The sequence below is a fragment of the Acidovorax sp. FG42 genome, assembly GCF_057809195.1.
On the sequence record NZ_JBMDJM010000002.1, the window covers coordinates 56,838 to 280,880 of the forward strand.

The 224,043-nt window shown below is 64.3% G+C and carries 209 protein-coding genes, 1 tRNA gene and 1 pseudogene (2 of these 211 running past the window's edge); 120 read left to right on the plus strand and 91 right to left on the minus strand.

The window, feature by feature from the left end:
- Both ACODSM_RS02870 and ACODSM_RS02875 read right to left on the minus strand, forming a co-directional pair.
- On the minus strand, positions 1-677 hold the 5' portion of the coding sequence (locus ACODSM_RS02870; RefSeq protein ID WP_476017139.1) for a homoserine kinase. It extends 277 nt beyond the left edge of the window; the window shows 677 of its 954 coding nt (coding positions 1-677); the start codon lies at positions 675-677; the stop codon falls past the left edge of the window.
- Positions 678-777: 100 nt separating this feature from the next.
- The gene (locus ACODSM_RS02875) at positions 778-1,146 is read right to left on the minus strand and encodes a hypothetical protein (RefSeq protein ID WP_056747503.1); all 369 of its coding nucleotides are present in this window, start codon (positions 1,144-1,146) and stop codon (positions 778-780) included.
- Positions 1,147-1,198: 52 nt separating this feature from the next.
- Between ACODSM_RS02875 and polA the strand changes: the two genes are divergently transcribed.
- The 5 genes from polA to ACODSM_RS02900 all read left to right on the plus strand — a co-directional run bounded on the left by polA (position 1,199) and on the right by ACODSM_RS02900 (position 8,457).
- On the plus strand, positions 1,199-3,997 hold the full coding sequence (polA, locus tag ACODSM_RS02880) for a DNA polymerase I (protein ID WP_488804267.1): 2,799 nt from the start codon (positions 1,199-1,201) through the stop codon (positions 3,995-3,997).
- A gap of 111 nt (positions 3,998-4,108) precedes the next feature.
- On the plus strand, positions 4,109-5,491 hold the full coding sequence (locus ACODSM_RS02885) for a phospholipase D family protein (RefSeq protein WP_488804268.1): 1,383 nt from the start codon (positions 4,109-4,111) through the stop codon (positions 5,489-5,491).
- Between the two features lie 387 nt (positions 5,492-5,878).
- Positions 5,879-6,781: a glutathione-dependent disulfide-bond oxidoreductase gene (gene yghU, locus ACODSM_RS02890; protein WP_488804269.1), complete on the plus strand. Its 903-nt coding sequence runs from the start codon at positions 5,879-5,881 to the stop codon at positions 6,779-6,781.
- A gap of 20 nt (positions 6,782-6,801) precedes the next feature.
- Entirely contained in the window at positions 6,802-7,434 is a 633-nt protein-coding gene (locus ACODSM_RS02895) for a glutathione S-transferase family protein (protein ID WP_488804270.1), read from the plus strand.
- Positions 7,435-7,527: 93 nt separating this feature from the next.
- Positions 7,528-8,457: a LysR family transcriptional regulator gene (locus tag ACODSM_RS02900; RefSeq protein ID WP_488804271.1), complete on the plus strand. Its 930-nt coding sequence runs from the start codon at positions 7,528-7,530 to the stop codon at positions 8,455-8,457.
- A gap of 75 nt (positions 8,458-8,532) precedes the next feature.
- Here ACODSM_RS02900 and ACODSM_RS02905 read toward each other — a convergent pair whose 3' ends face one another.
- A complete protein-coding gene (locus tag ACODSM_RS02905) occupies positions 8,533-9,747 on the minus strand; it encodes a D-amino acid dehydrogenase (protein ID WP_488804272.1) in 1,215 nt (404 codons plus the stop codon).
- A 358-nt stretch (positions 9,748-10,105) separates the two neighbouring features.
- Between ACODSM_RS02905 and ACODSM_RS02910 the strand changes: the two genes are divergently transcribed.
- The 3 genes from ACODSM_RS02910 to ACODSM_RS02920 all read left to right on the plus strand — a co-directional run bounded on the left by ACODSM_RS02910 (position 10,106) and on the right by ACODSM_RS02920 (position 12,932).
- A complete protein-coding gene (locus ACODSM_RS02910; RefSeq protein WP_209817228.1) occupies positions 10,106-10,996 on the plus strand; it encodes an amino acid ABC transporter substrate-binding protein in 891 nt (296 codons plus the stop codon).
- Positions 10,997-11,007: 11 nt separating this feature from the next.
- Positions 11,008-11,820 (plus strand): aspartate/glutamate racemase family protein, encoded by an 813-nt coding sequence (locus tag ACODSM_RS02915; protein ID WP_488804273.1) that lies wholly within the window; start codon positions 11,008-11,010, stop codon positions 11,818-11,820.
- Between the two features lie 119 nt (positions 11,821-11,939).
- The gene (locus ACODSM_RS02920) at positions 11,940-12,932 is read left to right on the plus strand and encodes an amino acid ABC transporter substrate-binding protein (RefSeq protein WP_488804274.1); all 993 of its coding nucleotides are present in this window, start codon (positions 11,940-11,942) and stop codon (positions 12,930-12,932) included.
- Between the two features lie 21 nt (positions 12,933-12,953).
- On the opposite strand, the gene ACODSM_RS02925 is transcribed toward ACODSM_RS02920, so the two are convergent.
- Positions 12,954-13,844 carry an NAD-dependent epimerase/dehydratase family protein gene (locus tag ACODSM_RS02925; RefSeq protein WP_488804275.1) on the minus strand — a complete coding sequence of 297 codons (891 nt, stop codon included), beginning with the start codon at positions 13,842-13,844 and terminating at the stop codon, positions 12,954-12,956.
- Positions 13,845-13,937: 93 nt separating this feature from the next.
- The gene (locus ACODSM_RS02930; RefSeq protein WP_488804276.1) at positions 13,938-16,328 is read right to left on the minus strand and encodes a sensor domain-containing diguanylate cyclase; all 2,391 of its coding nucleotides are present in this window, start codon (positions 16,326-16,328) and stop codon (positions 13,938-13,940) included.
- Positions 16,329-16,587: 259 nt separating this feature from the next.
- Here ACODSM_RS02930 and ACODSM_RS02935 point away from each other — a divergent pair, with 259 nt between their 5' ends.
- The 3 genes from ACODSM_RS02935 to arsA all read left to right on the plus strand — a co-directional run bounded on the left by ACODSM_RS02935 (position 16,588) and on the right by arsA (position 20,352).
- Positions 16,588-17,484, plus strand: a complete 897-nt coding sequence (locus ACODSM_RS02935) for a dienelactone hydrolase family protein (protein WP_488804277.1) — start codon at positions 16,588-16,590, stop codon at positions 17,482-17,484.
- A 126-nt stretch (positions 17,485-17,610) separates the two neighbouring features.
- Positions 17,611-18,453 carry a ZIP family metal transporter gene (locus tag ACODSM_RS02940; protein WP_488804278.1) on the plus strand — a complete coding sequence of 281 codons (843 nt, stop codon included), beginning with the start codon at positions 17,611-17,613 and terminating at the stop codon, positions 18,451-18,453.
- 66 nt (positions 18,454-18,519) lie between these two features.
- Positions 18,520-20,352 carry an arsenical pump-driving ATPase gene (gene arsA, locus ACODSM_RS02945; protein WP_488804279.1) on the plus strand — a complete coding sequence of 611 codons (1,833 nt, stop codon included), beginning with the start codon at positions 18,520-18,522 and terminating at the stop codon, positions 20,350-20,352.
- Between the two features lie 100 nt (positions 20,353-20,452).
- Here arsA and ACODSM_RS02950 read toward each other — a convergent pair whose 3' ends face one another.
- Both ACODSM_RS02950 and ACODSM_RS02955 read right to left on the minus strand, forming a co-directional pair.
- Positions 20,453-21,202: a LytR/AlgR family response regulator transcription factor gene (locus ACODSM_RS02950; RefSeq protein ID WP_488804280.1), complete on the minus strand. Its 750-nt coding sequence runs from the start codon at positions 21,200-21,202 to the stop codon at positions 20,453-20,455.
- The gene (locus tag ACODSM_RS02955; RefSeq protein WP_488804281.1) at positions 21,183-22,439 is read right to left on the minus strand and encodes a sensor histidine kinase; all 1,257 of its coding nucleotides are present in this window, start codon (positions 22,437-22,439) and stop codon (positions 21,183-21,185) included. The genes ACODSM_RS02950 and ACODSM_RS02955 overlap by 20 nt, the downstream gene beginning before the upstream one ends.
- Positions 22,440-22,491: 52 nt before the next feature.
- Here ACODSM_RS02955 and argH point away from each other — a divergent pair, with 52 nt between their 5' ends.
- The 3 genes from argH (at position 22,492) to ACODSM_RS02970 (ending at position 26,650) form a co-directional block, all read left to right on the plus strand.
- On the plus strand, positions 22,492-23,961 hold the full coding sequence (argH, locus tag ACODSM_RS02960) for an argininosuccinate lyase (RefSeq protein ID WP_488804282.1): 1,470 nt from the start codon (positions 22,492-22,494) through the stop codon (positions 23,959-23,961).
- 41 nt (positions 23,962-24,002) lie between these two features.
- Positions 24,003-24,992 (plus strand): Bug family tripartite tricarboxylate transporter substrate binding protein, encoded by a 990-nt coding sequence (locus ACODSM_RS02965; RefSeq protein ID WP_110959426.1) that lies wholly within the window; start codon positions 24,003-24,005, stop codon positions 24,990-24,992.
- 200 nt (positions 24,993-25,192) lie between these two features.
- Positions 25,193-26,650 carry a diguanylate cyclase domain-containing protein gene (locus ACODSM_RS02970; RefSeq protein ID WP_488804283.1) on the plus strand — a complete coding sequence of 486 codons (1,458 nt, stop codon included), beginning with the start codon at positions 25,193-25,195 and terminating at the stop codon, positions 26,648-26,650.
- 119 nt (positions 26,651-26,769) lie between these two features.
- Here ACODSM_RS02970 and ACODSM_RS02975 read toward each other — a convergent pair whose 3' ends face one another.
- Both ACODSM_RS02975 and ACODSM_RS02980 read right to left on the minus strand, forming a co-directional pair.
- On the minus strand, positions 26,770-27,378 hold the full coding sequence (locus ACODSM_RS02975; RefSeq protein WP_488804284.1) for a hypothetical protein: 609 nt from the start codon (positions 27,376-27,378) through the stop codon (positions 26,770-26,772).
- Between the two features lie 43 nt (positions 27,379-27,421).
- Positions 27,422-29,539: a catalase gene (locus ACODSM_RS02980; protein WP_488804285.1), complete on the minus strand. Its 2,118-nt coding sequence runs from the start codon at positions 29,537-29,539 to the stop codon at positions 27,422-27,424.
- 221 nt (positions 29,540-29,760) lie between these two features.
- Here ACODSM_RS02980 and ACODSM_RS02985 point away from each other — a divergent pair, with 221 nt between their 5' ends.
- The 6 genes from ACODSM_RS02985 to ACODSM_RS03010 all read left to right on the plus strand — a co-directional run bounded on the left by ACODSM_RS02985 (position 29,761) and on the right by ACODSM_RS03010 (position 43,184).
- Entirely contained in the window at positions 29,761-35,745 is a 5,985-nt protein-coding gene (locus tag ACODSM_RS02985) for an alpha-2-macroglobulin family protein (protein WP_488804440.1), read from the plus strand.
- A gap of 79 nt (positions 35,746-35,824) precedes the next feature.
- The gene (locus ACODSM_RS02990) at positions 35,825-36,193 is read left to right on the plus strand and encodes a hypothetical protein (RefSeq protein WP_015013149.1); all 369 of its coding nucleotides are present in this window, start codon (positions 35,825-35,827) and stop codon (positions 36,191-36,193) included.
- A 58-nt stretch (positions 36,194-36,251) separates the two neighbouring features.
- Complete coding sequence (locus ACODSM_RS02995) at positions 36,252-37,121, plus strand: methylglyoxal synthase (protein ID WP_488804286.1); 870 nt, start codon at positions 36,252-36,254, stop codon at positions 37,119-37,121.
- 63 nt (positions 37,122-37,184) lie between these two features.
- A complete protein-coding gene (pbpC, locus tag ACODSM_RS03000) occupies positions 37,185-39,515 on the plus strand; it encodes a penicillin-binding protein 1C (RefSeq protein WP_488804441.1) in 2,331 nt (776 codons plus the stop codon).
- An 84-nt stretch (positions 39,516-39,599) separates the two neighbouring features.
- The gene (locus tag ACODSM_RS03005) at positions 39,600-41,888 is read left to right on the plus strand and encodes a sensor domain-containing diguanylate cyclase (RefSeq protein WP_488804287.1); all 2,289 of its coding nucleotides are present in this window, start codon (positions 39,600-39,602) and stop codon (positions 41,886-41,888) included.
- Positions 41,889-42,017: 129 nt separating this feature from the next.
- Complete coding sequence (locus tag ACODSM_RS03010) at positions 42,018-43,184, plus strand: alpha-hydroxy acid oxidase (RefSeq protein ID WP_060986680.1); 1,167 nt, start codon at positions 42,018-42,020, stop codon at positions 43,182-43,184.
- A 15-nt stretch (positions 43,185-43,199) separates the two neighbouring features.
- Here the strand turns inward: ACODSM_RS03010 and ACODSM_RS03015 are convergent, their stop codons facing one another.
- Positions 43,200-43,637 carry a c-type cytochrome gene (locus ACODSM_RS03015; protein ID WP_488804288.1) on the minus strand — a complete coding sequence of 146 codons (438 nt, stop codon included), beginning with the start codon at positions 43,635-43,637 and terminating at the stop codon, positions 43,200-43,202.
- A gap of 246 nt (positions 43,638-43,883) precedes the next feature.
- Between ACODSM_RS03015 and ACODSM_RS03020 the strand changes: the two genes are divergently transcribed.
- The 5 genes from ACODSM_RS03020 (at position 43,884) to ACODSM_RS03040 (ending at position 47,689) form a co-directional block, all read left to right on the plus strand.
- Positions 43,884-44,459, plus strand: coding sequence for an RNA polymerase sigma factor (locus ACODSM_RS03020; protein WP_488804289.1), 576 nt, complete (start codon positions 43,884-43,886; stop codon positions 44,457-44,459).
- A 7-nt stretch (positions 44,460-44,466) separates the two neighbouring features.
- A complete protein-coding gene (locus tag ACODSM_RS03025) occupies positions 44,467-45,258 on the plus strand; it encodes an anti-sigma factor (RefSeq protein ID WP_488804290.1) in 792 nt (263 codons plus the stop codon).
- A gap of 236 nt (positions 45,259-45,494) precedes the next feature.
- The gene (locus tag ACODSM_RS03030; RefSeq protein ID WP_488804291.1) at positions 45,495-46,433 is read left to right on the plus strand and encodes a DUF3034 family protein; all 939 of its coding nucleotides are present in this window, start codon (positions 45,495-45,497) and stop codon (positions 46,431-46,433) included.
- Positions 46,434-46,443: 10 nt separating this feature from the next.
- Positions 46,444-46,920 carry a group I truncated hemoglobin gene (locus tag ACODSM_RS03035; protein WP_488804292.1) on the plus strand — a complete coding sequence of 159 codons (477 nt, stop codon included), beginning with the start codon at positions 46,444-46,446 and terminating at the stop codon, positions 46,918-46,920.
- A gap of 79 nt (positions 46,921-46,999) precedes the next feature.
- Positions 47,000-47,689 (plus strand): cupredoxin domain-containing protein, encoded by a 690-nt coding sequence (locus ACODSM_RS03040; RefSeq protein WP_121943463.1) that lies wholly within the window; start codon positions 47,000-47,002, stop codon positions 47,687-47,689.
- A 147-nt stretch (positions 47,690-47,836) separates the two neighbouring features.
- Here ACODSM_RS03040 and ACODSM_RS03045 read toward each other — a convergent pair whose 3' ends face one another.
- From ACODSM_RS03045 to ACODSM_RS03055, 3 genes and pseudogenes are all read right to left on the minus strand, one after another.
- Positions 47,837-48,820 carry a c-type cytochrome gene (locus ACODSM_RS03045; protein ID WP_291441447.1) on the minus strand — a complete coding sequence of 328 codons (984 nt, stop codon included), beginning with the start codon at positions 48,818-48,820 and terminating at the stop codon, positions 47,837-47,839.
- 215 nt (positions 48,821-49,035) lie between these two features.
- A pseudogene (locus ACODSM_RS03050) lies at positions 49,036-49,146 on the minus strand (ABC transporter substrate-binding protein); the annotation flags it as partial.
- A 169-nt stretch (positions 49,147-49,315) separates the two neighbouring features.
- A complete protein-coding gene (locus ACODSM_RS03055; protein WP_488804293.1) occupies positions 49,316-50,002 on the minus strand; it encodes a DUF4336 domain-containing protein in 687 nt (228 codons plus the stop codon).
- Between the two features lie 319 nt (positions 50,003-50,321).
- Here ACODSM_RS03055 and ACODSM_RS03060 point away from each other — a divergent pair, with 319 nt between their 5' ends.
- Positions 50,322-50,741 carry an ankyrin repeat domain-containing protein gene (locus ACODSM_RS03060; RefSeq protein WP_488804294.1) on the plus strand — a complete coding sequence of 140 codons (420 nt, stop codon included), beginning with the start codon at positions 50,322-50,324 and terminating at the stop codon, positions 50,739-50,741.
- A 108-nt stretch (positions 50,742-50,849) separates the two neighbouring features.
- Here the strand turns inward: ACODSM_RS03060 and ACODSM_RS03065 are convergent, their stop codons facing one another.
- Positions 50,850-51,761, minus strand: a complete 912-nt coding sequence (locus ACODSM_RS03065) for a LysR family transcriptional regulator (RefSeq protein ID WP_488804295.1) — start codon at positions 51,759-51,761, stop codon at positions 50,850-50,852.
- Positions 51,762-52,017: 256 nt separating this feature from the next.
- On the opposite strand from ACODSM_RS03065, the gene amaB reads away from it, so the two are divergent.
- The 5 genes from amaB to ACODSM_RS03090 all read left to right on the plus strand — a co-directional run bounded on the left by amaB (position 52,018) and on the right by ACODSM_RS03090 (position 58,716).
- Positions 52,018-53,565 carry an L-piperidine-6-carboxylate dehydrogenase gene (amaB, locus tag ACODSM_RS03070; protein WP_488804296.1) on the plus strand — a complete coding sequence of 516 codons (1,548 nt, stop codon included), beginning with the start codon at positions 52,018-52,020 and terminating at the stop codon, positions 53,563-53,565.
- Positions 53,566-53,588: 23 nt separating this feature from the next.
- Positions 53,589-54,785: an NAD(P)/FAD-dependent oxidoreductase gene (locus ACODSM_RS03075; RefSeq protein WP_488804297.1), complete on the plus strand. Its 1,197-nt coding sequence runs from the start codon at positions 53,589-53,591 to the stop codon at positions 54,783-54,785.
- Between the two features lie 76 nt (positions 54,786-54,861).
- On the plus strand, positions 54,862-55,779 hold the full coding sequence (locus ACODSM_RS03080; protein WP_488804298.1) for an amino acid ABC transporter substrate-binding protein: 918 nt from the start codon (positions 54,862-54,864) through the stop codon (positions 55,777-55,779).
- Positions 55,776-57,002, plus strand: a complete 1,227-nt coding sequence (locus tag ACODSM_RS03085; RefSeq protein WP_488804299.1) for a pyridoxal phosphate-dependent aminotransferase — start codon at positions 55,776-55,778, stop codon at positions 57,000-57,002. The genes ACODSM_RS03080 and ACODSM_RS03085 overlap by 4 nt, the downstream gene beginning before the upstream one ends.
- Before the next feature lie 28 nt (positions 57,003-57,030).
- Positions 57,031-58,716: a thiamine pyrophosphate-binding protein gene (locus tag ACODSM_RS03090; protein WP_488804300.1), complete on the plus strand. Its 1,686-nt coding sequence runs from the start codon at positions 57,031-57,033 to the stop codon at positions 58,714-58,716.
- A gap of 31 nt (positions 58,717-58,747) precedes the next feature.
- On the opposite strand, the gene ACODSM_RS03095 is transcribed toward ACODSM_RS03090, so the two are convergent.
- Positions 58,748-59,629: a LysR family transcriptional regulator gene (locus tag ACODSM_RS03095; protein WP_291441476.1), complete on the minus strand. Its 882-nt coding sequence runs from the start codon at positions 59,627-59,629 to the stop codon at positions 58,748-58,750.
- Between the two features lie 135 nt (positions 59,630-59,764).
- Between ACODSM_RS03095 and ACODSM_RS03100 the strand changes: the two genes are divergently transcribed.
- The 4 genes from ACODSM_RS03100 to ACODSM_RS03115 all read left to right on the plus strand — a co-directional run bounded on the left by ACODSM_RS03100 (position 59,765) and on the right by ACODSM_RS03115 (position 64,171).
- Positions 59,765-60,712 (plus strand): DMT family transporter, encoded by a 948-nt coding sequence (locus ACODSM_RS03100; RefSeq protein WP_488804301.1) that lies wholly within the window; start codon positions 59,765-59,767, stop codon positions 60,710-60,712.
- A 134-nt stretch (positions 60,713-60,846) separates the two neighbouring features.
- Entirely contained in the window at positions 60,847-62,064 is a 1,218-nt protein-coding gene (locus tag ACODSM_RS03105) for a Y-family DNA polymerase (RefSeq protein WP_488804442.1), read from the plus strand.
- 187 nt (positions 62,065-62,251) lie between these two features.
- Entirely contained in the window at positions 62,252-63,811 is a 1,560-nt protein-coding gene (locus ACODSM_RS03110) for a methyl-accepting chemotaxis protein (RefSeq protein ID WP_488804302.1), read from the plus strand.
- A 93-nt stretch (positions 63,812-63,904) separates the two neighbouring features.
- Complete coding sequence (locus ACODSM_RS03115; protein ID WP_056061307.1) at positions 63,905-64,171, plus strand: hypothetical protein; 267 nt, start codon at positions 63,905-63,907, stop codon at positions 64,169-64,171.
- 32 nt (positions 64,172-64,203) lie between these two features.
- Here the strand turns inward: ACODSM_RS03115 and queF are convergent, their stop codons facing one another.
- The 4 genes from queF to ACODSM_RS03135 all read right to left on the minus strand — a co-directional run bounded on the left by queF (position 64,204) and on the right by ACODSM_RS03135 (position 70,218).
- The gene (queF, locus tag ACODSM_RS03120) at positions 64,204-65,049 is read right to left on the minus strand and encodes an NADPH-dependent 7-cyano-7-deazaguanine reductase QueF (protein WP_422849070.1); all 846 of its coding nucleotides are present in this window, start codon (positions 65,047-65,049) and stop codon (positions 64,204-64,206) included.
- Between the two features lie 98 nt (positions 65,050-65,147).
- Positions 65,148-66,059, minus strand: a complete 912-nt coding sequence (locus ACODSM_RS03125) for a 2OG-Fe(II) oxygenase (protein WP_291441484.1) — start codon at positions 66,057-66,059, stop codon at positions 65,148-65,150.
- Between the two features lie 38 nt (positions 66,060-66,097).
- Positions 66,098-66,883 (minus strand): peroxide stress protein YaaA, encoded by a 786-nt coding sequence (yaaA, locus tag ACODSM_RS03130; RefSeq protein WP_488804303.1) that lies wholly within the window; start codon positions 66,881-66,883, stop codon positions 66,098-66,100.
- 242 nt (positions 66,884-67,125) lie between these two features.
- The gene (locus ACODSM_RS03135; protein WP_488804304.1) at positions 67,126-70,218 is read right to left on the minus strand and encodes an Rne/Rng family ribonuclease; all 3,093 of its coding nucleotides are present in this window, start codon (positions 70,216-70,218) and stop codon (positions 67,126-67,128) included.
- 598 nt (positions 70,219-70,816) lie between these two features.
- Here ACODSM_RS03135 and ACODSM_RS03140 point away from each other — a divergent pair.
- The 4 genes from ACODSM_RS03140 (at position 70,817) to ACODSM_RS03155 (ending at position 74,063) form a co-directional block, all read left to right on the plus strand.
- Positions 70,817-71,818: an RluA family pseudouridine synthase gene (locus ACODSM_RS03140; RefSeq protein ID WP_488804305.1), complete on the plus strand. Its 1,002-nt coding sequence runs from the start codon at positions 70,817-70,819 to the stop codon at positions 71,816-71,818.
- Positions 71,819-71,845: 27 nt separating this feature from the next.
- Positions 71,846-72,520, plus strand: a complete 675-nt coding sequence (locus ACODSM_RS03145; protein WP_488804306.1) for an HAD family hydrolase — start codon at positions 71,846-71,848, stop codon at positions 72,518-72,520.
- Between the two features lie 26 nt (positions 72,521-72,546).
- Positions 72,547-72,924, plus strand: coding sequence for a Rieske (2Fe-2S) protein (locus tag ACODSM_RS03150; RefSeq protein WP_488804307.1), 378 nt, complete (start codon positions 72,547-72,549; stop codon positions 72,922-72,924).
- A 92-nt stretch (positions 72,925-73,016) separates the two neighbouring features.
- Positions 73,017-74,063, plus strand: coding sequence for a S49 family peptidase (locus tag ACODSM_RS03155; RefSeq protein WP_488804308.1), 1,047 nt, complete (start codon positions 73,017-73,019; stop codon positions 74,061-74,063).
- 276 nt (positions 74,064-74,339) lie between these two features.
- Here the strand turns inward: ACODSM_RS03155 and ACODSM_RS03160 are convergent, their stop codons facing one another.
- Positions 74,340-75,116: an SAM-dependent methyltransferase gene (locus tag ACODSM_RS03160; protein ID WP_488804309.1), complete on the minus strand. Its 777-nt coding sequence runs from the start codon at positions 75,114-75,116 to the stop codon at positions 74,340-74,342.
- Positions 75,113-75,712, minus strand: coding sequence for a Maf family nucleotide pyrophosphatase (locus tag ACODSM_RS03165; protein ID WP_488804310.1), 600 nt, complete (start codon positions 75,710-75,712; stop codon positions 75,113-75,115). The genes ACODSM_RS03160 and ACODSM_RS03165 overlap by 4 nt, the downstream gene beginning before the upstream one ends.
- Before the next feature lie 25 nt (positions 75,713-75,737).
- Between ACODSM_RS03165 and ACODSM_RS03170 the strand changes: the two genes are divergently transcribed.
- The 22 genes from ACODSM_RS03170 (at position 75,738) to nagZ (ending at position 95,416) form a co-directional block, all read left to right on the plus strand.
- Positions 75,738-76,286 carry a YceD family protein gene (locus ACODSM_RS03170; protein ID WP_043565232.1) on the plus strand — a complete coding sequence of 183 codons (549 nt, stop codon included), beginning with the start codon at positions 75,738-75,740 and terminating at the stop codon, positions 76,284-76,286.
- 111 nt (positions 76,287-76,397) lie between these two features.
- A complete protein-coding gene (rpmF, locus tag ACODSM_RS03175; protein WP_005794249.1) occupies positions 76,398-76,580 on the plus strand; it encodes a 50S ribosomal protein L32 in 183 nt (60 codons plus the stop codon).
- Between the two features lie 107 nt (positions 76,581-76,687).
- Positions 76,688-77,740 carry a phosphate acyltransferase PlsX gene (gene plsX, locus ACODSM_RS03180; RefSeq protein ID WP_015013186.1) on the plus strand — a complete coding sequence of 351 codons (1,053 nt, stop codon included), beginning with the start codon at positions 76,688-76,690 and terminating at the stop codon, positions 77,738-77,740.
- On the plus strand, positions 77,740-78,717 hold the full coding sequence (locus tag ACODSM_RS03185) for a beta-ketoacyl-ACP synthase III (RefSeq protein WP_110959384.1): 978 nt from the start codon (positions 77,740-77,742) through the stop codon (positions 78,715-78,717). The genes plsX and ACODSM_RS03185 overlap by 1 nt, the downstream gene beginning before the upstream one ends.
- 59 nt (positions 78,718-78,776) lie before the next feature.
- Positions 78,777-79,727 (plus strand): ACP S-malonyltransferase, encoded by a 951-nt coding sequence (gene fabD, locus ACODSM_RS03190; RefSeq protein WP_488804311.1) that lies wholly within the window; start codon positions 78,777-78,779, stop codon positions 79,725-79,727.
- A complete protein-coding gene (fabG, locus tag ACODSM_RS03195) occupies positions 79,724-80,473 on the plus strand; it encodes a 3-oxoacyl-ACP reductase FabG (protein WP_015013189.1) in 750 nt (249 codons plus the stop codon). Before fabD ends, fabG begins: the two co-directional genes overlap by 4 nt.
- 103 nt (positions 80,474-80,576) lie before the next feature.
- Entirely contained in the window at positions 80,577-80,816 is a 240-nt protein-coding gene (gene acpP, locus ACODSM_RS03200; protein WP_003058049.1) for an acyl carrier protein, read from the plus strand.
- A gap of 48 nt (positions 80,817-80,864) precedes the next feature.
- Entirely contained in the window at positions 80,865-82,109 is a 1,245-nt protein-coding gene (gene fabF / locus ACODSM_RS03205; protein WP_209817182.1) for a beta-ketoacyl-ACP synthase II, read from the plus strand.
- A 433-nt stretch (positions 82,110-82,542) separates the two neighbouring features.
- Positions 82,543-82,752 carry a hypothetical protein gene (locus ACODSM_RS03210; RefSeq protein WP_488804312.1) on the plus strand — a complete coding sequence of 70 codons (210 nt, stop codon included), beginning with the start codon at positions 82,543-82,545 and terminating at the stop codon, positions 82,750-82,752.
- 6 nt (positions 82,753-82,758) lie between these two features.
- Entirely contained in the window at positions 82,759-83,385 is a 627-nt protein-coding gene (gene rpoE, locus ACODSM_RS03215; protein WP_015013192.1) for an RNA polymerase sigma factor RpoE, read from the plus strand.
- A gap of 9 nt (positions 83,386-83,394) precedes the next feature.
- Positions 83,395-84,054 (plus strand): sigma-E factor negative regulatory protein, encoded by a 660-nt coding sequence (locus tag ACODSM_RS03220; RefSeq protein ID WP_488804313.1) that lies wholly within the window; start codon positions 83,395-83,397, stop codon positions 84,052-84,054.
- 36 nt (positions 84,055-84,090) lie between these two features.
- On the plus strand, positions 84,091-85,143 hold the full coding sequence (locus tag ACODSM_RS03225) for a MucB/RseB C-terminal domain-containing protein (RefSeq protein ID WP_488804443.1): 1,053 nt from the start codon (positions 84,091-84,093) through the stop codon (positions 85,141-85,143).
- 166 nt (positions 85,144-85,309) lie between these two features.
- Positions 85,310-86,779, plus strand: coding sequence for a DegQ family serine endoprotease (locus ACODSM_RS03230; protein ID WP_488804314.1), 1,470 nt, complete (start codon positions 85,310-85,312; stop codon positions 86,777-86,779).
- A gap of 511 nt (positions 86,780-87,290) precedes the next feature.
- Positions 87,291-89,099, plus strand: coding sequence for a translation elongation factor 4 (gene lepA, locus ACODSM_RS03235; protein WP_110959376.1), 1,809 nt, complete (start codon positions 87,291-87,293; stop codon positions 89,097-89,099).
- Positions 89,099-90,073: a signal peptidase I gene (gene lepB, locus ACODSM_RS03240; RefSeq protein ID WP_209817177.1), complete on the plus strand. Its 975-nt coding sequence runs from the start codon at positions 89,099-89,101 to the stop codon at positions 90,071-90,073. Before lepA ends, lepB begins: the two co-directional genes overlap by 1 nt.
- A gap of 37 nt (positions 90,074-90,110) precedes the next feature.
- The gene (locus ACODSM_RS03245) at positions 90,111-90,473 is read left to right on the plus strand and encodes a DUF4845 domain-containing protein (protein ID WP_488804315.1); all 363 of its coding nucleotides are present in this window, start codon (positions 90,111-90,113) and stop codon (positions 90,471-90,473) included.
- Positions 90,474-91,157 carry a ribonuclease III gene (rnc, locus tag ACODSM_RS03250; RefSeq protein WP_015013199.1) on the plus strand — a complete coding sequence of 228 codons (684 nt, stop codon included), beginning with the start codon at positions 90,474-90,476 and terminating at the stop codon, positions 91,155-91,157. It abuts the gene before it with no gap.
- Positions 91,154-92,158, plus strand: coding sequence for a GTPase Era (gene era / locus ACODSM_RS03255; protein ID WP_488804316.1), 1,005 nt, complete (start codon positions 91,154-91,156; stop codon positions 92,156-92,158). The genes rnc and era overlap by 4 nt, the downstream gene beginning before the upstream one ends.
- Before the next feature lie 93 nt (positions 92,159-92,251).
- Complete coding sequence (recO, locus tag ACODSM_RS03260; RefSeq protein ID WP_488804317.1) at positions 92,252-93,016, plus strand: DNA repair protein RecO; 765 nt, start codon at positions 92,252-92,254, stop codon at positions 93,014-93,016.
- Complete coding sequence (locus tag ACODSM_RS03265) at positions 93,013-93,795, plus strand: pyridoxine 5'-phosphate synthase (protein ID WP_343734981.1); 783 nt, start codon at positions 93,013-93,015, stop codon at positions 93,793-93,795. The genes recO and ACODSM_RS03265 overlap by 4 nt, the downstream gene beginning before the upstream one ends.
- Before the next feature lie 58 nt (positions 93,796-93,853).
- Positions 93,854-94,261, plus strand: coding sequence for a holo-ACP synthase (gene acpS, locus ACODSM_RS03270; protein ID WP_343734982.1), 408 nt, complete (start codon positions 93,854-93,856; stop codon positions 94,259-94,261).
- Between the two features lie 63 nt (positions 94,262-94,324).
- The gene (gene nagZ, locus ACODSM_RS03275) at positions 94,325-95,416 is read left to right on the plus strand and encodes a beta-N-acetylhexosaminidase (RefSeq protein ID WP_343734983.1); all 1,092 of its coding nucleotides are present in this window, start codon (positions 94,325-94,327) and stop codon (positions 95,414-95,416) included.
- Positions 95,417-95,476: 60 nt separating this feature from the next.
- On the opposite strand, the gene ACODSM_RS03280 is transcribed toward nagZ, so the two are convergent.
- The 7 genes from ACODSM_RS03280 to ACODSM_RS03310 form a co-directional block, all read right to left on the minus strand.
- A complete protein-coding gene (locus ACODSM_RS03280; RefSeq protein ID WP_291441529.1) occupies positions 95,477-96,145 on the minus strand; it encodes a mechanosensitive ion channel family protein in 669 nt (222 codons plus the stop codon).
- A 62-nt stretch (positions 96,146-96,207) separates the two neighbouring features.
- Positions 96,208-97,242, minus strand: a complete 1,035-nt coding sequence (locus tag ACODSM_RS03285) for a GGDEF domain-containing response regulator (RefSeq protein WP_488804318.1) — start codon at positions 97,240-97,242, stop codon at positions 96,208-96,210.
- Positions 97,243-97,305: 63 nt separating this feature from the next.
- A complete protein-coding gene (gene lysS, locus ACODSM_RS03290; RefSeq protein WP_488804319.1) occupies positions 97,306-98,850 on the minus strand; it encodes a lysine--tRNA ligase in 1,545 nt (514 codons plus the stop codon).
- A 64-nt stretch (positions 98,851-98,914) separates the two neighbouring features.
- Positions 98,915-99,547, minus strand: a complete 633-nt coding sequence (locus ACODSM_RS03295; protein ID WP_488804320.1) for a sugar transferase — start codon at positions 99,545-99,547, stop codon at positions 98,915-98,917.
- A 2-nt stretch (positions 99,548-99,549) separates the two neighbouring features.
- On the minus strand, positions 99,550-100,707 hold the full coding sequence (locus ACODSM_RS03300) for a DegT/DnrJ/EryC1/StrS family aminotransferase (protein WP_488804321.1): 1,158 nt from the start codon (positions 100,705-100,707) through the stop codon (positions 99,550-99,552).
- Positions 100,704-101,399 (minus strand): class I SAM-dependent methyltransferase, encoded by a 696-nt coding sequence (locus ACODSM_RS03305; protein WP_488804322.1) that lies wholly within the window; start codon positions 101,397-101,399, stop codon positions 100,704-100,706. The genes ACODSM_RS03300 and ACODSM_RS03305 overlap by 4 nt, the downstream gene beginning before the upstream one ends.
- Positions 101,396-102,610, minus strand: a complete 1,215-nt coding sequence (locus ACODSM_RS03310; RefSeq protein ID WP_488804323.1) for a glycosyltransferase family 4 protein — start codon at positions 102,608-102,610, stop codon at positions 101,396-101,398. The genes ACODSM_RS03305 and ACODSM_RS03310 overlap by 4 nt, the downstream gene beginning before the upstream one ends.
- Positions 102,611-102,767: 157 nt before the next feature.
- Here ACODSM_RS03310 and ACODSM_RS03315 point away from each other — a divergent pair, with 157 nt between their 5' ends.
- Complete coding sequence (locus tag ACODSM_RS03315) at positions 102,768-102,908, plus strand: hypothetical protein (protein WP_488804324.1); 141 nt, start codon at positions 102,768-102,770, stop codon at positions 102,906-102,908.
- Positions 102,909-103,094: 186 nt separating this feature from the next.
- On the opposite strand, the gene ACODSM_RS03320 is transcribed toward ACODSM_RS03315, so the two are convergent.
- The 11 genes from ACODSM_RS03320 to ACODSM_RS03370 all read right to left on the minus strand — a co-directional run bounded on the left by ACODSM_RS03320 (position 103,095) and on the right by ACODSM_RS03370 (position 114,098).
- Complete coding sequence (locus ACODSM_RS03320; RefSeq protein WP_488804325.1) at positions 103,095-104,213, minus strand: glycosyltransferase; 1,119 nt, start codon at positions 104,211-104,213, stop codon at positions 103,095-103,097.
- Positions 104,214-104,224: 11 nt separating this feature from the next.
- Positions 104,225-105,376 carry a polysaccharide biosynthesis protein gene (locus ACODSM_RS03325; protein ID WP_488804326.1) on the minus strand — a complete coding sequence of 384 codons (1,152 nt, stop codon included), beginning with the start codon at positions 105,374-105,376 and terminating at the stop codon, positions 104,225-104,227.
- Between the two features lie 14 nt (positions 105,377-105,390).
- Positions 105,391-106,185 carry a class I SAM-dependent methyltransferase gene (locus tag ACODSM_RS03330; RefSeq protein ID WP_488804327.1) on the minus strand — a complete coding sequence of 265 codons (795 nt, stop codon included), beginning with the start codon at positions 106,183-106,185 and terminating at the stop codon, positions 105,391-105,393.
- A 153-nt stretch (positions 106,186-106,338) separates the two neighbouring features.
- Positions 106,339-106,626, minus strand: coding sequence for a hypothetical protein (locus ACODSM_RS03335; RefSeq protein ID WP_488804328.1), 288 nt, complete (start codon positions 106,624-106,626; stop codon positions 106,339-106,341).
- A gap of 151 nt (positions 106,627-106,777) precedes the next feature.
- The gene (locus ACODSM_RS03340) at positions 106,778-107,890 is read right to left on the minus strand and encodes a DegT/DnrJ/EryC1/StrS family aminotransferase (RefSeq protein ID WP_488804444.1); all 1,113 of its coding nucleotides are present in this window, start codon (positions 107,888-107,890) and stop codon (positions 106,778-106,780) included.
- Between the two features lie 467 nt (positions 107,891-108,357).
- On the minus strand, positions 108,358-108,627 hold the full coding sequence (locus ACODSM_RS03345; protein ID WP_488804329.1) for a hypothetical protein: 270 nt from the start codon (positions 108,625-108,627) through the stop codon (positions 108,358-108,360).
- Positions 108,628-108,630: 3 nt separating this feature from the next.
- Positions 108,631-109,215: an acyltransferase gene (locus ACODSM_RS03350; protein WP_488804330.1), complete on the minus strand. Its 585-nt coding sequence runs from the start codon at positions 109,213-109,215 to the stop codon at positions 108,631-108,633.
- Positions 109,216-109,225: 10 nt separating this feature from the next.
- A complete protein-coding gene (locus ACODSM_RS03355) occupies positions 109,226-110,176 on the minus strand; it encodes a Gfo/Idh/MocA family oxidoreductase (protein ID WP_488804331.1) in 951 nt (316 codons plus the stop codon).
- A gap of 4 nt (positions 110,177-110,180) precedes the next feature.
- Positions 110,181-111,485 carry a nucleotide sugar dehydrogenase gene (locus tag ACODSM_RS03360; RefSeq protein WP_488804332.1) on the minus strand — a complete coding sequence of 435 codons (1,305 nt, stop codon included), beginning with the start codon at positions 111,483-111,485 and terminating at the stop codon, positions 110,181-110,183.
- A complete protein-coding gene (locus ACODSM_RS03365; RefSeq protein WP_488804333.1) occupies positions 111,479-113,398 on the minus strand; it encodes a polysaccharide biosynthesis protein in 1,920 nt (639 codons plus the stop codon). Before ACODSM_RS03365 ends, ACODSM_RS03360 begins: the two co-directional genes overlap by 7 nt.
- A gap of 58 nt (positions 113,399-113,456) precedes the next feature.
- Complete coding sequence (locus ACODSM_RS03370; protein WP_488804445.1) at positions 113,457-114,098, minus strand: LON peptidase substrate-binding domain-containing protein; 642 nt, start codon at positions 114,096-114,098, stop codon at positions 113,457-113,459.
- A gap of 79 nt (positions 114,099-114,177) precedes the next feature.
- Between ACODSM_RS03370 and ACODSM_RS03375 the strand changes: the two genes are divergently transcribed.
- A complete protein-coding gene (locus tag ACODSM_RS03375; protein ID WP_488804334.1) occupies positions 114,178-114,729 on the plus strand; it encodes a YggT family protein in 552 nt (183 codons plus the stop codon).
- 114 nt (positions 114,730-114,843) lie between these two features.
- On the opposite strand, the gene accD is transcribed toward ACODSM_RS03375, so the two are convergent.
- From accD to grpE, 16 genes are all read right to left on the minus strand, one after another.
- On the minus strand, positions 114,844-115,716 hold the full coding sequence (gene accD, locus ACODSM_RS03380; protein ID WP_015013229.1) for an acetyl-CoA carboxylase, carboxyltransferase subunit beta: 873 nt from the start codon (positions 115,714-115,716) through the stop codon (positions 114,844-114,846).
- A gap of 115 nt (positions 115,717-115,831) precedes the next feature.
- On the minus strand, positions 115,832-116,641 hold the full coding sequence (gene trpA, locus ACODSM_RS03385; RefSeq protein WP_060984511.1) for a tryptophan synthase subunit alpha: 810 nt from the start codon (positions 116,639-116,641) through the stop codon (positions 115,832-115,834).
- Positions 116,642-117,925, minus strand: a complete 1,284-nt coding sequence (gene trpB / locus ACODSM_RS03390; RefSeq protein WP_015013231.1) for a tryptophan synthase subunit beta — start codon at positions 117,923-117,925, stop codon at positions 116,642-116,644.
- Positions 117,903-118,703, minus strand: a complete 801-nt coding sequence (locus ACODSM_RS03395) for a phosphoribosylanthranilate isomerase (RefSeq protein ID WP_488804335.1) — start codon at positions 118,701-118,703, stop codon at positions 117,903-117,905. The genes trpB and ACODSM_RS03395 overlap by 23 nt, the downstream gene beginning before the upstream one ends.
- Positions 118,700-119,521 (minus strand): tRNA pseudouridine(38-40) synthase TruA, encoded by an 822-nt coding sequence (truA, locus tag ACODSM_RS03400; protein ID WP_015013233.1) that lies wholly within the window; start codon positions 119,519-119,521, stop codon positions 118,700-118,702. The genes ACODSM_RS03395 and truA overlap by 4 nt, the downstream gene beginning before the upstream one ends.
- A 53-nt stretch (positions 119,522-119,574) precedes the next feature.
- Positions 119,575-122,190 (minus strand): motility hub landmark protein FimV, encoded by a 2,616-nt coding sequence (locus tag ACODSM_RS03405; protein WP_476017207.1) that lies wholly within the window; start codon positions 122,188-122,190, stop codon positions 119,575-119,577.
- 288 nt (positions 122,191-122,478) lie between these two features.
- Positions 122,479-123,609, minus strand: coding sequence for an aspartate-semialdehyde dehydrogenase (gene asd, locus ACODSM_RS03410; RefSeq protein ID WP_110959350.1), 1,131 nt, complete (start codon positions 123,607-123,609; stop codon positions 122,479-122,481).
- A 400-nt stretch (positions 123,610-124,009) separates the two neighbouring features.
- Positions 124,010-125,083, minus strand: a complete 1,074-nt coding sequence (gene leuB / locus ACODSM_RS03415) for a 3-isopropylmalate dehydrogenase (protein WP_476017208.1) — start codon at positions 125,081-125,083, stop codon at positions 124,010-124,012.
- A 76-nt stretch (positions 125,084-125,159) separates the two neighbouring features.
- Entirely contained in the window at positions 125,160-125,810 is a 651-nt protein-coding gene (gene leuD / locus ACODSM_RS03420) for a 3-isopropylmalate dehydratase small subunit (protein WP_015013237.1), read from the minus strand.
- A gap of 11 nt (positions 125,811-125,821) precedes the next feature.
- Positions 125,822-125,947 carry an entericidin A/B family lipoprotein gene (locus ACODSM_RS03425; RefSeq protein WP_015013238.1) on the minus strand — a complete coding sequence of 42 codons (126 nt, stop codon included), beginning with the start codon at positions 125,945-125,947 and terminating at the stop codon, positions 125,822-125,824.
- A 12-nt stretch (positions 125,948-125,959) separates the two neighbouring features.
- Positions 125,960-127,381, minus strand: a complete 1,422-nt coding sequence (gene leuC / locus ACODSM_RS03430; RefSeq protein ID WP_015013239.1) for a 3-isopropylmalate dehydratase large subunit — start codon at positions 127,379-127,381, stop codon at positions 125,960-125,962.
- Positions 127,382-127,409: 28 nt separating this feature from the next.
- Positions 127,410-128,387 carry a LysR family transcriptional regulator gene (locus tag ACODSM_RS03435; RefSeq protein WP_488804336.1) on the minus strand — a complete coding sequence of 326 codons (978 nt, stop codon included), beginning with the start codon at positions 128,385-128,387 and terminating at the stop codon, positions 127,410-127,412.
- A gap of 143 nt (positions 128,388-128,530) precedes the next feature.
- On the minus strand, positions 128,531-129,895 hold the full coding sequence (locus ACODSM_RS03440; protein WP_488804337.1) for an MBL fold metallo-hydrolase: 1,365 nt from the start codon (positions 129,893-129,895) through the stop codon (positions 128,531-128,533).
- A gap of 159 nt (positions 129,896-130,054) precedes the next feature.
- Positions 130,055-131,197, minus strand: a complete 1,143-nt coding sequence (gene dnaJ, locus ACODSM_RS03445) for a molecular chaperone DnaJ (protein WP_015013242.1) — start codon at positions 131,195-131,197, stop codon at positions 130,055-130,057.
- An 83-nt stretch (positions 131,198-131,280) separates the two neighbouring features.
- On the minus strand, positions 131,281-133,230 hold the full coding sequence (gene dnaK / locus ACODSM_RS03450; protein ID WP_110959345.1) for a molecular chaperone DnaK: 1,950 nt from the start codon (positions 133,228-133,230) through the stop codon (positions 131,281-131,283).
- Positions 133,231-133,324: 94 nt separating this feature from the next.
- Positions 133,325-133,876: a nucleotide exchange factor GrpE gene (gene grpE / locus ACODSM_RS03455; RefSeq protein ID WP_015013244.1), complete on the minus strand. Its 552-nt coding sequence runs from the start codon at positions 133,874-133,876 to the stop codon at positions 133,325-133,327.
- 578 nt (positions 133,877-134,454) lie between these two features.
- On the opposite strand from grpE, the gene rpsF reads away from it, so the two are divergent.
- From rpsF to dnaB, 5 genes are all read left to right on the plus strand, one after another.
- Positions 134,455-134,832, plus strand: a complete 378-nt coding sequence (gene rpsF / locus ACODSM_RS03460) for a 30S ribosomal protein S6 (RefSeq protein WP_015013245.1) — start codon at positions 134,455-134,457, stop codon at positions 134,830-134,832.
- 18 nt (positions 134,833-134,850) lie between these two features.
- Positions 134,851-135,141 carry a primosomal replication protein N gene (gene priB, locus ACODSM_RS03465; protein WP_488804338.1) on the plus strand — a complete coding sequence of 97 codons (291 nt, stop codon included), beginning with the start codon at positions 134,851-134,853 and terminating at the stop codon, positions 135,139-135,141.
- A gap of 17 nt (positions 135,142-135,158) precedes the next feature.
- Positions 135,159-135,440 carry a 30S ribosomal protein S18 gene (gene rpsR / locus ACODSM_RS03470; protein ID WP_005795932.1) on the plus strand — a complete coding sequence of 94 codons (282 nt, stop codon included), beginning with the start codon at positions 135,159-135,161 and terminating at the stop codon, positions 135,438-135,440.
- Between the two features lie 12 nt (positions 135,441-135,452).
- Positions 135,453-135,905 (plus strand): 50S ribosomal protein L9, encoded by a 453-nt coding sequence (gene rplI, locus ACODSM_RS03475; RefSeq protein WP_015013247.1) that lies wholly within the window; start codon positions 135,453-135,455, stop codon positions 135,903-135,905.
- Between the two features lie 167 nt (positions 135,906-136,072).
- Positions 136,073-137,485: a replicative DNA helicase gene (gene dnaB / locus ACODSM_RS03480; RefSeq protein ID WP_043565250.1), complete on the plus strand. Its 1,413-nt coding sequence runs from the start codon at positions 136,073-136,075 to the stop codon at positions 137,483-137,485.
- 121 nt (positions 137,486-137,606) lie between these two features.
- Here the strand turns inward: dnaB and ACODSM_RS03485 are convergent, their stop codons facing one another.
- The 4 genes from ACODSM_RS03485 to ACODSM_RS03500 all read right to left on the minus strand — a co-directional run bounded on the left by ACODSM_RS03485 (position 137,607) and on the right by ACODSM_RS03500 (position 141,078).
- Positions 137,607-137,996, minus strand: coding sequence for a hypothetical protein (locus ACODSM_RS03485; protein ID WP_488804339.1), 390 nt, complete (start codon positions 137,994-137,996; stop codon positions 137,607-137,609).
- Between the two features lies 1 nt (position 137,997).
- Positions 137,998-139,758: a PhoH family protein gene (locus tag ACODSM_RS03490; protein WP_488804340.1), complete on the minus strand. Its 1,761-nt coding sequence runs from the start codon at positions 139,756-139,758 to the stop codon at positions 137,998-138,000.
- A 237-nt stretch (positions 139,759-139,995) separates the two neighbouring features.
- A complete protein-coding gene (locus ACODSM_RS03495) occupies positions 139,996-140,481 on the minus strand; it encodes a peroxiredoxin (protein ID WP_015013251.1) in 486 nt (161 codons plus the stop codon).
- A gap of 225 nt (positions 140,482-140,706) precedes the next feature.
- The gene (locus ACODSM_RS03500) at positions 140,707-141,078 is read right to left on the minus strand and encodes an Mth938-like domain-containing protein (RefSeq protein ID WP_295940580.1); all 372 of its coding nucleotides are present in this window, start codon (positions 141,076-141,078) and stop codon (positions 140,707-140,709) included.
- A 148-nt stretch (positions 141,079-141,226) separates the two neighbouring features.
- On the opposite strand from ACODSM_RS03500, the gene ACODSM_RS03505 reads away from it, so the two are divergent.
- From ACODSM_RS03505 to moaD, 8 genes are all read left to right on the plus strand, one after another.
- A complete protein-coding gene (locus tag ACODSM_RS03505; RefSeq protein WP_015013253.1) occupies positions 141,227-142,474 on the plus strand; it encodes a pyridoxal phosphate-dependent aminotransferase in 1,248 nt (415 codons plus the stop codon).
- Positions 142,475-142,511: 37 nt separating this feature from the next.
- The gene (locus ACODSM_RS03510; RefSeq protein ID WP_488804341.1) at positions 142,512-143,540 is read left to right on the plus strand and encodes a DUF1176 domain-containing protein; all 1,029 of its coding nucleotides are present in this window, start codon (positions 142,512-142,514) and stop codon (positions 143,538-143,540) included.
- A 72-nt stretch (positions 143,541-143,612) separates the two neighbouring features.
- Positions 143,613-144,947: a homoserine dehydrogenase gene (locus ACODSM_RS03515; RefSeq protein ID WP_015013255.1), complete on the plus strand. Its 1,335-nt coding sequence runs from the start codon at positions 143,613-143,615 to the stop codon at positions 144,945-144,947.
- A 35-nt stretch (positions 144,948-144,982) separates the two neighbouring features.
- Positions 144,983-145,297, plus strand: a complete 315-nt coding sequence (locus ACODSM_RS03520; protein ID WP_295940585.1) for a response regulator — start codon at positions 144,983-144,985, stop codon at positions 145,295-145,297.
- 39 nt (positions 145,298-145,336) lie between these two features.
- Positions 145,337-146,767: a threonine synthase gene (gene thrC, locus ACODSM_RS03525; protein ID WP_488804342.1), complete on the plus strand. Its 1,431-nt coding sequence runs from the start codon at positions 145,337-145,339 to the stop codon at positions 146,765-146,767.
- 159 nt (positions 146,768-146,926) lie between these two features.
- On the plus strand, positions 146,927-147,496 hold the full coding sequence (mobB, locus tag ACODSM_RS03530; RefSeq protein WP_291441599.1) for a molybdopterin-guanine dinucleotide biosynthesis protein B: 570 nt from the start codon (positions 146,927-146,929) through the stop codon (positions 147,494-147,496).
- Positions 147,493-148,734, plus strand: a complete 1,242-nt coding sequence (locus ACODSM_RS03535; RefSeq protein ID WP_488804343.1) for a molybdopterin molybdotransferase MoeA — start codon at positions 147,493-147,495, stop codon at positions 148,732-148,734. The genes mobB and ACODSM_RS03535 overlap by 4 nt, the downstream gene beginning before the upstream one ends.
- Positions 148,731-148,982, plus strand: coding sequence for a molybdopterin converting factor subunit 1 (gene moaD, locus ACODSM_RS03540; protein WP_015013260.1), 252 nt, complete (start codon positions 148,731-148,733; stop codon positions 148,980-148,982). The genes ACODSM_RS03535 and moaD overlap by 4 nt, the downstream gene beginning before the upstream one ends.
- Here moaD and dapA read toward each other — a convergent pair.
- From dapA to ACODSM_RS03555, 3 genes are all read right to left on the minus strand, one after another.
- Positions 148,969-149,856 carry a 4-hydroxy-tetrahydrodipicolinate synthase gene (dapA, locus tag ACODSM_RS03545; RefSeq protein ID WP_488804344.1) on the minus strand — a complete coding sequence of 296 codons (888 nt, stop codon included), beginning with the start codon at positions 149,854-149,856 and terminating at the stop codon, positions 148,969-148,971. The two genes, moaD and dapA, sit on opposite strands and share 14 nt — an antisense overlap.
- Before the next feature lie 268 nt (positions 149,857-150,124).
- On the minus strand, positions 150,125-150,484 hold the full coding sequence (locus ACODSM_RS03550) for a hypothetical protein (RefSeq protein ID WP_488804345.1): 360 nt from the start codon (positions 150,482-150,484) through the stop codon (positions 150,125-150,127).
- A gap of 4 nt (positions 150,485-150,488) precedes the next feature.
- Positions 150,489-150,743: a hypothetical protein gene (locus tag ACODSM_RS03555; RefSeq protein WP_015013263.1), complete on the minus strand. Its 255-nt coding sequence runs from the start codon at positions 150,741-150,743 to the stop codon at positions 150,489-150,491.
- 87 nt (positions 150,744-150,830) lie between these two features.
- Between ACODSM_RS03555 and ACODSM_RS03560 the strand changes: the two genes are divergently transcribed.
- Entirely contained in the window at positions 150,831-151,061 is a 231-nt protein-coding gene (locus ACODSM_RS03560) for a hypothetical protein (RefSeq protein ID WP_015013264.1), read from the plus strand.
- A gap of 47 nt (positions 151,062-151,108) precedes the next feature.
- Positions 151,109-151,585 (plus strand): molybdenum cofactor biosynthesis protein MoaE, encoded by a 477-nt coding sequence (locus tag ACODSM_RS03565; RefSeq protein ID WP_015013265.1) that lies wholly within the window; start codon positions 151,109-151,111, stop codon positions 151,583-151,585.
- Positions 151,586-151,676: 91 nt separating this feature from the next.
- Here ACODSM_RS03565 and ACODSM_RS03570 read toward each other — a convergent pair whose 3' ends face one another.
- Positions 151,677-151,979, minus strand: a complete 303-nt coding sequence (locus ACODSM_RS03570; protein WP_488804346.1) for a hypothetical protein — start codon at positions 151,977-151,979, stop codon at positions 151,677-151,679.
- Positions 151,980-152,335: 356 nt separating this feature from the next.
- On the opposite strand from ACODSM_RS03570, the gene rpsO reads away from it, so the two are divergent.
- The 22 genes from rpsO (at position 152,336) to ACODSM_RS03680 (ending at position 173,050) form a co-directional block, all read left to right on the plus strand.
- Positions 152,336-152,602 (plus strand): 30S ribosomal protein S15, encoded by a 267-nt coding sequence (gene rpsO / locus ACODSM_RS03575; RefSeq protein ID WP_005793232.1) that lies wholly within the window; start codon positions 152,336-152,338, stop codon positions 152,600-152,602.
- Positions 152,603-152,809: 207 nt separating this feature from the next.
- Positions 152,810-155,053, plus strand: coding sequence for a polyribonucleotide nucleotidyltransferase (pnp, locus tag ACODSM_RS03580; protein WP_015013267.1), 2,244 nt, complete (start codon positions 152,810-152,812; stop codon positions 155,051-155,053).
- 95 nt (positions 155,054-155,148) lie between these two features.
- Positions 155,149-156,135, plus strand: coding sequence for an NAD(P)H-quinone oxidoreductase (locus tag ACODSM_RS03585; protein ID WP_488804347.1), 987 nt, complete (start codon positions 155,149-155,151; stop codon positions 156,133-156,135).
- Positions 156,136-156,137: 2 nt separating this feature from the next.
- Positions 156,138-156,887 carry a triose-phosphate isomerase gene (gene tpiA / locus ACODSM_RS03590; protein ID WP_060987069.1) on the plus strand — a complete coding sequence of 250 codons (750 nt, stop codon included), beginning with the start codon at positions 156,138-156,140 and terminating at the stop codon, positions 156,885-156,887.
- A 42-nt stretch (positions 156,888-156,929) separates the two neighbouring features.
- Positions 156,930-157,295: a preprotein translocase subunit SecG gene (gene secG / locus ACODSM_RS03595; RefSeq protein WP_060987070.1), complete on the plus strand. Its 366-nt coding sequence runs from the start codon at positions 156,930-156,932 to the stop codon at positions 157,293-157,295.
- 115 nt (positions 157,296-157,410) lie between these two features.
- Positions 157,411-157,495, plus strand: a tRNA-Leu gene (locus tag ACODSM_RS03600).
- 73 nt (positions 157,496-157,568) lie between these two features.
- Complete coding sequence (locus ACODSM_RS03605; RefSeq protein WP_056061547.1) at positions 157,569-157,928, plus strand: NADH-quinone oxidoreductase subunit A; 360 nt, start codon at positions 157,569-157,571, stop codon at positions 157,926-157,928.
- Positions 157,929-157,952: 24 nt separating this feature from the next.
- Entirely contained in the window at positions 157,953-158,432 is a 480-nt protein-coding gene (locus ACODSM_RS03610) for a NuoB/complex I 20 kDa subunit family protein (protein WP_007849129.1), read from the plus strand.
- Positions 158,433-158,442: 10 nt separating this feature from the next.
- Positions 158,443-159,051, plus strand: a complete 609-nt coding sequence (locus ACODSM_RS03615; RefSeq protein ID WP_060987079.1) for an NADH-quinone oxidoreductase subunit C — start codon at positions 158,443-158,445, stop codon at positions 159,049-159,051.
- Between the two features lie 27 nt (positions 159,052-159,078).
- The gene (locus ACODSM_RS03620; protein WP_015013273.1) at positions 159,079-160,332 is read left to right on the plus strand and encodes an NADH-quinone oxidoreductase subunit D; all 1,254 of its coding nucleotides are present in this window, start codon (positions 159,079-159,081) and stop codon (positions 160,330-160,332) included.
- Positions 160,329-160,817: an NADH-quinone oxidoreductase subunit NuoE gene (gene nuoE, locus ACODSM_RS03625; RefSeq protein ID WP_488804348.1), complete on the plus strand. Its 489-nt coding sequence runs from the start codon at positions 160,329-160,331 to the stop codon at positions 160,815-160,817. Before ACODSM_RS03620 ends, nuoE begins: the two co-directional genes overlap by 4 nt.
- A complete protein-coding gene (gene nuoF / locus ACODSM_RS03630) occupies positions 160,817-162,172 on the plus strand; it encodes an NADH-quinone oxidoreductase subunit NuoF (RefSeq protein ID WP_488804349.1) in 1,356 nt (451 codons plus the stop codon). The genes nuoE and nuoF overlap by 1 nt, the downstream gene beginning before the upstream one ends.
- Positions 162,173-162,186: 14 nt before the next feature.
- The gene (gene nuoG / locus ACODSM_RS03635) at positions 162,187-164,319 is read left to right on the plus strand and encodes an NADH-quinone oxidoreductase subunit NuoG (RefSeq protein ID WP_488804350.1); all 2,133 of its coding nucleotides are present in this window, start codon (positions 162,187-162,189) and stop codon (positions 164,317-164,319) included.
- Entirely contained in the window at positions 164,316-165,398 is a 1,083-nt protein-coding gene (gene nuoH / locus ACODSM_RS03640) for an NADH-quinone oxidoreductase subunit NuoH (RefSeq protein WP_015013277.1), read from the plus strand. The genes nuoG and nuoH overlap by 4 nt, the downstream gene beginning before the upstream one ends.
- Positions 165,399-165,410: 12 nt before the next feature.
- Positions 165,411-165,923, plus strand: a complete 513-nt coding sequence (nuoI, locus tag ACODSM_RS03645) for an NADH-quinone oxidoreductase subunit NuoI (protein ID WP_010463942.1) — start codon at positions 165,411-165,413, stop codon at positions 165,921-165,923.
- 50 nt (positions 165,924-165,973) lie between these two features.
- Positions 165,974-166,642, plus strand: a complete 669-nt coding sequence (locus tag ACODSM_RS03650; RefSeq protein ID WP_488804351.1) for an NADH-quinone oxidoreductase subunit J — start codon at positions 165,974-165,976, stop codon at positions 166,640-166,642.
- Positions 166,639-166,947 carry an NADH-quinone oxidoreductase subunit NuoK gene (nuoK, locus tag ACODSM_RS03655; RefSeq protein WP_005793248.1) on the plus strand — a complete coding sequence of 103 codons (309 nt, stop codon included), beginning with the start codon at positions 166,639-166,641 and terminating at the stop codon, positions 166,945-166,947. The genes ACODSM_RS03650 and nuoK overlap by 4 nt, the downstream gene beginning before the upstream one ends.
- A 31-nt stretch (positions 166,948-166,978) precedes the next feature.
- Positions 166,979-169,012 (plus strand): NADH-quinone oxidoreductase subunit L, encoded by a 2,034-nt coding sequence (nuoL, locus tag ACODSM_RS03660; RefSeq protein WP_488804352.1) that lies wholly within the window; start codon positions 166,979-166,981, stop codon positions 169,010-169,012.
- A gap of 13 nt (positions 169,013-169,025) precedes the next feature.
- Positions 169,026-170,501, plus strand: a complete 1,476-nt coding sequence (locus ACODSM_RS03665) for an NADH-quinone oxidoreductase subunit M (protein WP_015013280.1) — start codon at positions 169,026-169,028, stop codon at positions 170,499-170,501.
- A gap of 29 nt (positions 170,502-170,530) precedes the next feature.
- On the plus strand, positions 170,531-172,024 hold the full coding sequence (gene nuoN / locus ACODSM_RS03670; RefSeq protein WP_488804353.1) for an NADH-quinone oxidoreductase subunit NuoN: 1,494 nt from the start codon (positions 170,531-170,533) through the stop codon (positions 172,022-172,024).
- Positions 172,025-172,097: 73 nt separating this feature from the next.
- Positions 172,098-172,403: a DUF2818 family protein gene (locus tag ACODSM_RS03675; RefSeq protein ID WP_488804354.1), complete on the plus strand. Its 306-nt coding sequence runs from the start codon at positions 172,098-172,100 to the stop codon at positions 172,401-172,403.
- 158 nt (positions 172,404-172,561) lie between these two features.
- Positions 172,562-173,050 carry a DUF1178 family protein gene (locus tag ACODSM_RS03680; protein WP_488804355.1) on the plus strand — a complete coding sequence of 163 codons (489 nt, stop codon included), beginning with the start codon at positions 172,562-172,564 and terminating at the stop codon, positions 173,048-173,050.
- Positions 173,051-173,099: 49 nt separating this feature from the next.
- Here ACODSM_RS03680 and ACODSM_RS03685 read toward each other — a convergent pair whose 3' ends face one another.
- The gene (locus ACODSM_RS03685; RefSeq protein WP_488804356.1) at positions 173,100-174,935 is read right to left on the minus strand and encodes an ABC transporter transmembrane domain-containing protein; all 1,836 of its coding nucleotides are present in this window, start codon (positions 174,933-174,935) and stop codon (positions 173,100-173,102) included.
- A gap of 378 nt (positions 174,936-175,313) precedes the next feature.
- On the opposite strand from ACODSM_RS03685, the gene ACODSM_RS03690 reads away from it, so the two are divergent.
- From ACODSM_RS03690 to ACODSM_RS03710, 5 genes are all read left to right on the plus strand, one after another.
- A complete protein-coding gene (locus tag ACODSM_RS03690; protein ID WP_015013285.1) occupies positions 175,314-176,084 on the plus strand; it encodes an ABC transporter ATP-binding protein in 771 nt (256 codons plus the stop codon).
- Entirely contained in the window at positions 176,084-176,797 is a 714-nt protein-coding gene (locus tag ACODSM_RS03695; protein ID WP_060987252.1) for an ABC transporter ATP-binding protein, read from the plus strand. The genes ACODSM_RS03690 and ACODSM_RS03695 overlap by 1 nt, the downstream gene beginning before the upstream one ends.
- A 59-nt stretch (positions 176,798-176,856) precedes the next feature.
- On the plus strand, positions 176,857-178,053 hold the full coding sequence (locus ACODSM_RS03700) for an ABC transporter substrate-binding protein (RefSeq protein ID WP_015013287.1): 1,197 nt from the start codon (positions 176,857-176,859) through the stop codon (positions 178,051-178,053).
- A 98-nt stretch (positions 178,054-178,151) separates the two neighbouring features.
- The gene (locus ACODSM_RS03705; RefSeq protein ID WP_015013288.1) at positions 178,152-179,036 is read left to right on the plus strand and encodes a branched-chain amino acid ABC transporter permease; all 885 of its coding nucleotides are present in this window, start codon (positions 178,152-178,154) and stop codon (positions 179,034-179,036) included.
- Between the two features lie 12 nt (positions 179,037-179,048).
- Positions 179,049-180,050: a branched-chain amino acid ABC transporter permease gene (locus ACODSM_RS03710; protein WP_488804357.1), complete on the plus strand. Its 1,002-nt coding sequence runs from the start codon at positions 179,049-179,051 to the stop codon at positions 180,048-180,050.
- Between the two features lie 56 nt (positions 180,051-180,106).
- Here the strand turns inward: ACODSM_RS03710 and ACODSM_RS03715 are convergent, their stop codons facing one another.
- The 3 genes from ACODSM_RS03715 to ACODSM_RS03725 form a co-directional block, all read right to left on the minus strand.
- The gene (locus ACODSM_RS03715) at positions 180,107-181,276 is read right to left on the minus strand and encodes a lipocalin-like domain-containing protein (RefSeq protein WP_488804358.1); all 1,170 of its coding nucleotides are present in this window, start codon (positions 181,274-181,276) and stop codon (positions 180,107-180,109) included.
- Between the two features lie 20 nt (positions 181,277-181,296).
- The gene (locus ACODSM_RS03720; protein ID WP_488804359.1) at positions 181,297-182,355 is read right to left on the minus strand and encodes a PLP-dependent cysteine synthase family protein; all 1,059 of its coding nucleotides are present in this window, start codon (positions 182,353-182,355) and stop codon (positions 181,297-181,299) included.
- Between the two features lie 106 nt (positions 182,356-182,461).
- On the minus strand, positions 182,462-183,403 hold the full coding sequence (locus ACODSM_RS03725) for a LysR family transcriptional regulator (protein WP_488804360.1): 942 nt from the start codon (positions 183,401-183,403) through the stop codon (positions 182,462-182,464).
- 107 nt (positions 183,404-183,510) lie between these two features.
- Between ACODSM_RS03725 and ACODSM_RS03730 the strand changes: the two genes are divergently transcribed.
- Positions 183,511-183,795 carry a DUF4242 domain-containing protein gene (locus ACODSM_RS03730; RefSeq protein ID WP_015013293.1) on the plus strand — a complete coding sequence of 95 codons (285 nt, stop codon included), beginning with the start codon at positions 183,511-183,513 and terminating at the stop codon, positions 183,793-183,795.
- Between the two features lie 107 nt (positions 183,796-183,902).
- Here the strand turns inward: ACODSM_RS03730 and ACODSM_RS03735 are convergent, their stop codons facing one another.
- Complete coding sequence (locus ACODSM_RS03735) at positions 183,903-186,572, minus strand: FtsX-like permease family protein (protein ID WP_488804361.1); 2,670 nt, start codon at positions 186,570-186,572, stop codon at positions 183,903-183,905.
- Between the two features lie 160 nt (positions 186,573-186,732).
- Between ACODSM_RS03735 and ACODSM_RS03740 the strand changes: the two genes are divergently transcribed.
- Entirely contained in the window at positions 186,733-187,161 is a 429-nt protein-coding gene (locus ACODSM_RS03740) for an Hsp20/alpha crystallin family protein (protein ID WP_015013295.1), read from the plus strand.
- Between the two features lie 36 nt (positions 187,162-187,197).
- Here ACODSM_RS03740 and ACODSM_RS03745 read toward each other — a convergent pair whose 3' ends face one another.
- Genes ACODSM_RS03745 through ACODSM_RS03755 form a run of 3 tightly spaced genes read right to left on the minus strand, consistent with a single transcriptional unit; the run spans position 187,198 to position 190,074 of the window.
- On the minus strand, positions 187,198-187,848 hold the full coding sequence (locus ACODSM_RS03745; protein ID WP_209817116.1) for an ABC transporter ATP-binding protein: 651 nt from the start codon (positions 187,846-187,848) through the stop codon (positions 187,198-187,200).
- Positions 187,845-188,846: a tRNA (adenosine(37)-N6)-dimethylallyltransferase MiaA gene (gene miaA, locus ACODSM_RS03750; protein ID WP_209817115.1), complete on the minus strand. Its 1,002-nt coding sequence runs from the start codon at positions 188,844-188,846 to the stop codon at positions 187,845-187,847. Before miaA ends, ACODSM_RS03745 begins: the two co-directional genes overlap by 4 nt.
- Entirely contained in the window at positions 188,833-190,074 is a 1,242-nt protein-coding gene (locus ACODSM_RS03755) for a multidrug effflux MFS transporter (RefSeq protein WP_488804362.1), read from the minus strand. The genes miaA and ACODSM_RS03755 overlap by 14 nt, the downstream gene beginning before the upstream one ends.
- A 235-nt stretch (positions 190,075-190,309) precedes the next feature.
- Between ACODSM_RS03755 and ACODSM_RS03760 the strand changes: the two genes are divergently transcribed.
- The gene (locus tag ACODSM_RS03760) at positions 190,310-191,692 is read left to right on the plus strand and encodes a serine hydrolase domain-containing protein (RefSeq protein WP_488804363.1); all 1,383 of its coding nucleotides are present in this window, start codon (positions 190,310-190,312) and stop codon (positions 191,690-191,692) included.
- A 51-nt stretch (positions 191,693-191,743) separates the two neighbouring features.
- Here the strand turns inward: ACODSM_RS03760 and ACODSM_RS03765 are convergent, their stop codons facing one another.
- The 3 genes from ACODSM_RS03765 to gdhA form a co-directional block, all read right to left on the minus strand.
- Complete coding sequence (locus ACODSM_RS03765; protein WP_488804364.1) at positions 191,744-192,577, minus strand: alpha/beta hydrolase; 834 nt, start codon at positions 192,575-192,577, stop codon at positions 191,744-191,746.
- A 124-nt stretch (positions 192,578-192,701) separates the two neighbouring features.
- A complete protein-coding gene (locus ACODSM_RS03770; RefSeq protein ID WP_488804365.1) occupies positions 192,702-193,835 on the minus strand; it encodes a PilT/PilU family type 4a pilus ATPase in 1,134 nt (377 codons plus the stop codon).
- A gap of 131 nt (positions 193,836-193,966) precedes the next feature.
- Positions 193,967-195,310 (minus strand): NADP-specific glutamate dehydrogenase, encoded by a 1,344-nt coding sequence (gdhA, locus tag ACODSM_RS03775; RefSeq protein WP_488804366.1) that lies wholly within the window; start codon positions 195,308-195,310, stop codon positions 193,967-193,969.
- A 275-nt stretch (positions 195,311-195,585) separates the two neighbouring features.
- Between gdhA and ACODSM_RS03780 the strand changes: the two genes are divergently transcribed.
- Positions 195,586-196,749, plus strand: a complete 1,164-nt coding sequence (locus ACODSM_RS03780) for a glycerophosphodiester phosphodiesterase (RefSeq protein WP_488804367.1) — start codon at positions 195,586-195,588, stop codon at positions 196,747-196,749.
- Between the two features lie 93 nt (positions 196,750-196,842).
- Here ACODSM_RS03780 and ACODSM_RS03785 read toward each other — a convergent pair whose 3' ends face one another.
- Positions 196,843-197,523: a hypothetical protein gene (locus tag ACODSM_RS03785; protein ID WP_476017244.1), complete on the minus strand. Its 681-nt coding sequence runs from the start codon at positions 197,521-197,523 to the stop codon at positions 196,843-196,845.
- A gap of 66 nt (positions 197,524-197,589) precedes the next feature.
- Positions 197,590-199,686 (minus strand): DNA mismatch repair endonuclease MutL, encoded by a 2,097-nt coding sequence (gene mutL, locus ACODSM_RS03790; RefSeq protein WP_488804368.1) that lies wholly within the window; start codon positions 199,684-199,686, stop codon positions 197,590-197,592.
- A gap of 108 nt (positions 199,687-199,794) precedes the next feature.
- On the opposite strand from mutL, the gene ACODSM_RS03795 reads away from it, so the two are divergent.
- Positions 199,795-200,442, plus strand: coding sequence for a DedA family protein (locus tag ACODSM_RS03795; protein ID WP_209817105.1), 648 nt, complete (start codon positions 199,795-199,797; stop codon positions 200,440-200,442).
- A 120-nt stretch (positions 200,443-200,562) separates the two neighbouring features.
- Here the strand turns inward: ACODSM_RS03795 and ACODSM_RS03800 are convergent, their stop codons facing one another.
- A complete protein-coding gene (locus ACODSM_RS03800) occupies positions 200,563-200,802 on the minus strand; it encodes a YMGG-like glycine zipper-containing protein (RefSeq protein WP_015013308.1) in 240 nt (79 codons plus the stop codon).
- 232 nt (positions 200,803-201,034) lie between these two features.
- On the opposite strand from ACODSM_RS03800, the gene ACODSM_RS03805 reads away from it, so the two are divergent.
- On the plus strand, positions 201,035-202,615 hold the full coding sequence (locus tag ACODSM_RS03805) for a methyl-accepting chemotaxis protein (protein WP_295942135.1): 1,581 nt from the start codon (positions 201,035-201,037) through the stop codon (positions 202,613-202,615).
- Between the two features lie 29 nt (positions 202,616-202,644).
- Here ACODSM_RS03805 and ACODSM_RS03810 read toward each other — a convergent pair whose 3' ends face one another.
- From ACODSM_RS03810 to tsaE, 3 genes are all read right to left on the minus strand, one after another.
- Positions 202,645-202,986: a cupin domain-containing protein gene (locus ACODSM_RS03810; protein ID WP_060986422.1), complete on the minus strand. Its 342-nt coding sequence runs from the start codon at positions 202,984-202,986 to the stop codon at positions 202,645-202,647.
- Positions 202,987-203,106: 120 nt separating this feature from the next.
- Positions 203,107-204,573: an N-acetylmuramoyl-L-alanine amidase gene (locus ACODSM_RS03815; protein ID WP_488804369.1), complete on the minus strand. Its 1,467-nt coding sequence runs from the start codon at positions 204,571-204,573 to the stop codon at positions 203,107-203,109.
- A 6-nt stretch (positions 204,574-204,579) separates the two neighbouring features.
- Positions 204,580-205,122: a tRNA (adenosine(37)-N6)-threonylcarbamoyltransferase complex ATPase subunit type 1 TsaE gene (gene tsaE / locus ACODSM_RS03820; protein ID WP_488804370.1), complete on the minus strand. Its 543-nt coding sequence runs from the start codon at positions 205,120-205,122 to the stop codon at positions 204,580-204,582.
- Positions 205,123-205,134: 12 nt separating this feature from the next.
- Between tsaE and queG the strand changes: the two genes are divergently transcribed.
- Positions 205,135-206,184, plus strand: coding sequence for a tRNA epoxyqueuosine(34) reductase QueG (gene queG / locus ACODSM_RS03825; RefSeq protein WP_488804371.1), 1,050 nt, complete (start codon positions 205,135-205,137; stop codon positions 206,182-206,184).
- A gap of 90 nt (positions 206,185-206,274) precedes the next feature.
- On the opposite strand, the gene ACODSM_RS03830 is transcribed toward queG, so the two are convergent.
- Together ACODSM_RS03830 and ACODSM_RS03835 are read right to left on the minus strand one after the other, a co-directional pair.
- Positions 206,275-206,922: a GDSL-type esterase/lipase family protein gene (locus ACODSM_RS03830; RefSeq protein WP_309823112.1), complete on the minus strand. Its 648-nt coding sequence runs from the start codon at positions 206,920-206,922 to the stop codon at positions 206,275-206,277.
- Positions 206,919-207,824 (minus strand): AEC family transporter, encoded by a 906-nt coding sequence (locus ACODSM_RS03835; protein ID WP_488804372.1) that lies wholly within the window; start codon positions 207,822-207,824, stop codon positions 206,919-206,921. Before ACODSM_RS03835 ends, ACODSM_RS03830 begins: the two co-directional genes overlap by 4 nt.
- Positions 207,825-208,010: 186 nt before the next feature.
- Between ACODSM_RS03835 and ACODSM_RS03840 the strand changes: the two genes are divergently transcribed.
- The 4 genes from ACODSM_RS03840 to ACODSM_RS03855 all read left to right on the plus strand — a co-directional run bounded on the left by ACODSM_RS03840 (position 208,011) and on the right by ACODSM_RS03855 (position 212,016).
- Positions 208,011-208,976, plus strand: coding sequence for a tripartite tricarboxylate transporter substrate binding protein BugE (locus tag ACODSM_RS03840; RefSeq protein ID WP_056640033.1), 966 nt, complete (start codon positions 208,011-208,013; stop codon positions 208,974-208,976).
- Between the two features lie 88 nt (positions 208,977-209,064).
- On the plus strand, positions 209,065-209,964 hold the full coding sequence (gene xerD / locus ACODSM_RS03845; RefSeq protein ID WP_476017251.1) for a site-specific tyrosine recombinase XerD: 900 nt from the start codon (positions 209,065-209,067) through the stop codon (positions 209,962-209,964).
- 54 nt (positions 209,965-210,018) lie between these two features.
- The gene (locus tag ACODSM_RS03850) at positions 210,019-210,981 is read left to right on the plus strand and encodes a Bug family tripartite tricarboxylate transporter substrate binding protein (RefSeq protein WP_488804373.1); all 963 of its coding nucleotides are present in this window, start codon (positions 210,019-210,021) and stop codon (positions 210,979-210,981) included.
- 51 nt (positions 210,982-211,032) lie between these two features.
- Complete coding sequence (locus tag ACODSM_RS03855) at positions 211,033-212,016, plus strand: Bug family tripartite tricarboxylate transporter substrate binding protein (protein ID WP_488804374.1); 984 nt, start codon at positions 211,033-211,035, stop codon at positions 212,014-212,016.
- Positions 212,017-212,099: 83 nt separating this feature from the next.
- Here the strand turns inward: ACODSM_RS03855 and ACODSM_RS03860 are convergent, their stop codons facing one another.
- The 3 genes from ACODSM_RS03860 to ACODSM_RS03870 all read right to left on the minus strand — a co-directional run bounded on the left by ACODSM_RS03860 (position 212,100) and on the right by ACODSM_RS03870 (position 215,672).
- Positions 212,100-213,380 (minus strand): EAL and HDOD domain-containing protein, encoded by a 1,281-nt coding sequence (locus ACODSM_RS03860; RefSeq protein ID WP_488804375.1) that lies wholly within the window; start codon positions 213,378-213,380, stop codon positions 212,100-212,102.
- A gap of 101 nt (positions 213,381-213,481) precedes the next feature.
- Positions 213,482-214,747: an EAL and HDOD domain-containing protein gene (locus tag ACODSM_RS03865; protein ID WP_488804376.1), complete on the minus strand. Its 1,266-nt coding sequence runs from the start codon at positions 214,745-214,747 to the stop codon at positions 213,482-213,484.
- 121 nt (positions 214,748-214,868) lie between these two features.
- On the minus strand, positions 214,869-215,672 hold the full coding sequence (locus ACODSM_RS03870; protein ID WP_476017253.1) for a ferritin-like domain-containing protein: 804 nt from the start codon (positions 215,670-215,672) through the stop codon (positions 214,869-214,871).
- Between the two features lie 113 nt (positions 215,673-215,785).
- Here ACODSM_RS03870 and ACODSM_RS03875 point away from each other — a divergent pair, with 113 nt between their 5' ends.
- The 3 genes from ACODSM_RS03875 (at position 215,786) to ACODSM_RS03885 (ending at position 218,036) form a co-directional block, all read left to right on the plus strand.
- Positions 215,786-216,310: a gamma carbonic anhydrase family protein gene (locus ACODSM_RS03875; RefSeq protein WP_015013323.1), complete on the plus strand. Its 525-nt coding sequence runs from the start codon at positions 215,786-215,788 to the stop codon at positions 216,308-216,310.
- 46 nt (positions 216,311-216,356) lie between these two features.
- Complete coding sequence (hslO, locus tag ACODSM_RS03880) at positions 216,357-217,349, plus strand: Hsp33 family molecular chaperone HslO (RefSeq protein ID WP_110959292.1); 993 nt, start codon at positions 216,357-216,359, stop codon at positions 217,347-217,349.
- Positions 217,350-217,565: 216 nt separating this feature from the next.
- Positions 217,566-218,036 carry a CZB domain-containing protein gene (locus tag ACODSM_RS03885; protein WP_110959291.1) on the plus strand — a complete coding sequence of 157 codons (471 nt, stop codon included), beginning with the start codon at positions 217,566-217,568 and terminating at the stop codon, positions 218,034-218,036.
- On the opposite strand, the gene ACODSM_RS03890 is transcribed toward ACODSM_RS03885, so the two are convergent.
- The 6 genes from ACODSM_RS03890 to pyrG all read right to left on the minus strand — a co-directional run bounded on the left by ACODSM_RS03890 (position 218,017) and on the right by pyrG (position 223,260).
- On the minus strand, positions 218,017-218,592 hold the full coding sequence (locus ACODSM_RS03890; protein ID WP_488804377.1) for a hypothetical protein: 576 nt from the start codon (positions 218,590-218,592) through the stop codon (positions 218,017-218,019). The two genes, ACODSM_RS03885 and ACODSM_RS03890, sit on opposite strands and share 20 nt — an antisense overlap.
- Before the next feature lie 68 nt (positions 218,593-218,660).
- A complete protein-coding gene (locus ACODSM_RS03895; protein WP_015013327.1) occupies positions 218,661-218,939 on the minus strand; it encodes a septum formation initiator family protein in 279 nt (92 codons plus the stop codon).
- Between the two features lie 110 nt (positions 218,940-219,049).
- A complete protein-coding gene (gene eno / locus ACODSM_RS03900; protein WP_291441639.1) occupies positions 219,050-220,336 on the minus strand; it encodes a phosphopyruvate hydratase in 1,287 nt (428 codons plus the stop codon).
- A 101-nt stretch (positions 220,337-220,437) separates the two neighbouring features.
- Entirely contained in the window at positions 220,438-220,728 is a 291-nt protein-coding gene (locus ACODSM_RS03905; protein ID WP_056640013.1) for a DUF1330 domain-containing protein, read from the minus strand.
- A gap of 3 nt (positions 220,729-220,731) precedes the next feature.
- On the minus strand, positions 220,732-221,589 hold the full coding sequence (kdsA, locus tag ACODSM_RS03910; protein WP_056743422.1) for a 3-deoxy-8-phosphooctulonate synthase: 858 nt from the start codon (positions 221,587-221,589) through the stop codon (positions 220,732-220,734).
- Positions 221,590-221,601: 12 nt separating this feature from the next.
- Complete coding sequence (gene pyrG / locus ACODSM_RS03915) at positions 221,602-223,260, minus strand: CTP synthase (RefSeq protein WP_476017256.1); 1,659 nt, start codon at positions 223,258-223,260, stop codon at positions 221,602-221,604.
- 91 nt (positions 223,261-223,351) lie between these two features.
- On the opposite strand from pyrG, the gene coaBC reads away from it, so the two are divergent.
- Positions 223,352-224,043, plus strand: partial view of a bifunctional phosphopantothenoylcysteine decarboxylase/phosphopantothenate--cysteine ligase CoaBC gene (gene coaBC / locus ACODSM_RS03920; protein WP_488804378.1) — the 5' portion only. 532 nt of this gene lie beyond the right edge of the window; only the first 692 of its 1,224 coding nucleotides appear in the window; its start codon is at positions 223,352-223,354; the stop codon falls past the right edge of the window.

The window sequence follows — 224,043 nt, forward strand, 5'->3', positions numbered from 1 at the left end:
ACGGCCAGGTCAAACAGCCAGGTGTCCACCCCTGCAAAGTAGAAGTCGAAGAAGCCCGTCAGCTCTTCCCCCTCGAACATCACGTTGTCGCGGAACAGGTCGGCATGCACGGGCCCGCGCGGCAGGGCGGCATAGGCGGAGCTGGCGGCCACATGGTTCTGGTAGGCCAGCTCGGACCGCAGCAATGCGGCCTGTGCGTCGTCAATGTGGGGCAGCACCACCGGCACCGTCTCGTTCCACCAGGGCAGCCCGCGCAGGTTGGGCTGGTGGCGGTCAAAGTCGCGGCCCGCCAGGTGCATGCGGGCCAGCATGGTGCCCACGGCCGCGCAGTGCACGCCCTGCGGGGCCAGCTGGCTCTTGCCGCGCAGCTTGTTGACCACGGCGGCGGGTTTGCCACACACGGTGTGCAGGATGTCTCCGTTCTTGTCGGCACGCGGGTCGGGCACGGGCACGCCGCCGTGCGCCAGGTGCTTCATCAGGTACAGGTAGAAAGGCAGCTGCTCGGCCGTGAGGCGCTCGAACAGTGTCAGCACGAACTCGCCCTGGTCGCTGGTCAGAAAGTAGTTGGTGTTCTCGATGCCGCCCTCAATGCCGCGCAGCTCCACCAGCTCGCCCAGTTGCAAACGGCGCAGCAACTCGCGCGCCTCGGGATTGGAGACTTCGGTAAAAACGGCCATCGCTCAGGGGGTCGAAGAAAAGAGAGAAGGGGAAGGGGCAGGACAACGGGCGGGGGTCAACCGGTGGCAACGCAGTGCGTGCGCGCCACCCTGCCACCCATCAGAACTTGAACACGTTCCAGACGCGGGGCGCCGTGGTGGTTTCAGCGCCATTGTTGCCACCGGCGCGGCTGCGCGCGCCATCAGGCGACTGCACTTCGTAGGCGGGCAGGTTGCCGGTCTTGGGCTGCACCGAGATGTTCTGGGTTTGCCCGCCGACCCGCAGCTCGTCCACACGGCTGCCTGCGTCTTCGATCTGGATGCGCTCCGTGCGCTGGTTGGTGCGACCAGACAGGGGCTCGGGATCGGGCAGCGCATCGCGCTGGTTACCAGCGCCTGCGGTGGTGGCAGCGGGGGATGGGGACGGGGTTTGGGCCAGGGCATTGCCGCAGGCCATGCCCAGCAGCAGGAGAAGGTGAACAGCGCGCATCGGGCGATTGTAGAGCGCCGCCCGGCGGGCGCTGCCCGTGCACAATTGCCGGATGAGCAACAAAAAGACCCTGGTGCTGGTGGACGGCTCCAGCTACCTCTACCGCGCCTTCCACGCCATGCCCGACCTGCGGGCCGTGCCGGGCGACCCTACAAGCCCTGCCACCGGTGCCATTCGCGGCATGATCAACATGATGCAGGCCCTGCGCAAAGAGGTGACGGCCGACTACGCCGTGTGCGTGTTCGACGCCTCGGGCCCCACCTTCCGCGACGCGCTGTACACCGAATACAAGGCCACGCGCTCGCCCATGCCCGACGACCTGCGCAGCCAGATCGAGCCCATCCACCAGGTGGTGGACCTGCTGGGCTGGAAGGTGGTGGCCGTGCCCGGCGTGGAGGCCGACGACGTGATCGCCACCCTGGCCCACACGGCCGCAGCGCAGGGCATTGAAGTAATCGTGTCCAGCGGCGACAAAGACCTGAGCCAGCTGGTCAACGAGCACATCACCATCATCGACACCATGAGCGGCAAGCGCCGCGATGTGGCGGGCGTGACGGCAGAGTTTGGCGTGCCGCCCGCGCTGATGGTGGACTACCAGGCGCTGGTGGGCGACGCTGTGGACAACGTGCCCGGTGTGACCAAGGTGGGGCCCAAGACGGCCGCCAAGTGGCTGGAAGAATATGGCTCGCTCGACAACCTGATTGCCAACGCCGATGCCATCAAGGGCGTGGCGGGCAACAACCTGCGTGAGGCCATTGCCAGCGGCCAGCTGGCCTTGAGCCGCCAGTTGGTCACCATGAAGACCGACTGCGCGCTGGCCGACTACATCCCCGGGTTGCCCGCGTTTGATGACATCACGCTGGACACGCCGGACAACACCGGCCTGCTGCCGTTTTACGAAAAGTATGGATTTAAGGGCCTGGCCAGCGCGATCAAGGGTGCAGCGGCTCCCGCCGCTACAGCCCCCACCGTCGCCATGCCCGGCCAAAGCGGCGATCTGTTTGCCGACCACTCCGCCAGCACCGTGGCCGAAGAAGCCCAGCACCGCACGGTGGTGTACGACACCATCCTCAACTGGGCTGACTTTGACCAGTGGCTGGAGCGCCTGCACAAGGCCCCGCTGACTGCCATCGACACCGAAACCGATTCGCTCGACGAAATGCGCGCGCAAATCGTCGGCATCTCTTTCAGCGTGCAGCCCGGCGAAGCCGCCTACATCCCCCTGCGCCATGAAGGGCCCGACGCCCCCGCGCAGTTGCCTCTGGAGGAAGTGCTCGCCCGCCTCAAGCCCTGGCTGCAAGACCCCAAGCACCACAAGCTGGGCCAGCACATCAAGTACGACCGCCATGTATTCGCCAACCACGGCATCGAAGTGCAGGGCTACGCGCACGACACCATGCTGCAAAGCTACGTGCTCGAAGTGCACAAGCCCCACAACCTGACCAGCCTGGCCGAACGCCACACCGGCCGCAAAGGCATCACCTACGAAGACCTGTGTGGCAAGGGGGCGCACCAGATCCCGTTTGCCCAAGTGCCGGTGGACAAGGCCGCCGCCTACTCGTGCGAAGACTCCGACCAGACCCTGGACGTTCACAACGCCCTGTGGCCTCTGCTGCAGGCGGACGACAAACTGCGCTTTATCTACGAACTGGAGATTGCCAGCAGCGAAGCCCTGTACCGCATTGAACGCAACGGCGTGCTGATTGACGCGCCCACGCTGGCCGCCCAAAGCCACGAGCTGGGCCAGCGCATCTTGCAGCTCGAAACCGAGGCGTATGAGATTGCAGGCCAGCCCTTCAATCTGAGCAGCCCCAAGCAACTGGGCGAAATCTTCTTCGACAAGCTGGGCATGCCCGTGGTGAAGAAGACCGCCACCGGCGCCCGCAGCACCGACGAAGAAGTGCTGGAAAAGCTGGCCGAGGACTACCCCCTGCCCGCCAAGCTGCTGGAGCACCGGGGCCTCGTCAAGCTCAAAGGCACCTACACCGACAAGCTCGCCCAACTGGCGCTGCCACGCACCGGCCGCGTGCACACGCACTACGCGCAGGCCGTGGCCGTCACGGGCCGCTTGTCCAGCAACGACCCCAACCTGCAGAACATCCCCATCCGCACCCCCGAAGGCCGTCGCGTGCGCGAAGCCTTCGTGGCCCCCGCAGGCCGCGTGATTGCGAGTGCCGACTACTCGCAGATCGAGCTGCGCATCATGGCCCACCTGAGTGGCGACCACTCGCTGCTGCACGCCTTCCACGCCGGGCTGGACGTGCACCGCGCCACCGCTGCCGAGGTGTTTGGGGTGGAGGTGGATCAGGTCACCAGCGAGCAACGCCGCTACGCCAAGGTCATCAACTTCGGACTCATCTACGGCATGAGCAGCTTTGGCCTGGCCAAGAACTTAGGCATCGAGACCAAGGCCGCCGCTGCGTACATCGACAAATACTTCCAGCGCTACCCCGGCGTGAAGCAGTACATGGACGACACCAAGGCCGCCGCCAAATCCATGGGCTATGTCGAAACCGTGTTTGGCCGCCGCCTGTACCTGCCCGAGATCAACTCCCCCAACGGCCCCCGCCGCGCCGGGGCCGAACGCGCCGCGATCAACGCACCCATGCAAGGCACGGCGGCGGACTTGATCAAGCTGGCCATGGTGGCCGTGCAAAAGGAGCTGGACGCCCACAAGCCGGACATCAAGATGATCATGCAGGTGCACGACGAACTGGTGTTCGAGCTGCCCGAGAGCGAAGTGGACTGGCTCAAGACCCACATCCCGCGCCTGATGGCGGAAGTGGCGGCGCTGAAGGTGCCGCTACTGGCGGAGGTGGGGGTGGGGGCGAACTGGGACAAGGCGCACTGAGCCGGGAGCGATAGTAAGAGGCGGCTTTGAGTGTTTTTGCGCTCTCCCTTTGCGATCGGGATAAAGCCGAATGTGCTTGGACAAGTGCTTCAGTTAAATATAGGGGACTCTATGAAGTTGGTGATGGGGGAGATAAATGGTGTGTGGATGCTCGACCTCATGAATGCAGCCACGTCTTCATGCGAGCGCGTGACAGCAACGGTGGCTTATGCCACGGGCAACTCCCCGTTCTTTGACCATTGTTTGGAGAACAAGCTGTTTCTAGATTTCTACGGTCTGCTGGACGAAGATCAAGCAGTGGCGATAGCAGTGATGGAAAAGCTGTTGAATGCAGGTCCGTTTTCCGCAAGGTGCTACTTGGTAAAAGGGCATTACCACCCTAAGGTCATCTGGTGGCACGGGTTCGGCGCATACATCGGCTCCGCCAACTTGACGCAAAGAGCTTGGTCAGCGAACGTGGAGTGCGGAGTCTTCTATGAGGACGAGGAGATATTGGGAACTCCGGTGCAACTTCAGTTAGAAATGTTGTTTGACAGGGTTCGTCAAATATCGAAACCGTTGGATGCAGAGCTGATTCGAGATCTCAAGCAAATCCAGGTTGCTTCCAACTCTGTGGACCGAGAGCATGCAAAGCTCAAGAGTAAATTTGATGAAGTGACGAAGAGATTTCCCGAGCATGGCGGTTTGACCTCTCCAAGCGCCAGCACCAAGCTCAGTCTGTTCGCACTTGAGTGGGAACATACTCTCGAGCTACTTCGTGGTTTGCGCCAAGAATTTATAGCTTTGAATCTGCGCCCGCATTGGGTTGCTGAAAATGCAAACGATACAGTGCACTTCGATCAGTTTCTTCATGCGTATTACTACGTCCGAGTCAGAGAGAAAGAAGATGAGGATGACTCTGCACGCAGCCATGAACGTGTGAACCGTTTTTTCGAAAAAAATCGAGTTGACAAAAAAGGGGCTTTGATAGAAGCGGCGAAGTGGTGGGCTTCGCTTGTTGAAGCGCCGCACGGGGAGGGAATTTTTATTGCCAATACCGCACCCAATATGCAGGACTTGTTTACAAAGGAGCGGATTGCAACTTGGACTTTCGAGGAGTTCAGGGATGCGATGATGGGCGTCAATGCCTTCAAAATGCATGCGCGCCAAGTCAAGAACAAGTTTTTCGGATTGCCTGAAGGCTACCGGGAAACTTTAGAACAACGGGCACATCGCTTGGCCAACTGGTTGTGGAATTTGGACCGTGGTGAAAAAAAATCGCTACGCGACATGTGGTCATTCCTTATTTGGGGGACCTCGCCAGCCAACATGACGGAACGCTTGTGGATCGTAACTAACGACGAGCAGTGGAACTTTCCGCGTCTGGGCCAAAGTTCGCTTGGCGAGGCCGTGGGTTGGGCTAGACCGAACGACTATCCACCTCGAAACAACCGTACAAATAAAGCATTGCGCGCTTTGGGACATGGAGATGTACGACAGTTTTCGTCAGACTGATCCGAATACCAAGCTAGATAAGTGGCTTATCCCGAACAGACTGCGAGGCATCTCGCAAGGAAGTGGGAGTGCCTTTCGTGTCACTTTGTCGTTAGGTGGATGACGACCTGTGTGCGGCGCTCATGTACAACACCTCGGAGGTCTAATGTTGAGCGTCCGCTTGCCATGTCTGAGTCAACTTTTTCGATGACAGCTGCCACCTGCATTGTGCGCTTCACAGACTACGAACGTGGATCACTCCAACGAATCGAGACTGGTCGTTCCTGCCCGACGGCAAGCCATTCGGCCAAATAGTCGGTCTAGCCCGGCAGCCTAGGATTTACCTCGCTAAGCTCATCAGACAACCAGCCATACAGCCATACCCTTCCAATTTGCTTGGAGCTCCAAATGCCCGACCCCACCCCCTACACCCCACCCGCCATCTGGCAATGGAACAAAGAAAACGGCGGCCAGTTCGCCAGCATTAACCGCCCCGTCGCCGGGGCCACGCACGATAAAGAGCTGCCCGTGGGCAAGCACCCGCTGCAGCTCTACTCGCTGGGCACGCCCAATGGCGTAAAAGTCACTGTCATGCTGGAAGAGCTGCTGGCGCTGGGCCACAGCGGGGCGGATTACGACGCGTGGCTGATTCGCATCAACGAGGGCGAGCAGTTTGGCAGCGGGTTTGTGTCTGTGAACCCCAACTCCAAGATCCCCGCGCTGCTGGACCGCACCGACCCCGCCCACCCGGTGCGGGTGTTCGAGTCCGGCGCCATCCTGATGTACCTGGCCGAGAAGTTCGGCAGCGCCTTTTTGCCCAAGGATGGCGCGGCGCGGGCGGAGTGCCTGTCGTGGTTGTTCTGGCAGATGGGCAGTGCGCCGTTTGTAGGCGGCGGGTTTGGGCATTTTTATGCCTACGCGCCGGTCAAGATCGAGTACGCCATTGACCGCTATGCCATGGAGGCCAAGCGCCAGTTAGATGTGCTGAACCAGCGCCTGGCCGTGACGGAGTACGTGGCGGGCGATGAATACACGGTGGCCGACATTGCGATCTGGCCCTGGTATGGCTTGCTGGTGAAAGGGCAGGCCTACAACGCAGGCGAGTTTTTGCAGGTGCACGAATACACGCATGTGGTGCGCTGGGCCGAGCAGGTGGCCAAGCGCCCGGCGGTGCAGCGGGGGCGCAAGGTGAACCGCGTGCAGGGCGACCCGGCCAGCCAGTTGCGCGAGCGGCATGACGCGAGCGACTTTGACACCAAGACGCAGGACAAGATCGAGGCAGCAGCAGCAACTTCTTCCCCCACACGCTGAGTTTTTTTCAAGGCCTCTCCATGATCACCCTATACGACTGCTCCACCGCCCCCAGCCCGCGCCGTGCGCGCATCCTGCTGGCAGAAAAGGGCGTGGCCCACGACACCGTGCAGGTGGACCTGCGCAGCGGCGAGCAACTGGGCGAGGCCTACCGCCAGATCAACCCACAGTGCACAGTACCTGCGCTGCGCGCCGAAGACGGCTTGCTGCTGACCGACAACGCGGCGATCACGGCCTATGTGGAGGCGCGCTACCCGCAGCCCGCACTGCTGGGCGAGACGCCCGCAGAAAAGGCCGAGATTGCGAGCTGGAACTGGCGCATGGAGTTCGAGGGCCTGCAGGCCATTGCCGAGGCGCTGCGCAACAGCGCGCCCGCCATGGCCAACCGGGCATTGCCTGGCGCGGTGGACTACCCGCAAATCCCGGCCCTGGCCGAGCGTGGGCTGGTGCGTGTGGGGCAGTTCTTTCAGCTGCTCAACGAACGCCTGGCGGGCCGCGACTTTGTTGCCACTGGCCGTTTCAGCGTGGCCGACATCACGGCCGTGGTGGCGGTGGATTTTGCGCGAGTGGTCAAGCACAAGCCCGGCGAGCAGCACCCGCACTTGCTGCGCTGGCGTGCAGCCATGGCGCAGCGGCCGTCGATGTCGCTCTGACCATCGCGCTGCTCTAGTGTGCTGTCCCCGTTGGGGTCGCAATGGGTGGATGCAAGGATTGCGCATCGGGCCTGTTCCTTGCATTGTTAGTTGATGCGCCTTCGCCACATAGAAGTTTTCAACGCCGTCATGCTCACCGGCAGCGTGAGCGCGGCGGCCCGCCTCATCAACGTCACGCAGCCTGCGGTCAGCCGCATCCTGGCGCATGCCGAATTGCAGCTGGGCTTTCCGCTGTTTCACCGGCTCAAGGGCAAGCTGGTGCCCACCACCGAGGCGCAGACGTTGTACCCGCACATCGAGCGCCTGTTCACCCAGTTGGATGATGTGCAGCGCCTGGCCAACAGCCTCAAGAGCGACCGGCGCGAAGGGGAGCTACACATCCTGAGCGTGCTGGCGCTGAGCTACGAGGTGCTGCCGCGTGCGTTGCGTTTTTTCAGGAAAAAGCACCCGGATGTGCAGGTGACCATCGACGCGCTGCACTCGCCCCAGATCGTCTCGGCCCTGGTTCTGCAGGAGGCGGATGTGGGCTTTGTGTTCAGCGCCATCGCCCACCCCGCGCTGACGCAGGAGCATCTGGCCGATGGGCGCATGGTGTGTGTGGCGCCCAAGGGCATGCTGGGTGCTGCGTTGGTGGCGGCCGGTGTGGTGCATCTGGCCGACCTGGCAGACACACCGGTGGTGCGGCTGGATGTGCGCGACCCCATCGGCACGGTGGTCAACCACGCGTGCCGCGAGGCGGGCGTGGGCCTGCAGACAGCGTTCACGGTGCAGACCTACCATGCGGCGCTGGCACTGGCACACCATGGTCACGCGGTGGCGCTGGTGGATGCCTGCACGGCGGCATCGGCCGACCCCAGCAAGGTGGATGTGCTGGCGCTCGCGCCGCACATTGCCGTGCCCATCAAGTCCCTGCGCACCGTGAACCGGCCCAGCTCACTGCTGGCCAGTGCCATGACGCAATGCATGCGCCAGGCGGTGGCAGAGACGCTGGAAGCGGTGGGCCTGCAGCCTGAGGTGGAATGAACGCTCGCCCCGCCGAGGCGGGCGGCACCTTAGGTTGCTATAGAGCGCTGGAGCGCGGTTGTGAGTCCGATGGGATTAGGCGGGTGCCAGCAGCTCGGCCACCTGTGCCGCCGTGCCAAACGACAGCGTGAACCCCAAAGACCCATGGCCTGTGTTCAGCAATAGGTTGTCGGGCGCGTCCGCCCTCCGGCCCACCACCGGGAGCCCGGTGGGCGTGGCGGGGCGCATGCCGGTCCAGGCATGCAGCTCCCCGCCTTGATGGCAGTGGGGGAAGACGGCGCGTGTGGCGTCGCGCAGGCTCTGGATGCGCGCGGCAGGTATGCGGGCATCGTGCCCTACCAGTTCGGCCATGCCCGCCACCCGCAGGCGCTGGCCGATGCGCGCAAACACCACCTTGCGTGCAGCGTCGGTCACATTGACGCGAGGCGCAGCCGATGGCGCCGGGCTGGTATCGAGTGTGATGCTATAGCCCTTGAGGGGGTACACGGGCAGGCGAAAGCCTAGCGTCTGCGTCACCTGGTGGCTGCGGCTGCCCAGGGCCAGCACAAACTGCTGCGCCTCGATGGCGCCTGCACTGGTCCGCACCGCAGCAATGCGCGAGCCCCTGCGCACAAAGCCCTGAACTGTGGCACCCAGTACAAAGCGCACGCCCCGTGCGGCCAGCACGGCCTGCAAGCCTTGGCAGACCATAAGGCAGTCGGCAGCGCATTCGCTGGGGGTGTAGATGGCTCCGGCAATGCGCGGCTGGTAGTGCTGCAGTGCGGGCTCGATCTCTGCGCAGCGCTGTGCTGACACCGCCTGTTGTTCGCAGCCCCACTGGCGCTGCAGGTCCATCTGACGTTGCGCAGCGGCCAGGCCGGTGGCGGTGTCGTACAGCACCAGCTTGCCGGTGCGGGAGAAGTCGCAGTCCAGAGTTTCTGCCCGCAGCATGGCCTCGAAGTGGTGGCGGCTCAGGGCGGCCAGCGCCAGCAGCTGCGCGGTGCTGCGTTCAGAGGTGGGTCGGTTGCAGGCGCGCAGAAACTCCAGCCCCCAGCGCCACTGGTGGGTGTCCCACTGCAGGCGCAGCTTGAGCGGCGAGCTGGGCGACAGCAGCAGCCGAGGCAGCTGCCGCCAGATGCTGGCGTCTGCCAGTGGCTGCACATAGCTGTAGCTCAGCTGCGCGCCATTGCCACCGCTGGCGCCCGTGCCGGGCCGCGCCTGGTCGATGACGGTGACCTGCAGGCCGCGCTGTTGAAGTTCATACGCCGTGGCCAGGCCGACGATGCCTGCGCCCAATACACATACCTGCATCGGAGAGAGTGAAACGGTTGGAGGAGGTGCCAACGAATGTAGGGGGCGATGCACCTGCTGAACAATGCCAAAGCAGTGCCTTGCCATGCCGGGAAGTTATGCGCATGTCGGCGCCTGACGCGTCCAGCCAAGCATGTGGAGGTGGAGTGGGGGCTGCCGACGCCATGGTTCAAAAAGAGGGCGAGGCGGTCCACGATGGTGCATGGATGCGCACCGAAACAGAGCCATAACTTTTCATCATGGTGGACACGTGCAAATGAATTGTTCAAGACCGCCGCAAATTTTTACAGTGCCCCTGCGTCCTGTTTTCTCGTCTGTCCGACTGTCTGTTCACCTGTTTTTTTGCAAAGGGATTCCCATGAAGCTCTCCGCTGTCACCGCTGCCGTCCTCGTGGTCGCCGGTGTGCTGGCCAGTACCGTGGCCAGTGCCGACACCCTCAAGAAGATTGCCGACACCGGCAAGATCACGCTGGCCTACCGCGAGTCGTCCGTGCCCTTCAGCTACCTAGCGGGCCCGGGCAACCCGGTGGGCATGTCGGTGGACATCTCCAACGCCGTCGTCGATGCGGTGAAGAAGCGCCTGAACAACCCCGCCATCAAGGTGGAGCTGCAGGCCGTGACTTCGCAAAACCGCATTCCGCTGCTGACCAACGGCACCGTGGACCTGGAGTGCGGATCGACCACCAACAACACGGCGCGCGGCAAGGACGTGCAATTTGCCATCAACTATTTCTACACCGGCACCCGGCTGCTGACCAAGAAGGCCTCGGGCGTCAAGAACTACGCCGACCTTGCCAAGAAAAAGGTGGCCAGTACCTCGGGCACCACCAACGCGCAGGTGATCCGCAAGTACAACCGCGACAACAACCTGGACATGGACATCGTGCTGGGCAAGGACCACGAGGACTCGCTGCTGCTGGTGGACACCGGCCGTGCAGAGGCCTTTGCCATGGACGACATCCTGCTGTTTGGATTGATGGGCAACACGCGCAACCCGGCCGACTGGGTGGTGGTGGGCGACTCGCTGCAGGTGGAGCCCTATGCGTGCATGCTGCGCAAGGACGACCCGCAATTCCAGGCGCTGGTCAACGGCGTGATCGGCGGGATGATGAAGTCGGGCGAGTTCGAGAAGCTCTACACCAAGTGGTTCATGTCGCCCGTGCCCCCGCGCGGCCAGAACCTCAACCTGCCCATGAGCAAGGAGCTGCGCGACAACCTGGTGGCCCAGAGCGATAAGCCTGCGCTGTGATGAGCGTGAGCATGTTGCCGTCCCCCCCGCACCCCCAGGCCCCGCAGGTGGTGGGCATTTTGGGCGGCATGGGGCCTGCTGCAGGTGCTGACTTTGTGCGTCTGTTCGTGCAGGCCTGCACCGACCGCATGGCGGCGCTGGGCATCCCCGTGCACGATCAGGCTTACCCTGAGCACTGGCTGGCACAGGTACCCATCCCCGACCGCACTGCCGCTCTGCACGACACGCGGCCCGGTGCCCACCAGCCTGCGGACCCCATGCTGCAGGCCACGGGTCGCCTGGCGGCGCTGGGCGCGCGCGTGGTGGCCATTGCCTGCAACACGGCCCATGCCTGGCATGGTTTGCTGCAGCAGCGCTTCCCGCAGTTGGTGGTGCTGCATGGGGTGCAGGAAGTGGCGGCCGACCTGGCGCTGCGCAAGGTGCACGGCGTGGGCCTGCTCGCCACGCAAGGCGCGTACGAGGCGGGCTTGTACCAGCGCGAACTGGAGCACCGCGACATCGACTGCTTTGTGCCCGAACCGCGCGAACGTGACCAGTTAATGCAGGGCATCTATGACGGCGTGAAGGCCGGCAACTACGCACTGGCCCGCCAGCGGTTTGAGGCGGTGTCGCTGGTGTTGCAACAGCGCTATGGGATCTCCACGCTCATCATGGGTTGCACCGAGATTCCGCTGGCACTGTCGGAGCATTCCCGGCTGGAGGGGCTGACGCTGGTCAACCCGTCTCTGGTGCTGGCGGCCGCCTTGGCGCGGCATGCGTACGGGTCCATGGGCGCGGGAGTGTCACCCACCGCTGTGTCCTCCACCCCGCGGGCGTTGGTGTAGCGGCTTCGCGCCGTTGCGCTGCAGACCGGTAGCGCTGTCGCGCCTGCCGGGCCTGATGCAAAGGGCAAACAAAGGCCACTTCGACGGCGGCAGTCACACAGATTGAGGAGATGTAAGCCATGGGCTTTGGAGCAACCCTACCGAGGCGGGGACTGGTGTGTGCGCTGATCGCCTGTGCCATGGGGCCCATGGCGGGCGCCATGGCGCAGAGCAGTGGTGCGGCAGCTAGCCCATCGTTACTGCCCAAGGCAGGCGCGTCTGCCACCGTCGCTGCGCTCTCTGCCCTGCCGCCGGGCAGGACGCTACAGCGCATCCAGGCCTCCGGGGTGGTGGTCATCGGCCACCGCGAGTCCTCTTTGCCCATGTCTTACGTGGCCAACGGGGTGCCCATGGGCTACAGCGTGGATGTGTGCCTGCAGATTGCGCAGGCCATCGGGCGCCATCTGCAGCGGCGGGATTTGCGGGTGGACTTCCGGCAGGTCACGTCGGGCAACCGCTTTGAGGCCATCGAGCGCGGCGAGGTGGACCTGGAATGCGGCTCCACCACCAACACGGCCGCGCGCAGGCAGCGGGTGGCTTTCACCATAGCGCACTTCATTGCGTCGTCGCGCATCGTGGTGCAGAGCCAGCGCCCCTACGAGCGCATTGAAGACCTGGACGGCAAGACCGTGGCCTCGACGGTGGGCACCACCAACATCGATTCGCTGGCACGCGAGGCCGCCAACAAATCGGTGCGCCTGCGCATCGAGCCCACCCGGGACCATGCCGAGGGCTTTGGCTGGGTGGTGGATGGCAAGGTAGACGGCTTCGCGATGGACGATGTGCTGCTCTATGGCCTGCGTGCCAGCCATGCGCGTCCACAAGATCTGAAGGTGATTGGCAAGCCCATGACCATCGAGCCCTATGCGGTGGCGTTTGAGCGCAACGACCCAGCACTCAAGGCCGTGGTCGACGCCGAGCTGCGGCGGCTCATCCAGACGCGGGAGCTGCACCGCCTGTACGACAAGTGGTTCACCCAGCCTATTCCGCCCCACGGCATCAACCTGGGCATGCGCATGTCGCACCTGCTGGTGGATTCGCTGCGGTATCCGTCGGACTACGTGCCCCAGTGACGAGGGCCCAGGCTGTGCGCGTCACCGCCAGGCAGTCGCCACCAGCTGGCTGTAGTGCACTGCCTTGCGGCCCAGCAGCTGTTCGAACAACGCAGGGTTGCCCACGTTGTCGCTACCCAGCATGGTCAGGGTTTCGGTGCACCAGGGCACGCTGGGCACGGCATCGCCCAGGCGGGCACTCAGCTGGGTGAGCGGGTCGGGCAGGCGCAGCACATGCGCCTTGCCATGGCCCAGTTGCTGGCGCAGGCTGGAAATGAAGTCGCCCATGGTCAGGGCCTCGGGGCCAGCGCACTCGACGATGCCCTGCGTGGCGATGGCTGGGCCCAGCAGGGCAACGATGGCGGCAGCCAGGTCGTGCACCGACACGGGCTGCACCCGCGCTGTGAGCATGGGGCCGGGGAACAGTGCCACCGGCAGGCGGGCCAGGTTCATGAACAGCGCGCTGCTGTCACCGCCTTTGCCAAACACCACACTGGGGCGCAGGATGGCCGGGTGCAATGCCCCTCGTTGGGCCAGCGCCAGCAGGTGCGCGTCTGCTGCGCGTTTGGTGGTGGCGTAGCGGGTGGCGCTGCCTTCAATGCCCAGTGCCGAGACGTGCACAACCCGCCGTACGCCCGCCTTGGCGCAGGCGTCAAACAGCGCGACCGGCGTGTGCTGGTGCACGGCATCAATCGGGCGCGCACGGCTGTCGCGCAGCACCCCCACGGCGTTGACCACGGCATCGATACCCGCAAGGCGCGGTAGCCAGGCCTGGGCCGAGGTGTCCCGCGCAAAGTCCATGGGCACCGGCAAGGCGCCGGGTGACCGGTGGCGGGGCGATACGCCGCCATGCACCTGGTGTCCTGCCCGGGTGAGTGCGGCAGCCACGGTGCGGCCCACAAAACCCGTGGAGCCGGTGAGCAAAATGTTCATCAGCGTTGTCCTGCGAAGAAGGTGAAGCGTGTAAAAAACCGACGGCCCGGCGCGGACCCGCTCAGTCCGTCGCTACCCCCGTAGGCAACACGGTCACTGCGGAGGCGTGAAGACCTCGAAGCGGTTGCGCCCCCCGTACTTGGCGCGGTACAGGGCCGCATCGGCCGCGTGCACGAGTGTGTCAGAACTGGTGCCAGGGCGTGGCACCAGGCTGGCAATGCCCATGCTCGCCGTGATGTAGGGTGCCGTGGGGGAGCGGGGGTGGGCCAGGGCCGACTCGCGCAGGCTGGCCATGCAGCGCTCTGCCACCGTCACGGCCTCGGGCAGGGGCACATCGGGCAGCAGCAGAACAAACTCCTCGCCGCCGTAGCGCGCGGCCACCTCGTCGGCCCGGCGGATAGTGCCCTGCAGCAGCTGCGCCACGCGGCGCAGGCATTCGTCACCGGCCAGATGGCCGTAGTGGTCGTTGTAGAGCTTGAAGTGGTCGATGTCGATCAGGATCACGGCCAGCGGCAGCTGGTGCCGCCCGCAGCGCATCCATTCGGTGGCCAGCCGCTCGTCAAAGCGCCGGCGGTTGCCAATGCCCGTCACGCCGTCGGTGGTGGACAGCAGGGCCAGCTTGGCGTTGGCGGCGGCCAGTTCCTGTTCCTTGCGCACCAGTTGCGTGACGTCGGTGCGCACACCGGCGATGCCGCCCTGGGGGGTGCGCCGCTCGTCGGCCTGCAGCCAGCGGCCCTCGGGCAGGCGCTGCAGCACGGCATGGTTGGCCGCACGGTGGTCGGCCATGCGCTGGGCGAGCCAGGCTTCTTCGTTGCCAACGGCATCGGGGTACTGGCCGCGCTCCGCGCCGTAGCGTGCGATCTGTTCAAACGTGCTGCCGGGCACGATCATGGGGGCCGAGATGGGGTACAGGCGCCGGTACTGGGCGTTGCACACCACGAGCTTGTCTTCCGCATCGAACAGGGCAAACCCTTCGGGTAGCGACTCCACGGCGTCCTGCAGCAGCTGGCGCGCCTGCTGCGCGGCCTGTTGGGCGGCCTCCAGGGCCTGGCGTTGCTCGATGAGGTTGGTGATGTCCAGCCGCACGGCCACCACGTAGTTCTCGGGCGTGCGGGTTTCGTAGATGTTGATCCAGCGGCCGTCGCTCAGGCGCTGCACCAGGGTGGACGTGCTGCTGCCATGCTCCGACAGGCGCTCTGCGATCCAGGCCTCTTCGCGTCCCTTGGCCGACGGGATCAGGCCGCGCGAGACCGAATAGCGCAGGATGTCCACAAACCCCTTGCCCAGGTGCTCGGCATAGTCGATGTAGGGGTACATGCGGGACAGCTGCTGGTTGTAGAGCACCAGCCGGTCCTGCTCGTCGAAGATCTCGATGCCCACGGGCAGAGCCTCCACTGCGCGCTCCAGCAGCTGGCGCATGCGCTGGCTTTCCTGGCGGGCGGCCTCGACCTTCTGGCGCTGTTCGATCAGGTCGCTGATGTCCAGGCGCACGCACACCGTCATGCCGGACGGGGTGCGGCATTCGTGCATGTGCATCCACGTGCCGTTGGGGTAGTGGCGCACCTCGGGGCCAGGCCGGTGGCCCCGGATGGCCAGCTCGTGGGCCAGCCACAGTTCTTCCTGGCCCTTGGCTTCTTCGGGGATGCCGTAGCGCAGGCCTTCGCGCAGCAGTTCTTCGTAGGTCTTGCCCAGGGACTCCGCCACGGGCAGGTGCGGACGCAGGCGCGCCATCTGGTCATTGCACAGCACCAGCCGGTCTTGTTCGTCGTAGATGTCCAGCCCGGCGGGCATGGCGTTGACGGCTTCGCGCAGGCTGCGCTCGGCACGTTCGGCGTCGTGCAGGGCCTGCTTGAGCGCACGCTCCTTGTGCACCGCGTCCGTGATGTCGGAGCGCAGCACCACCATGCCGCCCCCCTCTTGCAGGCGCTCGGTGATGAGCATCCAGCGGTCGCCCTCGACCTCCTGCACCTCGGGCTGGCCGGGGGCGCGGTGGCGGGCCATGCGGTCGGCCAGCCAGGCGTTGGTGTCCTGTCGTGCGCCCACGATGTGGCCGGACTCGGCCGCCCGGCGCAGCACATCTTCAAAGCGGGTGCCGTACTCGACGGCCATCATGGTGCCGGGGCTGACTTCCCGGTACCGGGGATTGCATAGCACCAGGCGGTCGTCGGCGTCGTAGATGGCCAGGCCGTCGGGCAGGATGTCCAGCGTGGCGCAGAGTTGGTTGGTGGCCCGCTGCGCGGCGTCCTGGGCGGCGCTGGCGGTGGCATGCAGGGCCACCAGCCGCAGGCTGAGCCACCAGCACAGCACGGCGCTGGCCACCAGCCCCAGCCCGGCGCCCACGCTGGCCAGGCGCATGGCGGGGTCCATGCTCTGGCGGGCCAGGGCCCAGGTCAGCAGCCCCAGGCCCCCGGCGCCACAAATCCCGGCCACCAGCCGGACCAGCAGCTGTCCGCGCAGGGGGAGGGGGGTGGGGTGAGGGGGCATGCGCTGGGGCCGTTGCGAGGGTCTGCGGAAAGTGGTCGGGCGGGTGGGGTGAGAAAAAAATCAACAATAAAGGGATGGGCGAGCAGACGTCCGGGTGGTGGCGGTCCGTGGACGCAGGCCCCTGACGAAGGTGCTCGCAGAAAGTCTAGCAGCGCTCCCCGTTTTCCGGTATCCGAAAATGCGGAGGCGGTGCAAACCCCATAGACTCCGGGGCTGGCACTTTTCACCCCTTGCCCATCCCTTCTTTTGGAGAAAACCGATGTTCAATGACGACCTCCATGCTGACGCCCAAGCGCTGTTGCCCGGCCGCACCACCGAAGCGGGCGCCACGCGCCGCACTGCGCTGCAGGCAGCGCTGGGCCTGGGTTATGCGGCCGCAGCCGCGCCCATCATGGCGCAGACGGCCATTGCCACGCCGGCAGACGGCCTGACGGTGGGGGAGGTGAGCTTCACGGTCAACGGTTTCAAGGTGCCCGCCTACCGCGCGGCGCCCGCAGGCAAGACCGGCCTGCCCGTGGTGCTGGTGATTCAGGAGATTTTTGGTGTGCACGAGTACATCGCCGACACCTGCCGCCGTTTTGCCAAGGCGGGTTACCTGGCCATTGCGCCCCAGCTGTACGCGCGCCAGGGCGACGCCTCTGCCTACACTGACATCGCCAAGCTGATGGCCGAAGTGGTGTCCAAGGTGCCCGATGCCCAGGTGATGGCCGACCTGGATGGCGCCGTGGCGTGGGCCACCGCCAATGGGGGCGATGGCGCCCGGGTGGGGATCACCGGCTTTTGCTGGGGCGGCCGCATCACCTGGCTGTATGCCGCCCATGGCCCCGTCAAGGCTGGCGTGGCGTGGTATGGACGGCTGGTAGGCCAGCCCAGCGAACTCACCCCCAAGCACCCTGTGGACCTTGCGCCTATTCTCAAGGCGCCGGTGCTTGGTCTGTATGGTGAAAAAGACACCGGCATCCCCCTTGACACGGTTGATAAGATGAAAGCGGCCTTGTCCAGCGGCTCGCCGCAGGCCAAGGCGTCGGAATTTGTGGTGTACCCCGATGCACCGCACGCCTTCCATGCCGACTACCGCGCCAGCTACCGCAAGGAAGCGGCCGAAGACGGCTGGAAGCGTGCGCTGGCCTGGTTCAAGACGCACGGTGTGATTTGATGCACAAACCCCCGGCCCACCAGGCCACCCACAGCCGCCCCACACCCGGGGCGGCTTTTTTCATCTTGCATCGGGCGTGCAGAGCTTGAACAGGTTTTAAGGCATACAGATAAAGCGCAACAAGCTATGACATTGGTAGCAATCATTCTGGCCACCCTGGCCGCTGGTATCGGCAGCGTGTGGCTGGCCGCCTTGCTCATGCGGCTGGGTCTGGGCGGGCGGGGCGATAGCGTGGGCCCGCAGCACCTGCTGAGCCTGGCGGCGGGCGCCCTGCTGGCCACGGCCTTCATGCACCTGCTGCCCGAGGCGTTCGAGAGCCAAGCCGGTGCTCACGACCTGTTTGCCACCCTGCTGGTGGGTGTGGTGTTCTTCTTCCTGCTCGACAAGGCCGAGCTGTGGCACCACGGGCACGAGCACAGCCATGCAGAAACCGCAGCGCACGGCCACGCCCCGCACAACCACGGTCACGCGCATGACCACAGCCATGGCCATGCCCACCACCATCACCACGGCCCCCGTTCGGGCGGCTGGGCGGTGCTGACGGGCGACAGCGTGCATTGTTTTGGCGACGGCATCCTGATCGCGTCCGCCTTCATGGCCGACATCCGCCTGGGCGTGATCGCCGCGGTGTCGGTGCTGGCGCACGAGGTGCCGCACCACATGGGCGACCTGGTGGTGCTGCGCCAAACCAGCCCCAACCGCCGCATGGCGCTGGTGAAGGTGTCGCTGGCTGGCGCCGTGACGGCGCTGGGCGGCGTGGTGGGCTACTTTCTGGTGGGGCAGCTGCAAGACTTTTTGCCCTACTTCCTGGCCGTGGCATCGAGCAGCTTTGTGTACGTGGCGCTGGCCGATTTGATCCCCCAGCTGCAAAAGCGCCTCACGGCCAGGGAGACCATTGCGCAGATTGCCTGGCTGATCGCGGGCATGGTGATCGTGACGTTGGTGAGCGGGGCGGCGCACGCGCATTGATGTGCTGGGAGGTGAGGCCTTGACTTTGCTCAAGGCCGTACCAGGCGGTTATGCCATGCTGGACGCATGACCGCTCCACACGCCAGCACCGTCTCCCTGGGCCTGCTCGCCCAGCCCACGCGTTTTCTGTTCTTCACCGGCAAGGGCGGAGTGGGCAAAACCTCGCTGTCCACCGCCACGGCCATTTCCCTGGCGGATGCCGGGCGGCAGGTGCTGCTGGTCAGCACCGATGCGGCCTCCAATCTGGATGAAATGCTGGGCGTGCCGCTGTCCAACCAGCCGGTAGCCGTGCCGGGCGTGCCGGGGCTGCACATGCTCAACATCGACCCCGACACGGCGGCCGAAGCCTACCGCCAGCGCGTGCTGGCGCAGCTGGAGGCCACGGCCACCAGCGAAGAGCGCGCCACCGTGCGCGAGCAGCTCTCGGGTGCCTGCACCACCGAGATCGCGGCGTTCGACGAATTCGCAGCCTTGCTGGCCAGCGAAGGCGATGCGCTGGGCCGCCAGTTCGACCATGTGGTGTTCGACACCGCACCCACCGGCCACACCCTGCGCCTGCTGAGCCTGCCCAAGGCCTGGACCGGATTTTTGGCGGGCAATGACCGGGGGGCGTCGTGCCTGGGCCCGCACTCGGGCCTCAAGATGCAGGAGGCCCGCTTCAACGCTGCCTTGGCCGCACTGAGCGACTCGGCGCTGACCACCGTGGTGCTGGTCACTCGCCCCGACCCCCGCCCCATGCAGGAGGCCGCGCGCACCGCGCTGGAGCTACGCGCCCTGGGCCTGGCCCACCAGCGCCTGGCCATCAACGGCGTGTTCCATGCCAGCCAGCCGGGGCAGGATGCGGTGGCCGACGCCATAGAGGCCTTGGGCCGCCAGGCCCTGGAGCAGATGCCAGATGCGCTGGCGCAACTGCCGCGCGACGAGGTGCCGCTGCGCGCCTTTGACACGGTGGGCCTGCCCGCGCTGAGGGCCTTGCTGGGCGGCGGCGACGTGCCTTCCAGTGCGCACAGCGCCACCGCAGCAGCGCCCTTGCAGGCCGAGCCGCTCGCAGCCCTGGCCGACGCGCTGGCCGCCAAGGGCCACGGCCTGATCATGGTGATGGGCAAGGGCGGCGTGGGCAAAACCACCATTGCCGCCGCGCTGGCCGTGGGGCTGGTGCAGCGTGGGCACAGCGTGCACCTCACCACCACCGATCCGGCGGCCCATGTGCAGAGCCAGCTGGACGGCAGCCTGCCGGGCTTGAAGGTGGGGCGCATCGACCCGCACGCCGAGACCCAGGCCTACATCGACAAGATCATGGCCACGCGCGGCAAGGCGCTGGACGACGCAGGCCGGGCCCTGCTGCTGGAAGACCTGCAGTCACCCTGCACCGAAGAGGTGGCCGTGTTCCATGCCTTCAGCCGCGTGGTGAACGAGGCCCGCAGTGCCTTTGTGGTGCTGGACACGGCCCCCACCGGCCACAGCCTGCTGCTGATGGACGCAACTGGCGCCTACCACCGGCAGATGACGCAGCAGTACGAAGGCAGCGCGAACGCCAAACACATCATCACGCCGCTGATGCGCCTGCAGGACGCGGACATGACCCACGTGGTCATCGTCACGCTGCCCGAGGTCACGCCCGTGAGCCAGGCCGCTGCGCTGCAAGACGACCTGCGCCGCGCCCGCATCGAGCCCTGGGCCTGGGTCATCAACAAAAGCGTTGCCGCTACGGGCACCAGCGACCCGCTGCTACAGGCCCGGCTGGCGGGCGAGCAACAGCAGACGGCACGCATTGCCAGCGGCCTGGCGCAGCGTACCTACGTGCTGCCCTGGCTGGCGACCCCGCCGGTGGGGGTGGATGCGTTAGGGCGGCTGGTGGCTGAGCCTTCTGCAGCATCAGAAGGTTTGCTATCTCATTGATAGCTGCTCAGGCATATGGAACTAGCGCTATCGGCCAAAATGGCTCAAAAATATCCGTAGGGGTGTTCCAAGGCCCCCACAGGCCTGTGCAGCCCCGCGGCTAGCGCGCCAGTTCCTCGCGCACGGCCGCCACCTGCCGCCGCGACACCGCCAGCAGTTCGGTTGATCCCTGCAGCCGCACGGCCCAGCCTTCGCCCTCTTCAGGGTCGTAGTGCTTCTCCAGCGCGCGCACGGCACGGCGCGCGACCAGGGCATTGCGGTGGATGCGCAGAAAACGCGGCGCAAACTTGGTTTCCAGCTCGCTCAGCGAGCCGTCCATGATGTAGCTGCGGGTGGTGGTGCGCACGGTCACGTACTTCTGCTCGGCCTTGAAGTACAGCACCTCGGCCAGGGGCAGGCGTTCGGTGCGGCCCCGGTCCTGGATCAGCAAAGTCTCGCCTTCGGGCAGGCTGGGCACGGCACTGGGCCCTGCCTGGCGGCTGGTGCGCTGCACCTTGGCCAGGGCCTGCTGCAGGCGCTCGCGGCGTACGGGTTTGGTGAGGTAATCCACGGCGTCCAGCTCGAACGCGCTCACGGCGTGGTCCGCATGGGCCGTCACAAACACCACAGCCGGCGGCTGGGGCAGGGCCTGCAGCGCATGCGCCAGCGCCAGGCCGTCCTGCCCCGGCATGTGGATATCCAGCAGCACCAGGTCGTACGCACGCCCCCCGGTGGGGCCCAGCAGCGCCATGGTCTCGGCGGCGTTGGAGGCCTCGGCCACCGTGCAGCGCTGGATGTCCGAGCAGTCGGACAGCAGGGTGCGCAAGCGGCTGCGCGCCAGGGCTTCGTCGTCAACGATCAGGATGTTCATGGGGTTTGGAGGGGGTAGGTTCGGTGGGCGCGACCACGCCACGGCGGGAGCTGCCGCGTGGGTCGCCACGCCCGCGTGGGGCCTTGCGCTGGCGGGAGGTGGGCTGGGGCGTGGGGTCGGCAGCGGGCAGGGTGATGCGCACCTGGTACAGCCCGTCCTGCACACCGGCGGTGAACTCGCCCTGCACGTCGTGCAGCAAGGCCAGCCGCGCGCGCACATTGGCCAGCGCGATGCCGTGCCCCCGGGTGCTGGGCTCATCGTGCCTGCCGGGTTTGCCCTCTTTGGGGGGCAGGGTGTTGGTGATGCGCACCACCACGCGGTTGCCGCGCAGCTCGGTCAGCACCCGCAACTTGCCGCCCCGGGCGCTGGGCTCCACGCCGTGCTTGACGGCGTTTTCTACCAGCGGCTGCAGCAGCAGCGGGGGCAGGCGCGCGCTGTCGGTGCGCGGGTCCAGGTTCCACTGCACCTGCAGGCGGTTGCCAAAACGCACCTGCTCAATGCCCAGGTAGCGCCGCGCAAGGGTGATCTCCTCGGCCAGCGTGGTGGATTCGCCCTGCTCGATGAGGGCCACGCGGAACAGGTCCGACAGGTCTTCGAGCAGCGACTCGGCCTTGGCTGGCTCCTCACGCACCAGCGCAATGGCGCTGTTGAGGGTGTTGAACAAAAAATGCGGGCGAATGCGCGACTGCAGCTCCGTCAGGCGCGCCGTGGTGGCGGCTGGGGTGCGGCCCCGGGCGCGCAACACCAACGCGGCCACCAGCATGGCTGCCAGCAAAGCGCCGGTGGCAGCGCTGGCCAGCCAGGGGGGCGAGGCCGACAGGCCCACCAGCGCCAGCATGGCGCAGGCATAGGCACCGGCCACGGCGCCCAGCAGCACCCCGGCGGCATATTGCTGCGCGGTGGACAGGCGCTGCAGCAACGTCTTGAGGCTGCAGGCTGTGACCAGCCACACCAGCGTGGCCGGCAGCGCGCCGCCGGTCAGCAGCGCCAGGCTGGCCAGCCATGCGGACGGGCTGCTGGCGCCGTACATGGCGCCCACGCCCACCACCACCTCCACAAACAGCACGGCCCGCAGCACCACACCCACCTGGCAGGCATCGAACACCAGGGCCCGCCCGCGTGGCGGCTGCCCGCCCGGCCCGGCGCCCGCAGCCGCCCGCACGCTGCGCACGGGCCTGTCTGGCAGGGCGGAATCCGGCGGCGGGGGCTGGGTCGATAAAATTTGGGTGTTTTGCATTGCGGCATCCGGGCAGTCCGGGTGTCTGAACCACCGGATTATTGCCCTCCTTATGTCCAAAGCCCAAGCCACCAGCGCCGACTCTGCGCCGTCCCACAACCAGCTCGACACCAAGGCCCAGGCCTGGTCGGCGCTGTTTTCCGAGCCCATGAGCGACCTGGTCAAGCGCTACACCTCCAGCGTGTTCTTCGACAAGCGCCTGTGGCAGGCCGACATTGCAGGTAGCCTGGCCCACGCCGAGATGCTGGCCGCGCAAGGCATCATCAGCGCCGAAGACCACGCCTCCATCCAGCGCGGCATGGCGCAGATCAAAGAGGAGATCGAGTCCGGCGCCTTCGAGTGGAAGCTGGACCTGGAAGACGTGCACCTCAACATCGAAGCCCGCCTGACCCAGCTGGTGGGCGACGCGGGCAAGCGCCTGCACACCGGCCGCAGCCGCAACGACCAGGTGGCCACCGACGTGCGCCTGTGGCTGCGCGGCGAGATTGATCTGATTGGCGACCTGCTGAAAGAACTGCAGGTGTCGCTGGTCGATGTGGCCGAGCAGAACGTGGACGTGATCCTGCCCGGCTTCACCCACCTGCAGGTGGCCCAGCCCGTGAGCTTTGGCCACCACATGCTGGCCTATGTGGAAATGTTCAAGCGCGATGCCGAGCGCATGGCTGACGTGCGCCGCCGCACCAATGTGCTGCCGCTGGGCAGCGCGGCGCTGGCCGGCACCACCTACCCGCTGGACCGCGAACGCGTCGCCAAGACGCTCGGAATGGACGGCGTCTGCCAAAACAGCCTGGACGCTGTGAGCGACCGCGACTTCGCCATCGAATTCACCGCCGCCGCCAGCCTGTGCATGGTGCACGTGAGCCGCCTGTCGGAAGAACTCATCATCTGGATGAGCCAGAACTTCGGCTTCATCAAGATTGCCGACCGCTTCACCACCGGCTCGTCGATCATGCCGCAGAAGAAGAACCCCGACGTGCCCGAACTCGCGCGCGGCAAGACCGGCCGCGTGGTCGGCCACCTGATGGGCCTGATCACCCTGATGAAGGGCCAACCCCTGGCCTACAACAAGGACAACCAGGAAGACAAGGAGCCGCTGTTCGACACCGTGGACACGCTCAAAGACACGCTGCGCATCTTTGCCGAGATGGTCGGCGGCCAGCTCAACCCTGCCACGGGCAAGAAGGAGGGCGGCATCACCGTCAACGCCCAGGCCATGGAGCAGGCCGCGCTCAAGGGCTACGCCACCGCCACTGACTTGGCCGACTACCTGGTCAAAAAGGGCTTGCCCTTCCGCGACGCGCACGAAACCGTGGCCCACGCCGTCAAGGCCGCAACCTCGCACAACTGCGATCTGTCGGAGCTGCCCCTGAACGTGCTGCAGGGCTTCCACCCCGCCATCGAGAAGGATGTGTACGAGTGCCTGAGCCTGCGCGGCTCGCTCAACGCCCGCAACACGCTGGGCGGTACCGCCCCAGCGCAGGTGCGTGCCCAGCTGGCCTGCCACCGCGCCCGCCTGGCCTGATCCTTGCACCGCCGCTTGACCTTCTACCCTGGAGCTTTTTCATGACAACTTCTCGCCGTAGCCTGCTGTCTCGCCTTGTGCGCACCAGTGCTTTTGTGGGGGCCGCACTGGCCGTGGGCCTGGCGTCTGCCCAGCAGGCCAAGCCCATTCGCCTGCTCGTGGGCTTTCCGCCCGGCGGTGGCACGGACGCCATTGCGCGCACCTTGTCCGAGAAGCTCAAGGACGAGCTGGGCCAGCCCGTGGTGGTGGAAAACCGCCCCGGCGCGGGCGGCCAGATTGCCGCGCAGACCCTGAAGGCCTCAGCGCCCGATGGCACCACGCTGTTCCTCACGCACGACCACACCATCTCCATCCTGCCCCAGGTGGTGAAGAACCCCGGCTACGAACCCGCGCGCGACTTTGTGGCGGTGGGCGGTTTTGCCACGTTTGTGAACGCGTTTGCCGTGTCGGGCGGCACGCCGGCCAAGTCCTTCACCGAGTACGTGGGCTGGGTCAAGGCCTCGGGCGGCGGCAAGGGGGCCGTGGGCATTCCTGCCCCGGCGTCCACGCCGGAGTTCCTGGTCAAGCTGATCGGGCAGAAGTACCAGCTGGACCTGGTGTCTGCACCCTACCGGGGCAGCGCCCCCATGATGGCCGACATGCTGGGCAACCAGATCAGCGCGGGCGTGGCCTCGGTGCAGGACTTCATGGAAAACCACAAGGCTGGCAAGGTGCGTGTGGTGGGCGTGCTGGGCACCAAGCGCCAGGCCTCCATGCCCGACGTGCCCACGTTCGACGAGATGGGTCTCAAAGGCTTTGAAGACCTGCCGTACTACGGCATCTACGCCCCCACCGGCACGCCGCAAAAGTTCATCACCGACTTCTCGAACGCGCTGGCCAAGGTGGTGGCCCAGCCCGATGTGCGGGAACACCTCACGGCCATGGGCCTCACGGTGGGCTACATGTCGCCCCAGCAGCTGGCCACGCGCGAAAAGGCCTACACCGAAGCCTGGACGCGCATCATCAAGACCAGCGGGTTTGTGGCGCAGTAAGGGCCGTCAAACTGGCGGCGGGTCATACACCTGACTCCGCCCGGATTCGCAGCGCGGGCGGTGCGTCCCCTGAGGGGCCGACGTGAGGCCTTTGGCCCGACCAACCTGGATGTTATCCGCGCGTTCAGCGTCTGCGCATTCGGTGCTGGCTGGCCTGCGCAGACCATGGCACCATCCGGCACCCACCCCGGACCTCATTCATGCCCACCAGCCGCCTTCCTTCGAACTGGATCCATCACCGGTACCTGCCCCTTGCGGTGGGCGTGTGCAGCAGCACACTGGCTGCCTTGCTGGCCTGGGTGGTCATCGACATCTCGCACACCAAGGCACGCGCCGAGATTGCCGCGCAAGCGCAAAGCCACCTGCTGCAGATCCGCGACCGCCTGGACCGGCAATTGCAGAGCACGTTGTCGGTGCCTGAAACGGTGTCCGCCTTCATTGCCGCACAAGGCAGCATGTCGCCCGACATCTTTGCCACCGTGGTGGGCCGCCTGCTGGAGCACCAGCGCAATATCCGCAACCTGGCCCTGGCGCCCGACAACGTCATCAGCGACGTGTACCCGCGCGTGGGCAACGAGCGGGCGATTGGCCTGCGGTACCTGGACAACCCGCAGCAGCGTGGCGCGGTGGAGCGCGCCATCCAGACCCGCCGCACGGTCGTTGCGGGCCCCATTCCTCTGGTGCAAGGGGGGCTGGGCATCATCAGCCGCACGCCGGTGTTTCTGGCGCATCCGCCGGGGCGCGCACCGGTGGGCGGGGCCCGTTACTGGGGCATCGTGTCGCTCACCGTCAATGCCGACACCCTGTTCGCCGATGTGGGCCTGAACTCTGATCAGATGGGCTTTCAGGTGGCGGCACGTGGCCTGGACGCGATGGGCGCGCAGGGCGCGGTGTTCATCGGCCGCCCCCAGTTGTTCGACGAGGAGCCCGCCACGCTCGATGTGCCTTTGCCGGGTGGCGGCAGCTGGATTCTGGGCGCGGTCCCTACCGGCGGCTGGGGAGCGGCAGGCCGCGCACCCGTGCTGGTGGTGATGCTGGCCTATGCGTTTGCGCTGGTGCTGGGGCTGTTGAGCGCGCGGCTGGTGCGCGCCCACCAGCAGGTATTGGCCCTGGCCAGCCATGACCGCCTGACAGGCTTGCCCAACCGGCGCCTGTTTGAAGACCGCTTGTCGCAGGCGGTGCTGACGGCCTACCGCGACCACCGTGCTGGCGCGTTGCTGCTGGTGGATCTGGATGGCTTCAAGGCCGTGAACGACAGTCTGGGGCATGGCAGTGGCGACCAGGTGCTGGTGCGTGTGGCGCAGCGTCTGGCCGGACTGGCGCGCGCCAATGACACCGCCGCCCGCCTGGGTGGCGACGAATTTGCCCTGGTGCTGAACGCCGTGGCGTCCCCCGAGGCCGCCATGGAAATGGCCCAGAAGGTGCTGGCAGCGCTGGTGGCACCCATCGGACTGGACAGTGGCCAACACGTGCTGACCGGTGCGAGCATTGGGGTGGCGTTGTTCCAGGGCCCTGCGGTGGAGTCGATGCCGGCGCTCATGGACCGGGCGGACCGGGCGCTGTACACCAGCAAGCGCAGCGGCAAAGGGCTGGCGATACTGGCCGAAGCCCCGGGAGTTGCCGAGCCGCCGCCGGAGACCTCCACGCCATCGGCGTGAGAGGCGGGTTTTGCCGATATCCAACAAAAATAGCTGCAGGCGCTAGTACATCAAGCGCTTGCAGCTATATTTTTAGGAGTGCAGCCTGTCGCAAGGTTGCCGTTCAGTCCGCAACCTGGTCACAGCATGGCCGTGCGCTGCTGCTCGGCGCGCGATGCGCCGATGGCGGTCTCCACGTTCTTGACCTCTTCGGGCGGGGGCAGCACGGCGGGCATGCCCAGGGCCTGAATGGCCAGTTCGCGGCACCAGCCCTTGGTGTGGTACAGGTGGTGGTCCTCGTCTTTTTCCACCGCCTTGTGGGCCACCTTGAGGGTGTGGCCCACATCGCCCGTGGCCACCTTGGCCACCTGGCCCAGCAGCTCCCAGTTGGCGTGGTCCTTGGTTTCGGCATGCACCACACATTCGCAGGCCACCAGCTGTGCGGCCTCTGGCGTGCTCGACTTTTTGGCCAGCTGCATCGCCTGGACCAGGGAGGTGCCAATGTGCTTGACCACAGCCCGCGTGGGCGACTGCGCATCGGGGTCCAGGCCCAGCGCATCGCAGATGCCGCGCACCACGTTCTGGTGCGCCAGCGTTTCTTCCAGGTAGCCTTCCCATTCCTTCTTCAGGTCGGGGTTGATGGCGCAGGTGATGGCGGTGCGGTACACCTGTTCGCCGCCGAGTTCGGTCTCCATCATCTGCAGGACGAGGTCGTCGAGTTGATGGCTGTCGTAGTGGCTTTTGGGCATGGTGACTCCTTGGGTGGTGGGTGAAAAAAAGGGGGCAATGCGGTCAGGCCAGGGTGCGGACCTGGGGCTCGCGGTCCCACTGGCGGGTCTGGGCGGCGGCGATGAAGCCCTGCACATCGGCCGGGTCCACCACGCCCGTATCGGGCTCGATGCCACCGGCCTGCAGGATGGCCCGGGTGCCCTTGCAGGCGGCAATGGCCTTGAGGTGGCCGAACGCGTCGCGGAACCAGTCCACGGCCGCCGCCTCCTTGGCCAGCTGTGCGCCCATGTCGGGCGACAGGATGGAGGCCACGGCGTCAAACACTGCCGACGGGGTGCCCGCCAGCTGGCCGTCGGCGGGCAGCAACGTGCCGTCTTTCAGCATGGCGCCGCCCACCTTGGGCGCGACGATTTTCACGGTGGCGCCCACTTTCTCCAGCGCCTTGCGCAGGTTGGCCACCGAGGTGCCGTTGGAGCCATCGGCCACCAGAATGCCGATGCACCGGCCCTGCAGCGTGGGCTTCATGCGGTCGATGATGCGCAGCGCGGGCGACAGGGGCAGGTCCTGCACCGGCTCGGTGGTGGCGGGGGCGGGCGGCAGGGTTTGCAGACCCAGGCCGTCGGCCACCCGCTGGGCCAGGTCAGCATCCACATGCAGCAGATGGCCCACCACCGCTTCGCGCACATGGGGTGTGCCCACCTTGGACAGCTCGAACACCAGCGCCGACGCCATGTGCGCCTGCTCCAGCGGGCTCTGGCTGCGGTAGAACATGCGCGCCTGGCTGTAGTGGTCGGCAAAGCTCTCGGGGCGCACGCGGCCCTTCACGCCGTCGTCTGCCTGGGCAACGTGGCGAAAGCCTTGCGCCAGCGAGGCACGGGGCGTGTCGCCCTGCAGGCTGCTGGGCTCGTAATTGACGCGGCCCTTGGGCACCTGCATCTGCATGTGGCCGTCGCGCTGCATGTTGTGGAACGGGCACTTGGGCGCATTGATGGGGATCTGCGCAAAGTTGGGCCCGCCCAGGCGCGATAGCTGTGTGTCCAGGTACGAGAAAAGGCGGCCCTGCAGCAGCGGGTCGTTGCTGAAGTCGATGCCCGGCGGCACATTGGCGGGGCAGAACGCCACCTGCTCGGTCTCGGCAAAAAAGTTGTCGGGCCAGCGGTTGAGCACCATGCGGCCAATCGGTTGCAGGGGTACCAGTTCTTCGGGGATGAGCTTGGTGGGGTCCAGGTGGTCAAAGGGAAAGCGCTGGGCGTCTTCCTCGGTGAACAACTGCACCGACAGCTCCCATTCGGGGAAGTCGCCCGCCTCGATGGACTCGAACAGGTCGCGCCGGTGGAAGTCGTTGTCGGCCGACTGCAGCTTGACCGCCTCATCCCACACGGTGGACTGGATGCCCAGCTTGGGCCGCCAGTGGAACTTCACAAACGTGCTCTCACCCGCTGCATTCAGCAGGCGGAAGCTGTGCACGCCAAAGCCTTCCATCATGCGCAGGCTGCGCGGGATGGTGCGGTCGCTCATGGCCCACATGATCATGTGCATGGTTTCGGGCATGAGCGAGACGAAATCCCAGAACGTGTCGTGCGCGCTGGCGGCCTGCGGAAAGCCTCGGTCGGGCTCCATCTTCACGGCGTGCACCAGGTCCGGGAACTTCATTGCGTCCTGGATGAAGAACACGGGGATGTTGTTGCCCACCAGGTCCCAGTTGCCTTCGGGCGTGTAGAACTTGACGGCAAACCCGCGCACGTCGCGCGGTGTGTCCACCGAGCCCGCGCCACCGGCCACGGTGGAAAAGCGGGTGAACACAGGGGTCTGCACCCCGATCTCGGTCAACACCTTGGCGGTGGTGTACTTTTTGAGCGAATGCGTGAGTTCAAAGAAGCCATGGGCCGCTGTGCCCCGTGCGTGCACGATGCGCTCGGGAATGCGTTCATGGTCAAAGTGGGTGATCTTCTCGCGCAGGATGAAGTCTTCCAGCAGCGCCGGGCCGCGCGGCCCCGCGCGCAGCGAGTTCTGGTTGTCGGCGACCGGAATGCCCTGCTGCGTGGTCAGTACCGGGTGCTTGCCGCCAGCCTGTTGCTGCAGTTCGCCCGCATTGCCGCGAAAGTTGTCGGACTGGGTGGAAGAGGGCAGGGCAGACGGCGATTTGTGGGCCGCGCTGCGCGAGGTAGGGGGTCGTGCCATGGGCGCTCCTGAGGGTGCGTGGGGTAAAACGAAGCCGTCATCTTTGGGCGCTGAGCAGGGGCAGCGGGTAGGACACGGCCCCATCGGCACGTCGTCATGCACAGGAGATACCCACGGGCCCGCTCGATACGTAAGTGCTTGCAACACACACCCGCGCGACATGGCACTTTGTTACGCTTGCCGGTTCCTTCGGAGGGGATAGCGTGAACGCAAAAAAATGGATGTTGGCCGCCAGCCTGTCTCTGGTGGCCTGGGGGGCCCAGGCCCTGCAGATCACCAGCTTCTCGCCCCAGGGCGAGGTGGCGCGCGTGCGCCAGGTGGTGGCCAAGTTCGATAGCGCTGCGGTCAATTTCGGCGACCCCAAGGCGCCCGCGCCGCTGAGCCTGAGCTGCAGCGACGCCAGCGTCACCAAGGGCACGGGCCGCTGGACCGGCGAGCGCGAGTGGGTGTTTGACTTCGAGCGCGACCTGCCGCCGGGCGTGCGATGCACCGCCAGCGTCAAGCCAGGCTTCAAATCGGCCGCTGGCGCAGAGCTGACGGGCGCCAAGAGCTATCAGTTCAATAGCGGCGGGCCGTTTGTGCAGAACCTCCGCCCCAGCACCTACGAGCAGATCGACGAGGAGCAGTTCTTTGTGCTGTTCCTCAACGGCGCCGCCACCACGGCCAGCGTGCAGGCCAACGTGTGGTGCACGGCCGAAGGCGTGGGCGAGCGCATCCCCGTGCGCCTGATCGAAGGAGCCCAGCGCGCCGAGATCCTCAAGGGCCTGGGGCTTGAGAAAGACGCCGCACGCGATCCCTTGTCGTTTGCCACGCTGGCCTGCAACCGCCGGTTCACCTCCGGCTCGCGCATTCAGATCGTGTTCGGCAAGGGTGTGGCAACGCCCAGCGGCGTGGCCAACACGGTGGAAAAGCGCTTCGATTTCAAGGTGCGCGAGCCGTTCTCGGCCGAGTTCAACTGCGAGCGTGAAAACGCCCAGGCGGCCTGTCTGCCCATCCGGCCGATGACGCTGTCGTTCAATGCGCCTGTGCCGCGCAAGCTGGCCGCAGCCATTCGCCTCAAGTCCGCCAAGGAAACCCTCAAGCCCCAGATCGACGGCGGCGCAGAAGGCGCCCAGGCCGATGCCCTGGTCAACAGCCTGCAGTTCAACGCGCCGCTGGCCGAGAACACGGCCTTCACCATCGAGCTGCCCAAGGACTTCAAGGACGCCTCGGGCCGCCCGTTGCGCAATGCGGACAACTTCCCGCTCAAGGTGTCTACCGGTGGCATGCCGCCGCTGGCCAAGTTTGCGGCGGCTCCGTTTGGCATCGTGGAGCGTTTTGCCGAAGGCCCCGCGTCCGACAACCCGCCTGCGCTGCTGCCCGTGACGCTGCGCAACGTGGAGGCTGCCCTGCGTGTGCAGGGCCTGCAGGCGGGCACCGCCACAGCCAGCGCGCCAGCGGGCAAGGTGAGCACGCTCAAGCCCCGCACCGACGCGGACATCATTGCCTGGTTCCGCAAGGTGCAGCGCTACGACAACTATGTGGTGAACCGTAAGCAGGCGCGCCAAGACGTGACCGGCCCCCTGCCCAAGGTGCTGGATGACGACAAGGAGTACGTGCAGTCGCGCATGCTGTCGCTGCTGGCGGGCAAGGGCGGCGTCAAGACGCTGGACCTGCCCAAGCCCGCGAGCAACGACCCGCGTCCGTTTGAGGTGGTGGGCATTCCGCTTACGCCCGGCTTCCATGTGGTGGAGATCGCGTCGCAAAAGCTCGGCGCCTCGCTGCTGGACGACCGCCATGGCGAAGGCCGTACGATGTATGTGCGCACCTCGGCGCTGGTGACCAACCTGGGGGTGCATTTCAAGCTCGGCCGCGAAAACGCCATGGCCTGGGTCACCACGCTGGACAAGGGCCAGCCCGTGCAGGGCGCCACGGTGCGCGTGTCGGACTGCCGAGGCAACGAACTGGCGCAGGCCGTGACCGACGCACAGGGTATTGCCCGTGTGGAGGGCCTTTCGTCCGAACCGCCCGGCTGCAATTCCAATTCTGAGGAGGAGGCCGGTCAGTCGTACTTTGTGAGCGCACGCCACAAGGGCGTGGATGGCGTGGAGGACATGGCCTTCACCTGGAGCGACTGGCAGCGCGGCATCGAGCCCTGGCGCTTCAATGTGCCCACCAGCCGGTCTCCATCGCCGGACGAGCGCGCCCACACGATCTTTGACCGCACGCTGTTCCGCGCAGGCGAAACCGTGTCGATGAAACACCTGCTGCGCGCCGAAACGCGCCAGGGTTTTGCCCTGTCGGCATCGCGTCCCGACACCCTGGTCATCACCCACCTGGGCAGCGGCCAGCAGTTCACCCAGCCCCTGGTGTGGCGCGGCACGGCCACCGGCGGGCTCAGTGCGCAAAGCACTTTTGCCATTCCGCCAGCAGCCAAGCTGGGCGTGTACCAGGTCGAATTTGCGGGCAATGGCACGATGAACGGCAACATTGCGTCGGGCTCGTTCCGGGTGGAGGAGTTCCGCCTGCCTGTGCTGGAGGGGCGCATTGCCCCGGTCGATAAAAAGGCGCTGGTGCGTGTGCGCTCGGTGCCCACCGACGTGCAGATCAACTACGTGGCCGGTGGTGGCGCAGCCAACCTGCCGGTGCGCGTGTCAGCCCTGGTGCGCGGCAAGTCCCTGGAGTTCAGCGACTACGACACCTTCCGCTTCAGCCCGCCCCGCAAGCGCGAGCAGAGCAATGCCAACAGCGACGACGAAGAGGCCTCCGCCAGCCAGGACGCGCGCGTGATTGCCGACAAGCTGCCGCTCACGCTGGACAAGAACGGTGCGGGCAAGGTCACCATCGACAACGTGCCCCAGTCGCGCCAGCCGCAGGAGCTGCTGCTGGAGGCCACCTATGCCGACCCCAATGGCGAGGTGCAGACCCTGCGCAGCACGCAGACGCTGTGGCCCGCCGGGGTGGTCGCGGGCATCAAGACCGAAGGCTGGGTGTCTGCGCGCCAGAAGATTCGCTTCCAGGCGCTGGCGCTGCAGCACAACGGCAAGCCGGCGGCCGACACCTCGCTGCAGGTGCAGGCGGTGGCACGCATCACCACCACCACGCGCAAGCGCATGGTGGGCGGCTTCTACAGCTACGACAACCAGACCGAAACCAAAGACCTGGGCACGCTGTGCACCGGCAAGAGCGACGCGCGCGGCCTGCTGCTGTGCGAGGCCAAGCTCGACGAGGCGGGCGAGGTGGAGCTGGTGGCCACGGCCACCGACAAGGACGGCAATACCAGCGTGGCCGCGTCGTCGGTGTGGGTGACGCGCCAGGGCGAGTTGTGGTTTGGTGGCGAAGACCACGACCGCATCGACCTGCTGGCCGAGAAGAAGAGCTACCAGCCCGGCGAGACCGCCAAGTTCCAGGTGCGCATGCCGTTCCGCTTTGCCACGGCCCTGGTGGCCGTGGAGCGCGAGGGCATCATAGACACGCAGGTGGTGCAGCTCAACGGCCAGGACCCCACGGTGAGCCTGAAGGTGCAGCCCGACTGGGGCCCCAACGTGTACGTGAGCGTGCTGGCCCTGCGCGGCCGCCTGCGCGAGGTGCCGTGGTACAGCTTCTTCACCTGGGGCTTCAAGGCGCCGCGCGAGTGGTGGAACTCGTTCTGGTACGAAGGCAAGGAATACCAGGCACCCACGGCGCTGGTGGACTTGTCCAAGCCCGCCTACCGCCTGGGCGTGGCCGAAATTCGCGTGGGCACGCAGGCCCACCAGATCGATGTGAAGGTGCAGGCCGACAAGGAGAGCTATGCCGTGCGCGGCAAGGCCCAGGTCACCATCACCGCCACGCTGCCGGGCGGCAAGCCCGCCGCCAATGCTGAAGTGGCCTTGGCCGCTGTGGACCAGGCCCTGCTGGAGCTGATGCCCAACAACAGCTGGAACCTGCTCGAAGCCATGCTGCAGCGCCGCAGCTGGGGCGTGGAGACCTCGACCGCGCAGATGGAAATCATCGGTCGGCGCCACTACGGCAAGAAGGCCGTGCCTGCTGGTGGCGGCGGCGGCAAGTCGCCCACGCGCGAGCTGCTGGACACCCTGCTGCTGTGGGAGCCTGCACTAAAGCTCGACGCCAATGGCCAGGCCAAGGTGACGGTGCCGCTCAACGATGCACTGACCACCTTCAAGATCGTGGCGGTGGCCGATGCGTCCACCGGCCTGTTCGGTACCGGCAGCACCAGCATCCGTGCCACGCAAGACCTGCAGATCATCAGCGGCCTGCCACCGCTGGTGCGCGAGGACGACCAGTTCCGCGCGCAGATCACGCTGCGCAACACCACCAAGGCCGCGATGAAGGTGGAGGTGGCGCCGCGCGCCACGCTGCTGGACCTGAAGCCGCAGACCATCGACATCCCGGCCGAAGAGGCGCGCGAGGTGGCCTGGGACGTGACCGCCCCAGCGCAGCTGGCGCAAACGCGCGCCGAGGCCATCCTGTGGGAGATCGAAGCCAAGGACCAGGTCAGCGGCGCCCGCGACGCCCTCAAGGCCCGCCAGCGCATCGTGCAGGCGGTGCCGCTCACGGTGCAGCAGGCCACGCTGGTGCAGGTGGACGGTAGCTACAACCTCGACGTGAACCCCCCCGCCGACGCATTGCCCGGCCGGGGAGGCCTCAAGATGTCGCTGCAGCCCAAGCTGGCCGAAGGCCTGCCCGGCGTGCGCGACTGGTGGGCCCGCTACCCGTTTGCCTGCCTGGAGCAAAAGACCAGCAAGGCCGTGGGCCTGCGCGACGGCGCGCTGTGGCAGACCGTGGTGGCGCAGTTGCCCACGTACCTCGACAGCGATGGCCTGGCCAATTACTTCCCGCCGCGCGACGGCGACGCCAACCGGGGCAGCGACACCCTCACGGCCTATGTGCTGGCCGCCACGCACGAGGCCGCCAGCATCAACCCCGCGTTTGCCCTGCCCGACGAAGCCCGCGCGCCCATGGAGCGTGGCCTGATCGCGTTTGTGGAAGGCCGCATCCAGCGCAACTTCTGGAGCCCGCGCAAGGACCTGGACATGCGCAAGGTGGCCGCGCTCGAAGCGCTGTCGCGCTACGGCAAGGCCCAGGGCCGCATGGTGAGCAGCATCACCATCGCGCCCAACCAGTGGCCCACCCACACGGTGATCGACTGGGTGAATGTATTGAGGCGCGTGGCCGATGTGCCCGAACGCGACAAGCGCCTGGCCGAGGCGATGCAGATCCTGCGCGGCCGCCTGTCGTTCCAGGGCACCAAGCTCATCTTCAGCAACGAACAGGACGACTACTGGTGGTGGCTGATGCAGAACGGCGACGTGAACACCGCCCGCCTGATGCTGGCCGTGATGGACGACCCGGCCTGGAAGGACGACATGGGCCGTCTGGCCAACGGCTTCATCAGCCGCCAGCAGGCGGGCGCCTGGCACACCACCACGGCCAACCTGTGGGGCGGCCTGGCGCTGGAAAAATTCAGCGCCAAGTTCGAGGCCACACCGGTGTCGGGCACCACCAAGGCCAGCATGGGCGGCAACACCGCCAGCGTGGACTGGAGCAAGGTGGACCGCGTGAAGGCATCGGACGCCACCGGTGCTCCCAACCAGATCACCTGGTTTGGCGCGCCCGCATCGCCCGGCAACCTTAAGAACAACGGCATGTTCCTGCCATGGTCTAGTGCTGCAGGCAAGACGGGCGGCAATGAGCAGCTGGCCGTCACGCACCAGGGCCCGGGCAAGCCGTGGCTCACGCTGCAGTCGGTGGCGGCCATCGATCTCAAGGCGCCGTTCGCGGCGGGCTATGCGATCAAGAAGACCATCACCCCGGTGGAGCAGGCCAACAAGTCGCTGCCCGCCGGCCAGTACACACGCGGCGACGTGCTGCGCGTGACGCTGGAGGTCAACGCCACAGCCGACATGACCTGGGTGGCCATCACCGACCCCATCCCCGGCGGCGCCACCATTTTGGGCAGCGGCCTGGGTCGCGACTCCGAGATCGCCACGCAGGGCGAAAAGAAGACCGGCGCGGGCTGGCCCGCGTTCGAGGAGCGCAGCTTCGAGTCCTTCCGCAGCTACTACGAGTACCTGCCCAAGGGCACCGTCAAGATGGAGTACACCGTGCGCCTGAACAACGCGGGCGACTTTGCGCTGCCGCCGAGCCGCGTCGAGGCCATGTATGCGCCCGAGATGTTTGGTGAACTGCCCAACGCACGGGTGAAGGTGCAGGTGGCCAAATAAGCTGCGACGCTCCAACGCCACTCTGTCATAACGCCGCCATGCACCGCCTTGCCCATCGCCCACCCCAGGCCTTCATGCCATGAGCCTCAGCGTCTTTCTGGAGCTGCGGTTCTGGCTGCTGGTGGGGTTCTCGCTGGTGCTGCCGGTGGGCATCTATGCGCTGCTGCTGGTCACCCGGTCGATCTCGCGCTGGGCGGTGCTGGGATTTGGTGTGGCGCTGGTGCTCATTGCGGGCGTGGATGTGTACCTGCTGCAGTCCATCGCCGCGCAGGCCAAGAGCACGCCGTCGCTGGCCGACGATGCGTGGTTCAGTTCCGAGCTGACGATTGCGCTGTACCTGCTGCCGGTGGTGTTCGGCGGCATCGGCGTCAACCTGATCTCGCACGTGCTGCTGCGCCACCTGACCGAGGCCGAGGGGCGGTTTGACCGTGAACACTCCGACCGCTGAGTCGCAAACACGTTCTTATGATGCTTCGATCCCTTCGTTTTCAGAAAGTCAACCCGCCATGATCCTGGGTCTCGCTGCCAACCGCCTGCACCACCACACCGAAGACGCGGCGCTCTTTGCCTGGTTGCGCGCCTGCGAGGCGGGCATCCGGGAACTGCAGCTGGGTCTGCACGCCGTGGGCCGCACGCACGATGCCATCGTCGCTGCGGGCATGCTGCAGGGGTACCGCCTGCTGGTGCGCTATCCGTACGGGCGCGACGGTGGGCTGATGAAAGTGGTGGCAGAGGTGGTGGGCATGGGGGAAGGGCGCACGCTCGATGGCGCGATTTACCTCACCGACCCCGTGGACCCTTCTTCCATCTTCCCCGAGGCGCTGGCCCTCAAGCGGCAGTGCGTGATCCATGGCAAGCCGTTTCTCTCCACCGTGGCCAGCGCACGCGACTGGATCGAAATGGAGCGCATCCACGCCGGGCTGGCGCCCGACCCACAGGCCGACAGGTTTCATGACCATGGCAACCAGACGCTGGCGCTGATTGCGCACGACGCATGCAAACAGGCGATGATCGACTTTGCCGATTGCAACTTTGATGTGCTGTCGCAGTTTTGCCACCGGGTGGCCACCGGCACCACGGGCCAGCGACTGAACGCCCTGGCGTGGAGCAAGGGCTGGCCCGAGGGGCAGCCCTGGGTGCAGCGCTTCAACAGCGGGCCGCTGGGTGGCGACGCGCAGATTGCCGACCTGGTGCTAGAGCGCCGTTGCCACCGCGCCGTTTTTTTTGAGGACCCGCATGTGGCGCGCCAGCACGAGGCCGACATCCAGCTGCTGGAGCGCGCCGTTACCACCGCCACGCACGACGCGGTGTGTGTCACCGTGCCAAGCGTGGCGCAGCGCTGGTGCGACGCCGTGCGCCTGCGCGCAGCGCGCTGATGGCGCTTTTTTTATCTCTGCGCGTTTGTGTTCCTTCCCTTCGATTTCTTCTTCACCTTGCGCCTGCGAACGCAGGCCGCTGCGCTGGTGCTGGCGGCCTGCGCCTCGGGCGTCTGGGCCATTCCCACGTTTGACGAGGTGCGCGCGGACTTCAAGCCGTCGGACACCCTGATCCTCTCGCGCGAAGGCGAGGTGCTGCAGCGCCTGCGCACCGATGCCACCGTGCGGCGCGGCCAGTGGGTGCCGCTGGCCGATGTGTCGCCCGCGCTGCGCCAGGCGCTGGTGCTGAGCGAGGACAAGCGCTTTTTTGAACACAGCGGGGTGGACTGGCGTGCCGCGTCGGCCGCCGCCTGGGGCAACCTGTGGAACCAGCGCACGCGCGGTGCCAGCACCATCACCATGCAACTGGCTGGCCTGCTCGACGGTGACTGGCGCCAGGGCCCCGGCGGGCGCACGGTGGTGCAAAAGGTGGGCCAGACGGTGGCTGCCCAGGTGCTGGACCGGCGCTGGCGCAAGGACCAGATCCTGGAGGCGTACCTCAACCTCGTACCGTTCCGCAGCGAGCTGGTGGGCATCGACGCCCTGAGCCGCACCCTGTTTGACAAGGCGGCCCACGGGCTGGACGACCGCGAAGCCGCAGTGGCAGCGGCCCTGGTGCGCGCGCCCAATGCTCGGCCCGCACTGGTGGCGCAGCGCGCTTGCGGGGTGCTGCGCGACATGCAGCAGCGCCCCTCCACCCCCACCTTGCCTGCTGCACCAGCGGCGCGCGTGGACTGCGATGCGCTGGACCTGTTCACCACGGCCGCATTGCAACGCCGCGCGTTCGATGCGAGCGAGGGTGTGGCGCCACACTTTGCGCGTTACCTGCTGCGCCAGCGGGACAAGGACAGCGCCGTGCCCGAGCGGGTGACCAGCACCCTGCGCGCACCGTTGCAGCGTTTTGCCATGCAGAGCCTGCAGCAGCACCTGCGCGAGCTGCGCGGGCGCCATGTGGAAGACGGCGCGGTGCTGGTGCTGGACAACGCCACGGGCGCCGTGCTGGCCTGGGTCGGGTCGTCCGGCCAGCTCAGCCAGGCCAGCGAGGTCGATGGGGTGCTGGCGCTGCGCCAGCCGGGCTCCACGCTCAAGCCCTTTCTGTATGCCCAGGCGATTGCAGAGCGGCGGCTCACAGCGGCCTCGTTGGTAGAGGATTCTCCCGCGCAGATCACCACGGCGGGGGGGCTCTACATCCCGCAGAACTATGACCGCCAGTTCAAGGGCTGGGTGTCGGTGCGCACGGCGCTGGCGGCGTCGCTCAACGTGCCGGCGGTGCGCACCTTGGTCATGGTCACGCCCGATGCCTTCCATCGCCAGCTCGGCGCTGTCGGAATGCCGCTGCGCGAAAGTGGCGACTACTTTGGCTACAGCCTGGCACTGGGCAGCCCCGAGGTGCCGTTGCTGCACCTGACCAATGCCTTCCGCACACTCGCCAACGGCGGGCGGGCGAGTCCTGTTGCAGGCACGCTCGCCAACGGCGGGCGGCAGGTCACCGTAGCCCCGGCCGATGCCAAGCCCCGCTTCACGTCCGCCATCGACCCACGCGCCGCCTTCATCGTGGGCGACATCCTGTCCGACGGCAATGCACGCGCACGCACCTTTGGCACCGACAGCGTGCTGGCCACCCGCTTCTGGGCGGCCGTGAAAACCGGCACCAGCAAGGACATGCGCGACAACTGGGCCGTGGGGTGGTCGGAGCGTTACACCGTGGGCGTGTGGGTGGGTAACGCCAGCGGCGCAGCCATGCACGAGGTCAGCGGCACCAGCGGCGCGGCACCCATCTGGGCAGCGGTGATGGGCTTTCTGCACGCCCGCGAGCCCAGCCGTGCGCCCAAGGCCCCTCAGGGGCTGGTGCGGGCGGCCGTACGGTTCGGCCCAGGGCCGTCGTCAGGCGCGGGCGCACCCCAGCCGCTGGAGGCCGCGCGCGACGAGTGGTTTGTTCCCGGCACGCAGCAGCCGTTGTTTGCTATGGATTCAATAGCTGGCGAGGCATATGGCACTGGCGCATCTGGCCCAAAAACCTCCAAAAATACCGCCCGTACCCCTGTAGAGGCTGCATCGGCTTCTGCCGCCGCCCCGGCGCGCATCACTGCCCCGGCATCCGGCACGGTGATTGCGCTGGACCCGGACATTCCGCCCGCGCGTCAGCGCCTGCAGTTCACCGCCACGCGCGATGCGGTGCAGTGGCGGCTGGACGGCAAACCGCTGGGCCGTGGGGCCCGGGTGCCCTGGCTGCCCTGGCCGGGCCGGCATGTGGTGCAGATCACCGACGCCCAAGGCACGGTACTGGACGAGGTGCGGCTGGAGGTGCGCGGCGCCGGTGTGGTGGCCGCACCCACCCGGGCAGGTGCGCATTGACGCCGCCAATCCCGAGGAATACGGTGTGCCTTGGTGCTAAGTCTCAGCTAAGGCGGCTGTTTAAAATAGTTACAAACTATCCCTATGCCATCGCTCCGCCAGTTTTTCTCTCACCGCCTGATCTGGCTGGCCTTGCTGGTGGCTCTGGGCATTGGTGCGTTGTTTGCGCGCACCATCTGGACCATTCGCAACGACGAGTGGAGCTACGCAGAGCAAACCAATGCCAACCTGGCCCGCACCCTGGAGCAGGGCTTGGCATGGTCGCTCGATTCGTTTGACAAATCTCTGGAAGGCGTGGCCCGCGAGGTGGCACGCCCCGAGGTCTGGGCCTTGCCCCCCGACCTGCGCGCGCGGGTGGTGTTCGACAACTCGCTGCGCGCGCGTGGCGCAGGCGATGTGCTGGTGCTGGACGCGCAGGGCAACGTCATTCTGGACTCGGGCTCCCTGGAGCCCCGCAAGGCCAATTTTGCCGACCGTGACTACTTTCTGGCGTTCCGCGAGCAAGGCCAGCAGGGGCTGTTCTTCGGCAAGCCCGTGCCTTCGCGGGTGACGGGCCTCAACATCCTGCCCATTTCTCGTGCCTACTACCACTCCGATGGCAGCTTTGCCGGGGTGGTGGTGGGGGCTATTCGTCTGAGTTATTTCAAAGAGCTGTATGGGTCTTTGGATCTCGGAAACAACAGCGGTATCAACCTCTTCCGGCAGGACGGGGTGGTGATCTCCCGGTTTCCCTACGGAGACGCCGACGTTGGCAAATCCATCGCAGGCACTCCGAATTTGGTGCGCTTCCAGACCGAGGGCGCGGGATCGTTCGTCGGTGTAGCGGCGCTTGACGGGATTGAGCGCCTGTATTCCTTCCGGCCCGTGGGCAACTATCCGCTGATCCTGAACGTCGCCCAGTCCACCGACACCATCCTGGCCAAGTGGCGGAGCAGCGCCTTGGTGCTGGGCGGTTTTGCCGTAATGCTGATGCTGGGCTGCCTGGGGCTGGCCCTGCTGTTTGTGCGCGAGCTGCTGCTGCGCCAGGAGGTGTCGGCGCGCCTGACCGAGGCCGAGCACGACCTGCGCACCACCCTGGACAACGTGCCCTCCATGATTGCCTACTGGGATGCCGGTATGCGCAACCGCTTTGCCAACCGCGCAGCGCTGGAGGAGTTTGGCACCTACCCGGCACCAGTGCGGGGCCGCCACATCAGCGAGCTGCTGAGCGAGGCCCGGTATGCGGCCAGCAAGCCCTATTACGACCTGGCGCTGTCGGGGGCGCCGCAACGGTTTGAACGCACGGACGAGGGACCCCAGGGCCTGCCGCGCCACAGCATCGTGTCTTACCTGCCGGACACCGACGCGCGCGGCGTGGTCACCGGGCTCTTTGTGCAAGTGACGGACATCACCGAGCGCAAGCGCATGGAGAACGAGCTGTTCGACGAGAAAGAGCGCGTGCGCCTCACGCTGCAATCCATCGGGGATGCCGTGGTCTGCTCGGACGCCAGGGGCATGGTGACCTACCTCAATCCCGTGGCTGAGCGTCTCACGGGCTGGCAGGCGTTTGATGCGGCCGGGCACAACGTGGACGAGGTGGTGAGCCTGCGCAGCCCCGACAACGACGAGCCCTTGCCCAACACGCTGCGCACCGCCATACAGCAAGGTGCTGCCACAGACCCCGTGCGGGGCGTGCTGGTGCACCGCACCAGCGGCCAGCGCTTCCAGGTGGAGGAGACGGCCAGCGCCATCACGGACCGCCATGGTGTGGTGACCGGTGCGGTGGCCGTGCTGCGTGACGTGACCGAGGCCGTGGCCATGGCCGAGCGCATGGCCCACCTGGCCCAGTACGACGCACTGACCGACCTGCCCAACCGCGTGCTGCTGCAGGACCGTGCCCAGCTGGCGATGGCGCAGGCGCGGCGCGAAGGCAAGTCGCTGGCAGTGATGTACCTGGACCTGGACGGCTTCAAGGAGGTCAACGACCGCCTGGGCCATGACGTGGGCGACATCCTGCTGGTGCAGTTTGCCCAGCGCCTGCAGGCGGCCGTGCGCGCGTCCGACACCGTGTGCCGGCAAGGGGGCGACGAGTTTGTGGTGTTGTTGCCGGGGCTGGACGGGGTGGAGCCCGCCTGCCTGGTGGCGCGCAAGATTCTGGCGGCCTGCGACGCTGCGTTTGAGCTGGCCGGGCAGCCGGTGCGGGTGGGCGTGAGCGGCGGCATTGCACTGTTCCCGCAGCACGGCAGTACCTTCGACGAGCTGTCGCGCCATGCCGACGGAGCCATGTACGCGGCCAAGCGTGGTGGCCGCATGCGCTTCATGCTGTACCGGGGGCCTGACGCCGAGCCCGAGGCGGTGTTGCCAGAGCCGGACCTGGCGGCCACGGCCCAGTAGCTGGCGCGCAAGGCGGGGCGACCTGACCCCTCTGCTGGAAATTTGTTGCAAGCCGTCGAAAAAATTTTGATGGCTGCCCCCCGCGCCACCGCCTACCATTTGGCGCATTTCCCATACCGGAGAGCCTGCGTGCCTAACCTGTCCAAAATCACATGCATCGAAGACCTGCGTGTCATTGCCCAGCGCCGCGTGCCGCGCATGTTCTATGACTACGCCGATTCGGGCTCGTACACCGAGGGCACCTACCGCGCCAACGAAAGCGACTTCCAGCGCATCAAGCTGCGCCAGCGCGTGGCCGTGAACATGGAAGGCCGCACCACCCGCACCACCATGGTGGGTCAGGATGTGGCCATGCCCGTGGCCATTGCGCCCACGGGCCTCACCGGCATGCAGCATGCCGATGGCGAGATCCTGGGCGCTAAGGCGGCCAAGGCGTTTGGCATTCCGTTCACGCTCTCGACCATGAGCATCTGCTCCATCGAGGACATTGCCGAACACACGGGTCGCCATCCGTTCTGGTTCCAGGTGTACGTGATGCGCGACCGCGACTTCATCAACCGCCTGATCGACCGCGCCAAGGCCGCCAACTGTTCGGCGCTGCAGCTCACGCTGGACCTGCAGATCCTGGGCCAGCGCCACAAGGACATCAAGAACGGCCTCTCGGCCCCACCCAAGCCCACCATCGCCAACCTCATCAACCTGGCCACCAAGCCGCGCTGGTGCCTGGGCATGCTGGGCACCAAGCGCCGCAGCTTCGGCAACATCGTCGGCCACGCCAAGGGCGTAGGCGATTTGTCGTCGCTGTCGTCGTGGACGGCTGAGCAGTTCGACCCGCAGCTCAACTGGGGCGATGTGGAATGGATCAAAAAGCGCTGGGGCGGCAAGCTGATCCTCAAAGGCATCATGGACGCCGAGGACGCGCGCCTGGCCGTGAACAGCGGTGCCGATGCGCTCATCGTCAGCAACCACGGCGGTCGCCAGCTCGATGGCGCGCCGTCCTCCATCGCGGCGCTGCCCGGCATTGCCGCTGCGGCCGGCAAGGACATCGAAGTGTGGATGGACGGCGGCATCCGCAGCGGGCAGGACGTGCTCAAGGCCCGCGCGCTGGGCGCGCAGGGCACGTTGATCGGCCGCAGCTTTTTGTATGGCCTGGGTGCCTACGGCGAGGCGGGCGTCACGCGGGCCCTGCAGATCATCCAGAAAGAGCTGGACATCACGATGGCGTTCTGCGGCCACACCAACATCAACAACGTGGATTCGTCGATCCTGCTGCCCGGCACGTATCCCACGGCCTGAGCGGCGGAATGCGCTTTACCTTGCTGCTGGCAACGGTACAGGTACAGGTACAGGCACAGGTGCGGGCAGGCGTTTGAGCGTGGCCAGATAGGCCACCACGTCCTCGCGGTCCTGCGCATCGTCAAGCTGGTAGTCCATGGCCTGGCCGGGGATCAGCGCCTCGGGGTCCGTCAGCCAGGCCTTGAGCGTGGCCCGCGTCCACAGGATCTTGCTGGCGCGCAAGGCCGGCGAGTAGTCAAAGTCCTTCAGGGCGCCAGCGCGGCGCCCCACCACGCCCCGGTGTGCCGGGCCGTCTCCATGCTGGTCAGGGCTGTGGCAACTGCTGCAATGCGCTGCATACAGCGCAGCACCACGCTCCACCGACTGGGCTGCAGCGGGACTGTGGGCCCCCCACACCAAGGTGGCCGCAACGGCAACCCAATGAACAGGGAACAGTGGGCGAGGCAGAGGCATGGCGGGCAGCATGGGGTGGAAAGCGCGAGCGTTGTTGGCAGAGGTGACTCTTGCAGTACGGACGATCCCGCCGCCTGGATTCATGCCCGTTGCGGTTGGGGTGCCCGATACCCCGACTACACCAATTTGCCGAGCCAGGGCACTGTTTTTGTGCCCGGCCGCATCCAAAGTGCCCGCAGTGGCGTATTCACACACAGCAAAGCCCCGCAGGCACCTCCCACCCAACCAATCCCCGAGAATGGGCGCATGAGCACCCTCCACCCAGACAGTGAACTGATGGACCTCCTAGACCGCATCGCCGCGCAGGACGACTCCGCGCTGAAAAAGCTGTACGAGCGCACCGCGTCGCAGCTTTTTGGCCTGGCCCTGCGCATCGTCCGCAACCGCGACGCGGCGGAGGATGTGCTGCAGGAGGCGTTTTTGACCATCTGGCGTGGCGCGGGCAGCTACCGTGCATCGCTGAGTCCGCCCATGGCGTGGATGGGTTTGATCGTGCGCAGCCGGGCGCTGGATGCCCTGCGCAAGCGCACCACCGACCGGTCCGATCTGATGAACGAGCTGGATGACGAGATGGCGCAGACGCTGGAGGGCGACATGCCCAACCCCATGGACGTCGCCGATGCCAGCGAGCAGGCCTTTGCGCTGCACCACTGCCTGGGAAAGCTCGATCACAAACAGCGCGAGGTAGTAAGCCTGGCCTACCTGCGCGACCAGAGCCACGGCGAGCTGGCCGAGCAACTCAAGCTGCCGCTGGGCACCGTCAAGACCTGGATCCGCCGGGGCCTGGAACAGCTGCGCACCTGCATGGCGCGTTTTGCGTGAGGTTGCCATGAACATTACCCGACACCCCGAACTGCTCGACCGCCTGGCTGCCAGCTACGCCCTGGGCACACTGCGCGGCGGCGCCCGCCGCCGATTTGAAAGCCTGGCCCGCGAACACGCCACCGTGCGCGCTGCCGCGCTGGTGTGGCAGACCCGCTGGTCAGGCCTGACCGAGCTGCAACCGCATGCGCCGCCGTCGCCCGCCGTCTGGACGCGTATTGACAACCTGGTGCGGGCTGGCCAGCTGGAGCAGGCCATGCTGGCTGCCCGGCAGGCCGCGCCCGCCCAGGCCCCCGGCGGCTGGTGGCGCAACCTGCTGGTGTGGCGCGGTGCGGCCGCTGCGGGGGCCATCGCCACACTGGCGGCGGTGGTGGTGGGCGTGCAGGTCAACGGGGGCTTGCGTGCCACCACCGGTGCGCAGATTGCCGCGCTGCAGCAGCAACTGCAGGCCACACCCCAGATCCAGTACGTGGCCGTGCTGGCGGACGACAAGGCAGCCGCCTCCATGCTGGTCACCTTTGACCCCAAGAACAACCAGCTGGTGCTGCAACGCGTGGGCGGTTTTCAGGAGGGGGCGGACAAGTCGCTGCAGTTGTGGGCACTGCCACCGGCGGGCGGGCCACGCTCGCTGGGGGTGTTGGGCCAGGACAAGTTGCTCAAGCTGGCCGCCGGCGAGGCCGATGTGCGCCAGGTGCCCGCCTTGGCCATCAGCCTGGAGCCCAAGGGCGGCGTGCCCAGCGAGACGGGGCCCACCGGGCCGGTGCTGTTCAAGGGCGAGCTGATCCAGCGGATGCTGTAAGAGCAGCTGACAAAACTCCCCTGGCGTCGTTGTCTCGCCTTGTCGTACTACTCGTATTGCCTGCGGCGAAACGCCTAGCCAGGGCCGCTTCGCTGATTTTTGTGAGCCGCTCTGGGCACCTGCGCAGCGGTTTGCTACCGCCGCGCAACATTTTTGGAAATTCGTGAATCCGCCGGGCACCCGGGGGCGTATCCAGATGGCAACATCTCATTACATCCCACCCCCTGGAGACCACGATGACCCACAGGCCCCCCTTTCCCCTCCTGGCTGCCGCCGCGCTGACCCTGGTCAGCGGCCTGGCCCAGGCCGATACCGGCAAGCTGCTGCTCACCGGTGGCGTCAGCACCATCGCTGGGTCGGCCGGTGGCGGGCTGACTCCCTGGGCGGTGATTGGCAGCAACGCCACCGAGGGCGAGGTGGGCGTCAGCGCCTATGCCACCCGCGCGGCCACGCAGGACTACAGCCTGAACGGCTATGGCGTGGCCCTGGGCCTGCACGACCGCCTGGAGCTGTCGCTGGCGCGGCAGGACTTTGATGCCTCGCCCGCCATCGCGCTCAACGGCATTGCGCCGTTTGGCGTGACGCCGGGCCAGCACATCAAGATGGACGTGCTGGGCATCAAGCTCAAGGTGGCGGGCGACGCGGTGCTCAACAGCGACAGCTGGATGCCCCAGATTGCGGTGGGGCTGGAGCACAAGCAGGTGCACCCGGGCTCCATCAGGTCGGTGCTGGACTTTCTGGGCACCAAAACCAGCGGCACTGATGTGTACGTGAGCGCCACCAAGCTGCTGCTGGCGCAAAGCGTGCTGGTCAACGGCACGCTGCGCTACACCAACGCCAACCAGAACGGCCTGCTGGGCTTTGGCTCGGCCGCGCCCGGCAAGAACAGCCGCAGCCTGCAGCCCGAGTTCTCGGTGGCGTACCTGATCAACAAGAACCTGGCGGTGGGCGCCGAATACCGCTTCAAGCCCAACAACCTGCAGGCGCTGGGCGCTGCGGCCGGCCTGGGTGCTGCGCTGCGCGAAGACGACTGGAAGGACATCTTTGTGGCCTGGGCGCCCAGCAAGAACGTGTCGCTCACGTTGGCCTATGTGGACCTGGGCCGCATCGTGCCCGGCATCACCCAAAACCGCCGCCAGACGGGCTACTACCTGTCGGCCCAAGTCGCCTTCTGAGGACATTGTCATGACGCACTCCAAAACCCTCATCGCCCTGGCCGTCTCCCTGGGCGGCTTGCTTGCTGCCCCGGCCTTTGCGCAGACCGCTGCGGCTCCGGTGGCGGCCACTGCCGCTCCTGTAGCTCCTGCAGGCCTGTACCAGGCCCTGGGCGAAAAGCCGGGCATCACCCGCCTGGTGGACGATTTTGTGAACCGCGTGGTCAAGGACCCGCGCATTGGCGGCCACTTCAAGGACACCAAACCGGCCGCCCTCAAGGAGAGCCTGACCGACCAGTTCTGCCAGTTGAGCGGTGGCCCTTGCAAATATGAAGGCGCTGACATGAAATCGGCCCATGCCGACATGGACATCAACAAGGGCCATTTCAACGCCCTGGTGGAGGTGCTGCAAAGCGCCATGGACGCCCAAGGCATACCGTTCGCTCAACAAAACCGCCTGCTGGCCTTGTTGGCGCCCATGCACCGCGATGTGATCACCAAACACTAAGACGATGAAAAATGCTATTTTTTTCATAGCTGCCAGCGCAATATTCACTAGCGCTTGGGCCGGAAATGTCCAAATCCAGGTGCTGGACCGCGACGGCAAGCCCGTGCCCGACGCCGTGGTGGTGGTGTACCCCAGCGCCACCACCGCTGCGGCCCCCAGCCTGCTGCAGCTCAGTCCCACCATCGAGCAGGAGCGCATGCGGTTTGTGCCTGCCGTCACGGTGGTCATGCCCGGCTCCACCGTGCGGTTCACTAACCAGGACCGCTGGGATCACCATGTACGCGGCAACCCCACGGGGGCGTCCGCCGCGGCAGCACCGGCTGCGGCCAGTTCCAACTTCGAGCTGCGCCTGGCGGGCAAGGCCGATGGCAAGCCTGCCAACTTTGCCGATGTGAAGCTGGATACGCCCGGCGTGGTGCTGCTGGGCTGCCATCTGCATGGCTCCATGCGCGGCCATGTGTTTGTGACCGATTCGGCCTGGACGCTCAAGACCGACAGCGACGGCATCGCCCGTTTTGCCAGCGTGCCCGATGGTGCCGCGCAAGTGCGCGTGTGGCATGCCGAACAACTGGTGGACCTGCCGCGCAAGGCGCTGAATGTGGTGCCCGGCCCGGTGCTGGATACCGTGCAGCTCAGCGTGGTGCCCCGCGTGCGGCGTGCGCCCCCGGCTGCGCCCGCAGGCCCCGGCAACACCCCGGGCGGGCCCATGGGGTCGTACAGCCTGGCCCCTGTTTCTGCTCACCCAGCCCATCAGCACCCCGGCAGCTGACCCGCCACACCAGCGGGTGGTCCACCGGGGGCGGGCCAGCAGGGCAGTCATTTATGAATGGGCGGAGTGCTTCGCCCTTTCTTCGTCTGAGACTTTGAACAGGTTCTGATGGGCCGCCCTGCTGCAGGGCACACTGAGGTTCCGAGGTCAGCCAGGCAGCTTGAGTCCGCCGGGCCCGGAGGGGACGGTGTTGGCACTGCTCTTCTGGCCGCCGGCCGTGGTGCTGCCCACCTCCTGCTTCACGCTGCCCGGGGGCGCGTTCAGGTACAGGTACAGCGCCTGCGCATCCACATCGCTCAACTGACCCAGCGACTCGAAGGGCATGACCTGGATGGGCGTTCCGTCCGGTCGTTTGCCGGTGCGCAGCATGGACACAAAACTGGCAGCGTTGGGATAGCGGGCCAGGGCGGTACCCGCAGAGTGTGTTCCAGGACGGATGTCTGCGGCCGCAGGCCAGTCGGGTGGCGCGCCCGGAATCTTGCCGCCCGACAGGTCGGCACCATGGCAGCCGATGCACATGTTGGCCACGTATTGGCCATTGGCCAACGTTACGCCAGCAGCGGTGGGGCGCGAGGGCGCCAACTGGTGGTCAATGCGCGAGGCCGCGTCAGGAATCGCACCCAGCCCATACAGCACCCAGGCAGGGTGCGGGAGATCGATCACGGCCTGCGCGCCTTCCTTCGGCGGGAACTGGCGTACGTACGACACCAGGGCGTTCAGGTCCTCGTTGGTGAAGCGGTTGTAGTCCTCGCTGGGCATGACCAGCACGGGGCGGCCGTTGGGCTTGACGCCATGGCGGATCACGCTGTTCCAGTCCTCGGGCTGGTAGCGTGCCACCACGCCAGCGGGGGTGATGTTGGGCCCCACGATGCGCGTGCCCTTGCCATCGTTGACGAACTCGCGGCCCGTGCCTTGTGCGCCGTGGCAGTCGGTGCAGCCGCGCGATGCGTACAGATAGCGTCCGCGCTCGATGGTCTGCGCATCGGTGGTGTAGGCCACGGGGCGGGGTTTGATGTCGATGTAGCGGTTGCGCTTTTGCTCGGCCAGGTACAGGCCGCTGGCGGCGGTGGCGACAACGATCACGCCCAGCAGCAGCGCGCTGCCTGCGGTCCATTTGATCCAGCGTTTCATGGTGGTATCCCTCTTCTTCGAATGTGGGCGGACTGGCTGAAAGGATCAGCATGTCCAGGCGCCGGATTCTGAAGTCGAAGCAGGGGTTTGTGACACCCCACCACCGCAGGGGACAGCGGGGCAGGTGACATTTGTCACAAACGGCCCGCCGGTGTGAGCAGGTGTAGCCCGCTCACACGCTCGCCACGTTCTCTCAACGCTCTTTCAACGTCCTGTCAGCGCTCGATGGTTTTGTTCCAGCGTGCATTCCACGCGGGGCGGTTCGCGTTCACGCTGTCCCAGTCCAGGGTCACGGCGTTTTTCATCCACTGGCTGATCTGTGCGACCGTAAGCGCCGTAAATGTCGCTGGGGGCCCTGACAGTTTGATGCTAGCGCGGCTTTTGGCGAGTGCTGGACTGGGCTGCCTGCTCCGACATCTCTGAGCGAATGGGGTGATAGGCAGTGGGGCTCGGAGTGGCACTGTGGATGGGTGTTTGTGTGGTCGGTTGTTCTTCTCAAAGCATCGCAAATGCCCGTGTGACCTGCGCATAGGCATCTGTGTCCACCACCTGGTTATGGGCCGTCACGACACGCTCAAAGGGCCAGCGCAGCACGCGCTCTGCACTGCGGGCTGCGGCACGACGGTCACGCACCAGCGCGCGCACTGTGAGCGGAACCGCCAGTTGGCGCCGCACCCCGGTCAGCGTGGCATAGGCACGCGTGGACCAAGGCAGGTCCCCCGCCATCCACTGCAGCTGGTCTGTCACGATGAGCGTGGCGGAAGGGCGGTGGAACCATACCGACTCATTGCCTGCAGGAATGCCCTCAAAAGCCAGGTGCTCCAGGTCTGGCAGCCATTCGGGCACATCGCCTGAGGGCAGATCGTGCAGCCTGGCTGCCAGGTCTGGCCGCTTCTGAGCCAGGCCCTTGGGGCCATACACCCTGGCGTTCGGGAAGGTCTGGGCGCAAGGCGCCAGAAACAGGTGGTGCATCTTGTTCGGTGCCACGATGAAAGCCACCGTGCCAAGTGCCTGCAGCTGCTCCAGCAGTGCACTGCCTGGGGGCATTGGAATCGGTGAGTGGACCAGAAGCTGCTCTCCTGGCAGCCGCACCACCGTCATGCGGGTGGTGAGGGGAAGTCCGTTGGCCTTGAAGGCGTGGGTGGCGTGCCAGAGATGGGTGTCGAGGGATTCAAGTTGCATGGCGCAGGAGGATGCCCTGGCCTGGGGTCGGCGTCTTGAACGAATTCGACATGGAACAGAATCTTGCCGCGTGGTTGGACGCTTTGGAGCGCATCAATTTCCAAAGCAGATGCGGGCTACGTAGCTGCTTCTTCGAACGCTATAGTTCGCTGGGTTGAAATTCCGGGGTGCCATGGGATCTTGGCCTTCGCCATTCGCGCAACGCTTCACATATGCAAACCCATGTCGTCAGCCATCTCCAGGAGGTATCGATGTCCAGCGTCTTCAGAACGGCCCCTTCCATCCTCGATGGTTCTGGAATGCAAGTGATGGAGAGGCAATGACGCGCAAAAGTCCGAAGAAGAACGAACGCTCTGGCGTGGATCGAATGGGGCGAACCGAACTTCACTACGCGGCTCTGGAGGCTGACTTGTCGAAGGTGAAAGAACTTCTTTTGGCCAGCGCGGACCCCAATGCGTCTGATGACAATGGCTTGACCCCCTTGCACTTCGCCGCGCAGTCCAACAGCTGCGCCGTCACAGCGGCCTTGATATTGGCGGGAGCGAGCGTGGACTCTGTTGATGCCAATGGAAATACACCTCTTTCAGATGCTGTTTTTCATTCGGACGGCAACGGCGATTTGATCAAGTTGTTGCTTCGCTCTGGGGCTGACAGAAACAAAGAGAACAACTACGGTATCTCTCCTTTGGAGCTTGCGAAGTCGATTGACAATTTCGACCTGGTGCAGTTTTTTTACTAGCCTTCAGGCATCGTCAGGCACTTGGGTCATCCCTAGGCAGCACATGCTCCCTGCGCACTTCCTCAAGCGCCTGAGCACGGGTGCCCTTCTGCTTCAGCGGTGAGCGTTTCACCCCTGCCTCTGCCCTGCGCACTCCCCCACCAGCCAGTCCCTGAACGCCTTTACCAGCGGCGTCTGTGCCCGCGCCTCGGGGTACACCAGGTAGTACGCATCGGTGCTCGTCAGCACCTGGTCTGACAGCTCCACTAGGCTGCCTGCCGCCAGCTCCTGCTCGATCAAGAAGCGCGGCAGCAGCGCCGCGCCCAGGTGCGATACGGCGGCTTGCGCAATCATGGCGAAGTGCTCCGACTGGGGGCCGCGCAGGGCCAGGGCGGTGGGCGCTCCCACCAGCTCAAACCATTCGGCCCATTGGGTGGGGCGGGTGCTTTGCTGCAGCAGCACCACGCGCGTCAGGTCCTGCGGGGTGTGGATGTGGTGGCGGTCGCGGTAGGTGGGGCTGCATACGGGCACGGTTTCTTCGTGCATCAGGTATTCGCACACGGCGCCCGCCCAGTGCGGGGTGCCGAAGTGGATGGCGGCGTCAAACGGCGTGCCCGCAAAGTCAAACGGTTCGGTTCGGGCAGAGAAGTTGACCATGGCCTCGGGGTGTAGTGCCATGAAGCCACCCAGGCGCGGGATGAGCCAGCGGGTGCCCAGCGTGGGCAGCACGGCCAGGTTGAGCAGGCCGTCGGTGCTGGAGAACGCCATGGCTTTCTGCGTGCTGGCCGACAGCTGCTGCAGCACGTTTTGCACATCAGCCGCATAGACGCGGCCCGCGTCGGTCAGCACCACACGCTGGCGCACGCGGTGGAAGAGGGCGGTGCCGATCTGCTCTTCCAACTGGCGGATCTGGCGCGACACGGCGCTTTGGGTGAGGTGCAGCTCCTCGGCCGCGCGCGACACGCTTTGGTGGCGGGCTGCCGCCTCAAAGGCCAGCAGGTCGGCGGTGGAGGGCAGGAAGGCGCGGCGCAGCAGGGTCATGTGGGGCAGTGGTGAGGATCATGCGCGGGGGGAATGAGCAGCGTGCGCGGCCCATGCACTGTTTTGGCTCGCAGCGCTACTGCATCAAGCGCTAGCAGCTCTGCAATTTTCAGGCACTTCATGCTGATTTGTGATCAAGTAGTTCCAATTTTTTGCTATCCAGCACGGCGCGATTGGCGGATATTGGCGCATTCATTGCGTGTGTTCTTCCACGCTGTTGCCATCTCTCTGCCTCCATTCACCTTTGCGAGTCGCCATGTCTGCCACCCCTGCCGCCACCCCTGTTGTCACACCGCTCTTGTCTGAAGTCGATCAACTGCTGCAACGCCTGGGCGTGCCCCGCGCTGCCTACACCGGCGGTACGCTGGCGGCGCGTTCGCCCATCACGGGCGAGGTGCTGGCCCAGGTGCCACAGCAAAGCGCGGCCGACGCCACGGCCGCCATCGGCCGCGCGCATGCGGCCTTTTTGGCGTGGCGCAATGTGCCCGCACCGCGCCGGGGCGAGCTGGTGCGCCTGTTGGGCGAAGAGCTGCGCGCCGCCAAGGCCGACCTGGGCCTGCTGGTGACCATCGAGGCGGGCAAGATCCCGTCCGAAGGCCTGGGCGAGGTGCAGGAGATGATCGACATCTGCGACTTTGCCGTGGGCCTGTCGCGCCAGCTGTACGGCCTGACCATCGCCACCGAGCGCCCCGGCCACCGCATGATGGAAACCTGGCACCCGCTGGGTGTGTGCGGCGTGATCTCGGCCTTCAACTTCCCCGTGGCCGTGTGGTCGTGGAACGCCGCGCTGGCGCTGGTGTGCGGTGATTCGGTGGTGTGGAAGCCTTCGGAAAAGACGCCACTCACCGCCCTGGCCACGCACGCCATCGCACAGCGTGCCATTGCACGCTTTGGCGCCGATGCCCCCGAAGGCCTGCTGGAGCTGATCGTGGGCCAGCGCGACATTGGCGAGGTGCTGGTGGACGACGCCCGCGTGCCCGTGCTGTCGGCCACCGGCTCCACCGCCATGGGCCGCGCAGTGGGCCCGCGCCTGGCAGCGCGGTTTGCGCGCGGCATTCTGGAACTGGGCGGCAACAACGCGGCCATCGTGGCGCCCACGGCCGACCTGAACCTGGCCCTGCGTGGCATTGCATTTGCCGCCATGGGTACGGCGGGCCAGCGCTGCACCACGCTGCGCCGCCTGTTTGTGCACGAAAGCATTTACGACCAGCTGGTGCCCCAGCTCGCCAAGGTGTACGCCAACGTGCAGGTGGGCAACCCGCGCACCGCTGGCACGCTGGTGGGCCCGCTGATCGACCGCATGGCCTTTGACGGCATGCAAAAGGCGCTGGAGCAAAGCCGCGCACTGGGCGCTACGGTGCACGGCGGCGGCCGTGTGGAGGGCGTTGGCGGTGCGGACGCGTACTACGTGCGCCCTGCGCTGGTGGAGCTGCAAAAGCACGAAGGCCCCGCGCTGCACGAAACCTTTGCGCCCATCCTGTACGTTGTGCGGTACAGCAGCATCGACGAAGCCATTGCCATGAACAACGCCGTGGGCGCGGGCCTGTCGTCGTCCATCTTCACGCTCAATGTGCGCGAGGCCGAGCAGTTCATGTCAGCCGCCGGTTCGGACTGTGGCATCGCCAATGTCAACATCGGCCCCAGCGGCGCCGAGATTGGCGGAGCGTTTGGCGGCGAGAAGGAAACCGGCGGTGGCCGCGAGGCGGGATCGGACAGCTGGAAGGCCTACATGCGCCGGGCGACGAACACCATCAACTACTCCACCGCTTTGCCGCTGGCGCAGGGCGTGACGTTTGACGTGTAAGCCACGCGCTGCTGGCCCCGTTCATGTCCATCGCTAAGGCTTCACACCCCATCGTCATCATTGGCGGTGGTGTCATCGGCAGTGCCATTGCGTACTTCCTCACGCTGCAGCAACCGGGCTGCGAGGTGGTGGTGGTCGAGCGCGATCCGACGTACGCGCGTGCATCGTCCGCGCTGTCGGCCAGCTCGATCCGCCAGCAGTTTTCTACCGACATCAACATCCAGATCTCGGCGTTTGGCATCGGCTTCTTGCGCAACGTCGGCACGCTGTTGGCGTGCCATGGCGATGTGCCCGACATTGGTCTGCACGAAGGCGGCTATCTGTACCTGGCCACGCAGGCAGGCGAGGCCACGCTGCGCGAAAACCATGCACTGCAGAAGCAGCATGGCGCCGATGTCGCGCTGCTGAGTCCGCAGCAACTGGCCGAGCGCTTTCCGTGGCTGGCGTTGCAGGATGTGGTGTTGGGCTCGCTGGGCCTGTCGGGCGAAGGTTGGTTCGATGGCTACCTGCTGCTCACGGCCTTGCGCAAAAAAGCGCAAAGCCAGGGTGTGCGCTACGTGGCTGATGAAGCCGTGGGGCTGGACACGGTGAGTAGCGATGGCGTGCTGCACGTGAACGCGGTGCGCCTGCAAAGCGGCACTGTGCTGCCCTGCCGCTATGCCGTGAATGCCGGTGGCCCTTGGGCTGCAGCGATTGCAGGCTGGGCGGGCATCGATCTGCCCGTGGTGGGCAAGCGCCGCACGGTGTTCAACCTGGCCAGCCCCGCCGCGCTGCCGGGCTGCCCCCTGCTCATCGACACCAGCGGCATCTGGCTGCGGCCCGAGGGCAAAGGTTTTATCTGCGGCTTTGCGCCTGAGGCCGACAACGACGCCGACTTTGCCCCGCTGGAGCCCGAGTACGACGCGTTTGACCACCACATCTGGCCCACCCTGGCCGAGCGCATTCCCGGCTTTGAGGCACTGCGCATGCAGGGCGCCTGGGCGGGCTACTACGAGATGAACACCTTCGACCACAACGCCATCGTGGGCCTGCACCCGGCGTGCGACAACCTGGTGTTTGCCAACGGTTTTTCGGGCCACGGCCTGCAGCAGTGCCCCGCTGTGGGCCGGGGCGTGGCCGAGCTGTTGCTCACGGGCAGCTACCAAAGCCTGGACCTGTCGCCGCTGTCCATCGAACGCATTGCGCGCAATGCGCCGCTGCTCGAAAAGAACGTGATCTGAGCGTCATCCCGGCCGCCCGATTTTTCTCTCACCGATTCATTCACCTGCCAACCACAACACACACGGAGACAACGACATGGCAATTTCCCGCAAGACCTTCACTGCGCTCGCTGCAGGCCTGGCCCTGGCCTGCATGGCCACGGCCCCCGCGTTGGCGCAGACGGTCACCCAGCCCACGCTGGAGAAGATCAAGTCCAGCGGCAAGGCCGTGCTGGGCGTGCGCGAAACCTCGCCGCCCATGGCCTACGCGCTGGGCGCGAATGAAAAATACGTGGGCTACCACGTCGAGCTGTGCGAGCGCGTGCTCAAGGAGATCGCGCCCGACGCCAAGCTCGAATACATGGCCGTGACGGCGCAGAACACGCTGCCGCTGGTGCAGAACGGCACGTTGGATATCGGCTGCGGCCCCACCACCAACAACACCGCGCGCCAGCAGCAGGTGGCCTTTGCGGTGACCACCTACGTGAGCGAAGTGCGCATGGCGGTGCGCAAGGATTCGGACCTGAAGTCCATCAGCCAGCTTGCAGGCCGCACCATTGCCGCATCCACCGGCACCACCGCCGTGCAACTGCTGCGCAAGCAAGAGCGCGCGCTGGGCGGCGCCCCCATCAAGACCGTGCTGGGCAAGGACCACCACGAGAGCTTCTTGCTGCTGGAGACCGGCCGTGCCGATGCCTTTGTGCTCGACGACAACCTGCTGGCCGGGATGATTGCCAACTCCAAAGACCCCTCGGCCTACCGCATCGTCGGCGAGCCGTTGGGCGCTGAGCCCATTGCACTGCTGTTCCGCAAGGACGATCCGACCTTCAAGGCCGCAGTGGACGGTGTGCTCACCAAGCTGATGCAGTCCGGCGAGATGGAAAAGATCTACACCAAGTGGTTTGTGAACCCCATTCCGCCCAAGAACATGAGCCTGAACCTGCCGCTGGGCACTACGCTGCGCCAGCTGTTTGCCACCCCCAACGACAAGCCCCTGGAAACCTACCAGCAATGAACGCTCCCATCCCCGCCACGGCCTTCCGCGCGGCCGACCGCCTGGGCGCCATCGGCGTCTCTGAAATCGTGCGCCTGACGCAAGAGGCCAACCAGCTCAAGCGCCAGGGCCAGCCCGTGATCGTGCTCGGCCTGGGCGAGCCCGACTTCGATACGCCAGCCCACATTCTGGAAGCCGCGCAGCAGGCCATGGCGCGGGGGGAGACGCACTACACGGTGCTGGATGGCACGGCAGAACTCAAGGCCGCCATCCAGCACAAGTTCAAGCATGACAACGGGCTGGACTTTGCGCTGAACGAAATCACTGCGGGTGCCGGCGCCAAACAGATCCTCTACAACGCGCTGATGGCATCGGTGAACCCGGGCGACGAAGTGATCCTGCCCGCGCCGTATTGGACTTCGTACGCCGACATGGTGCTGATTGCAGGCGGTGTACCTGTGGTCGTGCCCTGCACCGAGGCCAACGGCTTTCGCATCACGCCCCAGCAGCTGGAGGCGGCCATCACGCCGCGCACGCGCTGGGTGTTCATCAACTCGCCTTCCAACCCCAGCGGTGCGGCCTACAGCGCCGAGCAGCTGCGACCGGTGCTGGAGGTGGTGGAGCGCCACCCGCAGGTGTGGCTGCTGGCGGACGATATCTACGAACACATCCTGTACGACGGCCGCGCGTTTGCCACGCCCGCTGCGGTGTTGCCCTCGCTGCGCGAGCGCACGCTCACGGTGAACGGCGTCTCCAAGTCGTATGCCATGACGGGCTGGCGCCTGGGCTACGGCGCAGGCCCCAAGGCGCTGATTGCCGCCATGGCCGTGGTGCAGAGCCAGGCCACGTCCTGCCCCTCATCCATCAGCCAGGCGGCGGCTGTGGCGGCGCTGACGGGGCCGCAAGACGTGGTGCGCGAGCGCTGCCAAGCGTTCCAGGACCGGCGCGATCTGGTGGTGGCCGCGCTCAACGCCTCACCCGGCCTGCGCTGCCGCGTGCCCGAGGGCGCGTTCTACACCTTTGCCAGTTGCGAAGGCGTGCTGGGTCGCACCACGCCCGGCGGCATGCTGCTGCGCACCGATGCCGACTTTTGCGCGTACCTGCTGCGCGAGCACCATGTCGCCGTGGTGCCCGGCGGGGTGCTGGGGCTGGCGCCATACTTTCGCATCTCGTACGCAGCATCTACCGCCGATTTGCAAGAGGCCTGCGCTCGCATCCAGCGAGCCTGCCAGGCCTTGTTCTGAACTGAATTTCTGATCCGATACCGTTGATATGAACACGACCTCCCTCACCCCCCGCACCGGCGGCCAGATCCTGGTGCAGCAGCTCATCACCCATGGCGTGAAGCAGCTCTTTTGTGTGCCCGGCGAAAGCTACCTGGCTGTGCTTGATGCGCTGCATGACGCGGATATTGGCGTGACCGTGTGCCGCCAGGAAGGCGGTGCGGCCATGATGGCCGAGGCGCAGGGCAAGCTCACGGGCCAGCCCGGCATCTGCTTTGTGACGCGCGGGCCCGGCGCTACCAATGCCTCGGCCGGCGTGCATATTGCGCACCAGGATTCGACCCCCATGATCCTGTTTGTGGGCCAGGTGGCCCGCAACGCCATGGGGCGTGAGGCGTTTCAGGAGCTGGACTACAGCGCCGTGTTTGGCACCATGGCCAAGTGGGTGGTGCAGATTGACGACCCGGCCCGTGTGCCCGAACTGATCTCGCGCGCATTCCATGTGGCCACTTCGGGCCGCCCCGGCCCCGTGGTGGTGGCGCTGCCCGAAGACATGCTGACCGAGGCCGCCATGGTGGCTGATGCGCTGCCTTACCAAGTGACTGAAACGCACCCCGGTGCTGCGCAGATGGCCGAGCTGGCCCAGCGCCTGCAAGCCGCCCAAAGCCCCGTGGCCATCGTGGGCGGCAGCCGCTGGTCTGAGCAGGCGGTGCGCGAGTTCACCGCGTTTGCCGAAGCGTGGTCCCTTCCCGTGTACTGCTCGTTCCGCCGCCAGATGCTGTTCCCGGCCACGCACGCTTGCTACGGTGGCGACCTGGGCCTGGGCGTCAACCCCAAGCTGCTGGCGCGCATCAAGGCGTCGGACCTGGTGCTGGTGGTGGGGGGCCGCTTGTCGGAAGTGCCGTCGCAAGGCTACGAGCTGTTCAGCATTCCCACCCCGGCGCAGCCCTTGGTGCATGTGCATGCCGATGCGGACGAACTGGGCAAGCTCTACCGCCCCACACAGGCCATCCACGCCACGCCCCAGGCGTTTGCTGCGGCGCTCAATACAGTGCGGCCCACAGCGGCTGTGCCCTGGAAGGCTCATGCTGAGGCTGCCCATGCCGAATATCTGGCTTGGAGCGACACGGCACCTATCCGCATCCCCGGCAACCTGCAAATGGGCCAGGTGATGCAGCACCTCAAGGAAGTGCTGCCCGCCGACACCATCTTCTGCAACGGGGCTGGCAACTTTGCCACCTGGATTCACCGCTTCTGGCCCTTCACCACCTACGCGAGCCAGCTTGCGCCCACCAGCGGCTCCATGGGCTACGGTCTGCCCGCAGGCGTGGGCGGCAAGCGCCTGTGGCCGCAGCGCGAGGTGGTGATCTTCGCGGGCGACGGCGACTTTCTGATGCACGGCCAGGAGTTTGCGACGGCTGTGCAATACGGCCTGCCCATCATCGTGGTGCTGCTGGACAACGCCATGTACGGCACCATCCGCATGCACCAGGAACGCGAGTACCCCGGCCGCATCAGCGCCACGCAGCTCAAGAACCCTGACTTCAAGGCCTATGCCCAGGCCTTTGGTGGCCATGGTGAACGCGTGGAGCGCACGGAAGACTTTGCCCCCGCGCTGGCCCGCGCCCGCGCCAGTGGCCTGCCCAGCGTGCTGCACTGCCTGATCGATCCCGAGGCGATCACGCCCACCGGCACACTGCAGGGCATTCGCAGCGCGGCGCTCTCCAAAAAGTAGGCTCCCTTTTCGTAAGCAGGCGCTGAGGCGTTCAGCCGGTCACGCGGGCGCCGCCAGACTGCCGCAGGGTCTGCACCAGCAGATTCTGCAGGCTGTCCACCGCCTTGGAGCCGCGCGATGCGCGGCTGCGATACACGGCCACCTCCATGGGGGCCAGCGGCCCCAGGCCGTGCTCGGTGCCGAGCACCTGCAACTGCGGTGGCACGCTGCAGTGGGTTAGGGCGGCCACGGCCAGGCCGCTTTCCACCGCTGCAATTTGTCCGGCCAGGCTGGAGCTGTGATAGACCACCTTGTAGCGGCGCCCCTGCTGCGCCAGAGCGTGGATGGCGCCGCGCCGCGCCAGGCTGGCCGATTCGTACACCGCAATGGGCAGCGGGTCGCGCCTCCACAACTCGAACTGCGCAGACCCCACCCACACCATGGGCTCATGGAACAGCAACGTGCCCCGGCGTGCGTGGTCGCGCGAGATCAGGGCCAGGTCCAGGTCGCCACTGGCCACCCGCGGGATGAGGGCGGTGGACTGCTCGCAGTCCAGTTCAATCTCCACCGCGCTGTGCCGGGGCGCAAAGCGTTTGAGCACGGGCGTGAGGTAGCGCGCCGCATAGTCATCTGGCACCCCCAGCCGCACCCGGCCTGTGAGGGCGTCGCCGTTCAGGGCGTCATGTGCTTCTGCATGCAGCTCCAGAATGCGGCGGGCGTAGCCCAGCAGGGTTTCACCCTCGGGCGTGAGGTGCTGCTTGCGGGCGTCGCGCTCCAGCAGTCGGTGGCCTACGGCGTCTTCCAGCTTCTTGAGCTGCATGCTGACCGCCGACTGGGACCGGTGCACCTCGGCCGCCGCGCCGGAGAGCGAGCCTGCATCCACCACCGCCACCAGGCACTGGAGCCAGTCGAATTGCAAGTCGCGGTAGCTCATGGATTGCCCCTGTGGTGATGTATTCGAAGATCGAATGATTGATGCGTAAATTATGCGCTTTTGATTGCTGGGGCTGGCAGCCACACTGCGAGCATGCAGCAGTCGTCCTCTACCGTTTCAGGCACATCCGTCCCCGTGGTTCCCGCGTCCGCTTCCCCTGCGAGCAGCGCGCGTGGGCTGTCGTCTGCCCACCGGCTGGACGGCTGGATCGCCTTTGTGCTGGGCAACGCGCTGCTGGGCACCATCGGCGTGTTCGTGCACCAGGCGCAGGCGGCGCCATTGACGGTGACCTGGTTCCGCTGCGCTTTTGGTCTCGTGGGGCTCACGTTATGGATGGCCTGGCGCCACCGGTCATGGTCGGGACTGTGGCGGGGGCTCTGGGTGGGCTGGGCGGCTTTGCCGTGGGTGTTGCTGCTCAGCGGGCTGATGCTGGCGAGCTGGTGGCTGTTTTTCACGGCGATCCAGCAAGTGCCCACCGGGGTGGCGGTGGTGCTGTTCCATGTGCAACCATTGTGGGTATTGCTGCTGGGGGCGTGGTGGCTCAAAGAAACCGTGCCCCGGCAGCGCGTGGTGTCAGTGCTGGTCGCGATGGTGGGGCTGGTGCTGGCCACGGGCGTGGCCGGGGGGCTGTCTTCCTCAGGTGCCGGACATGCGCCTGGCTACTGGGTGGGCGTGGGCCTCTGCCTGGTCGGTGCGCTGTGCACAGCCACCGTCACCGTGGTTGCCAAGCGCCTGGGGGCGCTGCAGGTGGGCGCGCTGGCGTGGTGGCAATGCGCGCTGGGTGCGGTCGTGCTGTGGGTGGCCCCCGTGGGCCAAGGCTGGCCCGCCTGGGGCGCCTCATGGGCATGGCTGGCCGGGCTGGGGCTGATCCACACCGGCCTGGCGTACACCCTGATGTACGCAGGCATGGCCCGGCTGGCCACGGGCCGGGTGGCAGTGCTGCAGTTTGCCTACCCGACGGTCGCCATCGTGGTGGACTGGGTGTACTTTCAGCACACTTTGGGCGGTTGGCAGCTGGGGGGGATGGTGCTGATGCTGGGGGCCATCGGGGCCGGGGAGCGCAATGCGCGGCGCAATCGCTAATCATCCGCCTTCGGCGGGAGTGCACCGCCCGCACAATATCGGGTGTGACCGCCACCGAGCCCGATTCTTCTGAAACCCCACCTCCTGCGCAGGCTGCCCCTACCGGCAAGCTGCGCCGCATCGCCCACCTGGACATGGACGCGTTCTTTGCGTCCGTCGAGTTGCTGCGCTACCCGCAACTCAAAGGCTTGCCTGTGGTGATCGGTGGCGGGCGGCGCAAGGTGGACGAGCTGCTGCTGCGCGGGCCAGACGGCACCGAGGAGCGCGAGCGGCGCTTCATACCGGTGGAAGACTTTCCGCTACTCAAGGACTACGTGGGCCGGGGCGTGATCACCACGGCCACTTACCCCGCACGGCAGTTCGGCGTGGGCTCGGCAATGGGCATGATGAAAGCCGCCAAGCTGTGCCCGCAGGCCATCGTGCTGCCGGTGGATTTTGACGAGGTGCGACGCTTTTCGCGCCTGTTCAAGAGCACCATCACCGAGATCGCACCGGTAATGCAGGACCGGGGGGTGGACGAGGTCTACATCGACTTCACCGACGTGCCCGGCGGCCAGCGCGAAGGCGGGCGGGTGCTGGCGAGGCTCATCCAGAAAAGCATCTTTGATAGGACCGGACTGACCTGCTCGATCGGCGTGGCGCCCAACCGGCTGCTGGCCAAGATGGCCAGCGAGTTCAACAAGCCCAACGGCATCTCCATCGTTTACGAGGAAGACCTGCAGAGCAAGATCTGGCCCCTGAACGTGCGCAAGATCAACGGCATCGGCCCCAAGGCCGGCGAGAAGCTGGCGCGCCTAGGCATCGAGACCATCGGGCAGCTGGCCGCGCAGGATGAGCAATGGCTGATGGGCCACTTTGGCAAGTCCACCGGCGCCTGGATGCACCGCGTGGCCTGGGGCCGCGATGACAGCCCGGTGGTGACCGAGAGCGAGCCCGTGAGCATGAGCCGCGAGACCACCTTTGACCGCGACCTGCACGCGGTGCGCGACCGGGCCGAGCTGGGCGCGATCTTTACCGACCTGTGCATGCGCGTGGCCGAGGACCTGCAGCGCAAGGGCTATGTGGCGCGCACCATCGGCATCAAGCTGCGCTACGACGACTTCAAGATCGCGACGCGCGACCACACGGCTAACAGCTACACGGCCGACGGAGCCACCATCCGGCAGCTGGCCGGGCAGTGCCTCAAGCGCGTGCCGCTGGACAAGCGCCTGCGCCTGCTGGGCGTGCGGGCCAGCACGCTGGTGCGGCGCGGCGAGGAGCCCGAGCCCGATCCGCAGACCCGTGCCGCAGCTGCGAGCAGCCGGCGCAGGCCGCAGGCGGGTGTGGACAGGGACACGGGGCAGCTCTTTTGACGCCACAGGAGTAGGGCTGGGGTGTGTGCGCCTCGGGAGGGTTGTGCAGGCCATCCCTCACTCGGCACCTTTTGGGGGCAAATCGGGGGAGTGAGCAGTTAGACTTGATTCGTATCAAGCGGTTACACGAACGTCTAACAAAACACCGCGCTGCCTGCCCCTGCCGCAGGCCTTCCAGGAGCCTCGAATGCGCATCAACCTGCCAGTGACCCAGCAGAATTTTGACTACCCCGGTGATGAGCTGCTGGTGTCCAGCACCAACACCAAGGGCGAGATCACGCACTGCAACCCGGCGTTTGTGCGCGTCAGTGGCTACAGCTACGACGAGCTCATCGGCCAGCCGCACAACATCATTCGCCACCCGGACATGCCGCCCGAGGCCTACAAGGACATGTGGCGCACCATTGGCCGGGGCGAGCCCTGGACAGGTCTGGTGAAAAACCGGCGCAAGAACGGCGACCACTACTGGGTGCGCGCCAACGTCACTCCCATCATGGAAGGCGGCAAGCCACGCGCCTACATGTCGGTGCGCACCAAGCCCAGTGCGGCCGAGATGGTGGCCGCCGAGGCCTTGTATGCACAGATGCGCAGCGAGGCGGCTTCGGGCGCAAGCAGCTTCTACCTGGACTCGGGCAACGTGCGCTACCGGGGAGTGCGTGGCTGGCAGCAGCGCCTGGCGCAGATGGCGCTGCTGCCCCGCATGGCGATCCTGCTGCTGATGACGGTGCTGCTGGCCTTGGTGCCCGACGTGATGGGGCTGCAAGGCACCACCGCCTGGGTGGCCCGCCTGGCGCTGCTGGTGCTGGGGGCGGGGTGGACGCTGTGGCGCTTTCAGGCCACCGTGCTGCAAGGGGTGCACGATGCGACCCGCTTCGCGTCCGACATCTCGGCGTGCAACCTCGCCACGTCGGTGGGCACCGACTACCCTCAGCCCCTGGGCGCGCTGATGCAGCGCCTGCAGCAGACCCAGGTCAACCTGCGCGCCGTGGTGGGCGACGTGCGCACCGAGGTGCGCAACTTCATCGAATCGGCCGACGAAATCGCGCGCGGCGGCATGGACCTGTCGGCCCGTACCGAGTCGCAGGCCAGCAGCCTGGAAGAGACCGCCGCGGCCATGGAGCAACTGGCCAGCACGGTGCTGCAGACGTCGGAGACAGCGGCCAAGGTGTCGCACGAGAGCGCACAGAGCAGCGACATCGCCACGCGCGGTGGCCAGGCGGTGCAGGAGGTGGGGGCGGCCATGCAGCAGATGAAGCTGTCGTCCACCAAGATCAGCGAGATCGTGGGCGTGATCGAGGGCATTGCCTTCCAGACCAATCTGCTGGCGCTCAACGCCGCTGTGGAAGCCGCGCGGGCTGGCGAGCAAGGCAGGGGCTTTGCGGTGGTGGCGGGCGAGGTGCGGGCACTGGCGCAGCGCAGTGCCAGCTCGGCCAAGGAGATCAGCGGCCTGATTGGCGTCACGGTGAACCAGATCGCCAGCGGCGCGCAGCAGATGGACCATGCCGGCACCACCATCGAAGGCGTGGTCCATGCGGTGGAACGCGTGAGCACGCTGGTCCAGCAGATCAGCAGCGCCACCAAGGAGCAGTCGCAGGGCATTGCCCAGGTCAACGAGGCCGTGACCCAGCTTGACACCGTGACGCAGCAGAACGCCGCGCTGGTGGAGGAGTCGGCCGCCGCCGCCCAGGGTCTCAAGGAGAGTGCGGTGTCGCTGGGCCGCTCGGTGGACGTGTTCCGGCTGGGGTGAGCGGCACCGCAAAGAGCCGCCCGCAGCCATTCGTACCTTGACGAATTCTTACTTGTAACTTACAGTGATTTTCCCGTTTTCCGGGAGATCACCATGACCCTTGACGAGCTGCAGCGCATCAAGCAGTGGCATGTGGCGCACAAGGCCGACCACCCGCTCGAATACCACCTGTGGGACCTGGTGCTGACGGTCTGGATGCTGGGCTGGGTGGGCTGGTTTCCCATCTGCGCTTTTGGCGAGCCTTGCGCCGCGCCGGTCTGCCTGATCGGCATTTTTGTCCCCAGCCTGTACGTTGCCTGGCGCACCCGCGCGCACCTGCGCCATACCCTGCGGTGCGACTGGATTGACGCGCGCAACTGACGGACGCGGTCGGTTGACGGGACTGGTCAGGCCTACTGCCGCGCCGTGCGCACGTTGCGCGGCAGGGCTTGCGGGTGGCTGGTGCGCAGGGGGTTGATGTCCAGCCCGCCACGGCGCGTGTAGCGCGCGTACACCGTGAGCTTGATGGGTTTGCAGCGGGTCCACAGGTCCATGAAGATGCGCTCCACGCACTGCTCGTGAAACTCGTTGTGGTTGCGAAAGCTCACCAGGTACTGCAGCAGGCCTTCCTGGTTGATCTGTGGGCCGCTGTAGCTGATCTGCACGCTGCCCCAGTCGGGCTGGCCGGTCACCAGGCAGTTGCTCTTGAGCAGGTTGCTGGTGAGGGTCTCGGTTACGGGCGCTTCGTTGAATGTGGCCGTCAGCAGGTCGGGCGCGGGCTGGTAGCGCGTGCATTCCACGTCCAGCCGGTCCAGGCTCAGGCCGTCCAGCTCGTGCACGGGCTCCTGGTCGAACAGTTCGGGCGCGATGAGCTTCACGCCCACGGTGGCGGGGTGCTCGGCACCGCGCCACACCGCCTCGCTGATGTCGGCGCGGATGCGGGCCTGCACCTCGGCCGCATCGGCAAAGCGCGTGTTGTTGAAGCTGTTGAGGTACAGCTTGAACGACTTGCTCTCGACGATGTTGGGCGTCTCGCAGGGCACCGTGATGTGCGCCAGGGCCACCTGTGGCTTGCCACGCTGGTTCAGCCACGACAGCTCGAACGCCGTCCACAGGTCGGCCCCGAAGAAGGGCGCCGCGCCGGTGATGCCGATCTCGGCCCGCTTGCCCGCGCGCGGGATGGGGAACAGCAGCGACGCGTCGTACTGGTCGATATAGGCCGAGGCCTTGCCAAGCTGGGATTGTTCTGGCGTGTTCATGGCCTGGTCTTTCGGGTGTATGGGTTCCAAGGGGGATGTATTTTTGCTACTATTTTTGTAGCTGCTGGCGCATATTCGACTCGCGCATACCGGCGTTTTTACTGAAATTCCCGCTCGCGCAGCCATTTGGTGGCGATCCATTTGTCCCCTGCGATCACGGGGGCGCCGCCATGCAGGGTGCGGGTGGACGGGTGCGGGCGCTCGTAGCTGAAGAACACCGCGTTGCCACGCTGCGGCGCGACCTCCAGGTGCACATCGGGGAAGGTGGTGCCGCCGCCCTTTTCGGGCGTGTTGAGGTACATCACCAGCGTGCCCACACGCTGGCCGCCGCGCTTGATGATGCTGGGCGTGCCGGGCTCGGCGGGGTCGAAGTAGTCGTAGTGGGGTTTGTATTCGGCGCCGGGGCGGTAATGCAGCACCTGCAGGCCTTCGCCGTTTTCGATGGGCCACTGGAGCAGGCGCGCAATGCGCTCTTCAATGCGCTGGATCAACGGGCTTTGACCGCGCTGGAAGAACATGCCGTCGCTGGTACGGTCGGCGTTGATCTCTTCGCCGCCGGTCTTGGTGGCCACGGTGAGCGAGCGTGCCATGCGGGGCTCTGCGGCGGCGATCAGGGCATCACACTCCTCGGGCGACAGCAGGTTGCCAAACACCACGATGCGCGGCTGCGCCATGGCCAGCAGCACATTCACCGTGCGGTCGCCGCAGTCCACCTGGGCGGGGGATTCATCCAGCCGGGGCTCGGGCACCGGCACGGCCGAGGGCAGGCCCTGCTGCACGGCCAGGTCGTTCAGGTGCTCCTGCAGCGTGATCTCCAGCGCGTCGGCGGCCACGTCCTCGTCCCACCCTGCGTCGCGCATGGATTGCAGCACCACAGGCGCGGCGTAGCCTGCCTGCGCCTGCTCAATGATCCAGCGGCGCAGCTCGGGCGTGATGGCCTGCCGCGCTGCGCTGGCGCGCTGGGTGCTGGTGGTCGTGCCGTCCGGGTGCTGGTCAGAACGCAATGTCATGGCGGTCCTTCAACAAGAAAGAGCAGGGGGAGGGGTGTTTATAAGGCCGGTGGGGCCTTGCGCCGGAAGACCAGGCGCTCGGGCGTGGAGGAGGCCGGGGCAAAGGCATAGCCGTCCAGATCGAAGCCTTCGAGCTGGTGGGGTGTGGCAAGGCGGTGGGCGATGGCATAGCGCGCCATCAGGCCGCGCGCGCGCTTGGCAAAGAAGCTGATGATCTTGTAGTTGCCGCCCTTCCAGTCCTCGAACACGCATTCGATCACGCGCGCCTTGAGCGCCTTGCGGTCCACGGCCTTGAAGTATTCCTGCGAGGCGAGGTTGATCACCACTGGCGTGGTGTCGGCGCGCAGCCGGGTGTTCAGGTGCTCGGCAATCTGGCGGCCCCAGAACTGGTACAGGTTGCTGCCTGCCTCGGTGGCCAGGCGCGTGCCCATCTCCAGGCGATAGGGCTGCATGCGGTCCAGCGGCCGCAGCACACCATACAGGCCGCTCAGGATGGCGACATGGCTCTGGGCCCAGTGCAGGTCGTCAGCGCTCAGGCTGCGGGCCTGCAGGCCCTCGTACACGTCGCCATTGAAGGCCAGCACCGCCTGGCGCGAGTTGTGGGCCGTGAAGCGGGGGCGCCAGGCCTGGTAGCGCGCCACGTTCAGCGCCGCGAGCGTGTCGCTCAACTCCATCAGCGACGCAATCTGCTGCGGCGACTGCTCGCGCAGCACCTCGATGAGGGCCGTGGACTGCGGCACAAATTGTGGCGTGGTGTGCGGCAGGCCTTCGGGAACGGGCGTGTCGTAGTCGAGCGATTTGGCGGGAGACAGCAGGAACAGCATGGGGCGAAGGGTCCGTGGATCTCGGGTGTGTGGCGTGGGGCTTGGCCTGGACGGTGCGGGTTACTGGCTGCACTGCGGCACCAGCGAGCCGAAATGGTACCTGCTGACAGGCTGCCTCCGGCCGCTTGCGGGTATTGGCGCCAAGGGCCGTACACACTCGGCGGTCCCCAAAAAAAAGAAGGCGGCCTGAGCCGCCTTCTGGGTGATGGCTACAGCCCTGGGGCAGCAGCCATTGCAGCGCGTCAGGCTGCGGGGGGCTGCTCAAATGGCAGCGCCATGGCCGACAGGTCGCGGCGGGTTTCTACCAGCACCAGCGGGCCTTCGTCCAGCACCACCGCTGGGGGGCGCTCGCGGGGCACGCGGATGGGCTTGGGCTCGGCAGCGATGGCGGCCTGCACGGCCGCAATCTTGTCCGCGTCCGAGTTCACCCACTGCAAGCCCGACGCGGCAGCCACTTGCTGCAGTTCATCGATGGGCAGCGTGAACGCTTGGACGCGCGGCAGGCCCTTGGCAGGCGCTGCAGGCGCTGGTGCCGCAGCTGCCGGAGCGGGTGCCGCGACCGGAGCCGGTGCGGCCACGGGGGCAGCAACAGGCGCTGGAACAGCTACAGGTCCGGTAGCCGCTGCGACTGGCGCTGCGGCCACAGGGGCTGTCACCGGTGCCACAGGCTCTGCGGCGGGAGTGTTGTTGCTGAAGTAGCTGCGGCGTGGCGCTTCGTCCTGTGCCGGGGCCGGCTCGGCCTGGGTGGGGTCGAAGTCCAGCATGGCGGGTGCTGCGGCTTCAGCGTTGCCGTTGGCGTCGCGTGGGCCACGCTCGCCACGTTCGCGGCGGTCACGGCCGTAGCGGTCGCGGGAGCGGCGCTCGCGGCGTTGCTCTTCGTTGGCGCCATTGCCATTGCCGTTGGCGGGTGCGTCATTGCCACTCAGGTCCAGGTCTGGCAGCGAGGCCAGAGGCGCGGTGTCGGCAAAGTCGCCAGCAGCGGCTGGGGCTGCTGCCTCCTGGGCCTCGACCGCACGGGGAGCGCGTTCACCACGCTCGCCACGGTTGCCACCGCGATCACCGCGTTCGCGGCGCGGGCCGCGTTCGCCACGGGGTTGCTGGGCGGGTTGGCCTTCTGCACCACCGGTGTTGCCAGCGTTGGGGCCTTCCACCTGAGCGGTGGCGGCGTTGGAGTTGTCTCCGTTCGTGCCAGCGTTCAGGTTGCGCGGCTCGCTGTCGCGGCGGCCACGGCCCCCTTCACGGCCTTCGCCGCGTCCGTTGCGGCCACCGTCACGGCCTTCGCCCTCAGGGCGGCGCTCTGCGTCGCGGGGTGCGCGGCCTTCGGCCGAGCGTTCACCACGGCGGCCACGGCTTTCGCCGGTGCTGCCTTCGCGGTTGCCGTCACGTGGTGCGCCTTCGCGCTGACCGTCACGGTTGCCGTCGCGGCCACCACGGCGGCCACGGCTTTCACCGTTGCGGCCTTCGCGGCGGGGTTCGCCACGGCCGGTGGTTTCGGCTGCGGCCGGTGCGGCGGCTGGCGCAGCCGTTGCCACCGGGGCGGGTGCGGCAGGGGCGCTGCCAAAGCCGAACAGGCTCTTGAGCCAGGCGAAGAAGCCTTGCTCCTGCGGCGCGGGGGCGACAGGCGCCGGAGCGGCCACGGGGGCAGGTGCAGGGGCTGCATGGGCTGCGGGGCGCTGGCCGCCACGGGGTGGGCGCGCCGCGCCTTCGGGGCGGGGCTCGGCCACGGGGGCGGGGGCATCAGGCAGCACGCCCTTGATCACCGGGGTCTGCTTGTTGGTGGGCTCCTGCGAGCGGCGTGTGACAGACGTTGGGTCTTCCACTTCTTCGGCGAGCTTGTAGCTGGCTTCGATGTGGTCCAAGCGTGGGTCGTCGTGCTTCAGGCGTTCCAGGCGGTAGTTGGGGGTTTCCAACGTCTTGTTGGGCACCATCAGCACGGCCACGCGCTGCTTGAGTTCGATCTTTGCGATCTCGGTGCGCTTTTCGTTCAGCAGGAACGAGGCCACTTCCACCGGCACCTGGCAGTGCACGGCGGCGGTGTTGTCCTTCATCGACTCTTCTTGAATGATGCGCAGGATCTGCAGCGCCGACGATTCGGTGTCACGGATGTGGCCCGAGCCTCCGCAGCGGGGGCAGGGGATGGACGAGCCTTCGGACAGCGCGGGCTTCAGGCGCTGGCGGCTCATTTCCATGAGGCCGAACTTGCTGATGGTGCCGAACTGCACGCGGGCGCGGTCCTGGCGCAGCGCATCGCGCAGGCGGTTTTCCACTTCGCGGCGGTTCTTCGACTCCTCCATGTCGATGAAGTCGATCACGATAAGGCCGCCCAGGTCGCGCAGGCGCATCTGGCGGGCCACTTCGTCGGCGGCTTCCAGATTGGTGCGGGTGGCAGTTTCCTCGATGTCGCCGCCCTTGATGGCGCGGGCCGAGTTCACGTCCACGGACACCAGCGCTTCGGTGTGGTCGATCACGATGGCGCCGCCCGAGGGCAGGCTCACGGTGCGGGCGTAGGCCGACTCGATCTGGTGCTCGATCTGGAAGCGGCTGAACAGGGCGGCGTCGTCGCGGTAGCGCTTCACGCGGGCAGCATGCTCGGGCATGACGTGCGCCATGAACTGCTGCGCCTGTTCGTAGATGTCGTCGGTATCGATGAGGATGTCACCGATGTCGTTGTTGAAGTAGTCGCGGATCGCGCGGATGACGAGCGACGATTCCTGGTAGATCAGGAAGGCGCCCTTGCCGCCCTTGGCGGCGCCGTCGATGGCGTTCCACAATTTCAGCAGGTAGTTCAGGTCCCACTGCAGTTCGGGCGCGGTGCGGCCGATGCCAGCGGTGCGCGCAATGATGGACATGCCGTTGGGGTACTCCAGCTGGTCCATCGCCTCCTTGAGTTCGGCACGGTCCTCGCCCTCGATGCGGCGCGACACGCCACCACCCCGGGGGTTGTTGGGCATCAGCACCACGTAGCGGCCTGCCAGGCTGATGAAGGTGGTCAGGGCTGCGCCCTTGTTGCCGCGCTCTTCCTTTTCGACCTGGACCAGCAGCTCCTGGCCTTCCTTGATGACTTCGTTGATGCGCGCCTGGCTGGGCGACACGCCGGGGGCGAAGTACTGGCGCGAGATTTCCTTGAACGGCAGGAAGCCGTGGCGGTCTTCGCCGTAATCGACAAAGCAGGCTTCCAGCGAGGGCTCGACGCGCGTGACGACGGCCTTGTAGATGTTGCCCTTGCGCTGCTCGCGCCCTTCAATCTCGATTTCGTAGTCGAGGAGCTTTTGTCCGTCGACGATGGCCAGGCGCCGTTCTTCGGGCTGCGTGGCGTTGATGAGCATCCGCTTCATGATGCGATTCCTTCAGTGTGTTGCGGACAGCAGCGATGCAGACGTCCCTCTCAGCGGGGAAAGCTGCGCGGGCTGCCGCCCACAGTTCCAAACCATTAACAACAAGCTCTACAGGAGCTGTGAATGCCTGGACTGACGCATCGAAACGAAGGGAATTGCCGGGAATGCCAATGATCTGCCGCGCTCTAGCGCAGCATCGTGAGGCAGGGGCGCGTGGATGGGGGCGAGTGGTAGGAGCGCAGTTTTGCTAGCAAAAAAGTAGCTGGTTGCGCTTGCTGGCTGGGCGCTAGAGCCGAATAGGAGCGTGCAGCCGGGGGCATCAGCCACCGCCACAAGGTCACCATCCAGCTCATCAACAACCACATGCTCGCTTTGATCCGCTGGCAGGCTGCGCCCGGGTAGGGTGCATCTGCCAGCTGGGGGATTCCGTATCAGTGTTTCAATCTGTCAGCCCGCCGCACGGCATGCGGGCCACCACAGGCATCTGGCCTGCAATCTGCGCGCACGACGCCCGCTGGCATCGACCTGCCTGCGTGAGGGGCAAGGGCTGTGTGGACTAAACTCCAGACAAATCAACCACTTACATAACAACGCGCAGGTGAAACACATTATAGGGGCCAAACCGCCCGCAGCTTCTGCGGGGCTTCCCGCAGCCCGCCTGGTGGAAGTGGATGCTGACTCCGCCGGCCAGCGGCTCGATAACTTTTTGATACGCCACCTGAAAGGTGTGCCAAAAACGCATGTCTACCGCATCATCCGCAGCGGTGAGGTCCGCATCAACAAAGGCCGCGTGAGTGCCGACACCCGCGTGGAAGCAGGGGATGTGGTGCGCCTGCCGCCCGTGCGCGTCTCCGACAAGGTGGCCGAGAAGGCCGAGCGTCCGGCGCCTGCGCGCGAATTTCCCATCCTGCTCGAAGACGAGCACCTGATTGCCCTGGACAAGCCCGCGGGCGTGGCGGTGCACGGCGGCAGCGGCGTGAGTTTTGGCGTGATCGAGCAATTGCGCCAGGCGCGGCCGGCGTCCAAGTTCCTGGAACTGGTGCACCGTCTGGACCGCGAGACCTCGGGCATCCTGCTGGTGGCCAAGAAGCGGTCAGCGCTCACTCACCTGCAAGACCAGTTCCGTGAGCGCGAGACAGGCAAGACCTATCTGGCACTCGTCACGGGCATCTGGCCTGCCAACAAAAAGGTCATCGACCTGCCACTGCACAAGTACCTGCAGGCCGACGGCGAGCGCCGCGTGCGTGTGACCACGGCCGATGACCCGGATGGCATGCGCTCCATCACGTTGGTCAAGGTGCGCAGCACCGTGCCCGCGCGCCCCGCTCAAGGCCTGCCGGCGATGTCCCTGCTGGAGGTGACCATCAAGACAGGCCGCACCCATCAGATCCGTGTGCACCTGGCAAGCCAGGGCCACGCCATCGTGGGTGATGACAAATACGGTGACTTTGACCTCAACAAGCGCCTGCAGAAGCTCTCGATGAAGCGCATGTTCCTGCACGCATGGCGGTTACAGTTCAACCACCCCGCCTCGGGCGAGCGTGTGCAGCTGATCGCCGAGCTGCCCCCTGAGCTGGCCGATTTTGTGCCCACCGCCTGACGATCCTGCGCGAGAAAAACTGCTCTCATGTCTGCCAAAAACTTCCGTCCGCGCCGTTTCGACCTCATCGCCTTTGATTGGGATGGCACGCTGTTCGACTCCACCGCCATCATCGTGCGCTGCATCCAGGCAGCGGTGCGCGACGTGGGCGGCACCGTGCCCACCGACAAGGAGGCCGCCTACGTGATCGGCATGGGCCTGATGCAGGCGCTGGCCCATGCGGCGCCCGATGTGCCGCCCGAGAAGTACACCGAACTGGGCAATCGCTACCGCTTTCACTACATCCAGCACCAGGACGACCTGAGCCTGTTTGAAGGCGTGCTGCCTCTGCTGAACGACCTGCGCGAGCGCGGCCACCTGTTGGCCGTGGCTACCGGCAAAAGCCGGCGCGGGCTGGACGAGGCGCTGCACACGGTTCAACTCAAGGGCGTATTCGACGGCTCCCGCACCGCAGACCAGACCGCTGGCAAGCCCCACCCCCTGATGCTGCAGGAGCTGATGGCCGAATTTGACGTGGCGCCGGAGCGCCTTTTGATGATCGGCGACACCACGCACGACCTGCAGATGGCCGTCAACGCCGGCTGTGCGAGTGTGGGGGTGAGCTATGGCGCCCATGAACCCGACGCCTTCCATGCGCTCCAGCCGCTGGCGGTGGCCCATTCGGTGCGCGGGCTGCACGACTGGCTGCTGAACAACGCCTAACGCTGGGCCGTGAAGCGGAGCAAGCCATGAACACGTCGCCCGAGCAGTCCTTCGCTTTGTGCAGCAGCGCCGACCTCGTCGATGGGGGGCGGGCCGTGCCGTTTGATGTCGTGTACGCGGGCCAGACCTGCCGGGCCTTTGCAATCCGCTACCAGGGCCTGCCACACGCTTACCTCAACCGCTGTACCCATGTGGCGATGGAGATGGACTACCAGCCCGACCGTTTTTTTGACGACACGGGCCACTGGCTGTTGTGCGCTACCCACGGCGCGGCTTATTTGCCCCACACCGGCCAGTGCGCGGGCGGACCCTGCCGAGGAGGACTGGTGAAAATTGCCCTGTCGGAGAGTGATGGCGTGGTGCGCTGGCATACTGCCTACAACCTGCAGCCCGTAGAGTTCTAGAAAATCCAGATGAATTACCCTGATGTGCTGTCGCCTGGTTCCATCCGGCGCGGCGCGTGGGCTGCAGCGGTGCAGTTCCCAGGACGCATGACATGACAGACCCCCAACAGCCCGGTTCGTCGGGCTTTGACCCCAAAACCAATTCCGCGCCCGATCTGTGGGCGCAAGCAGCTACAAATTCAGGAGCACCTGTGAGCGACTCATCGCGTGAACCCGGCTGGGAACGTGCCACGCTGGAAAAGCTGGCCTTTGCTGCCCTCAATGAGCAACGCAGCGCCCGTCGCTGGAAGATCTTTTTCCGTCTGGCCTGGCTGGCCCTGCTGGCGGCGATTGCGTTTGCCGCGTTGCGTCAGGCATCGCCCAGCACCAGCACCAGCACGCCGCACACCGCGGTGGTGGACATCAAGGGCGAAATCGCCAGCGGTGCCGAGGCCAGCGCCGAGTTTGTGGTGGCCGCCATGCGCAGCGCGCTGGAGGATGAGGGCTCGCAAGCGCTGGTGCTGCTCATCAACTCGCCCGGTGGCAGCCCGGTGCAGGCCGGCATCATCAACGACGAGATCGTGCGCCTGAAAGCCAAGCACAACAAGCCGATCTACGCCGTGGTCGAAGAAACCTGCGCCTCGGCTGCCTACTACATTGCAGCCGCCGCCGACGATATCTACGTGGACAAGGCCAGCATCGTGGGCAGCATTGGTGTGCTGATGGACGGTTTTGGATTCACCGGCGTGATGGAGAAGGTGGGCGTGGAGCGCCGCCTGCTCACCGCAGGCGAGAACAAGGGTTTTCTGGACCCTTTCAGCCCGCAGACCGAGAAGCAGCGCGCCTACGCGCAGACCATGCTCGACCAGATCCACCAGCAGTTCATTGCCGTGGTGAAAGCGGGGCGCGGTGACCGTCTCAAGACCACGCCCGATACCTTCAGCGGCTTGTTCTGGACGGGCCAGCAGGCCGTGGAAATGGGCCTGGCGGACAAGCTGGGTAACCTGGACTATGTCGCGCGCGAAGTGGTCAAGGCCGAGGACATCATCGACTACACCCGCCGCGACAACGTGGCCGAGCGCCTGGCCAAGCGTTTTGGCGCGGCGGTGGGCATGGGCGCCGTCAAGTCACTGGCCATATCGGGGCCACAGTTGCGCTGATATTCGCCTCGGAGTCGGCAGGGGGCGTGATCATCCGCACAAGCCCTTGCATCCACGGCAGATGTCTATTCGAAGCCCCTGCAGAGGTATCTGCCGGGGCCTTTTTGTTGGGCCTGGTTGCGCTGTGCTGCCGTGCCGGTGTGGGGCCGTTGTGCAGCGGTCTGAGGGTTTTTGGGGGTGTTTTGGGGCGGTTGCGCTAGTGGAATATGCCTGGAATGCTCTTGAATATGTAGCATTCCAGGCGCCTCGCCCGTCGCGTGTTACTCCGTCGCTGCCTCAACGCCCCAGCGCAAACACCACGGGGGTGCGGTTGTCCGGCGGTGCGGGCTGCTGCTTCCACTGGCGCACCAGCTGGCTTTGCACCCGCGCGTCGGGCAGGGTCAGGCCGCTGGCCAGCGCCAGCCGGGTGTGCGGCTGCAGGGTCTGAACCAGTGCCTGCCACAGGGCCGGGTTGCGGTACGGGGTCTCGATGAACAGCTGGGTCTGGCCCGTGCGCAGCGCGATGCCCTCCAGCTCCTTGATGCGCTGGGTGCGCTCTTGTCCGTCTTGTGGCAGGTAGCCGACGAAGGCGAAGTTTTGTCCATTGAGGCCACTGGAGGCCAGGGCCAGCAGCAGCGACACCGGCCCTACCAATGGCACCACGCGCAGGCCCAGGTCGTGCGCGGCCCGCACCACCGACGAGCCAGGGTCGGCCACTGCGGGCATGCCCGCTTCGCTGACCAGGCCGATGTCGTGCCCGTTCAGGGCCGCAGCCAGCAGCGGGCGGGCGTCGAACGGCGCTGAGCCCTTGTCGCCGTGGTCGCCTTTTTTGTGCACTTCACGCGGCAACTCAGTGATCTGCTGTTGCTGCAGAGAGAGGGCCAGGGGGTGCAGCGCGTCAATGCGCTTGAGGTAGGCGCGCGTGCTCTTGGCGTTTTCGCACACCCAGTGGGTCAGGCGGGCGGCTGTCTGCAGGGTGGCCGAGGGCAGGACATCCTGCAGTGGGGCCTGGGTGTCGCAGCCAAAGTCGAGGGGGGCGGGCACCAGGTACAGCGTGCCGGTTTTTACGTTCATGGCAGCACCAGCCCTGCTGCGCGCAGCATGCGGCATGTGCGGATCAGTGGCAGCCCGATGAGTGCCGTGGGGTCGTCGCTGTGGATGGCGTCCAGCAGGGCAATGCCAAGGCCTTCGCTCTTGGCGCTGCCCGCGCAGTCGTAGGGCTGCTCGGCGCGCAGGTAGCGCTCGATTTCTTCATCCGACAGGTCGCGGAACTTCACCTCTACGGGGGCGAGGTCCACCTGTTCAAAGCCGGTGGCCGCGCACACCACCGCCAGGGCGGTTTGGAACACCACCGTCTGGCCGCGCATCTGGCGCAACTGCTGCACCGCGCGATCGTGCTGGCCCGGTTTGCCCAGCGGCTCTCCGGCCAGGTCGGCCACCTGGTCGGACCCGATCACCACCGCTTCGGGGTGCTGCCGCGCCACAGCTTGCGCTTTGGCCAGAGCCAGGCGCATGGCCAGGGCGCGGGGCGCCTCGCCGGGCAGGGGGGTCTCATCGACATGGGGGGCGGCCACTTCGAAAGGCAGATTCAGCCGTTCCAGCAATTCGCGCCGGTAGCGCGAGGTCGAGCCCAATACCAGAGGGCGTTGCGAGGAGGGGGATTGATGCATGCGCCGATTCTCTTACACTGCCGCCATGACCAAGGAATTCTCCGCACAGCGCCTCGACGTGAAAGCCTTTGCACAGGCGGGCGGTCGGCTGGCGGGCCACGACTCGCTGTTGAAGTACGAACGCCTGGCGCAAGAGGCCAAAGGCCTGCACCCGGACCTGTTGGTGGACTGGGAGGCGACCGGTGAAATACGCACTGCGCTGGGCGGAATGGGGCAGGTCTGGTTGCACATCAAGGTGCGCGCCAGCTTCCCTATGGAGTGCCAGCGCTGCCTGACGCCGGTAGACGTCCCGCTGGAGGTGGATCGGGAATTCCGCTTCGTGGCCGATGAAGCCACTGCCGAGGCCCTGGACGATGAGAGCGAAGAAGACCTGCTGGCCCTGAGCCGCGAGTTTGATTTGCACGAGCTCATCGAAGATGAGTTGCTGATGGCGTTGCCCGTGGTGCCCAAACACGACGAGTGTCCGACCTCTGTGCCTCTCGCGTCTTCTGACGATGATTTTGAAGAAGCCAATGCCGAAAAACCCAACCCTTTCGCTGCCTTGGCTGCTTTGCGCAAGGACGCCAAAGACTGATTGGCGGGCCCAAAAAGCATTTGGGTTATAATCGTGGGCTTCACGCGAACCCCATCGTGTCTTTTTGGGCTGATCGCGTTTTTACCAACCTATTCCAGATCAGGAGCCATCATGGCCGTTCAGCAAAACAAAAAGTCCCCTTCCAAGCGCGGTATGCACCGCTCGCACAATGCCCTGAATGTGCCAGGCATTGCCGTGGAACCCACTACCGGTGAAACGCACCTGCGTCACCACATCAGCCCCAACGGTTTCTACCGTGGCCGTCAGGTGCTGAAGAACAAGTCTGAAGCCTGACCTTCACCCCATCCAAAGGCCCGTTGCTACACACCCTGTAGCGCGGGCCTTTGTTTTGACCGTCGTATTCATTTCTCGGCCCTTCGGGCCGACCGGACAAGTCGCCCATGATCACACTGGCTGTTGACTGCATGGGGGGCGACCACGGCCCCCGCGTCACGCTCGCGGCGTGCCGCCAGTTTCTCGACCACCACCCGGATGCCCGCCTGCTGCTAGTTGGCCTGGCGGATAGCCTGCAATCGTTTTCCCACGACCGAGCCACCATCGTGCCAGCTACCGAAGTGGTGGCCATGGACGATCCGGTGGAGGTGGCTTTGCGCAAGAAGAAGGATTCTTCGATGCGGGTTGCCATCCAGCAGGTCAAGGACGGCGCTGCATCGGCGGCGGTGTCTGCCGGCAATACCGGGGCCCTGATGGCCATTGCCCGGTACCTTCTCAAGACGCTGGACGGCATCGACCGGCCCGCCATCGCCACCCAGATGCCCAACGCCACCGGCGGTGCCACAACCGTCCTGGATCTGGGCGCTAATGTCGATTGCTCGGCCGAACATCTGCTTCAGTTTGCCGTGATGGGCTCTGCCCTGGTGTCGGTTCTTCAAGAGGGGGGTGAGCCCACGGTGGGCCTGCTGAATATTGGTGAAGAAGTCATCAAGGGCAGTGAAGTGATCAAAAAAGCGGGTGAATTGCTGCGATCTGCGGCCAATTCCGGTGATTTGAACTTCTATGGCAATGTCGAGGGCAACGATATCTTCAAGGGGACGGTGGATATCGTGGTCTGTGATGGTTTTGTGGGCAATGTGGCGCTCAAGGCCAGCGAAGGTGTGGCCTCGATGATCATCGGAGCACTTAAAACTGAATTTTCGCGCCACATTTTTACCAAAATGGCCGCTATCGTCGCCTATCCGATCTTAAAAGCGTTGATGAAGCGCATGGATTACCGCCGTTATAACGGCGCGGCGCTGCTGGGCCTGCGCGGGCTGGTGTTCAAGAGCCACGGATCGGCAGACGCCATGGCTTTCGAGCAGGCGTTGAACCGGGCGTATGATGCAGCCCGCAACAACCTGCTCGACCGTGTCCGGACCCGGATTGCGCACGCGGCGCCCCTGCTGGCGCCTGCAGATGCCCAGCCCCAGCCTGGCGTTGCGGCGACCGCACAATAATGAGACGTTATTCCCGCATTACCGGCACCGGCAGCTATCTGCCTCCACGCCGGTTGACCAACGCCGATCTGGTTGCAGAACTGGGCCAGCGCGGCATCGAAACCTCGGATGAATGGATTGTGGAGCGCACTGGTATTCGGGCGCGCCACTTTGCTGCGCCGGATGTCACGGCCAGCGACCTCGGTCTGGAGGCTGCGCGCAATGCCTTGCAGGCTGCCAATCTGCAGCCTACTGACATCGATCTGATCATCGTGGCCACATCCACGCCAGACATGGTGTTCCCGTCGGTCGCCTGTATCTTGCAGAACAAGCTGGGCGCCAATGGTTGCCCCGCTTTCGACGTGCAAGCGGTCTGCAGCGGGTTTGTTTATGCCCTGTCCGTGGCGGACTCCATGATCCAGACCGGTGCTGCCAACCGCGCCCTGGTGATTGGCGCCGAAGTTTTCAGCCGCATTCTGGACTTCAACGACCGCACTACTTGTGTGTTGTTCGGAGACGGCGCGGGCGCTGTGGTGCTGGAGGCCTCTGACACACCGGGCATCCTGTCGAGCGACTTGCACGCCGACGGCAAGCATGTTGATATTTTGTGTGTGCCCGGCAATGTGTCTGGCGGCAAGGTCCTTGGCGACCCGGTCCTCAAGATGGACGGGCAGGCGGTCTTCAAGCTGGCAGTCGGTGTGTTGGAGAAGGCGGCCCATGCTGCCCTGGCCAAGGCCGGGCTGACCGAAGCCGATATCGACTGGCTGATCCCGCACCAGGCCAACATCCGCATCATGCAGGGCACTGCCCGCAAACTGAAGATGTCCATGGACAAGGTCGTGGTCACGGTGGACCAGCACGGCAATACTTCGGCGGCGTCCATTCCTCTGGCTCTGGACCATGCGGTGCGCGCCGGCCAGGTCAAGAAAGGCGAAACCCTGCTGCTCGAAGGCGTGGGGGGCGGCTTCACCTGGGGTGCTGTGCTCCTGAAGTTGTAGCTGCTAGCGCAATAAATACTAGCGCTACCGGCCAGTTTCATCATATTTCTGGATTTTTCATGAAGTCTTTTGCATTTGTCTTTCCGGGGCAAGGCTCGCAATCGGTGGGCATGCTGGATGGCTGGGGTGACCACCCGGTGGTGGCTCAGACCCTGAAGGAAGCCTCGGATGCCCTGGGCGAAGATGTTGGCCTGCTGATCAAGGAAGGCCCCAAGGAAGCGTTGGCTCTCACCACCAACACCCAGCCGGTGATGCTGGTCGCGGGTGTGGCGGCATGGCGGGTGTGGCGCGCAGAAGGTGGCGCAGCCCCAGTGGCTGTGGCCGGGCATTCGCTGGGTGAATACTCCGCCCTGGTGGCGGCTGGTGTGCTGACGCTGGCGCAGGCGGCTCCGCTGGTGCGGTTGCGCGCAGCGGCCATGCAAGAGGCGGTGCCCGTCGGGACCGGCGCCATGGCCGCCATTCTGGGCATGGAGGCTTCCAAGGTCATCGCCGGTTGCGCCGAGGCATTGGCCTCGTTCGGCCCGTGCACGGCCGAAGTGGTGGAGGCTGTCAATTTCAACGACCCGATCCAGACCGTGATCGCTGGTACCAAGGCGGCGGTGGACAAGGCCTGCGAAGTGCTCAAGGCGGCGGGTGCCAAGCGTGCATTGCCCCTGCCGGTGTCGGCGCCTTTTCACTCCAGCCTGATGAAGCCGGCCGCTGAAAAGCTGCGTGTGGCGCTGGCAGACGTTGCCTTGACGGCCCCCCAGATTCCGGTGGTCAACAACGTGGACGTGGCGGTGCAGCAGGATGCTGACGCCATTCGTGAAGCGCTCTATCGCCAGGCCTTCGGCCCCGTGCGCTGGGTGGAATGCGTGCAGACGCTCAAGGCGCGCGGAGTGACGCACATCATTGAATGTGGCCCTGGCAAAGTGCTGGCAGGCCTCACCAAACGCATCGATCCCGAGCTGGTTGGTGCTGCATTGTTTGACTCGGCCACGCTGGCCGAAACCCGGGAGTTGTTGGCATGACGGAATCGACCCAGACAGCGGCGCAAGTGGCGCTGGTGACCGGCGCATCGCGCGGCATTGGCGCGGCCATTGCCCTGGAATTGGCGGTGCGCGGCTACCAGGTGGTGGGCACGGCCACCACGGATGAAGGCGCTGCGCGCATCAGCCAGGCGCTGTCGGCTTACCCTGGCTGCCGGGGGGCCAACCTGAACGTGAACGATGTGGCTGCGGTCGAGGCCTTGATGGACGGCATCGTCAAGCAACAGGGTGGTCTGCATGTGCTGGTGAACAACGCCGGCATCACGCGCGACACCCTGGCCATGCGCATGAAGGACGATGACTGGGATGCGGTGCTGGACACCAATCTCAAGGCGGTATTTCGCACGAGCCGGGCAGCTATCCGTCCGATGATGAAGCAGCGCTTCGGGCGCATCATCAGCATCACCAGCGTGGTGGGTGCATCGGGCAATCCAGGTCAGGCCAACTACGCCGCTGCCAAGGCAGGCGTGGCGGGCATGACGCGCGCACTGGCCCGTGAGCTGGGCAGCCGCAACATCACCGTGAACTGCGTGGCGCCCGGTTTTATCGAGACCGACATGACGTCTGTGTTGCCCGAAGATCAGCAAAAAGCGCTCAATGCGCAGATCCCGCTGGGACATATGGGCAAGCCCGCAGACATCGCACACGCGGTGGCCTACCTGGCTTCACGCGAGGCTGGCTACGTGACGGGGCAGGAGTTGCACGTCAATGGCGGCATGTACATGTAATTAAGACAAGTTAACGCCGGTTCATCCGGACGGCGGGTCGTTTAGGGGCTTCTCCTTAAGCGGCTAGAATCGCGGATTCATTCACAACCCCCAGAGGGAAACCATGAGCGATATCGAAGCACGCGTCAAAAAAATCATTGCCGAACAACTCGGTGTGGAAGAGTCCCAAGTCACCAATGAAAAGGCCTTCGTGGCAGACCTCGGTGCCGACTCGCTCGACACGGTGGAACTGGTGATGGCTCTGGAAGACGAGTTCGGCATCGAGATCCCGGACGAAGACGCCGAGAAGATCACCACGGTGCAAAACGCCATCGACTACGCCAACACCCACCAGAAGGCCTGAGCGGCGCCCTGCGCCTGACTCAAGCGATCAGCAGAAGGTTTTATACGCATGAGCCGTCGTCGCGTTGTCGTGACCGGCCTGGGTTGCGTCAGCCCCGTGGGTAACACGGTGGCCGATTCCTGGGCCAACCTCCTTGCCGGCCAATCCGGCATTGACCTCATCACCAAGTTCGACGCGTCGAACTTCGCCTGCAAGATTGCGGGAGAGGTCAAAGGTCTTGACCTGGAGTCGTACATCAGCGCCAAGGACGCGCGCGCGATGGACACCTTCATCCACTACGGCATTGCTGCCGCGGCGCAGGCCGTGCAGGACGCAGGGCTTCCCACAGGGGAAGCGCTCAGTGAGGAGTTCGCCACACGCATTGCCTGCGTGATTGGCTCCGGCATTGGCGGCCTGCCGCTGATCGAAGACACCCACGCCGAACTGGTCAGCCGTGGACCCCGGCGTATCACCCCATTTTTTGTCCCTGCGTCCATCATCAACATGGTGGCAGGGCATGTGTCCATGCGTTTTGGCTTCAAGGGCCCCAACCTTGCTGTGGTGACTGCCTGCACAACGGGTTTGCACTGCATTGGCGAGGCGGGACGCATGATTGAATACGGCGATGCCGACGTGGTCGTGGCCGGCGGGACCGAATCCACGGTGTCCCCATTGGGCATTGGCGGGTTTGCCGCCATGCGCGCACTGTCCACCCGCAACGACGATCCCAAGACGGCATCCCGCCCATGGGACAAGGACCGCGACGGTTTTGTGCTCGGCGAGGGCGCTGGCGTGATGGTGCTGGAAGAGTATGAGCACGCCAAGGCCCGAGGTGCCAAGATTTACGCCGAACTCAGCGGCTTTGGCATGAGCGCAGATGCTGGGCACATGACGGCTCCCAACATGGACGGGCCTCGGCGCGCCATGCTCAGTGCACTGCGCAATGCCGGGATCAATGTGGATCAGGTGGACTATCTCAATGCCCACGGCACGTCCACCCCCTTGGGCGACATCAACGAAACCAACGCGATCAAGGCGGCCTTGGGCGACCATGCCTACAAGACCGTGGTGAGCTCCACCAAGTCCATGACGGGCCACTTGCTTGGTGGTGCGGGCGGTATTGAGAGCGTGTTCACCGTGCTCGCCCTGCACGAACAAAAAGTGCCACCCACCATCAACCTGTTCAACCAGGACCCGGAATGTGATCTGGACTACTGTGCCAACACGGCGCGGGACATGAAGATCGACGTGGCCGTCAAGAACAACTTCGGTTTTGGTGGTACCAACGGAACGCTGGTGTTCAAACGCGTCTGATTGGGCGCAAACATCACGGATTCGGTTGCAACAAGCATTGCTTGTCCGCTTGCGACCGTCCTCCCAAAGGAGTACGTCGTCGTTTTTTTGGCGCTCGCAGGCATTCGGTCTGTCGGCCTGAGCAGGTAGTCCTGTGACACTGCTCTCAAGGCGTGCTCCTTCTGTTCAGTACCCGCTGCGGCGCAGCAGGGTGTTGGGTGCATTGCTATTGGCTCTTTTGTTCACCGGGGCCGGGGTCGTGGCTGCTTGGGTGAGCTCTGGGGCGCGCGATGCAGTTGTATCGGCTGCTGTGGCCCTCGGACTCTGGCTGTTGGCAGCGGCGGGTGCAGCCCATTTCTGGTGGGGTCAGCCTCGCGGAGTGCTGCAATTCGATGGTCAAGCCTGGACGCTGGGCCAAACGGCAAAGTCCTTTAGCGGGCCACTGGCGCTTTCTGTGCCTCCCGAGGTCTTGCTGGATCTGCAGGTGCACCTGTGGGTGCGCATCGTGCCCATAGGGCATTCGGCCCAGTGGTTATGGCTGGAGCGCTCCAGCCAGCCTGAGCGCTGGATGGACTTGCGCCGTGCGGTATATTCGCGCGCCAGATCGGGCGTTGACAACGCTGACGAAACCGCCCGGCAAGCTGTTGCAGGGCGTGAATCCTGAGTATCCATGACTGTAATTCCGCCTTCCCCCTCCGAAGACAGCGATCTCCAACTGGTGGAGCGCACGGTAGCGGGCGACCAGCGCGCCTATGAATTGCTGGTCATCAAGTACCAGCGTCGCATCGAGCGACTCATCGGACGTATGGTGCGTGACACGGACTTGGTCCAGGACATTGCCCAGGAAACCTTCATTCGCGCCTATCGGGCGCTGCACCAGTTCCGTGGCGACGCCCAGTTCTACACCTGGCTGTACCGGATTGCCGTCAACACCGCCAAAAAGGCGCTGATGGACATGAAGCGCAACCCGGTCATTTCTGAAAATGCCTTCCGGGGTTCCGAGGATGAGGATGAAACTTCCCGCCTTGGACACGAACTAACCAGCGACGAAACCCCAGAAACTGTCCTTGCGGCCCAAGAAATAGCGCAGGTCGTGAATGCAGCCATGGAGGCCTTGCCTGACGATCTGCGCCAAGCGGTCACGCTGCGAGAGATCGAGGGGCTCAGTTACGAAGAAATTGCAACCGCAATGGGATGTCCCATAGGTACGGTGCGGTCTCGAATTTTTCGGGCGCGCGAAGCCATTTCGGCCAAAGTGCGCCCCTTGCTCGAAAACCAGTCGGGCAAACGGTGGTGAGGTGATCGAATGAACAAGGCAGAAACAGGTATCCATACCCCGGCAGAACTTGACTTGCGCGAAGTCCAGAGCGAGCAGTTGTCGGCGCTGGCAGACGGTCAGCTGCAAGGTGACGAGTTCGCCGCTGCGCTGGTGTGGGCGGCGGAAGATGAAGGACGAGACACCTGGGGGGTGTATCACCTTGTGGGCGATGTGTTGCGCTCCTCTGACTTGGCCCGGCCAGTCAATCCGGCATTTCTGTCCCGTTTGCGTGACGAGCTTGCCAAGGAAGCGCCGCCACAGCGCCCTCAGGCTCCGGTTGAACTGGACCCACTAGACCATATAGCAGCTCACTTGCCGGAGGCCGCCAATGCTTCGGTGTTCCGCTGGAAGATGGTGGCGGGTTTTGCATCGCTGGCCGCCGTGGCGGCCATCGGCTGGACCTCGTTCTCCCAACTCCAGGGTGCCGGCGGGTCGGGGGCGCAACTGGCCGCATCCTCCCCCGAGCGCTCGACGGCGCAAGGCGCGCCTGTGGTTGCCGTTGCAGACGCAGACGGTCAGCAGGTGATGATCCGCGACCCCCGTTTGGACGAGTTGCTGGCCGCCCATAAGCAGTTCGGCAGCACATCGGCCCTGCAGATGCCGGCGGGCTTTTTGCGCAACGCGACGTTTGAGACCCCTGGCCGCTGAACCGTGGATGGTAATTTCTGGCGCTGAGATCGTGTGATGAGCCCCTCTGGAGTAGTGAAGATCTTTGGAATTTCTCGGGTTCGATGGTTTGGCTCGCTGATCGCTGCGGCACTTTGCGGACTGAGCGTGCATACTGCGGCGGCGGCTCCCGCCGAATCAGCTGCCAGTGCACCGGCTGAGCGCGATATGGCGCAGTGGATTGAGCGCATGCACAGCGCGCCCTGCAGCCGCGCTTATGCCGGTACGTTCGTGGTGTTGTCAGCCAACGGCGCCATGTCCAGCTCACGCATCTGGCATGCATGCGACGGCCAGCAGCAGCTGGAGCGGGTGGAGTCGCTAAGTGGCACTCCGCGCACCGTCTATCGGCGCAATGATGAAGTTCGCACTTTTCTGCCCCAGGTGCGCGTCGTGCGCTCGGACCGTCGCGATGTGTCCGGGCTCTTTCCGCGCGTTCCTGTCGTCAGCGGAACGTCGATCGCCCAGTTTTACACACCCCGCCTGCTGGGCCAGGAGCGGGTGGCTGGGTTCATGTCTGACGTGGTCTCGTTTCAGCCTGCGGACACTCTGCGCTTCGGTTACCGGCTCTGGAGCGAGCGCGAGACCGGCTTGGTGGTGAAGCTGCAGACGCTGGCGGCGGACGGTCGGGTGCTGGAGCAGGCGGCTTTTTCCGAGCTGGACTTCAACGCGCCGGTGAAGGTGGAGCAGCTGTCGCGTCTGATGGATGCGACTGCAGGTTACAAGGTGGTCGCCCCTTCCGTCGTCAAGACCACGGCGAAGGCGGAAGGTTGGGTCTTACGCCAGCCCGTGACAGGTTTTGTGCCTGTCAGTTGCCATCGCAGGGCGGTATCCGATGGTCCGGACGCCCCCAGTGTCTTGCAGTGTCTGTACTCCGATGGGTTGGCTTCGGTATCGCTTTTCGTCGAGCCGTTTGACCCCCAGCGCCATCCTGCGCAGCCCCAGGTGTCCAGCATGGGGGCTACCCAGTTGCTGGCCCAACGCGGGCCGTCAGACATGTGGCTGACTGCGGTGGGCGAGGTGCCACTGCAGACGCTGCGCCTCTTTGTCGGCCAACTGGAGCGCGTGCGCTGACAGGTGATGTAGGTCTGAAGCGGTGTCGTCCCATCGCTCGCGGACCTGTGGATCGTCGTGGGGTCATGGTGGCAGCCACGTATCCCGGGAACCATTTAGCGTCACACTCTTCACAGTCACACACAATTCGTGAACAGCATTCGCCAAGAATCAAGAAAGGTCGAAGATGCCGAAGTTTGATGGAAGTATGTTGCGTTCGGTGGCAGTGGCATGCCTGATGGGTGGTTTAGCCACTATGTCGTTAGCGCCCCATGCGGCGTTGGCGCAGCCTGCACCACTGGTTCGAGGCTTGCCTGATTTCACCGATCTGGTGGATCAGGTGGGGCCTTCGGTGGTCAACATCCGCACTGTCGAGAAAGTGTCCAGTCGCTCCAATGCCAACGGCATGGACGAAGAGATGCTCGAATTCTTCCGCCGGTTTGGTGTTCCAATCCCCAACGTCCCGCGGCAGCAGCGGCCCCAACGACCCCAGCAGGAGGAAGAGGCTCAGCCACGCGGCGTGGGGTCGGGGTTCATCTTGACGTCGGACGGGTTCGTGATGACGAACGCGCACGTGGTCGATGGTGCCGATGAAGTCATCGTGACTTTGACCGACAAGCGCGAGTTCAAGGCGCGTATCGTGGGTGCCGACAAGCGCACCGATGTAGCGGTGGTGAAGATCGAGGCGTCCGGACTGCCTGCGGTCAAGGTGGGCGACGTGAGCCGTCTCCGCGTGGGTGAATGGGTGATGGCGATTGGCTCACCCTTTGGGCTGGAGAACACAGTGACGGCAGGCATCGTCAGCGCCAAGCAGCGGGACACGGGCGACTACCTCCCCTTCATTCAGACAGATGTGGCCATCAACCCCGGAAACTCTGGCGGACCGCTGATCAACATGCGGGGCGAGGTGGTTGGCATCAACAGCCAGATCTATTCCCGCTCGGGGGGGTTCATGGGGATCTCATTCGCAATTCCCATGGATGAAGCCATCCGTGTGAGTGATCAACTGCGCGCGTCGGGTCGTGTGACGCGTGGCCGCATCGGCGTGCAGATCGGGCCAGTCACCAAGGACGTTGCCGAATCGATTGGTCTGGGCAAGGCGCAAGGAGCCTTGGTAACGGGGGTGGAGGCTGGATCGCCTGCCGACAAGGCCGGCGTGGAGGCGGGCGACATCATCACGCGGTTTGATGGCAAGCCGATTGAGAAAGTGGCAGACCTGCCACGCTTGGTTGGTAACACCAAGCCGGGTAACCGCAGCTCCGTCACGGTGTTCCGTCGCGGTGCCTCGCGTGATCTGGCGATCACCATTGCGGAGATCGAGCCAGACAAGCCAGCGACCAAAGTAGCTGAGCGCGAAGAGAAGCCCAAGGCCTCGGCGGCTGCGCAGCAGATGGGTTTGTCTGTGACCGACCTGACGGATGCCCAGAAGAAAGAGCTCAAGCTCAAGGGCGGTGTGGTGGTGGCTGCCGCTACGGATGCTGCCGCACGCGCGGGCCTGCGCGAAGGGGACATCATCTTGTCGGTGGCCAACACGGAAGTCTCGGGCGTGAAAGAGTTCGAGACCGTGCTGTCCAAGGCCGATAAGAGCAAGCCTATTAATGTGCTCTATCGCCGCGGCGAGTGGGCGCAGTACGCGCTGATTCGTCCTGGCAAGTGAGCTGGGCAGAGGCGTGAGGGGAATGGCTCCGCCCGGGGCGATTCCCTACTCAGAATGGGGGACTTTGCCGTGATCGCTGAATTTTTGACAGGTCGATCGCTGGCGCCGCAATGAGTCTAGATGTTAGCTTTTGCTAACTTTTTAAAGGGCCATCAACCACTTTCGATAGAATAGAGGCCGGCGTTCAACGCTTATCTGCATATCGACCGGCTCTGTGTTCACGATGTGGGATGTTTTTGTGCAATGCACAGTTGATCCACAGCTCGCCCACAAGTTGTTCAGCGTTGTTTGTGTGTGGACTGTGCATAAACTGTGTATAAAATCCCTGTTGCACCATGGCAACTTCCCTCAGATACCGGGGGGTGGGCTTTTTCAGTTGGCCTTTTTGCCTACAATGAAGCTCCAACTATCGCAGTTGCCAATGATTGTTGGTTCAGGGCGCGTCGCCACTCGACGCGCCCTTTTTTCTTGTGCGCGCTGTTTTAATTCAATCACTTGACGCTTTCCGTTGATGAATCACATCAGAAATTTTTCCATCATTGCGCACATCGACCATGGCAAGTCGACGCTGGCCGACCGCTTGATCCAGCGGTGTGGAGGTCTTGCAGACCGTGAGATGGAGGCCCAGGTCCTGGACTCGATGGACATCGAAAAAGAGCGTGGGATAACCATCAAGGCGCAGACCGCTGCGCTGCATTACAAGGCACGCGATGGGCAGGTCTACAACCTCAATCTGATCGACACACCTGGCCATGTGGACTTCTCGTACGAGGTCAGCCGTTCGTTGTCTGCGTGCGAGGGCGCACTACTGGTCGTGGATGCATCGCAAGGGGTGGAGGCACAGACTGTGGCCAACTGCTACACCGCGCTGGATCTCGGTGTCGAAGTGCTGCCCGTGCTCAACAAGATGGACCTGCCACAGGCCGACCCCGACAACGCAAAGGCCGAGATCGAGGATGTCATCGGCATCGATGCCACGGATGCCATCCCATGCTCGGCCAAGACGGGCATGGGCATCGATGAAATCCTAGAACTGATCGTCGCGAAGGTGCCAGCACCCCGTGGCAATCCCGATGCCCCACTGCGTGCGATGATCATTGACAGCTGGTTCGACCCATACGTCGGTGTGGTGATGCTGGTGCGCGTGGTAGATGGTCGCCTGCTCAAAGGCGAGCGCATCAAGATGATGGCATCGGGTGCGGCCTACAACGCTGACAACCTGGGTGTGTTCACGCCCGCCAACTCACCGCGCGACGCCCTCAATGCGGGCGAGGTGGGCTACATCATTGCGGGTATCAAGGAGCTGAAGGCCGCGAAGGTGGGCGACACCATCACGCTGGAAAAGAAGCTACCCAACAACCTGGGCCCGGCCGATCAGGCACTCCCCGGCTTCAAGGAAATCCAGCCCCAGGTGTTCGCCGGTCTCTACCCGACCGAAGCCAGCGAATACGACCAGCTGCGCGACGCGCTGGAAAAGCTCCAGCTCAATGACGCCTCGCTGCACTTTGAGCCCGAGGTGTCGCAAGCGTTGGGTTTCGGCTTCCGCTGCGGCTTCCTGGGCCTCTTGCACATGGAGATCGTTCAGGAACGTCTGGAGCGCGAGTTCGACCAGGACCTGATCACCACCGCGCCCAGCGTGGTGTACGAAGTGGTCAAGGGTGACGGCGAAGTCATCATGGTGGAGAACCCCTCCAAGATGCCAGAGCAGGGGCGTATCCAGGAGATCCGCGAGCCCATCGTCACGGTGCATCTGTACATGCCGCAGGAATATGTGGGCCCGGTGATGACGCTGGCCAACCAGAAGCGCGGCGTGCAGTTGAACATGGCCTACCATGGCCGCCAGGTGATGTTGACCTACGAGTTGCCGCTGGGCGAGATCGTGCTGGACTTCTTCGACAAGCTCAAGTCCGTGTCGCGCGGCTACGCCTCCATGGACTACGAGTTCAAGGAGTACCGCGCCTCCGATGTGGTGAAGGTGGACATCCTGCTCAACGGCGAAAAGGTCGATGCGCTGTCCATCATCGTCCACCGCAGCCAGTCGGCCTACCGTGGCCGCGCGGTGGCGGCCAAGATGCGCGAGATCATCAGCCGCCAGATGTTCGATGTGGCGATTCAGGCCGCCATCGGCGCCAACATCATCGCCCGCGAGACCATCAAGGCCCTGCGCAAGAACGTGCTGGCCAAGTGCTATGGGGGCGACATCACCCGCAAGCGCAAGCTGCTGGAGAAGCAGAAAGCAGGCAAGAAGCGCATGAAACAGATTGGATCGGTCGAGGTGCCCCAGGAGGCATTTTTGGCCATTTTGCAGGTGGAAGACTGATGCAGTTCATGCAAATTTTGACGTCGCTGGTGCTGGCGGCCTTTGTGGGTTACATCGGTGCCTGGTACACCGGGGCGATCGAGGGCAACTTTGCGCTGCTCCTGTTCCTTGCGACGGTCGTCACCGGTGTTTACTGGCTGGCGGAGCGCATTTATTTCCTGCCTCGCCGGCGGCGTGCAGCCCAGGCCATTGAAGATGCAGCCGCCGAGCGGCGCGCTGAATTGGATCGCATGGGGATCCAGAAGGTGGACGTGGATGTGCAGGAAGCCAAGGGTCGCATCCTCATGCAGCCCTGGTGGCTGGACTGGACGGCGGGCTTGTTCCCTGTGATTGCGGCCGTTTTCTTCTTGCGTTCGTTTCTGTTTGAGCCCTTCAAGATCCCGTCGGGGTCCATGATCCCGACCCTGCTGGTGGGCGACCTGATTCTGGTGAACAAATTCACATACGGTATCCGGCTGCCGGTCATTAACACACGGCTGACAGAAGGCACCCGGCCCGTGCGCGGCGATGTGCTGGTATTTCGCTACCCGCCACAACCGAGCATGGACTACATCAAGCGGGTGGTGGGTGTGCCGGGCGACGAGGTGGCTTACATCAACAAGCGCCTCACCATCAATGGCAAAGCGCTAGATACGAAAGCCTTGCCCGACTTCTTTGAAGAAGACTCGATGCGGTACTTCAAGCAGTTCGAAGAGCAACTAGGCGACAAGCCACACCGGTTGTTGAACAACCCCGATGTGCCCGCTTTTGTACAAGGCGCCAGCAATTTTGCCTATCGTGAAAACTGCCGCTACAGTGTGGAAGGTGTCACCTGCAAGGTGCCGGAGGGGCACTACTTCATGATGGGTGACAACCGCGATAACTCACTGGATTCCCGTTACTGGGGGTTCGTGCCCGAGGGCAATATTGTGGGCAAAGCCTTTTTTGTCTGGATGAATTTCGGTAATCTCAAGCGCATCGGCTCGTTCCATTGAGCATTGGGGATTGCTAACAACATTGAGGGGATCATTGATGAAGACACATCGCACTGCAAGCCGTTCGAGTCAACGTGGGCTGTCATTTTTTGGATTGGTTTTTATTGGTGTCATCGCTGTAGCGGTCTTCGCTATTGGGGGGCAATCGGTGCCAATCTTTTTGGAATATGCCTCCGCGAAGAAGGCCATTGAGAAGGCCAAGGTGGAGGCTACGGTGCCTGGTGTGCGCGCTGCATTCGACCGAGCGGCAGCGATTGACGACATCACATCCATCAAAGGCTCTGACCTCGAAGTAACAAAGCGCGGTGACAAGGTCGTGGTTTCGTTCAAATACTCGCGCGAGATTCCCCTGGCGGGTCCAGCCTATTTGGTCTACCGTTTTGAAGCTCAGACAAACTAGGTGCAGGCCGGTCTTTTAGCGCTGCAGGGGCGCCTGCAGCATGTTTTTTCTGATCCCTCGCTGCTACAGCGCGCCACCACGCACCGCAGCTTTTCGGCCGACCACAACGAGCGGCTTGAATTCCTGGGTGATTCCGTCTTGAACCTGGCGGTGGCCAGTTTGTTGTACCAGCGGCTGTCGGCCTTGCCGGAGGGTGATCTATCGCGTGTTCGGGCCAATCTGGTCAAGCAAGACACGCTGCACCAACTGGCTGTGCGACTCAAAGTGTCCGAGGTGTTGCGTCTGGGCGAGGGCGAGGCCAAGTCAGGCGGGCAGCAGCGGCCCTCCATCCTTGCGGACGCATTGGAAGCCCTGATCGGTGCGGTGTATCTGGACGCTGGCTATGCCAGCGCAGAAGCCCTGGTGCACCGCCTTTTCCAGGGCGTGGAGATCAATCCGCAGATGCAGGCAGCGTCCAAGGACGCGAAAACCGCGTTGCAGGAGTGGCTCCAGGGCCGCAAAATGAAGCTGCCGCAGTACAAGGTGGTGGCGACCGTGGGGGCGGCCCACCGCCAGACCTTCGACGTCGAGTGCGATATTCCCGAACTGGGTCTGACCGAGCGTGGCATCGGCGGGTCCCGCAGGGCGGGCGAGCAAGCCGCCGCTGCGGCCATGCTGGCCACATTGAAAGCAAAGAATTTATGAATGACGCTACCAAAGACGTAGCTGCTGACGACGGCGCTGAAAGCGCCCCGGTGCAAAACGATCTGGACGCCATGCTGGCTGCTGCGGGCGCGCCTGCTGCAGTGCCTGGCCAGCGCTGCGGCGTGATCGCCATTGTGGGCAAGCCCAATGTGGGCAAGTCCACCCTGCTCAATGCCCTCGTGGGGCAGAAGATCAGCATCACCTCGCGCAAGGCGCAGACCACGCGCCACCGCATCACGGGCATTCGTACCCTGGATCAGACGCAGTTCATTTTTGTGGACACCCCGGGCTTCCAGACCCGGCACGCCACCGCCCTCAACAAGTCGCTCAACAAGACCGTGATGGGCGCGATTGGGGACGTGGACCTGATCCTCTTCGTGGTCGAGGCTGGCAATTTCACCCTGGCCGACGCCAAGGTGCTGTCGCTGTTCAAGCCCGGCATTCCCACGCTGCTGGTGGCCAACAAGCTGGACATGGTGCATCGCCGTGCCGAGCTGGCGCCTTGGCTCAAGAGCATGCAGGAGCGCCATCCGTTCGCCGAATTTGTGCCGATGTCGGCCAAGAACAAGGGTGACATCGAGCGCTTGTTTGGCATCTGCGCCAAATACCTGCCCGAGCAGCCTTGGTGGTACGGCGAGGATGAGCTGACCGACCGCAGCGAGAAGTTTCTGGCCTCCGAAACCGTGCGCGAAAAGCTGTTCCGCTTTACGGGCGATGAGCTGCCCTACACCTCGACCGTGGTCATCGACAAATTTGACGAGGAAAAGAGCAAGCAGCACAAGCGCTTGGTCAAGATCGCCGCCACCATCGTGGTGGAGCGCGAGAACCACAAGATGATGGTCATCGGGGACAAGGGCGAGCGCCTCAAGCGCATTGGCACTGAAGCCCGCCAAGAGCTGGAAAAGCTCATGGACGCCAAGGTGTTCCTGGAGCTGTGGGTCAAGGTCCGCTCCGGCTGGGCCGATGACGAAGCCCGGGTGCGCTCCTTCGGCTACGAGTGAGTCCCGAACGCTGACTTTCCCTTCCTCCCGCTCGCGCAGACCGCAGCGGGCGTCACAGGCGATCCTTTCCCACCCCTCCATCCCTGCAGCACCGTGGCCGTAGCCAAGCGCGTTTCCGATGAGCCTGCGTTCGTGCTGCACAGCTACGACTGGAGCGAGTCCAGCTTGATCCTGGAGGTCTTCTGCCGCCAGCAAGGGCGAACTGCTCTGGTGGCCAAAGGGGCCAAGAAGCCCAGCTCCAACTTCCGCCCGGTGCTGCTGCCGCTGCAGCCCTTGCTGGTGACCTACACGCTCACGGGCGATGGCCATGCGGACATCCATACGCTCAAGGGCGCGGAGTGGGTGGGCGGGCATGTGATGCCCACGGGGGATGCCCTGCTGTCGGGCATGTACCTCAACGAACTGTTGCTTCGCCTGCTGGCGCGTGCAGACCCGCACCCAGCCTTGTTTGATGCCTATGCAGGCGTGGTGCGCGTGCTGGCCAGCGAACATGGCGATGCGCTGGAGGCGGTGCTGCGCAGTTTCGAGCTGCTGCTTCTGCGCGAGATTGGCCTCTTGCCCGGTCTGGATGTGCAGACCATGACCTTCGACCCCCTTGAACCCAACGCCCGCTACACGCTGGTGCCCGAAGGCGGCTTGCGCGCCGCGTCCGCCGCAGACCGTGCAGGCCTGACAGGCAGCCAGTGGCGGGCCTTGCAGCGTGGCCTGGATGATGTGGCCAGCTACACCGCCACCTTGCGCGCGTGCGCCCCCGTGGCGACCGAACTCAAGCCGCAGCTGCGTGCCTTGCTGCAATACCATTGCGGTAGCCCGACGCTGCGCACCCGCCAGCTCATGATTGATTTGCAGGCTCTATGAATCCATCCTCCCGTTCCGTCCAGCGCACCGCCTTGTCCGTCAACGTCAACAAGGTGGCCCTGCTGCGCAACACGCGCCATCTAGGCATTCCCAGCGTCATCCGCGCGGCCGAGCTGTGCCTGAAGGCGGGGGCCCAGGGCATCACCGTGCACCCCCGCCCCGACGAACGCCATATCCGCAGCCAGGACGTGTTTGAGCTGGCAACGCTGATGAAGGCCTGGCCCGACCGCGAATACAACATCGAGGGCAACCCTTCGCAGAACCTGATGGACTTCATCCGTCAGGTGCGCCCCCACCAAGCGACCTTTGTCCCCGACAGCGAGGACCAGTTCACCAGCGACCACGGCTGGAGCTTTCCGCAAGATGCCGAGCGCCTGGCGCCCCTGGTGGCCGAATGCAAGGCGCTGGGTGTGCGCGTGAGTCTCTTCATGGACCCTGTGCCCGAGCAGATGGCCGCCGCCATGGCGGTGGGCGCCGACCGGGTGGAGCTGTACACCGAGCCCTATGCAGCCGCCTGGGGCTCGCCGCAGCAGGCGGTGGAGCTGAAACGCTACGCTGCAGCCGCCCAGGCGGCGCTGGATGCAGGCTTGGGCGTGAATGCGGGTCATGACCTCAATCGGGACAACCTGGCGGCCTTTGTGCGCGAAGTGCCGGGCGTGCTCGAGGTCTCGATCGGCCATGCGCTGATCGCCGATGCGCTGGAGCTGGGCTACACAGCCACCGTACAGGCCTACCTGGATTGTATTGCACAGGGGTTTGCGGTTGCTGGAGACTCCTGATTTGATAGCTGCAACCGCATATTGCACTAGCGCTTGCAGCCATTTTGATTGAAATTTCATGATTTACGGCATCGGTACCGACATCTGCGACGTGCGCCGCATCGCGGCCAGCTTGGCCCGCCATGGCGACCGGTTTGCAGAAAAGGTGTTGGCCGAGGGCGAACTGGCTACTTGGCGTGAACGCAGCGCGCGCTGGCCCGACCGGGGCTTGCGCTACCTGGCCACCCGGTTCTCCGCCAAGGAGGCCTTCAGCAAGGCGATTGGCCTGGGCATGCGCATGCCCATGACCTGGCGCCATTGCGAGGTCGCCAAGCTACGCAGCGGCCAGCCCGTCATCGTGCTGCACGGCGCGCTCAAGGATTGGTTTGAGGCCCAGGGCCTGCAGGCGCACCTGAGCGTGACTGACGAGACCGACTACGCCGCCAGCTTCTGTGTGGTGGAGAAAATTCAAACCCAATCACCTTGAAGCGCTGGATTGATATGCGCTGATAGCTATCCATTGAGTAGCAATTGCCCTTTGAAACCTTCCATGACTGAACACGCACCTCTGATCCTTGACGTCGCTGGTACCACCCTCGGCGCCGATGACCGCCGTCGCCTGGCGCACCCGCTCACGGGTGGCGTCATCCTGTTTGCCCGCAACTGGGAAAACCGCGCGCAGCTGCTGCAGCTCACCAGCAGCATCAAGGCCGTGCGCGACGACCTGCTGATCTGTGTGGACCACGAAGGCGGCCGCGTGCAGCGCTTTCGCACCGATGGCTTCACCCACCTGCCGCCCATGCGCGCGCTGGGCGAGATGTGGATGGACGATGGCAAGGGCGCCAAGGCCGTGCCCGGCAGCGGTGCCCTGCGCGCCACCAACGCAGCCACGGCGGCGGGCTATGTGCTGGGCGCGGAGCTGCGCGCCTGCGGCGTGGACTTCAGCTTTACACCGGTGCTGGACCTCGATTGGGGGGAAAGTGGTGTGATCGGCGACCGCTCCTTCCACCGCGACCCCCGGGTAGTGGCGCTGCTCGCCAAGAGCCTCATGCACGGCCTGCTGCAGGCGGGCATGGCCAACTGCGGCAAACATTTCCCTGGTCACGGCTTCGTCAAGGCCGATTCGCACACTGAAGTTCCTGTGGACAAGCGCAGCCTCAAGGCCATCCTGGCCGATGATGCAGCGCCGTACCCCTGGCTCAGCAGCACGCTCACCAGCGTGATGCCGGCCCACGTGATCTATCCCAAGGTCGACAGCCGCCCCGCCGGTTTTTCGCAGCGCTGGCTGCAAGACATCCTGCGCCGCCAGATGTGCTTTGACGGCGCCATCTTCAGCGACGACCTCAGCATGGAAGGGGCCCGCCGCCTGGATGGCCAAGTGGTCAGCTACACCGACGCCGCCGTGGCGGCGCTGGAGGCGGGTTGCGACCTGGTGCTGTTGTGCAACCAGAGCGTGGGGGATGGCAAGGCCGTGGACGAACTCATCGAAGGCCTGGAAAAGGCCCAGCAGCAAGGCCGCTGGCAGCCGAGTGTGGACAGCGAATCCCGCCGCCTGGCGCTGCTGCCCGAAACCCTGCCGCAGGCCTGGGACGAACTCATGTACCAGCCCGCTTACCTGCAGGCGCTCGACCTGTTGCCCTGACCTGGTTGGTAATGAGGCGTTGGGTGCGGCGCCGTCCCGCGCGGCGCTGCCCCTTCACCGCTAAGGCGTGTTGAAAGGCCCTGGCGTCACCGGCGTCGGTGCGGCCGGGGAGGCGTTGGCTACAGCATCCGCGGCGGTAGCCGGTGGTGTGGGTGGGGCAGGGGGCGGTGGCACCCCCTGAAACCGGCGCACCACGCGCTGGAACACCAGCGCATTCGGAATCTGCAGCCAAGCCACGTGGCCGGATGTTGCGCCGTGGTCTTCCAGTGTGGTGTAGAGCAGGTTGATGTCCACCACCCGTCCCTTGGCGCCCGGCTTTTCAGCAGTGTCCAGCACCTCGATGTAGTCGCCAATCTTGAAGGGCCGCACGGTGAAGATCAGCAGCGCGCAAAACAGGTTGGACAGCACGCTCCAGGCCGCGAAGAACGCTACCGCCCCCACCGTGGCAAACCCGGTGAACGCAGTCCAGAGCACCGTGGCGGACACCCCCATGCGCTCCAGCACCAGCAGCAGCGCGCTGGCAATGATGATCCACCGGATGAGGCCGTTGATGGGCACCACCAGCTCATTGGGCAGCTGGTAGTGCGCACTGGCGCGGCGTACCAAACGGCGCAGCGTGCGCTGCAGCAACCAGGCTGCGAACAGGATCAGCAGGATTTGCGAGCCGGGGATGATGACTTCGAGCCAGTCCTGCATCCACTCGGGCAGTCGGGTTTTCAGAACTTGCATGCGGGAGACGGCGGTACGGGCGTTGCGTTCGGTCGCGTCAAACGAGAAAAAGTGGAAGAAACTCAATGGCGTAATTGCTCCAGGGTGTCCATCTGCATTTCAAAACTGAAGAAGCGGTTGCGGCCCTGCGCCTTGGCGGCATACAGCGCCTGGTCGGCCCGCATGATCATGCTTTCGGCGTTGGTGCTGTCATCGGGCACGCAGGTGGTGATGCCGCCCGACAGGGTCAGCGTGTCGCCCAGCGGAGAGCCCGCGTGCGCAATGGCGCGCACCTTGAGCAACTGCCCCAGCGCGCGCGCAAACGTCATCGCGCCGGAGCGGGGCGTGTTGGGCAGGATGAGGGCGAATTCCTCGCCGCCATAGCGCGAGGCGACGTCCCGGGGGCGCACGCAGACTTCGCGCAGCAGGCGGCCCACTTCCTTCAGGCAGGCATCGCCTTGCACGTGGCCGCTGGCGTCGTTGAACAGCTTGAAGTGGTCCAGATCGCACAGCATCAACGTGAGCGGCGTTCCGTCGCGTCGTGCGGCCAGGATCTCGTTGTGCAGGATGCGGTCAAACCCGCGGCGGTTGACGAGGCCGGTGAGGGCATCGATTTCCACCATCTCATTGAGCCGCTGGTTGGCAGCATGCAGCTCGGCAGACATCGACACCAGCCGTCGGCGCATGTCCAGCAGGCGCCGCATGGCACGCAGCTTGGCCATCAGCACGATGGGTTTGACGGGTTTGACGAGGTAGTCGTCGCCGCCCACCTCGATGCCGCGCCACACGTCCAGTTCGTTGTCCAGGCCCGACAGAAAGATGATGGGTGTCCAGTCGCCGGCCTCGCTCTCGCGCATCTGCTGCGCCACCCAGTAGCCGTCCTGGCCTGGCAGCTTGATGTCCAGCAGCACCAAGTCGGCTCGATGCGTTTTGAACAGATGCAGCGCGGCCTGGCCTTCAGGCGCTTCGAAGATGTCGGACACACCCGCCCGCCGCAGTTCGGCCACCAGCGCCGCGCGCACGGAGCCCTGGTCCTCGACCACCAGCACCGAAAAAGCATTGCCCGAGGGCAGGGGCTCGTTGGCAGGGTAGGGGGCGTTGCTGGAGCTGAAGGGCACGGTATGTCTCCTTGGTGCCGGGGGCGAGGACGGTCAAGACCGCCCCCAGGGCAAGTCCAGGCCTCAGGACTCGCGGCGCAGCGCAGGGAACAGGATCACGTCGCGAATGCTGGGGCTGTCTGTCAGCAGCATCATGAGGCGGTCAATGCCGATGCCGCAACCCCCCGTCGGTGGCATGCCGTATTCCAGTGCGCGCACGAAGTCGTGGTCGTAGAACATGGCCTCGTCGTCGCCGCTGTCCTTGGCCGCCACCTGGGCGTGGAAGCGCGCGGCCTGGTCTTCGGCGTCGTTCAGCTCGCTGAAGCCGTTACCGAACTCGCGGCCCGTGATGTACAGCTCAAAGCGCTCGGTCACCTCGGGGCGGTTGTCATTGGCACGTGCCAGCGGCGAGATCTCGGTCGGGTGCTCCATGATGAAGGTGGGCTGCCACAGCTTGTCTTCCACCGTTTCTTCAAAGTACAGCACCTGCAGGCTGGCCAGGGTTCGGGTGGAGAGCTTGTCCTTCTCTTCCGTCATGCCCAGCTTCTTGAGCGCGCTGATGAGCCATGCTGCATCGTCCACATGGGCACCCGCTTCGGTGTACTGAAAGATGGCTTCACGGATCGTCAGGCGGGCAAACGGCTGGGACAGGTCCACCGCGCGGCCCTGGTAGGTCATCTGCAGGCTGCCCGTGGCCTTGAGCGCCACTTCGCGGATCAGCGTCTCCGTGAAGTCCATCAGGTCCAGGTAGTTCCAGTAAGCCGCGTAGAACTCCATCATGGTGAACTCGGGGTTGTGGCGCACCGAGATACCTTCGTTGCGGTAGCTGCGGTTAATCTCGAACACGCGCTCGAACCCGCCCACGATCAGGCGCTTGAGGTACAGCTCGGGCGCAATGCGCAGGTACATCTCCTGCTCCAGCGCGTTGTGGTGTGTGACAAACGGCTTGGCATTGGCGCCGCCCGGAATGGGGTGCAGCATCGGCGTCTCGACTTCGAGGAAGCCATGGCTCACCATGAACTCGCGAAGGCCGCTCACGGCCTTGCTGCGGGCCACGAAGCGCTTGCGAGCCTGCTCGTCGGTGATCAGGTCCACATAGCGCTGGCGGTATTTCTGCTCCTGGTCGGCCATGCCGTGGAACTTGTCGGGCAGCGGACGCAGGCTCTTGGTGAGCAGGCGCAGGCTGGTCACCTTGACAGACAGCTCGCCGGTCTTGGTCTTCATCAGCGTGCCCTCGGCGCCCAGGATGTCGCCCAGGTCCCAGTGCTTGAACGCAGCGTACAGATCTTCGCCCACGGCGTCGCGGGTCACATAAAGCTGGATGCGGCCGCCGACTTCGCCCAACGAGCCGTCCTGGATCGTGGCAAAACTGGCCTTGCCCATCACGCGCTTGAGCATCATGCGGCCAGCCACGGAAACGTTCACCGGCGTGGCTTCCAGCGACTCGTTGGTGGCCGCGCTGTGTTCCAGGTGCAGCTGCGCCGCCTTGTGGGCGGGCTTGAAGTTGTTGGGGAAAGCAACGCTACCGCCGTTGGCCTGGGCTTCGCGCAAAGCGCGGAGCTTTTCGCGACGCTCGGCGATGAGCTGGTTGTCGTCCTGGGGGGCGGGGGCGTGAATTTGGTCTGACATAGGTGCCGTCGGTGCGGAGCGTGGAGTGGAGGGCTGCGTTCAGCCGAACCGTTGATTTTATCGGTTACGCACTGCCTGAAGGTCCTCTGCCCCCGGACGGGGGGGCGCTCCAAAGCGCAGATATGGTTCTGGCGATGATTTTCAGATCCGCCCACAGCGTGTGCGAGCGGGCGTATTGGGCCGCGTAGCGCAACTTGACGGGGAGAATCTCTTCCACATACGTGCGCTCGGGGTCGCTGCTTTGGCCCAACAAAGTGCTTTCGTCGCGAAATTCGATGGATGCGTGGTCTGTGATGCCCGGACGCACACTGAGTATCAGCTCCCTCAGGTCACTGGGGTAAAGCGCGACATAGTGAGGCACTTCAGGCCGGGGGCCGACGAGGCTCATCTGGCCGAGCAATACGTTCACCAGCTGCGGCAGTTCATCTGCTTTGGTACGCCGCAGCCAGTAACCAGCGCGCGTAATGCGGGCGTCTGCACCGATCGTAATGGCGGGGCCATGAGCCGCTAAACGCTGGTGCATGGTGCGGAACTTGTAGATGTGAAACGGCTTGCCTGCGCGTCCTACGCGCTGTTGGCGAAAGAGCGCAGGGCCGGGTGAGTCGCAAACCACCCACAGCGCCAAGGCCAGCAGCAAGGGCGTGAGCAATACCAGCCCAAGCGCAGCAAATACCAGGTCGAACAACCGTTTGGGCATGGTCAGCCCAGCACCTCGTGCAACGCTGCAATCACACGTTCCTGGTCGTTGTCGCTCATGGCAGTAAACAGGGGGATGCTGAGCATCGACTGGTAGGCTGCATCGGCCACAGGAAACATCGCGGGGGTCAGCTGATATCGGTCGCGCCAGTATGGGTGTCGGTGCAGGGGGACATAGTGCACACTGGTACCGATCCCCCGATCCGACAGTGCCTGGATGACCTCATCGCGCCCCAGCGGTGCATCGGCTCTCAGCCGGATGACATACAGGTGCCAGGCATGGGTGTCGCCGTGTGGCGCGCTGGCGGGCAAGGTCAGCGGTAGTTGTGCGAGCTGTTCGTGATACCGATGGGCGAGGGTCTGACGCCGTTGCAAGAATTGCGGCAACCTCGCCAGCTGCTTTACGCCCATGGCGGCGGCTACGTCCGTCATGTTGTACTTGAAGCCTGGCGCTACGACCTCGTAGTACCACGCCGGGGTTTTGGAAGTGAAACGGTCAAACGCATCGCGGTTCATGCCGTGCAAGCGCATCACCCGCATGCGCTGGGCCAGGGCGGCATCGCGCGTTACGGCCATGCCGCCTTCTCCGGTGGTGATGGTCTTGTTGGCGTAGAAGCTGAACACCGTCACGTCAGACTGCAACTGCCCGACCAGCGCGCCGCGCCAGGTGGTGGGCAGCGCATGGGCTGCGTCTTCCACCACCTTCAGACCGTGTTCTTTGGCGATGGCCAGGATCGCATCCATGTCACACGCCAAGCCGCCGTAGTGCACGGGCATGATGGCTTTGGTGCGGGGCGTGATGGCAGCGCGGATCTTTTCTGGGTCGATGTTCAGCGTGACCGGGTCCACATCCACCAGCACCGCATCGGCCCCCAGATAGCGCACCACCTCCACCGTGGCGGTGAAGGTGAGCGTAGGCGCAATCACCTCATCGCCCGGACCTACGCCCAGCGCCTCCAGCGCCAGATGCAGACCGGCGGTGGCGGAGTTGACGGCAACGCTCTGCACGCCGTTACCGCCCAGGTAGTCGGTAAAAGCCTGCTCAAAGGCGAGGGCTTTGGGGCCAGTGGTGACCCAACCCGAGCGCAGGGCTTCGGTGACGGCGGCAATCTCGGCATCGGTGATGTCGGGGCGGGCGAATGGGAGGAAGGGTGCACTCATGGCTTTTCGATATAGCACAGGATATGGGTGCGTAGCCACGGCACGCTGTTGAACAGGCCATACAACCCAGGGTGTACGCGCACCAGGGCCCGGGCCAGGGGCGGCGCCAGCGTAACGCGCCGTGCGGTGATGCGCCCCTGCGGAAACAGTGCCCGCACCCGGCGCAGTGAAACGCCGCGCACGTCGGGGTTGTGCGGGTTGTTGTAGGTGAAGTCGTACCAAAGCACGGCACCGCCGGGGCGTACCCAGCGCCACAGTGTGTCGGCTAGCCGCTGCTGAAAACCCCAATCGAGCACCGAAGAAAACACCGTGGAGACCAGCACCACGTCCTGCGATGCGTACGGCATATCTGCCAGCAGGGCGTCGCCTTGCTGTAGGCGTACGCCAGCTGGCAGCACATCGCGCGCCTGGACATAACGCTCGGGTAGCAGCTCAATGCCCGCCAGGTGCCGGGGCGCACAGCCCAGGCGCAACAACTCCAGCAGGTTGCCACCCGAGCCGCAGCCCACCTCTAGCAGGCGCAGTGCCTCCATGTCCTTCACGCCATGCTGGCGCAGCAGTTGCAGCATGACGCGCTGGCGCTCTTGCACGCCCAGGCAGACTTCGGGCCGCAAAAAACTGTAGCGGTCATCGTGGGGCGCGCGACGGGTGTAGCGCTCGGCAATGGCTTGGGGCTCGTCACCCGGATTCATGCCACGGCCTCGATAAAGCGGCGCGCCAGCACGGGATATGTGTGGTGCGCCAGCACATAGGCCCTGCCCCGTGCGCCCATTTGCTGGCGCTGCTCTGGCGTGGCGCTGGCCAGGTGCCGCAGCCCTTGCGCCACGGCATCGGCAGACTCGGGTGCCACGGTCAGGCCGCAGCCCGCATCGGCCACCGGGTCGTTGCCCGCTTCCACTGAATGCAACACCGCGCAGCCCGCCATCATGTAATCCATCAGCTTGTTGGGCGCTATGCCAAAGCGGTACAGCGCAACACGCTTCCAGCCGATGTAGGCAATGTCCAATTTTTGCAGCAGCGTGGGGACCTGGTTCTTGGCGACCGGCGCAAACAGCCGCACGTTCTGCAAACCTTCGGCCTGCACACGTTGCGCCAGCCGCGCTCTTTCATGTCCATCGCCCACCAGCACAAACGCCAGGTTTTCATGTTGCAGCAAGGCTGCGGCATCCAGCAAAACATCCAGGGCATTGGGCACACCATGCGAGCCTGCGTATCCCACCACCACACGCCCGGCTGCCTGCAGTGACTGCACGTGTTCAGCCAGTGCATCGGGCAGCGCCTCGGCGGGGGCAGCCCATTCTTCGGGGGAGATGCCGTTGGGCACGATGTGCAGTTTGCGCAAATCCAGCCCGTGCGCCGCCATGTGGTTGGCCACGTTGGGCAGCATGGATACCACCCGATCTGCATCGCGGTAGGCATCGTTTTCTGCCTTCTGGCACAGCAAGATGAACGGGTGCCACCATGGCATGCCCGAAAGCTCCTTGGGCGATGCCGGCCACAGGTCATGCACCTCGTACACCAGTTTGGCCCCCGCCAGCCGCGCCAGGCGACGCGCCACCCAGATGTCCATGGGATAGGTGCTGGATGCAATCACCACATCGGGCTGGCAGGCTGCCACCAGTGCCGGCGCCCGTTGCCACACCTGGCGCAGAAAGCTCCAGATGTTCTTGACGCGGCCCAGGCCGTTGCCGTGGTAGCCCGGCGTGGGCAACCAGTGGTAGGCGGTGCCGTCCACTTCTTCCTGCCCCGCTTGCGGCTGGCGCGCGCGCACATGCGAAAAATTTGCCGCCACCACGGTCACCCGGTGCCCGGCGCGTGCCCACTCGCGGGCCAGGTAATAGGGGCGGTATTCCATGCCCAGGGCGGGGGTGCCTGCGTAGTGGTTGATGTAAAGAATATTCACTGGCACAGATCATCCGAGTTTTCGGCACGGTGCATTGTTGCAAGCCCATAGACGCAGGGCTTGGTGCCTCAGCGGCCAAGTATGCGGCCCGCTGCCCGAACCAGGGCGCCAAGGTGCAGCGCCACGTCGTACATCACGTCGCCCACAGGGATGATTTTTGCCGTCACTGCCCGTCTTCCAGCAGCCAATGGCTGGCGCGGTGCAGTTCGATATCTGGCGGCAGGACGAGGGTGGGTGGCACCTGCTGCTGCACCAGCAGGCAGCGGGCCTGGGGTCATTGCTGGCGGGCGTCTTGTAGGGCGCGCACTTCGCGCTGTAGCGTGGCCGAGTCACGGCGCGTCAGGCCCGGCAGGGGCGCGGCTTGGGCGTCGATGATTTTTTGCAGTAGGAGGGGGGTATTGGCTTTCCATGCAGGATGAACTTCTATTATTTTGTCTTTTTTATAAAGGGCAAAATGACGCGGTGATTTCTCATTTCGATGGCTTCACCGCCATGACCGGTGGCGCGCCACCAATCGCTCATACAGCTTTAGCATGGTCTCGACGCACGCATCCCAGCTGTAGTGCTGTGCTACGTGCTGTCGCGCCCCCGCCGCCATGCGCTGGCGCAAGTCGGCGTCGCGTAGCAAGCGCTCGATGGCGTTGGCTGCAGCCTGAGGGTTTTCGCGCGGCACGACCAGACCGGTCACGCTATCCACCACTACCTCGGGAAGGCCGCCCGCATTCGACACCACCACGGGCCGTGCGGCGGCGCCGGCCTCGATGACGGCAACACCGAAGCTTTCCTGGCGACTTAACGCCACGTACACGTCAAGTTGGGCAAGTTCATGCGGGACCTGGGCGTGGTTCACGTGGCCGACAAACTGTATTCGATCGGCAACACCAAGCTGCGCGGCCAACTGCTTCAAAGCCGGCATCTGGGGGCCGTCGCCTACCAATCGCAGATACAGTTGCCGAGCCATGTCGGGATCGTTGGCTCGAAGGCTTGCAAGCAGTAGTGCAAAAGCCTGGATCAAGGTGTCGATACCGTACTTGTCGTCCATGGTCTTGACAGTACCTACCACCCAACGCCCTGGCTGCGCCCGCGACATTGGCACTGCACCAGCGTACGCATCCATATCGACTCCGAAAGGGGTGATGGTAATTTGGCCCAACGTGGGCGCCAATGCGTGCGTAACCCTGGCCATGCAATGGCTGGTGGACGCGACGGCGTCTGCCGCCCGCAAGTTTCCGCGTACCAAGGCACGGTGCAACGGTGACTTGGTCGGAAAGTCATACATATCGCTGCCCCACACCGACAGCAGCCAAGGCCTGAAGCCCACCAAGCGCGCTGTTGTCCCGTAGCCGCTGGCGTAATGGGCATTTAGAACATCGGGTCGCCATCGGGCAAGAACGTCCCGCACGAACCTCGCGTTCATAAAGTACCCCGCCTGACCACGGTAAGGCAGTACGATAGTTTCAACAGACGATGGCAGCCGTTCGCAATCGATCATGCAGTGTTGCGTTAGTACGCATGCCGTATGACCTCGTTCGACCAAAGCGAGTGCCCAACGCCTCAAATGGATGGAGTTGGCAGCACCGAGCAGCGCAATTCTGAGTGTCATGTGTTGATCTCCTAGTGAACGTCACGCGCGCACCAAACAAACACTCCCGCCGCGGCCCAGGCTCCCGCCGCCCACACAGAACAAATCACGGTGAGCGAAGGCTCAGATAACGTCATCCATCCTGAAATCAATACAGTCCAACGGACTGCTTCGGCTCGAACCGCGATCCATGGCGCTCCGCGCGCGCTCGCCTGTACGGTCAGCACGCGAGAAGCCGCTTCCGCGGCGCATCCGGTGAGCAACACGACAAGGGCGGGCAACGCGCCGACGTAGGCCGCGCCTAATCCAAGCTCGGGTTTCACAAGAGCAACCAGCCACGCGATTGCAGCAGCCATCAAGAACAATGCAAACACCATCGACGCGATTTGCCGCGAGGCTGCCGCGCCAGGGCGATCTATCCAACGCCGGAACAGCAGTGGCGCTGCGTAGCTAATGGGTGTGAGCGGCACTTGGGCCAGCATCATCGACATCGTGAACTGGCCGAGTGCCGCAGGCCCCAGATTCTTTTCAACCCAACGTTGCGCAAACAAGATTGCTGCTGTGAAAAAAACTGCTGTAAGCCAGTGGGCCATCCCATAGTGCAGAAGCTCCCGCCAAGACACTTTGTGCGCAGCAGGGCGCAAGGGCGAATGCGCAAGCCGATACCAGACAGCGATAGCGGCAACCATGTAAGCCGCCACAAACACCACCAGCCACGCCTGCACATCGGCCTTTCGAAACTCAATCACAGCTGTGACGCCGCACAGCAGCAGCAGCTGCGGAAATGCAGTGAGCAGGCTGAACCAGACCGGCCGTGACTCGACCAAAAGCAGTCCGCGCATCGTCCCGTGCGCCGCCATCGCACCCACGGTAACTGCGAGAAGTGTTGTGATGACCATGGACTGTACCCGGTAGATCGCGTAAGCCACGCCCAAGATGAGGGCGAGCACCGTACAACCGGCGATCCAGCGAAGAGCGCCGTGGTCATCGAGGCGCCCTGACTTGGTGTAGAAAAAAAGCGCTTGCGGCAGACCGAACATTGCAAACGCCGACAGGAATTCAACTTCGGCTTTCACATTGCTGAAGCCGCCCTGAATCTCTGGACCGAGGCGTACACCCAACAGAACAGTCGCCAATAGCACAGCCACAGCGCCCATTCCCTGCAAGGTGACCGCAGCCAGCATCTCGCGCCTGAGCATTACGGCGCACGACGGCGTACCGCCGCGAAGAGATTGGATGAGAAAAGCCTTCGGCCAATCGGTCGGATCGCCGTTGCAGTCGCGAAAACCACACGCTTGGCTAGGGCAACTGGCCAGCGGCCTGTGTATGCCCTGCCGGCGCGTTCACGCCAGAGCGCCCGTCGCGCAGGTTCGGCAGATGTTTCATGCACCCAAATCTGCGAAGACGAAAGGAGTTCCAGTCCCGCGCGCTCGAATAACTTCAAACCTTGTTCAAGCGAATAACGTCGCAGGTGGCCTGAGACATCTTCTGGGCCGTAATTGCGGCGATCGTTCAGCCAATTGTCTTCAAGCGGCAGGTTGACCAGCACGATTTGACCAAGCCCTGCGGCGGAGCGCAGAAATCCAGCATCGTCAGGCACGTGCTCAATGACGTCGCTCACGATGACCACGTCGAAGCCTGAGATTCCAATGTCGAGAAAGTTGCCTGCGAAAAACTCGACATCAGGGAAGCGCGTGCGCGCTGTGGCGATGTTGGCGGCTGAAATATCCAAGCCGACGCGCCGTCCGCCGGGATCTACGGGGAACGCCGCGATCAGTTCACCAGTCGCGCAACCGATTTCAACCACATTGCACAAACGCTGTCCCGTGGGTATCACACCTATCAGGTTAGGCAGCTTGAACAATTGAACCTCAAGTTCAATTTGTGCGCTCGCTAACGAGTCCGCCATTCGGCGCGCGACGTACTCAGGGTGTTCGTCGTAGAGCGCCGAGAAATTGATGTCCTCGGGTTTCGATGGATAGTCATCGCTCATTTCTCTGATTCCAGCGCGCTGGCGATGCGCACGATGCTGTTGATTCAAACACGGGTGCATGGGCCGGCTTGACACTCGTTGCGTTATGGCATCTTCCAATGCAGATTCGTATGCGCTGCAGGCAGCGGCGCAGAGACTCCAGCTTTTGCTCGATTACTGGCCTATCCATGCCATCCGCCTTTCTGCAGGCAAGCGGCTTCTGTAGGGCATGAAGTCGGCTTGCTCGATAAGGTGGCGCTGTATCAGGCGTGCGTAGTTGTTGTCGCTGCCCACAATGCACCGACCGGTTTGCACGATTTTTCCCTGCGGCGGTTCTGGCGCGGTTGCTAGGTCGATGAGGTCGATCGCACGACCGGCGAGCGTGGTGTGCGGGAATTGCACCAGTACTTCGCGTAGCGCGGCCAGAACGGTGCGCCGGGGTGGAGTTGCAGAGGTCATCATAGTTTTGCCGGGGTGTTGTGCGCTAGGCACGCCTCGTGCGTGCAAGTTACCTTGACAAACTGGACTCGTGGTAACGGGCCGGCAGGGGTGGACATGTTTGCTCGTTCTGCTGATAGGTGGAGGATAGGACGATCAGCTGGTATAAAGGACATCAAGAAAAGGTATCGGCAACAGCTTGCACGATACGCTGAATGCTGCCCTCATCCAAGTACGGATGCATGGGCAGGCTCAGCACCCGCTGCGCCACGGCATCGCCCACGGGTAGGCGGGCGGCGAGGTCGGCGACGGCGGGTTGCTGGTTCAGCGGGATGGGGTAGTGCACGGCAGTCGGGATACCGGCGGCCTTGAGTTTTTCGTGCACTGCATCTCGGTGATTGACCTGGATGGTGTATTGGGCCCAGGCGCTGTAGTTGTGTGGCTCGATGGTGGGCGTGGAAATGGTGGACAGCCCTTCGGCAAGCTCAGGGCGAACGGCTTGCAGAAGCTGGGTGTAGCGCTGGGCCACTTGCTGGCGCAGTGCCATTTCTTCATCGAGGATGGCCAGCTTGGGCAGCAAGATGGCGGCTTGCAGGGTGTCCAGCCGGCTGTTGACACCCACGCGGATGTGGTGGTAGCGGCGGTCCTGGCCGTGGCGGGCAATCTGGCGCAGCACCTTGGCCAGTGCGTCATCGTTGGTAAAGATGGCGCCGCCGTCGCCGTAGCAGCCCAAGGGTTTGCTGGGGAAGAAGCTGGTGCAAGCCATCGTGCTCAGGTTACAGCTTTTGCAGCCTTTGTAGCTGGCACCAAAGCTTTGGGCAGCGTCTTCAATCACCGGTATGCGGTGGCGGGCGGCAATGGCGTTGATGGCGTCAAAGTCCGCGCACTGGCCGTACAGGCTGACGGGGATGATGGCGCGGGTTGCGGGGGTGATGGCGGCTTCCAGCAGGGCTGGGTCGAGGTTGTAGGTGTGCGGGCACACGTCCACATACACCGGCTTGGCGCCCAGCAGGGTCACGGTTTCGGCGGTGGCGATGTAGGTAAAGCCGGGGGTGATGACTTCGTCGCCCGGGCCTATGCCCAGTGCCATTTGGGCAATTTGCAGCGCGTCGGTGCCGTTGGCCACGGTAATGCAGTGCTTGGCGCCGGTGTAGGCCGCCAGCTTTTCTTCCAGCTCGGCCACTTCGGGGCCGAGGATGTATTGGCCGTGGCGCAATATGTGCTCGATGCCCCGCTCCAGCTGTGGTCGCAGTTGGGCTTGCTGGCTGGTCAGGTCAATGAACGGCAGTTGGGTGTCTTGTGTAGAGGGCGCTGCGGGGGATTGCAGCCAGGCCAGCGCCTGGGCAGGTGGCAAGGCGTTGACTTCGCCCAAGGTGTCAAAGCGTTTGTCTTCGGTCACGACACAAACCGCTTGGCCGCTCAGGCTGCGGGCGGCGGAGGCAATTTGGGCATCTTCAAAGTCATGTGCCTGCAGGTAAATGGCGGTTTGCTCAAAGCCGGCATTGCTGAGCACTTCAACGCTGTTGAGCAATGCCTCGATCAGGCCTTTGACCACCGCAGTGATCTGATCTGCTGGCACGCCGTGGCGCTTAAAAACAGCACGGGCCGTGTAATGAAGCGTGTGCAATTGGCTGGAAACAATCCACAGCTTGACGCTCGCCCGGGGCTCTGGATGCAGTAGTTGCAAGGTGCTGGCACAAGACCGCTGGTTCAGCCAGTAGTCGATGATGACGTTGACATCAAAAATGAGGTGTTTCATTTCTGATCGAGATACTTGTTTGCCAAATACTCGTCCCGAACGCTGTCGTAGTCGATCTGGCCGTCTGCGCCAGCGCGATCCAGCAGGTGCTGATAGGGGCGCAAGATGGCCCGAACGCGAGATTCAAGAGTGTCTTCGGTGGGCGCGGCCTGGGTTTCGACTTCTTCATCGGGCACGGTCACCACCAGGCGCACGCCGTCATGCCGCAGGCGCAGGGGCTGGAGCAATTCGATGCGGCCTTGGGTGTAGATGGCTTGCACTTGCATGGGTTAGGTCTCCTCAGCAGACAAAGCCCCATTTTGGAGCGTGTAGCGCAGCCCGGTGGCTGGGCACTGTGCGGTGGCGTTACCCGTCAGGGGCAGGGCCAAGCGCTCGCCGTAGCGGCTCATCCATCCCACTTGGCGGGCGGGCACGCCCACCATGAGAGCGTAGGCGGGCACGTCTTTGTGGACCACGGCACCCGCGCCGACAAAGGCGTATTCGCCCATGGTGGTGCCGCAAACGATGGTGCAGTTGGCGCCCAGGGTGGCGCCTTTTTTGACCAGCGTGGGGCGGTATTCGTTCTTGCGATCGATGAATGCGCGCGGGTTGTACACGTTGGTGAACACCATGCTGGGGCCGCAGAACACGCCTTCTTCCAGCGTGACGTTGTCGTACACGCTGACGTTGTTCTGGATCTTGCAGTGGTCGCCAATCACCACACGGTTGCCCACAAACACGTTCTGGCCCAGCGAAACGCCTTTGCCAATGCGTGCACCACTGCAGACGTGTACCCAGTGCCAGATGCGGGAGCCCTCTCCAATGAATGCGCCTTCATCCACGATGGCGCTGGGGTGGATGGTGGGGACGTTCATTTCGGCGTTCTCATCGGGACAAATTGATCACAAACGGATGCACTTCGCCGGGACCGCCGACCTGTGGTTTGGATGTACGGATGCTGTGCACAGTTTCTATGCAGTGGCGTGCGTCTTCAAGTCCATAGCCGTTGCCTGCCAAAATTTCTTTGTAGCTGATCGTATGCAGATCGGTAAAACCTTCTGAGAATTCCAGCGGCTCGCCGCTGACATCAATGTTGCGGTAGGTGGTTTTTTGTCCTTGAACGCTGGCGGGTAGATCGCTTGCATCGACGGAGAGAAACCAGCGCACCCGAGCACCTTGGTATTCAAGATATCCACCGGCTTTTGATTCGCCGAGGAAGTGCACACGATTGTGTTGGAGTGGGCCGAAAATAAAGTGCAGCATGTCGAAAAAATGCACCCCGATGTTGGTGGCAACGCCAAACGATTTGCGCGGATCACCCTTCCAACTCGCGGCGTACCACTTACCGCGTGAGGTGATGTAGGTGAGGTCCACATCGAACTTGGTGTTTTGTTGAGCTGCTGACACCTTGTTGCGCAGCTGAACAATCGCCTCATGGTGACGCAGTTGCAAGATGTTGAAAACGCGCTGGCCGGTCTCGCTTTCCACCCGCGCTAGTTCGTCCACCAGTGCGGGTGTGGGTACCAGTGGCTTTTCGCAAATCACGTCGCAGCCTAAGCGCATGCCGGCTGCAATGTGAGCGTGGTGTAGATGATTGGGGGAGCACACAGCCACATAGTCCAACGCTTGATGGGGTTGACGGCGCAACGTTTGTGCGTGCTCGTAAAAACACTCGAAGTGGGTGAAAAAGTCGGCCTCAGGGGCTAGGCTGTCGATAATGCCGACCGAGTCGTTGACATCAAAGGCTATAGTTAAACAGTTGCCGGTTTCTTTGATGGCACGCATGTGGCGCGGGGCGATGTAGCCAGCGGCACCAATCAGTGCAAAGTTTTTCATGGGCTCAAAGTCGGTAGACGGTAAATCCTGTTTGCTTCAGCTCCTCGCGGTCATACAGTGACTTGATGTCCGCAAGAACTGGTTTGGGATGCCTGCAGTAAGAGCGAAGCTGCTTAGCGCTCAAGGCGCGGTAGCTATTGTGTCCAACCGCAACGACAAGGACGTCCACGGGATGGTCTTTGTCCACTAAGCCCAGCGTCAGTTGGTATTCAAGCTGTACTTCCGCTGCATCCGCAATAGGGTCCGAGATGACCACCTCCACGCCCCAAGTTTTCAATTCGTGGACCAGGTCTACCACCTTGCTGTTGCGGATATCTGGACAGTTTTCCTTGAAGGTGACGCCAAGTACACCAATCTTGCAGCGTGGAGCGTCCATACCTGCGCGCAGCATCATTTTGATGATGTTGTGCGCAGCATAACTGGCCATGTTGTCGTTGATGCGGCGGCCCGCCAGAATGATTTGTGGGTGATAACCCACTTGTTCGGCTTTATAGGTCAGATAGTAGGGATCGACACCGATGCAATGCCCGCCAACGAGGCCAGGTCGAAACGGGACGAAGTTCCATTTGCTGCCCGCAGCTTCGAGCACTTCGAGCGTGTCAATCTCCAGGCGGTCGAACAATATCGAAAGTTCGTTCATCAGGGCGATGTTCAGGTCACGCTGCGTGTTTTCGATGACTTTGGCGGCTTCTGCCACCTTGATGCTGCGCGCCTTGTAAGTGCCTGCTGTGATGATGCATCGGTAGAGTTGATCGACAGCCTCTGCGGTTTCTGGTGTGCTGCCACTGGTGATCTTGCGGATGCGCGTGAGTGTGTTGACCTTGTCTCCCGGGTTCACACGCTCCGGGCTGTAGCCACAAAAAAAACTGTGATTGAAGCGCAGTCCAGAGGAATCCTCTAGCACTGGCACGCAGACTTCTTCAGTGACGCCCGGGTATACTGTGGATTCATAGATCACCAGGGCACCCGGGCGCATGGCACGCCCTACGGTTTGACTCGCTGTGACCAACATCGACAAATCGGGGCGTTTGGCATCGTCCACAGGCGTGGGGACCGTCACGATGTAGATATTGCAGCTTTCTATATCTTCGGGGTTTGAGCTGTATTGCAACTGCGTGGCAGCCTGTATCTGCTGCGCGCTTGTTTCTTGCGTTCGGTCGTAACCTGATTGCAACTCAAGGATGCGTGGTTGGTGGATATCGAAACCGACAACGGGAAAGTGCTTGCCAAACTCGACGGCCAGTGGCAAACCAACGTAACCAAGACCGATGATGGCAATTCGATGTTTTGTCGCGATGGAGGTCAACATGGTGTTTTCATTGGATCTGGTTGATAGCCACTCACGAGTAACGAGAGCGAGCGCTTGAGTGCTGCCTCGTCATTCGCATTGGCGGCTTCTTGCAGCGGCTGCAAGGCAGCTTGCAACTCCGACCACTGGCAGAATTCCTCACGCGCTCGCCTGATGCGCGGATGCGCTGTGGCCAGGGGATTGTCACCAATCAGCAGTTCTTCATACAGTTTTTCACCAGGGCGCAGTCCGGTGAACTCTATGGCTATGTCGCCCTGGGGGTGCTCTGCATCGCGCACTGTCAAGCCTGACAGAGCTACCATGCGTCGTGCTAGATCAAGGATGCGGATGGGTTCTCCCATATCCAGAAGGAACAGATCACCGCCTTCCGCCATGGCTCCCGCCTGTAGCACAAGCTGTGCTGCCTCGGGAATGGTCATGAAATAGCGTGTCACTTCAGGATGGGTGACTGTCAATGGGCCGCCTGTCTTGATCTGGCGCCGGAACAGGGGAATCACGCTACCACTAGAACCCAGTACATTTCCAAAGCGCACCATGGAAAGGCGTGTGGGGCAGGACCATGGGACGGCTCCTTCTGGTAATGCTTTCTCGAACGGGGATATTCTGCTGGCGGCGATGGCTTGCAGCACTTGCTCGGCCACGCGCTTGCTGGCTCCCATTATGTTGGTGGGACGCACAGCCTTATCAGTAGAGACAAGCACAAAGTTTTGCGCTCCGTATTCAAGGGCTATTCGCACCATGTTGAGCGTTCCAAAGACGTTGTTGATCACGCCCTCCCCTGCGTTGGCCTCCACCATTGGAACGTGCTTGTAGGCAGCCGCGTGGTAGATTGAACTAGGCCGGTGTTTGCGACAGATGTCGGCAATGCGATGCGGGTTGACCACGCTGGTCAGCAGCGGCACCAGTTCGCAAGTGTGAGCGCCCTGATCCCGTAGCGCCTGCAGCTCGTGGTGGACTGCATACAGCGCATACTCGCTATGGTCTACGAGTAACAGCTTCGCAGGACCTTTGTTAACGATCTGGCGGCACAGTTCGCTCCCGATGCTGCCCCCTGCTCCCGTGACAAGCACCACTTGACCTGTAAGACCGTTGTTCCCAAGCAGGCCATGTTGCGCGGCGACAGGCTCGCGCCCCAGCAGGTCTTCGACGTCCAGCTCTTGGAAATCTGTCACGCTCACGCGACCACTGGCTAGGTCGGACAGGCCTGGTAGTGTGCGGACGCGCACAGCCGAACGACCAAGGTTCTGAATGATTTGATGTCTTCGCTGGCGTGTGGTGCTGGGAAGCGCTAGTAGCACGTCTGTGATGTTGAGCTGTTCGATCAGCTCAGGCAGGTTGCTGGGGCTGCTCACGCGTACGCCGTTGATGGTGCTGCCGGTCTTTTTGGGGTCATCGTCCAAGAAGCCCATCAGCTGATACTGCCGCATGTTCTGCATGGCTGCGGCGGTTTGCGCACCTGCGTTTCCAGCACCATAGATCAGCAATCGGTGCGTGGCATTTTCTGGCCTACCTGCCAGCCAGAACCAGCCCAACGCGCGGCTGGCGCCTACCATCAGCAACAGAATCACAGGCTGCAGCACACCGACGCTTCGGGGTACACCCTCCCATTGGGCTGCGAGCAATATGCTCAAAAGAATGGCGCCATAAAGCGTAACGGCCTTCCCTGTAGTGATCAAGGCAGCGATGCCGGTGTAGCGGAATATGGCCCGGTACAAGCCCATTCGGATAAAGATGGGAAGTGCCAGGGCGGGCCCCATGACATACACCAGCCATTGCAGGCCAGAGGGCCAATGCATCGTGTCCAGCCGCAAGGTAAAGGCGAGCCACATGGCAATGATGCCCATGCACAGATCCAAGCAGACAACAAAAAGTCGCTTGATAGATCGCGGCCACGAAAGGATGGAGCTCAGCATGTGCGCAGACAGAGCAATGGGCGACTAACAGGCATGAGTGTTGACAAACGGCGCAAGCTTATGGAGAGGGCGCAATCCCCGTCCGCTCCAGCACATCCCCCACCAGCTCCAACCTCACCAGAGGGTTGTCCAACTCCATGAGACGCTGCTTCAGCTCCAGTGGAACGGGCAGCAACTCGCACCAGCGGTTGGCAACCCATCCACAATCGTCCAGTTGAGCAGCTGTAGGTACCACCAGGTGGTGGGCGCCAAGATCACGCTGCTGTAGCGTGCGCAGGACCTGCGCCAGGGCGGCCGCTGTCTTTTGCAGATCCTCGGGAATCGGAACCGTGAGGTCCCGCTCAAGGTGTCCCACATCGGCAATCCACAGGCCATGTGGAAGGTGATGGCGCTGGGTGATGCGAAAGCGCTGGTCGCCTCGGCACGTCAGTGTGATCAGGCCGGGCTGAGGATTCTCCAGATGCTCGATGACAGCCAGGGTCCCCACTTCATTGAAGCGTTCTTCCGGAGCGCCTGCCTGCCGCACTTCCTGGCCCTGAGTGAGGGCCACCACACCAAATGGCGCGCCGGCCTGGTGGCACTTGCGGACCATGTCCAGATAGCGCACTTCAAACACGCGCAATGCCAGCACGCCATCCGGGAACAGGACGGAGCCCAGGGGAAACAGCGGCAAGGACGACAGGGTGAGCGGTGGGGTCATGGACGGATTAATGCCTTGGCCCGCTATCATCCCACGACACCATCTGCTTTTGCCGGCCGACCCGGCTTTTGTCTTATCCATGCTCTACCAGATTGCCTCTCTTCTGCTTGATGTTGTTGGCGGCTTGCTGACGGGCGCTTGCCTGTTGCGCCTATACATGCAGTGGCAGCGGGTGCCGTTTTCCAACCCGGTCGGTGGGTTGGTGTTTGCGTTGACCGACTGGTTGATCATGCCGCTGCGCCGGGTGATACCACCGGTGGGGCGTTGGGATGTGTCCAGCCTGGTAGCAGCGATGCTCGTGCAACTGGTGCAGTATGCGTTGTTGACGTTGCTGTTGGGGGCTGGCTCGGCGTGGGCATGGTTGCCTTGGCTGGCCTTGTTCGGTCTGCTGCGCGTGGCGGTCTCGGGGCTGATCGGCCTGCTGATCGTCTATGCGGTCCTGTCCTGGATACAAGGCGGTCGTTCGCCGCTGGCCGATGTGATTGCACGGCTGTGCGAGCCCGTGTTGCGACCATTTCGCCGGGTGATTCCGCTGATGGGCGGCTTTGATCTGTCACCCTTGGTGGCGCTGGTGGTGCTGCAGGTCGCGATGATCGTTTTGGGCCATTTGCAGGCCAGCGTGATGCGTTGAGGCACGAAAATGGCCTGATGCGCTAGTCGTATATGGCCTGATTGCTATTAAAAATATAGCATTAACGGTGGGCGATAGGCCCGGCCCAGTCCCGTCCCAGGGACTGGGTGTTGTTCACATCACCGCGTCGGCGGGCAGCCGTTGCAGCATGGCCAGGCTGCTGGCGACGGTGTTGCGCAGTTCGCGGCGGTCGCAGATGAAGTCCACGGCACCCTTGGTCTGAAGGAATTCGGCGCGCTGAAAGCCCTCAGGCAAGGTTACGCGCACGGTGGATTCGATCACGCGCGGGCCGGCAAAGCCGATCAGCGCCTTGGGCTCGGCGATCACGATGTCGCCCACGAAGGCAAAGCCGGCGCTCACGCCGCCCATGGTCGGGTCGGTCAGCACGCTGATGTAGGGCAGGCCCTTTTTGGCCAAGCGGGTGAGGGCCGCGTTGGTCTTGGCCATCTGCATCAGCGACAGCAGGCCTTCTTGCATGCGCGCGCCGCCGGTGGCGGTGAAGCAGATGAAGGGCACCTTCTGCTCGATGGCGGTCTCCACGCCGCGCACAAAGCGTTCGCCCACCACGGACCCCATGGAGCCTCCCATGAAGTCGAATTCGAAGCAGGCGGCCACCACGTTGATGCTTTTGACCGCGCCGCCCATGACGATGAGGGCGTCAGTCTCGCCAGTGTTCTCCAGGGCTTCCTTCAGGCGCTCGGGGTACTTGCGGCTGTCCTTGAACTTGAGGGCGTCCACAGGCAGCACTTCCTGGCCGATTTCGTAGCGGCCTTCGGCGTCCAGAAAGGCGTCCAAGCGGGCGCGCGCGCCAATGCGGTGGTGGTGGCTGCAATGGGGGCAGACATTCTGGTTGTGTTCCAGATCCGCCTTGTAGAGCACCGTTTCGCAGCTCGGGCACTTGATCCAGAGGCCTTCGGGCACCTGGCGGCGCTCGGTGGGGTCGGTTTGCTGGATTTTGGCGGGCAGAAGTTTTTCGAGCCAGGACATGGTGTTCTCCTCTTCAGTGGCGCGACCTGCTGCAAAGCCCGTAGGCGTTTGCGGGGCAGGCCGGGTGTGAATCTGTCGGCGCACCCCACAGGATGCGCCGGGCTGCATTATGCGACTAGGCGTCCAGGGCCTTGCGGATGCCGCGCAGGAAGTCGATGGTCAGGGGCACCACCTTGGCGTGCTCCTGGTCTTCGATCAGCTGGATGATGCGGCTGCCGATGACCACGGCATCGGCCACCTTGCCGATGGCCTGAGCGGTGGCTGCGTCGCGGATGCCGAAGCCCACACCGACGGGAATGGTCACATGCTGGCGGATGCGGGGCAGCATCTGCTCCACGGCTGCCGTATCCAGCGCGCCGGAGCCGGTCACGCCTTTGAGCGACACGTAGTACACATAGCCGCTGGCCACGCGCGCCACCTGGGCCATGCGCTCGTCCGTGCTGGTGGGGGCCAGCAGGAAGATCAGGTCCATGCCGTGCGCGCGCAGGCTGGCGGCGAAGGCTTCGCATTCTTCGGGCGGGTAGTCCACGATGAGCACTCCGTCCACACCCGCAGCCGCTGAGTCGCGCACAAACGCGCCGTCACCGTGCTTCTGGTCGTAGCGTTCCACGGGGTTGGCATAGCCCATCAGCACCACGGGCGTGGTGCTGTTGCGCTTGCGGAACTCGCGCACATGGTCCAGCACCTGCACCATGCCAATGCCCAGACTGAGGGCCTTTTCGCCCGCCTTCTGGATCACCGGGCCATCGGCCATGGGGTCGGAGAAGGGCACGCCCAGCTCAATCACGTCGGCACCTGCCTCGACCATGCCGTGCATCAGCGCGGGGGTGATGTCAGCGAACGGGAAGCCGGCGGTCACATAAGGAATCAGTGCCTTGCGGCCCTGCGCTTGCAGGGCAGAGAAGGTGGATGCGATACGGCTCATTTATTTCACCACCTTGATGGGTTGCTCGCCGCCCTTGACGGACTGCCCCTGGCAGCTGGGTCGGCAGTAAAAGTCGGCGCCGCTCAGGTCGGCCACCGTGCCGATGTCCTTATCGCCCCGGCCCGAGAGGTTGACCAGGATCGACTGGTCTGGGCGCATGGTTTTGGCCAGCTTCATGGCATAGGCCACGGCGTGGCTGGATTCGAGCGCAGGGATGATGCCCTCGGTGCGGCACAGGTAGTGGAAGGCGTCCAGCGCTTCCTGGTCGGTGATGCCGACGTACTCCGCGCGGCCGATCTCCTGCAACCAGGCGTGCTCGGGGCCTACGCCGGGGTAGTCCAGGCCCGCGCTGATGCTGTGGGTTTCGGTGATCTGGCCGTTGTCATCCTGCAAGATGAAGGTGCGGTTGCCGTGCAGCACGCCCGCGCTGCCTTTTTGCAGCGATGCGGAGTGCTTGCCCGACTCCAGGCCTTCACCCGCAGCTTCCACGCCAATCAGGCGCGTTTTCTCGAACGGGATATAGGGGTGGAAGATGCCCATGGCATTGCTGCCGCCGCCCACGCAGGCGATAACGGCATCGGGTTGCTGGCCCAGCACCTTTTGCTCGGTCAGCATGGCAGGCATTTGCTCAATGCATTCCTTGCCGATCACGCTCTGGAAGTCGCGCACCATCATGGGGTAGGGGTGTGGGCCCGCCACGGTGCCGATGATGTAGAAGGTGTTGTCCACATTCGCTACCCAGTCGCGCATGGCGTCGTTCAGTGCGTCTTTCAGGGTCTTGCTGCCGGACTCCACGGGCACCACTGTGGCGCCCAGCAGCTTCATGCGGTACACATTGGGGCTTTGGCGCTTCACGTCTTCGGCACCCATGTACACCACGCATTCCAGGCCGTAGCGGGCGCAGATGGTGGCCGTGGCCACGCCGTGCTGGCCCGCGCCGGTTTCTGCAATCACACGGGGCTTGCCCATGCGCTTGGCCAGCATGGCCTGGCCGATCACATTGTTGATCTTGTGTGCGCCGGTGTGGTTCAGATCTTCGCGCTTGAGGTAAATCTGCGCGCCGCCCATTTCGCGGCTGGTGCGCGCCGCATGGTAGATGGGAGAGGGACGGCCAACGAAGTGCTTGAGTTCGTACTGGAACTCGGCCAGAAACTCCGGGTCGTTCTGGTAGCGGGCGTAAGCCTCGCGCAGTTCCTGGATGGCGTGGGTCAGGGTTTCGCTGACGAAGCTGCCACCGTAGGGGCCGAAATGGCCGGAGGCATCAGGTTGCTGATAGGAATTCATGGGGGTTCTTTGCAAGTTGTGCATCGGCCGCACGCACGGCGGCAACGAAGCGTTGGATCTTCACGGCGTCCTTGATGCCCTTGATGGGTTTGCCATCGGGGCCATCGGCTTCAACGCCGGAGCTGACATCAACCGCCAGCGAGAGACCCCGCGGGCGGACTTGCAAAATGCCATCGGTCACGTTTGCAGGCGTGAGTCCACCAGACAAAACGAGGTGAGAGCTGACGCTTGGTGGAAGGAGTGACCAATTGAATGCCTTGCCGCCTCCGCCAAAACCGTCGACGTGAGCGTCGAGCAGGATGGCTTGGGCGTGGGAGTAATCGTGGGCGTATTTTACGAGGTCAAACTGCGCCGCTCCATCGCCGAGGGGAATTCGGGCGGCTCGTAGATAGGGGCGTGCCCCCTGGTGGGTGGCGGCCAGGCAGTCCTGCGGCGTCTCATCACCATGAAATTGCACCGTAGCGCCAGCAATCATTGTGCTGGCTGCTATCACATTAGGAGTAGATTCGTTCACGAACAGCAGCACGGGTGTGACAAACGGCGGCAGGCGCCGGGCCAGCTGCGCGGCCCGCTGAGGGGTGACCGCCCGTGGGCTGGGGGCGTAGAGCACAAAGCCCACCGCATCGGCGCCCGCAGCCACGGCTGCATCCACATCTTCCTCGCGGGTCAACCCGCAGATCTTGATGCGGGTGCGTACGTTGGCAGATGCCTGGAAAGGGGCGTGGAGGCGTTGACTGGCGGCTGGGGTGGTTGCGGTCGGTGTGGTGGCCTGGTTCATGGAAGCCAATCATACGCAGCCGTGCGCTGGGGCAGGCCCCAGGCTGCGTCGTAGACGGGCCCTTGAAAGTACAGCCCGTCTGGCGAAAACGTCGGCGCAGCCACCTTGCGGGATCGGGCTGCCAGCACCTCGGCCATCCATTCGGGAGGCTGCGTGCCCTGGCCGATGGCGATCAGGCAGCCCATGATGTTGCGGATCATGTGGTGCAAGAAGGCGTTGGCTTCAAATTCAAAACGCCAGTAACAGGGGCTCCAGCCCAGCTCTGGGTGCGGTGCACTCGCGCCCCGTCGCACGATGTCGATGCGATGCAAGGTTTTGACGGGGGTCTTGGCCTGGCAGGCGGACGCGCGGAACGAGGTGAAGTCATGTTCGCCGATCAGGTAGTCGGCTGCCTGCCGCATGGCGCCATGGTCCAGCGGGTGAAACACCCAGCCCACCCGACCGGCATCTACGCTGGGCCGTACCGGCGACTGCAGCAACACGTAGGCATACCGCCGTGCCACCGCACTGGCGCGCGCGTGGAATTGCTCAGGCACGGCCTGAGCCCACTGAACCGCAATGTCAGGCGGCAGGAAGGTGTTGGTGCCCCGCACCCAAGACGCAGCAGGGCGGTTGAGGGGGGTATCAAAGTGCACCACCTGCATCAACCCGTGCACACCGGCATCCGTGCGGCCTGCGCAGAGCGTGCTGACCGGATGCGTAGCAAAGCGGCCCAGGGCCGCTTCGAGTTTGTCCTGCACGGTGTTGCCAGAAAGCTGGCTTTGCCAGCCGTTGTAGGTCTGACCGTTGTAGCTGACGCCCAGCGCCACCCGGGTCATGGGGTGGCCTGGGGAAGTGCTGGGTGCTAGATCAGCGGATGGGCCGACCGGCATTAGCCCAGTTCGGCCAGCATGCGCTGCGCACGGGTCTTGAGGGCACCGCTGGACTCTGCCACCACTTCTTCAATCAGCGTGCGTGCACCATCCGTGTCACCAATGGCGTTGAACTCCTCGGCCAGTGCCAGCTTCGTGGCCAGAGGGTCGTCTTGTGCTGCGGCCGATCCGTCGTCGGCAAATTCTGGCGCCGGGGCAGCGGGTGCTTTGGCGGCAGGCGCTGCCATGGGCTTGGAGGGGGCGTTCAGGTCCAGAGACAGGTCGCCCAGGTCAAACTCCATCGGGCCAGAATCCTGGGGCTCGCCGCTCAGAGGCATAGGGCCCGACGGAGCCATGCTCAGGTCGTCACCGCTGGGGAAGTCCAGATTGGCCACGGGCGGGGGCGCCATCATGGGGCTGGGTGCGGTTTCCTGGCTGTTCCACGAGGCGCTAGGTTCTTCGGGGATGCTGGGCAAGTCCAGTTCGGGGCGCAGCGTTTGTGGTTCGCTGGCTTCGCTGCGGTTGTTGGCTGCAGTCGCCGCTGCGGCGGCCGCTGCAAACCCACCGGCTGCTGCTGGCGGCGCATCCGTCAGCGCGTCATCGGGCAGGTCCAGATCCAGGTCGAGGTCCAGGTCCGGTGGCAAGGCTGCAGCAGGGCTGCCTGCGCCTGTGAAGGTGCTGGGGAAGCCGCCCGGTGGCACCGAGGGCGATTCATCTTCGGCCATGCCGGGGCGGCCGCCAGGTTGGTACAGGCGGTTCTCGGGCTCCAGGTCACGTCCGAGTTCGGCAATGCGGTTCCAGTCGGGCCCTTCGCCCTGGGTCAGCTTGAACACTTCACCAGCCACAGCCTCCAGGGCTTTTCGGTCCTGGCGCTTGGCGTAGATTTCGCCCAGTTTGACGTGCACCGAGACACGGCCGGGGTTGTGGCGCACGGCCTCTTTCAGGATTTCTTCGGCCTGGAGATCGCGGCCATAGGCCAGATACACATCGGCTTCTGCCACAGGGTCTACGTCACCGCCTGCATCCAGCTGGCTGGGAGAGTAGGCCATGGACGAGCCCGTGGTCATGTCGCTGTTGGCCGTGTCTACGCGCTGGCCGCCGCTGGCGCCAAAGAACGAGTCGGGCTGAATGCGGCTTTCGAGGAAGGAGCTGTCCACCCCGCCGTTCTGGCGACGGCGCTGGACCAGCCGGTAGGCGCCAAACCCGAGCAGACCCGCGACCAGGATGCCGCCGCCGATGGGCAGCAGCGGGTCGTCCATGAGGGTGGACAAGAAGCCAGGCTCTTCCACCGGCGCGGGGGCAGGCTTGGGAGTAGGCGCTGGCTTGGGTGCAGGTGCGGGGGCGGATGCCTCTGCGGCGGGAGCAGAGGCAGCCGCTTCTGCTGCCACTGCGGTCTCTGCCGGCGTGCTGGCTGCTGCCTCGGGGGCAGAAGCGGGGGCTGCAGGTGCTGCGGGCGCGGTCGGTGTGGCCGGCACGGCCGGGGTCTGCACTGCCACTCCTGCTGGCGCGCTGGCGGCGCCTGCAGCGGCCGGCGCGGCACTGCTGCCAGCGGCTGCGGACGCCGCGCTCAGCTTGTTCAGGTCGGTAATGTTCTTGGACAACTCCGCCATCCGCGTGGCGGCTTCGCTGGCCTGTTTGTCCTTGGCGACTTGCTCTTCGGCCGCCTTTTGGCCCTTGACGGAGCCTTTGGACAGCGTGAGTTTGTCAGGTGCCGCTGTCGCGGGCTTTTTGTCTTCGACGCGCGTCTGGACGCTGCCGGAGGCAGAGCGCTGGGCCACTGCCACTTCGGTCGAAGGGGCTGCCCCAGCCAGCTTGCGGCGGAAATCATTGAAGTCCCGGGCCTGGGCCGCCAGAATCTGTCGTGCTTCAGGGGCGGGGGTGGATTGTGCTGCGGCCTGGTCAGGCATCTGCAGCACGGCGCCAGCCCTCAGGCGGTTGACGTTGCCCTGGATGAATGCATCCGGGTTGGCTCGCATCATGGCGACCAGCATCTGGTCGAGCGACACGCCAGCAGGCTTGTATGCGTTCGCAATGCGGCCTGCAGTGTCGCCTGCCTGCACCGTCACACCGTCTGCCGGTGCGGGGCGGGGCGCGGCCGCGCGCGGCGCGGCCGGAGCTGCCGCGGGCTCGCTGGTGCGGGCCGTTGCTGCTGGGCGGGTTGCTGGCACCTGGGGCGCAGCAGGTGCAGAAATCTGGGGTGCTGCTGTGACCGCAGGCGCGGCGCGGCGCATGCTGGGCGGATCGAACAGCATGGTGTAGCTGCGAACGATACGGCCCGATCCCCAGTTTGCATCCAGCACCAGGTCCAGGAAGGGCTCATTCACAGGCCGGTCGCTGGACAAGCGCAACACGGCAGTGCCGTCGGCGCGGCGCTGCAGCTGGATCTGCAGGTTGTTCATGGTCTGCGTGTATTCCATGCCCTGGGCACGGAAGACTTCGGGGGCAGCCGTTGTGGCACGCAGCGAGTCGGCTTCTGCGGGGGTGATTTGTGGCAGGTCGATTTCAGCGCGCAGGGGTTCGCCCAGGGCAGACTGCACGGTGATGCGGCCCAGTGCCAGCGCAGACGCGTCGCTGGTGTAGAAGCCAGCGCAAGCCACGGCCGCGGCCGCCAGGACAGAAAATTTCCAACGATGCATGTTTGCCAACAACTGATGAGGATTTTGTGCGGCTCGGACGAGCGGTGCTTTTTTTGTCATGGTCTGGTCCCGCCCCGGCGCGTGAAAATATGTAAAAAGCACCATAGCATCAATGTTTTGCACTGACAAGCTGAGGTGGCTCCGAAGCTTTGTGAGGGGTCCCGGCGCCCCAAATTGGGGCGTGCAGTTGTTGCCAATTGCCAACGTCGCGTAACCGAGTGTGTCGATGGTCCAGACGCAAAAAAAGCGCGCGCAACTGGGTTTGCGCGCGCTTTTTGCGGGAGGTTATCAGGCGTTGAGCAAAATGCGCAGCATGCGGCGCAGGGGCTCTGCGGCACCCCACAGCAACTGGTCGCCAATGGTGAAGGCACCCACATACTCAGGGCCCATGGCCAGCTTGCGGATGCGGCCCACGGGGATGGTCATGGTGCCGGTCACTGCCACGGGGGTCAGATCCTTGATCGTGGCTTCGCGGGTGTTGGGTACCACCTTCACCCATTCGTTGTCGGCGGCGATCATGGCTTCGAGGTCGGCCACGGGCACATCCTTCTTGAGCTTGAAGGTCAGCGCCTGGCTGTGGCAACGCATGGCACCCACGCGCACGCAGAAGCCGTCGACCGGTATGGCGGCAGAGCCAAAACCCTCGCCCAGACCCAAAATCTTGTTGGTCTCGGCCATGCCCTTCCACTCTTCCTTGGACTGGCCGTTGCCCAGATCCTTGTCGATCCAGGGGATCAGCGAGCCGCCCAGGGGTACGCCGAAGTTGGCGGTTTCGGCGCCGGTCAGGGCGCGCTGCTTGGCAATGACCTTGCGATCGATTTCCAGGATGGCGCTCTTGGGGTCGTCGAGCAGGGCCTTCACCTCGGCGTTCAGCGTGCCGTATTGCGTGAGCAGTTCGCGCATGTGCTGCGCGCCGCCGCCCGACGCGGCCTGGTAGGTCTGGGTGCTCATCCACTCGACCAGACCGGCCTTGTAAAGTGCACCCACGCCCATCAGCATGCAGCTCACGGTGCAGTTGCCGCCCACCCAGTTCTTGCCGCCGTTGGCCAGCGCGTCCTTGATGACGGGCATGTTCACGGGGTCGAGGATGATGACCGCGTCCTTCTCCATGCGCAGGGTGGAGGCGGCGTCGATCCAGTGGCCGTTCCAGCCCGCAGCGCGCAGCTTGGGGAAGACTTCGGTGGTGTAGTCGCCGCCTTGTGCGGTGATGATGATGTCGCAGCGCTTCAGGGCGTCGATGTTGAAGGCGTCTTGCAGGGTGGTTTCGTTCTTGGCCTGCGCAGGGGCCTTGCCGCCGGCGTTGGAGGTGGAGAAGAACAATGGCTCAATCAGGTCGAAGTCTTTTTCTTCGACCATGCGGTCCATCAACACTGAGCCGACCATGCCGCGCCAGCCGACCAAACCTACCAACTTGCTCATTTCAACGCCCCTTTCAGATTAAGAAACAGTGCCAGACCAGACTGTTTGCCCCGGCTCGTCTGGCCGGGAGAGGGCGCACGACGGTACCGGAGCTGGATCAGCCCTTAATAATGGTCGTGGTTTTGGTGGTGATTGCGCGCACAGCCACGCCTGCCAGGGCGGCAGTAGCGGTGTTCAGGGCGAACGGGCGGGCGGCAAACATGGGCGTGATTGTAATGGATCGCGGCTTGCACGGGGCTTGCAGCGTTGCGCGAATGCCATGAAGCGCTGTGCAACGCCCCCTAAAGGGCTGGGTGGATCTGCGAGCCGGTGCCTGCCCATGAAAAAGGCGGCCACTGAGGGTCGCCTGTGATGGATGCCGCTTGCCCCCGCTACGAGCAGCTCGCGTGGCTGTGGCGGTTTACGCTTGCAGCGCCTTCACCACGGCGTCGCCCATCTGCGCTGTGCCGACCTTGGTGGTGCCTTCGCTGTAGATGTCGGGTGTGCGCAGGCCTTGGGCCAGCACCTTTTGTACAGCCGCTTCGATGCGCTGGGCGGCGGCTTCTTGGTTCAGGCTGAAGCGCAGCATCATCGCGGCGGAGAGGATGGTGGCCAGCGGGTTGGCCACGCCCTTGCCGGCGATGTCGGGGGCGCTGCCGTGGCTGGGCTCGTACAGGCCCTGGTTGCTGCTGTTCAGGCTGGCCGAGGGCAGCATGCCGATGGAGCCGGTGAGCATGGAGGCTTCGTCGCTCAAGATGTCGCCAAACATGTTGCCGGTCACCACCACGTCAAACGCCTTGGGGGCCTTGACGAGTTGCATGGCCGCGTTGTCCACGTACATGTGCTGCAGTTCGACGTCGGGGTACTGCTGGCCCACTTCGGTCATCACGTCTTTCCAGAACTGGAAGGTTTCCAGCACGTTGGCCTTGTCCACGCTGGTGACCTTCTTGTTGCGCTTGCGGGCAGCCTGGAAGGCGACGTGGGCGATGCGCTCGATCTCGGGGCGCGAGTAGCGCATGGTGTCAAAGGCTTCCTCTGCACCGGGGAAGTGCCCATCCACTGCCGTGCGGCGGCCACGGGGTTGACCGAAGTAGATGTCGCCCGTCAGCTCACGGATGATGAGAATGTCCAGGCCCGCGATCAGCTCGGGCTTGAGGCTCGATGCGCCCACCAGCTGCTCGTAGCAGATGGCGGGACGGAAGTTCGCAAACAGACCCAGGTTCTTGCGCAGGCCCAGGATGGCTTGCTCGGGGCGCAGGGGGCGGTCGAGCTTGTCGTATTTCCAGTCGCCCACGGCGCCGAACAGGATGGCGTTGGCTTCCTTGGCGAGTTGGAGGGTGGATTCGGGCAGCGGGTGGCCGTGGGCCTCGTAGGCGGCACCGCCGACAAGGGCCGATTCCATCTCGAACTTCAGGTCGAGTGCGTTGAGGACCTTGACGGCCTCGGCCACGATTTCGGTACCGATGCCGTCACCCGGCAGAACTGCGATTTTCATTGGTTTTGCTTTGTTTTTGATAGCTGCCAGCGCATATGGATGTAGCGCTTGCGGCCAATTGGGCTGAATATTGGGGTTACGACACCATGGTGTGTGCCAGCCAGGGCTTGGTGGCCAGGCGCTGGGCTTCAAAGGCCTTGATCTTGTCCGACTGGCGCAGGGTCAGGCCGATGTCGTCAAAACCGTTGAGCAGGCAGTACTTGCGGAAGGCCTGCACCTCGAACGGGATTTCCTCGCCCTGGGGGCGCACGATGACCTGGCGCTCCAGGTCGATGGTGAGCTGGTAGCCCGGGAAGGCCGCCACTTCGTCGAACAGCTGGGCGACGGTGGCTTCGGGGAGCACGATGGGCAGCAGGCCGTTTTTGAAGCAGTTGTTGAAGAAGATGTCGGCAAAGCTGGGCGCGATCACGGCGCGAAAGCCGAACTGGTCCAGCGCCCAGGGCGCGTGTTCGCGGCTGGAGCCGCAGCCAAAGTTCTTACGCGCGATCAGGATGCTGGCGCCTTTGTAACGTGGCTGGTTCAGCACAAAGTCGGGGTTGGGCTTGCGCTGGCTTTCGGGGATGCCCGGCTCGCCCTTGTCCAGGTAGCGCCACTCGTCAAACAGGTTAGGGCCAAAGCCCGTCTTCTTGATCGACTTGAGGAACTGCTTGGGGATGATGGCGTCGGTATCGACGTTCTCGCGGTCCATGGGAGCCACGAGGCCTTTGTGAAGGGTGAATTTCTGCATGTCAGGGGGCCTTATTTGGCTGCGCGCTCGATGGCCGATCCGGCCTTGCCGATGTCCTGGCCCACACCCTTGACGGTATTGCAACCGGCCAGCAGGAACGTGAGGGTCAAAGCGATGAGGGTAGCGGTGGTTTTCATGGCAAAGCTCCTTCAGGCAAATTGGCGGATGTCTACGAAATGCCCATGCACGGCAGCCGCAGCGGCCATGGCGGGGCTCACGAGATGGGTGCGGCCCCCAGCGCCCTGGCGGCCTTCAAAGTTGCGGTTGCTGGTTGATGCACAACGCTCGCCGGGCTCCAGGCGGTCGGCGTTCATGGCCAGGCACATGCTGCAGCCGGGCTCGCGCCACTCAAAGCCTGCGGCCTTGAAGATCTGGTCCAGGCCTTCGCGCTCGGCCTGCTCCTTGACCAGGCCCGAGCCGGGCACCACCATGGCCAGCTTCACATTGCTGGCCACCTTGCGGCCCAGGTTCTTCACCACGGCGGCGGCTTCGCGCATGTCTTCGATGCGGCTGTTGGTGCAGCTGCCGATGAACACCTTGTCGATGGTGATGTCGTTGATCGGCTTGCCCGGCGTGAGGCCCATGTAGGTCAAGGCGCGCTCGATGGCGCCACGCTTGTTGGCGTCTTTCTCCTTGTCGGGGTCCGGCACGCGGGCGTCCACGCCCAGCACCATCTCGGGGCTGGTGCCCCAGGTGACCTGCGGAACGATCTCCGCCGCGTCGAGCTTGACCACGGTGTCGAACTTCGCGTCGGGGTCGGAATGCAGCGTCTTCCAGTACGCCACAGCCTGGTCCCACTCCACGCCTGTTGGCGACAGGGGGCGGCCCTTGACGTATTCGATGGTCTTGTCATCCACCGCCACCAGGCCGGCGCGGGCACCGGCCTCGATGGCCATGTTGCACACGGTCATGCGGCCTTCCATGCTCATGGCGCGGAAGACAGAGCCTGCAAATTCAATGGTGTAGCCCGTGCCACCGGCGGTGCCGATCTTGCCGATGATGGCCAGCACCACGTCCTTGGGCGTCACGCCCTTAGCCAACGTACCGTCCACCTGCACCAGCATGTTCTTGGCCTTCTTGGCCAGCAGGGTCTGGGTAGCCATCACGTGCTCGACTTCGGAGGTGCCGATGCCGTGCGCCAGTGCGCCAAACGCGCCGTGTGTGCTGGTGTGACTGTCGCCGCAGACCACGGTCATGCCGGGCAGAGTGGCGCCGTTTTCGGGGCCGATCACGTGCACGATGCCTTGGCGCTTGTGCATGAAGGGGAAGAACGCTGCCGGCGTGATCTGCGCGATGTTGTCGTTCAGCGTGGTGATCTGTTCCTTGCTGATCGGGTCGGTGATGCCGTCGTAGCCGTTTTCCCAGCCGGTGGTGGGCGTGTTGTGGTCGGCGGTGGCCACGATGGAGCTCATGCGCCAGACCTTGCGGCCCGCCTCGCGCAGGCCTTCAAACGCCTGGGGGCTAGTGACTTCGTGCACCAGATGGCGGTCAATATAGAGGATGGAGGTGCCGTCCTCTTCGGTGTGGACAACATGCTCGTCCCAGATCTTGTCGTACAGGGTGCGTCCCATGGCGTGGCTTTCTTTCTGCTTTCGGGCTTCAGGTGGGGGATTGGATTTTAGTGTCGGGGGCTGTTTGCGCCGAGGGCGGCTCCGGCCGCGGTGCCAGGTGTTCCACCAGCAAACGGGCCGTGACGGGCAGAGCGTCAAAGTCGCGGGCCACCACACGCAGTTCGCGGTGCGCCCAGGCATCGGTCAGCGGGATGGCCTGCAGGTTGCCCACGCCGCGCATCAGCGCAAACGCCCGGTCGGGCAGCAGGCCCACGCCCAGGCCGTTGTCGATCATGCGGCACATGGCATCGAGCCCGGTGACCTGGATGCGCTGGCGCAGCGGGCGCCCGGCCGCGGCAGCAGCAGCGCGCATGGCCAGGCTGATGCTGCTGTTGGCGTGCAAGCCCACGATGTCCCAGTCCAGGACTTCTTCAAAATTGATAGCATCCAGCGCAGACAATTCGTGCGCTCGGGGCACAACCAGCATCAGATTGTCAGCGCGGTAGGGGCGGGATTGCAGCGCCAGGGCACCGCCACTGTTCGCCATGCCGACGTTGCAAATGCCCAGGTCGGCGGCGCCTTCTTGCACCGCGTGCAGCACGTCGCTGGAGAGGTGCTCCTGCAGATCAATCTTGATCTGGCTGTGCTCGCGTGCAAAGGCGCCCAGGTCTTCGGGCAGAAACTGGAAGATGGCTGAAATGTTGGCGTGCATGCGCACATGGCCGCGCACGCCGTCGGCGTATTCGCTCAGTTCGCCTTGCATGCGCTCCAGGCCGAACAGCACGGTGCGCGCATGGTGCAGCAGGCTCTCGCCAGCGGGCGTAAGCGTCACGCCCCGGCTGTGGCGGTAGAGCAGGGCGGTGTCCACGGCCGTTTCAAGGTCCGACAGACGCTTGCTCACGGCGGATGCCGCGATGAACTCGCGCTCGGCCGCACGGCCGATGCTGCCGAGCTCGCACACCGCCACAAACAACTGCAGCGAGGTCAGGTCAATACGGCGCGCAAAACTGCGCTCGGAGCTTTTCATGGGGTTTTGACTTCTCGAAAAGAGAAGGTTTCCTATTTTCTCCCCATTATTGGTAGTTTGTCATCGTGATGCACGATGACTGAGATGCCCTTCTGCGCGAGAACTGCTCTTCTTGAGCGCAGAAAGAGAGACCGGGACGGGGCTCAGGCCGCGCAGGTGCTGCCGTGTTCGGGCACCGAGGCCCGCCAGCGCAGCTCGTGTTCAACGCGTTGGCGCAGCCGGTCTGCGGCGTCCATTTCGCCATGCACCACATACACCTGGTCGGGCGCGTGGCCCATGCTGCGCAGCCATGCGATGAGCTGGTTTCCGTCCGCATGGGCCGATGCAGAAGACAGCTTGACCACTTCGGCCCGAACAGCCACGTCCTGGCCGTGGATGCGGATGTTTTTCTCGCCCTCAGCCAGGCGGGCGCCGCGCGTGCCCGGCGCCTGGTGCCCGGTCAGGATGATCATGTTGCGGTGGTCGCCCGCGTGCAGCGCCAGGTGGTGCAGCACGCGGCCCCCGGTGGCCATGCCGCTGGCCGACAGGATGACCATGGGCCCATGCAGCCGGGCCAGGCCTTTGGACTGTTCCGTCGTCTGGACCATGGTGGCGCCGTGTTCCAGCGCCTGCACTTCGCGCCCGCTCAGGCGGTGTTCCTGCATGTGGTGCTGGAACAGCCCCGTGGTGCTCACGGCCATGGGGCTGTCCAGGAACACCTTGAGCGATGCGGGTACCACGCCCTGTGCCTTCAGCAGCCCAATGGCGTGCAGCACGACCTGTGCGCGGCCCACGGCGAACACGGGTACCACGGCGATACCCCCGCGTGCAGCCAGGCGCTGCAGGGCGGGGCCCAGTTCGTCGAGCAGGCCCTCCGGCGGGTGCTCGCGGTCGCCGTAGGTGGATTCGATGAGCACTGTGTCCGCCTGGGGCGGGGCGTCTGGTGGGTTCATCAGCAAGTCGTCTGGCCGGCCCAGGTCACCGGAGAACAGGATGCGCCTGCCTCCCACCTCCAGCAGCACGCTGGCCGCCCCCAGGATGTGGCCCGCAGGCGAAAAGGTCACGCGCCAGCCGGGCAAGGGCTCGAAGGCTTTGTGGAACGGATGGATCTGGAACTGCTTGAGGCAGTGCAGTGCATCCAGCCGCGTATACAGGGGCAGGGCTGGGCTGTGGCTGCTGAGCTGATGGCGGTTGAGGAAGGCGGCGTCTTCTTCCTGCAGGTGTCCGCTGTCGGGCAGCAGGATGGTGCACAGGTCGCGCGTGCCCGGCGTGCAATGGATGGCGCGGGTGTAGCCGTCGCGCGCCAGCAGGGGCAGGTAGCCGCTGTGGTCCAGGTGGGCGTGGGTCAGCACCACGGCGTCGATCTGGTGCGGCGTGACGGGCAGGGGCTGCCAGTTGCGCAGGCGCAGCTGCTTGTAGCCCTGGAACAGACCGCAATCGACCAGCACGCTTTTGCCGTTGTAGCGCACCAGGTATTTGGAGCCGGTGACAGTGCCGGAGCCGCCTAGGAAGGTGATGTTGACGTTCATGTGTCCAGGCTCCTGACTGATCATCGATGGTGCCCATCCTACTGATCGGATCGCGCCCGTGGACATTGCCAGGGAGTTTCTTGCCTTGCATCAAGAAAAAACCGCCTGCAGCCTTGGGGCTGCAGGCGGTTTGGGGCGAGGAAACCCGTGCGTGAGGGGTCAGCTGAAGAAGTTCTTCAAGCGGTCCGTCCAGCTCTCGCCACTGGGCGAATGGCGTGCGCCGCCCTTCTTGAGGGAGTCTTCCAGCTCGCGCAGCAGTTTGCGCTGGTGCTCGGTGAGCTTCACGGGCGTCTCGACCGCGATGTGGCAGTACAGGTCGCCGGGGTAGCTGGCGCGCACACCCTTGATGCCCTTGCCGCGCAGGCGGAACTGCTTGCCGGCCTGGGTGCCTTCGGGGATGTCGATGGCTGCCTTGCCCGCCAGCGTGGGCACTTCGATCTCGCCGCCGAGGGCGGCCGTGATGAAGCTCACGGGCACCTGGCAGTGCAGGTCGTCACCGTCGCGCTCGAAGATGTCGTGTTTCTTCAGGCGGATCTCGATGTACAGGTCGCCCGGCGGGCCGCCGTTGGTGCCCGGTTCGCCGTTGCCCGTGCTGCGGATGCGCATGCCGTCGTCGATGCCCGCAGGGATCTTCACTTCCAGCGTCTTTTGCTTCTTGAGCTTGCCCTGGCCGTGGCAGGTGGTGCAGGGCTCAGGAATGATCTTGCCCGTGCCGCGGCAGTGGGGGCAGGTCTGCTGCACGCTGAAGAAGCCCTGGCGCATCTGCACCGTGCCTGCGCCCTGGCAGGTTCCGCAGGTCTTGGCGCTGGTGCCAGGCTTGGCGCCGCTGCCATGGCAGGTGTCGCAGGTGTCCCACGAGGGGATGCGGATCTGCGCATCCTTGCCGCGCGCGGCTTCTTCCAGCGTGATCTCCATGGCATAGCTGAGGTCGGAGCCTCGGTACACCTGGCGCCCGCCGGCGCCCCGGCCACGGCCTTGCTGGCCGAACATGTCGCCAAAGATGTCGCCAAACGCCTCAGCAAAACCGCCAAACCCTTCGGCACCTGCGCCGCCGGGGCCGCGCATGTTGGGGTCCACACCGGCGTGGCCGTACTGGTCGTAGGCAGCCCGCTTTTGCGGGTCGGAGAGCATCTCGTAAGCCTCTTTGGCTTCCTTGAATTTCTCTTCGGCAGGCTTGGCGGCATCACCCTGGTTGCGGTCAGGGTGATGCTTCATCGCCAGCTTGCGATAGGCCTTCTTGATTTCTTCGTCCGAGGCGTTTTTCGGAACGCCTAGGATTTCGTAAAAGTCTCGTTTGGACATAGTGATTCAGAACCCAGTTGGAACAGGAACGCCGCGCAGCCCCTCAGAGCAATGCGCGGCGGCTCGGGTCAACGGGGGCTCGTTCAGCCCTTCTTGACTTCCTTCACCTCGGCATCGACGACGTTATCGTCATCGGCGGGCTTGTTGGCTGCACCGGCCGAGGCGCCTGCGGCGTCTGCACCACCGGCCGCCTGGGCGGCTTGCGCTGCCTGCGATTCGGCGTACATCTTCTCGCCCAGCTTCTGGCTGGCGGCCATCAGCGCGGTCGTCTTTTCGTCGATGGCAGCCTTGTCTTCACCCTTCAGGGCTTCTTCCAGGGCCTTCACGGCGGCGGTGATGGCGTCCTTTTCGCCGGCTTCGAGCTTGTCGCCATGCTCGGCGAGGCTCTTGTTCACGCTGTGTACGGCAGCTTCACCCTGGTTGCGGGCCTGCACCAGCTCCAGCTTCTTCTTGTCGTCGGCGGCGTTCAGCTCGGCGTCCTTCACCATCTTCTGGATTTCTTCTTCCGACAGGCCCGAGTTGGCCTTGATGGTGATCTTGTTTTCCTTGCCGGTGCCCTTGTCCTTGGCGCCCACGTGCAAGATGCCGTTGGCGTCGATGTCGAACGACACTTCGATCTGTGGAACACCACGGGCTGCCGGTGGAATACCTTCCAGATTGAATTCGCCCAGCAGCTTGTTGCCCGAAGCCATTTCGCGCTCACCCTGGTAGACCTTGATGGTCACGGCAGGCTGGTTGTCATCGGCCGTCGAGAAGGTCTGCGCGAACTTCGTCGGGATGGTCGTGTTCTTCGTGATCATCTTGGTCATCACGCCGCCCAGGGTTTCGATGCCCAGCGACAGGGGGGTCACGTCCAGCAGCAGCACGTCCTTGCGGTCGCCCGACAGCACCTGGCCTTGAATGGCGGCGCCCACGGCCACGGCTTCGTCAGGGTTCACGTCCTTGCGGGGGTCCTTGCCGAAGAACTCCTTGACCTTCTCCTGCACCTTTGGCATGCGGGTCATGCCGCCGACCAGGATCACGTCATGGATGTCGGACACGGACACGCCAGCGTCCTTGATGGCCATGCGGCAAGGAGCGATGGTGCGCTCGATCAGCTCTTCCACCAGGGCTTCCAGCTTGGCGCGGGTCAGCTTGATGTTCAGGTGCTTGGGGCCCGAAGCGTCGGCCGTGATGTAGGGCAGGTTGATGTCGGTAGAGGCCGAGTTGGACAGCTCGATCTTGGCCTTTTCAGCGGCTTCCTTCAGGCGTTGCAGGGCCAGGACGTCCTTAGACAGGTCCACGCCTTGCTCTTTCTTGAACTCGCTGATGATGTAGTCAATGATGCGCTGGTCGAAGTCTTCGCCGCCCAGGAAGGTGTCGCCGTTGGTCGACAGCACTTCGAACTGCTTTTCGCCGTCCACGTCGGCGATTTCGATGATGGACACGTCGAACGTACCGCCACCCAGGTCATACACGGCGATCTTGCGGTCGCCCTTTTCCTGCTTGTCCAGGCCGAAGGCCAGGGCCGCAGCCGTGGGTTCGTTGATGATGCGCTTGACGTCCAGGCCTGCAATGCGGCCGGCGTCCTTGGTGGCTTGGCGCTGAGCGTCGTTGAAGTACGCGGGCACGGTGATCACGGCCTCGGTCACGGGCTCGCCCAGGTAGTCCTCGGCGGTCTTCTTCATCTTGCGCAGGATGTCGGCGGACACTTGCTGAGCCGACAGTTTCTTGCCGCGCACTTCCACCCAGGCGTCACCGTTGTCGGCGGCCACGATGGAGTAGGGCATCAGGTCGATGTCCTTTTGCACTTCCTTTTCGGTGAACTTGCGGCCGATCAGGCGCTTGATCGCGAACAGCGTGTTCTTGGGGTTGGTCACGGCCTGGCGCTTGGCGGATGCGCCGACGAGGATCTCGCCGTCTTCCTGGTAAGCCACGATGGACGGCGTGGTGCGCGCGCCTTCGCTGTTTTCGATCACGCGGGTGGTGTTGCCCTCCATGATGGAGACGCAGCTGTTGGTGGTGCCCAGGTCAATGCCGATGATTTTTCCCATGATTTTTCTCCGAATGCTTGAATGGTTTGGATGGCTAGTAACTTGTGGATAACTTGGTGGGGTTCAAGTCTTCCGGGGCGATTTTTTGCGGCTTTTATTTGGGGGCCGCCACGGTGACCAGGGCGGGGCGCAGTACGCGCTCGGCGATCACATAGCCCTTTTGCAGCACGGCGACCACCGTGTTGGCTTCTTGTTCAGCGGGTACCACGCTGATGGCCTGGTGCTGGTGGGGGTCGAACTTGGCGCCTGCAGCGGGGTTGATGGCCACCACCTTGTTGCGCTCGAGGGCCGAGGTCAGCTGGCGCAGCGTAGCGTCGGCGCCCTCGCGCAGCTGCTGGGGGGTGGCTTCCTTGATGGCCAGGGCGGCATCCAGGCTGTCGGCCACGGGCAGCAGGCTCTCGGCAAAACTCTCGATGCCGAATTTGCGGGCCTTGGACACTTCCTCTTCAGCGCGGCGGCGGGCATTCTCTGCCTCGGCCTTGGCACGCAGGAACTGGTCGGCCAGATCGGCGCTCTTGGCCTTCAGCTCGGCCAGCTCACCCTGCAGGCGAGCCAGCTCATCGGAGGCGTGGGCAGCCATGGCGGCTTCGACTTCTTCGGGGGCAGGGGCGCTCTGTGCGGGGTTGGTTTGGCTGTGGTCTGACATGTCAGTAAGTGAAGAGGTAAAAAAGCGGTACGCGCGGCATCTGGGGGCTCGCCGGGCAATATCAAGGTCTGCGCCAGGGATTTGTCGTTGTGACGGCCCGGGCTGGCGCGAGTGGTTGCAAGAACCTGTTCAAAGTCTTCTTGAAGTTGCACAAGTCCCTTGCCGGGATGGGGTGCAAGGCGCGGTGCGCAGTGGATAGCCCGGCTATCCACAAGCGCCGCAACGCCGAAGACCGCCCGGCAAGGCACTTGCCAGAAGGGTTGGAGTGAAATCGGGCGATTGAATGCCCCGGCTGCTTGCATGGGCATGAGCCCATGCGGCGCATCCGAAGCATCCACTCATCCCGATTGCACTCCAATGCAATCTCCAAAAAGACTTTGAACAGGTTCTAGGGCATGTCGGCCCAACCGCCGTTTTTGCAAGGGCCGGATCTCCCAGGGCTGAACAAATGGGACGTGGGCGATGCGGCAGCGGATGTGCTGAGTGTACAAGCGCGAGCGGCCGGGTTATAATCGCAGGCTTTCCCTTGCCACACCACTTCTAGACGCGGTGGGTGGTCTCACCCAAAAGGAGTCTGCATGCGTCATTACGAAATCATTTTGTTGATCCATCCGGATCAAAGCGAACAAGTGCCAGCCATGCTGGAACGCTACAAGGGCATGATCACCGCTGGCGGTGGCAAGGTGCACCGCGTGGAAGACTGGGGCCGTCGTCAACTGGCGTACCTGATCAACAAGCTGGCCAAGGCCCACTACCTGTGCGTGAACATCGAAGCCGACCAGGCTGTGATGGCTGAACTGGAGCACGCCTTCAAGTTCAACGACGCCGTCCTGCGCCACCTGACCGTGCAAAAGAAGAAGGCCGAAACCGGTCCTTCCTCCATGATGAAGACAGTGGAGCGCGAAGAAGCCCGCAAGGCCAGCCAAGCTGAATACGCAGCGGCCGGCGAGCGCTGATCCTCTTCTCTCTTTGGAGTGGAGAACCGCGTCGTCTTGACTGCCTGTATCGCAGAGGCTGAACCCCTGCGATACACGCCCGCCGGATTGCCTGCCATCTCGCTGCGCCTCGAACACGAGTCCCAGCAAACCGAGGCAGGCCACCCCCGCGAAGTCAAGGCTGCCCTGAAAGCCACCGCGTTTGGAGCGATGGCCGAGCGACTGGCAAGGCAGAACATCGGAAGTCTCTGGACTTTCTCTGGGTTTCTGGCCACGCCGCGCAACGGCAAGACTGCAGTGCTGCACATCCAGGATATTCAACAAAATTAATTTTCAAGGGGTCCGCAATGGCCACGTTCAAGAAGTTCAACAAAGACAAGCGCCCAAAGCGCAACACACAGTCCCTGCTGTTCAAGCGCAAGCGCTTCTGCCGCTTCACGGTGACCGGTGTTGAAGAAATCGACTACAAGGATGTCGACACGCTGCGTGATTTCATCGCCGAAAACGGCAAGATCATCCCCGCACGCCTGACCGGCACGCGCGCCATCTTCCAGCGTCAGCTGAACACTGCCATCAAGCGCGCCCGCTTCCTGGCCCTGGTGCCTTACAGCGACCAGCACAAGATCTAAGGAGCACAACCCATGCAAATCATTCTGCTCGACAAGGTTGTGAACCTCGGCAACCTCGGTGAAATCGTCAAGGTCAAAGACGGCTACGCCCGCAACTTTCTGATCCCCGCTGGTCGCGCCCGCCGCGCCACCGAAGCCGCCAAGGCAGAGTTCGAAGCCAAGCGCGCTGAACTCGAAAAGGCCGCTGCTGCCAAGCTGGCAGAAGCCCAAGCCCAAGGCGAAAAGCTGGCCGGTACCACCGTCAAGCTGACCCAAAAGGCTGGCGTGGATGGCCGTCTGTTTGGTTCCGTGACCAACCACGACATCGCCGAAGAGCTGAACAAGCAAGGCTACAAGGTTGCCAAGTCGCAAATCCGCCTGCCCAACGGCCCGATCAAGGTCGTGAGCGACAGCGCTGTGAGCGTGGCTCTGCACACCGACGTGGTGGTGGAAGTCAACGTGTCGGTCTACGGCGAAACCGCCTGATCGTCCGTTCGGACTTTTCGACAAAGCCGCCCTCGGGCGGCTTTTGTCTTTGTGTGACCGTGGTTTGTACACGGTTGCCCACGGGTTACCCCCGCCTTATCCACAGACTTGTGCCATGACGACGCGCCGTGCGGGCGATAGCATGCCGGGTTGACTCCGAGGATTCCATGTCTGCCGTTTTCCCACCCCTTGATGATGGATTCACGCCCGTGCCGGACCGTGAGATTGCCCAGTTGCGTGTGCCACCGCACTCCATCGAGGCGGAGTCCAGCGTGCTGGGGGGGCTGCTGCTGGACAACAACGCCTGGGACCGCGTGGGTGACTTGCTAGTGGAGAGCCATTTCTATCGCCATGAACACCAGATGATCTACACCGCCATCGGCGCGCTGATCAATGCCAGCAAGCCAGCCGATGTGATCACGGTGTTCGAGCACCTGCAGAATCAGGGCAAGGCGCAGGAGATGGGGGGGCTCGCCTACCTGAACAACCTGGCGCAGTACGTGCCCAGCGCCAGCAATATCCGGCGCTATGCCGAGATCGTTCGAGAACGCGCCATCCTGCGCAAGCTGGTCACGGCCAGTGACGAAATCTCCACCAATGCCTTCAACCCGCAAGGCAAGACCGTGGAGCGCATCCTGGACGAGGCCGAGGCCAAGATCTTTGCCATTGGCGAAGAGGGATCGCGGACCAAACAGGGCTTCCAGTCGCTCGATACCCTGGTGATCGACCTGCTCGACAAGGTGCAGGAGATGGCCGACAACCCGGTGGACGTGACCGGCATTCCTACCGGCTTTGCCGACCTGGACCGCATGACCTCGGGGCTGCAGGCGGGTGACATGATCGTGCTGGCGGCGCGCCCCTCAATGGGCAAGACCTCGTTTGCGGTGAATATTGCCGAGCATGTGGCGCTGAACGAAGGCCTGCCTGTCGCCATCTTCTCCATGGAAATGGGGGCCGCCCAGCTCGCGGTGCGTATCGTAGGCTCCATCGGCCGCGTGAACCAGGGGCATTTGCGCACCGGCCAGCTCACCGACGACGAGTGGCCGCGCCTGACCGAGGCCATCGAGAAGCTGCGCACAGTGTCGCTGCACATCGACGAAACCCCGGGCCTCACGCCCAGCGAGCTGCGCGCCAATGCGCGGCGCCTGGCGCGCCAGTGCGGCAAGCTGGGCTTGATCGTGGTGGACTATTTGCAGCTCATGAGCGGCTCGGGCGCAGGCAGTGCCGACAACCGGGCGACAGAGCTGGGCGAAATTTCCCGGGGCCTGAAGATGTTGGCCAAGGAGCTGCAGTGCCCTGTGATTGCGCTGTCGCAGCTCAACCGTTCGGTCGAGCAGCGCACAGACAAGCGCCCCATGATGTCCGACCTGCGTGAATCCGGTGCCATCGAGCAGGACGCGGACATCATCATGTTCATCTACCGCGACGACTACTACAACAAGGACTCCAAGGAGCCCAACGTGGCCGAGGTCATCATCGGCAAACAGCGTAACGGCCCTACGGGAACCGTGAAGCTGTTCTTCCAGAAGAACCAGACGCGCTTTGAGAACCTGGCGATGGGTTCGGGTGACGATTTCTAATAAAAATAGCTGCTAGCGCATGATTCATATGCGCTGGCAGCTATTGAATTTATAGCGAATGAGGGCGGGCGCTATGCAGTCCCGCACCTTTAGCTCCAGTCGCGCAGCATGCACATTGGCACTATTGCCGCAGCACCCACACCAGCAACCCCGTGCATGCCACGGCCAGGATGCCTGCGGCTACCGTGAGCCGTTGCTGGCGCTGCCGTAGCACTTCCACCGCTCGCACCACCTGGGCATTGTGTTCGGCCAGCGACTGGATCAGCACGGCCGACTCTTGCTGCTCCAACTCCAACTGCGCCACCCGGTCGCGCAGATGCTGGAGCTGCAAGGCGACTGGCATGGCGGGTTCGCCACCAGTGCTGCCTTCCAGTGCGTCCGCCGCAGCGTCGGCATTCCCTTTCGGCGTGGTGCCCAGCAGCTTTTTGGCGGCCTGCAGTATCTGGGGCGTCGCCTCGATGACATCGCCCCAGGGCACCAGCTTCAGTGCGGCAACCCAGCCCGCCGCCAACTCAGAGCACCTCGCTCGCGAAGTCTGCCAGGCGTGAGCGTTCGCCACGTGCCAGCGTGATATGGCCGCTGTGTGGCCAGCCCTTGAAGCGGTCTACCGCGTACGTCAGACCGGACGAGCCTTCGGTGAGATAGGGAGTATCGATCTGCGCCAGATTGCCCATGCAGATGATCTTGGTGCCAGGGCCCGCCCGGGTGATCAGCGTCTTCATCTGCTTGGGCGTCAGGTTCTGCGCCTCGTCGATGATTACGTACTTGTTCAGGAACGTGCGGCCGCGCATGAAGTTCATGCTCTTGATCTTGATGCGGCTGCGGATCAGCTCATTGGTCGCTGCGCGGCCCCATTCGCCCGCATTGCCGCCATCGCCCTTGGCCAGGAACTCCAGGTTGTCGTCGAGCGCGCCCATCCAGGGGCCCATCTTTTCTTCTTCGGTGCCGGGCAAAAAGCCGATGTCCTCGCCCACGCTCACCGTGGCGCGGGTCATGATGATCTCGGTGTAGCGGCGGTCGTCCAGCACCTGTGTCAGCCCGGCGGCCAGTGCCAGAAGCGTCTTTCCGGTGCCTGCGGTGCCAGTCAGCGTCACGAAGTCAATTTCCGGGTCCATGAGCAAGTTCATGGCGTAGTTCTGCTCGCGGTTGCGGGTGGTCACACCCCACACCGCGTTCTTGGCAGAGCCATAGTCCTTCAGCGTTTGCAGCACCGCCGTCTTTTCGCGGATCTCGCTCACACGCGCGAAGAGGCTGGGCTCGCCGGGCGCCTCGAAGTACACAAACTGATTGATCATCAGCTGCGGCACGATGGGCCCGCCAATGCGGTAGTAGGTGTGGGCGCCGCTCTGCCAGCTTTCCACGTTCTTGCCGCTCTTGGTCCAGAAGTCCGGTGGCAGGGCCAGCACGCCGGCGTACAGCAGGTCGCCGTCTTCCAGTGTCTTGTCGTTCTGGTAGTCCTCGGCGTTCAGGCCCAGGGCGCGCGCCTTGACGCGCATGTTGATGTCCTTGGACACCAGCACGACCTCGCGCGGTGCATGCAGCTTGCGCAGCGCTTCCACCACGCCCAGGATCTGGTTGTCGGCCTTGCCCGGCGGCAGGCTGGTGGGCAGGCTGTAGTCCAGCGGCACGGTCTGGAAGAACAGGTGGCCGCCTGCGGCACGCTGGCCGGTGGAGTCGAGCTTGAGGCCCTTGGCCATGTCGGCGCCCTGTGCGGCAGCCAGCGCGTCCAGGGTGCGGCTGGCCTGGCGGCCATTACGGGCGACTTCGGTCATGCCCTTCTTGTGGCCGTCCAGTTCTTCCAGCACGATCATCGGCAGGAAGATGTCGTGCTCTTCAAAGCGGAACAGGCTGGTCGGGTCGTGCAGCAGCACATTCGTGTCCAACACGAAGAGCTTGGTCGGGCCTTGTGACGAGGATTTGCGGGCTCGGGTGGTGGTTGCGGTGGCTGGTGCGGTGCTGGGGGGAACGGCCGCCGCAGCGCTGGTGCTCCGTGCCTTGCGGGTCCCGGTGCTGCGAGCCACGGGTGCGGTGACGGGTTCGGGCGTGCGGGCGCGGGTCTCGACCTGGACCAGCGGAGCGGCTTCGGGTGCTGCCAGCGCAGAGGCCACGCTGTCTGCCTTGCGGCCGGCGCGGGCCGGCGCTGCTGCAGTGCGCTGAGGCGCAGCCACCGGTTCGTTGGCGGAGGTGGTCGCTACGCGAGGACGGGCCGTGACTTCAAAGGCTTCTGGCGCGAGGAGTGCAGCGCGCCGGCTGGGGGCGGGGGGCAGGGGCATGGTGGCAGGGCCTCGGTCGGTAAAGGGGTAACGGATGGGTCAGAAAGCAAAAAGCCGCCTGGAGGCCAAGGCGGCTTTTTGGGTGGGTGCTAGCGGTGCAGTAACCAGGGGCATTGATCCATTATGCCCACTCCATGTGTCTTGCCGAGGCAAAACGGGTGGTGTGTCGCGTGGATGCTCCAATGACCCCCGATGGAATGCAATAGCGCAATCGAACCTGTGCAATCCGTGCGGGACTCAGGCGGCCTTCTTGAGGGCCTTGAGGGATTTGACGGTCTTGAGGACTTCGTCCACATGGCCGGGCACCTTGAGGCCGCGCCATTCCTGCACCAGCAGGCCGTCAGGGCCGATCAGGAAGGTGCTGCGTTCGATGCCCTTGACCTTCTTGCCGTACATGATCTTGTTCTTGACCACGCCGAACATGTGGCACATCTTCTCTTCGGTGTCGGCGATCAGCTCGAAGGGCAGTTCCAGCTTTTCCTTGAAGTCGTCGTGCGACTTCATGTTGTCGCGCGAGACGCCGAACACAGCGGCACCTGCCTTCACGAAATCCTTGTACTTGTCGCGAAACTGCATGGCCTCCGTGGTGCAGCCCGGCGTGTTGTCCTTGGGATAGAAGTAGAGAACCAGAATTTGGCCAAGGTGGGAGGTGTTGGAGACCTTGATACCACCGGTTGCGTTGGCTTCAAATTCGGGGAGGGGTTTGTTGACAACGATCGCCATATCACTTCAATCTCTCAGGATGTAGTCGTTGGTAAGCCGGGGGAGTGGGTGTGTTATTGCTCTTGGTGGTGCCCCCGACCGCAACCCGTAATTTTACCCTGAAATCGGTTCCCGGCCAAATGTAAGACAGTGTGTCCGGCGCGGGCCAGCGGGTACTTCGGTATGCCTGTGCATAGGTGTCAGGCCCGCCTGCTACACGCCCTGGGGCCGGAGCCCGCCTTGCGCTCAGACTTCGAGAATCAGCGCGGCGACCACATTGCGCCCTTCGCTCGCCAGGATGTTGTAGGTGCGGCAGGCCGCCTGGGTGTCCATGGTCTCCAGCCCGAGTCGCCGCGCGATCATGGGGGCGAGCCAGGCGGGTGGTGGAAAGCGGTTGCGCAGGCCGCTGCCAAAAATGACCAGCTCTGTCTCCAGTCCGGCCAACTGAGCGAAATGCTCGGGGCTCAGGTCCTCAAAGCGGGCGCAGGGCCAGGGCTGGCGCAGGCCCCCAGAGCCGATGATGACGCTGTGGGTGATCTTGTCGGCGTCGATGCCGATCCAGCCGGGGCCGTAGCCGCTGATGGTCTGTGCGTTGGAGCGGTCGGGCTGGAATTTCATGTCGGGAATGGGTGAGCCCGGGGACTGCGGGGCATGGCAGCGGCGTCTGCCGCCGGGGGGTGGCAACGGTTCTGTGGTCAAATTATAGGTTTCGCCTGAGGGCGCCGGCCCCGGCGGCCTCCTGACCCCACCGCACTACTGTCAGCGCATGAAAACCGTCCAAAAATCCGCCAAGCTTGCCAATGTTTGCTACGACATCCGGGGCCCGATCATGGACGCGGCCAAGCAGATGGAGGAGGACGGACACAAGATCATCAAGCTCAACATCGGCAATCTTGCCGTGTTTGGCTTTGATGCTCCCGAAGAAATCCAGCAGGACATGATCCGCAACCTGCCCAACTCGGCGGGCTATTCGGACAGCAAGGGCATCTTCGCCGCCCGCAAGGCCGTGATGCATGAGACCCAGAAGCAGGGTATCAAGGGCGTGGCGCTGGACGACATCTACCTGGGCAATGGCGCCAGCGAACTGATCGTGATGGCCACCAATGCGTTGCTGGATACGGGCGACGAATTGCTGCTGCCGTCGCCGGATTACCCGCTGTGGACGGCTGCGGCGAGCCTGTCGGGCGGCACCCCGGTGCACTACCTGTGCGACGAAGCCAATGGATGGATGCCCGACTTGGACGACATCCGCTCCAAGATCACGCCGCGCACCAAAGGCATCGTAGTCATCAACCCCAACAACCCCACGGGGGCCCTGTACTCGGTCGAGCTGCTCAAGGGCATTGTCGCCATCGCCCGCGAACATGGCCTGGTGATCTTTGCGGACGAGGTGTATGACAAGGTGCTGTACGACGGCGCCAAGCACACAGCCATTGGCTCGCTGAGCGAGGATGTGCTCACACTCACGTTCAACTCGCTGTCCAAGAGCTACCGGTCCTGCGGTTACCGCGCTGGCTGGCTGGTGGTGTCGGGCGACAAGAAGCCTGCCAAGGACTACATCGAGGGCCTGAACATGCTCTCCAACATGCGCCTGTGCGCCAACGTGCCCGGCCAGTGGGCCGTGCAGACGGCGCTGGGGGGGTACCAGAGCATCAACGAACTGGTGTGCGAAGGCGGCCGCCTGCGCAAACAGCGTGACCTGGCGTATGAGCTGATCACGGCCATTCCCGGTGTGACCTGTGTGAAGCCGCAGGCCGCCCTCTACATGTTCCCGCGCCTGGATCCGGCCGTGTATCCCATCGAGGACGACCAACAGTTTTTCCTGGAGCTGCTGCAGGAAACCAAGGTCATGCTGGTGCAAGGCACGGGGTTCAACTGGCCCGCGCCCGACCATTTCCGCATCGTGTTCCTGCCCCATGAAGACGACTTGCGGGATGCCATTGGCCGCGTGGCGCGCTTCCTGGAGCAATACCGAAAGCGCAAGCAGACCACTGCGGCAGCCGTCGCGGCCTGATCCTTCGCGTTGCCCAGACAACAAGGCGATACGCTCCATGCGCAGCCCCTCCGCTCTAGACTTGGCTCGGCATGTTGCCGCCTGCGTGCTGGTGGCGGCGGGCTTGCTCGGCACCGTGCACGCTGCCGACAAGGGCAAGGAGCCTGTGAGCTTCCAGCACAAAGACTGGGCCTTGCAATGCGACAACACCCGCACTTGCAGGGCCGTGGGGTACCAGTCGGAGAGTGGGGAATCAGAGCCGGTCTCCATGCGCATGACCCGCGAGGCGGGGCCTGATACTCCGGTGCTGGTGGACCTGCAGGTGTACACCGAGAAAGCCTCTCCAGCGTCGCTGCACCTCAAGGTGGGCGCACTTTCGTTGCCGGGGCTCAAGGGCGACACCCCCAGCGTGCCTGCGGCCCAGGTGCCCCGCCTGCTGCAGGAGTTGCTCAAGAATGAAGAGGCCACGGTGGCCGCTGGCAAGGACCGTTGGGTACTGTCGCTGGCGGGTGTCACCGCAGCTCTGCTCAAGATGGACGAGGCCCAGGGCCGGGTGGGCACCCCGGGCGCCCTGGTGCGCAAAGGCACGAAGCCAGAGGCTTCCGTGCTGCCCCCTTTGCCTGCTCCCGTGATCAAGGCGGTGACCCCGCTGCCTGCGCGCAAGGGCGATGCCGCGCTGGCCAAGCCGCTGGTGGCTGCGCTGGACCGCGCCAGCACCGAGGGCCAGTGCAATGGCGACGATGCGTTCAACCCCGCCAACGTGCAGGTTTACCGGCTCACGGATCGCAAGGTGCTGCTGTCCGTGCCCTGCGGCATGGGTGCCTACAACTTCAGCAGCTTGCTGTGGGTGGCCAACGACCGCCCGCCCTACAAGCCAGAGCCCTTGCAGGACGTGGACGGCGATTTCGATCCCGCCTCGGGCATGGTGCATTCGGCGATGAAGGGCCGTGGCATTGGCGACTGCTGGTGGGTGCGTGAGTGGCAGTTCGACGGCCAGGGTTTTGTGCTGCGCAGCGAGTCTGGCGATGGCATGTGCCGTGGTTTTGCGGGCGGCGCCTGGCAGCTGCCGACCTATGTCACCCGTTGATGGATCTGCTGCTCGACACCTCGCCCCATACATCCTTCCCGAATCATTGTTTTTCTTTCTCTTCCCATTGTTATGAAACCCATCCAAGTAGGCCTTCTGGGCATCGGCACCGTCGGCAGCGGCGTGTTCAACGTGCTCGCACGCAACCAGGACGAAATCAGCCGCCGTGCTGGCCGTGGCATCGAGATCACCATGGTGGCCGATCTGGACGTGGCGCGCGCCAAGGCCGTGGTGGGTGACAGCATCCAGGTCGTCAACGACGCCCGCGCCATCATCGCCAACCCCGACATCGACATCGTGATCGAACTGATCGGCGGCTACGGCATCGCCCGCGCCCTGGTGCTCGAAGCCATCGCGGCGGGCAAGCATGTGGTCACTGCCAACAAGGCGCTGCTGGCCGTGCACGGCACCGAGATTTTTGCGGCCGCATCGGCCAAGGGCGTGATGGTCGCCTTCGAGGCCGCTGTGGCTGGTGGCATCCCCATCATCAAGGCGCTGCGCGAAGGCCTCACGGCCAACCGCATCCAGTGGATCGCTGGCATCATCAACGGCACTACCAACTTCATCCTGTCCGAGATGCGCAGCAAGGGCCTGGACTTTGATGTGGTGCTCAAGGAAGCCCAGCGCCTGGGCTACGCCGAGGCCGACCCGACCTTCGACATCGAAGGCGTGGACGCCGCGCACAAGGCCACCATCATGTCGGCCATCGCCTTCGGCATCCCCGTGCAGTTCGACAAGGCCTATGTGGAAGGCATCACCAAGCTCTCCGCTGCCGACATCAAGTACGCCGAGCAGCTGGGTTACCGCATCAAGCTGTTGGGCATCACCAAGCGCGCCGAAAAGGGCATCGAGCTGCGCGTGCACCCGAGCCTCGTGCCCTCCAAGCGCCTGATCGCCAACGTCGAAGGCGCGATGAACGCCGTGGTGGTACAGGGCGATGCCGTGGGCACCACGCTGTACTACGGCAAGGGCGCGGGCTCCGAGCCCACAGCCAGCGCCGTGATTGCCGACCTGGTGGACATTGCCCGCCTGCACACGGCCGACCCCGAACACCGCGTGCCCCACCTGGCCTTCCAGGCCAACACGCTGCAAGGTGCCATGGACCAGCTGCCCGTGCTGCCGATGAGCGAAGTGGTCACCAGCTACTACCTGCGCCTGCGCGTGGCCGACCAGGCTGGCGTGCTCGCCAAGGTCACGGGCCTGCTGGCCGAGGCCGGCGTGAGCATCGACGCCGTGCTGCAGCGCGAGGCGGACGAAGTGGGCGGCGAGGGCTCGACCCAGACCGACCTGATCATCCTGACCCACGACACCCGCGAAGGCACGATGGATGCTGTCATTGCACAAATGCAGGCCCTGCCCACCGTGCTGGCACCGATCACGCGCATCCGCAAGGAAGAGCTCAACTGATGATGGACCACGCCGCGCCATGATGCCGCCCCGCCATGCCCACGCTGGTTGCCGCCCTCACGCTGTCGGCGCTGCTCAAGATGGCGCATGTCGATCTGCCGCGCTGGCATCTGGCGTTCTGGTTTGGCCTGCTGGTCGCACTGGCCCTGTTTGGGTCCATGCCGCGCACGCAGGCCATCCTCAACGGGGCGGGCAGCTTTCTGGCCGCGTGGCTCTACTTTGTGCTGCTGGAGCGCACCGACAACCGCCAGGACCGTGCACTGCACTGGCTCATCCTCATCGGCGGGTTCTTCCTGCTGATCGCCTCGCGTCTCTACATTGACATCCGTGTGTACGGCATCAGCTTTTAGCCAGTTCACCCCATTCACCGATACCGACGGGAACCCCTCATGAAGTACCTCAGCACCCGCGGCCATGCAGACCGCAAGCAGTTTTGCGACATCCTCCTCGAAGGCCTGGCGCCCGATGGCGGCCTGTACCTGCCCGAGCACTACCCGCAGGTGGATGACGCCATGCTCACGCGCCTGCGCAAGGCCTACCACGAGCAAGGCTATGCAGAGCTGGCGTTCCAGATCCTGTCGCTCTACATCGACGACATCCCCGCTGCCGACCTGAAGGCCCTGTGCGCCAAGACGTACACCGCTGAAGTGTTCGGCACGGGCGAGATCGTGCCCCTGCGCCACCTGGAAAACAGCCTGTGGCTCGAAGCCCTGTCCAACGGCCCCACACTGGCCTTCAAGGACATGGCCATGCAGTTGCTGGGCAACCTGTTCGAGTACGAGCTGGGCCGCCGTGGCGAGCAGCTCAACATCCTGGGCGCCACCAGCGGCGACACCGGCAGCGCGGCCGAATACGCCATGCGTGGCAAGGCGGGTGTGCGTGTGTTCATGACCAGCCCGCACGGTCGCATGAGCGCCTTCCAGCAAGCGCAGATGTTCAGCCTGCAGGACGAGAACATCCACAACATCGCCATCGAGGGCGTGTTCGACGACTGCCAGGACATCGTCAAGGCCGTCTCCAACGACCACGCCTTCAAGCACAAATACAAGATCGGCACGGTCAACTCCATCAACTGGGCGCGCCTGCTGGCACAGGTGGTGTACTACTTTGCGGGCTACATCCAGGCTACGGAAACCAACGACCAGAGGGTCAGCTTCACGGTGCCCTCGGGCAACTTCGGCAACGTGTGCGCTGGCCATGTGGCGCGCATGATGGGCCTGCCCATCGCAAAGCTGGTGGTGGCCACCAACGAGAACGATGTGCTCGACGAGTTCTTCCGCACCGGCGTGTACCGCGTGCGTGGCAGCGCGGACACGCACGAAACGTCCAGCCCGTCCATGGACATCAGCAAGGCCAGCAACTTCGAGCGCTTTGTGTTCGACCTGCTGGGCCGCGACGGCGCGCGCACCAAGGCGTTGTTTGGCGATGCCCTGTCCAAGGACGGGCGGTTTGATCTGAGCCAGGATCCGTGCTTTGCCGATGCTGCTGCCAAGTACGGCTTTGAAAGCGGCAAGAGCACCCATGCCGACCGCCTGGCCACCATCCGCGACAACTACCAGCGCCATGGAGTAACCATCGACACCCACACCGCCGACGGGGTGAAGGTGGCCCTGGAGCACCATCAGGACCCGAACGTGCCGATGATCGTGCTGGAGACGGCGCTGCCCATCAAGTTTGCCGAGACCATCGTCGAAGCCCTGGGCCATGCGCCCGAGCGGCCTGCCAGGTTTGCCGGCATCGAAGACTTGCCCAAGCGGGTGCAGGTGATGCCCGCCGATGTGGATCTGGTCAAGGCCTACATCGAGCGCCATTGCGCTTGAATCGGGTGGGGTGACGGCTCAGCCCGGGCAGTCAGGCCGCAGGTGCCAGTAGGCGCTTTGCAGGTCGGGATGGCCCGGTTTTGTGATCAAAATCGCCCCAAGCGCTAGTCAGATATGCGCTGCAAGCTATAAATAGCATAGCTAATCAAGGAGCAGTGGATGAAGGTTGTCGGTTTTGCCGGGTTCTCCGGCAGTGGCAAGACCACGCTGGTCGAGCAGTTGATCCCCGCACTGCGGCTGCGGGGGCTGCGCGTATCGGTGGTCAAGCATGCCCACCACAGTTTTGATGTGGACCACCCGGGCAAGGACACCTACCGCCACCGTGAGGCGGGGGCTTTCGAGGTGGTTGCCGCATCGGACAAGCGCCTGATGCTGGTGCGCGAGTTCGAGCAGCCCGCCACGCTCAGCGTGCACCACTTGCTGGCCGAGCTGTACCAGGGCGTGGACTGGGTGCTGGTGGAAGGCTTCAAGGATAGCGACCTGCTCAAGATCGAGGTCTGGCGCGCGCCCGAGCCCGGGCAACTGGCCAAACCCGTGCGCTACCCGGAAGATGACTTTGTGGTGGCCGTGGCCACCGATGCCCCTGAGAGCCTGCCGGTGCCCACGCAACTGCCGCTGCTGGACCTCAACGCGCCCGACAAGGTGGTGGACTGGCTCATCCAGTACGAACACCGCTTTGAATACAACTGGGAACTGCACGGGGGGCTGCTGCCATGCGCCCCCCAATGAAGCCCCTCAAGCCGCTGGACGAGGCGCTGGCGGATCTGTTGGCGCAAGCCCAGCCGCTGCCTGGCACTGACACGGTCACCACCTTTGACGCCGACGGCCGCGTGCTGGCGCAGAGCTGCGTGTCGGCCTTGCAAGTGCCCCCGCAGGACAACAGCTCGATGGACGGCTATGCCGTGCGTTGCACTGATGTGGCGGCGGCCGGTGTGGTGTTGCCCGTGTCGCAGCGCATTCCTGCGGGCAGTGCGGGTGACCCGCTGCTGCCGGGCACGGCGGCGCGCATCTTCACGGGCGCGCCGGTGCCTGCAGGCGCCGATGCCATCCTGATGCAGGAGGACTGCGAGGCCCTTGGGGCGGCCGATGGCCTGGGTTCGGTGCGGATCAACGCTGTGCCCCAAGCGCGTCAGTGGATTCGCAGTGCGGGCGAGGACATCACCCGGGGTGCGGTGGTGCTGTCAACGGGCAAGCGCCTCACTCCGGCCGAACTGGGGCTGGCGGCCAGCATTGGCCTGCACCAGCTGAAGGTGGCACGCCGTCCGCGCGTGGCCTTGTTCTCCACCGGTGATGAACTGGTCATGCCCGGCGAGGTGCCGCCCGAGCAGATGCGCCCCGGCGCCATCTACAACAGCAACCGCTTTTTCCTGCGCGCCATGCTGCTGCGCCTGGGCTGCGAGGTCACCGACTTTGGCATCGTGCCCGACCGGCGCGACGCCACCATCGACGCCCTGCGCCAGGCCAGCAGCGCACACGACCTGATCCTGACCAGCGGCGGCGTGAGCGTGGGAGAGGAAGACCACATCAAGCCGGCGGTAGAGACTCTGGGCACGCTGGACCTGTGGCAGATCGCCATGAAGCCCGGCAAGCCATTTGCCTACGGCCAGATCCCGCGAGAAGGCGGTGCCGCCCACTTCATGGGCCTGCCCGGCAACCCGGTGTCGAGCTTTCTCACCTTTGCGCTGCTGGTCCGGCCCTTTGTGCTGCGGCTGCAGGGCGTGCAGGACGTGGCGCCGCAAGCCTTGGCTGTCCGTGCCGATTTCCCTTGGCCCAAGGCCGACAAACGCCGCGAGTTTCTGCGCGTGCGGCTCAACGCGGCGGGCGGGCTGGACCTGTTCAGCAATCAGAGCTCGGGCGTGCTGACCTCGGCGGCCTGGGGTGACGGCGTGGTGGACAACCCGGCGGGCCAGACGATTGCGCCGGGCGACACGGTGCAATTCATCGCGTTTTCGGAGTTGCTGGGATGAAGATCACTGTGCGGTACTTCGCATCGATCCGCGAAGCCATTGGGCAAGGCAGTGAGGCGGTCGAAACTGCCGCCACCACGCTGGGCGCCCTGCGCGACGAACTCATCGCTCGCGGTGGTGCCCATGCCAGCAGCCTGGCGCGGGGCCGGGCCGTGCGCATGGCGCTCAACCAGACCTTGAGCGACGAGTCCGCCACCCTGGCCGATGGGGCCGAGGTGGCTTTCTTCCCCCCGGTTACCGGAGGCTGAGCCCGGGCAGGGCCTGCAGTCGCTGCTCCAGCGCGGCGGAGGCCGCTGTCATCGGTGCGCGCAGTTCATTGCGCATCCAGCCCGCGTGGGCCAGCACGGCCTTTAGCGGCGCCGGGTTGGCTTCTGCAAAGCAGGCCTCCACCCAGGGCAACAAGGTCTGCCATACCCTGCGGGCCTCCGGCAGGTCACCCGCGCGCAGCAACTCCATCAAGGCCACAAAACGCGGTGCCTGCCAGTGCGCGCTGGCAGCAATGGCGCCGTGGCCGCCCAGGGCCAGGGTGGTGAACATCTGCGCATCTTCGCCCGCCAGCACGGCCAGGCGCCCGTCCGCGATCAGTGCCTGGGTCTTGGCTGCATTGCCGCCGCAGTCCTTGATGGCGCAGATGCGCGGGTGTTCGGCCAGTGCCAGCAGGGTGTCGGTGGCCAGCGTGGCGCCTGTGCGGTAGGGGATGTCGTAGATGACCAGCGGCGCGGCGCTCGCGTCGGCCAGGGCGCGGAACCACAGCAGCAACCCATCTTGCGACGGGCGGATGTAGTGCGGTGCCGGGACCAGCAGTCCGGCCAGGGGGTACCGCGCCAGGGTCTGCACCCATTCCTGCGTCTGGCCCAGGTGGTAGCCCGACAGGCCCATCACCACGGGCAGGCCTTGTGAGGCGTCCAGCACCGTCTCCAGCACGGCCAACTGCTCCGCCTTGTCGAGCGCTGCGGCTTCGCCGGTGGACCCGCAGGCCACAAAACCCGCAATGCCCTGGCCGACCAGCTTCTTTGTCATACGGGCGAGGGAGGGGTGGTCCACAGCGCCGTCATGGAACGGGGTGACCAGGGGAATCCAGAGACCCTGGAATGGGGTGGGGGAGGCAGAGACTGCAGGCATGCGAAGCGTCCTTTCAAGGTTCGACCAAGGGAAGAACCGTCACAAGTGCGCGAGTCGCCAGGAGCCAAAAAAGGGAGATTTTTGCCAACAGGTTCCGTCGCTCATCCGGGACGGAACCACACAGCTCCGGTCAGATGAGCTGGGGTTTTTTGGCTTTGACCACGCACTGCAACGCCACCGCGGGTGCGGAGGTCATGGCAACGAGTGCGTGCGTGGGCATGGGCGCAGTATAGCCAGGCCTTTGTAAGGGGCCATGGACCCGGACCCATCAGCGTGAGGGCAGTCCCGGTGGCGCGTCGTCCACCGGCGTGGGTGGAGGGGCTTGGAGCAACGGGCATTGCCACACCAGCAGCTCGGCCAGCCGGGTGACGATCCACGTTGCCTCGGGCACCGATACGCCAGATTCCGCCGTGCACAGTCCTGCATGGATGCGCTGCAGGATCTCGGTCTCTGACGGCGCCTGCACGTGGTACAGCGTCTGTGCGTGCTCCACCAGGTGGCCCGCCAGGTCTTCGCACAGCTCGTAGCGGGTGCGCACGGCGTCCGCCTTGTCGGTCAGGCGACCCCGTGCGTCGGTGTACACCGCCATGAAGGACGGGGGCACGTGGATCTGGTTGTCGTCGTCCATGGGCTCAGTCGGGGGTAAAAAGCCGCTCGAACTTGGCCTGGTCGGATGCCAGCTCGAAAGTCACGACCTGGCCCATTTTCATGTCCGACAGGCGGCACGCGCCGAATAGCGTGGTTTTGCCCGCCAGCTCCATCACATCGAGGTCAATGATCGCGTAAGGGTGGGGCACGAAGACCTGGTGCTCGAACACATCGCGGACGGCATTGCGCGGGGATGGATACAGCTTGTAGAGGTCGGTCTCAATCGTTTGTGTGGCCATGGGCAGGGTAGGGCTAGAAGATCGCGCACCCGATCGCATGCGGGTACAGTGCGGGCGAATCGTACAGACAAATGTTTTTTCCAAGTTATGGCACGTAACAAAAGTGAGTGGCCCGCCAAGGTACTGGCGCTGGTCCGGGGCGGCAACCTGCCCGCCGCCGTCGCACAGATCAAGGTGGCGCCCAGCGTGGGCGACATCACGCGCCTGCAAGCATTGCTGGCCCAGTTGCCCTCGTCGCCCGCACTGGTGCAGTTGAACAAGGTGGTGGAAGAAGAGCGCGCCCTGCTGGCCGCGCCACGGCTGCATCGCTCGCCTTGATGCGCCTTTCTGGCCGAACTTCCTACGCCCCGCTGAGAGCTATTGCCATGACCCTGCCCCGTGTTTCCATCCAGACCGAGGACTTTGACCTGTCCGTCGAAATCGCAACCCTGCGCCGCGAGAACAAGGGGGTGGGCGCTGTGTGCAGCTTTGTGGGCACCGTGCGTGACCGCAACGATGGCGACCCGGTGTCGTCCATGGAGCTGGAGCACTACCCCGGCATGACCGAGAAATCCATCGAAGCCATGGTGGACGAGGCCTTTCGACGCTTCGATATTTTTGGCGCCCGCGTGATTCACCGTGTGGGCCTGCTGCAGCCCCTGGACCAGATTGTGCTGGTCGCGGTGACCAGCGCCCACCGGGGCCAGAGTTTTCAGGCCTGCGAGTTTTTGATGGACTACCTCAAGACCCAGGCGCCTTTCTGGAAAAAGGAACAAACCCCACAGGGCGCCCGCTGGGTGGATGCGCGGGTGAGTGACGATGCTGCGCTCGCGCGCTGGGGCATCACGGCGGCCAACGCCTGAACAAGCAGCGGCCGGTGCGCAGCGCCTGCGCCGTGCCAGGGCGTCTCAGCGATGCGGTGGGCCTGTGCCTCTGCTGGCGTGGTGCGTGGAGTCAGGGTTTGCTGGTGTATCCCAGGCAGGCACCTGCATTGGCGCGCCCCTTGCATTCCCGGTACAGCCGGCGGTCACGGTCCGAGCGGCTTTCCTCTGATGAGCTTCGCTCCTGTTTCACCTTGGTGGACTTCTTTTTCTTGCTCACTGCGCCATGGGCGCCTTGGGTCACGTTCTTGGTCGTGGCGTGGCTGGCCCCGGGATGCAGCCCGAGGCACAGGGCCAGCATGCACAAAAGCAGGGGAGCGGTCGCCTTGCGCAGTGCCAGGTGGGCCGAGGGATGGAGAGCCGGGGTGAATGGCATGTTGAATCGTCCGGGAGTGAAGTGTTGAAATGCCGGTGCTTAGCTGATCCACGAGTGATCTTAAGGGGCGCTTGGGCTGGAATGTGCCGGGGTGCCCCTATGCCCCCGGCGCCGGAGCTGCGGCGTATCCTCGGCGCTACACAGGCGGCCCAAGGCGGCAACAGGCCTTTGGTTCTGATCGGGTGACATCGGCCTGGGCGTGTGCCGAGAGACCGGTCAGAGGTGAATTCAGGGCCTCGGGTTATAATCCGCGAGTTTTGCATGGTGCAAGACGCACGCCTGCGGCCGTTCCAGCTGCTGGCGCAAGTAAAAACCATGGCTTTCCGCTTGCGGCAGGCCACATTCAAGGAAAAAACATGATTGCATCCTCCATCAAGGCCGAAGTCGTCAAGGCGAACGCCCGTGCTGCCAACGACACTGGTAGCCCAGAAGTGCAAGTGGCCCTGCTGACCGCTCGCATCAACGAACTGACCCCTCACTTCAAGACGCACGCCAAGGACCACCATGGTCGTCGTGGCCTGCTGCGCATGGTGAGCCGTCGTCGCAAGCTGCTGGACTACCTGAAGGCCAAGGACGCTGACCGTTACACCGCGCTGATCGCCAAGTTGGGTCTGCGCAAGTAATTTTCATTGCATGCCAAAACGCCTGGGTTAGTCCGCTAGCTCAGGCGTTTTTTACTTCGGAGCCGCAAAACAGAGCGAAGCTGTGTCATTCCAATGAAGTTGTTGCCGCTGCATTGTGTAGCACTTCACTGGAATGGCATCGTGTTCTGAATTGCTCTCCAAGCCAATCTGGTAGGGCGCTACCAGCTATTAAAACAGGAGCTGAACATGAGCATTTTCAACAAAGTCACCAAGACCTTCCAATGGGGCGACAAGACCGTCATCATGGAAACGGGCGAGATCGCCCGCCAGGCCTCCGGCGCCGTGCTGGTGAACATTGACGACACCGTGGTGCTGGCCACTGTGGTGGCTTCCAAGTCCGCCAAGCCCGGCCAGGACTTTTTCCCGCTGACGGTGGATTACATCGAGAAGACGTACGCCGCAGGCAAGATCCCCGGCAGCTTTTTCAAGCGCGAAGCCAAGCCCAGCGAACACGAAACCCTGACCAGCCGCCTGATCGACCGTCCGATCCGCCCGCTGTTCCCTGAAGGTTTCTTCAATGAAGTGCATGTGGTGGTCCACACGATCTCGTTGAACCCCGAAGTGGATGCTGACATTGCAGCCCTGATTGCCACCAGCGCAGCCCTGGCCATCTCTGGTATCCCGTTCAACGGCCCCATCGGTGCCGCCCGCGTGGGTTACATCAACGGCGAATACGTGCTGAACCCCGGCCAGACTGCGCGCAAGAACTCGCAGATGGACTTGGTGGTGGCGGGCACTGAAGCTGCTGTGCTGATGGTGGAGTCCGAAGCCCAGCAACTGTCCGAAGAAATCATGCTGGGCGCCGTGGTGTTCGGTCACGAGCAAGGCAACGTGGCCATCAACGCCATCCACGAACTGGTGCGCGACGCGGGCAAGCCCGTGTGGCAATGGGAAGCGCCTGCCAAGGACGAAGCCTTGATCGCCAAAGTGGTGGCTCTGGCTGACGACAAGCTGCGCGCTGCCTACCAGATCCGCAACAAGCAAGCCCGTACCCAAGCCTGCCGTGAAGCCTATGCTGCTGTGATGGCAGGCCTGAAAGCTGACGGCGTGGAGTTCGACTCCGTCAAGGTCGAAGGCATGCTGTTCGACATCGAAGCAGGCATCGTGCGCAGCCAGATCCTGGCGGGCGAACCCCGCATCGACGGCCGCGACACCCGCACCGTGCGCCCCATCGAAATCCGCAACAGCGTGCTGCCCCGTGCCCACGGCTCGGCCCTGTTCACGCGTGGTGAAACCCAGGCGCTGGTGGTGACCACGCTGGGCACCGAGCGCGATGCACAGCGCATCGACGCGCTGGCCGGCGAGTACGAAGACCGCTTCATGATGCACTACAACATGCCTCCCTTCGCCACCGGCGAAGTGGGCCGCATGGGCTCGACCAAGCGCCGCGAAATCGGCCACGGCCGTCTGGCCAAGCGTGCTCTGGTGGCTGTGCTGCCGACCAAGGAAGAATTCCCCTACACCATGCGTGTGGTGTCGGAAATCACCGAGTCCAACGGTTCCTCGTCGATGGCTTCGGTCTGCGGCGGCTGCCTGTCGCTGATGGACGCCGGCGTGCCCATGAAGGCGCACGTGGCGGGTATCGCCATGGGCCTGATCAAGGATGCCAACCGTTTCGCCGTGCTGACCGACATCCTGGGTGATGAAGATCACCTGGGCGACATGGACTTCAAGGTGGCGGGTACCACGGGCGGTATCACGGCCCTGCAGATGGACATCAAGATCCAGGGCATCACCAAGGAAATCATGCAGGTGGCACTGGCCCAGGCCAAGGAAGCGCGCATGCACATCCTGGGCAAGATGCAAGAGGCCATGGGTGAGGCCAAGACCGAAGTGTCGAACTTCGCTCCCAAGCTGTACACCATGAAGATCAACCCCGAGAAGATCCGTGACGTGATCGGCAAGGGCGGCGCCGTGATCCGTGCGCTGACCGAAGAGACCGGCTGCCAGATCAACATAGAGGAAGACGGCACCATCACCATCGCCGCCACCGACGCTGCCAAGGCTGACGAAGCCAAGCGCCGCATCGAGCAGATCACGGCCGAGGTCGAGATCGGCAAGATCTACGAAGGCCCTGTGACCAAGATCCTGGACTTCGGCGCACTGATCAACCTGCTGCCCGGCAAGGACGGTCTGCTGCATATCAGCCAGATCGCCCACGAACGCGTCGAGAAGGTGTCCGACTACCTGACCGAAGGCCAGATCGTGAAGGTCAAGGTCATGGAAACTGACGAAAAGGGCCGCATCAAGCTGTCCATGAAGGTGCTGGCCGACCGTCCCGCGGGCGGCAGCGACCGTCCTGCGCCCGCAGAGCGTGGCGACCGCGAACCCCGCCGCGACCACGGCCGTGACGGTGGACGCCATCCCGCTGAGCAGCAACAGCAGCAGTCCCTGCCTGCAGATGGTGCCTCTGCCCAGGTGAACGGCTAAATTGCTGATGTGCTATTGATTTGGTAGCTGCCAGGGCATGTAAGTCATGCGCTAGCGGCCCAAATCATTCCAATCCATATCCGGTAAACCCCGTTATGCAAGCTGTCGAGATCACATCCTTTGGTGGGCCTGAGGTGCTGCGTCTGGGTGAGCGTCCTGCTCCCGTGGCGGGGGCGGGTGAGCTGCTGATCCGCGTGGCGGCCAGCGGCATCAACCGCCCCGACGTGTTGCAGCGACTGGGCCACTACGCGCCGCCTCCCGGCACCTCGGACCTTCCGGGGCTGGAGGTCGCGGGGGTGGTCGAGTCGGGCGATGCTTCGGCGATGGCAGAGGCGGGCATTCGTGTGGGTGACCGCGTTTGCGCCTTGGTGGCAGGTGGTGGTTATGCCCAGTGGTGCGTCGCACCGGTGGTGCAGTGTCTGGCGGTGCCTGAGGGTTTCAGTGACGTGGAGGCCGCCTCGCTTCCGGAGACGTTCTTCACGGTGTGGAGCAATGTCTTTGACCGTGCGCGTTTGCAGGCGGGGGAAACCTTGCTGGTGCAGGGCGGTACAAGCGGCATTGGCGTGACCGCCATCCAGCTGGCCCGTGCGTTCGGTGCCACCGTGATCGCCACGGCGGGCAGCGATGAAAAGTGTGCGGCTTGCCTTTCGCTGGGTGCACACCACGCCATCAATTACAAGTCCCAGGACTTTGCGGCCGAGGCGAAGCGAATCACCGAAGCGCGTGGTGTTGACGTGGTGCTCGATATGGTGGCGGGTGACTATGTTGCCCGCGAAGTTGAATGCCTGGCCGAGGATGGCCGGATCGTCATCATCGCCGTGCAAGGGGGCGTGCAGAGCGGCTTCAATGCGGGACTGGTGCTGCGCAAGCGCCTCACCATCACGGGGTCTACATTGCGTCCGCGTCCCGTGGCGTTCAAGGGTGCAATTGCACGCTCGCTGCGCGAGCATGTCTGGCCCTTGCTGGCAGCGGGCAAGGTCCGTCCGGTCATCCATAGCACGTTTGCCGCGGCGGACGCCGCACAAGCCCATGCGCTGATGGAGTCCAACCAGCACATCGGCAAGATTGTTTTGACGTGGTAATCATGAACAACAAGAAAAAACTCATCGCCGGTAACTGGAAGATGAATGGCAGCCTGGCTGCCAACGAGGCTTTGTTGAAGGCCTTGATTGCGGGCACCGCAGAGGTGGCTTGTGATATCGCTGTCGCAGTGCCTGCGCCCTACCTGGCGCAGGTGCAGGCATTGACTGCCGGCACTGCCATTGCGGTGGCGGCGCAGGATGTGTCTGCGCACGAGTCGGGCGCCTACACCGGTGAGGTATCGGTAGCCATGTTGAAGGATTTTGGTGTGCGCTATGCGCTGGTGGGGCACTCCGAGCGCCGCCAGTACCATGGTGAAACCGACGCAATCGTGGCGGAGAAAGCCCAGCGCGCACTGGCGGCGGGTGTGACTCCAGTCGTCTGCGTGGGTGAAACTCTGCAAGAGCGTGAAGCGGGCATGACCGAGGCGGTGGTCAAGCGCCAGCTCGCCGCAGTGATCCATCTGAACGGCCATTGCATCAGCGAGATCGTGGTGGCTTACGAACCCGTATGGGCCATCGGTACGGGTCGCACTGCGTCGCCGGAGCAGGCGCAGGCTGTGCATGCGGTGCTGCGCACCCAGCTGGCGGCTGCGAGCGAGCATGCGGATCGCATCCGCTTGCTGTACGGCGGCAGCATGAACGCAGCTAATGCGGCCCAGCTGCTGGCCCAGCCCGATATCGACGGCGGCCTGGTCGGCGGTGCCTCGTTGAAGGCGCCCGACTTCCTACAAATCATTGCGGCGGCCCGTTGAGGCGGCTGCGAGGCAAACAATTCAATCAGGAGTGAACAGAGAATGAACGTGATCGTGAATGTGATTCTGGCGGTGCAGATGTTGGCGGCCTTGGCCATGATTGGCCTGATCCTGATCCAGCATGGCAAGGGGGCTGACATGGGGGCCGCCTTCGGTAGCGGCAGCTCGGGCAGCCTCTTCGGCGCCAGCGGCAGCGCCAACTTCCTGTCCCGCACGACGGCCGTGCTGGCGGCCGTTTTCTTTGTCTCGACGCTGGCATTGGCCTATTTTGGCAATGCGCGTCCTGCCAGCTCGGGCAGCGTTCTGGAAACGCCTGCGGCTGCCGTGCCCGCCAGCGCGCCGGCCTCTGAGGCACCTGTGGCACCAACGACTCCCGCCTCTGGCGCGGCGCAGATTCCGACCAAATAATTGAACTGAATTTCGGCCCTCAGGGCCGAAGCAGGGTTTTTCCGGAGTAGAATTCTGGATTGTCTGGAAAGCCAAAAGCCGCAAGGTTCCTCATGCCATCCAGATGCAAAAATCAGCCGTCGTGGTGAAATTGGTAGACACGCTATCTTGAGGGGGTAGTGGCGAAAGCTGTGCGAGTTCGAGTCTCGCCGACGGCACCAAAACAAAGGCCTGCCTGCATGACCCGGCTTGGGTCCTGACGGGCAAGGCCACAGCGGTGAGCACATCCTCAAGATGAACCTCGATCAGTACCTCCCCGTCCTTTTGTTCATCTTGGTCGGCATCGCCGTAGGCGTTGTCCCCCTTGTACTCGGCTACATACTGGGCCCCAACCGCCCAGATGCCGCAAAGAACTCCCCCTACGAATGTGGCTTTGAAGCCTTCGAGGATGCGCGCATGAAATTCGATGTGCGCTACTACCTCGTGGCCATTCTCTTCATTCTGTTCGACCTGGAAATCGCATTCCTTTTCCCTTGGGCGGTCACGCTGCACGAGGTGGGTGTTGCCGGTTTCGTGGCGGTCGTCATTTTCCTGGCCATCCTGGTCGTGGGTTTTGCCTACGAATGGAAAAAGGGTGCCCTGGATTGGGAATGAGCGGACTTCAACAAGGACAATGCAATGATTGAAGGCGTGATGAAGGAAGGCTTCATCACCACGAGTTACGACTCCGTGGTGAACTGGGCCAAGACCGGTTCCCTGTGGCCGATGACGTTTGGTCTGGCCTGCTGTGCTGTCGAGATGATGCACGCGGCAGCGGCCCGGTATGACATCGGCCGTTTTGGTGCGGAAGTATTTCGTGCCAGCCCCCGTCAGTCCGATCTGATGATCGTGGCAGGCACCCTGTGCAACAAGATGGCCCCGGCTTTGCGCAAGGTCTACGACCAGATGTCCGAGCCCCGTTGGGTTCTGTCGATGGGTTCGTGTGCCAATGGGGGTGGCTACTACCACTACAGCTATTCGGTGGTGCGCGGTTGTGACCGCATCGTGCCCGTGGATGTCTACGTGCCCGGCTGCCCTCCGACAGCAGAAGCCCTGATTTACGGGATCATTCAGTTGCAGCAGAAGATCCGCCGCACCAACACCATTGCTCGCGTCTGAAGGGTTGATGATGACAGCTGTTGCCATTCGGCCTGAGAAGCTCAAGGACAATATCGCTGCGGCTCTGGGTGCCAAGGTGCGCCAGATTTCGGTCGCCCTCGATGAGGTGACCGTGGTGGTCGCCGCTGCAGACTATCTGGACGCCATGCGCCTGCTGCGCGACTCTGAAGGTTGCCGTTTTGAGCAGCTGATCGATTTGTGTGGTGTGGACTATTCTGCGTATGGGGATGCTGTCCATGAAGGCGCCCGCTACTGTGTGGTGTCGCACTTGTTGTCGGTCAGCCTCAACCAGCGCGTGCGCGTGAAGGTGTTCTGCCAGGACGATGACTTCCCGGTCGTTCCCTCGGTGGCTGAGTTGTGGAACTCCGCCAATTGGTACGAGCGCGAAGCGTTTGACCTGTTTGGCATCGTTTTCGACGGCCATAACGACCTGCGCCGCATTCTCACGGACTACGGCTTCATCGGGCACCCCTTCCGCAAGGATTTCCCGTTGTCGGGTCATGTCGAAATGCGCTACGACGCCGACCAGCGCCGCGTGGTGTACGAACCCGTGTCCATCGAGCCGCGCGAAATCACGCCGCGCATCATCCGCGAAGACAAGTACGGAGGCCTGCACTGAGCCGCCCCGCGTCTCATGTGATTCATCATGGCTGAAATCAAGAACTATTCCCTGAACTTTGGTCCGCAGCACCCTGCGGCGCACGGTGTGTTGCGCCTGGTGCTGGAGCTGGACGGCGAGGTCGTGCAACGCGCTGACCCGCACATCGGTCTGCTGCACCGCGCCACCGAAAAGCTGGCCGAGCACAAGACCTACATCCAGTCGCTGCCTTACATGGACCGGCTGGACTACGTGTCGATGATGTGCAACGAGCACGCCTACTGTCTGGCGATTGAAAAATTGCTGGGCCTGGAAGTGCCGGTGCGCGCGCAGTACATCCGCGTAATGTTCTCCGAAATCACGCGCCTGCTGAACCACCTGATGTGGCTCGGTTCGCACGGTAACGACTGCGGCAGCTCCACGATCCTGATCTACACCTTCCGCGAGCGTGAAGACCTGTTCGATATGTACGAAGCGGTTTCTGGTGCGCGCATGCATGCGGCGTATTTCCGTCCCGGCGGCGTATACCGCGATCTGCCCGACAGCATGCCGCAGTACAAGGTCAGCAAGATCAAGAACGCCAAGGCACTGGAGGCTCTGAACCAGAATCGCCAGGGTTCTTTGCTGGACTTCATCGACGATTTCACGCAGCGGTTCCCCGGCTGCGTGGACGAGTACGAAACGCTGCTCACCGACAACCGCATCTGGAAGCAGCGCACCGTAGGCATCGGCGTGGTGCCGCCTGAGCGGGCGTTGAATCTGGGCATGACTGGCCCCATGCTTCGCGGCTCCGGCATTGCCTGGGACCTGCGCAAGACCCAGCCGTACGATGCATACGACCGCGTCGACTTCGACGTGCCAGTGGGCAAGACCGGCGACTGCTACGACCGCTATCTGGTGCGTGTGCAGGAAATGCGCGAGTCCAATCGCATCATCAAGCAATGCGTGGACTGGCTCAAGGCCAACCCCGGCCCGGTGATCACCGACAACCACAAGGTTGCCGCGCCTGCGCGTGAATCCATGAAGTCGAACATGGAAGAGCTGATCCACCATTTCAAGCTCTTCACGGAAGGCTTCCACGTCCCCGAAGGCGAAGCTTACGCGGCGGTGGAGCACCCCAAGGGTGAGTTCGGTATCTACCTGGTGAGCGATGGTGCCAACAAGCCTTACCGCCTCAAGATCCGGGCGCCGGGTTTTGCGCATCTGGCCACGCTCGACGAAATGGCGCGTGGCCACATGATTGCGGATGCCGTCGCCATCATTGGCACCATGGATATCGTGTTCGGAGAGATTGACCGATGATTACCGAAGCGACCAAGGCGCGGTTTGCGCGCGAAGTGGCCAAGTACCCCGTAGACCAGAAGCAGTCTGCGGTGATGGCGTGCTTGTCCATCGTTCAGCAGGAGCAAGGCTACGTCAGCGCCGAGAGCGAGGCGGTGATCGCTGACTATCTGGGCATGGCACAAATCGCCGTGCACGAAGTCACGACCTTCTACAACATGTACAACCAGCAACCGGTGGGAAAGTACAAGCTCAACGTGTGCACCAATCTGCCTTGCCAGTTGCGCGACGGGCAGAAGGCGCTGCATCACCTGGAAAAGAAGCTGGGTGTGTCGATGGGTGAGACCACGCCTGATGGCCTGTTCACCCTGCAGCAGTGCGAATGCCTGGGTGCTTGCGCCGATGCTCCTGTGATGCTGGTGAACGATCGCACGATGTGCAGCTTCATGGACAACGACAAGCTCGACCAGCTCGTGGACGGCCTGCGCGCCGCGGAGGGCAAGTGATGACCGCGGCAGCCCAAATACTCTCCCAGTTCCAGGCCACAGGTGTTCAGACCTGTTTCCACGACCGCCACATCAACCCCCAGATCTATGCGGGCCTGAATGGCAGCAACTGGAGCATCAAGGACTACGAAGCGCGTGGCGGCTATCAAGCGCTGCGTCGCATCCTGGGCAAGGACGGTAACGAGGGCCTGACGCAAGATCAGGTCATTGCCACTGTCAAGGAATCCGGTCTGCGTGGCCGCGGCGGCGCGGGCTTCCCTACGGGCCTGAAGTGGAGCTTCATGCCCCGCTCGTTCCCCGGCCAGAAATATCTGGTGTGCAATTCCGACGAGGGCGAGCCTGGTACCTGCAAGGACCGTGACATCCTGCAGTTCAACCCGCACATCGTCATCGAAGGCATGATCATCGCTGCCTATGCGATGGGCATCTCTGTCGGCTACAACTACATCCACGGCGAGATCTTCCAAACCTACGAACGGTTTGAAGCTGCGCTGGAAGAAGCACGGGCAGCGGGCTACCTGGGTGACAACATCCTGGGCAGCAGTTTCAGTTTTCAGTTGCACGCAGCCCATGGTTTTGGTGCCTACATTTGCGGTGAAGAAACTGCATTGCTCGAATCGCTGGAAGGCAAAAAAGGGCAACCCCGTTTCAAGCCACCGTTTCCCGCCAGCTTTGGCCTGTATGGCAAGCCCACCACGATCAACAACACGGAAACCTTTGCGGCCGTGCCATGGATCATCCGCAACGGCGGAGCGGCTTACCTGGAGTGCGGCAAGCCCAACAACGGCGGCACCAAGATCTTCTCGGTGTCCGGCGACGTTGAAAAGCCCGGTAACTATGAGGTGCCCCTGGGTACCCCGTTTGCTAAGCTGCTGGAACTGGCCGGTGGTGTGCGCAAAGGCCGCCAGCTCAAGGCGGTGATCCCTGGCGGTTCGTCGGCCCCTGTCCTGCCGGCGTCCGTCATCATGGAATGCACGATGGACTATGACTCCATCGCCAAGGCTGGCTCCATGCTGGGCTCGGGTGCCGTGATCGTCATGGACGACTCCCGGAGCATGGTCGAGAGCCTGCTGCGTCTGTCGTATTTCTATTCGCACGAATCCTGCGGCCAATGCACGCCTTGCCGTGAAGGCACGGGCTGGATGTGGCGCGTGATCGATCGCATCCAGCATGGTCAGGGCCGCGAGGGCGACCTGGATCTGCTTAATTCCGTGGCAGACAACATCCAGGGCCGCACCATCTGTGCGCTGGGTGATGCCGCAGCCATGCCTGTGCGCGCCATGATCAAACACTTCCGTCCCGAGTTTGAGGCACTGATCCGGAACAAGGCTCCACAGGCCGCGACTTCCGTCTGATCGCGAGAGAACATATGGTTGAAATTGAACTGGACGGTCAGAAGGTGGAAGTCGCCGAAGGCTGCATGGTGATGCATGCGGCTGAAAAGGCGGGCACTTACATTCCGCATTTCTGCTACCACAAGAAGCTTTCGATCGCCGCCAATTGCCGCATGTGCCTGGTGGACGTGGAAAAAGCGCCCAAGCCCATGCCTGCCTGCGCCACACCGGTCACGCAGGGCATGATCGTGCGCACCAAGAGCGACAAGGCCATCAAGGCTCAGCAGTCGGTCATGGAGTTTCTACTCATCAACCACCCCCTGGACTGCCCTATTTGCGACCAGGGCGGCGAGTGCCAGCTGCAGGATTTGGCGGTGGGCTACGGCGGTTCTTCCTCGCGTTACGAGGAAGAAAAGCGTGTGGTGTTCCACAAGGACGTGGGTCCGCTGATCTCCATGGAAGAGATGAGCCGCTGCATCCACTGCACCCGCTGCGTGCGCTTCGGCCAGGAAGTGGCAGGCGTGATGGAGCTCGGCATGATCCATCGTGGCGAACATTCTGAAATCACCACGGTCACCGGCGACACGGTGGACTCCGAGTTGTCGGGCAACATGATCGACATCTGCCCCGTCGGAGCACTGACCAGCAAACCTTTCCGCTACAGCGCTCGCACCTGGGAACTGTCGCGCCGCCGTTCGGTGAGTCCACATGACTCCACTGGTGCCAACCTGATTGTCCAAGTCAAGAACCACAAGGTCATGCGCGTGGTCCCGTTTGAAAACGAGGCCGTCAACGAATGCTGGATTGCCGACCGTGATCGTTTCTCCTACGAAGCGCTCAACGGTGACGACCGCCTGACCCAGCCCATGCTCAAGCAGGGCGGTGTGTGGAAGGAAGTGGACTGGCAGACTGCGTTGGAATACGTGGCCAACGGTCTCAAGAACATCAAGAACGATCACGGCGCCGCCAGCATTGGTGCGCTGGTGAGCCCTCACAGCACGGTGGAAGAGCTGTATCTGGCCAGCGCCCTGGTGCGTGGCCTTGGCAGCGACAACATCGACTATCGCCTGCGCAACGCCGAGTTCGCTGCGCCCGAAGGTATTCGCTGGCTCGGTACGTCCATCGCTTCGTTGTCCACACTGCAGCGCGTGCTGGTGGTGGGCTCCAACCTGCGCAAGGACCATCCGCTGTTTGCGCAGCGCATCCGCCAGGCGGCCCGCCATGGCTGCCAGGTCAATGCCATCGCTTCGGTCACCCATGACTGGGCCATGCCAGTGCAGACATTTGTGGAGCAGGGGGCTGGCCAATGGGTAGAGATGCTCGGAGGCATTGCTTCCGCCATCGCCCAGGAAAAGGGTGTTGCTGCTCCGCAAGGTGCCAGTGCGGCCAACGAGGCTGCCCAGGCCATCGCCCGCTCGCTGCTGGGCGGCGAGCGCAAGGCTGTGCTGCTGGGCAATGCGGCGGCGCACCATGCGCAAGCCACCCCATTGCTGGCATGGGCCAACTGGATTGCAGAGAACACCGGCGCGACGGTGGGTTACCTGACAGAAGCCGCCAATACCGTGGGCGCGCAGTTTGCGGGCGCTCACCCTGTCAACGGTGGTCTGAATGCGGCTCAAATGCTCTCCGGTGGTTTGAAGGCGGCGGTGCTGCTGAACACTGAGCCCTTCCACGATTCTGCGGCGGGTGCTCAAGCTGCAACTGCCCTCGCTGGTGCAGAAATGGTGGTCACGTTGAGCCCCTTCAAGGCCAACATGGAGTTCAGTGACGTTTTGTTGCCAATTGCTCCGTTCACCGAGACCTCGGGCAGCTTTGTCAACGCCGAAGGGCGCATACAGAGTTTTCATGCTGTGGTGCGCCCGCTGGGCGATACCCGTCCGGCATGGAAGGTTCTGCGCGTGCTGGCCAATCTGCTGGGCGTTCCAGGTTTCGACTTCGAAACCTCCCAGGACGTGCTGGCCCGTGCCACAAATGCCCCTGCCGGTACCGTCACTCAAGTGCCTGCCGTACAGCTGTCGAATGCTGTGAAGGCAGTGCCCGCTGCGACGGCTGCAGCTGGTGAACCGGTCGTGGCTTCCATCTATCAACTGGACGGCTTGGTGCGCCGTTCCACGTCGCTGCAGCTGACAGCCGACGCACGCATGGCACGTGAAGGAGTGGCCGCATGATCGACGCGATCTACAACGCGGGCCTGAACCTGCTCTCCTTTGGGTGGTGGACCGGCATTGTCTGGCCAGTGCTCTGGATCCTGATCAAGATCGTCTGCATCCTGGCACCGCTGATGGGTGCCGTGGCTTACCTCACGTTGTGGGAGCGTAAGCTGCTGGGCTTCATGCAAGTGCGCCATGGCCCCAACCGCGTGGGACCCATGGGGTTGCTGCAGCCCATTGCCGATGCGCTGAAGCTGCTGACCAAGGAAATCATCCAGCCCACGGCGGCCAGCAAGGGCCTGTTTGTCCTGGGGCCTGTCATGGCCATCATGCCGGCCCTGGCTGCCTGGGTGGCGATTCCCTTCGGTCCCGATGTGGCCCTGGCGAATGTGAATGCCGGCCTGCTGTTGGTGATGGCCATCACGTCCATCGAAGTCTATGGCGTGATCATTGCGGGCTGGGCCTCCAACTCCAAGTACGCCTTCTTGGGTGCACTGCGGGCTTCGGCGCAGATGGTGAGCTACGAAATCGCAATGGGTTTCTGTTTCCTGGTCGTGATCATGGTCTCGGGCAGCATGAACCTGACGGAAATCGTGCTGGGGCAGGGCAGAGGCATGGCTGCAGACAAGGGCCTGACGTTCCTGTCCTGGAATTGGCTGCCCTTGCTGCCGATCTTCCTCGTCTACCTGATCTCTGGCGTGGCAGAAACCAATCGCCATCCCTTCGACGTGGTGGAAGGCGAGGCAGAGATCGTGGCCGGCCATATGGTCGAGTACTCGGGGATGGGGTTCGCGATCTTCTTCCTGGCCGAATACGCCAGCATGTGGCTCGTATCCATTCTGGCGGCGCTGATGTTCCTGGGTGGCTGGTTGCCTCCGATCGACAGCGCTCTGTTCAACTGGGTGCCGGGCTGGATCTGGCTGGGTCTCAAGACCTTCCTTGTGGTGTCCATGTTCATCTGGATCCGGGCCACCTTCCCACGGTTCCGGTATGACCAGATCATGCGTCTGGGCTGGAAGATTTTCATTCCGGTCACGCTGGTGTACTTGTTGATTGTTGGCGGGTGGTTGCTCTCGCCTTGGAATATCTGGAAATAAGCGGGGACACAAATGACTGCTGTTGCTGCTGCTGCACCTTTTTCGTTCAAGGATTTCTTCAAGAGCTTCATGCTCGTGGAGTTGCTCAAGGGGATGGCCCTGACTGGCCGCTATGCGTTTCGCCGCAAGGTGACCGTGCAGTTCCCTGAAGAAAAGACGCCTTTGTCGCCACGTTTTCGTGGACTGCATGCGCTGCGCCGTTATGACAATGGCGAGGAGCGTTGCATCGCTTGCAAGCTGTGCGAAGCCGTATGCCCCGCGATGGCCATCACCATCGAATCGGATGTGCGTGCCGACGGTTCGCGCCGCACCACGCGTTATGACATTGACCTGACGAAGTGCATTTTCTGCGGGTTCTGCGAAGAGAGCTGCCCGGTCGATTCGATCGTCGAAACACACATCTTTGAATACCACGGCGAAAAGCGTGGTGACCTGTATTTCACGAAGGACATGCTCTTGGCCGTGGGCGACCGGTACGAAGGTGAAATTGCGGCAGCCAAGGCTGCAGACGCCAAGTACCGCTGAGCGGTGCGGGTTTCAGCCTCTTTGCCAGACTTTCTATAAAGACCCGATTCATGGACGCCAAGACTGGTTTCTTCTATCTCTTCTCGGTGGTGCTGCTGTTCGCGGCCTTCCGGGTGATCACTGCGCGCAACCCCGTGCACGCGGTGCTGTATCTCATCCTTGCGTTTTCGCAGGCGGCGGCTGTCTGGCTGTTGCTCAAGGCCGAGTTCCTGGCGATTGCACTGGTGCTGGTGTACCTGGGCGCCGTCATGGTGCTCTTCCTGTTCGTGGTGATGATGCTGGACATTCACATCGATACCGTGCGCAAGGGGTTCTGGAAGCACTTCCCATTGGCGGCTCTCATCGGGGCGGTCATCGCCCTGGAAATGGCGGCCGTGTTGATGGGGGGATTCCGTGGCATGGAAGAGCCCAAGGCGATCGCTGCCGTGGTCGATGCCGCTGGCCATGTGGTCCCTTACTCCAATACCAAGGCGCTGGGCAAGCTGCTGTACACCCAGTATCTGTACCCCGTTGAGATCGCGGCAGTCATTCTGTTGGTGGCCATGGTTGCTGCCATCGCTCTGACCCTGCGTCAGCGCAAGGACAGCAAGGCCATTAATCCATCCACGCAGATTCGTGTGCGTGCAGCCGATCGTCTGGCTGTGGTCAAGGTGGCCGCCACCCAAAAGCCTGCGGTGGAAGAGCCTGCTCAAGCTGCTGCCGAGGAGAAAAAAGCATGACATTGACTCTGGGCCACTTTTTGTCGCTGGGCGCCATGCTGTTTGCGCTCGCTGTGATTGGCATCTTCCTAAATCGCAAGAACCTGATCGTGCTGCTGATGGCGATTGAGCTCATGCTGCTGGCCGTGAACATGAACTTCGTGGCGTTCTCCCACTACCTGGGAGACATGCACGGCCAGGTGTTCGTGTTCTTTATCCTGACCGTGGCAGCCGCCGAATCGGCGATCGGCCTGGCCATCCTGGTGCTGCTGTTCCGCAACAAATCCAGTATCAACGCGGAAGACCTCAACACCCTTAAGGGTTGATGGGTCACGAGTATTCCCAAGGTTCTCAAGAATGAGTCAAACCCTCTCTGCTTCAACGCTCCTGGCTGTGCCTTTGGCACCGCTTGCGGGCGCCGTGCTGGCCGGCATCTTCGGTACGACCTTCGGTGGTAACTGGATCGGTCGTCGTTTGAGCCACACCCTGACCATCCTCGGCGTACTGGTCGCGTTCATCCTGTCGGCCATGACGCTCAAGAGCGTTGCACTCGACGGTGCCCGCTTCAATGAAACCCTGTACACCTGGATGGTGGTGGGTGGCCTGAAGATGGAAGTGGGCTTCCTGATTGACAGCCTCACCGCGATGATGATGGTGGTCGTGACCTTCGTGTCGTTGATGGTTCACATCTACACCATCGGCTACATGGAAGAGGACGAGGGCTACAACCGCTTCTTTGCCTACATCTCGCTGTTCACGTTCTCCATGCTCATGCTGGTCATGAGCAACAACCTGCTGCAGCTGTTCTTCGGCTGGGAGGCTGTGGGCCTGGTGTCCTACCTGCTGATTGGCTTCTGGTTCAACAAGCCTACTGCTATCTTCGCCAACATGAAGGCGTTTCTGGTCAACCGCGTGGGTGACTTCGGCTTCATTCTGGGCATTGGTCTGATCGCCGCCTACACCGGCACCCTGAACTATGGCGAGATCTTCGCCAAGGCTGGCGATCTGGGCGCGCTGTCGTTCCCCGGCACCAGCTGGATGCTCGTCACCGTGATCTGCATCTGCCTGTTCATCGGTGCGATGGGCAAATCAGCCCAGTTCCCGCTGCACGTCTGGTTGCCCGATTCGATGGAAGGCCCCACCCCCATTTCGGCACTGATCCACGCGGCCACCATGGTGACGGCCGGTATCTTCATGGTGTCGCGCATGTCACCGCTGTTCGAGTTGTCGGACACCGCGCTGAACTTCATCCTGGTGATCGGTGCCATCACGGCATTGTTCATGGGTTTCCTGGGCATCATCCAGAACGACATCAAGCGTGTGGTGGCCTACTCCACGCTGTCCCAGCTGGGTTACATGACGGTGGCCCTGGGCGCTTCGGCCTACTCGGTGGCCGTGTTTCACCTGATGACCCACGCGTTCTTCAAGGCGTTGCTGTTCCTCGGGGCTGGCTCGGTCATCATGGGCATGCACCACAATCAGGACATTCGCTGGATGGGCGGCGTGCGCAAGTACATGCCGATTACCTGGATCACCTCGCTGCTCGGCTCGCTGGCCTTGATCGGCACGCCACTGTTCTCGGGTTTCTACTCTAAGGACAGCATCATTGAAGCCGTGCACTTCAGCCACCTGCCAGGTGCGGGCTTCGCGCACTTCGCTGTGCTGGCAGGCGTGTTCATCACCGCGTTTTATTCGTTCCGGATGTACTTCCTGGTCTTCCATGGCAAGGAGCGTTATGACCAGAACCCGGAGGCTCACCACGACGATCACCATGGCCATGATGACCACCACGGTCATGATGCCAAGCCGCACGAGTCGCCCTGGGTGGTGACAGTCCCCTTGGTGCTGCTGGCGATCCCGTCAGTGGTGGTGGGTTTCCTGTTCATCCAGCCCATGCTGTTCGGTGATTTCTTCAAGGATGTCATTTTTGTGGATGCTGCCAAGCACCCGTCCATGGCACACATTGCTGAGCATTTCCACAGCGCATGGGAGATGGCTCTGCATGGTTTGAAGACGGCTCCGTTCTGGCTTGCCGCAGCGGGTGTGGCTACCTCGTACTACATGTACATGGTCAACCCCGCGGTGCCTGCGGCACTCAAGCGCTTCTTCGAGTCGATCAAGGTCTACCAGCTGCTGGAAAACAAATACGGCATGGACTGGATCAACGAGAACATCCTGGCCCGTGGTGCCCGTGCACTGGGCGTGGGTCTCTGGAAGGGCGGAGATCAGGCGGTGATCGATGGCGCCTTGGTCAATGGGTCTTGGAAGTTGGTGCGCTGGGTGGCCGGTGCCGTGCGTTGGGTGCAGTCGGGCTTCATCTACCACTATGCGCTGGTCATGATCCTGGGTGTTTTTGTGCTCATGACGTATTTCGTCTGGCTCAACAAGTAGGAGAAGAATAAAAATGGGTCTGTTGAGTCTTGCAATCTGGACACCGATTGCGTTTGGTGCGCTGTTGCTCGCCATCGGGCGCGACGAACATGCGCGTGCAGTGCGGTGGTTGGCGCTGGTGGGAGCCTTGATTGGGTTCCTGGTCACGCTGCCTCTGTACGATGGCTTCAAGCTGGGTACGGCAGCCATGCAGTTCGTGGAGAAGGCCGACTGGATCGAGCGCTTCAATATCCACTACCACCTCGGGGTGGACGGCATCTCCTTCTGGTTCGTGCCGCTGACAGCATTCATCACCGTCATCGTGGTGATTGCTTCCTGGGAGTCCATCACCGAGCGCGTGAACCAGTACATGGGTGCTTTCCTGATCCTCTCGGGGCTCATGATCGGTGTCTTCAGTGCACTCGACGGCATCCTGTTTTACGTGTTCTTCGAAGCCACGCTGATCCCGATGTATCTGATCATCGGTATCTGGGGCGGCCCCAACAAGATCTACGCAGCGTTCAAGTTCTTCCTGTACACGCTGCTCGGCTCGCTGCTGATGCTGATCGCGCTGATCTACCTGTACAACCAGTCGGGTGGCAGCTTTGACATTGCCACCTGGCACCAGCTGCCATTGAGCGGCCGTGCGCAGACCCTGCTGTTCTTTGCCTTCTTTGCCGCCTTTGCTGTGAAGGTGCCCATGTGGCCCGTCCACACTTGGCTGCCCGATGTGCACGTGGAGGCGCCTACCGGTGGCTCCGCAGTGCTGGCCGCCATCATGCTGAAGCTGGGTGCCTACGGTTTCCTGCGGTTTTCGCTGCCGATCGCTCCTGACGCTGCACGCCAGTGGGCATGGCTGATGATTGCCTTGTCGCTGATCGCCGTGATCTACGTGGGTCTGGTGGCCATGGTCCAGAAGGACATGAAAAAGCTGGTGGCCTATTCGTCGGTGGCGCACATGGGCTTTGTGACCCTGGGCTTCTTCATTTTCAACGACCTGGGTGTCTCTGGCGGTATCGTTCAGATGATTGCGCACGGTTTTGTGTCCGGCGCCATGTTCCTGTCCATCGGCGTGCTTTATGACCGCGTTCACTCGCGTGAGATTGCCGCCTATGGTGGCGTGGTCAACACCATGCCCAACTTCACGGCGTTTGCTTTACTGTTTGCCATGGCCAACTGCGGTCTGCCAGGCACGGCCGGTTTTGTGGGCGAATGGATGGTGATCCTGGGTGCCGTCAAGGCCAATTTCTGGATCGGTCTGGCCGCTGCCACGGCGCTGATTTTTGGTGCTGCCTACACCCTGTGGATGTTCAAGCGTGTGTACCTGGGCCCCGTGGGCAATGACAACGTCAAGGGCTTGACGGACATCGACAGCCGCGAGTTCCTGGTACTGGCTGTTCTGGGCATCGCGGTGCTGGCCATGGGCCTCTACCCTCGTCCGTTCACCGATGTGATGGACACCTCGGTGGCAGAACTGCTCAAGCATGTCGCGCAGACCAAGCTGAACTGAACAGACCAGACTGAACTGAGAGATTCGAGATGATTGACAACATCAGCTGGCTAGCGATTTACCCCGAAATTGTGCTGTTGACCATGGCCTGCGTGATTGCGCTGGTCGATCTGGGTGTTCACAGCCCTCGCCGCACCAGCACCTACGTGCTGACCATGCTCACGCTGGCTGTGGTGGCTGCCCTGCAGGGCATGTACGCCAGCAGCGGTAACACCTTCTATGGTTTTGGCAACATGGTGGTGAGCGACGCCATGGGTAACTGGCTCAAGTGCTTTGCCACCGTGGCCATGATGGTCACCCTGGTGTACGGCCGCCCCTATGCTGCCGACCGCGACATGCTGCGCGGGGGCGAACTGTTCACGCTGTCCATGTTCGCCTTGCTCGGCATGTTCATCATGATCTCGGGCAACAACTTCCTGGTGATCTACCTGGGTCTTGAGCTGCTGACACTGTCGAGCTATGCCTTGGTGGCATTGCGCCGTGACAACGCCACGGCCACGGAAGCAGCCATGAAGTATTTTGTGCTGGGCGCCATGGCCAGTGGCTTCCTGCTCTATGGCTTGTCCATGGTGTACGGTGCCACGGGCTCGCTGGACATCGGTCAGGTGTTCAAGGCAGTCAACTCCGGCCAGATCAAGCATCAGGTGCTGGTGTTCGGCTTGGTGTTTGTGGTGGCAGGTCTTGCTTTCAAGCTGGGCGTGGTGCCTTTCCACATGTGGATTCCCGATGTGTACCAGGGCGCTCCCACGGCCGTGACGCTGATGATTGGCGGCGCGCCCAAGCTGGCTGCCTTTGCCATCACTATCCGTTTGCTGGTGGACGGCCTGCTGCCCTTGGCCATCGACTGGCAGCAGATGCTGGCTGTGCTGGCGATTGGTTCGTTGCTGGTGGGTAACCTAGCAGCCATTGCGCAGACCAACCTCAAGCGCATGCTGGCGTACTCCACCATTTCCCAGATGGGTTTTGTGCTGCTGGGCCTGATGTCCGGGGTCATCAACGGCAACGTGGACGCCACTGCGGTGGAGAACGCCTACAGCGCCTCGATGTTCTACGTCATCACCTATGTGCTGACCACGCTGGCAGCGTTTGGCGTGATCCTGCTGCTGGCCCGCGAAGGTTTCGAGAGCGAAGAAATCTCCGATTTCGCAGGCCTCAACCAGCGCAGTCCCCTGTACGCTGGTGTGATGGCAGTCTGCCTTTTCTCCATGGCGGGCATTCCTCCTCTGGTGGGCTTCTACGCGAAGTTGGCGGTTCTGCAGGCCCTGGTGGCCTCGGGCCAGCCGATTTACATGGCGATGGCCGTGTTTGCCGTGATCATGTCGCTGATCGGTGCCTTCTACTACCTGCGTGTGGTGAAGGTGATGTATTTCGATGCACCGCTCACAGCGACCAATGTGTCTGCCCCGGTGGATGTGCGCGTAGTGCTGACCATCAACGGCGCTCTGGTGCTGGTGTTGGGCTTGTTGCCAGGTGGCTTGATGGCCCTCTGCGCAGACGCCGTGGTGCGCGCACTGGCGACCTGATCGGGAGAGCAGGCGCCCGCACTGTGCGGGCAACTGTTCATCCGTCGAATTTCTCTCCTCGATCAGTTTTTCTGTGTCACTCACCGGATCGGTCTGGCTCGTGATTGTGGCGGCGTTGATCGCCGCCAACCTGCCGTTCATCAACCAGCGGTGGTTGGTGGTGGGGCCTACAGCGGCTCACGGCAAGCCCTTGGTCGGACGGTTGGCTGAACTGATCCTGTTGTATTTTTTGGTGGGCGGTCTGGCCTTGCTGCTGGAGCGGCGTGCAGGCCAGATTGCACCGCAGGGATGGGAGTTCTACGCCATCACCGGCACCATGTTTTTGACGCTGGCCTTTCCCGGCTTCGTCTACCGGTATCTGCTGCGTCGCCACGGGTGAGGGCCTTGGCTGGATCGTGTTGAAGCGTCGGCGCTTCCGCGACCTTTGCTTTACCGGTTTCGCTGATCGGGCGAAGCACTCTTGTATGTAACCCTGCACCTTGGTGTGCCCGGTTTCCTCGATCTCTTGATGGTGCGGACCGGCGTACGATGCATCTTATGAAGGTACTGGATCTCCAATGTCAGCACGGCCATGTCTTTGAAGGCTGGTTTGGTTCTGAAGATGACTTTCAGAGCCAAAAGCAGCGCGGCCTGGTGCAGTGCCCTTTGTGCGCGGACATCCGCATTGACAAGCGTCTGAGCGCGCCGCGCCTGAATCTGGGTGCCCGCGAGCCCACTGCGGCCCCAGTGACACCTTCCGGCACATCTTCCGTTTCGCGCGCTGCTGCCGATGCACCGGTCGAGGCATCGACGCTCCCACCCGCGCTACAGGCAGCCTGGCTGCAGCTGGCCCGCAAAGTCATTGCGAATACGGAGGATGTAGGCCCCCGTTTTGCCGACGAAGCCCGGCGCATGCACCACGGCGAGATCCAGGAGCGTGCCATCCGTGGTCAGGCCACCGCGCAAGAGGCATTGCAGCTCCTGGACGAGGGCATTGCCGTCATGCCGTTGCCCCTGCCAGCGGCAGCCAAGGAAACCTTGCAGTAGCCCTGTGCGGGTGTTCTGAGTGTGGATGCCCTGCCGAGAGGCGCCGCGATCAGCTGGTGAACTGCAGCGCCGCGAGGCGCGCATACACCCCACCTTGCGCCATCAGCGCGCTGTGGGTGCCTTGCTCCACGATCTGACCGTGGTCCAGCACCACGATGCGGTCGGCATTTTGTACGGTGGCCAGGCGATGGGCGATCACGAGGGTGGTTCTTCTGCCCGTGTGGCGCTGCATGGCGGTGTCCAGCGCTGCCTGCACCATGCGCTCGCTCTCCGCGTCCAGCGCGCTGGTGGCCTCGTCCAGTAGCAGCAACGGCGGGTTTTTGAGCATGGCGCGGGCGATGGCGATGCGCTGGCGCTGGCCTCCCGAAAGCCGTACCCCCCGCTCGCCCAGAAACGTGTGATAGCCCTCCGGTAGGGCCATGATGAAGTCATGCGCAAAGGCCGCCTTGGTGGCTGCCATGACCTCTTGGTCAGAAGCATCTGGACGGCCATAGCGGATGTTGTCCATGGCCGACGCAGAGAAGATCACGGCATCCTGGGGCACGGTCCCCGTATGGGCGCGCAGCGTGTCCAGCATCAGGTCCCGGATGTCTACGCCATTCAGCAAGATGCGTCCCGCCGTAGCGCCTGGCCTGCCGGTCTGCCCGTTTCCATCCACGTCGTAAAAGCGCTGCAGCAACTGAAACACCGTGGTTTTTCCGGCGCCGCTGGCACCCACCAGCGCCACCGTCTCGCCGGGCGCCAGGTGCAGTGAGAAGTTTTGCAGCGCTGGCTGGTCCGGGCGCGACGGGTAGTGAAACTGCACGTTGTCAAACTGCACCTCCAGCCCCTGATCCGAAGTGGGCAGTCGTTGGGGTGCTGCAGGGTTCGCCACGGGGGACTGGCTGGACAGCAGCTCCATCAACCGCTCGGTGGCGCCCGCTGCACGCAGCAGGTCTCCGTAGACCTCGCCCAGCACGGCCACGGCGCTTGCCAGGAGAATGACATACACCACGGTCTGGCCCAGGTGGCCCGCGCTCATCTGTCCGGCCAGCACAGCCTCTGTGCCCCGGTACAGCCCCCAGAGCAGCAGCGCTGCGTTCGCAATGATGATGAAGGCCACGAGCAAGGCGCGTGCCTTGGTGCGCTTGACCGCCGTGCGAAACGCGTCTTCGGTGGCCCGCGCAAACCGCGTGGCCTCGCGGGGCTCGGCGGTATAGCTCTGCACCACAGGGATGGCGTTGAGCACTTCGGCTGCGATGGCACTGGAGTCCGCCACGCGGTCCTGGCTGTCGCGTGACAGCCGGCGTACCTTGCGCCCAATCCACATGGTGGGCAGCACGACCAGCACCACGGCCAGCAACACCACCGACATCACATAGGGATTCGTCCACACCAGCATGACGAGGGCTCCCAGGCCCAGCACGGCATTGCGCAGCCCCATCGACAGCGACGAACCCACCACGGTCTGTACCAGGGTTGTGTCTGAGGTCAGCCGCGACAGCACCTCGCCGGTCTGGGTGGTCTCAAAGAACTGGGGGCTTTGCTGCAGCACATGGCTGTAGACGGCGTTGCGCAGGTCGGCGGTGACGCGCTCCCCCAGCCAGCTCACCATATAAAAGCGCGCGGCTGAAAACCCACCCAGCGCCACAGCCACGGCAAACAGCTCTTCAAAGTGCCCACGAAGGGCCATGGCCTGCGCTCCCCGGTCACCCGTCGCAGAAACCAGGCCTCCATCGATGAGATTGCGCAGCGCCATGGGAAACGCCAGGGTGGCCAACGCCGCCAGCACCAGGAACACCAGCGACAGTGCAATACGCGCACGATACGGGCGCAAGAAGGGCAGCAGTCCCGTGAGCGAGCGAGGGGCGCCACGGGCGGGCGCGGAGGAGGGGAGAGAGGGCATCGTGGCAGTGTAGGCGGCGCAGCCGGGCGCTGCAGGAGGGGCGCGGTCTAGCCCCTCTATGACTGTAGGTGGTGCCCACGGCGGTGAATGCCAAGGCCTGTCAGCAAAAAGTCAGTGAGGAGCGCGGCGCTGCGCCACCACCAGTTGCCAGCTTCTGAACCTGCCGCGGCGCCAGATTGAGCACTGGCGCGCTGCCCACGCCCGCACATCCCGGGCGCTGTGCGCCCTCAGGGCGGGTACGTAGGCATTTATACATAGGCATTAGTCCCAGTATCTACCGCAGGGTAGGGAGACATACGATGCGTTGCGATCCAACCTCCCCGGAGACCTTGTTGCAAGGCTCCTCATTTCAGCACCTTACGGAGCGGCCAAGGCGCAATGAGCGACGTCATTCTTGAAACCAACAGCCTGACCAAAGAGTTCAAGGGCTTCACCGCCGTCAGTGACGTGAACCTGGCCGTTCGGCGCGGGTCCATCCACGCGCTGATCGGCCCCAACGGTGCAGGCAAGACCACGTGCTTCAACCTGCTCACCAAGTTTCTGGAGCCGACTTCGGGTGTCATCCGCTTCAACGGGCATGACATCACGCGGGAGCAGCCCGCGCAGATCGCACGCCGCGGGGTGATCCGTTCGTTCCAGATTTCGGCGGTGTTCCCGCACCTCACACTCATCGAGAACGTGCGCCTGGGCCTGCAGCGCAAGCTGGGCACGTCGTTCCACTTCTGGCGCAGCGAGCGCACCTTGCGACAGCTGGACGACCGCGCCATGCAACTGCTGACCGAGGTGGGGCTGGAAGACCTGGCCGATGAGGTGACCGTGAACCTGCCCTATGGCCGCAAGCGCGCACTGGAGATCGCCACCACGCTGTCGATGGAGCCCGAGCTGATGCTGCTGGACGAGCCCACCCAGGGCATGGGGCACGAAGACGTGGACCGCGTCACGCAGCTCATCAAGAAGGTTTCTGCCGGCCGCACCATCCTGATGGTGGAGCACAACATGAAGGTGGTCTCCACCATCGCAGACCGTATCACGGTGCTGCAGCGCGGCGCCGTGCTGGCCGAAGGGCCCTACGCAGAAGTGTCCAACAACCCCCAAGTCATGGAAGCCTACATGGGCACGACCGACGGCCAACTGCAGGGAGCGCACTGATGGCTGGCGTTCCCGCACTCGAAATCAAGAACCTCGAAGCCTGGTACGGCGAGTCGCATGTGCTGCATGGCGTGGACATCGTCGTCCAGCCGGGCGAGGTGGTCACGCTGCTGGGCCGCAACGGCGCAGGCCGCACCACCACCATGCGCGCCATCATGGGCCTGACCGGCGCACGCAAGGGCTCGGTCAAGATCAACGGCGTGGAAACCGTGAACATGCCCACGCACCGCATTGCGCACCTGGGCGTGGGCTATTGCCCCGAAGAGCGTGGCATCTTCTCCAGCCTGTCGTGCGAAGAAAACCTGCTGCTGCCCCCCGCGCTCAAGACCAAGACCCCGGGCATGTCGGTGCAAGAGATCTACGCCATGTTCCCCAACCTGGCCGAGCGCAAGAACAGCCAGGGCACGCGCCTCTCGGGGGGCGAGCAGCAGATGCTGGCCGTGGCCCGCATCCTGCGCACTGGCGCCAATCTGCTGCTGCTCGATGAAATCTCCGAAGGCCTGGCGCCCGTCATCGTGCAGGCCCTGGCCCGCATGATCACCATGCTGCGCCAGAAGGGCTACACCGTGGTCATGGTCGAGCAGAACTTCCGCTTTGCCGCGCCCCTGGCCGACCGCTTTTACGTCATGGAGCACGGCCGCATCGTGGAGAAGTTCGGCGCCGCCGAGCTGGAGTCCAAGATGCCCGTGCTCAACGAACTGCTGGGCGTCTGAGCCACGCCCACATCCTTTCCCCACCGTTTTCTTCCACCACACCAACAGGAGACAAATCCATGAAGAAACAACTCAAAGTGCTGGCACTGATGCTGGGCGTCGCAGGTCTGGCCACGTCGGCCGCGCACGCGCAGGACAAGGTCAAGATCGGTTTCATCACCGACATGTCCAGCCTGTACGCCGACGTGGAAGGCAAGAACGGTGCGGTCGCCATCCAGATGGCGATTGACGATTTCGGAGGCAAGGTGCTGGGCCAGCCGATCGAGCTGATCTCTGCGGACCACCAGAACAAGGCCGACATCGCAGCCTCCAAGGCGCGCGAATGGATCGACACCCAGGGTGTGACGATGGTCTTCGGCGGCACCAACTCCGGTACCGCACTGGCCACGGCCAAGGTGGCAGCCGAGAAGAAGCGCGTCTACATCAACAACGGCGCTGCCACCTCGGCCCTGACCAACGAGCAGTGCTCGCCCTACACCGTGCACTATGCGTACGACACCGTGGCACTGGCCAAGGGCACGGGCTCGGCCATTGTGGACGGTGGTGGCAAGAGCTGGTACTTCCTGACGGCAGACTACGCCTTCGGCCATGCGCTCGAAGCCGACACCACCGCCGTGGTCAAGGCCAAGGGCGGCAACGTGGTGGGTGCTGTGCGCCACCCGCTGAACGCGTCGGACTTCTCGTCCTTCCTGCTGCAGGCACAGAACTCCAAGGCGCAAATCCTGGGCCTGGCCAATGCAGGTGGTGACACCATCAACTCCATCAAGGCTGCCAAAGAGTTCGGCATCGGCAAGAGCATGAAGCTCGCCGGCCTGCTGATCTTCATCTCCGACGTGCACAGCCTGGGCCTGCGCAACACCGAAGGCCTGCAGTTCACCACCAGCTGGTACTGGGACCTGAACGACGAGACCCGCAAGTTCTCGGCCCGCTTCTTCGAGAAGACCAAGCGCATGCCGACCGAAATCCAGGCGGCTGACTACTCGGCCACCATGAACTACCTCAAGGCCGTGGAAGCCGCCAAGTCGGTGGACGCCGACAAGGTCATGACCACATGGCGCGGCATGAAGATGAACGACTTCTTCGGCTCGGGCCAGCTGCGCGCCGACGGCCGTTATGTGCACGACATGTACCTGATGGAAGTGAAAAAGCCTGCAGAGTCCACCAAGCCCTGGGACTACTACAAGCTGATCAAGAAGCTGCCTGGTGACTCCGTGTTCACCACCAAGGCCGAGAGCAAGTGCCCGCTCTGGAAGTAAACCCCTGAGAGGGCCCACGCCGGCCTGGCTGTCCCAGCGGGACGCCGGTCCCGGTGTGGCCCTCTGACCTGAACTCTCTCCACCTGCTGCTGCCTCCCATGGAAATCTTTGGTGTCTCATTGCCCGGCCTGTTGAGCCAGCTCCTTCTGGGGCTGGTCAACGGATCGTTCTACGCAATCCTCAGCCTGGGGCTGGCTGTGATCTTTGGCCTGCTCAACGTCATCAACTTTGCGCACGGTGCACTGTTCATGACCGGGGCATTGCTGACATGGATGGCCATGAACTACTTCGGCATCAACTACTGGTTGATGCTGGTGCTGGCACCGCTGGTGGTGGGCCTGTTCGGGGTGCTGATCGAGCGCCTGCTGCTGCGCTGGATCTACAAGCTCGACCATCTGTACGGCCTGCTGCTCACGCTGGGCCTGACCCTGCTGATCGAAGGCGTGTTCCGTTCCATCTATGGCGTGTCGGGCCTGGGCTACGACACTCCCGAGCTGCTGGAAGGCGCGACCAACCTCGGCTTCATGATCATGCCCAACTACCGTGCGTGGGTGGTCGTGGCCTCGGTGGTGGTGTGTATCGGCACCTGGTACGTGATCGAAAAAACCAAGCTCGGCGCCTACCTGCGCGCCGGTACTGAAAACCCGCGCCTGGTGGAAGCCTTCGGCATCAACGTGCCGGTGATGGTGACACTGACCTACGCCTTCGGAGCTGCGCTGGCCGCCTTTGCGGGTGTGCTGGCTGCTCCCGTGTACCAAGTCACGCCGCTCATGGGGCAGAACCTCATCATCGTGGTGTTTGCCGTGGTGGTGATTGGCGGCATGGGCTCCATCATGGGCTCCATCCTCACCGGGCTGGGCCTGGGGGTCATCGAAGGCTTCACCAAGGTGTTCTACCCCGAAGCGTCTTCCACCGTGGTGTTCGTCATCATGGTCATCGTTCTTCTCATTCGCCCCGCCGGCCTGTTCGGCAAAGAAAAATAAGGGGCTGCCAGCATGAATTCCAAGAACACTGCCACCATCGGTTACGGCCTGCTGTTGCTGGCCCTCATTGCTGCGCCTTTTCTCGGTGCGTATCCGGTCTTTGTGATGAAGCTCATGTGCTTTGCACTGTTTGCTTCTGCGTTCAACCTGCTGCTTGGTTACACCGGCCTGCTGTCGTTCGGCCATGCGGCCTTCCTGGGTGGCGCTGCCTATGTTGCCGGCCACGCCATCAAGGTGTGGGGCCTGACGCCTGAAGTGGGCTTGCTGCTCGGCACCGCCGGGGGCGCGTTGCTGGGCCTGCTGTTTGGCTGGCTGGCCATTCGCCGCCAGGGCATCTACTTCTCCATGATCACACTGGCGCTGGCGCAGATGCTGTTCTTCGCCTGCCTGCAAGCTCCTTTCACGGGCGGTGAAGACGGCCTGCAAGGCGTGCCGCGCGGCAAGCTGTTTGGCGTGATTGATCTCAAGAGTGACTTGGTCATGTACTACGTGGCGCTGGTCATCGTGGTCGCTGCGTTCATGCTGATCGTGCGCACCATCCACTCGCCGTTTGGCCAGGTGCTCAAGGGCATCAAGGAGAACGAGCCCCGCGCCATTTCGCTAGGCTACGACACGCACCGCTTCAAGCTGCTCGCTTTTGTGCTGTCGGCTGCCCTTGCGGGTCTCGCCGGCGCGCTCAAAACGCTGGTGCTGGGCTTTGCAACGCTGTCGGACGTGCACTGGACGGCCTCGGGCCAGGTCATCTTGATGACGCTGGTGGGTGGCCTGGGCACGCTGTCGGGCCCGCTCATCGGCTCGGCTGTGGTCGTGCTGCTGGAGAACAAGATTGGCGAGTTTGGCAACCTGCTGGCCGCACTGACCAGCGTGGAATGGTTCAAGACCCTGGGCGAGTCTGTCACCATGGTCACAGGCCTCATCTTCGTGATCTGCGTGCTGGCCTTCCGCCGCGGCATCATGGGCGAGATCATCGCCTGGCTGGCACAACGCCGCGCAGGCAACTCTGCCAAGCATTGAAGGGGTGACACCGTCCGGTTTGGCGGTATCTTTCTGACATCAAGCCGCTGCAGCCTTCACAGGCGCAGCGGCTTTGCGTATCCGGTCATCTCCAGGTACCCCCTGCCCACGGGTTGGCCTTTGGCGTCCATCAGGTCCGACAGCCCTTCCCAATAGATCGCACCCGTCGACCCGCTGCTGTCCAGCTCCTGGCTGTCCAGCAGCGCATTCACGGCAAAAGTACCCGCGGGCGTTTGCACCTGCCATTGCACCGGGTAGCGCGCGCCACTGTGTGGGCTGGTCCACCACCGCAAGGGCGTGAACGCCACAGACTGCGCCACAAACACCTGCACCGGCTGCCCCGGCGCCCGCCACGATCCACCCGCCCACAACGCCGTGCCGTCAGCGCGCCGCAGGCGAAAAGCCGTGAGCGCGCTGCCGTCGTGCAGGTTCATGCCAATCCAATCCCACCCCTGGGCGTCAGGGTGCAGCAGTGCCTCGCTCCACTCGTGGTCCATCCAGGCGCGGCCGGTGTCGGGCGTCACCGCCATGCGCTTGTTGGCCACCTGCAAGGTGCCGCTGACAGCGAGCTGGGGCTGGCTGTAGTAATAGCTGGCCTGCTCGGCGTCCGGCCCCTTGCGGGACAGCCCTTGCTGTCCCTGCAGCAGCACGGGCTGGGTGCTGTCAAACACCAGGTCCAGCCCAAACTCGCTACCCACGATGTGGGTGGTGTAGCGGCTGGCTGCAAAGTCTGGCTTTCCGCGTGCGGTGTCGCTGCGTTCCAGCGTCCAGTCCTGCAGGCGGATGCGGGTGTCGGCCTCACTGGCCTGCGCCACCCCAAAACCTGCACGCGCAATCCGCTGGTCATGCACCAGCCGCTGGCCACGCACATCGGTGATGGCGGCGTGCGCAAACAGCAAGTGTTTGGCCGCAAAGGCGGACTGCAGCTGCTGCGTGCCATCCACCCGCGAGCGGAAGAACGTGATCTGAAAACCCCAAGGCTGCCCCTGCGCCTGCACATGGCCGGTGATGTACCACCACTCGGTGCGCAGCTCCGGGTGGCTGCCGTGGTCACGCGGAAAGACCAGCGTGCGTGCCGGCAAGGCATGCGCGGCAGGGGGCAGCCACCCAGCAGCCCCCACGGCCGCCAGGCCCCAGGGCATCTGCTGGGTCAGCCATTGCCGGCGCGTGACCATGGGGCCGGGGGCGAGCGGCAAAGAACCTGGGGGCAATGCGTGGGAGGGCATGGTGCAGTGCGTGGCTGGCATCAACCGATCAGGCCATCCACCTTCTGCTGCGCAGCCGAGCAATCGCCAAACGTGCGGTCCACCCATGCCGTGTCGAAGTACGTGGGCAGATACCGTTCGCCCGCATCACACAGCAGCGACAGGATGGAGCCGCGCTCGCCCCGCTCGCGCATCTCGCTGGCCAGTGTGAGCATGGCCATAAAGTTGGTGCCCGTAGATGGACCCACGCGCCGCCCCAGCAACTGCGACAGCGCGCGCATGGCGGCAATGGATTCGCAGTCCGCCACGTCCACCATACGGTCCACCAGCGTGCGGATAAAGCTCGGCTCCACACGCGGGCGGCCAATGCCTTCAATGCGCGATCCTGGTGCCGTCATCTGGGCATCGCCCGTGCGGTGGTAGGCGCTGAACACCGACCCCGCCGGGTCGGCCACACACACCTGCGTGGCATGGCGCTGGTAGCGCACATAGCGGCCAATGGTGGCACTGGTGCCGCCCGTGCCCGCGCCCACCACAATCCAGCGCGGCACCGGGTGCGGCTCGCGCGCCATCTGCGTGAACATGCTCTCGGCAATGTTGTTGTTGCCCCGCCAGTCGGTCGCGCGCTCGGCATAAGTGAACTGGTCCATGTAGTGGCCACCGGTCTCCCCGGCAATCGCCCGGGCCGCGTCGTACACATCGCCCGCGCTGTCGACAAAGTGGCAGCGCCCGCCCTGGAACTCGATCTGCGCCACCTTCTCCGGCGAGGTACTGCGCGGCATCACCGCCACAAACGGCAGCCCCAGCAGCCGCGCAAAGTAAGCCTCGCTCACCGCCGTGGAGCCGCTGGAGGATTCGACGATGGTCGAGCCCTCGTGCACCCAGCCATTGCACAGCGCGTACAGGAAGAGTGACCGTGCCAGCCGGTGCTTCAGGCTGCCCGTGGGGTGGGTGGATTCGTCCTTGAGGTACAGGTCGATGCCGTGGGCCGCGAAGGCGGGTAGGCGCAGGGGGATCAGGTGGGTGTCGGCACTGCGCTGGTAGTCGGCTTCGATGCGGGCGATGGCTTCGTGAAGCCAGGGGCTGCTGGGGCTGGTCATGCAGGGATTGTCGTGCATGCCGTACGAATCTCACCCTTAGGTAGTTGGCTGGTTTCGGCCCTGCCCAGACGTCTTGAACCATAAAACCCGAGACATGCCGTCGCCCTTATCCACCGAGGGTTTCCAGCCAGCGCCGGGTCTCACCGGCTTCGTCCAGCAACCATTGGCGAAAGCGCCTCAACTGCGGGCGCTGCAGAGTTTCGGCACGAAAACGCACCTGGAAAGCATGCGATGTACGGCGGCCGCTCGACACCGGAAACGGCAGCGAGAGCCGTCCCGCATCAATCGCCCCGCGCAGCAGCGCAATGCCGCAAAGTGCGAAACCTGCGTTGGCCATCACGGCGTCCACCGCAGGCGCGACGCGCTGGAATCGAATCCCGCGCTCGGGCGCTGTCCGTACCAGTTTCTCGGATGCGAGCCATTCGGCCCACTTCGGTGAATCCGGATCGTTGCGGTAGAAGTCCACATGCAGGAGTGGAAAGCCCTCTAGTCGCGTCTCGCCGCCCTTGGCTTCGACACGGTGTTCGTTCTCGGGAGAGGTGACGGGCAGCACAAGGTCGTGAAACAGCAGCTCGCCGGGTCGGTCCTCGCCAGCGCGGACGCTGCCGATGGGCCCGAAGAAGATTTCGCAGTCTGCAGCCACCATGCGCCGCCGTGGTTCCCCTTCTCCGTTGATCTCCAGCTGAATGTTGGGGTGCCTGGCCTGGAATGCCAACAGCCGTGGGGCTAGCCACAACTCAACGATGTCACTCGCGGCGGCAATGCGTATCTGCTGCCCCTTCTGCAATTCGAGCAGATCCGCTGCTAGCGCCAGCTCGCGAAATGCGGCGTGCAGATGGGGCAGTGCGCCGCTCAGTTCCGGCGTGGGCTGCAGGCCGGATCGACCTCTCACCAGAAGATCGATGCCCAGATAGTCCTCCAGCGCCTTCACCCGCTGCCCGACTGCCGCTGGCGTGATGGCGAGCCGGGAAGCAGCACCGGTCAGCGAACCGGTACGCAGCGCAAGTTCAAGAGCCTGCAACGCCCGCAGGTGGCTGGGTTGGTCCATGCGGTCAGACTAAAGCTTTTCGTTCACTGCATCAAGATTATTTAGCTTGATGCCAGGTGGGCGGAGGCTGAAGATGCACTCCTTATCAACCACGAAGGAGTAGAGCGATGTCTCAACTGAAGCGTTTCTTGATCGAGCGTGATATCCCGGGAGTCGGGGGTATGTCGATCGTTGAACTTTGTGGCGCCGCACGCGCATCGAACCAGGCCATTGCCAAGATCGGGCCCACCATCCAGTGGCAACACAGCTACGTGGCGGGCGACAGGACTTTCTGTATTTACCTGGCAGATAGCGAGGCAACCATTCGCGCGCATGCGGAGCTCAGCGGTATCCCCGTGGCCAAAATCACCGAGATTTCGCAAATCATTGACCCGACCACGGCGAACAACTGAGCGACCTCATCCGTGACAGGGAGAAAGGCCGGTTGACTGCGGAAAGCTGCTGTGAGGCTCAGTGGCGGTCAACCGGGCGCGGCGCATCGCGTCATCCTCATCGCGTCTCACCAATCCTCCTTCACCGCCATCACCGCATCCCTCCCCGCCGCCGCCCGCCCCGCCAGCCACGCAGTGACCGTGCCCGACACAATCACCGCAGCACACAACCCCAGCAACCTCCCCCCCGGCACCGCCAAATCCATCGTCCAGTGAAAACTCTGCGGGTTGACCACGTGCACCAGCACGACCGACACAGCCAGCCCCAGCAGCAAGCCCGCCGCCGCGCCCACCGCAGTCCACGCAGCCCCTTCGCCCGCCACAACGGTCAGGATCTGCCGTCGCGTGAGGCCCAGGTGGGCGAGCAGGCCGAACTCCTTGCGGCGCGCCAGCACCTGGGCGCTGAAGCTGGCGGCCACGCCGAACAGGCCGATGCCGATGGCCACGGCCTGCAGCCAGTAGGTAACGGCAAAGCTGCGGTCGAAGATGCGCAGCGAGCGTTCGCGGATGGCGCCGGACGAGGCGAACTCCACCAGGGCGTCGTTGTCGCTGCCGCTATCGCTGGCGCCTTGCGGCGTGTTGCTGCGTGAACGGCCTGCCTGTGCAGCGGCCAGTGCGCGTATCGACGCCTGCAGTGCGCCAATGTCTGCGCCCTCGCTGGGCCACAGGGCCAGGTCGCTGGTGCGGGCGTCGCCAGTCAGGCGCAGCCACACGGCGCGGTCCATCACCACGGCGCCGGACTGCCGGGCGTAGTCGCGCCAGACGCCTGCTATGTAAAAGATAGCTGGTTGCGCTTGTCCATCAAGCGCCAGGGGCATAAAAGACTTGGAAAGTGCGGGCCACTCCATGCCGGGGCGCAGGCCGTACAGGTCTACCACAGCCTCGCTGATGTACACGCCGGTGCGGCCCGCGGGCACGGGCAGGGCGTTGCCCACCAAAGGCAGGACCTGCGCCGGGTCGTCGCCCAGCGGGCGGCTCAGCACCGTGAGGGCGGGCAGGGTGGGCGAGAGCTGCAGCGGGCTGGCGCGCAGGGCGTGTACGCGATCCAGGCCCGGCAACTGGGCTACGGCTTCGGCAAAGCCGGCGGGCAGCAATGCGGCGTCGGAGCCGCCCGTGCCGCCCGCGCTGATGGCAGAGCGCACGTACAGCGGCGATGGCAGCACGGCATCCAGCCACTGGGTCACGGAGCCGCGAAAGCTCGACACCATCACCGTCAGCGCCACAGCCAGACTGAGGCTGGCTACCACGCCGCCCACGGCAATGGCGGCGCTGCCGCGCATGCGCCGCGCGCGCTCCAGCGCCAGCAGCGGCAGTGCATGGCGCGCCGCCAGCGGTTGCAGCCATGCCAGCAGCTCGGCCATGACCCAGGGCAGCAAGCCGATGCCGCCCACAAGCAGCATCCCGATGGCAACATAGGCTGCCAGTGGAATGCCGAAAACGGGTGGGACCAGGGTCAGCGCTGCACCGCCAGTCGCCAGGGCGATGCCTACCGTGCCTTTGTCGGCCTGGCTGGCGGTGGTGCCCAGGCCTTTCAGGGTCTGGGCCGGTGGCAGCCTTTGCGCTGCGCGTGCGGGCCACCAGCCGCCTGCCAAAGCCGCTGCCACGCCCAGCGCGCCGTACACCAGCGCGGCGGGGGCGCTCCACTGCAGCGCGGGCTGCACGCCTGCAAAGTAGCCGCCGCCCAGGTCGCCGCCCAGCAGCTGCAGCGCCGTGGCCGCCAGGGCGGTGCCGAGAGCAATTCCGAGCACGCTGCCCAGCAGCCCCAGCGCCGCCGATTCGGCCAGTACCAGCAGCAGGCGCTGGCGCGGTGTGGCACCCAGCACGGCCAGCAGCGCAAACTGCGGCCCACGTTGCGCCACGCTGAGCGCCAGCACCGAGAACACCAGAAACGCCCCGGTGAACAGTGCCACTAGCGCCAGCACCGTGAGGTTGACGCGGTAGGCGCGCGAGAGGTTGCTGATGCGCTGCGCCGCGTCGCCCGGCTGCGCAAACACGGCGTTGGCGGGCCAGCCGGGTTCGGCGCGCAGCGTGCGCTGCCAGGCGGTGGCGTCGGTGCCGGGCTGCAGCTGCAGGTCAATGCGCGTGAGCGCGCCCTGGCGCCCAAACAAGTCTTGTGCGGCGCCGATGTCCATCACCGCCAGCGGCGCGCCCCCGGCGGCCACGGTGCCCGCCACCTGCACGGACAGCGTTGCCTGCAGACCGGCATGGAGCGTGATCTGCGGCAGCTGCGCGGGCGCGGCGGTGGACAGCCCCAGCGCCTGCAGCGCTGCGGTGTTGAGAAACACGGTGGCCGGTGCAAACATGGCAAAGCGGTCGGCCGTGTCCCACGCCCGTGGCATCAGTGCAGGGGCCAGGGTGGGCAGAAGCAATGCGTCGGCACCCAGCACGCGCAGCGGTATGCGGGCCGGGCCGGTGGCGGTGGCGGCATCGCCCGCCTGCGCCACGATGGCCAGCTCCAGCAGCGGGCTGGCGCGGGCCACTTGCGGGTCGGTGGCGAGGCGTTCGTACAGCGCCTCGGGCAGGCCGCCTTGCATGGCGCGCAGCTCCAGGTCGGGCTGACCGTTGACGGCGCGCACGGCCTGCGAGAACTCGTCCAGCGCAGACGCATTGATCACGTGCACCGCAAACGCCAGCGCCACACCGAGCATCACGGCCGCCACCGCTGCGGCGCTGCGCCAGGGGTGGTGGCGCAGGTCTTGCCAGGAGAAGGTGCGGAGCAGGGCGAGCATGGGCTGCATTGTGGCCGCAGGGGACTGGTGCAGCAGCGTTTGATGCATATCAACCTTGCGTTTTGCACCCTCTTGAAGTGCTGAAAGGCTGCGCCTATCTTGGAGGCAGGGCCCGCCCTCCTGCGCAGGCTCAGTTGTCTGTTTCAACCCCTTTTCAGGAGCCAAAACCATGAACTCTCTTGTGACCCGCGGCAGTCTGTTTGACGATTTCTTCAAGGACATTGCCCCCGGCTTTTACGTGCGTCCGCTGCATGGCGACAACCTGCCTTCGCCCAGCCAGATCAAGGTGGATGTGAAGGAAACCGAAAGCGGCTACACGGTGCAGGCCGAAGTGCCCGGCGTGGCCAAGGAGGACATCCATGTCTCGCTCGAAGGCAATGTGGTGAGCCTGCGCGCCGAGGTGCGCCAGCACGATGAAAAGCGGGAAGGCGAAAAGGTGCTGCGCAGCGAGCGCTACTTCGGCGCCGTAGCCCGCAGCTTCCAGCTGCCTGCCGACGTGGACGCCGCGCAGGCCAAGGCCAAGTACGACAACGGCGTGCTGACGCTGAACCTGCCCAAGAAGGTGAACAAGGCGGCGCAGCGCCTGAACATCGAATAAGTGCCCGAAGCAGCTTTGGCTGCAACAGGACTCTGTCTATTCGGCAATACCGCTGGCCGTGAGCCGCAGCACCCGGTCGGCCCGCGCTGCGGCGGCGTCGGAATGGGTGACCAGCACCAGCGATGCGCCGTGCTCTCGCGTCTGGGCCAGCAGCAGGTCCATCACGCGCGTGGCGGTGGTGGGGTCGAGGTTGCCGGTGGGCTCGTCGGCCAGCAGCAGGGCGGGGCGGTGCACCAGCGCGCGGGCGATGGCCACACGCTGCAGCTGCCCGCCGCTGAGCTGCTGAGGCAGCCGTGCGCCCAGACCTTCCAGGCCCACGGCGGCCAGCATGTGCTGCACCCGGGCCGCGTCAGTTTGGCCCAGCAGCATCAGCGGCAGTGCCACATTCTGTGCCACGTCCAGGTGCGGCAGCACGTGGAAGGCCTGGAACACAAAACCCACATGGGCACGGCGCCACAGGGCGCGGGCAGTGTCGTCCAGCTGGCCCAGGTCGGTGGTGCCGTGGGTGATGCTGCCGGCGTCCCAGGTATCGAGGCCTGCCAGACAGTTGAGCAGCGTGGACTTGCCCACGCCCGAATCGCCCACGATGGCCACAAACTCGCCCGGCGCCACGGCGAACTGCACGTTGGCAAACACCGGCGTGCTGCCGTAGTGCTTGCCCAGGTTCTGCACACGCAGCAGCGTCATGGCGTGCGCTGCTCCAGTCGCTGCAGCACGGCCTGCACCAGGTGGGCCACGGCGTGGGGCTGGTCGCAGGCGATGGCGTGGCGCTGCGGCATGCTGCGCAGCCAGGTGATCTGGCGCTTGGCCAGCTGGCGCGTGGCGGCAATGCCGCGCTCGCGCAAGAAGGCGGTGTTCAGCGGCGTGCCAGCGGGGCGGCTGGCCTGGAAGTCGAGTTCTTCCCACACCTGCCGGTAGCCCACGCAGCGCATCGATGGCAAGTCGGGGTGGAGGTCGCCGCGTGCGCGCAGGGCCGTTACCTCGTCAATGAAGCCACCGGCCAGCATGGCGTCAAAACGCTGGGCGATGCGCTCGTGCAGCCAGGCCCGGTTGTCGGGCTCCAAGGAAAAAAGGGCTCTAGCGCTTTCTGGTAAAGCGCTGTTAGCTCCTGTTTTGGTAGTGTGAAAGCTCGACAGCGGCTGGCCCGAGACATGCCACACCTCCAGCGCGCGCTGGATGCGCTGGCTGTCGCCGGGGGCCAGGCGAGCCGCCGTCACCGGGTCCACGCGCGCCAGCTCGGCGTGCAGGGCGGGCCAGCCTTGCTCGGCCGCCTGGGCTTCGATCTTGGCGCGCACCTCGGGGTCGGCGGCGGGCATGTCGTCGATGCCATCAAACAGCGCCTTGAAGTACAGCATGGTGCCGCCCACCAGCAGCGGCAGTGCGCCGCGCGCGCGGATCTCGGTGATGAGCCGGGTGGCGTCCTGCACAAACTCGGCAGCGCTGTAGGCCTGCAGCGGGTCGCGGATGTCGATGAGGTGGTGGGGCACGGCGGCGCGCTCTTCGGGCGTGGGTTTGGCGGTGCCAATGTCCATGCCCCGGTACACCAGGGCCGAGTCCACGCTGATGATCTCGACCGGCCTGCCCTGCTTGCCCAGCACGGCAGCCAGCGCCAGCGCGCCGGCCGTCTTGCCTGATGCCGTGGGGCCCGCCAGAGCGATGGTGGGGAGGGTGTCAGGCGTGCTCACGGGGCGCTCCAAACTTCTGCACCAGGGTCCACGAGATCACGGCCAGTGCCACCGACCAGAACCAGATGCCATTGACCAGCGGCCACACCGTGCCATCAAGCCGCATCCCCAGCCAGCCGCCGATGGCAAACGCCGCCAGCATCATCATGAAACCGTTCAATGCCGATGCCACGCCGGCCGCCTTGGGGAAGGGCCCCACCGCGCCGCTTTGCCCGCAGGGCTGGTGGATGCCGTGCCCCACCATGAACAGGTAGAACGGCAGCGTCAGCGCCCAGGGCTGGTGCCAGCCCATCCAGGCCACCAGCGCCATCAGCGTGCCGCCACCGGCGCTCAAGGCCCCGGCAATGGCGACTGTGCGCTGCAAGCCAAAGCGCGCCAGCAGCGCGCGGCACACAAAGGTGCCCCCAAAGTAGGCCACGCAGGCCGAGGCCATGACCCAGCCGTACATGGTGCGCGTAAGGCCGAGCACATCGATGTAAACGAACGAGGACGACGCCAGAAACGTGAACAGGCCGCCGTAGGTGGCCGTGGTCTGCAGCGAAAACGCCCAGAAGGTGGGGCTGCGCAACACCTGTTGCCAGGTACCCACCAGCGCACTGGGCTGCAGCGCTTGGGGGTTGCGGTGGGCCAGGGTCTCGGGCAAGCGCAACGCCACCAGCGCCAGCGTGACCACGGCATACACCGTGAGTGCCAGCAGCGCAGCGCGCCAGCCCAGCCATTCGCTCAGCAGGCCACCCATGGGCGCGCAGATGCAGGCCACGATGCCCAGCCCCGTGAGCGCCTTGGACATGGCGCGGGCGCCCTCCAGCGGGGTGTACAGGTCGCGCACGATGGCGCGCGCGCACATCACCACGGCGCCCATGGCAGCACCCTGGGCGATGCGCCACAGAATGAGGAGACCCATGGTCGGCGCAAAGGCACTGCCCAGCGAGGCCACGGTGTAAATGGTGAGCCCTGCCAGCAGGATGGGGCGGCGGCCAAAGCGGTCAGACAGCGGGCCCCACACCATTTGCGAGCAACCGAACGCCAGCAACAGCCCGCTGAGCGTGAGCTGCGCGGCCGCCATGGGGGCGCCCAGGCTGCGGGTGAGCGCGGGCAGGGCGGGCAGATACAGGTCGGTGGTGACGGGCTGGATGGACAGCAGCAGGGCCAGCACCAGAATGGCCAGGCCGGGATGGATCGAGACAGGGGCGGCCGCAGACGCTGCGGTGGCGGAGGGGGCAGACATATCTGTCTGAGCGTACCAGAAGGGGTGGGCGCGCCACTGGCAGGTTGATTGCCGTGGGCCCGTGAGAACTTGCGCAGATTTGTGTATGACAGAGGTCGCACCGGTGACATCCTGGCGAGTGCAGGGCGAAGCACCATGGCGGCGCGGTGGCTGGCGGACCGACGAGCCTTGGACGCTGTTCTGAGGGGTACCGCGCCCAGATGCTGCACAACACAACATAAAGAGGAGACAAGACATGCACAAGATCCACAGCGCCTCCTTGGCGTACCCCCATCCCTCAGTGCGCTCTGCACCGCCCCGGCGTTCTGGCACAGCCGCTGCAACGCTGTGGCAAACCGCTTGCGCCGTGGCGGCGCTGGGTGTGGCCTTGTCGGCCCCAGCCCAGGCGCAGGCCCCGGCATTGCCTGCGCCAGAGACTGTGACGCTGGACAAGCTGGGCTACATGAGCACCTTCCCGCCCGAGGGGGCGCAGCGGGTGGACCTGAGCAACTCGTACAAATACCCGCAGCTGCGCTGGGCTGTGCAGCACCTGCGCGAGCTGCAGCCCACGCGCAATATCCGCCGGGGCGGTGCCGCGCCGTCGGCGCTGCCGGCCGACCCACGACCACTGGGCGCTGTGGCATTCGATGACGACAAGGGCCAGCCCATCACGGTGGACCAATGGTTCACCCGTACCTACACCGATGCGCTGGTGGTGATGCACAAGGGCCGCGTGGTGTACGAGCGCTACGACAACCAGATGAAGCCCTACTCGCCGCATCTGCTGTTCTCGGTCACCAAGTCGTTCACCGGGCTCATGGCGGCGCAGCTGGCGCACGAGGGCAAGATCGACCCCGAGGCGCTGGTGACCAAGTACGTGCCGGAGCTGGCCGAATCGGCCTGGGGCGACATGAAGGTGCGCGATGTGATGGACATGACGGGCGCCGTGCGCTTCCGCGAGGTCTACACCGACCCGACCACCGAGATCTTTGGCTACAGCTGGTCCAGCGGTCTGCTGCCCCGTCCGCCGGGCTACCAGGGGCCGACCAATGTGTACGACTTCCTCAAGACGCTCAAGAAGGAAGGCGAACACGGCGCCGGGTTTGTGTACCGCACCGTGCATTCGGAGGTGCTGGGCTGGATCGTGTCGCGCGCCACTGGCAAACACTGGGCGGAGTTGATGAGCGACAACATCTGGCAAAAGCTGGGCACCGAGGAAGATGCGCATGTGATGGTGGACAGCGTGGGCACGCCGCTGCAGGGCGCAGGCCTCAACGCCACGGCGCGCGACCTGGCGCGGTTTGGCGAGATGCTGCGCCTGGGCGGCAGCTTCAACGGCCAGAAGATTTTTGACAAGGCCGTGATCAACGACACCGCCAAGGGCGGCGACCGCGAGAAGTTCAAGATGGGTGGCATGGCCTTTCGGCCCGGCTACAGCTACCGCAACCAGTGGTGGGTGCTGCACAACGCCGATGGTGCCTACGAGGCTGCGGGCATCCACGGCCAGTTCATCCACGTGAATCCGGCTGCCGAGATGGTGGTGGTCAAGCTGTCGTCCCACCCTGTGGCGGGGGCAGGCTTTACCCACCCGCTCACCCTCAAGGCCTGGGCGGCGCTGGCGCTGGCGGTGCGCCGTTGACATTGCGCAGTTGGGACGTCGCGGCCGAAATGTCGCGTCGACCCGCTGCGCCTACTTCAGGTGAAACAGCGAGGCCACGGCCTCACGGTACTGCCGCTGCCCCACAGAGTTGGTGTTGTGGTGCGAGCCGCCTTCCACCAGTACAAACTGCTTGGGTTCTCGCGCTGCCTCGTACAGCTGGCGGCCGAGCGCGGGGCGGATCAGGCTGTCGTCGCTGCCATGCACCACCAGCAGCGGCGAGCCGATGTCGGCCACCTTGCGGATGGATTCAAACCGCTGCGTGATGAGCGGTGACACAGGCAACCAGCCCCACTTGAAGGTGCTGACCACGTCGGGGATGCTGGTGAAAGTGCCTTCGACGATGGTGCCCTTTTCATCCGGCACCTGGCGTGCCAGGTCGATGGCGATGGCGCCGCCCAGCGAGTGGCCGAAGATGTAGCGGGGCTTGTCCGGGTGCTGCTCGGCCAGCCAGTTCCAGGCGGCACGGGCGTCCTCGGCGGCGGTGGTTTCGGACGGCAGGCCTGCGCTGCTGCGCCCAAAGCCCCGGTAGTCGATGGCCAGCACCGAAAAGCCCAGCTCCTGCATGCGCCGGATGCGGCCTGAAGAGCCCGCCACGTTCCAGCGCGCGCCGTGCAGGTACAGCATCACCGGCGCGCTGGCCTTTGTGTGGGGCAACCACAGCCCGTGCAGGCGCTCGGCCTTGCCGGTGGTGTCGGAGGTGAATTCGATCCACACGTCCTGCATGCCTTCGGTGGACGGCGCGCCGCCCCAGCTGCGGTCGCTGGGCTGGAAGATCCATTCACGCTGTTTGGCGTCGAGTGTGGCGCAACCCACGCTCACGGCCACTGCCAGCGCCAGGGATGCAAGGAGAGGGATTCGTTTCATCGTCCGACAGATTCTGGCGCAGGTACAAAAGTTCGGTGAGCATCAAGCACGGGAGCCGGTGGCTTGCAGTGGTAGAGCAGACGATACCCCTGGCGCCGTCCCGGCGCCGGCGCCAGCACGCCGTTCACGACAGCCGCGAGGCCGACTGCATGGGCGAGGAGGTATCGATGGAAAGCTCTCCTGCATCCTGCGTGGTCACGCCGGCCGCCAGGCGCACACGCAGCGCCAGGTCGGTGCGCGAGTCCGCGTTGTGCAGGGCCTCGTCCAGCGAGATGCGGCCGTCGGTGTAGAGCTGGTACAGCGCCTGGTCAAAGGTGCACATGCCTATCTCGGTGCTGTGGCCCATGGCCTCCTTGATGCCCGAAAACTCGCCCTTGGCGATCAGGTCCGCGATGTAGGGCGAGTTGAGCATTACCTCCACCGCAGGCACCAGCTTTTCGTGCAGGCCGGGGATCAGGCGCTGCGAGATCACGCCAGCCAGGTTCAGGCTCAGGTCCATCAGCAGCTGGTGGTGCGCATCCTCGGGGAAGAAGTTGATGACCCGCTCCATGGCCTGGTTGGCATTGTTGGCGTGCAGCGTGGACAGGCACAGGTGGCCCGTCTCGGCATAGGCAATGGCCTGCTTCATGGTGTTGCGGTCGCGGATCTCGCCGATCATGATCACGTCGGGTGCCTCGCGCAGCGCGTTCTTCAGGGCTTCTTCGTACGACTGCGTGTCGATGCCCACCTCGCGCTGGTCCACCACCGAGCGCTTGTGCGCGTGCAAGAACTCCAGCGGGTCTTCGATGGTGAGGATGTGGCCCGTGACGTTCTCGTTGCGGTAGTTGATCATCGACGCCAGCGTGGTCGATTTGCCCGAGCCGGTGGCGCCGGTCACCAGCACCAGGCCACGCTTGCGCAGCACCAGCTTTTCCAGCACCGGGGGCAGGCCCAGTGCGGCCAGTGGCGGGATCTTGTTCTTGATGTAGCGCACCACCATGCCGGTTTCGCCGCGCTGCACAAACACGTTGACCCGGAAGCGCCCCAGGTTCTCGGCCGAGATCGACAGGTTCATCTCCTGCTTGGCCTCGAACTCGCCGATCTGCTTTTCGTTCATGACCGAGTAGGCCAGTTGCTTGACCTGGCCGGGCAGCAAGGCGGGCATCTTCAACGGGTGGGTGACCCCTTCGATCTTGAGATTGACCGGCGCGCCGACACTGAAAAAGAGGTCCGAGCCTCCTTTTTCGACCATGACGTTCAAGAAGCTGAAGATTTCCATGCCGGACTCCCCAAAGTGTGCGTATTTGTTTCCAGGTGCAGCATAGCCTGCACTGCGCCGCGCGCCAAAAACAAAGGGGCCGAAGCCCCAGTGATTTGCTTTGCGAACAGGCTCTAAGGCCCTGCTGGGGCCTACACCACGCCTTGCGCCAGCATGGCGTCGGCCACCTTCACAAAGCCGGCGATGTTGGCACCGTCGATGTAGCTCACGCTGCCGTCGGCACGCTTGCCATATTGCAGGCAGGCCGCGTGGATGCCCTGCATGATCTGCAGCAGGCGGGCTTCCACCTCTTCGCGCGGCCAGGATAGGCGGGCCGAGTTCTGGCTCATCTCCAGGCCCGATGTGGCTACGCCACCCGCATTGCTGGCCTTGCCGGGGGCGTAGAGCACGCCAGCGGCCTCAAACGCCTTGGCGGCTTCGATGGTCGAGGGCATGTTGGCGCCCTCGGCCACGCAGACCACGCCGTTCTGGATGAGCGTTTTCGCGTCGTTCTCGTCCAGCTCGTTTTGCGTGGCGCAGGGCAAGGCCACGTCCACCTTCACGTGCCAGGGGCGGACACCGGCCTCGAACTTCACGCCTGTGCGTGCGGCGTAATCGCTCACGCGGCCGTACAGGTGGTTCTTGACGTCCATGAGGATGGCGAGCTTTTCAGGCGTGAAGCCCTCTTCGTCAATGATGGTGCCGCTGGAGTCCGACACCGTGATGACCTTGGCACCCAGTTGCATGGCCTTCTCAACGGCGTACTGCGCCACGTTGCCCGAGCCCGACACCGACACGCGCAGGCCATCGAACGAGCGGCCCCGGGTCTTGAGCATCTCTTGCGCGAAGTACACGGTGCCATAGCCTGTGGCCTCAGGGCGGATCAGCGAGCCGCCGAACGACAGGCCCTTTCCGGTGAACACGCTGGCCGCATTGTTGGCCAGCTTCTTGTACATGCCCGCCATGAAACCCACCTCACGGCCGCCCACGCCGATGTCGCCAGCGGGCACATCGGTGTCCGGACCCACGTGGCGGTACAGCTCGGTCACAAAGGCCTGGCAAAAGCGCATGACTTCGGCAGGACTCTTGCCCTTGGGGTCGAAGTCGGAGCCGCCCTTGCCGCCGCCCATGGGCAGCGTGGTCAGTGCGTTCTTGAAGGTCTGCTCAAACGCCAGGAACTTGAGCACCGACAGGTTGACGGATGGGTGAAAGCGCAGGCCGCCCTTGTAGGGGCCAATGGCCATGCTGTGCTGGATGCGGTAGCCGCGGTTGACCTGTACGGCGCCATGGTCGTCCACCCAGGACACGCGGAACATCACGACGCGCTCGGGCTCCACCAGCCGCTCCAGCAGGCCGTGCTCAGCATAGCGGGGGTGCTGCGCGATGAACGGCCACAGGCTTTCCATCACTTCGGTGACAGCTTGCAGGAATTCCGGCTGGCCGGGATTGCGGAGCGCCACGTGGGAAAGGAAGCTCTCGGCGGTCGCGTGTTTCATGGTTCAAAGGGCTTTCAGCAGTAAAGGGTCAACAACATCGAAGGCAGCCATGCACCGGTTTGGCGCACTGCAACATCGAATTATGTCCAAAAGTTATACGTTCATGCCGATGTCTATGCACAATGGTGGGGAATGTGGCCGGGATATTTGCCACATGTTGGTGCGTTTGGCGGGTGGTTCGGCCGTCATCCGTTGGTCAAGCCAACGTCATGGCCTTGTCACATGCCGACGCCACAGTTCGGCGGTTCTACCAACAACATAGCGAGGAGAAGAGCATGCACATCACTGGTGTGAAATGGGGCGCGCTGGCCATGGTGGCCACGCTGGCAGCCTGCGGCGGCAGCGACAACTATCCGTACCCCACCCTGAACGGCGACAAGCCCCTGGTGATCGGCCACCGCGGCACGGCGGGCTACCGGCCCGACCACACGCTGGAAGGCTACAAGCTGGCCATCGACATGGGCGCCGACTTCATCGAGCCCGATCTGGTGGCCACCAAGGATGGTGTGCTGGTCGCCCGCCACGAGCCCAACATCACCGGCACCACCGATGTCTCCACCCGCCCCGAATTCGCCAGCCGCAAGACCAAGAAAGTGGTGGACGGCGTAGAGGAAGAAGGCTGGTTTGTCACCGACTTCACCCTGGCCGAACTCAAGACCCTGCGCGCCATCCAGCCCCTGTCCGACCGCGACCAGTCGTACAACGGCAAGTTCCAGATCCCCACCTTTGAAGAAGTGCTGGACCTGGCCAAGACCGAAGGCGCCAAGGCGGGCCGCACCGTGGGCGTGTACCCCGAGACCAAGCACCCCACCTACCACGTCAAGCAAGGCCTGCCGTTGGAAGACCGCCTGCTGACCATCCTGGCCAAGTACGGCTACACCTCCAAGAGCTCACCCGTCATCATCCAGTCGTTCGAAGTCTCCAACCTCAAGTACCTGCGCACCAAGACCCAGGTGCGCCTGGTGCAGCTGGTTGACGCAGACGATGTGAATCCCGATGGCACCATGTCGCTGGTGGCTCCGTACGACAAGCCCTATGACTTTGCCGTGGCCGGTGACTCGCGCACCTTCGCCAGCCTGCTGACCCCCGCGGGCCTCAAGGAAGTCAAGACCTATGCCGACGGCATTGGCCCCTGGAAGCCCTACCTGATCCCCTCCAAGCAAGTGGATGCCAACAAGGACGGCAAGCCCGACGACCTGAATGGCGACGGCAAGATCGACGAACGCGACCGCGTGATGATGGCGCCCACCGACGTGGTGAAGAACGCCCACGCCGAAGGCCTGTTCGTGCACGCCTACACCTTCCGCAACGAAGCCAAGCGCCTGGCCTCGGACTTCAAGGGCGACCCCAAGGCCGAATACAAGCTGTTCTACAACCTGGGTGTGGACGGCGTGTTCAGCGACTTTGCCGACACGGCCAAGGCAGCGCGGGACAACTGAAAGAGGCCACTGCACGCTACTAAGTAGCGTTCTGCGCACCCGTCAAAAAGCCCGCTTCGGCGGGCTTTTTTCATGCGGCGGTGTGGTGCGGGGTCAGAACCCCAGCGCAAACCCCACGCTGAGCACGGTGCGCCCCTGCTGGCGGCCAATGGTGGCGTCGAGCTGCCTGCCGGGCGCCCACTCCCACCGGGCGCCGGTCTGAAACGTGGGGGCGCTGTGCTGGGTGCCAAAGGCTTCCAGGTGCGGCGTGATGGCGCCCCAGGTGCGCTCCACCGAGGCGCCCCAGGTGGCGCGCCAGGACTGGCCGCGCTCGCGCTGGCTGCCCAGGTTGGCATTGACCACGCCCCAGGTCGCGGCGCAGGTGCCGATGAGATTGAGTGCGACCACGCTGCCTGCGCTCTGCCCGGCACCTTGGCGCCGGTGCACGACGCCGGCGCTGCTGCCTGCATTGCAGCCTTGTTCTTGCGCGGGGCTCCACAGCCACTTGGCCTGCACGCCTTGCAGGGTATGGCGCTCGTTGCGGTCACGTGCCAACACGGCGCCCAGCTCCAGTCCAGCAATGGGGGTGAACGCAGGGGCCATGGACACCGTGCCGGGCTGGCCGCGCTGGCCCTCCCACCACACTTCGACGTGGCCCTGGCCCACCTCGTCCACGCCCGCATCGTCCACGGACAGGGGGCGCCCGGCGTGGGCGGGCCAGGCCAGGCACAGGGCAGTGGTGGCCGCCAGCAGGTTGAGGGCGGGTGTAGGGGCGGGGCTGCAACGATAGGTCATGGAGGGCGATGGCAATGGCTGGAGGAGGGGGCTCTGGCTATGTCGCGGGCGGGGCGGTGCCCGCCGCTACCGTCCACGCAGGAACAGTGCATCCAGCTCCTTCATGCTCAGCTGCCGCCATGTGGGGCGGCCATGGTTGCACTGGTCGGAGCGGTCGGTGGTTTCCATCTGGCGCAGCAAGGCGTTCATCTCGTCGATGGTGAGTTTGCGGTTGGCCCGCACGGCACCGTGGCAGGCCATGGTGCCCAGGATTTCATTGCGGGCGCGCTGCACCACGGTGGTGGCGTCGTGTGCGGCCAGCTCGGCCAGCACGCTGCGGGCCAACTCCACCGGGTCGCCCTGCGCCAACGTGGTGGGCACGGCGCGCACGGCCAGGGTCTTGGGGGAGAAGGGCACCACCTCCAGTCCCAGCGTGGCCAGCACCTCGGCCGACTCTTCGGCCGTGGCGACTTCCTGTGGCGTGGCGGCGAAGGTGGCAGGGATCAGCAAGGGCTGGCTCGCAATGCGCGCGCCGCTGTCCACCTGGGCCTTCAGGCGCTCGTAGACGATGCGCTCGTGGGCGGCGTGCATGTCCACCACCACCATGCCCTGGGCGTTTTCGGCCAGGATGTAGACGCCGTGCAACTGCGCCACGGCCTTGCCCAGGGGCCAGGCGGTTTCCTGGCCGTCGCGGCCCACGGGCCAGGCCGTGGACGGGTTGTTGGCGAGAGGCGGGCTACTGGCCGTTGCAAAGGGTGAGGCTGCCCCGGCAGGCTGCACGCTATCCCACCCCGTGCCAGAAGCCCCGGGTGTTTCGGGCGTGGTGGGCGCTGTGGCTGTTGCGTTTGCATCGGCCTGGGTCGAAGGCGCCCACAGTCCCCCCACCGCAGCGTCAGACGCTGGCTCTGCCCTAGGGCTGGCAAAGTGCGTACCGCGCGGCGCCCACAAGGCCGCCAGATCTTCCACTCGGTGACCCCGTTCTTCAAATTTGATAGCAGCCTGGGCATTCCACACCGGCGCTTGAGGCGTCTGGGGCTTGAAATGCTCCGCATCACCGGCTGTAGTGGGGTTGGGCGCCGCCGCAGCCGCTGCCAGTGCGGCGGCGCGGGGCGCTGCGAGCGCGTTTTCTACCGCATGGCGTACGGCCTGGTGCACCTCTCGGCTGTCGCGAAAGCGCACCTCGATCTTGGTGGGGTGCACGTTCACGTCCACACGCGCGGGGTCGATCTCCACATACAGCGCGTAGATGGGCTGCTTGTGACCGTGCAGCACATCTTCGTAGGCGCTGCGGGCCGCGTGGGTGAGGACCTTGTCGCGCACAAAGCGGCCATTGACGTAGCAGTACTGGTGGTCGGGCCGCGAGCGGGCCGCGTCGGGCAGCCCTGCGCGGCCGGTGACCGTGACGGGGCCCACACGGTGCTGCACAGCAACCGACTGGGTGACGAAGTCTTCGCCCAGCACATCCGACAGGCGGCGTGCCAGCGCGTCATGGGCGACCTGTACATCGCTCTGGCCGGGCACGAAGGTGGCGCGCCACTGCTCCACCAGCTTGCCCTCGTGCCAGATGGCAAAGCCCACATCGGGCCGCGCCAGCGCGTGGCGGCGCACCGATTCAATGCAGTGCGCCAGCTCGGTGGCGTCGGTCTTCAAGAACTTGCGGCGCGCGGGGGTGGAGAAGAACAGTTCCTTCACCTCCACCGTGGTGCCGGTGCTGCGTGCGGCGGGGCGCAGCTCGCCGCTGCGTGCGTCCAGCAAGAAGGCGCTGGCCTGAGCCGCCGGGCGCGAGAGCAGGGCCATCTCCGACACCGAGGCGATGGCCGCCAGTGCCTCGCCCCGAAAGCCCATGGTGGCCACGGTCTCCAGGTCGTTCAGGTTGGTGATCTTGCTGGTGGCGTGGCGGCGCAGGGCCACGGGCAGTTCTTCTTGCGGAATGCCACCACCATCGTCTTCCACCGTGATCAGCCGCACCCCACCTGCCGACAGTCGCACAGTGATTTGCGTGGCGCCCGCGTCCAGCGCGTTGTCCACCAGCTCGCGTACCACTGAGGCCGGGCGCTCCACCACCTCGCCAGCTGCAATCTGGCTGATCAGCTCATCGGGCAGATCGCGGATGGGGCGGCGCGCTGGGGGCGTGGGGCTGGAGGCGGGCTGCGCCGCTGCGAGGGAGGAGGTGGTGTCGTTCACCCGGGGGATTTTAGGGCGGGGGCTGTGCAGGGATATCGGGCGGTGCGGCGGGCGGGATGGGGATAATGCGCCCACCTTTTTTCCGCGCCGCGCCGGGCCTGCCTCTTCATGGAACTTGTCACTTTTCTCATCGACTTCATCCTGCACGTGGACAAGTACCTGGAGGCGTTTGTGCAGACCTACGGCATGTGGGTGTATGCGCTGCTGTTTGCCATTGTGTTTGTCGAAACGGGTCTGGTGGTGATGCCGTTCCTGCCGGGCGACTCGCTGCTGTTCATCGTGGGTGCGCTGTGTGGTGCGGGTCTCATGAACTTTCCGCTGGCGTGCGCGGTGCTGCTGGCGGCGGCCATTTTGGGCGACCAATGCAACTATTCGATCGGCCGCTACTTTGGGCCCAAGGTGTTCCAGTGGGAGGATTCGCGCTGGTTCAACCGCCGGGCGTTCAACCAGGCGCATGAGTTTTACGAGCGCTACGGCGGCATCACCATCGTGATTGCGCGCTTCATGCCCTTCATCCGCACGTTTGCACCCTTCGTGGCGGGCGTGGCCGAAATGAACCGTGCCAAGTTCACCGCGTACAACGTGGGTGGTGCGCTGCTGTGGGTGCTGGGCATTGCCACGGCGGGGTACTTCTTCGGCAACTTTGCATGGGTTAAGGAGAACCTGGACAAGATCATCTGGGCGATGATTTTTGTGCCGGGCCTGATCGCCATTTTTGGTGCCTGGCGCGCAGGGCGTCAGGCGCGTACGGTATGAAGATCGCCCATCTGCTACCAAAACAAGAGCGGCAGGCGCATGTGGATCATGCGCCTGCCGCTTTTTTGATGCCCAAACAGGTGCTGAGCATCCAGCGGGAGCGCTCAGCGCCCCGCAAATTTAACGGCGGTAGGGGCGACGCTGGTCGCGGTCTTCACCCACCTCATGGCCGATGAGGGCGCCGGCTGCGGCACCGCCGATGGTGCCCACGGGGCCGCCGAAGATGGCATTACCGGCAACGCCGCCGACCACGGCGCCGACGCCAGTGCCCACTTGGGCGTTGGTGGGGTTGGATGCACAACCACCCAGTGCCAGGGCCGCGGTGCAAGTGGTCGCGAGAAGAATGTGACGGATTTTCATGGCGAGATTCCTTGATGGTTGTGGAGTCAGGCCGTGGTCCCCTTCCGCAGTGGCGGCTGAAGCTCGACCTGTGCCTCTACTGTGGCTCGTGATGCTTTTTGTCGGTGTAGGCAGGCAAGGGCGGTGGCTGTAGGACAGGCTCTTAGGGTTTCCCTGCGCTTGGCGCTGTTGCCAACTGCGTTGCGCAGGCAGATCATTTCCTGGGCGTACAAAACTTACACAAGGACACGCGATGACCCAGCACATCCAGCACGCCGGCCGGGGGGCCGTGGGCGCTCAATTGACGGTGGCGCAGCAGATCAGCTTGATCGTGGGGGTGGCGGTGTTGGCGCTGGTGGTGGTGCTGGTGCTCAGTCTTGTGCGGGTGCAGCATCTGGGGGCCACGGTGGACCATCTCGCATCAGAGCAAGTGGAGAGGCTGCAACTGGCGCTGCGCTGGCGCAGCAACATCGCCGTCAATTCCACGCGCGTGTTCTCTATCGCCCAGACCGAGGGCGATGACCTGCAAAACTACTTCAAGGACACGATGGCGGCCACCACGGCCGACACCAGCAAGGTGCAAAAGCGCTACACCGAGCTGGAGAACAGCCCCGAGGGCCTTCGCATCCAGGAAGAGCTGGCGACCATCCGCAAGTCGTACCTGGAGACGCGCGACAAGTCGCTGGAGCTGAAAAAGGCGGGTGACATGGCCCAGGCCCGCGCCTATGCGCTGGGCACGTTTGCCCCAGTGCTGGACAAGTACAACGCCATTGCCGACAAGATGGTCGATTACCAGGTGCGCCGCTCGGCCGAGCAGGCGGCCGAGGCGGCTGAACTCATCCAGTCCTACCGCATGACGGTGCTGGTGGCCGGCGTGGCGGGGCTCGCGCTGCTGGTGGTGCTGTCGTGGGTGGTGGTGCAGCGCATCCGCCGCTCGCTGGGGGCGGTGAGCGCAGTGGCGCAGCGCATTGGCGAGGGCGACCTGTCCCAGCCCATCGAGGTGCAGGGGCGGGGCGAGGTGGCCGAGATGATGCGGGCCATGCAGGGCATGCAGACCTCGCTGGTGCGCATCGTGGGCGATGTGCGGCACAGCAGCGACAGCATTGCCACGGGCTCCAGCGAGATCGCCATGGGCAATGCCGACCTGAGCCAGCGCACAGAAGAGCAGGCCAGCAACCTGGAGGAAACGGCCGCCTCCATGGAGCAGATCACCAGCACCGTGAAGAACAACGCCGACACCGCGCGCAAGGCCGCGACGCTGGCCGGCTCGGCATCACAGGCCGCGGTCAAGGGCGGCGAGGTGGTGGGCCAGGTAGTGACCACCATGCAGGATATTTCGGTCGCGTCCCGAAAGATCACCGACATCATCAGCGTGATCGACGGCATTGCATTCCAGACCAACATCCTGGCGCTGAACGCGGCGGTGGAGGCCGCACGCGCCGGTGAACAGGGGCGTGGCTTTGCCGTGGTGGCCAGCGAAGTGCGCAGCCTGGCCCAGCGCAGCGCCGAGGCCGCCAAGGAGATCAAGGCCCTGATCGGCGCGAGTGTGGAGAAGGTGGAAAACGGCACGCAGCTGGTGAGCAACGCCGGGCAGAGCATGGAAGACATCGTTGCCCAAGTGCAGCGGGTGAGCGACCTGATTGGCGAAATCTCCAGCGCCACGGGCGAGCAGACCATCGGTATCAGCCAGGTGGGCGAGGCGGTGATGCAGCTCGACCAGGTCACCCAGCAGAACGCCGCGCTGGTGGAGCAGAGCGCGGCGGCGGCCGACAGCCTCAAGCACCAGGCGGCGCGGCTGTCAGAGATCGTGAGCGTGTTCCGGCTGGGGCGCTGATTGCCCTGACCGCCCTGGCGGGCTGGGGCTCAAGCCGTTGGGGCAGGCTTGAGGCACATCGTCACCAGCAGGGACGCAGGCTCCACCGCCTTCAGCGAATGCAGCGCGCGCGGTGCCAGGTGCACAAAGTCGCCGGGGTGCAACTGCTGCACGCCCTGGTCGCTGGCAAACTCCACCACGCCCTCGATGCACTGAACGGTCGCCTCGCCGGGCGTCTGGTGCTCTTTCATGGATTTGCCTACCGGCAGGACCACCCGCATGACTTCGAGCTGGCCGGCTTTGAGGATGGCGGTGGTGACGGTGTCGGCCAAACGCGCCCCCAGAGGGCGCACGCTGACGATCTGGCCAGATTGGGCGTGGGGCAGGGCCATGGCAGTTCTCCTTGCTGGCCTGGGCGCGGTGCGCGCCCGGCCGATGCAGCCTACTGTGCCTGCAGTTGGCAGTGCGCGCAAGGTGGTCTGGCTGCCCCGCGCGCCCTGTCCTTGACCTGCCTACACCGACCGGCTGCGCGCCAGCGGCGGGTTCTTGGCGAAGTAGCGGGTAATACCGCGCATCAGCGCATCGGCCAGCTGCTCCTGGTAGGCGCTGCTGCGCAGGCGCTTTTCTTCTTCGGGGTTGCTGATGAAGGCGGTTTCGACCAGCACGCTGGGGATGTCGGGCGCCTTGAGCACGGCAAAGCCTGCCTGCTCCACGCGCGGCTTGTGCAGCTTGCCCACATTGCCGATCTCGCCCAACAGCACGGTGCCGAGCTTGAGGCTGTCGTTGATCTGCGCGGTGGTGCTCATGTCCAGCAGCGCGCGCTGTACATGCTGGTCCTTGGACTGCACGTTGATGCCGCCCACCAGGTCGGCCTGGTTTTCCTTGTTGGCCAGCCAGCGGGCGGCGGTGCTGGAGGCACCGCCCTGGCTCAGCGCAAACACGCTGGCGCCGCGTGCGGCAGGGGTGGTGAACGCGTCGGCGTGGATGCTCACGAACAGGTCTGCCTGCACGCGCCGGGCCTTTTGCACGCGGGTGCCCAGGGGCACAAAGTAGTCCCCGTCGCGTGTGAGGTAGGCACGCATGGGGTTGCCGCCAATGGTGGTGGCATTGATGCGGTCGCGCAGCAGGTGGGCCACACGCAGCACCACGTCTTTTTCACGCGTGCCGGAGGGGCCGATGGCGCCAGGGTCTTCGCCGCCGTGGCCGGGGTCGAGTGCCACGATGATGATGCGGTCGGTCTCGGTGGCTGTGGCGCGGTTGCCGGAGCGTGACGGCGCTGCAGGGGCTGCCCCCGGTGCGGGCGTCGCCGCCACTGCTGGTGGCGGGGCGGGTGGCTGTGTACCCGTGCTGCCGGTGGTGGGACCATTGGCGCGCTGCGCGATCAGATCGCCCAGCGGGTCGTGCTCGGCAGCCGGTGCGGGCGCGCGTGCGGTGGCAGGGGCGCTGGCAGGCGAGGGGGCAGACGCAGCAGCGGGGCCGTTGGCATCGCGCAGGCGCTCGGCAATCAGGGCCTCCAGCGGGTCCACGGGCGCTGCGGGGTACAGGTCAAACACCAGCCGGTGGCGGTAGGCGGCCACAGGCGGCAGGGTGAACACCTGCGGCATGGCGGGCTGCTTGAGGTCCACCACCAGGCGCACCACGCCGGGCGCGTTCTGGCCCACGCGGATGCCCGCGATGTTGGGGTCGTCGGGTTTGACCTTGGCCACCAGTTCGCGCAGCTCGGGGCTCAGGTCGATGCCCTCAATGTCCACCGCCAGGCGCGGCGGCGAGGTCACGAAAAACTGCTTGGCCACCAGCGCGCCATCGGACTCGATGGTGACGCGCGAATACTCAGGGGCGGGCCACACGCGCACGGCCACGATGGTGGCGCCGCGTGCAATCTGCTGTGTACCCAGCAGCAGTACCAGGGTGCTGGCGCGCAGCACGGCGCGGCGCGATGGCTGGGGGGCTTGGCGGGCAGGCAAGGTGGGTTCGTTCACGGCGTCTCAGAGAGCTTGCAGCAGGCTGCGCCCGGTGGCGGTGGGGGCATGCAGAGTGACCTTCCTTTCGGTGTCATCCGTTGCTTCAATGTGAATAGCAAGGTCTGCAAGCGGGGTAAGCGCTGCAGCCTTTTCCGGCCATTCTGCCACCTTGAGACCGGGGTTGGCAAAAATGTCCCTGAAACCGGCGTCTTCCCACTCGCGCGGATCGTCAAAACGGTAGAAGTCGAAGTGCCAGATTGACAGACCCGGGGCCTCGTGGGGCTCCACCACGGCATAGGTGGGGCTCTTGATACGGCCTTGCACACCCAGGGCGCGCAGCAGGTGGCGCACCAGGGTGGTCTTGCCCGCACCCAGGTCGCCGTGCAGGGTCACAAAGGCGTTGGCCAGCAGGGGTTGTGCGGCCAGGCGCTGGGCAAAGGCGGCGGTGTCTTCCTCGCCATGCCAGATGAATTGGCGCGTAGGTTCGGCAGAAGTGCCGGCAGGGGGGGCGCCAGGGGCATCGCTGCCGCTTTCTACAATCTGGCCGGTATGTGGTGCAACAGTCAACTCGTTCCTCAAATGCAGGAGTGGGCCCGCGAGCTGGGATTTTCCCAAATCGGCGTGGCGGGGGTGGACTTGTCTGCGGCCGAGCCGGGTCTTGCGGCCTGGCTGGCGCAGGGCTTCCATGGTGACATGCATTACATGGCATCCCACGGCATGAAGCGCGCGCGGCCGGCCGAACTGGTGCCCGGCACCGTGAGCGTGATCACGGCGCGCATGGATTATTTGCCGCGCGATACCGCCAGGGATGCGCCGGGGGGCTGGCAGGCGGCCGAACTCTCCCGCCTGCAGCGCCCGCACGAGGGCATCGTCTCTGTCTATGCCCGGGGGCGCGACTACCACAAGGTGCTGCGTGCGCGGCTGCAAAAGCTCAGCGACCGCATTGCCGAGGCCATCGGCCCGTTTGGCCACCGGGTGTTCACCGACTCCGCCCCGGTGCTGGAGGCCGAGCTGGCTGCGCGCAGCGGCCAGGGCTGGCGCGGCAAGCACACGCTCGTGCTCAACCGCGAGGCCGGGTCCATGTTCTTCTTGGGCGAGATTTACGTGGACATGGCGCTGCCACCGAGCGAGCCCGTCACCGCGCACTGCGGCAACTGCAGTGCGTGCATCGACATCTGCCCCACGCAGGCGATCATCGCGCCGCATCGCATCGACGCGCGGCGCTGCATCTCCTACCTCACCATCGAACACGCCGGGCCCATCCCTGTGGAACTGCGCCCGCTGCTGGGCAACCGCATCTATGGCTGCGACGACTGCCAGTTGATTTGCCCCTGGAACAAGTTTGCCCAGGTCAGCCGCCTGCACGATTTTGATGAGCGCAAAGGCCTCTCAGGCCAGCAACTGGTGCACCTGTTTGCGTGGGACGAAGCCACCTTCTTGCGCATGACCGAGGGCGGCCCCATTCGCCGCATCGGCCATGAGCGGTGGTTGCGCAATGTGGCGGTGGCACTGGGCAATGCGCTGCGCGCCACCGGCGACGACGCCTTGCGCACGGCGCTGCAGTCACGCGCTGACGACGCCAGTGCGCTGGTGCGGGAGCATGTGGCCTGGGCGCTGGAAGCGTGTTGAGGACGTTTTTGAAAGAAATCGCCCGGTAGCGCTAGTGCAACATGCCTAAGTAGCTATCAAAATAGGAGTGATAACCGTTGCGCTGGGTCCTTACTGCGCCAGCAGCCCCGTCTTCCGCAAGGTGCCCACCAGCCCCTGGGCAAACTCCGCATACCCCGCAGCGTTGGCGTGGATCTGGTCCGACCGCAACCGCTCTTGCGCCAGTACGCTAGACCAGCCCTTGGCATGCAGCGGGATCTTCAGCTCCTCGGCAATCTCTTCGTACAGCGGGTGGTCGCTCAGGCGGCCGGCGGCGGCCATCAGCGACAGCTCGGGCACAGCCACCAGCAGCACCTGCGCGCCGCTGCCCTTGGCCTCGCTGCAAATGCGCAGGATGTTGGCGCGTGTGGTGGCCGCGCTCTGGCGCCGCAAAAAGTCGTTGCCGCCGATGCCCACGATGACCAGCGCGGGCTGGTGCTGTTGCAGCAGGCCCGGCAGGCGCGCCAGCGCCTGGGCCGAGGTGTCGCCCGACACGCCCCCGTTCACCACCTTCCAGCCCGTCAGGCGCGCCAGCTCCGCCGGGTAGGCGGTGTCGGCCGTGGCACCCACGCCCGATGTGAGCGAGTCGCCCAGCGCCAGCACCGTGGCGCCCGGCGGCACCCCTTGGGCACGCGGCGGTTTGCGGCCACACGCGACCATGCTCAAGGTAGCGACCAGACTGGCGCCCAGCAGCCGCCTGCGGTTCAGACCCCGGCTCATCGCAGCACCCCCAGCGCAAACGGCAGGCTCACGATGCCCAGCAAGGTGGACAGCGTGACCAGCCCCGCCACATACGGCCCGTTGTAGCCCATGCGCGCCGCCAGCACATAGCAGGTCGATGCCGTGGGCAAGGCGGCAAAGGCCAGCAGCACGGTGGTCTGCACGGCGTCGAGCCCAAACACGCGCGCCATGCCAAACGCCACCAGCGGCTGCACCAGGTGGCGGATGGCCAGCACCGATACGCTCAGCGTCTTGCCCCGCGTGAGCAGGCCAAACTGCAGCCCAGCCCCGGCCGCCATCAGGCCCAGCGCCAGTGATGCGGAGCTGATGCGGCTGACCGTGGGCACCGCCCATTCGGGGATCTGAAAGCCCAGCAGGTTGGCTGTCAGGCCCGAGGCGGTGGCAATGATCAGCGGGTTGCGCAACAGCTCCCGCGCAAAGCTGTGCTGTCCATGGCGGGCCATGGGCCACACGGCCGCCACGTTGAACAGCGGCACACACACACCGATCAGCACGGCAATCATCAACAGTCCCTGCGTGCCCGCCAGCCGCTCTGCAATGGCCAGGCCAATGAAGGAGTTGAAGCGGAACGCCACCTGCGCGCTGGCCGCGTGGTCGCGCACGTCAATGTGCTTGCCCACCCAGGGCCAGTGCGGCAGGCTGTAGGCCAGCGCGATGCCGATCACGCCCGACAACATGCCTGCGCCGATCAAGCCCGACGCCGCGCCGATATCCATCGGGCTTTTGACGATGGACTGGAACAGCAGCACCGGGAACAGCAGGTAGTACACCAGGCTCTCCACCGGCTGCCAGACCGAGCGGTTCAGGGCGGTGTACCGGCAGATCAGGTAGCCCAAGAAGATGAGTGAAAAGTCGGGGAGCAGGAGTTGGGCGTAGTTCACGCACCGAGAATACTTGATGCATGGCAAGCCGGTGGGGGGGCTCCAAGCAGGTTGAGTGGGACAGGCGGCTGCCCACCCTCACCCATTTTTAGGGTTAGCCCTTATGTGGAATCCGCAGGGCGGTTTGGCGGGTGTTGCGCATACCATCGGCGCTGTTTGTTGTTACCCCGCACGAAGGAGATTTCCATGCATCGTCGTCAATGGCTTGCGCTGACCGTACTGGCTGCCGCAGCTGGATCGGCTGCCGCACAAGGCTACCCCAACAAGGTGATCCGACTGGTTGTGCCCTTTGCACCCGGTGGCACCACCGACATCATTGCGCGCGTGATCGCCGAGCCCCTGGGCCGCGTGCTCGGCCAGAGCGTGATCGTGGACAACAAGGCCGGTGGTGGCGGCATCGTGGGTGCGGCTGAACTCGCCCGCGCCACAGCCGACGGCTATACGCTGGGCGTGGCCACGGTGTCCACCACCGCCGCCAACCCCGCCATCAACCCCAAGACGCCGTACAACCCGCTGACGGACTTCTCGCCCATCATCAACATTGCGGCCACACCCAACATCATTGCGGTGAACCCGAGCTTCCCGGCCAAGGACTACAAGTCGTTCGTGGCCGAACTGAAGAAGTCGCCCGGCAAGTATTCGTACTCGTCGTCCGGCACGGGCGGCATCGGCCACCTGCAGATGGAGCTGTACAAGAACCTCTCGGGCACCTTTGTGACCCACATCCCCTACCGCGGTGCGGGCCCGGCCCTGAACGACACCGTGGCGGGCCAGGTACCCATGATTTTTGACAACCTGCCCTCGGCGCTGCCCTTCATCAAGGAAAACCGCCTGGTGCCCATCGTCGTTGCAGCGCCCCAGCGCGTAGCAGCCCTGCCCAATGTGCCCACCTTCAAGGAACTGGGCCTGGAGCCGGTGAACCGCATGGCCTACTACGGCATCGTGGGCCCCAAGGGCTTGCCCAAGGATGTGGTGGACAAGATCAACGCCGGTGTGCGCAAGGCCCTGGAAGACCCGGCCGTGAAGAAGCGCATCGAAGACACGGGCTCGCTCGTGATCGGCAACACGCCCGAGCAGTTTGCCGAGCAGATCAAGGCCGAGTTCGCGGTCTACAAGGACGTGGTCGTCAAGCAGAAGCTGACGCTGGAATAAACGTCACGGCTTTCGTCCCCAGCCGCCTTCGGGCGGCTTTTTTATGCCTGTGTAGCTGAATGCACGCGATGCATGCTATGGTTTTTGGATGCTTGCTCCCAGTCTGAACGCCATCGACACCTTTGTGGACGCCCTGTGGCTGGAGGACGGCCTGTCGCGCAACACGCTGGCCGCCTACCGGCGCGACCTGACTCTGTACGCGCAGTGGCTGGCCGACCAGCAGCCCGCACTGGCGCTGGACGACACGGCCGAACACCACCTGCAGGCCTACTTTGCCGCGCGCCACGCGCAGACGCGCGCCACCTCGGCCAACCGGCGCCTCACGGTGTTGCGCCGCTACTTTCATTGGGCGCTGCGCGAGCGGCGCATCACTACCGACCCCACCGTGCGGCTGCAGGCCGCACGCCAACCGCTGCGCGTGCCCAAGACCTTGTCGCAGGCGCAGGTGGAGGCGCTGCTGAACGCGCCCGACCTGGGCAACCCCCTGGGCCTGCGCGACCGCACCATGCTGGAGCTGATGTACGCCAGCGGCCTGCGCGTGACCGAGCTGGTCACGCTCAAGACCTTCCAGGTCGGCCTGAACGAAGGCGTGCTGCGCGTGATGGGCAAGGGCAGCAAAGAGCGCCTGGTGCCGTTCGGCGAAGAGGCGCGGGCATGGCTGCTGCGCTATCTGAACGAAGCCCGTGGTGCCATCCTGGGCGGGCAGCAGACGGACGACCTGTTCGTCACCCAGCGCGGCAGTGGCATGACGCGGGTGATGTTCTGGGTCATCGTCAAAAAGTGGGCGCAGGTGGCGGGCATCACGGTGCCGCTGTCGCCCCACACGCTGCGCCATGCATTTGCCACGCACCTGCTCAACCACGGTGCCGACCTGCGCGTGGTGCAGCTGCTGCTGGGCCATGCCGACATCTCCACCACCACCATCTACACCCACGTGGCGCGCGAGCGGCTCAAGTCCTTGCACGCGCAGCACCACCCGAGAGGCTAGCGGGCTGAACGGCGCGCCAGACCGGTTTTACACACCACAACAAGGAGACATTGCATGAAAAAACTCATCGCCGGCGCGCTGCTGCTGGGGGCGGCCACTCTGGCCATGGCGCAGGCCTGGCCCACAGCCAAGCCCATCCGCCTCATCGTGGGGTACCCGCCGGGCGGCGGCATCGACTTTGCAGCGCGCACGGTGCAGGTGCCGCTGCAGGAGCTTCTCAAACAGCAGATCGTGGTGGACTACAAGCCCGGTGCTGGTGGCATGCTGGCGGCCACCGAGCTGACCCGGGCCGCGCCCGATGGCTACACGCTGCTCTTGGCCAATACCGGCCCGTTCGCCATCGCACCCTACTTGCAGCGCAAGATGCCGTATGACCCGCTCAAGCAGTTCAGCTACATCGGCCAGATCAGTCAGGGCAGCTATATCGCGGTCACCCGTCCGGACCACCCGGCCAAGGACCTCAAGGAATGGGTGGTGTGGGCTAAGGCCAATGCAGGCAAGGTGAACTTTGCATCGGGCGGCGCGGGCACGTCCACCCACCTGAATGGCGAGCTGATGAACCAGGCGACGGGGCTGGATGTGACGCATGTACCCTACAAAGGCAGCGCCCCGGCTGTGCAGGACTTGATCGGTGGACAGACGCAGTTATTGATCGATGCGGGACCGGTGCTGCTGCCGCAGGTCAAGGGCGGCAAGCTCAAGGCGCTGGCAGTGACGGGCCCGCGCCGCGACCCGCAGTTGCCTGACGTGCCCACAGTGAGCGAACTGGGCCTTGGGGGCATGGAGTCCGTCGGCTTCCAGGGACTGGTGGGCCCCGCAGGGCTGCCCAAAGAGGTGGTGGACAAGCTGGCTACCGAATTGGCCAAGGTGCTTGCTCAAGCGGAGGTGAAGGCCAAGTTTGCGTCCACAGGTTCGGAGGTACATTCTCTCGGACCCGCGGAATTCTTCAGCTTTGTGAAGGGCGAGAACGACAAGTGGGCCAAGCTGATCCGCGAGCGCAAGCTCGAACTGGATTGACGGGTGTGCCCTGACGGCCGCCCATCGAACTCTTCTCCATTGGCTCTCACCATGAATCTGCATTTTTCTCGCTGCCAGTTGGTGGCCGCCGCTGCGGTCGCGTTGGCGGTCTCGCCCGTCGTGGCTTCGGCCCAGGCGTGGCCAGCCAAACCTATCCGCATCATCGTGGCCTACCCGGCGGGGGGCGTGAGCGACAACATCGCCCGCGCGCTGGCCGACAAGCTGGCCGTGCAACTGGGCACCCCCGTGGTCATTGAAAACAAGGCAGGCGCCAGCGGCAGCCTGGGCGTGGACGCGGTGGCCAAGGCGGCGCCCGACGGCTACACGCTGGGTTTTGCAGCGGTCAGCCCCCTGGCGCTCAATCCGCACCTGGGCAAGTCCCCCTTCGATCCGCAAAAGGACATTGCCCCGGTGGTCAGCGTGATGTATTCGCCCGTGCTGCTGCTGGGCACGCCCGCGAGCCGTGCGACCGACTTCAAGGACCTGATCGCGCGTGCGCGGGCCCAGCCCGGCACGGTGCGCTGGGCCACGTCGGGGCAGGCGTCGCTGGGGCACATCATGCTGGAGCAGATCCAGTCGGTGGCGCAGGTGCAGATCACGCACATCCCCTACAAGGGCGGCGGCCAGCAGATGAATGACGCGCTGGGCGGGCAGTTCGAGGTGCTATCGACCAACGCCGGCCCTGCGGTGCTGCAGCACATTCAGGCGGGCAAGCTCAAGCCGCTGGCGGTGGGGGCTCCGGCGCGGCTGGATTCGCTGCCCCAGGCGCCCACGCTGGCCGAGCTGGGTCAGCCAGCGGCCAATCTCTCGTCCCTGTTCGGCATCTATGCCCCGGCGCAGACGCCCAAGACGGTCATCACGCGCATCAACACCGAGGTGAACAAGGCGCTGGCGCTGCCGGACATCCGCGCCAAGCTCGATGCCACCGACAACGTGCCCACCGGCGGCACCACGGCCGAGTTCGCGCGCCAGATCGCGCTGGAGTCCGAGAACAACGCGCGCATCATCCGCGCGGCGGGAATCCAGGGCAACTGACCGTTTGCACTGGTTGAAGCCCCAGAAACGCCACAGGCCCTGTCGAAGCAGGGCCTATGGGCTTTTTGGGGGGAAGAGCGGGGCTATTCTTCGTTCAGGCTCTCGGCCCAGGTCAGCGCCTGCAGGTGGGCCCAGTTCACCTGGCGGTTGGACAGGTGCAGTGCATCGGCGTTCTTGGCAAAAGCCACCTCGTCGCCGCTTTCGCAGGCCTTGGTCAGCTCCAGGAACGGGGCAAACACACCGGTGCCGCGCAGCAGGGCGTCCATCACCGGTTCGGGCAGGGCCACGGACTCCAGTGCCTTTTCGAGCGGCACGCCCAGCATGGTGTCCAGCAGCGAGAAAACGCCGACCACGAAGGCGTTGTCGCATTCTTCGGGCGGCAGCAGCTCGGCAGCCAGCAGCTCCATCAGGCGGCCGCGCACCACGGCAGTCTGGCCCACGGCCGGTGGCGCTCCACCCGCCCGCGAGGTGGTCATCAAGAGGGCTGCCCAGCGGAACAGCTTTTTCAGCCCCAGGATCATCACTGCATGGCGGAACGAGGTGATCTCGCACGACAGGCCAAAACCCGAGGAGTTGATGAAACGCAGCAGGTTGAAAGACAGGGTGGGGTCTTTCTTGAGCAGGTCTTCGATCTCGGCCGTGCTGGCCTGTTTGCGCACCAGGTTGATGAGCTGAATGATCGTGGCCTGCGAGGGGCGGATGGTGGTGGCCTTGACCAGCGAGGGGTGAGCAAACCAGTAGCCCTGGAACAGCTTGACGCCCAGGTCACGCATCAGCTCATATTGCGCCGCCGTTTCGACCTTCTCGGCCACCAGCTTGGCCTTGCTGTGGGTGGTGGCAAATTTGACCAGGGGGGCTGCCAGCTCGGGCTTGAAGGCCTGCATGTCCAGCTTGATAAAGGCCGCCAGGGGCAGCCAGCTGGTGTAGGCGCGCTTGAGGGCCTGCTGGTCAAACGCCAGGCGAAAGCCGCGTGTGCGCAATGCTTCCAGGGTAGGCAGGCGGCCTTCGATTTCTTCGGGGGTGGCGCCGTCGGGCAGGGGGGGGACTTCCAGCACCACCTTTTCAGGGTGGATCAGCTCCAGGTGGCCGCCCGAGAGGCTGTCGTGCGTGCAGTTGATGAACACCGTCTTCTTGCCGACCAGGGCCTCGGTGCCCGCATAGGACAGGGCGTTGAACAGCAGGGCCGCATCGCTGGCGGCGGTGTGCGAGTCGGACGCGGTGGAGCGGTCGAACAGCTCGTAGCCATAGACCGCGCGGCTTTCGTCCACGATGGCCTGGCGCGCAATGATGGCAAGGTTCTCGTCCACGGGATCGACCACAGGCGCTGCGGCGTCCGGGGTGTCTTGTTCGGGTGTGCTCGACATGGGGTCCACTGAAATGAAAGGCTGGCGATCATTCTAGACCGCCGGGCGTTGGCAGAGAACCAAAGTCTTGCCAGGGGCCGCCGGTGTGGCGGCGGTACCTGTCAGTCGCTGATGTGGTCGGCCCAGGCCAGCGCCTGCAGGTGGGCAAAGTTGATCTGCTGGCTGGTCAGGTGCAGCAGGCCAGCAGCGCGGTCAAACAGGGCGTCGTCGCTGGACTCGCAGGCCTCCGCCAGGGTCAGCAGGTCGCCCAGGAAGCCCTCGCGCCGCAGCAGCGCGGCCGCCACGGGCTCGGGCACGTTGAGCAGGCCAATGGCCGACTCCATGGGCATGGAGAGCATCACATCCAGCAGCGAGAAGATGCCCACCACAAAGGCCTGGTCGGCATCCTCGGGCGGCAGGGTCTCCAGCGCCAGCAGCTCCATCAGGCGCCCGCGCACCACGGCGGTGTGGCCCACTGACGACGGCGTGCCGTTGTTGCGCGACGCGGTCAGCAGCAGCGCGGCCCAGCGGAACAGCTTTTTCAGGCCCATGAGCATCACGGCCTGGCGGAACGAGGTGATCTCGCGTGACAGGCCAAAGCCGGCCGAATTGATGAGGCGCATCAGGTTGAAGGCCAGGCCCGCATCCTTCTTGAGCACTTCCTCAATCTCGTCCGTGCTGGCCTGTTTGCGCACCTGGTTGATCAGCTCAATGATGCTGGCCTGGGACGGCGTGAGCAGCTTGGTCTCGACCAGGGCCGGGCGGGCAAACCAGTAGCCCTGGAACAGCTGCACGCCCTGGCTGGACACCATGTCGTACTGCTGGGCGGTCTCCACCTTCTCCGCGATCAGCTCGGCTTTGCTGTGGCGGCCTGCGTAGCTGATTAGCACGGCCAGCTGGTCGGGCGCCAGCACCGACAGGTCCAGCTTGATGTAGTCCGCCAGGGGCAGCCAGGGGGCGTACGCCGACTGCAGCACCGTGTGGTTGAAGGCCAGGTGAAAGCCCCGGTCGCGCAGCCCGGTCAGGATGGGCAGGCGCGTGGCGACCTCTTCGGCGGCCGCATGGCCCAGGGGCGGAATCTCCAGCACCACCTTGTCCGGGTCCACCAGCTCCAGGTGGCCGCCCGACAGGCTTTCGTGGGTGCAGTTGACGAAGATCAGCTTCTTGCCCACCAGCTCTTCGGTGCCGGCGTGCGATAGGGCGGTGAACACCAGGATCACGTCGGTCGCGGCCGTGTGGGCGGCGCCGCTGCGCGAGCGGTTGAACAGCTCGTAGCCCACCACCACCTGCTGCGCGTTCACGATGGCTTGGCGCGCAATCATGGCGACCGACGACTGGTTGCCGGGTGGGGGCGCGGGCGGTGTGCCGGGGGTGAAAGCTTGGGTCATGGGTGTGGGCTGGGTGTTCTTGAAATAGGAAGCGCGGGCCCGCAGAGGGCATCGCCGGGAATTGTAGGAGTCATCGTATTCCCCTCAGGTTGTCCGCAGGCTCTATGCCAGGGTGTGCGGGTCAGGCTTGCTGCAGCCAGCTCAGCTCGGCGTCGCTGAACCCGGCGCTGCGTCGCGCGGACTCATTGAACGGAGGCTTCAGGCGGGGCGCTTCGTACTTCTGTACCAGCGCGCCGTACAGGGTTTCCGGGTCCTGGCCCGCGCGTTCGCACAGCCAGCGGTACCAGTGGTTGCCGATGGCCACATGGCCCACCTCGTCGTGCAGGATCACATCCAGGATGGCAACGGCGGTCAGGGCATCGGGTGTGCCCACCTGGCGCAGCTTGGCCTGAATCTGCGGCGTGGCATCCAGCCCCCGGGCTTCGAGCGTGCGGGGCACCAGGGCCATGCGCGCCAGCACGTCGTGCCGGGTCTTCTCGCACATGGTCCACAGGCCTTGGTGGGCCGGAAAGTCGCCATAGTCGTGGCCCTGGCTGCGCAGGTGGTCGCGCAGCAGGCGGAAGTGTTTGGCCTCTTCGGCCGCCACGCGCATCCAGTCCAGGTAGTAATCGCGCGGCATGCCGTCAAAGCGCCACACGGCGTCCAGCGCCAGGTTGATGGCGTTGAACTCGATGTGTGCGATGGCGTGGATGAGAATGGCGCGGCCCTCGGGAGTGGCGGGCGAGCGGCGGGCCACCTGGGTGTGGCGCAGCAGCTCGGGGCGCTCGGGGCGGCCGGGCAGGGCGTCTGGATCGGTGGGGGCCGCAGGGGCGGTGTCTGCTATTGAAAGCGTAGCTGCTTGGGCAAACAGTTCTAGCGCTGCAGCCGCTTTTTGTTCGGGGTCTGCCAGGCACAAGACCTGCAGTGCACGGTGGCGAAGCTCCATCCTTACAATTCTAGGCCTTGCCATCGGCACCAAGGCTTGCGCTTTGTAACGATTGGCGACCTCTCAGGGCGCGCCATGGCGTGCCGCTTCTTTGGTTTCTGCGGAGTGGGTGCATGGCAATTTACGAACTCGACGGTGTGGCTCCCCAAGTGGCAGCGTCGGCCTGGGTGGCCGACAGCGCACAGGTGATGGGCAATGTGGTGCTGGGCGAAGACGCCAGCGTGTGGTTTGGCACCGTGGTGCGCGGCGACACCGAGAGCATCACCATCGGCGCGGGCTCCAACATCCAGGACGCGAGCGTGCTGCATGCTGACTTCGGCAAGCCCCTGGTGGTGGGCGAGCGGGTGACGGTGGGCCACCAGGTCATGCTGCACGGCTGCACCATCGGCGACGAATCGCTGATCGGCATTGGCGCCGTGGTGCTCAATGGCGCCAAGATTGGCAAGAACTGCCTGGTGGGCGCGGGCGCGCTGGTCACCGAGGGCAAGGAGTTTCCCGATGGCTCCATGATCATCGGCAGCCCCGCCAAGGCGGTGCGTGAACTCACCCCCGAGCAGATCGAAGGCCTGCGCCAGAGCGCCCAACACTACATTGACAATGCGCGCCGCTTCCAACGCGGCCTGCGCAAGATTGGCTGAGCGGGCATCTTCCCCGCCTGCCACCTCATTTTTCCTGGAACCCTGCGTGTCTGAACTCCACAAGTTTCTTTTCGATGGTCTGCCGGTGCGCGGCATGATCGTGCGCCTGACCGATGCCTGGACCGAGATCCTGAAGCGCCGGGCGGGCAACACCGCCACCGGCGCCTACCCCGCGCCGGTGAGCGAGTTGCTGGGCGAGATGGCCGCCGCCGGTGTGCTCATGCAGTCCAACATCAAGTTCAACGGTGCGCTGGTGCTGCAGGTGTTTGGGGACGGCCCGGTCAAGCTGGCCGTGGCCGAAGTGCAGTCGGACCTGAGCCTGCGCGCCACCGCTACGGTGAACGGCGAGGTGCTGCCGGACGCAAAGCTGAGCCAGATGGTCAATGTGGGCGGCGGTGGCCGCTGCGCCATCACGCTCGACCCCAAGGACCGCCACCCGGGCCAGCAGCCGTACCAGGGTGTGGTGCCGTTGCATGGCGACCACCACGAAAAGCTGGAGCGCCTGTCGGACGTGCTGCAGCACTACATGCTGCAGTCCGAGCAGCTCGACACCATTCTGGTGCTGGGCGCCAACGACCAGGTGGCGGCAGGCCTCTTGATCCAGCGCATGCCCATCAAGGGCGAGGGCAACCTGGCCGCGGGCCTCTCGCACCGCGAGAACGAAGACCAGATCGGCCACAACGAGGACTACAACCGCATTGCGCACCTGGCCTCCAGCCTGACCCGTGAGGAACTGCTGACGCTGGACGTGGACACCATCCTGCGCCGCCTGTTCTGGGAAGAAAAGCTGCTGCGCTTTGAACCCCAGCAGGGCGCCAGCGGCCCACGTTTTGCCTGCACCTGCAGCCGCGAGCGCGTGAGCAACATGCTGCGCAACCTGGGCGCTGAAGAGGCTGAGAGCATCCTGGCTGAGCGCGATGACATCGAGGTGGGTTGCGAGTTTTGCGGGCAGCAATACCGCTTTGATGCGGTGGATGCGGCGCAGATTTTTGTCTCGCAAGGCGCTGCGCAGCCCCCGGGGCCGACTGGCATCCAGTAACGTTCAGCCGTTGCTTGCTTGCTTGCGGGCGCGGCGGTTGGCTGACCATCGTTGACAATCGCCCCCGCCATCCACGCCTAAGATTCCTGGGTCCCTACTCAACAGTGCTGCAGCAGTGCATGTTGTGGCGGGGACCGAAGCATACGGCCGGACCGCAAGGCCTGTGTGCGTTCAAGCGATCAGTTCCGGTCGCGCAGGAAATGAACGAGGGGTGTCATGCAGTTTCTTCGCCGTGTTCTGGGGAGCCACCGGGCCAGCTCGGCTGCGCCTCCGCTGGCGCTGTACGACAGTGCAGCGGCACCAGACTCGCGGCGTGCTGACACCCTGCTCGCCGCGCTGGACATCGACGCAGCCATCAACGCCCACGAGCGGTGGAAAGACCGGCTGATGGACTACCTGGAGGGCCGCACCACCGTCGGGCTGGACCCGGCCCAGGTGCGCCGCGCTGACCAGAGCGCGCTGGGCCGCTGGCTGCATGGCGTGGGCGGCGAGTTGCTGGGCGACCAGCCTGCCTATCCGCTGCTGGTGGCGCGCTACCAATACTTTCATGAGCAGGCTGCCACCCTGGTGGAACTGGCCCAGCAGGGCGAATGGGACCGGGCCGTGCAGGTGCTCAATGGCGGTTACCGCTACGGCTCCAGCCAGGTGGTGTTGCTTCTGAAGGAGCTCAAACGCGGTCTGGCGTAACGGCTGGTGGCGGTGTCGTATCCCGCTGCTCGACCAGTGCGGTGAACAGCCGATGCTCACAAATGGGGTCGCTGCACTTCTCGCAGTTCCAGGCGCGCAACCGGGCCGTTCTGGGCGCGTTTTCAATGTCTAATGCGGCTCTTGCGCTAGTAGAATATGCCTTAGGCGCTACTTTTTGTATAGCAATGAGGGCGTTGCGAGTGCGTTGCTCGCCGGTGCCGTACACCACGCGGTAGGGTATGGATGCAGCCGCCAGGGCGGTGCGCAGCTGGGCATCGCGAGCCTCCTGCGCGGCCCGTTCGTCGGCAGGGCAGGGCTGGTCGAGACCCATCAGCAGGGTCAGTGCCACCGCCTCAGATGCCGGCTGCGGCATGGTCGGTGTGTGGGTCAGGTGCGGGTGGTGCAGGGCGATATGCACCGTGCCGGGGATGATGTGCTGCTGTAGCGCCTGTGCCAATGCCTCTACGCCCGTGTGGGGGGCGCCCAGCAATGCAATCCAGGGAGTGGTGGGAGAGGGCTGCCGCACGGCAATGAGTGAAGCGCAGGCCTTGGTCAATGTCTGCGTGGTGAGAGGGGTCGGCGCAGGGCAGTAGTCAATGCAGCAATAGGGCCCGGCAACGCAGGTCAGCGGGGCGTGAACTGCACGTACACCTCGTTGGGCTTGACCATGCCCAGCTCGCTGCGCGCTTTTTCTTCCACCATGTCCAGGCCTTCCTTGAGGTCGTGGACCTCCGAGGTCAGCCGCGCATTCACTTGGCGGGCCTGCTCATTGGCCGCCTTTTGCACATCAATCTGCCGCTGCATCGCATTGACGCGCGGCACGCTGCCCCGCCCCAGCCAGAGCTGGGCGTGCAGCGCTGCCAGCAACGCCAGCAGGATGACGGGGACGATGCGGGAGACCAACGGTCAACCTTTACTGTTGCAACTATGTTTCGCCGCCGGGCCGCCCCAAGGCGAAACGCGGCCCCCTTGGGGGGCAGGGAGCCACACGCAGTGGACGACCGTGGGGGCCATTACTTCAGGTTGTAGAACGCAGCGCGGCCAGGGTACTGTGCGATGTCGCCCAGGTCTTCTTCAATGCGCAGCAGCTGGTTGTACTTGGCGATGCGGTCCGAGCGGCTCAGCGAACCGGTCTTGATCTGGCCGGCGTTGGTGCCCACCGAGATGTCAGCAATGGTGCTGTCTTCGGTTTCGCCCGAGCGGTGCGAGATCACTGCGGTGTAGCCAGCGCGCTTGGCCATTTCGATGGCAGCAAACGTTTCGGTCAGCGTGCCGATCTGGTTGATCTTGATAAGGATCGAGTTGGCGATGCGCTTGTCGATGCCTTCCTTCAGGATCTTGGTGTTGGTCACGAACAGGTCGTCGCCTACCAGCTGCACCTTGTCGCCCAGGCGTTCGGTCAGGTGTTTCCAGCCATCCCAGTCGCCTTCGTGCATGCCGTCTTCGATGCTGATGATCGGGTACTTGTCCACCCAGGCGGCCAGCATGTCGGTCCATTGCTGGGCGGTGAGCTTCAGGCCGCCTTCGCCTTCCAGCACATAGTGGCCATCCTTGTAGAACTCGCTCGCGGCGCAGTCCAGGCCCAGTGCAATCTGATCGCCCGCCGTGTAGCCTGCGGCTTCGATGGCCTGCAGGATGAGGCGGATGGCCGCTTCGTGGTTCTCGACGCTAGGAGCGAAGCCGCCCTCGTCGCCCACGGCGGTGCTGATGCCCTTGTCGTGCAGGATTTTCTTGAGCGCGTGGAACACCTCGGCACCCCAGCGCACGGCTTCGCGGAACGTGGGTGCGCCCACGGGGATGATCATGAACTCCTGCAGGTCCAGGCTGTTGTTGGCGTGTGCGCCGCCGTTGATCACGTTCATCATGGGCACGGGCAGTTGCACGCTGCCCATGCCGCCCAGGTAGCGGTACAGAGGCAGGCCGGATTCTTCGGCGGCAGCGCGGGCCACGGCCATGGACACGGCCAGCATGGCGTTGGCGCCTAGGCGGCTCTTGTTCTCGGTGCCATCCAGGTCGATCAGGGTCTTGTCCAGGAACGCCTGCTCGGAGGCATCCAGGCCCAGCACGGCTTCGCTGATCTCGGTGTTGATGTATTCCACGGCCTTGAGCACGCCCTTGCCCAGGTAGCGGCCCTTGTCGCCATCACGCATTTCAATGGCTTCGCGGCTGCCGGTAGAGGCGCCCGACGGCACAGCGGCCCGGCCCATCACGCCCGATTCGAGCAACACGTCGCATTCGACGGTGGGGTTGCCGCGGCTGTCCAGAATCTCGCGACCGACGATGTCAACGATGGCACTCATGGTTTTCCTTTTGCAGAAGTTTTAAATCAAATCAGTCCCTAGCGCACGATGTGTAGGCGCTAGCAGCTATCAATGAGGGAGCAATGTTTGTGGGTGCGCGCTCAGACGCCTTCGACGCACACCATGCGCATGATGGCTGCGCCTTCGCGGGCGGCCTTGGCTTTCTGGTACTCGGGCGTGTCGTAGAAAGCACGGGCGGCCTCAAAGCTCGGGAATTTCAGCAGCACGGTGCGGCCGGGGTTCCAGTCGCCTTCCAGCACTTCCACCTTGCCGCCGCGAATGCACACCTCGGCGCCATGCGCCTGCATGGCCAGGGTGCTCCACTTTTTGTACTCTTCGTACTGCTCAGGGTTGGTGACGGTGACGGATGCGATGACGTAACCACTGCTCATGTCTCAAGCTCCAAAGTTGTTTTCGAGGAATCCGTTTTTCTTGGTGACGTCGTCGAGCGCCACCAAGGTCTCCAGCAGCGCCTTCATGTGCTTGAGTGGAACGGCATTGGGGCCGTCCGACCAGGCTTCGGCAGGGCGGGGGTGGGTTTCCATGAACAGGCCCGCTACGCCCACGGCCACGCCAGCACGCGCCAGCACGGGCACCATGTCGCGCGCGCCGCCGCTCACGGCGCCCAGGCCGCCGGGCTTTTGCACCGAGTGGGTCACGTCGAACACCACCGGGGCGCCAGAGTTGCGCATCTCGGCCAAGCTGGTCATGTCGGCCACGAGGTTGTTGTAGCCAAAGCTCACGCCGCGCTCGCAGGCCAGGAAGCGGTCTTCTGACAGGCCCACCTCGGCCGCTGCCGACCGGGCCTTGTCGATGACGTTCTTCATGTCCCAGGGCGCGAGGAACTGGCCCTTCTTGATGTTGACTGGCTTGCCTGACTGGGCCACCGCACGGATGAAATCCGTCTGGCGGCACAGGAACGCGGGTGTTTGCAGCACGTCCACCACGCTGGCCACTTCGGCCACATGCGAGGTGTCGTGCACATCGGTCAGGATGGGCAGCTGCAGCTGGCGGCGCACTTCGTCCAGTATCTTCAGGCCTGCTTCCAGTCCCACGCCACGCTTGCTGGTGCCGGAGGAGCGGTTGGCCTTGTCAAAGGAGCCTTTGTAGATCAGCGGGATGCCCAGCGGTGCACAGGCTTCCTTGAGCTGGCCCGCGACGTCGAGCGACATCTCCAGGCCTTCGATGGAGCAGGTACCCGCGATCAAGAAGAAACGCTGGTCCAGGCCGACATTGAATCCGCACAGCTGCATGGTGAGGTCCCCTTAGGCTTTTTTCGCGGCTTGCTGGTGTTCCACAGCCGCCTTGATGAAGGCGTTGAACAGCGGGTGGCCGTTCCAGGGCGTGGACTTGAACTCGGGGTGGAACTGCACGCCGATGAACCAGGGGTGGACGTTTTGGGGCAGCTCCACGATCTCGGTGAGCTGCTCGCGCTGCGTGAGCGCCGAGATCACGAGGCCGGCCTTGCGCAGCTGGTCCAGATAGTTCACGTTGGCTTCGTAGCGGTGGCGATGGCGCTCGGTGACCACATCGCCGTAAATGCTGTGCGCCAGCGTGTCCTTGGCCACGTCCGAGCTTTGCGCGCCCAGGCGCATGGTGCCGCCCAGGTCGGAGTTCTCGTCGCGGGTCTTGATGGTGCCGTCGGCGTCCTTCCACTCGGTGATCAGTGCGATCACGGGGTGGGGCGTGGTGGGGTCGAACTCGGTGCTGTTGGCGTTGGCCAGGCCGGCCACATGGCGCGCGTATTCGATGGTGGCCACCTGCATGCCCAGGCAGATGCCCAGGTAGGGCACCTTGCGCTCGCGCGCAAACTGGGCCGTAGCGATCTTGCCTTCCACGCCGCGCTGGCCGAAGCCGCCGGGCACCAGGATGGCGTCGTACTTGGCGAGCTTGGCGGCTGCGTCGGCGCTGTCGATGGTTTCGGAATCGACGTGGTCGATCTTCACGCGCACATGGTTGCGCATGCCGGCGTGGCGCAGGGCCTCGTTGACCGACTTGTAGCTGTCCGACAGGTCCACGTACTTACCGACCATGGCGATGGTGACTTCGCCTTGGGGGTGCTCGGTCTCGTGCACCAGATCGTCCCAGCGCTTGAGGCTGGTGGGCGGGGTGTTCAGGCGCAGCTTGTCGCAGATCAGGCCGTCCAGGCCCTGCTCGTGCAGCATGCGGGGCACCTTGTAGATGGTGTCCACGTCCCACATGCTGATCACGCCCCATTCGGGCACGTTAGTAAACAGCGAGATTTTGGCGCGCTCTTCCTCGGGAATGCGGCGGTCGGCGCGGCACAAGAGGGCGTCGGCCTGGATGCCGATCTCGCGCAGTTTCTGCACGGTGTGCTGGGTGGGCTTGGTCTTGAGCTCGCCCGCTGCCGCAATCCAGGGCAGGTAGGTCAGGTGCACGAAGGCCGCGTTGTTGGGGCCCATGCGCAGGCTCATCTGGCGCACGGCTTCGAGGAAGGGCAGCGATTCGATGTCGCCCACCGTGCCGCCGATTTCGACGATGGCCACGTCCACGGCATCGGGCGTGCCGATGCCCGCGCCGCGCTTGATGAACTCCTGGATTTCGTTGGTGACGTGCGGGATCACCTGCACGGTCTTGCCCAGGTAGTCGCCGCGGCGCTCCTTCTCCAGCACGGACTGGTAGATCTTGCCCGTGGTGAAGTTGTTGGTTTTCTTCATGCGCGTTTCGATGAAACGCTCGTAGTGGCCCAGATCCAGGTCGGTTTCTGCGCCGTCATCGGTCACGAACACCTCGCCGTGCTGGAACGGCGACATGGTGCCCGGGTCTACGTTGATGTAGGGGTCAAGCTTGATGAGGGTGACTTTGAGTCCCCGCGATTCGAGGATCGCGGCAAGGGAGGCTGAGGCGATTCCCTTACCGAGGGAAGACACCACACCGCCGGTGACGAAGACAAATTTGGTCATGTCTTTTTTGGTGGTGGGAAATTGGGATTATAGATGGCACCCCGGCGACACCCCCGGGGGCAGGGTCACCCCCGTCTGCTAAATTCGCCCCATGAATGAGCTTGCTGGCAAACACATTGTTCTGGGTCTGAGTGGGGGCGTGGCTTGCTACAAGGCAGCCGATCTGTGCCGCCAGCTCATCAAGGAGGGCGCCACCGTGCAGGTGGTGATGACCGAGGCGGCCGAGCAGTTCATCACCCCGGTCACCATGCAGGCCCTGTCAGGCCGCACGGTGTATGGCTCGCAATGGGATGCCCGCGAGCCCAACAACATGCCCCACATCAATCTGAGCCGCGAGGCCGACGCGATCCTGATCGCGCCGTGCAGTGCGGACTTCATCGCGCGCCTGGTGCAGGGGCGTGCGGACGAGCTGCTCAGCCTGCTGTGTCTGGCGCGCCCCGCGCAGCGCGTGCCTTTGCTGCTGGCCCCTGCCATGAACCGCGAAATGTGGGCCCATCCCGCCACGCAACGCAATCTGGCGCAGGTGGCGCAGGACGGTGCCGTGGTGCTGGGCGTGGGCAATGGCGACCAGGCCTGTGGCGAGACGGGTGACGGCCGCATGCTGGAGTCGCTGGAGCTGCTGGACGAGCTGATCGCTTTTTTCACGCCCAAGACCCTTGCGGGCCGGTCGGTGCTCGTCACGGCGGGGCCCACGTTTGAAGCCATTGATCCGGTGCGTGGCATCACCAACCTGTCGAGCGGAAAGATGGGCTTTGCCGTGGCCCGCGCGGCGCGCGAGGCGGG

What these genes read in the sequence shown, in the direction of transcription:
- ACODSM_RS02875 (WP_056747503.1), bottom strand. Translation starts at nt 1,146, where the DNA reads ATGCGCGCTGTTCACCTTCTCCTGCTGCTGGGCATGGCCTGCGGCAAT.
- polA (WP_488804267.1), top strand. Translation starts at nt 1,199, where the DNA reads ATGAGCAACAAAAAGACCCTGGTGCTGGTGGACGGCTCCAGCTACCTC.
- ACODSM_RS02885 (WP_488804268.1), top strand. Translation starts at nt 4,109, where the DNA reads ATGAAGTTGGTGATGGGGGAGATAAATGGTGTGTGGATGCTCGACCTC.
- yghU (WP_488804269.1), top strand. Translation starts at nt 5,879, where the DNA reads ATGCCCGACCCCACCCCCTACACCCCACCCGCCATCTGGCAATGGAAC.
- ACODSM_RS02895 (WP_488804270.1), top strand. Translation starts at nt 6,802, where the DNA reads ATGATCACCCTATACGACTGCTCCACCGCCCCCAGCCCGCGCCGTGCG.
- ACODSM_RS02900 (WP_488804271.1), top strand. Translation starts at nt 7,528, where the DNA reads ATGCGCCTTCGCCACATAGAAGTTTTCAACGCCGTCATGCTCACCGGC.
- ACODSM_RS02905 (WP_488804272.1), bottom strand. Translation starts at nt 9,747, where the DNA reads ATGCAGGTATGTGTATTGGGCGCAGGCATCGTCGGCCTGGCCACGGCG.
- ACODSM_RS02910 (WP_209817228.1), top strand. Translation starts at nt 10,106, where the DNA reads ATGAAGCTCTCCGCTGTCACCGCTGCCGTCCTCGTGGTCGCCGGTGTG.
- ACODSM_RS02915 (WP_488804273.1), top strand. Translation starts at nt 11,008, where the DNA reads ATGTTGCCGTCCCCCCCGCACCCCCAGGCCCCGCAGGTGGTGGGCATT.
- ACODSM_RS02920 (WP_488804274.1), top strand. Translation starts at nt 11,940, where the DNA reads ATGGGCTTTGGAGCAACCCTACCGAGGCGGGGACTGGTGTGTGCGCTG.
- ACODSM_RS02925 (WP_488804275.1), bottom strand. Translation starts at nt 13,844, where the DNA reads ATGAACATTTTGCTCACCGGCTCCACGGGTTTTGTGGGCCGCACCGTG.
- ACODSM_RS02930 (WP_488804276.1), bottom strand. Translation starts at nt 16,328, where the DNA reads ATGCCCCCTCACCCCACCCCCCTCCCCCTGCGCGGACAGCTGCTGGTC.
- ACODSM_RS02935 (WP_488804277.1), top strand. Translation starts at nt 16,588, where the DNA reads ATGTTCAATGACGACCTCCATGCTGACGCCCAAGCGCTGTTGCCCGGC.
- ACODSM_RS02940 (WP_488804278.1), top strand. Translation starts at nt 17,611, where the DNA reads ATGACATTGGTAGCAATCATTCTGGCCACCCTGGCCGCTGGTATCGGC.
- arsA (WP_488804279.1), top strand. Translation starts at nt 18,520, where the DNA reads ATGACCGCTCCACACGCCAGCACCGTCTCCCTGGGCCTGCTCGCCCAG.
- ACODSM_RS02950 (WP_488804280.1), bottom strand. Translation starts at nt 21,202, where the DNA reads ATGAACATCCTGATCGTTGACGACGAAGCCCTGGCGCGCAGCCGCTTG.
- ACODSM_RS02955 (WP_488804281.1), bottom strand. Translation starts at nt 22,439, where the DNA reads ATGCAAAACACCCAAATTTTATCGACCCAGCCCCCGCCGCCGGATTCC.
- argH (WP_488804282.1), top strand. Translation starts at nt 22,492, where the DNA reads ATGTCCAAAGCCCAAGCCACCAGCGCCGACTCTGCGCCGTCCCACAAC.
- ACODSM_RS02965 (WP_110959426.1), top strand. Translation starts at nt 24,003, where the DNA reads ATGACAACTTCTCGCCGTAGCCTGCTGTCTCGCCTTGTGCGCACCAGT.
- ACODSM_RS02970 (WP_488804283.1), top strand. Translation starts at nt 25,193, where the DNA reads ATGCCCACCAGCCGCCTTCCTTCGAACTGGATCCATCACCGGTACCTG.
- ACODSM_RS02975 (WP_488804284.1), bottom strand. Translation starts at nt 27,378, where the DNA reads ATGCCCAAAAGCCACTACGACAGCCATCAACTCGACGACCTCGTCCTG.
- ACODSM_RS02980 (WP_488804285.1), bottom strand. Translation starts at nt 29,539, where the DNA reads ATGGCACGACCCCCTACCTCGCGCAGCGCGGCCCACAAATCGCCGTCT.
- ACODSM_RS02985 (WP_488804440.1), top strand. Translation starts at nt 29,761, where the DNA reads ATGTTGGCCGCCAGCCTGTCTCTGGTGGCCTGGGGGGCCCAGGCCCTG.
- ACODSM_RS02990 (WP_015013149.1), top strand. Translation starts at nt 35,825, where the DNA reads ATGAGCCTCAGCGTCTTTCTGGAGCTGCGGTTCTGGCTGCTGGTGGGG.
- ACODSM_RS02995 (WP_488804286.1), top strand. Translation starts at nt 36,252, where the DNA reads ATGATCCTGGGTCTCGCTGCCAACCGCCTGCACCACCACACCGAAGAC.
- ACODSM_RS03005 (WP_488804287.1), top strand. Translation starts at nt 39,600, where the DNA reads ATGCCATCGCTCCGCCAGTTTTTCTCTCACCGCCTGATCTGGCTGGCC.
- ACODSM_RS03015 (WP_488804288.1), bottom strand. Translation starts at nt 43,637, where the DNA reads ATGCCTCTGCCTCGCCCACTGTTCCCTGTTCATTGGGTTGCCGTTGCG.
- ACODSM_RS03020 (WP_488804289.1), top strand. Translation starts at nt 43,884, where the DNA reads ATGAGCACCCTCCACCCAGACAGTGAACTGATGGACCTCCTAGACCGC.
- ACODSM_RS03025 (WP_488804290.1), top strand. Translation starts at nt 44,467, where the DNA reads ATGAACATTACCCGACACCCCGAACTGCTCGACCGCCTGGCTGCCAGC.
- ACODSM_RS03030 (WP_488804291.1), top strand. Translation starts at nt 45,495, where the DNA reads ATGACCCACAGGCCCCCCTTTCCCCTCCTGGCTGCCGCCGCGCTGACC.
- ACODSM_RS03035 (WP_488804292.1), top strand. Translation starts at nt 46,444, where the DNA reads ATGACGCACTCCAAAACCCTCATCGCCCTGGCCGTCTCCCTGGGCGGC.
- ACODSM_RS03045 (WP_291441447.1), bottom strand. Translation starts at nt 48,820, where the DNA reads ATGAAACGCTGGATCAAATGGACCGCAGGCAGCGCGCTGCTGCTGGGC.
- ACODSM_RS03055 (WP_488804293.1), bottom strand. Translation starts at nt 50,002, where the DNA reads ATGCAACTTGAATCCCTCGACACCCATCTCTGGCACGCCACCCACGCC.
- ACODSM_RS03060 (WP_488804294.1), top strand. Translation starts at nt 50,322, where the DNA reads ATGACGCGCAAAAGTCCGAAGAAGAACGAACGCTCTGGCGTGGATCGA.
- ACODSM_RS03065 (WP_488804295.1), bottom strand. Translation starts at nt 51,761, where the DNA reads ATGACCCTGCTGCGCCGCGCCTTCCTGCCCTCCACCGCCGACCTGCTG.
- amaB (WP_488804296.1), top strand. Translation starts at nt 52,018, where the DNA reads ATGTCTGCCACCCCTGCCGCCACCCCTGTTGTCACACCGCTCTTGTCT.
- ACODSM_RS03075 (WP_488804297.1), top strand. Translation starts at nt 53,589, where the DNA reads ATGTCCATCGCTAAGGCTTCACACCCCATCGTCATCATTGGCGGTGGT.
- ACODSM_RS03080 (WP_488804298.1), top strand. Translation starts at nt 54,862, where the DNA reads ATGGCAATTTCCCGCAAGACCTTCACTGCGCTCGCTGCAGGCCTGGCC.
- ACODSM_RS03085 (WP_488804299.1), top strand. Translation starts at nt 55,776, where the DNA reads ATGAACGCTCCCATCCCCGCCACGGCCTTCCGCGCGGCCGACCGCCTG.
- ACODSM_RS03090 (WP_488804300.1), top strand. Translation starts at nt 57,031, where the DNA reads ATGAACACGACCTCCCTCACCCCCCGCACCGGCGGCCAGATCCTGGTG.
- ACODSM_RS03095 (WP_291441476.1), bottom strand. Translation starts at nt 59,629, where the DNA reads ATGAGCTACCGCGACTTGCAATTCGACTGGCTCCAGTGCCTGGTGGCG.
- ACODSM_RS03105 (WP_488804442.1), top strand. Translation starts at nt 60,847, where the DNA reads ATGGACGCGTTCTTTGCGTCCGTCGAGTTGCTGCGCTACCCGCAACTC.
- ACODSM_RS03110 (WP_488804302.1), top strand. Translation starts at nt 62,252, where the DNA reads ATGCGCATCAACCTGCCAGTGACCCAGCAGAATTTTGACTACCCCGGT.
- ACODSM_RS03115 (WP_056061307.1), top strand. Translation starts at nt 63,905, where the DNA reads ATGACCCTTGACGAGCTGCAGCGCATCAAGCAGTGGCATGTGGCGCAC.
- queF (WP_422849070.1), bottom strand. Translation starts at nt 65,049, where the DNA reads ATGAACACGCCAGAACAATCCCAGCTTGGCAAGGCCTCGGCCTATATC.
- ACODSM_RS03125 (WP_291441484.1), bottom strand. Translation starts at nt 66,059, where the DNA reads ATGACATTGCGTTCTGACCAGCACCCGGACGGCACGACCACCAGCACC.
- yaaA (WP_488804303.1), bottom strand. Translation starts at nt 66,883, where the DNA reads ATGCTGTTCCTGCTGTCTCCCGCCAAATCGCTCGACTACGACACGCCC.
- ACODSM_RS03135 (WP_488804304.1), bottom strand. Translation starts at nt 70,218, where the DNA reads ATGAAGCGGATGCTCATCAACGCCACGCAGCCCGAAGAACGGCGCCTG.
- ACODSM_RS03145 (WP_488804306.1), top strand. Translation starts at nt 71,846, where the DNA reads ATGTCTGCCAAAAACTTCCGTCCGCGCCGTTTCGACCTCATCGCCTTT.
- ACODSM_RS03150 (WP_488804307.1), top strand. Translation starts at nt 72,547, where the DNA reads ATGAACACGTCGCCCGAGCAGTCCTTCGCTTTGTGCAGCAGCGCCGAC.
- ACODSM_RS03155 (WP_488804308.1), top strand. Translation starts at nt 73,017, where the DNA reads ATGACAGACCCCCAACAGCCCGGTTCGTCGGGCTTTGACCCCAAAACC.
- ACODSM_RS03160 (WP_488804309.1), bottom strand. Translation starts at nt 75,116, where the DNA reads ATGAACGTAAAAACCGGCACGCTGTACCTGGTGCCCGCCCCCCTCGAC.
- ACODSM_RS03165 (WP_488804310.1), bottom strand. Translation starts at nt 75,712, where the DNA reads ATGCATCAATCCCCCTCCTCGCAACGCCCTCTGGTATTGGGCTCGACC.
- ACODSM_RS03170 (WP_043565232.1), top strand. Translation starts at nt 75,738, where the DNA reads ATGACCAAGGAATTCTCCGCACAGCGCCTCGACGTGAAAGCCTTTGCA.
- rpmF (WP_005794249.1), top strand. Translation starts at nt 76,398, where the DNA reads ATGGCCGTTCAGCAAAACAAAAAGTCCCCTTCCAAGCGCGGTATGCAC.
- plsX (WP_015013186.1), top strand. Translation starts at nt 76,688, where the DNA reads ATGATCACACTGGCTGTTGACTGCATGGGGGGCGACCACGGCCCCCGC.
- ACODSM_RS03185 (WP_110959384.1), top strand. Translation starts at nt 77,740, where the DNA reads ATGAGACGTTATTCCCGCATTACCGGCACCGGCAGCTATCTGCCTCCA.
- fabD (WP_488804311.1), top strand. Translation starts at nt 78,777, where the DNA reads ATGAAGTCTTTTGCATTTGTCTTTCCGGGGCAAGGCTCGCAATCGGTG.
- fabG (WP_015013189.1), top strand. Translation starts at nt 79,724, where the DNA reads ATGACGGAATCGACCCAGACAGCGGCGCAAGTGGCGCTGGTGACCGGC.
- acpP (WP_003058049.1), top strand. Translation starts at nt 80,577, where the DNA reads ATGAGCGATATCGAAGCACGCGTCAAAAAAATCATTGCCGAACAACTC.
- fabF (WP_209817182.1), top strand. Translation starts at nt 80,865, where the DNA reads ATGAGCCGTCGTCGCGTTGTCGTGACCGGCCTGGGTTGCGTCAGCCCC.
- rpoE (WP_015013192.1), top strand. Translation starts at nt 82,759, where the DNA reads ATGACTGTAATTCCGCCTTCCCCCTCCGAAGACAGCGATCTCCAACTG.
- ACODSM_RS03220 (WP_488804313.1), top strand. Translation starts at nt 83,395, where the DNA reads ATGAACAAGGCAGAAACAGGTATCCATACCCCGGCAGAACTTGACTTG.
- ACODSM_RS03225 (WP_488804443.1), top strand. Translation starts at nt 84,091, where the DNA reads ATGAGCCCCTCTGGAGTAGTGAAGATCTTTGGAATTTCTCGGGTTCGA.
- ACODSM_RS03230 (WP_488804314.1), top strand. Translation starts at nt 85,310, where the DNA reads ATGCCGAAGTTTGATGGAAGTATGTTGCGTTCGGTGGCAGTGGCATGC.
- lepA (WP_110959376.1), top strand. Translation starts at nt 87,291, where the DNA reads ATGAATCACATCAGAAATTTTTCCATCATTGCGCACATCGACCATGGC.
- lepB (WP_209817177.1), top strand. Translation starts at nt 89,099, where the DNA reads ATGCAGTTCATGCAAATTTTGACGTCGCTGGTGCTGGCGGCCTTTGTG.
- ACODSM_RS03245 (WP_488804315.1), top strand. Translation starts at nt 90,111, where the DNA reads ATGAAGACACATCGCACTGCAAGCCGTTCGAGTCAACGTGGGCTGTCA.
- era (WP_488804316.1), top strand. Translation starts at nt 91,154, where the DNA reads ATGAATGACGCTACCAAAGACGTAGCTGCTGACGACGGCGCTGAAAGC.
- ACODSM_RS03265 (WP_343734981.1), top strand. Translation starts at nt 93,013, where the DNA reads ATGAATCCATCCTCCCGTTCCGTCCAGCGCACCGCCTTGTCCGTCAAC.
- acpS (WP_343734982.1), top strand. Translation starts at nt 93,854, where the DNA reads ATGATTTACGGCATCGGTACCGACATCTGCGACGTGCGCCGCATCGCG.
- nagZ (WP_343734983.1), top strand. Translation starts at nt 94,325, where the DNA reads ATGACTGAACACGCACCTCTGATCCTTGACGTCGCTGGTACCACCCTC.
- ACODSM_RS03280 (WP_291441529.1), bottom strand. Translation starts at nt 96,145, where the DNA reads ATGCAAGTTCTGAAAACCCGACTGCCCGAGTGGATGCAGGACTGGCTC.
- lysS (WP_488804319.1), bottom strand. Translation starts at nt 98,850, where the DNA reads ATGTCAGACCAAATTCACGCCCCCGCCCCCCAGGACGACAACCAGCTC.
- ACODSM_RS03295 (WP_488804320.1), bottom strand. Translation starts at nt 99,547, where the DNA reads ATGCCCAAACGGTTGTTCGACCTGGTATTTGCTGCGCTTGGGCTGGTA.
- ACODSM_RS03300 (WP_488804321.1), bottom strand. Translation starts at nt 100,707, where the DNA reads ATGAGTGCACCCTTCCTCCCATTCGCCCGCCCCGACATCACCGATGCC.
- ACODSM_RS03305 (WP_488804322.1), bottom strand. Translation starts at nt 101,399, where the DNA reads ATGAATCCGGGTGACGAGCCCCAAGCCATTGCCGAGCGCTACACCCGT.
- ACODSM_RS03320 (WP_488804325.1), bottom strand. Translation starts at nt 104,213, where the DNA reads ATGACACTCAGAATTGCGCTGCTCGGTGCTGCCAACTCCATCCATTTG.
- ACODSM_RS03325 (WP_488804326.1), bottom strand. Translation starts at nt 105,376, where the DNA reads ATGCTGGCTGCGGTCACCTTGCAGGGAATGGGCGCTGTGGCTGTGCTA.
- ACODSM_RS03330 (WP_488804327.1), bottom strand. Translation starts at nt 106,185, where the DNA reads ATGAGCGATGACTATCCATCGAAACCCGAGGACATCAATTTCTCGGCG.
- ACODSM_RS03335 (WP_488804328.1), bottom strand. Translation starts at nt 106,626, where the DNA reads ATGATGACCTCTGCAACTCCACCCCGGCGCACCGTTCTGGCCGCGCTA.
- ACODSM_RS03345 (WP_488804329.1), bottom strand. Translation starts at nt 108,627, where the DNA reads ATGCAAGTGCAAGCCATCTACACCCAAGGCCGCATCGAATTGCTCCAG.
- ACODSM_RS03350 (WP_488804330.1), bottom strand. Translation starts at nt 109,215, where the DNA reads ATGAACGTCCCCACCATCCACCCCAGCGCCATCGTGGATGAAGGCGCA.
- ACODSM_RS03355 (WP_488804331.1), bottom strand. Translation starts at nt 110,176, where the DNA reads ATGAAAAACTTTGCACTGATTGGTGCCGCTGGCTACATCGCCCCGCGC.
- ACODSM_RS03360 (WP_488804332.1), bottom strand. Translation starts at nt 111,485, where the DNA reads ATGTTGACCTCCATCGCGACAAAACATCGAATTGCCATCATCGGTCTT.
- ACODSM_RS03365 (WP_488804333.1), bottom strand. Translation starts at nt 113,398, where the DNA reads ATGCTGAGCTCCATCCTTTCGTGGCCGCGATCTATCAAGCGACTTTTT.
- ACODSM_RS03370 (WP_488804445.1), bottom strand. Translation starts at nt 114,098, where the DNA reads ATGACCCCACCGCTCACCCTGTCGTCCTTGCCGCTGTTTCCCCTGGGC.
- ACODSM_RS03375 (WP_488804334.1), top strand. Translation starts at nt 114,178, where the DNA reads ATGCTCTACCAGATTGCCTCTCTTCTGCTTGATGTTGTTGGCGGCTTG.
- accD (WP_015013229.1), bottom strand. Translation starts at nt 115,716, where the DNA reads ATGTCCTGGCTCGAAAAACTTCTGCCCGCCAAAATCCAGCAAACCGAC.
- trpA (WP_060984511.1), bottom strand. Translation starts at nt 116,641, where the DNA reads ATGAGCCGTATCGCATCCACCTTCTCTGCCCTGCAAGCGCAGGGCCGC.
- trpB (WP_015013231.1), bottom strand. Translation starts at nt 117,925, where the DNA reads ATGAATTCCTATCAGCAACCTGATGCCTCCGGCCATTTCGGCCCCTAC.
- ACODSM_RS03395 (WP_488804335.1), bottom strand. Translation starts at nt 118,703, where the DNA reads ATGAACCAGGCCACCACACCGACCGCAACCACCCCAGCCGCCAGTCAA.
- truA (WP_015013233.1), bottom strand. Translation starts at nt 119,521, where the DNA reads ATGACCCGGGTGGCGCTGGGCGTCAGCTACAACGGTCAGACCTACAAC.
- ACODSM_RS03405 (WP_476017207.1), bottom strand. Translation starts at nt 122,190, where the DNA reads ATGCATCGTTGGAAATTTTCTGTCCTGGCGGCCGCGGCCGTGGCTTGC.
- asd (WP_110959350.1), bottom strand. Translation starts at nt 123,609, where the DNA reads ATGAGCAAGTTGGTAGGTTTGGTCGGCTGGCGCGGCATGGTCGGCTCA.
- leuB (WP_476017208.1), bottom strand. Translation starts at nt 125,083, where the DNA reads ATGAAAATCGCAGTTCTGCCGGGTGACGGCATCGGTACCGAAATCGTG.
- leuD (WP_015013237.1), bottom strand. Translation starts at nt 125,810, where the DNA reads ATGCAGAAATTCACCCTTCACAAAGGCCTCGTGGCTCCCATGGACCGC.
- ACODSM_RS03425 (WP_015013238.1), bottom strand. Translation starts at nt 125,947, where the DNA reads ATGAAAACCACCGCTACCCTCATCGCTTTGACCCTCACGTTCCTGCTG.
- leuC (WP_015013239.1), bottom strand. Translation starts at nt 127,381, where the DNA reads ATGGGACGCACCCTGTACGACAAGATCTGGGACGAGCATGTTGTCCAC.
- ACODSM_RS03435 (WP_488804336.1), bottom strand. Translation starts at nt 128,387, where the DNA reads ATGAAAAGCTCCGAGCGCAGTTTTGCGCGCCGTATTGACCTGACCTCG.
- ACODSM_RS03440 (WP_488804337.1), bottom strand. Translation starts at nt 129,895, where the DNA reads ATGAACGTCAACATCACCTTCCTAGGCGGCTCCGGCACTGTCACCGGC.
- dnaJ (WP_015013242.1), bottom strand. Translation starts at nt 131,197, where the DNA reads ATGTCCAAACGAGACTTTTACGAAATCCTAGGCGTTCCGAAAAACGCC.
- dnaK (WP_110959345.1), bottom strand. Translation starts at nt 133,230, where the DNA reads ATGGGAAAAATCATCGGCATTGACCTGGGCACCACCAACAGCTGCGTC.
- grpE (WP_015013244.1), bottom strand. Translation starts at nt 133,876, where the DNA reads ATGTCAGACCACAGCCAAACCAACCCCGCACAGAGCGCCCCTGCCCCC.
- rpsF (WP_015013245.1), top strand. Translation starts at nt 134,455, where the DNA reads ATGCGTCATTACGAAATCATTTTGTTGATCCATCCGGATCAAAGCGAA.
- rpsR (WP_005795932.1), top strand. Translation starts at nt 135,159, where the DNA reads ATGGCCACGTTCAAGAAGTTCAACAAAGACAAGCGCCCAAAGCGCAAC.
- rplI (WP_015013247.1), top strand. Translation starts at nt 135,453, where the DNA reads ATGCAAATCATTCTGCTCGACAAGGTTGTGAACCTCGGCAACCTCGGT.
- dnaB (WP_043565250.1), top strand. Translation starts at nt 136,073, where the DNA reads ATGTCTGCCGTTTTCCCACCCCTTGATGATGGATTCACGCCCGTGCCG.
- ACODSM_RS03490 (WP_488804340.1), bottom strand. Translation starts at nt 139,758, where the DNA reads ATGCCCCTGCCCCCCGCCCCCAGCCGGCGCGCTGCACTCCTCGCGCCA.
- ACODSM_RS03495 (WP_015013251.1), bottom strand. Translation starts at nt 140,481, where the DNA reads ATGGCGATCGTTGTCAACAAACCCCTCCCCGAATTTGAAGCCAACGCA.
- ACODSM_RS03500 (WP_295940580.1), bottom strand. Translation starts at nt 141,078, where the DNA reads ATGAAATTCCAGCCCGACCGCTCCAACGCACAGACCATCAGCGGCTAC.
- ACODSM_RS03505 (WP_015013253.1), top strand. Translation starts at nt 141,227, where the DNA reads ATGAAAACCGTCCAAAAATCCGCCAAGCTTGCCAATGTTTGCTACGAC.
- ACODSM_RS03510 (WP_488804341.1), top strand. Translation starts at nt 142,512, where the DNA reads ATGCGCAGCCCCTCCGCTCTAGACTTGGCTCGGCATGTTGCCGCCTGC.
- ACODSM_RS03515 (WP_015013255.1), top strand. Translation starts at nt 143,613, where the DNA reads ATGAAACCCATCCAAGTAGGCCTTCTGGGCATCGGCACCGTCGGCAGC.
- ACODSM_RS03520 (WP_295940585.1), top strand. Translation starts at nt 144,983, where the DNA reads ATGCCCACGCTGGTTGCCGCCCTCACGCTGTCGGCGCTGCTCAAGATG.
- thrC (WP_488804342.1), top strand. Translation starts at nt 145,337, where the DNA reads ATGAAGTACCTCAGCACCCGCGGCCATGCAGACCGCAAGCAGTTTTGC.
- mobB (WP_291441599.1), top strand. Translation starts at nt 146,927, where the DNA reads ATGAAGGTTGTCGGTTTTGCCGGGTTCTCCGGCAGTGGCAAGACCACG.
- ACODSM_RS03535 (WP_488804343.1), top strand. Translation starts at nt 147,493, where the DNA reads ATGAAGCCCCTCAAGCCGCTGGACGAGGCGCTGGCGGATCTGTTGGCG.
- moaD (WP_015013260.1), top strand. Translation starts at nt 148,731, where the DNA reads ATGAAGATCACTGTGCGGTACTTCGCATCGATCCGCGAAGCCATTGGG.
- dapA (WP_488804344.1), bottom strand. Translation starts at nt 149,856, where the DNA reads ATGCCTGCAGTCTCTGCCTCCCCCACCCCATTCCAGGGTCTCTGGATT.
- ACODSM_RS03550 (WP_488804345.1), bottom strand. Translation starts at nt 150,484, where the DNA reads ATGGACGACGACAACCAGATCCACGTGCCCCCGTCCTTCATGGCGGTG.
- ACODSM_RS03555 (WP_015013263.1), bottom strand. Translation starts at nt 150,743, where the DNA reads ATGGCCACACAAACGATTGAGACCGACCTCTACAAGCTGTATCCATCC.
- ACODSM_RS03560 (WP_015013264.1), top strand. Translation starts at nt 150,831, where the DNA reads ATGGCACGTAACAAAAGTGAGTGGCCCGCCAAGGTACTGGCGCTGGTC.
- ACODSM_RS03565 (WP_015013265.1), top strand. Translation starts at nt 151,109, where the DNA reads ATGACCCTGCCCCGTGTTTCCATCCAGACCGAGGACTTTGACCTGTCC.
- ACODSM_RS03570 (WP_488804346.1), bottom strand. Translation starts at nt 151,979, where the DNA reads ATGCCATTCACCCCGGCTCTCCATCCCTCGGCCCACCTGGCACTGCGC.
- rpsO (WP_005793232.1), top strand. Translation starts at nt 152,336, where the DNA reads ATGATTGCATCCTCCATCAAGGCCGAAGTCGTCAAGGCGAACGCCCGT.
- pnp (WP_015013267.1), top strand. Translation starts at nt 152,810, where the DNA reads ATGAGCATTTTCAACAAAGTCACCAAGACCTTCCAATGGGGCGACAAG.
- ACODSM_RS03585 (WP_488804347.1), top strand. Translation starts at nt 155,149, where the DNA reads ATGCAAGCTGTCGAGATCACATCCTTTGGTGGGCCTGAGGTGCTGCGT.
- tpiA (WP_060987069.1), top strand. Translation starts at nt 156,138, where the DNA reads ATGAACAACAAGAAAAAACTCATCGCCGGTAACTGGAAGATGAATGGC.
- secG (WP_060987070.1), top strand. Translation starts at nt 156,930, where the DNA reads ATGAACGTGATCGTGAATGTGATTCTGGCGGTGCAGATGTTGGCGGCC.
- ACODSM_RS03605 (WP_056061547.1), top strand. Translation starts at nt 157,569, where the DNA reads ATGAACCTCGATCAGTACCTCCCCGTCCTTTTGTTCATCTTGGTCGGC.
- ACODSM_RS03610 (WP_007849129.1), top strand. Translation starts at nt 157,953, where the DNA reads ATGATTGAAGGCGTGATGAAGGAAGGCTTCATCACCACGAGTTACGAC.
- ACODSM_RS03615 (WP_060987079.1), top strand. Translation starts at nt 158,443, where the DNA reads ATGACAGCTGTTGCCATTCGGCCTGAGAAGCTCAAGGACAATATCGCT.
- ACODSM_RS03620 (WP_015013273.1), top strand. Translation starts at nt 159,079, where the DNA reads ATGGCTGAAATCAAGAACTATTCCCTGAACTTTGGTCCGCAGCACCCT.
- nuoE (WP_488804348.1), top strand. Translation starts at nt 160,329, where the DNA reads ATGATTACCGAAGCGACCAAGGCGCGGTTTGCGCGCGAAGTGGCCAAG.
- nuoF (WP_488804349.1), top strand. Translation starts at nt 160,817, where the DNA reads ATGACCGCGGCAGCCCAAATACTCTCCCAGTTCCAGGCCACAGGTGTT.
- nuoG (WP_488804350.1), top strand. Translation starts at nt 162,187, where the DNA reads ATGGTTGAAATTGAACTGGACGGTCAGAAGGTGGAAGTCGCCGAAGGC.
- nuoH (WP_015013277.1), top strand. Translation starts at nt 164,316, where the DNA reads ATGATCGACGCGATCTACAACGCGGGCCTGAACCTGCTCTCCTTTGGG.
- nuoI (WP_010463942.1), top strand. Translation starts at nt 165,411, where the DNA reads ATGACTGCTGTTGCTGCTGCTGCACCTTTTTCGTTCAAGGATTTCTTC.
- ACODSM_RS03650 (WP_488804351.1), top strand. Translation starts at nt 165,974, where the DNA reads ATGGACGCCAAGACTGGTTTCTTCTATCTCTTCTCGGTGGTGCTGCTG.
- nuoK (WP_005793248.1), top strand. Translation starts at nt 166,639, where the DNA reads ATGACATTGACTCTGGGCCACTTTTTGTCGCTGGGCGCCATGCTGTTT.
- nuoL (WP_488804352.1), top strand. Translation starts at nt 166,979, where the DNA reads ATGAGTCAAACCCTCTCTGCTTCAACGCTCCTGGCTGTGCCTTTGGCA.
- ACODSM_RS03665 (WP_015013280.1), top strand. Translation starts at nt 169,026, where the DNA reads ATGGGTCTGTTGAGTCTTGCAATCTGGACACCGATTGCGTTTGGTGCG.
- nuoN (WP_488804353.1), top strand. Translation starts at nt 170,531, where the DNA reads ATGATTGACAACATCAGCTGGCTAGCGATTTACCCCGAAATTGTGCTG.
- ACODSM_RS03680 (WP_488804355.1), top strand. Translation starts at nt 172,562, where the DNA reads ATGAAGGTACTGGATCTCCAATGTCAGCACGGCCATGTCTTTGAAGGC.
- ACODSM_RS03685 (WP_488804356.1), bottom strand. Translation starts at nt 174,935, where the DNA reads ATGCCCTCTCTCCCCTCCTCCGCGCCCGCCCGTGGCGCCCCTCGCTCG.
- ACODSM_RS03690 (WP_015013285.1), top strand. Translation starts at nt 175,314, where the DNA reads ATGAGCGACGTCATTCTTGAAACCAACAGCCTGACCAAAGAGTTCAAG.
- ACODSM_RS03695 (WP_060987252.1), top strand. Translation starts at nt 176,084, where the DNA reads ATGGCTGGCGTTCCCGCACTCGAAATCAAGAACCTCGAAGCCTGGTAC.
- ACODSM_RS03700 (WP_015013287.1), top strand. Translation starts at nt 176,857, where the DNA reads ATGAAGAAACAACTCAAAGTGCTGGCACTGATGCTGGGCGTCGCAGGT.
- ACODSM_RS03705 (WP_015013288.1), top strand. Translation starts at nt 178,152, where the DNA reads ATGGAAATCTTTGGTGTCTCATTGCCCGGCCTGTTGAGCCAGCTCCTT.
- ACODSM_RS03710 (WP_488804357.1), top strand. Translation starts at nt 179,049, where the DNA reads ATGAATTCCAAGAACACTGCCACCATCGGTTACGGCCTGCTGTTGCTG.
- ACODSM_RS03715 (WP_488804358.1), bottom strand. Translation starts at nt 181,276, where the DNA reads ATGCCCTCCCACGCATTGCCCCCAGGTTCTTTGCCGCTCGCCCCCGGC.
- ACODSM_RS03720 (WP_488804359.1), bottom strand. Translation starts at nt 182,355, where the DNA reads ATGACCAGCCCCAGCAGCCCCTGGCTTCACGAAGCCATCGCCCGCATC.
- ACODSM_RS03725 (WP_488804360.1), bottom strand. Translation starts at nt 183,403, where the DNA reads ATGGACCAACCCAGCCACCTGCGGGCGTTGCAGGCTCTTGAACTTGCG.
- ACODSM_RS03730 (WP_015013293.1), top strand. Translation starts at nt 183,511, where the DNA reads ATGTCTCAACTGAAGCGTTTCTTGATCGAGCGTGATATCCCGGGAGTC.
- ACODSM_RS03735 (WP_488804361.1), bottom strand. Translation starts at nt 186,572, where the DNA reads ATGCAGCCCATGCTCGCCCTGCTCCGCACCTTCTCCTGGCAAGACCTG.
- ACODSM_RS03740 (WP_015013295.1), top strand. Translation starts at nt 186,733, where the DNA reads ATGAACTCTCTTGTGACCCGCGGCAGTCTGTTTGACGATTTCTTCAAG.
- ACODSM_RS03745 (WP_209817116.1), bottom strand. Translation starts at nt 187,848, where the DNA reads ATGACGCTGCTGCGTGTGCAGAACCTGGGCAAGCACTACGGCAGCACG.
- ACODSM_RS03755 (WP_488804362.1), bottom strand. Translation starts at nt 190,074, where the DNA reads ATGTCTGCCCCCTCCGCCACCGCAGCGTCTGCGGCCGCCCCTGTCTCG.
- ACODSM_RS03760 (WP_488804363.1), top strand. Translation starts at nt 190,310, where the DNA reads ATGCACAAGATCCACAGCGCCTCCTTGGCGTACCCCCATCCCTCAGTG.
- ACODSM_RS03765 (WP_488804364.1), bottom strand. Translation starts at nt 192,577, where the DNA reads ATGAAACGAATCCCTCTCCTTGCATCCCTGGCGCTGGCAGTGGCCGTG.
- ACODSM_RS03770 (WP_488804365.1), bottom strand. Translation starts at nt 193,835, where the DNA reads ATGGAAATCTTCAGCTTCTTGAACGTCATGGTCGAAAAAGGAGGCTCG.
- gdhA (WP_488804366.1), bottom strand. Translation starts at nt 195,310, where the DNA reads ATGAAACACGCGACCGCCGAGAGCTTCCTTTCCCACGTGGCGCTCCGC.
- ACODSM_RS03780 (WP_488804367.1), top strand. Translation starts at nt 195,586, where the DNA reads ATGCACATCACTGGTGTGAAATGGGGCGCGCTGGCCATGGTGGCCACG.
- ACODSM_RS03785 (WP_476017244.1), bottom strand. Translation starts at nt 197,523, where the DNA reads ATGACCTATCGTTGCAGCCCCGCCCCTACACCCGCCCTCAACCTGCTG.
- ACODSM_RS03795 (WP_209817105.1), top strand. Translation starts at nt 199,795, where the DNA reads ATGGAACTTGTCACTTTTCTCATCGACTTCATCCTGCACGTGGACAAG.
- ACODSM_RS03800 (WP_015013308.1), bottom strand. Translation starts at nt 200,802, where the DNA reads ATGAAAATCCGTCACATTCTTCTCGCGACCACTTGCACCGCGGCCCTG.
- ACODSM_RS03805 (WP_295942135.1), top strand. Translation starts at nt 201,035, where the DNA reads ATGACCCAGCACATCCAGCACGCCGGCCGGGGGGCCGTGGGCGCTCAA.
- ACODSM_RS03810 (WP_060986422.1), bottom strand. Translation starts at nt 202,986, where the DNA reads ATGGCCCTGCCCCACGCCCAATCTGGCCAGATCGTCAGCGTGCGCCCT.
- queG (WP_488804371.1), top strand. Translation starts at nt 205,135, where the DNA reads ATGCAGGAGTGGGCCCGCGAGCTGGGATTTTCCCAAATCGGCGTGGCG.
- ACODSM_RS03830 (WP_309823112.1), bottom strand. Translation starts at nt 206,922, where the DNA reads ATGAGCCGGGGTCTGAACCGCAGGCGGCTGCTGGGCGCCAGTCTGGTC.
- ACODSM_RS03840 (WP_056640033.1), top strand. Translation starts at nt 208,011, where the DNA reads ATGCATCGTCGTCAATGGCTTGCGCTGACCGTACTGGCTGCCGCAGCT.
- xerD (WP_476017251.1), top strand. Translation starts at nt 209,065, where the DNA reads ATGCTTGCTCCCAGTCTGAACGCCATCGACACCTTTGTGGACGCCCTG.
- ACODSM_RS03850 (WP_488804373.1), top strand. Translation starts at nt 210,019, where the DNA reads ATGAAAAAACTCATCGCCGGCGCGCTGCTGCTGGGGGCGGCCACTCTG.
- ACODSM_RS03855 (WP_488804374.1), top strand. Translation starts at nt 211,033, where the DNA reads ATGAATCTGCATTTTTCTCGCTGCCAGTTGGTGGCCGCCGCTGCGGTC.
- ACODSM_RS03860 (WP_488804375.1), bottom strand. Translation starts at nt 213,380, where the DNA reads ATGTCGAGCACACCCGAACAAGACACCCCGGACGCCGCAGCGCCTGTG.
- ACODSM_RS03865 (WP_488804376.1), bottom strand. Translation starts at nt 214,747, where the DNA reads ATGACCCAAGCTTTCACCCCCGGCACACCGCCCGCGCCCCCACCCGGC.
- ACODSM_RS03870 (WP_476017253.1), bottom strand. Translation starts at nt 215,672, where the DNA reads ATGGAGCTTCGCCACCGTGCACTGCAGGTCTTGTGCCTGGCAGACCCC.
- ACODSM_RS03875 (WP_015013323.1), top strand. Translation starts at nt 215,786, where the DNA reads ATGGCAATTTACGAACTCGACGGTGTGGCTCCCCAAGTGGCAGCGTCG.
- ACODSM_RS03885 (WP_110959291.1), top strand. Translation starts at nt 217,566, where the DNA reads ATGCAGTTTCTTCGCCGTGTTCTGGGGAGCCACCGGGCCAGCTCGGCT.
- eno (WP_291441639.1), bottom strand. Translation starts at nt 220,336, where the DNA reads ATGAGTGCCATCGTTGACATCGTCGGTCGCGAGATTCTGGACAGCCGC.
- ACODSM_RS03905 (WP_056640013.1), bottom strand. Translation starts at nt 220,728, where the DNA reads ATGAGCAGTGGTTACGTCATCGCATCCGTCACCGTCACCAACCCTGAG.
- kdsA (WP_056743422.1), bottom strand. Translation starts at nt 221,589, where the DNA reads ATGCAGCTGTGCGGATTCAATGTCGGCCTGGACCAGCGTTTCTTCTTG.
- pyrG (WP_476017256.1), bottom strand. Translation starts at nt 223,260, where the DNA reads ATGACCAAATTTGTCTTCGTCACCGGCGGTGTGGTGTCTTCCCTCGGT.